The sequence below is a fragment of the Myxococcus sp. NMCA1 genome (genome assembly GCF_026810205.1).
GTDB lineage: Bacteria > Myxococcota > Myxococcia > Myxococcales > Myxococcaceae > Myxococcus > Myxococcus xanthus_A.
Window position 1 is genome coordinate 2,051,606 of sequence record NZ_CP113950.1, and the last position, 228,615, is coordinate 2,280,220.

The window sequence follows — 228,615 nt, forward strand, 5'->3', positions numbered from 1 at the left end:
GCGTGTCCGGGCCCCGCGGCCGGGCTTCCACCGCTCGTCGCCGCCACGCTGCCGGAGGTCGTACGTGCGCCGACGACGTGTGACGTCTGCGTCAAGTCCGTCGTCGCGGTGGGAACGCCAGGTGGGCTGCGTGTGGACTGGCGTCCAGTCACTGGCGCGACGGAGTACAAGGTCTATGTCGCGCGCGGCGTGGCCCCCACGAAGGACAACTACGCAACGCTCCCTGATGGACGGCGCGTGATCGCATCGGGTGAGAGCCTCGAACTCACGGGGCTCGCCGTGGGCGCGCCGTACTTCATCGTCGTGACGGCGGTCACCGGCGCTGGCGAGAGCGCGGAGTCTCCCACCGCGGCTGCGAAGCCGGTGGCCGATGTTCCGGGCGAGGGCTTCACCACACCTGTCACGGCGCCTTTCCTCGCTGGCTCCAGGGTCGTCGCGAATGCGGGGGACATCAACCATGACGGATATGACGACCTGATGGTCGGGGACGAGATGTACGAGAGCGGAAAGGGACAGGTGCTGCTCTTCCTCGGCGGCGAAGCGGGGCTGAGTCAGGCACCTGCATGGACCGTCACGGGGACGACGGCGGACTCGCCCTCCTCAGGTGTCCAGGGAACGCGCCTCGGCTCGCGTGTCGAGGCGGCGGGGGACGTCAATGGAGATGGGTATGCAGACGTCGTCGTCGCCGAGAATCTGGGGTTTCGAGTCTACAACGGGAGCGCGAGTGGACTGACCACCACGCCGTCGCGCGCGTTGACGATCAGCTCGTGGATTGTCGGCCTCGCAAGTGGCGATTTTGATGGCGACACCTTCGCGGACATTGCCTTGGGCACTCCCTACCTGAGCCTGGACCCGCTGGGGAGAGCCTGGGACGGCGCGGCGTACATCTATCGCGGCACCGCGTCCGGTATCGGCCCGACGGCGTCGTGGACGCAGTTGGCCCCCGCTGCGTGGTCGAGTGACAGCTTTGGCAAAACCGTCGCCGCGGTCGGGGATGTGGACGGTGACGGCTTCGGAGACCTCATCGTCGGGTCCCCCTACCATGGCGTCGGGTCGTTCAACAGTGGCGCGCTCCTGCTCTTCCGGGGCAGCGCCACGGGCGTCGCCCAGGTGCCTTCGTGGAGCGCCTTCGGACTGACGCCCGACGACTATTTCGGCGCGGCGGTGGCGGGGCTGGGCGACGTGGATGGTGACACGTTCGGCGAGGTGGCCATCGCGACGACCCACTACGATGGTGAATCGCGCATCGACTTCTACGAAGGCATGACCGGCGGCATGCAGGCGACTCCGTTTCGCACATGGGCTACTTCCGCGTGGCCCTCCGTCAGCAGTCTCCTCGAGGCACGTGTCGATCTCCTCGGCGACGGAAGGAGCGCTCTCTTGGTGGGAGGAAGGTATCGCGTGACGCTCCACCGCGAGCGAGACCAGCACCTGGAGGCGGACCCGGTTTGGAGTCTGGAGATAGAGCCCAGAGGCGGGGCGACCGTCGGGAGCGCCACCGCCGGCAGGTTCGGTGGTCCCGGTGCGCTCGGTGTCGCCGTGATCGGCTGCTCGGACACGTGGGTGTGTAACTCCCGCTGGGGTGCCATCTCCTACGCGACGGGCAAGGCACAGGGGCCGCGCGTCGATGCGGGATGGCCCGTGACGGTCGAGTCGGGCGTCTCGGCGCGACTCCTGGGCGCGGGTGTGCGCCGCGGTCCAGACGCGGAGTCCGCCTGCACGGTCGACTTCGGAGATGGCTCGCCCCCCAGGACCGTCCAGCCCTGCGGTGACTTGCAGGTCGGCGCGCTGGCGCATCGCTACTGGCTGCCGGGGCGCTACACGGTGACGATATCCTTGACCTCCAGCGCGAGTCAGTCGAGCACGACGGTCGACGTGACGGAGTGAGCGGGTGAGCATGAAGGCGAGTCCGAGGTCCGAGAAGGGCCTCGCGCTCGCTGGCGAAGGAGCTGCGACCTCTGGTTCGGTCCCGCTCATGCGTTAGCGGTCGCGCGCAGCGCCGCGAGGAATTGCTGCACGACTGGCGAGTCCGCTTGGCCGTCGTACACAAATTCGACGTCGAAGCGGCCGTCGAGTTCGTCAAGCGGGACCAGCCGCACCGTGCGCGGGCACGTAGGTGAAGTGCTTTCCGGCACGAACGCGTAGCCCATTCCGGCTGCGACGAGCCCGATCAGCGTCGGGATGTCGCTGCCGACCTGCGCGATGCGCGGCGTGAAGCCGGCCCGCCGACACTGCTCGAGCAAGAACCGGTGATGCGCGGCGGACCGTAGTGGGTCGAACCAGACGAACGGCGCGCCTGCGAGTTCGGCCAGTTGACGGGGCGCGCGGAAGCGCTGGCCCGGCGTGGACAGCATCGCGAGCACGAACCGGTCGCGCAGCAGCCGCATGCCTGACAGATGCGGCGCCTCGTCCTGCCGCCACGCCATGATGCCGCCATCGAGCTCGCCGCGTGCGATCGCAGTCGCCTGCTCGGCCGACAGCAATGGCCTGATCGACAGCATTACGTCCGGGCAGGCGTTCCGGAAGGCCTTGAGAACGTTCGACACCACCGGCAACGGGAAATAGTTCGGCAGCACGCCGAGACGCAGCTCGCCGAGGTGGCCGGCCGCGCTGCGCAGCGCACGTTCGCGGCTGCCCTGCAGCTCGGCGAGCAGGCGCGTAGCGTCCTGCAGGAAGCTCGCGCCGGCCGCTGTGAGCGCGATGCCCGTCGAGCGGCGGATCAACAGCGGGGTGCCGATCGCCTCCTCAAGCTCGCGGATCTGCCGGGAAAGCGCGGGTTGCACAATCCCGACTGCGCGGGCGCCGGCCATCATGCTGCCGGCTTCAGCGACCGCCACGAAGTATCGCAGATGGCGCAATTCGACCTGTCGCATGCGGTGCCTGTCCGTTCCGTCGATATACCTAGGAGGCATAGCGTACTACATTGAATAGTATTGGGAAGTATGGATGGCGCAATCTAGGTTGGCCAGCGTCATTACAACTGTCCGCGCGTCGCGGACGTTTGTCGCACTTCTTCACATGCCACTCCATATCCAGACGCCCTACGTCCGTTCGCAAGCTGCGTCCCGCCGGTTCGGCAAAGACGTCCTGTTCAAGATCGAGGCGATGCAGCCGTCCGGCTCGTTCAAACTGCGCGGCGTCGGTGCGGTATGCGACGCGCGGCGTGCAGCAGGCGCCCGTCGTTTCGTGTCGTCGTCGGGCGGGAACGCAGGCATTGCGGTGGCCTATTCCGGTCGCGCACTCGGCGTGCCCGTGCTCGTCGTTGTTCCGGAGAGCACGTCCGCGCGCGCGCGCGACCTGATCCGCCTCGAAGGCGCCGAGTTGATCGTCCACGGCGCGTCTTGGGCGGAGGCGAACACGTTTGCGCAATCCATGATCGGCTCGCACGACGCGTTCGTGCATCCATTCGACGACCCAGTACTGTGGCAGGGCCATGCAACGATGATCGACGAGATGGCGGCAGCCGGACCGAAGCCAGACGCAGTCGTGCTGGCGGTTGGCGGTGGCGGGTTGCTGTGCGGCGTGCTTGAAGGGTTGGCGCGCAACAGCTGGTGCGATGTGCCGGTCGTCGCGGCCGAGACCCAAGGCGCAGATTGCTATGCGCGTTCGGTTGCGCAGGGGCGGCCAGTCGAATTGTCAGAGATTACGAGCCTTGCCACGTCGCTCGGCGCGAAGCGGCCTTGCGACGCGGCGGTTGAGTGGGCGACGCGCCATGCGGTCGATAACATTGTTGTGTCCGATGAGGCAGCCGTGGCGGCCTCACTGCGGTTTCTCGATGAACACCGGATTCTGGTGGAGCCCGCGTGCGGGGCCGCACTGGCCGCGCTCGACGCGGGGTCGTCGGCGCTTGCCGCAGCGTCACGCATCGCGGTGATCGTCTGCGGTGGCGTCACGGCGACGGTTGAGCATCTGCAGGCATTGAGCAGCCGGGAGCGATGACTGCGGGTAGAACGCAACGCCACGGAGATTGCTCCGCGATACCAGCCATCACATCTCGGGTGTCCACGGCACCGGGCTACTCCCAGTCGGAGTCGTGAACGATGCGCATCGGGGGGCCTGCCCGGACAACGGTGGACCGGGGCCGGATGTTCTCCGCCGGCGCACTCATCTCTTCTCGCGGGGCCGCTTCTGGAAGAGGTTCTTCAGTCCCTTGCGCGCCTGGTTCACCGGGCCCTTGAGTTCCTTCGGCGCGGGCACCGCCGGCAGCAGTCCCTGCGCGATGTCCGTGGGACTGCCGGCCTTCACCTGAGGGTCCTTCACCGTGCCGGTGATGGTGATGGGAACCGACACCGGCGCCCTGAGGGGAAGCGCGCCGTGGGTGAGTTCGGATACGAACTGCTGGGATGCCTGAATCGTTCCCTTCAGCTCCAGGCGCTCATCCAATGACGCCCGTCCTTCCAGCGCCCCCCTCCCCAGGTCCGAATCGAACGCCATGGGCCGGATGAAGGACACCCAGCCATCCTGGATGCGGAAGTGCGCGTCCAGGTCCTTGAAGCGCGTGCCTTGCCCCGCCTTCCGCACCGACTCAGAGGCTCCCTTCTTTCCCAGCGCCTCCAGCCCCTGCGAAACGGAGGAGGCCACCGTCGCGCCCAGGTCCGTCGACGTGTAGACGCCATCCCGCAGCCGCAAGGTCCCCGTGCCCGTCATCTGGTCGCGGACCCGCTCCCAGTCCAGGCCCGTCCCGGAGAGTTGGAGGTCACCGCTGGCCGCGCCCTGGACCGAGGAGTGTCCCGCGAGTGCCTGGAAAGCCTTCGCCGTGTCCATTCCGTCCAGCGTCGCCCTGAGCGACCACACAGGCTGCGCCTTCGTGAAGTCCACGCGAGAGCCGGTGAGGTTCGCGCGTCCGCCGTACACATTCGCCGTGCCTCGCTGGAGCACGAGGGCGCCATCGTCCAGCGTAACCTGGAGGTCAACGTCCGACGCCGTGAGCGCGCCATGGCGCAGAGTCGCGAGGCGGAGCGTTCCAGCCACGTTCACCTTCTCAATCCCCGCGCGCTTCGAGATAAGCGGCGTGTTGGGGAGGCTCGCCTCATCCGGTGCGGAGCGCGGCGGCATCGCTCCGAGCAGGTGCCCCAGGTCCAGCTCCTTGCCCGCAAGGGAGAACCGCACGCGCGCGGGTTCCAGTTGTGCGGACGCTGTTCCTCCCAGTTCGACTCCAGGGCCCGACAGGGCGATTCGCGTGAACGCCACCTTTGCCGCCTTCGGCTGGTTCGGGTCGATGCGCGAGTCGAAGGCAAACGAGCCGTTCGTCGCGTCTCCGCGCAGCCGCAGGTCCTTCGCCGTGCCATGTCCCGAGAGCACATACTGGCCCTGGTCGGTCTTCAGGTCCGCGTCGACGTCTAGCGCCCCTCCGGTGAAGTACTTCGTCGCGGAGGCTGGGAGGAAACGACGGAGCGCGCTCACGGACACATCCTTGCCCCGCAGGCGTGCTGTCGCCCGAGGCCATGGCTGCCCCGCCTGAGGCAGCCCTCGGTGGAGCGAATCGACCTTCAGGTCCAGTTCCACGTTCTGTCTGGGAGCGGCCACCGCCATCCGCACCTTGCCCTCGAGTGGCTGGCCCGGCCCAACGTGATTCAAGTCCGCGTCGATGTCCTGGAAGGCGACCACCGCGGGTCTTCCCTCCGCCTCCTGGTCCATCACGCGAACCACGCCATCGCGGATGCGCAGGTGCTCGATGGCCGTGTCGCTTCCCGATGCTCCGTCGGGGGCCTCGGGAGGCCGTTCGAGTGTCTCGTGGTTCCAGGAGCCATCCTCGTGGTGAACCAGGTTCAGCGTGGGTTCCACGAGTCGCACCGAGCCCACACGCACGTCCTTGCCCAGGCTCCGCACGAGAGGCCAGAGCTGGACGGTCGCCGTCACACGGGAGGCTTCGAGGAAGGGTGGTTCGGAGCCCGCGCTCTCGGCACGGAAGTTCGTGATGGTGACGCCGGGCGTGGGGAGCCAGTGCGCGTCGAGCTTCTTGATGGTCACCTTGCGGCCAAGCGAGCGCGTCGCTACTGCCTCGACCTGTCCACGCAGCCGCTCACTGAGCCATAAAGGCTTGATGGCCATCGCCACGATGGTCAACACCAGTGCCGCGCCCGTGATGGCGAGCGCCACCTTCAGGGCTCGACGATGGGGATGAGACGTTCGAGTCATGTCGGGGAAAAGTGGGGGGAACTCAGGTGGGTGTCGCCGCTCGACGGGCCGTGCCCCCTTAAGTCCGTGCCTCCTCCGATGGAGGGCTCGCGACTTCCTGCCACCTTGCGCCGCAAACTCGGGGGCGTGGTGTCGTCGACCCCGCTTCGCCGCTACGGGAGCTCGCCGGCCCCGTACTCACCGCGCTCACTCGCCTTGACGTACGCACGACGCAGCGACCGGATTTTGGGTGGGCACAGGTGCCGGTGCTCTTCCTGCTCTACGGCCGGCCTCCATGGCTCAAGCTGAAGCTATCATGGCGGAGCAGTCCACATGGCCCGACGACCCATCGCGGGGGAGCGGGCTTGGCGCCTGAGCGAGGACAGACCGTGGAATTCCGATACCTCTCCGCACCCGCCTGGTCGGCGTTCAAATCCTGGCTGCTCAAGTTGCACTGCGTTCCCATCGCCCACCTCCGGCTCTTGACCGGCGGCTGTCCGGCGGAGGAGTTGCCCGCGCTCGCGAAGGAACTCAAGCGCGTGCGGGCCGACTTCAAGAAGCGCCCCAACGAGGTCTCGGCCCCTGCGGACGAGGGCCTGCGGACGGACTACGCGGCGCTCGGTGTGCCCTGGTCTGCGTGGAGCGAGGTGGCACGCGAGGTCCAGCGAGACCTGAAGCGCAAACGGTACGCGCGCTGGACGGGGGCGGATGCGCTCGAGTTCCCCGAGGGGCCTTCCGCCGAGGACCTGGTGACCGTCTTGTTGTTCGGAGGCGTGGAGCAGGCACGACCTCATCTGCTGCGCCGCGCGTCGCTCGCCGCAGGCTCGCTCGAGGCGCTGTGGTGCCGCTGGCTCGCGGGTGGGCCGCTCGAACCCGAGACGCTGCGCTCGTTCGCGGGTGCTCCGGAGCGGCTCGCCGAGCCCCTCTACACTCCAGGCATCGGGGAGGTGCTGCCGCTGTTCTTCGTCGAGCCCGACCCCGCACGCGCGGAGCGGGCGCTGGAGGTCGCCTCGGCCCAGATGGGCTCGTCCCGGTCGCCACCGTTGATGGACTTCCTGCGCTCCCTGCTCGGCCTGTGGCGTCAGGACACTTCGGTGGAGGAGGTGAGGGCGCGCTTCGATACGAGTGTCGCGACCGTCTCGCCCTCCGAGGTCGCCCAGCTGAGCGCGCCCGCCTATCTGTATGGCCGATACATCGAGGCACTCCCCCCGCACGCGCTGCTGGAACGGGTGGGCTCACGTCTCGAGCGCATCGCCGTGCCTGCCCGGGTTGCCGATGTCCAGCCCGTCATGGAGGCGCTCGCCGCGCTCGAGGAGTTGACGGCCATGGGCCTGGGCCTCCGCGTGGAGCAGCGGCCCGGGAAGGTTCTCCTCTCCGCACAGGAGCCGGAGGCTGGGGGAGGGGATGAGTTCCTGTAGCGCTGCCGTATGCGATGTTCGTCATCCGGACGGACCCGACCATAACCCTTCCCGCCTCTCGCGTGCTGTGGGCTGTGATGCTGCTGTTGTCCTCACCGGCATGGGCCTGTGCCTACCCAAAATTTCGTCCCTACATCACGGCGCATCAAAACGCGCGTCATGCCGGATGCGGCAGGTCTAACGGGTGGACTGTCGAGTTGATGAGGTCGGGGCACCCAGTTCGGCCCGGCACAGGCCCGGAATCCCATGTGGTAGCGTTCGGCCATGGTGGGACTCATCATCGTGGGCGTGCTCGCCGTCATGCTCGTCGTCGGACTCGTGGCCCTGCTTCGGTGGACAGTGGGGGCTGACGTACGGCGCGCAAAAGTGCTCGCGCAGGGTGAGGCAGGGACGGCGCGCATCCTCGGCTGGGAGCAGACCGAGTTCAGCCACGGGCGCAACGACGTCCTCCGCTTCTCGCTTACCATTCGTCTCCCCTCCGAGGACTCTGAGTTCCAGGCTACGGCAGACCGCCTCGTGCGGCCCATGGAGGCGCCACTCTTCCAAGCTGGGATGCAGCGACCGGTGCGCGTTCTTCGGGACGGCGAGCGCCTGCTGGTGGAACTCGAGTAGCGCGAGGCTCTCGTTGAGGCGGGCCCAGAGCAAGGTGCTTGGGTGCCGCAGGGGCTGCCCCGGGCGCTTGATGCTTCGCTCGACCAAGCGCTCGCATCCACCACCCGGACGCGTGCCCTGGAGTCCATGGTGGCGGAGAGGTAGGTACCCGAATCTCAAGGCCGGGCTGAGACCTTGGTGGTTCGGACTTCGCATCGCCGGCACTCGAAACGCGACACCCACGCACCTCGCTCACTCGCCTCGACGCACTGGCGAGTCTGGCCTTGACGCACCTCATGACGCAGCGACCGAATCTTGGGTAGGCACAGGGCAGCTCCGACACTCCAAGGAGCACCTCTCAAACGACACGCTCTTGCTGCCACGACGCAGCCGGTGTGTGAAGGGAACGTAGCCCTGCTTCAGGTACCGGGCCGCCGGGCCCGCGCCCTCCACGGCGGGCAATCGCAGCAGCGCCGGCTCCCAGTCCAAGCCGCGCAGCAGCGCGCCAAAGCGCTGCTCCGGGTCCACGCGGTGGAACGTCCAGTGCGTCAGGCTCACGAGGCGAATCCACTCGGATGGCCCCGCGCCATGAAGTCGAACGCCTCGTTCCGATAGCGGCCTTCCTGCGACACCAGGTACATGTCGTTGCGGCTGGCCGGGTCCGGGAGTCGTTTGGAGATGAGCGTCACCTCCGCCTCGCCCTCGGGCACGCCGCTCGTGCTCTTGTGCACGTGCGCGTGGGCGAGGAACTCCAGTTCCGCCAACGTCGGCACCAGTGGCTCCAGCAGCCGTCGCTGGACGTCGATGACGACGGCCTCGTCCGGACTCCTGCTGTCCGGGCTCCAGCGTCAGCGAAGGGACGCGCGCCGTGGCCGCAGGCATGGCCAGCAACTCGCGCGGCGTGAGCGTCCGCACCCGGGGCCGCTCCTCGCCGTTCGCGAAGTCCGACTCTCGGAACAGGAGTAGCGCCAGCCAGGACTTGTTCTCATCCGCCTGCCCGGGCAGGCGTTCCCAAGGCAGGGTGGCGCGCTGGAGGTTGATGTGGGGCAGTGCGTTGGAGTGCTGTCCACTTGACAGGATTTTCCTGGCCATTATTTTGAGAGTCGTCAAACTATCGAAAGGTCGTGATGCGAACGCAGGAGGTCTTCAAGGCCATTTCAGACCCGACCCGGCGCAAGGTGCTCAAGCTCCTGCAGGGCGGCTCGAAGTCAGCGGGAGAGCTCGCTGAGGCGTTCGACATCACGAAGGGGTCGCTATCGCATCACTTCAACGTGCTCAAAGCGGCGGACCTGGTGCGCTGTGAGCGCCGCGGACAGCAAATCGTCTACTCCCTCAACACGACCGTGTTCGAGGACGTAGCGGCAGTCCTGCTCGACCTCTTCAAGGTCGATAAGGGGAATGGAGAGCCGTCATGAGAATCAGCCGAGCCAATGTGTTGAGTCTGGGACTCGTCATCGTGTCGTTCGCGATGACCTTCGTGCTCTACGGCCGATTGCCAGAGGCGATACCCACGCACTGGAATGCCGCGGGGGTGGTGGATAGGTATACGCCCAAGCCCTGGGGGCCCTTCGTCCTGCCGCTGGTGATGGCTGCTGTGTACCTGGTGCTGGTGGCCGTGCCACGGATTTCGCCCAGGCACTTCCGCGTGACGCGGTTCCAGGGCGTCTTCGAGGGCATCCAGGCGGTGCTGGTCGCGTTCCTCTTCTTGCTCAACGCCCTGGTCTTGCTCGCGGGCATTGGAGTGCCCGTGCCGATGGCTCGTGTGGTTCCCGCGGCCACGGGCCTGGTCCTCGTGGTCCTGGGCAACTACATGGGGAAGTTCACCAAGAATTTCTTCTGTGGAATCCGGACGCCCTGGACGCTCGCGAGCGATGAGGTCTGGCTGCGCACGCATCGCCTGGGAGGACGGCTCTTTGTCCTCGCGGGAGTCATTGTCTTCGTCTCGGGGCTCCTCGGTGGCGGTCCGGTCCCCGTGCTCGCGGCTGTCGCTGTCGCGACGGTGACCCCCATCGTCTATTCGTACGTCCTCTATCGTCGCATCGAGGGGGGCAATCGCGGACCGACCGACGGTGTGGACTCTCGTCGGTCTGCCTGAAGGAAGGGGGGGCTATGTTTCACGATATCCGTGGCACGTTGAAGAAGCTGACTCTTGGTGCATGCCTGGGTGCTGTCGCGCTCACTGGCGCGGCCTGCGCGAGTTCTCCCGGGCGCGGTGGGCCGGAGCCCATCCACGTGGAGGCCACGGCCCCACGGTCCGAGGCGGTTGCTGGCGCCTCGGTGACGCCCGATGGCCGTCCTCCGTATGTGAACGGCGCGGCGTTCCGGGGTGAGGAGGTCACCGTGGGGCAGGAGCCCTTCCTGCTGAAGGGCACGTTGACGGTGCCGGTGGGGAAGGGCCCCTTCCCTGGCGTCGTGCTGGTTCACGGCTCCGGCCCGCATGACCGGGACGTGCGCTTCGGGCCCAACGCGCTATTCAAGGACCTCGCCGAGGGGCTCTCGTCGCGCGGCATCGCCGTCCTGCGTTACGACAAGCGCACCTTCCAGTACAAGGAGCCGTTCGCGAGTGGCATCTCCATTGATGATGAGGTCGTGGTGGACGCGGTCTCGGCCATGGGCGTGCTCAAGGCGCGACCGGAGGTGGATGCCGCGCGGGTCTTTGTAGTGGGGCACAGCCTGGGGGCCCTCCTGGCGCCGGAGATTGCCCTCCGCTCGGCGCCGGTCGCGGGCGCGGTTCTGCTGGCGCCACCGGGGCGTCCCATGTGGGAGCTGATTCCCGCGCAGTTGCGGTACCTGGGCGCGCCGGCAGATCGAATCGCCGAGGTCGAGAAGGCTGCCGAGCCATTGAAGGCCAGGACGGCCAGCTCCGGGAGCTTCCTTGGCTTGCCGCTGTCGTACTGGAATGACCTGGACTCGCGCGACGGCGTCGGGATGGCCCGGATGCTCCAGCGCCCCATCCTCATCATGCAAGGAGAGCGGGACTACCAAAGCACCGAGGAGGACTTGGCGACATGGCGGCGTGGGCTTGCCCAGGTCGACCGCGTCGACGTGGTGAGGATTCCCGGCAGCAATCACATGTTCATCCATGGGGAGGGAAGATCAGGGCCCGCGGAGTACATGATTCCCGGCCACGTGGACGCGCGAGTCGTTGAGAGGCTTTGTTCCTTCGTCCTCTCCGCGCGCGAGTGACTCGTAGCCCCTCCGTGGTGGTCGGGGCCCGGTGCTGAAGCGGAGGACTCTCGACGGCGGGCTGCCCTGTCGAAGGACATCTCGCCGCTACCCCGGCGCTCCGGCATGCGCTCACGCTGGCAGGCCAGGGCCACGGCCCAGAACTTGTCCGCGTGCCCGCGGTTGGTGCGCTCGGCGTCGAAGGACACTTTCCCGGAGGGCAGTACGCGGCGCTTGATGGAGTGAATCTGCCCGACGAGTTCGCGCTCTCGTGGCAGGGTGACGTCGCGGCGCTGGAGGCGAATCTTGAAGTCGGTGGCCTAGCGCTCCTTGGCTTCGTTGGTGAAGCTCTCCGCCACTACTTGCGGGAAGTCGCGGGCGAGATTCATTCCGATGCCGCTGCGGTCGACGGAGAGGAGGCGCCGCAGGTGAGCCTCCCGCTCCGTGAAGGGCACGCCCTCGAAGCTGCGCAACAGGGTGTCCTCGGCCCTGTGGTGGCGGTCAGCGGCGTGCAGCGTGGAGAGGAGGGCAGATCACCGGGACGTGAACGTGCGCGAGTCCGGCCGCTGGGCAGAGTGTGCTTCCGGCCGCGAGTTCTGGCCCGGACTCGTACCGCGGTGCTCGAGTGCCTGGTGACTGGTCGCCTTAACCCCACGATTCTGCGGAGTCTGCTGCGACAGGCGTGTGCTTCCGCGCGCCAGGCCGGAGCTCGACGGTGAAAGTGACCAGACACGGCCTGGCGCGGTGAAGGTGAACGGCGAAACTGAACGCGATGGTGCCCGCGTTCACTTACCGGAGGGCGGTCTCAATCAGGGTCGGCGGGGGGCGTGACGTCCGTGGGCGGAGCCACGAGACCGTCACCCTTGGGGCTCCCGGGAGAGGCTGTGTCGAGGTCCTCGTCGTCGCTACTCACCACCTCCGCGTCCACCTCGCCGCGCTCGGCGGGTGTCGTCTCACGCGCAGCGCCCAGGGCATGTGCGTGCCGGGCCTGGAGGCCCTCCAGGGCGAAGCTGGCGTGCAGCTCCTGGCGGGAGTCAGCGCCGCCCATGGCGAACCATGGTGTTGGGGGGCGCGGCCGAAGTGCGTGGAACCTCCTCGATGCCGAGGAGGTATTCGTCAATCGGGATTTTGGTGGCACCTTTGGGCACGGTGATGCGGCGAGCGGTCTTCACGAGTTGCAGGATTCTATTCCTGTCGTGTCATCACTCCTGCCCGTACAGGTAGGTTAGTGCCGTAATGTCGCTGGAGGTGAATTCGCCAGTCGTCCCCGACGGGATGCAGGAGTTCATGAGTGACCCACCCGCCGTGGCTGAACTTGGCGTCCCTGGGATGAGGATGGCGCCCACGCTCGCGGAGCCTTCATTGACCGCACTGCCGCCACAGCTGATGCTTCGATTGTAATAGTCGGAGTGACGAAGCCCGATTACGTGGCCAAGCTCGTGGGTGATTACGTGTTCAATTGCGTCTTGGGACTCGTTTGCAAGGCTGGCTGTGACCCCGAATCGTGGAAATGGTAGGCCACCCGAAGGCGTCCCCCCAACGCCGGCGCCGCCACCAGTGGCGGGAATGATCACGAAATCGATGGTTGCCATGCTGCTCGGAGGACAGCACTGAGGGCAATCGACGCACGGGTTGACAGGCTCGCGAATGAACTTGAATCGGAGGGATAACTCATTGAAGTTTGCTATTGCTTCGTCCAGTCCTCGGTTGAGCCTTGAGTAGGACAGTACCGAAGACGACGGCCTGATTTTGATCCACCGCAAGTTGGGGGATATCAAGTTGGTGGTGCGATATTGCTCTTGGCTGCTGCTGCCCCTTTGGAGCATCTCCCGCGATGCTTGGAGGCTTACCTCCATGTCACGCCCGACATAGACGACTCCCTCGGCCATCATGATGTCGCTGGCTGGGAATCCAGCGTCGATGAGGTTGTCGATAGTCTCCTGCGTGTCGTCTTCAGCTTCGAGCCCACCGCTGCATCCGAACATCCACGCACTACAGGCCAGTGTGAATAAGGTCGCCCTTGTGGTCATCGGTAGTTCCTTGTAATCGCTTGCGGTTGGGATTCAATGGCCCGGGATGCAGTCAGGGCACCCCAAGCCCTAGCGGAGTCTACCTCATCTTGAGTGAGGGCTGGAGGGCAGCGATTCCAAGAGGGACCTGCAGGAGGCCTCGTCTTTGGCTGTGTGTCGACTTTCGTAAAGAGAGTTGAAGCTGATGTGCTTCTGATTTGCGTGGTGCTGCTTGATGGCGATAGCCCGGAGCACTCTGCGGAACCGGGGCAACTTCACTCAAGGCGTCGCTCCTGCTGCAGCCGGGGCGCGAGCCGCCATACATGAGTCTCAGCCGGTCCATCGTGAGCCCATGGAAATGGTGCAAGCGCAACAGGGGCCGCTCCTGTTCGGGGAGCACCGCCATGGCTTTTCGGAGGGGCTCGACAAGGAACTGGCGTGCGTCTTCGCGCATCAGTGCGTACTCGGGGTCGCTCGGGGCCAACAGTCGCGCGAGTTCCTCGGGAGGCTCCGTGACGAGCTGAAGTCGCTCGTCCCGGTTCACCAACTCCCCGGAGAAGCGCGCGGCGACAATGCCCACCCAAGAGAGCAGAGGCCCTCGCCCCCTATCGCTCGCAATCCTCGGTGGCGTGTTCCCGCTGGCCACCAGCAGCCGCTCGCGCAGCACCTGCAGCACTTCCTCCAGCATGTTCGGCGGCAACCGCCCGAGCCGGGCGGGGATGTGCCGAAGAACGTGTTGCTCGAAGGCCCGGAGGGCCGAGGGCTCCTCAGTGGCGCAGGCGCACGCGAGGTACAGGTCCGCACCCTGGAGGATGCGCATCACCTCCGAGACCTTGCCCGCGGGCAGGTGCTGGGCCAGGTTCCCCACGAAGTCCTCGACCGGGAGCGAAAGCGTGGCCACGCGGTCCGGGCCGCCTCGACGTGTTGGTGCCGCAGTGCTTCGAGCCTCTCCACGGCCTCCAGCTCCGCGCGCCGCTACCGTGGCAGTTGCTCCCGCAACAGCGTCGCCAGGGACCCTGTCTGCCGTTCAGCGCTCATCGTTTCGCCTCACGTCGCTGCCAGGCCAGCACCTGGAGAAGCCCCGGCCGACCCCGGACTCCCACGGACTCCAGCCGCGTTCGGGCTTCCTCGGCCATCGCGAGCGCACGCGCCCGGTCCGGGGAGGAGCGAGTTTCCTGAAGCGCCCGGGCCAGCATGAAGGCGGTCTTGCCTGCGATTAACGGGTCTCCGGGGTGGCCCAGTTGGGTGAGTGTGCGCCAGGCACGTTCGAGCAGGGGTACGGCCTTGTCCGCTGCGCCCAGCGCCAGATGTGCTTCTCCGACACAGGTTAGGGCGTTGGCACCGTCTGCGGACTCCTGGCTCTGGACCGTCTCAGTGAGCCTCCGCGCACGCTCGCAGTATTCGAGCGCCTCCTTCGGAGCCTTGCTTGCCAGGGCCACCTCGGCCAGGGGCAGAAGCACGGACAGCGTGCCCGCCCCCCCCGAGCCTTGCGATTTCTCCATCCGCTTCAACGCGGCTAGCAGATCTCTCCGTGCCTCGGGATGGTGGCCCGACTGCAGGTGCGCATATCCCCGAATCATCAGGGGCAGGGTGGCGCGCGGTGTGTCCGAGCCCATCGAACGCTGGATACGCTTCAGCGCCTCAGTGGTGTCAATGATTGCCTTGTCGTGCTGGCCTTCGTCGCCGTGCAGCATCGCCTGCTCCACGAGCACCTGGACGACAGTGAAGTGGTCGGGTCCTCGGGCCTCCTCGAAGATGCTGCGCGCCTGCTCAAGCAGGGGCCGCGCCTCCTCCAGTCGGCCTTCGGCGCGCGTGACCACGGCGAGGTTCAAGAGCATGCTCGCGAGTACGGTGTTTTCCGGGACGGGAGCCGTCTTCTGGAGGGCCAGTGCTTTGCGCCAGAGGTCGACGGCCTCTGCGTACCGGCCCATCCTTTGGTAGGCCGTGGCGACTCTGTCATAGGAAACAATGAGGCCCGGGTTGTCGGTGCCCAGCACGTGCTTGTTCATCTCCAGAGCCTGGAGGTGGAACTCCAGCGCCTCCTTGTTGCGGCGCTGGGTCATGCGGATTCTTCCGAGCTGATGGAGGAGGTTGGCCGTGCGGAGGCTGTCCGGGCCATTCCTCCTGCGTGAGAACTCCAGGCCCTGGAGTGCCGCCTGCTCCGCCTCGGCGAGCTTGCCTTGCTGAAACCGCAGCGAAGCCAGGCGGAGGTGCAACTCCGTCGTGATGTCCGGGAAGCGCTCGTGCCCCAGCCGCTCGACAGAGGCCTGGGCATGCCGGACGAGCTTTTCCGCATCTGTGGGGCGGGACAACGATTCGCCCACCACCCAGATGAGCTCCAGCCACGCGCGCGCCACAGTCTCGTCATCACGTCCGGCCTCGGCGGCCCATAGGGCCTGGTAGAGGAAATCCTCCGCCTCCCTTGGTTTGTCGTTCTCCCCATGGTTCGTGCCGTGGACGAGGAGCACCTCCGCCGTCAGCGGCTTGTAGTCGAGCCCCTTGATTTCATCGAGGAGGGCCGATGTCACCGCGAGGCTCTCGGGATAGCGGCGGGCCACGCTGTGGGCCCGGGCCTGCGCCAGCGTGTGCCGCGCCGCGTCCACCCGGGGGCGGAGGTCGTCGGGCGGCTGAGGGCGACTGGAGAGCCCAGGCGTGTCTCGGCATCCGACGAGCCCTTCGAGGGAGGCCGTCAGCTGGTGCGCGTTCTGCACCGTCAGCGCGTCCGCCTTCTCCAGCACCTCGGTGGTGGCGGCAAGCTGCCAGAGTCGCGTGTCGAGGCACGCTGCCGTCTGCCAAGCGGTGTGGTCCGAGGTGTCACGACCTGCGGCCAGGCAGGACTCGGTCCGCAGCGAGCGCCACTGGGCGGCGTAGGCGTCCACCGTCACCGAGAGCCGCTCCCAGGCCGGAATGGCGTAGGGCGTGCCGGTGGCGATGAAGGCCGCATGCACGCGCTCGCGCCGCGCGGGGCTCCAGGCCGCCGCCAGCTTCTCCACCTCCTGCTCGCAGCGCGCCTCGCGCCTCTGTGTCACCCCATAGGTCGCGAGGATCCCCAGCAGGCCTGTCGCCATCGCCGCCACCCACGTGAGAATCCTTCGGTGCGGCGGTGGAGCGAGGGCCGCCAGCAGGGATTGCATGGAGGGGAAGCGCTCCTCGGGCCTGGCGTTGAGCCCCCGGAGGACCGCGCGTCGAACCCGGGGCGGGGCTTTCACCTCGCGTTTCGGGGGGCTCAGCCTCCCTTGCTGTGCGGCATGGACCAGCTCCTTCAGCGTCTCGCCCTGGAAGGGGCGCGCGCCGAACAGGGCCTCGTAGAGCGCCACGCAGAAGCTGAACTCGTCGGAGCGGGCATCCGCGCGCTGGCCTTGCACCAACTCCGGCGCGAGGTAGGCGGGAGTGCCCATGAGCTGGCCCGTCCGGGTCAGGCTCCTCAAGGAAGCGACTGGAGCCTTGTCGTCCTCGCGGAGCGGAGCGCCCTCCTCCTGATGGAGCTGTCCGGCGATGCCGAAGTCCGTCACGAAGACGCGGCCTTGTTTGCCCAGGAGGGTGTTGGCGGGCTTGAAGTCGCGGTGCACGAGGCCCGCGGCGTGAGCGGCGGCGAGGCCCTTGCCAGCTTCGAGAAAGACCCGGAGCACCTCCTTCCAGGGACGAGGCTCCTGCATCCACTCCGCGAGGGTGATTCCCTCGACGAGTTCCATGGCCAGGAAGACCGCGTCTCCATGGGTGCCCACGTCATAGAGGGTGACGACATTTGGGTGCGCGAGCCGGGCGAGCGCCTGGGCCTCACGCAGCAGCCGCTGCTGCAGTTCATCTCGTTGGCGTCCTTCGGGGCGAAGCATCTTGAGGGCCACCCGGCGGCCCAGCTCCGGGTCATCCGCCGCGTAGACGACGCCCATCGCTCCGGAGCCGATGCGCTCTCGCACCACGTACCGGGCGACCCGCGTGCCAGGCAGCAAGGGCTGGAATGGCGCCTCCAGGGGGACTGTCGGAGCACTGGATAGAGCCCGAGAGCCCTCTCCCGCGGCCAGGACCCACCGACAGTCCGCACAGCTCTCCACATGTGCCAGGACGTGGGTCCGGTGCTCCTCGGAAAGCAGCCCCGCGAGAAAGTCAGTCAGCGTCGCTTCTTGGGGACAAGACTGCATGGGGGAGGACTCCGCAACGCGTTCCGGTTCTCCAAAGATAGCAGAGGGAGGGGAACTCGATTGCGCGTGCGGGCATGCCGCAGGGGAGATTTTTGGGACGGAGGTTGGCCCATTCCCTCTTTCTCTACGATTGCATGGGCAGTCCTGTGTTGATTGGCACACGGAGCGCAGATGAGTCTCAGTCAGTTGTTGACTTCCAAGAGGAGCTCTCAACGCTCCGTTAGTCCTGCGCGGGCGAACGCCTGTCTTGTGGCTGCGCGGTCCGCCGTGTGCGGCAAATGACCCTCAAGACCGTGGCCAAGGCCTTCTGCGGAGGATGGGCGGCGCTGCGGGCCTGTCCCATGCTCGGCGCCTTGCCGTCACTCGAATGAAGTTTGTCCATTCCGATGCTGGGCTGTGAATTCTAGTCAAGAGGGGGATGTTCCATGGGCACTGTCGCACCCGCGAGTGGTTCTGGAGCTCCGAAAGTAGACCCCGCTGAGGAGCGGCGCAAAGCGGAGGCGGACCGACAGAAGGCGGCGGCAGCGGAGCTCGCCGCCAAAGGCAAGATCAAGGCGGCGGAGAATGCCCGGAAAGCCGTGCCGCAGGCCCGGCGTGCTTCGGATACCGCGCGACAACAGAAGGTCGACGCGGACACTGCCGCCAAGGCCGCGCGCAAGGCCGCGCGGGAGCCAGGGCAGACACCCTCGGAGATGAAGAAGTCCAAGGAGTCCTCCGACACCGCGGAGAAGAACCGCACGGAGGCCTCCGAGCGGTCAACGATTGCGGACAAGAAGCTTCAGGAGGCCGAGGAAAAGGCAGCCCTTGCCGCGAAGAGCGCCGAGGAGTCCATGCGCAAGGCGAACGCGCTGGCCGCCCAGGAATGCAAGAAGCCACCTTTCAGTCAGGCGGACATCGACAAGGTCAAGCCGACGAAGAATGAACTCGACTCGGCCTTCGAGGGTACGAATCGCAAGGCGGACCTGGAGAAGCTCCTAGGCTTCGCGCCCCCTCCGCCGCGGGAAGTCGCGCGGAAGCCCGAGAAGGGCGAGTCGCCTCCGCCGCGGCTTGACGCGGTGGATGCCAAGGACGCGAAGGTCGCCTTCAATGTAGACGATGGGCAGACGTACACCGACCCGTCCTCCGGCACCCGGTACCAGGTGAGGAAGAACGCCACCACGGGCGAAACGCTTCTGTCCGACGCAGCCAGCGGCAGCAGCGTCACCATCAAGCCGGACGGCAGCTACACGTCCACGGTGACGGCGAAGGAGTCGACGGGGTCAGGCGGCACGCGCGAGACGACGTGGACAAGGTCCTCGGATGCGAAGGGGCAGTCCACGGGGCTGGAGTCGCGCAAGAGCCAGACGGAGCAGCAGGCGGAGACGGGTGCCACCACGACGACGTCCACGACGAGGTACGACACCTCGCGCTCTCCGCCGAGGCCGCTGTCCCGCACGGAAGCGGTGCGGATGGAGCGGCCTCCGGCGGCGCTCGCGAAGCAGAAGGGGGTCCCCCAGGGGCCGGCGACGGTGACGACGGAGACGCAGTTCAACGCGCAGGGCCTGCCGACGAAGCAGGTGAAGACGACGCAGGTGCAGACGCCGGGCTTCAGGGCGGGAGATGTGAGCGCCTTCGAGGCGGGTCAGGGCGCCGCGTTCCAGAGTGCTTCCAAGGGGGAGGACCACTACAGGACGAACAACCCTCCTGCCTCGCTCAAGCCGGGCGAGTCGAGCCTCACGATAACGGAGGAAACCCGCTTCAACGCGAAGGGCGAGCCTGCCGTCGCCAGGCGGAAGACGGAGTCAGTGGCCACGCAGGCGTTGAAGTCGGACAAGAATGGCAACGGCGTGCAGGTGGTGCGCAGCCAGCGGGAGGTGACGCGCGGGCCGGCGAGCGCCGATTCTACGGATGCGCTGCCGGCCGTCTCCTCCAGGACGCCTGGGGTTGTGAACCAACGCACCACGGTGACGGGGTATGACCCGGATGGTTCTCGATTCGGAGAGGGCCATGCCAGCCGAACGCAGACGGTGTCCCAGTCCTCGGGCACGGTGGATGCGAACGGGCAGCGTCGGATGCGTCATCAGCCCACCGAGGTGAAGAGCCTCCACGAAGCCAGCGACAATCGGTGGCGGTATGACCACGTCGACTTCGACGTGGGCGCTGACGGCAAGGTGGTTCCGGGCCAGCAGCCCCGGCAACTCGACAAGGAGCGCCAACTCCCCTGGTACGAGGACGCGAAGGGGTTCGTTGCCGACGAGCTGAAGGCCCTGGCGGACACGGCCGGCGACGTCGCGGATGCCGCCTCCGACTTCGTGACGGCGCCGCTGGAAGAGGCGCTGACGGACGAAATCAAGAAGCTCAACAGTGCCGGGGACTCGGTGTCACTGAGCGGCAACCTGGACGTCAAGGTGGGGCTGAAGGGGGGAATCTCGGGTGAGGCCGCCATCGAGCGGACCGAGGATGGCAAGTACCAGTTGTCGGCGGAGGTGACGGCGGACGTGGGCGTGGGCCTGCTGGGCTCGGCGTCGGTGGGAGCCGGTGGCCGCATGGAGTGGAAGTTCAACACACCCGAGGACGCCGCGAAGGCGGCCCTCACCCTGGGCAAGGGGCCCTCGGCGCTGACTCCAGGGAGCGAGGACCACGCGTTCCTCAGAGACCACCTGTCCGCATTGGAGGTGAACGTCAGCGGTGAGGTGGAGGGAGGAGTCAAGTTCAAGGCTGGTACGGGAAATGTCGATCTGTCAGCCAGCTTGGGGGCGACGGGGGGCCTGCGCGTGGAGTTCGACAAGGGAAAGCCGACGCACCTGGTGAGGACGGTGGAGTTCGAGGGCACGGGCGCTGCGGGAGTGGCCACGGGGCTCAAGGGCAAGGCGGACCTCAACGTGGGCGGAGAGGTCAGCGGCTCGGTGAGCATCGAGACGAAGACACCACTGGATGCGAGCAAGCTGGACGGCAAGGACGTGCTGTCGTTCCTGACGGGCGCCAAGAGTGATGCGCTCGCGGGGCCCTCGGAGACGAGCATCACTGTGGAAGGCTCGGTGGATACAGGCGACCAGGGCCAGTACTTCACGGCGGAGGTGAGTGGGCTGTCCGACAAGGAAGTGCAGTCGGTGACGGACAAGTTGAAGGCCGGCAAGTTCGAGAACGCCTTCGACGACCTGAAGAAGGACGCGAAGGTCACCAAGGGGACCTTCAAGGACCGCGAAGTCGGATTGGGGGCGAAGCTGGTGGTGGTGGACTTCGAGCTCAATGCGCGGCACCGCGACGTGACGGCGGAGGGTGGCGGTGGCGGGAATGGAAGCACCACCGTCAGTCTTGGCAGCGGGAAGCGGCGTGGGGGCAGCGACGGGCCGTCGGGAGGCAATGGCGCGACAGGAGGCCCCAATCGCTCGACGGGCAATGAAGCGATGGGTGGAACGGGGCCATCCTCGAAGACGTCTGGAAACACATTGGCGGGAGGAGATGGGCAACCTGACTCGACAGATGGGGCGGAGCCGTCCGCTCGGTCACCTCGAATCACGACGGCGAACCGGGAGTCGCCTACCCAGTACCGGGTGAATCCCTTGACGGGGCATTTCACGCCCGTGCCGCCCCAGGATGGAGGGCCCTCACGTTCGGGACAGTCCAAGAAGCCAGGCGCCCCAGGGGCCAGTGTCGAGATTCCTCCTCCTTCCAAGGATGTGCAGGACGAGAAGAGCCCGACATCTGGGCCTCGTCCCGTGCCAGTCGTGAGGAACCCCGAACTTCCTGGGCGCACCACGCATGTGCGCTACGACGACGGGAAAGTTCGCATCGAGGCAGGGCCGGACGCGACGCCTGAGGACATCCAGGCACACATGGAGACGGCGCGCGTTCTCCAGCGCTACGAGGGAGCGATGGGCAAGGTGCGCCAGCTCATCGACAAGGTGAAGCAGGCCATCACCGGTATGCCGGGCTATGGCAGCCAGGGATTCGAGTCACGGCTGGAGGTGCAGAAGCTCTCCGGCATTCTCCAGAACCTGGAGGCCACGCAGGCGAAGCTCAACGATACACTCACGAATGCGATGGGCAAGCCCACGCCCGCGACGGCGGAGCAACTCGAGGACCTGGAGCGGCAGATTGCCAGCGTGGAGAACCAACTGCGCACCCATGCGGCGCAGGTAGACTCGCTGACGACGGGGCGTGGGTACGTGGCGCGCGAGAATGACGTCACGCCCGTGACGGAGCCGGACGAGCGGCTACCTCAGGGGGTGGATCCATGGGTCTCGGACGTCCTGCCGCCACATATCCGTCCGAGGGACGTAGTGGTCCATGAGGGCGGGCTTCCGGCGGACCTCAAGCCGAATACCGCGTATTGGGATGGTCAAACACTCCAGGTTACAAATGAGCGACGAGAGGTAGAGTCTGTCGTGAACCCCGAGCGTATCAGGGACCTGCCGACAGGGGTTCCTGACTGGGTGGCGCGAGCGATTCCGCCGCATATCAATCCCAAGACGAATGTGAGGGTCGAGAGCAGTAGGGCCACGACGGGGCGATCAAACCGTCAACTGGGTATGCCGGAGCCGAACACCGCATACTGGGTGGATGGTCGATATTTGTATGTGACGGATTCTCGGGGACGCGTGATGTCCGTGGAGGGAGACCTCCATCTCCGTAAGGGCGTCAGGAGCAAAAAGGCACAGCAAAATGGGAATAGAGAGTACCTGTATGGCGAAGGCGGGAAACGGACTCGGTTGAAGGTAAAGTCAAGCGGCGGGGCAGTTGGAGAGAAGCATCTCAAGTATCGATTTGATGAAGGTGGACATCTCATTGGTGCCCAGTTCGGCGGACCACCCGAGTTCTTCAACTACGTCCCGCAAACGCGTTACCAGAATGGCTCCGTGACCAATTTGGATTGGGATCCGCGCAACCGCGCGAAGGGGGAGGTTCCTCCAGAGGATGTTGAAGAGGCTGGGCCCGATGATGAGGTCACCCCTGAAGGCGAATTACAATCTCAGGAGGGGACTGAGTCTCAAGAGGCGACTGAAGAGTCCGAACCAGTCCGCAACTGGCATGAGTTCGAGGCACATTTGGCGGCGCTCCTCCGTCCTGATTCTGAAACGAACGTCGCGGAGGCGAAGTCGGTTCGAGTGAGAATCAGGCCTCAGTTCATCAGTCCTGCAACGAATCGGCCAAACGAGATTCGAGTAGAGGGTCTACTGATAAGCCAGGATGGCGAAGTGACTCGTGGCGATTGGCGCTTCGGCAACTCTTCTCGAATGGACAAGTTCGAGAGTGGTGCTTCTGGGGATGAGTAGGCCTCTCACCAGAGCAACGCCCAGGTAGTTTTGTCTACTCATTCTCTTGATGGAATGGCGGTGGCCGGGCTCACCTCCCGGTCGCCGCCACGTTGCTTCGCAGGCTGTCACCCGTGAGCACGGCGCCCAGCGGTGCTCGCCGCTCGGCCACGCGCAGCAGCACGGCGGTGAGCAAGGGCAAGCGCGGCGATGAACTTCCCGAGGAGCTACGGCGCGCGCAGACGCGGTTGCAGCGCATTCGAGAGGCCCGGCAGGCGCTGGAGGCCGAAGCCAGGGGCGCCGCCTAGGCAGACAAGGGCGAGGATGATGACGACGACGCACCGCCGCCCGCCGAGGACTTGCCAGGCCACAGCGTGCCCTACACAGCGGAGGGGAAGCCGATGTCGAATGCGCAGCGCAACTTCACCGGCGCGGACAGCTGAATCATGAAGAAGGGCACCAGCTTCGAGCAGGCCTACAACGCGCAGGCAACGGTGGACTCGGCGCACCAGGTGATTGTCGCGCAGGCCCTCACCAACCAGCCCCTCCGGACGCCGCGCACCTGCCGGTGCTGCTGGATCGGGTGGCCGCCCACCTCGAAGAAGTGCCCCGAAAGCTGAGCGCGGACGCGGGCTACTTCTCCGCGAAGAATGTCCGCTGGCTGGAGTCGGTGGGTGTCGAGCGGTACATCGCCACCGGCCGCCAGAAACATGGGGAAGCGCCACCGAAAGTCAGATGCGTGTTCCGGGGCATGCCGAGCACCGATTCCGGGCCAAGGTGAGCAGTTGTTCCGGGGATGCCGAGCAGGCATTCCGGGCATGTCGAGCACCGATTCCGGTGAAGCCGAGCAGGCATTCCGGTGAAGCCGAGCACCCGCGGTGAGGGGTGGGCGGTCGACAGGAGTACCGCGCCGGAGAGAAGTGCTTCGTGGACTTCAGCGGGGACGGGGTGCAGGTGGTGGACGCGGCCACGGGCGAGGTGCGGGTGGCGAAACTCTTCGTGGCGGTGCTGGGGGCCAGCAACTGACGTACGTGGAGCCCGTCTTCCGCGAGGACGTGCCCACGTGGGTGGGCTGCCACGTGCGTGCCTTCGAGTACTTCGGAGGCGTCAGCGAATTGGTGGTGCCCGACAACCTCAAGGCCGTCGTCACCCGGGCGTACCGCTACGAGCCGGACTTGAACCCCACGTACGCGGACCGGGCGCGGCACTACGGCTTCGCGATTCTGCCCGCGCGCCCGCGGCGGCCTCGGGACAAGGCCAAGGTGGAGGTGGGCGTGTTGCTGGCGGAGCGGTGGATTCTGGCGGCGCTACATCACCGCCGCTTTGCCTCGCTCGCCCAGGTGCGGGAGGCGGTGAAGCCGCTGCTGGAGAATCTCAACACGCGGCCCATGCGCAAGCTGGACAAGTCGCGTTGGGCACTCTTCGAGCAGGTGGAGAAAGCCACGCTGCGGGCCCTGCCGGCGCGTCCGTACGAGCTGGCCTTCTGGAAGAAGGCGCGCGTCAATATCGACTACCACGTGGATCTGGAGGGCCACTGGTACAGCGTGCCGTACACCCTGGTGGGCAAGCCGGTGGAGCTGCGCCACACGGAGTCCTGCGTCGAAGTCTTCCTCGGGGGCCGCCGCGTGGCCAGCCACGTGCGTAGCCCCGGACTCCACCGGCTCGCGCTCCTCTCCTCAACTTTTCGGCGGCACCCAGCGCTACCTCTGGCCACGAAGCCCCCGAACTCCTGGTCGTCCATGACCAGAAATCCGCGCTTCCTGGTGACCATCAACACGCTCGAGCTCCTTCACTCGCTTCTTCCGAGGCGGCCAGCCGCCGACGCTGACCGGCCGTCAGGGCCCCGGACGACGCCTCCTTCGTGCTCTGGGAGAGGGCTCCATCGGCAGCCGCCCGCCACTCCGCCATTTGCCCCTCGTGCAGTCCCTCACGGCGCAGCAGCGCTCCCAATGCCTCGCCCGCCAGTCCATGCGCCTCCGCCAGCACGCGCAGTTTCTCCTCGGGCGTCCACTTCTTGGGGCCGGCGGGCTTCTTCTCCTCGGGCGGGGGCATCATGGCCGCTACCCTATTCGCCTCCCGCAACCACTGCGACAGCGTCGGCTGGGACACTCCCACCTGGCGGGCAAGCGCCGCGGCACTCACCGCGCCTGGGCCCACCATCCGCTTCACCATCTGCGCCTTGAATGCGTCCGTGTACGACACTTCGTCCTGCCTGCTCTCGCACCCAAGGCGTTGTCAGCTCGGCACGTCAGCCGAGGCGACTTCTTCCCTGACACAGGGGGCTCAGCTGGGGGCTCGCGTATGCACCACGGCCCCGTTTGTCTTCGCTGCGGTGGCGCTCCTCCTGCTCGGCGTGGCGCTGCTCGCGCACTGGCTGCCGGTCCCACGCGCCTCGCGCGTGGGCGTGATGACAGTACTTCGCTCAGAGACCAGAAGCATCGTGAGCTAATGCAGAAGCAGGCGGCTTGATCATGACCGGCTTGGTGTCTCAACAGTCCGGTGTGGCACAGAACCTGGGTTTAGCGGATGAGATGGGGGGCCAGCATCGCAGCGCTGCCGACCGCATCGATGGTGACCGACTCCAGTCTGCCGTGGATACGGATGCCCTCCGTGCCCCCAGCCGGGCAATTCTCGAGGCTGCTGTAAATGAAGATGTTCGCACTTCCCATACCTCCCCCTCCCTGGTTGACGTCCACGGTCGAGACCCCCGAGTACACCGCTAGGCCGCTGCTGTTATATGCCTTCACGAACACCTGATGCTGCAACCCCACGGGGACATCCATGATTGCCCCATGAATGGCGTCGTTCATCACCTCGAGAGATACGGGGCCGATGTCGCGAACCGGCCCCTGCACAGACGCCGTCGCCGTCACGACGCCGCAGGGGTCCGTTTCTAAGGGGATGGACACCTGGATAGCGTACGTGGTCATGCCCGTACCTTGTTCGGTGACCTCCTCCGCACTACAGGCCACGAGTAGCGCGCAGCTTCCTCCCAGCATCACTTCCCACATGACTCGCTTCATATGTCCTCCCAGGTCGAGCATAGCCTCGCACTCGGTCGGACAGGCTAAGCCAACGAACGTGATATTTGAAATAGAGGGAGTGAATTTCGCTCGAAAGCCAAGGGATATTGCTACACGATTGCGAGCGTCGTGGTGCGGCAGAGGCCGTGGTACGGCGGGAAGCCCACGCCCACCTCCGCAATCTGACTGTCCGAAGCGAGCGAGCGGAACTCGCCAACGTCGTCGCGGGTGCCGGAGGCGGAGCGGAGCACCTCGGCCAGGCGTGTCTCCTGGCCTCCTCGGTTGACGTAGAGGAGGGCGCGCCCGGTGTCCGCGTCGAGACGCTCCCGCACCCAAGGCATCTCCTGCTTCACATCCTCTGGACGGCCGAGGGACTCCAGGCGCTCGAAGCGCTGGAGGGCATCTGCCACGGCGAACGTCTTGCCGTGGAGGAAACGGCACACCTGGGTGGTGGCTTCATCCAGCACAGCCTCGATGCGGTAGTGGCGGATGCCGGCTTCGGCGTAGCTGCTCACCTGGGTGAAGGAGCGCCCCTGGCCGATGAAGCTGGCCGCCACCGTTTCCCAATAGAAGGGCGCGCGCCCGATGAGCGCGCCGCGCGCGGCCCTCTCCAAGGACGCGGCGATGTCGCTTCTCCCGAGGCCGGCCTGCAGACCCTCGGCCACGAGACGCCGGGCCTCCTCGCCGAAGGCGTCCAGCCGGCGCCCGTACTCGTTCCGAACGAAGTTGCCTTGGGTGCGGACGATGTGTTGGGGAACGCGCCTGTCGACGGCGTTGAAGCGGGCGGCGAGGGCGACGCCCTGCTCGCGCCGGGCGTGGCTGCGGGTGGACGCCACCACCTCCTCGGCCGCGTCGTCGAGGGGGGCCTGGGTGCGAGAAGGGATGACGGCTGTCTGCCGGCCGGCAACCTCCAGGGACTGGGCGACGAGGCGCCTGCGCTGGGTGGCCATCGTCGTCCTCCAATCCACGTCGAGGACGGCCACCGTCTCCCGCATGGCGTCCACGTCCGCGCGCCCGACGGCGCGGCGTAGTCGAGCCGCAAGCAGGGCCACGGCGCGCTCCATGCCCGCAGCGGTGCCGACGTCCAGGCCCTTCGCCACCGGCAACTGGAGGACGTCGCCCAGCAGGGCGTCCGCAAATTCGCGCGCTTCGTGCAAGAGGAGCAGGCCGTCAGCGGGGGCCGTGCACATGGGGGCTTCCTGCGTCACCAACTCCACGGGGCTGCGGCGCCTGGCGCGCACCTCGACGCCAGCCGGGGTGAGGGAGAAGACGACGTCGTGGCTGGCCGCGCACCTGTCACACAGCGCGAAGACGAGCAGGCCGTTGCTCCACAGCGTCGTCGTCTCCTCCAAGGGGCCACGCCTGCGGCACATGCGGCACTCCAGGACACCGCGCTCGGCGTCGGCCTGGGCCTGGAGCACCCACGCTCGCTGAATCTGCTCGGGCGTCATGTGGACTGCCCCGAGAACCAGGTGTCGAGCTCCGCCCGGGGGACAGGGACGTGCTCGGTGTCCATGTACCGGCGTGCGAGCGCCAGGCATCCTTGCGACAGGCGCTCCACCATCTCCGTCATGCGCTCGGGGGCTCTGGTGGCCGTCGTCTGGCTGCGGAAGCGCCAGAAGCGCACGCCCATGTCCGCGAGCACCTTCCGATTCAACAAGAAGTCGAACTCGTCGCGCTCGGGCTGAAACACCGGGTCCTCGGCGAAGCGCAACTGGGCCTCGGCCACGGACCGATTGAAATCTCGCCCATCGCCGCGCAGCAGCGGCGGCAGGCGGAAGGCGCTGCCCACCTTGTCGATGTTGCGCGCGTCATAAGCCTGGAAGAGGGCGTCCTGCTGCTGAGCGTCCGTCAGGGGGCGCAGCTCACATGTCGAGCATGTTCAGAACCGTCAGGCCCTTTCGGGAGCTTCTTGGGGGAGACCGGCTCGGAGTCGGAGTCGCGTTCACGGCATCTCCGCCATTCCTGGCTCCCTCATTCGCGCATTGGCGGGCCGCACCATGTCGAGCACGAGCGGGACGAGGGCCTTGAACGCCATGGCCTGATGGCTCACTCGCTCGTCCATGTCCGCCATGCGGACGACCACGAGTTGGTGCTTTGGAAAGACGAGGAGCTTCTGTCCTCCGGCTCCCATCGCTGCAAAGCCTACGGGCTCTCCCTCTTGCTTCCACTCGTACTGGGCGCGGACCACCTTCGCCTCGAAGGCGGAGAGTTCCTCGTTGCTGCCCAGTCGCTGGATGATGGCCGCGGCGAACGCCTCCTGCGGCATGGGGTGCCCCACCAAGTCCTTCAACTTCGCCAGCTTCTCTGACGAGTAGCCCTTCTCACGAGCCTCGTCCAGCATGGGTTGCACGAGCGTCATCGCGGGCGACTTCTCGTAGATGTGCCACCAGAGTAGCCCACTGGCGGAACCATCAGGATGCGACGACGTGGTGCATTGCTGAACCCAGGTCTGACTCAGGAACCTCTGGGCACGATAGGTGCCCTGCTGAAGCATGACTTGCCCCAGCTTCGCGAAGTCCACCGGGTGTATTTGGAGCCCCGCCATGCCCACTGGGTTCCCGGATGGGTCCTTGTCCCAGCGGAAATCCATGATGCCCAACGGCTCGAAGAGCTTGCGCTGGAGATACACATCCAGCTTCTCGCCCGATGCACGCTCGACGATGCCCGGAAGCAGGTTGACGGCGATGTTGCTGTAGAAGAAGCGGCTGCCTGGAGGATCCACCATCTCGGCGTCTAGTGCATAGCGCACGAAGTCCCGTGCATCGTAGATGCCCATGCCCGAGCGCTCGGCGGCCAGCCCCGAGGTGTGGTTTAGGATGTGGCGCAGCGTCACCTGACTCTTGATGCCGTCCTTCCATTCCGGGAACCAAGTCGAGACGGGCGTGTCCACTGAAGGAATCCTCCCTTCATCGATGAGCATCCCGATAGCCATCGCGACCACACTCTTCGTCGCCGACATGCTTTCGGTTCTGTGGCTTTCTCCTCCGAAGTGCCATTCGCCCACGAGGTCACCGCGGTACATGAGCACCAGGGCCGAAGTGCCAGCCTCTTCAGCGGCCTTGAGCAGGGCCGCGAGCGCAGGCTCAGACAGCCCTGCTGCGCGCGGCGATATCTTGGTCAGGCCGGAGGCTACGCCGCCATCCAACCGGGCCTTGCGCGCGTTCTGGCGTGCTTGTTCGACCAGCGCGTCGTAGCCCGGCAGCTTGCGCACCGGCTCCAACGCTTTGGCCTTGAGCATGCCGCCAGGGTCCGCAAGTCCGTGGCGCACTGCGAGCTCTACCCAGGTGTACGAAGCGCTCGTGTCACCCGCGCGCGCTGCAGTGAATGCAGCGTACCACGCTACCTCCAGATACCGGTGTCCCAGTTCCCAGGTCTGCTTCAACCGTTCGTGTGCTTTCGAATGGTCCCCTGCGTATGACTCCTTCCAAGCCAGATTGATGGCGAAGGTGACCTCTGGCGGGGGCGCTGGCTCGATTCTCTGTGGGGCCACGGCGGTCTGAGGTGCTACCAGCGACCGCGGCGGTGGAGCGGGGGAATGGGTAGGGTGTGACGGAGCAGAAGGGGTGCTCGCACAGGCCAAAAGGGTACAAATCGAGACCATCAGAGGGTGGCGCATCATTGAAGTATAGAGTGCTGATCTGCCCCCGTTCTTCGGACCATGCGTTACGAGAGTCCCGCGGCGCTGCTGATACCGTGCTCGGGGGATGATGCGGCGGGGTCGGCATGGGCACGGCGAGCTCCGACCTCCGCGGATGTCTTGTCGCCCAGACTGCTGTGCGGACGCTTCTCGTTGTAGTCGTACCGCCACGCCTCAATGCGGACGACGGCCTCCCTCCTGTTGGCAAACCACTCCGCGGACAGGCACTCGTCGCGAAAGCGGCCGTTGAAGCTCTCGTTGGTACCGTTCTGCCAGGGCTTGCCCAGGTCGCTGTAGGCCGTCTGGATGCCGCTGACCTCCAGTCGCCCTCGCAGGGCCTTGGCGATGAACTCCGGGCCGTTGTCGCTTCTGAGGTACTTCGGCGGACTTGACGCCCTCGGGCTTCGGCTGCCGCGCCCGTCCGAGCCGAAGGCGCTTTCTCGGCCTCCTTCGAGTGAGAGCCAGCCCCTCCTTCCTCCAGGGCCGATGCACCCGCTTCACGTTGACCATAAGCCCTTCGCGCCGCAGCAGCGCCCAGGCCCGCCGGTAGCGCCGCGCGTTCTCCTTCTCCAACTCCTTGAGCCGTGTCGCGTCGCCTGCCTCCATGCCGCCGAACTTCTGCCGCCACCGGTAGAGCGTCTGCTCGGCGACGCCGTGCTTCCGGGCCACCTCCACCACGCTGGCGCCAGGGGCCTCCGCCTCCCGCAGGATGCGGACCATCTGCTCCGCGGTAAACCTGCTCTTCCTCACGACCGGCCTACCTCCTGGCCGCGAGGACGCTCTCACTCTTCAACTGGTCCGAAAATTGGGGAGCAGACCACCCGAATGAAGCCCTGCGCGAACTCGTTCTCGGTAGTCTCTCTAGTACTACCCGGTCAGATGAATCGGGCGCGGTCGCCCCGTGTTGACGGAGCATGACGCCTGCCCAGTTACGCAAGCTTGACCGGGAGCTGAGCGAGTTCCTGGACTCGATGACGGAGGGAATGGGCCGGACCGAGAGACGTCGCGCGCTCGGCGGCTACCTCACCGGACTGCTGCTCGACGGAGAACGCAAGAGCATCGAGCCCATGGCGGCCCGGCTCGTCGGAGCGCCCGAGCAGACAGAAGCCATGCGTCAGCGGCTTCAGCAGTGCGTGTCCGGCGCGGCTTGGGACGACTCCGAAATGCGACGACGCCTGGCGCGGAAATTCGAGCGCGAGCTGCCGGGCCTGGAGGCCCTCGTCATTGACGACACGGGCTTCCCAAAGAAGGGCGTGCATTCGGTGGGGGTGGCGCGCCAGTACTCGGGCACCCTGGGGCGGACGGAGAACTGCCAGGTGGCTGTCAGCCTGCATGTTGCTGGAGAGAAGGGCAGCGGCTGCATCGCCATGCAGCTGTACCTACCTGAGGAGTGGACGCGCAGCAGGAAGCGCTGCAAGGCCGCGGGTGTCCCGTCTGGAGTGAAGTTTCAGAAGAAGTGGCGGATAGCGCTGAGCCAGCTGGATGACGCCCTGGCGTGGGGCGTGCGCCGGCACCTCGTCCTGGCCGATGCCGGGTACGGCGACGCGCGAGAGTTCCGCGACGGCGTGCGCGAGCGGGGGCTGCATTACCTGATGGGCGTGCAGGGCTCGCACAAGGTGTGGCCGCCCGGCGCCAAGCCGCGCAAGCCCGAGAGGGAGCCGGGCCAGAACGGGCGCCCGCGCACGCGCTACGTGGCCGAGGGCGTGCAGCCCTGGGCCATCGAGGAGTTGGCGCGTCAACTTCCCAAGGAGGAATTCCAGACAGTCTCTTGGCGTGAGGGCAGTCGGGGCGAGCAGTCCTCCCGCTTCGCCGCCGTGCGCGTGCGGACGGCGGAGCGGCACGTCCAGCGAGCTGCGCCGAGTGAAGAGGTGTGGCTGCTCATCGAGTGGCCCCAGGAGGAGAAGGCGCCGTCGAAGTACTCGCTCTGCTCGCTGCCCGCGAACACGCCGCTCAAGGAGTTGGTGCGCTTGTCCAAGCTGCGCTGGAGAGTGGAGCGCGACTACCAGGAACTCAAAGGCGAGGTGGGGCTTGACCACTTCGAGGGGCGAGGGTGGCGAGGCTTCCACCACCACGCCACCCTCTGCATGGTCGCCCACGGATTTCTCGCGCTCCGCCGAGCGCTTTTCCCCCCGGAGGAGAACACGCTGGACGCTGCCCGAGGTGCGCCGCCGCCTTCAGTACCTGCTGCTGCGCCGCATCGGCCACTGCCCCCTCTGCCTGCGCCATATCAGCGCCCGCGCACCTCCTCGGGGGCCGTCACGCATGTGACCGGGTAGTACTAGAGAACGCGACAGAAAACACGAGAAACATCTTGGGTTACGCGACATCGCGAACATTCGGGGGCCGACTTACTCGACGTGAACAGCGGCCTCACGGCTGCTGAGCGTCAACTCCGTTTGAAATCGCCGCCGCCGAGGCCACCGACCTTCTTCAGGAGGTTGTTATCCGCAACGGTGAAGAGCAGGAATCCATGGTTGCCTGTATTGCCTCCATCGGGGTCCCCCCACGTGATGCTGACCATGTTGTGCTGCTCATCGAAACTCCCGAACCCGATGTTGCTCCATCCAGCTGACTTGTTCTCACCGCGCCAGAAGATGACAGTCCCTACCTGGAGGATCTTGTACGTTCCTCCATCCGGACCCTGATTCAACCACGTTCCAGTCAGATTGGTAGCCATGCGCTTTTCTCCATGATTCTTGGGTGATGGTTGATTGCCGAGGTTGGTTGTTGCGCGAGGAGGCTTTGCACGTACGGTGCCAGGCTGGCGCGTCGGCGGACTTCAGCGGTGGCGGCCGGGAGTCATGAAGAGGGGATGGGGCTGGCCACGTCGCGTGTTGACGCAAGACGCGACCGCGATGGGCGGTCTCCTTTTGTCACTTGAACTCATGTGTGCTGTTTGGTTGTGAGGCATTGCTAACCTCGGAATCTGGCACCTTAGCAATTTCAGTCATTTAGGGCCTGTGGGTGGCCGCTGGCGGTCATCGCGCTCTGCGCGGCTTCCCAAGCAAAGGACTTGCTGCCATGAAATGAGGGGATGATTTTGTGCCGGGGACGGACACTCGTTCGGACGTGTGAAGATTTCCACCAGGCCCGGTGTGTAGGATTGACGTGTCAGCCTCGCCGCTGACATGTCAATCGCATGTGCCAAGATGCTTCACGGCGACCCGACCAGGGGACGGGCTGATGGCGCGTTGTGGTGCCGAGGGGCTACTCGGGAGCGGGTCGTGTTCCTGTCAGTGTGTCGTTGGCGAGCAGAGACGAAGAGGAAAGGGGAGGCTCCTGGGGGGACAACCCGAGATGGGTCGAGCCTCCTGGTGAGCGTCAAGGTAGAGGTCGCGTGAGAGGGGGCAGCCGATGGGCTTCATCGCCGTAACCGTCCGGCGAGCGACGTGTCGAGAGCCCTTGAAGGGGGTAACCGACCGACGGTCGGCGTGCAGCGGGTGCACGCATCCGCTCACGCAGCGTGGTAGCCGCGCACATGAGTGCCTGACCGCAGAGGTTTGCGTGGATTCAGGATGAGTCGGGTGCGGAGGCGGAGGACGGGCGCCAGCGGTGCGGCAGCAGTTCGTCCAAACGGGCCGCGGGGTGGGTCCCAAGCCGCACAGCCGCTCCTGGATGTCCACGACGAGCAGCGCGGCCTGGTCCTGCTTGAGGCGGAACGTGGGCATGGGGCTTCTCCTTGAGAGGCCCCATGGAGACGCGAACGCCGCGCGCCCGTCGAGCACGGGACGCGCGGCGCGCCGCACGGGTGGGCGTTCCGGCCCGGGCGAGCGTCATGCTCCCGCCCTGGGCCGCGCCGTGCTCAGGGCGCCACGTATACGCGCGCCACCACCTCGGTCGTGTTGCCCGCGGCGTCCGTGGCCCGGACGTGGACGAGCGACCAGTCGCGGTTCATCAGGTTCACCGTGTGCCGCAGCACGTTGCTGCCCGCGGGCACGTCCTCCATCACGGTCCCCTGGGTCACCACCGTGGCGGGGCTGGCGTCCTGCTGCTGGATGACCATCGTGACGACCGGGTCGGGGTTGGTCTCCTGCTCGGTGGGCGACAGGATGACGAGCACCGGCGGCGTGAAGTCCGCGGACACCGTCTGCTCGCGCCACGTCACGTGCCCCAGCGCGTCCACGACGGTCAGCCGGACCGCGTGCGTCCCCTCCGTGAGGTGAAGCTGGGTGGAGACGTAGCCGCCGCCCGCGTCGGGCATGACGGGGATGGGCGCGCCGCCATCCACGGTGAAGTACGCGGAGACGATGCCCGTGCTGCTGCGGCCCGCGGTGGCCCAGCCGCACGCCTTGATAGAGGTCTCCTTCGTGTAGCGGGGCAGGCCGCACATCGTGAGCTCCGACGCCCAGCCGAGCACCACCTGCGCGCTGTCGGTGGCAGTCGCGGTGCCGTCATTGGCGGTCAGCGACACGGTGACGGTGCCGGCCCCGTCACACTGGATGCTCGAGACCGGGGCTGAAGGCGACCCGAAGGTGCAGTGCACGCCCGGGGGCGCCACATAGCTCCAGGCATAGGTGAGCGGGTCGCCATCCGGGTCCGAGGCCGAGCCCCGCAGCGTCAACTGCTGGGAGGCCATGCCCTCCAGGTCGGGCCCGGCGTCCACGATGGGCGGGGCATTGGGCTTCGTCCAGGTCACCAGCACGTGGTCGGTCACCAAGCCGATGCTCGCGGTCACCGCATCCTCGCCGGGTGCGGTGCCCTCGAAGCAGAACTCTGCCTGCCCGTCGGCGGTGGTGTTCACGGAGGCCAAGGCGGAGTTCACTCCGGACGAAGCGAAGTCCACTCGCACGCCCGCTAGCGGCCGGTCCGCGGCGTCCCGGACCGTGGCCGTCACGCAGAAGAGGTCCCCCACGACGGCGACGCCCCCTCTGGGCGACAGCGTGAGCTTGCTCACCTCCGCCACGGGCGCCAGGGCCATTCCTCCCGGGTAGCCATAGGAGTCGTAGGCATCGAACCCATAGAGCATGACGCCGAAGGGCTGCGGCGCGGACAGGCGGTGCGCCCCCATCGTGACGGGGAGCTGGGCCCCCGAGAAGCCGCTGGTCCCGATGGCCTGGAACTGGCTCGCCGGGATGAGCGCCCCGTCCAGCATCACCTCGGCCACGACGTCGTTGGGGACCACGATGTTGGCGAAGTTGCTGCGGAACCCCGAGCTCGGAGTGGTGACGGTGTACTGGGCGGCGAATTGCTCGAAGGGCGGCACCAACATCATGAACGGGTCGGACGGGATGCCATCGAAGCCAGAGCCATTGGAGTACTGCGTCACGAGGATGGGCTCGTTGGCGGTGATGGTCGCCGAGCCCTGGATGTTCGTCTGGAACACCTTTCCGCGCTGGAGCTGTGCCACCACCGCGCCGTTGACGCTCACCTGCGTGCCGTCCCTGGCGGCCGCGAAGCGGAAGGTGTCCCCGCCGAGGCGTGTGGCCAGCGGCACGGTCACGAAGCGCCGCCCCCACGTCGAGGTCGGGGGGAGCTGCTCCACCAAGTAGTCACAGGCGATCGTGGTGCCATCCGGGATGTTGGCGCACTGATGCCCGCCGAAGACCGCCACCGGGCGCGTGGCATGAACGAGCGTTCCGGAGACGTCCGAGGGCGCGGCCCCCGTGCTGCGAAGCTGGTACGCTTGCCCCTTATTCAGCGCCACGTGGAAGGGCACTCCCGCGGCGTGGTTACCCACCACACTTGCGGGGGTGATGGTCACCTCCGTCGCGTCCTCCGTGGCCACGACGGAGAACTGCGAGCCGTTGACGACGTTGACGTTCGGATAGGCCTGTACCACGTAGTCCGTGCCCAGGCTCGCGGTGGGCAGGCCCAGGAACGCATCCGTCGTTTGCAGGAGCCGGTTGAGCCCATACACGGAGATGTCCGCGCCCGCGGTGACGAGGATGCCCTTGGGCTCCACGCCATCCACGGCCACCTGTGCCACCGAGGAGGGCAGCGCCACCGCCGTCACCTGCCCCGGCGTCACCGAGAAGTCGAAGGACAGCCCCTGCCCCGGAACGCGAACCTGCCCCGTCGTCGCCGTGTCACCGGCGATGAACAACGTGAGCACCGCATCGACCTGGTAGTTCCCCGGGAAGGCCAGCCAGAATTCGCGGCCCCGACTGGCCGCCTTGCTCAGGCCGTGCACGCGCGCATCGTCCTTGCCCGCGAGCCCTTCTGGAGCCCGGTCCCGAGAGGACTCCTCCACACAGCCCATCATCAAACTGCTGACCGCAGCCGCCAGGGCCAGACCGGCCTTCATCCGCATGAGCACACAACCTCCTCTGTTTCCTTGGTTGAACGACTGTTCACTTCTGTGCAGGTATGACGAAAAATTACCAACAGGCAAAACGCCCGGGCGCTCCTCGGGAAACGCGGCCTGGGAGGCCAGGGGACCGTTCACGGCCTCCTCTGGACCCAGGTCCTTCACGCGCACCGTGCCAGCGGCCCCGGGAGCTCGCGCGGGACAGCAGAGGAGGATGTGTCCGAACCTCAATGTTGCGTAGTGCCCTGGGTGCTTCCGACTCCGCCTCGCCGACCCAGGCAGAACGATGACTGCGCGCCTCGCTCGCCTTGGCGCACTGCCGAACGCAGCCTTGGCGCGCGCATGACGCAGCGACCGAATTTTGGATAGGTCAGGTATTAGGGATGAGCCGAGAGGACAATCGAGAACGGATACCGGTCCTCGTCTCGGAGGTCCGGGTCATAGGGCCCCGTGGGCAGGACGGTGACGATGAGCGTCCGCGTCGAGTCCGCAGCGAAGTGCAGGGGCTTCGGACCCGACGAGAGGTCCAGCGTCTCGCCATCAGAGTTGGGCGTCAATCCAGGCACTGCTTGAACGACACAGCGACGGCGTGCGTCGGCTGGGGCCTCCAGAGACACGTAGAGGGCGTTCGGAGTGCTGGCTCCGGTCCGCAGCGACAAGTAGCTGGTGCCCAGCATCATCGGCGCATCCTCCGTGACACGATTAGAACTGCGGCACTCCGCCCGCAGACCACACGGACACGATTTGCTTGGGAAGAGCCCACATGCTACCGAGGTCGAGTTCGTCGTCCCCGGCATAGCCCTTCTCCAACGCGGTCAAGAGGCGCGTGAATCCGGTGGTGAGCTGCTGCTGCGCGGCCGCGAGCCCACTGCTCTCCGTGGTGGGATAGGTCTTCAGCGGGCCGCCGAACTTCAGCATTGCCTGCACCATCCGGAACCGCGCGAAATGGCTGAACTGATTCTCTAGGTCGTTGGCATCCTCGGGGCGGAGCTCTGAGTCGATGACGGGTCCCAGGTTGCCCTCGCCCTGCCCGACGATGGCCTGGAGCACCTCATTCGCCTGTTTCAGCGCGGTGCGGCTGTCACCGCCGATGGTGCTGCTGAACCTGGTGTAGTCGTCGCTTTTATATTGCGGGTTGGCGAATTCGCTCTTCTGCCGGTGGTCCGCGTCGGGCTGGTAGAGTTCGTTCCAGCGCTGATTGATGCCTTGCTCGATGGCCTTGTAGAACTGACCGATGGAATCGTAGGCATCTTGCGGCCCGTTCGGCGCGCCATCGCTCTTGGGCTCGGGGGTCTCGATGGCGGCCAGGAGGGACATTTGCTCAGGGTTCACCGGCCCGAGCTTCACGGGCTTGTTGACCGCGATCCAGGACGGGAACCTGTCGTACCGCGGCGCCCATTCGCCCGTGAACTTCGGCGAGTATCCCTTGGGGTTCTTCTTTCCGCGAACGGTCACCTGCTGGGGTGGGACCTGAGCGTTCGTGCCGGGAACCTGCAAGGAATAGGCGGCCGTCAGATAGAGGGGGATGGTCCACAGCTCCAAGTAGACGGCTTTCTGGAGATGCTCGAGGAGGGCCGCGTCGGTCCAGGTCTTGTCTTGCACAGGGAACTCTGAGGTTGCTGCGAGGTGCCGTGGATGGATGCTCCGGCGACGGGAGCAATGTTCGCGCCAGGGCTTGCGGAAGAACGGCTCCAGTCATTTCAGCTCCTTGCGGTGATGCCAGGCTCCGGGTGCCAGGGGAACCCGTGTCGCTGACACGTCAGTGACGGAGGCTGACGTGTCCGCCAACTTTGCGCTGGGCGTGGTGAGAAGCCTGCGGGCGGCCAGGCCGTGCTCGCCCGCCGCGCTCACAACCAGGCGGAAGTGTTCGTCCCTCGCCTTCGTGCGCGCCTCGCTCACCCGCATTGACGCGCTGCCTGACGCAGTCTCAACGCACGCATGCCGCAGCTACCGAACTTGGGGAAAGGATACCGGCGGCACGTCGGGCGTGAGCGATGGCGTCTTCTGTGTCCCGACCACCTGCAAGGACGGCATCAAGACCGGGGGCGAGACCGACGTGGATTGCGGCGGGCCCGTCTGTGCGCGCTGTGGGAAGGGCAAGAGGTGTCACCAGCAGAGCGACTGCGACGTGGGCTTGACGTGTGACACGTCCACCTCGCCCCGCCGATGCGTGGCGTTCACCTGCGACGCGGGCAAGTACCTTGCCAATGACGTCTGTGTCGACGTGGGGAGCGGCTACTGGTCTCCCGCGAACTCCAACGAGCGCCGTGCCTGCACGAACGCGCCCGCGAACGCGGAGTATACGAGTCCGGCGGCGACCCAGGCCGACTGTCCCTGGACGTGCAAGGCAGGTTACCGGCGCGACTCCACGGGCACGAAGTGCGTGGAAAGCAGCACGGCCCAGTTGCTCACGTGCGCGGCGGACGAAGTGGCAGCCGGCATCCACGGAAGGGCGGGCGCCTGGCTGGACGCGCTGGGGATGCGCTGTGCCCGCTCCGACTCCGGAACCATCATCGGCGCCGCGACGAGCGCCACCGCGATTGGTGGCTCGGGGGGCACGGCCTTCACCCGGGACTGCGGGCCGGGCGCCGTCCTTCACGAAGTCACTGGCATCAATGGTTGGGCGAAGGCCCCTGTGAATCAGTCCAGGTGGAGTGAAATCAACCTCTCGACGATAGAGGTGTCGTGCAGGAACCTCCAGACAGGCGAGATCAACTCGCTGACCAAGGTGGGGGGGAGTAGCTCCTGCATCCTGGGGAAGGAGACGTACTCCTTCCAATGTGGCGGCAATGGCCTTGTTCGAGGCTTCGTGGTGGATAGCGCGAACACCTCCACGTACGTCGGCTACATGCTCGACCTGAGTTGCCGCTAGGCACCCTCCGCTCGTCTCCGTCTCCACCTGAGCCAGAGTCCCAGCCCGGTGTCCGCGCCTCCCAGCCCCTCCAGCAGGAGGCAGGGAGGCCGGGGGCTGGCCAGGGCGTGGCTCGTGGAGCGGACATGTCGCTCGCGAACGTGAGGGAGCTGTGGTCGTACCAGGGGCATGGCGCCCCCATCCAGAAACCGTGCCAGCAAATCGTCGTGCTTCACATGGTATATTGAAAACTTCGCCCTCCTTGACTGGTGGATGGAGGGCGCTTTGATCTCAGGAGGGCCGACCCCTCGCGGCAAGCCCACTCGTTCCACCAGTGTTTGACTTTTATAGGGAGATTTATTTCAAATGTTGAATCAAACTCCAGAATATCAATCCTGTCTCCAGAGTTCAGAGAAGGTCTCCTGGCGTCTTGATGACCTGTTGCCCAAGGACACGGTCCTGGATTTCAGCCACCGGTTCCTTTCGGATGCGCTGACGGGCGCGGAAGCCATTCCCTTCCTGAACGCTGAGGAGCGGCTGATGCTGAATCACATCCGCTCCAACAGCTATGCGCACCTGTTCCTGTTCCTGGAGGAGTACGCCGTGGCCCTGGCCGCCCAGCGCGCCAGCCTGGAGCTGCACGGGAACGCGACGCACATGCGCGCGCTCCTTCGCTTCACGGAGGAGGAGCTGAAGCACCAGCAGCTCTTCGCGCGCTTTACCGGCGCGTTCGCCCGGGGGTTCAAAGTTGTCCCGGCCCTGCTCGACAACCACGTCGAGGTGGCACGGGCCATCATGGCGAAGTCGAACCTGGGGGTGCTCATTTTCAACCTGCACCTGGAGCTGATGACGCAGCAGCACTATCTGGAGACGGTCCGCGGAAACAAGACCGAGACGCTGGATCCGCTGTTCTGCAACCTGCTCAAGCACCACTGGCTCGAAGAGGCGCAGCACACCCGGCTGGACTTCCTGGAGGCGCAGAAGATCCTCGCCCGGGAACCCGATACCCTGGACGCGGCCCTCACGGAGTACGCGGAGTTGCTCCAGGCGCTGCGGGGGACGTTGAACGCCCAGCTCGCGCTCGATCTCCAGACGCTGGAGAAGGCGGTGGGGCGCACGTTCACCCCGGAGGAACACAAGCACCTGTCCGAGTCCCAGGAGCGTTCGTATGTCTGGGGTTTCATCGGAATGGGGATGAAGGCGCCCCTCTTCCTCTCACGCCTGCGCGCGCTCTCCCCCATCGCCGAGCAGCGCGTCCTGGAGTTGGCGCCGACGTATTACTGTGATTGAGGGCGGGCTCCGGGACCGCCGCCTCGCCGTGCCGGTCCGGACGGGCCGCCCTTCTTCCGAGGTTGGCCTCGTCTGGCGCGGCGCGGTGGCGCACCAAGCGCGCGGGTGCATCAAGCGCCAGTGCCATGGGCCCTGGCTGTCCCTCGCCCGCTGGCACTGGGCCTCCCAATATCCTTCGAATCATGCTGCTGCGCACAGCGATGCCGACATGCAGCTCGCGAAATTCCCCAAGTTCGGTCGCGACGATGCGACATGGACCCGGGACGAGTTCGATAAGATTTATGAGCTGTTCTGGCTGAACATCTTCGGCCCGAAGTTGGTGGAGTCCGTAGGCCGGGAGCGGATGCTCTCGACGCCTGCACACCTCGTGGAGGAACTGCCCAATGGTTCCGTTCTCCTGGTGCTGCGGCCCACGGCCGCAGACTTCGACAGCGACGAGGCGCGCGTGGCCCAAGCCCGCGCCCTTGTCCACCTACGGCCAGACCTCGACTTCGACACGGTGCTTCGAACGCTGAGGGAGCGCAGCGCCGCACTCGTACCCATCGAGCCGCGCTTCCACCCTGACGTGGCGCCGCTCCTTGCTCGGCTTCCGGACGAGTTCTCCCTGGGCAACAGGCAGCGAAAGATCGCCGAACTCAATGCCTTCCGACCGCCCGAGCCGGAAGAGTGGCTCCCGGTCGCCTTGCCGTCCGACGTGGAGAACCCGGAGCGCGTTCGCAGCCACTATGAAGACCTGTCAGAGGGCCTCGTGGCTGTGCTTCACACGGATGTGCCCTCCATCATGGAGGAGACCCAGGTACGCGTGGGCAAGCGCGTCTGGCTGCCCTTCCTCCGTGCGCGCCGGTACATGCAGTCGCGCGAGTCGCTCTTGGCGTATTCGCTCACCCAGTTCTTCAAGGAGGCGGAGCGGTACCGGCCCTGACTCGGAGCTGCTGCTCGTCGCGCGCCAAGCGGTGTCGGTTGGCGCGCTGGGGGCACAGGCGCAGTCTGCCAACGTTTGCCGAATTGAATCCGCCTCTCTTGGGGCTGACGGCTGCTTTCGTCGCGGTAATTGCCCCACCGGCGCCTCGCTCACTCGCCTTGACGCGGCCTGGATGCGCTCAGGATGCAGCGACCGAATATCGGGTAGGCACAGGTCGGTTCACGCAACGTCCAGCCAGAGCGCGGCACCTGCACGGTCTGACGAGACGCTTACCGCGCCCGGGCCAACCTCCAGGCCTTCCCCGATCGCGAGTTCGAGGGTGGGCTCACTTCCAACCGCAGCGATCCGCAGTCGTGACGTCATCGCGAGCAGATAGCCTTGGCGCGCCCGGTCGACGATAAAAGTCTCCTCGCTACCCGGAACGAGATCCACCCACCACAATCGCGCATCGGCTCGGAGCGGCATTTCGGGATCGCCCGCCAGCAACTGGCGACCTTGGCCCGTGAGCTCGCGAGTGAAGTACGCGGGCGCCCCGCCGAACGTGTTCGGCTGAAACCAAATCTGCAGCATTCGCGTCGGCTGGTCGGTGTCGTTGCCTTCGGCGTGGACGATTCCGCTGCGTGCAGAGATCAACTGAGCGGACCTGGGTCCGAGGGTCACGCCGTGCGCCTGGTCACCGTGATGCGACAATGATCCGTCGACTACGACGCTGAGAATATCCATCTCGCGATGCGGGTGGATTGGGAAGCGCGAGTGCGGCGCGAACGTCGCGTCAGCGAGCACGAGAACGGGTCCCATGCGTCGCCCTTCTCCTGCCCTTGGGCCCACCGTCGCGACGAAGTGATCTCGAAGCGAGAGCCACGACAGCGTGGTGGTGGGAAGAGATTCGATGGTGCGATGAACGAGGTGGGGCATCGATTGTCTCCTAGGCCGAAAGCATCCGGACAGCGCGAGGGCGCCGCCCCCGATCAGGACGGCGCGCTTGGACAACGTCACGCCTTGATTCCGAAGGGGGCGTTGATCACGTAGCACCATCCCTCGTCTGCCCCGCGCCGCATGACGTCCGACTTCATCGTAGTTCTCCTGGGTCCGTCGTCGAATGACGGTACCCACGATGAATAGTTGTTTTCGACGCGATTGATGACTCCGCGTCTTTGCACATATCATGTGCGTTCATGCACATGTCGTGGGACGAGATCCAGACCATCGAGGCACTGGTACGAACGGGCAGCGTCGAGGCAGCCGGGCGCGAGCTCTTGCTGCGACACTCGTCGGTGTCCCGCCGCATCGCTGGACTCGAAGCGCGGTACGGGGCGGTGCTGTTCGTGCGCGGCTCGCGGCTTGTGCCGACCCCGCTGGCGGCGGAAATCGCGCTCCGCGCCGGATCGATGCGAACCCAAGCAACCGAGGTGGCGGGTCTGTTGACCGCGGAGCAGCGGGGACGGCAGCAGCGAGTGGTGATTACGACGAGCGACGTCCTGGCTCCGCTCTTGTTTCTGGCGCTGTCCACCATCTCACCGACGCAATCCGTGGAAGTACTGGTGAGCGACCAGGAGATGGCTCTGGTGCCGGGACGCGTCGACCTCGCGCTTCGTCCGAAGCACGAACCGGGTGGCGCGCTACGTGGACGTCGGCTTGGACGGTTGCGGATCGGGGTCTATCGAAGGTCCAGCGGGACGGCGAACTGGATACTTCCGAGCTCGGCCCTCCGCGCCAAGACCTCGATGCAGTGGTGGCGCTTTGTTCCGAAGGAGGCACCCGAAGCCGTTCTGTGTGACTCGCTGCTCGGGATTCGAGATGCCTGCTGTGCCGGACTCGGACTCGCGGCATTTCCGAGCTTTCTCGCTCATGGAGACCCTCGGCTCCGATTGGAGAGAGAGCTCGAAGGAGGACCTCCGCTCTGGCTCCTCGCGCCGGCTGCTCGCGAGGGGGCAAGGGGCCTCAAGGGGACGCAGGACGCCCTCTTCCGGGCCCTGCGCGCGACCGAAGGGGCCTTCGCGAAGTAGGGTCAGCGGGCCACGGCACGTCGGTACCAACGCTCGGCGAAGATGAAGTCCCGCATTCGTCATGGCTGTGCCTACCCAAAATTCGGTCGCTGCGTCACGGGTGCGTCAAAACGCACGCCATGACGGGGCGCAACAGGTCCAACGGACCGTCGGGCCCTCTCTCATTCATGACGGGTGCGGAACTTCGCCCGGGCCAGTGCCCTTGATGCCGCCGCTATCCTCATGGAGGGCGCACCTGTGGCTACCGACGGGGCGCAGCAGGAATCTGGCTTGCCTGCTACGGCCAGTAAGAACGGCAGGATGCGGGTATTCGTAAAGGCGCTGGCCGAGGCGATACGCTCGGCCCTGCGGAGCCGTTCGGAGCTGGTGCTGGAGAACCTGGCTCTTCGCCAGCAGCTCGCAGTCTTCTGTGAGAAGCGCCCATCCCCGAGGCTTGCCCGGGGCGACCGCCTCTTCTGGGGCGTTCTCCAACGCCTCTGGAAGGGTTGGCGGAGGCCACTGTGCTTGGTGCAGCCGGCGACAGTGGTGAAGTGGCATCGGATGGGCTTTCGGCTCTTCTGGCGCTGGAAGTCCCGGAGTCGGGTGGGGCGGCCTCGGACAACTCCACTGGGGATGGACGTAGGCCAGACAATGGTCGCTCGGTACGTGCCCAGACCGAGAAGGGGAGCGCCGAACCCATCGCCCTCATGGCGAAGCTTCTTGCGCTTGCATCTGGCGGAGTCTGCGGGGATGGACTTCTTTGTCATTCCCACCGCGACGTTCGGAGTTCTGCTGGGATTCGTGGTGGTGAGTCACCGGGACAGGCGAATCCTCCACCTCAACGTGACAGCGCACCCGCCGGAGGAATGGACGAAGCAGCAGTTGCGAGAGGCCTTCCCTTGGGCCAGCGCTCCGCGGTATTTGCACCGAGATAGGGACAAGCTCTACACCGAAGGGGTTCGTGCCACTCTCACCCATCTTGGGGCTCGCGAGGTGCCGAGTTCAGCACGTTGTCCGTGGCAGAATCCCTATGCGGAGAGAGTCATCGGATCGATTCGCAGGGAACTGCTGGACCATGTCGTCGTCTTGCACGAGTCCCACGCTCGGCGCCTGCTGCGCGAGTACCAGCGTTACTACAATGCGAGCCGGACGCACCTGTCGCTCGGTAACACTCTCACGGACCTGCGCCTGCCTCACCATCCTGCCTACCTTCGCAGGAAGGGAGGGGGGCCACACGCAGGCAGAGAGGCGTTGAGACGTCTGGTCCGGGCGTAATTCCGACCTCAATCAAGCAGGAGAGAGGTCCCGGCGACTCGTCGTGCGCATCGCTCACCGTCATGACGCGCGTTTTGACGCAGCGACCGAATTTTGGGTAGGCACAAGGGGTCCGCGCGAGTCTTGCGCGTGCGGCCCCTCCCTACACCTTCTTGGCCTTGGGCGCGCGCCTGGTCGTGGGGGAGGGCTTGGGCGCAGCACGTGGGGCCGGAGCCGCCGCGGGCGCCTGAGCCGCCGAGAGCTGCTGTCGCGCACGGGAGCTGAAGTTGGGGTTGGTCGTCCACCAGTCCAGGCCCATCTCCTGCGCCCGCTCCACCGAGCAGATGATCAGTCGGATCTGGATGGTCAGCAGCTCGACGTTCGTCAGATTGATCTTGATGTCCCCGGTGATGACGATGCCCTTGTCCAGCACCCGCTCGAGGATGTCGGCCACGGAGCTGCCGCGGGTCGAGGTGGGCGGGTAGTGTCGCTGAGGGGGCGTCGTCACGGGATCGTCGATTTGGGCCATGGCTCCTCGCTCTCTGTCCGCTGCTCGGCCAGCCTCACAGCGTCGTGCCCAGCGGCCCGAGGTCCAGATTCAGGTCCTCGTCCGTCAGGTGGAATTGCTTCTTCAAGTCATCCATCTGCTCCTGCAGGCGCAGGAAGGTGACGCCCAGCCGCTCAATCTGCTCCTCGCTCAGTGAGCCGGCGTCGATCCGTCGCAGCGCCTGCCTCTCCAGCAGCTGGCGGATGAGCTCGACGACGGCGAGCACCAGCCGCACCAGTCCGGCCTGGACGTTCTCCTCGTCCAGTTCCAGCTTGGGCGGCTTCGTCGGCTCCAACGCTCGGGCGAGCTCCTCCACCGCCTGTGGTGCGCCCTCGACTGCCATGGTTCACCCCGTCTCCCATCCCGCGCGTGGGCGGGTCCTCCACCCGCCTCACTGCAAGCGCTGCGGATGTTCGGGAAGGGTGCCCACCTCCAGCGCCGTCTCCACCGAGGTCAACAGCAGCCGCAGGCCCAGGTAGATGAGGTCCACGTCGGCCACCGAAATCACCAGGTCACCGCTGATGACCACGCCCTTGTTGAGCACCCGGTCCAGCAACTCCAACACCGAGGCGCGCTCCTGCTGTGCCTCGGGTGTCGTCGCCTGCCCGTTCATCTGTTCTCACCTCCAGGGCCTGTTTCAGGAGTCGCAGGCCCTGCCCCTTCCTGTGCTTCCTTCAACGCGTCCAGGCGGTCGAGCAGCTGCGACTCCTGCTCGTCGAACTGCTCCTCCGTGATCTCGCCGCGCTCGAGCTCCCGGTACAGGTCGCTCAGGCGGGTGCGGAGGTCGGTCTGCTCCTTGGCCTGTTCGTCCTGCACGGCCTTGTGCACCGAGCGGAAGATCCACGAGATGCTCCGGGCAGGGGCCATCAGGATGTCGTCCAGGATGATCAAGGTGCCCCCTGCGCTGCCTCTTCCACCTCTTCGAAGTGGATTCGCAGCTGGGTGAAGTTGTACGGCGGCCAGGGGCCGGTCACGTCCACCTGGAAGTTCTCGGGCAGCGTCGCGCCCAGCTTCTCCACGGTCGCGTTGAAGGCGTCGACCTTCTTTTGTGGCACCAGCGCGGCCAGATTCACCACCTCCGACTCATTGCGCGGCTCGTTGACCACGGTCTGCCTGGCCACGGACTCGATTCCATCGAGCACCTTGTCGGCGGTCGCCTCACGGAAGCCGTTGAGCAGGTCGACGAAGTACTTCCCCAGCTCGATCTTCTCTTCGCGCGACGGTTCCCCCTCGCGGTAGAGGTCGTCCCGCATCGCCTTGAGCTCGGGGAAGGCGTTGACGTAGTACCCGAACGCATTGGGGGCGCTCAGCCGGATCCGAAGGCCCATCTCCACATTCCCACTCACCGCACGGAGTTGCGTGAGGAAGTCGTTCGCGTGCTCGGCCAGCAGGTTCCGGACCTCCCGTTCGCTGCCGGCAATGATGCCGAACGCGACCGGCAGCATCGGCGCCTGGTCCATCACCTGGCCCAGCACTGCGCTGTGGGTGCTGAGGTGTTTACGCTCCGGCCGAAGCGACTGCTGCTCGATATTGCTGACGATGGCCGCCAGCTTTCCGGACGTCACCGGGTGCACGTCTGCCCCCTGGATGCCGGGAGTGTCGAGGTTCAGCGAGTCGACCACCTCTATCGGAACCACCGCGTACAGGTAGCGTCCCTCCGGGGTGGACTTCTCGTGTCGAGTCTTGGCGCGTGGCATGACGTTGTCCTGTCCTGTTCAGGTGGAGATTCAGACCGCGACAGGCGCAGCCGCAGCGGCGGTGAGGCCGATGGCGTCGGCGTACTTGAGGTAGGTCTCGATCGAAGCGATCACGACGCGTGCCTCGATAGAGAGCACCTCGATGCCGACCAGCGAGACCTTCACCCAGGCATCGACCACGATTCCCTTGTCCAGGATCCGGTCGATGACGTCGGCCGTCGAGGACGTCCCGGTAGAAGTTGAGACGTTTGCCATGACGTATTCATCCTTTCTCTTGGAGGTGCTCCAGCTCGGCGAGGGCTGCGACGGCAGGCTTTGCCAGGTCTGCCACGAAGCCGTAGGGGGGCCACGGGCCGCTGCACATCACATTGCCGGGGCAGTCTTTCTGGAAGCGAAGGAAGGCCCGCCGGAACTCGGCGAGCTTGGGGCGCTCCACCAGGAAGGCCATGGAGAGCAGCTGCCCGTCTGGGCGAGCGGCATGGTCCCAGGTGCAGCGGACGAACAGCCCGGAGAAGGCCGCCTGCGCCCGCTCCGCCACGCGCCGGGCAGCGCGGTCCACACGTGTCTGCTGCGCGTAGAAGCGACGCCGGTTGTCCAGGTAGGCCCGTCCGCGGGTCTGGGCGTCCGCCTCGGTGGGCGCCCCTGTCTGCGCCGGGGGCTCGGCCACGTCCGACTCCTGGAACAGGATGCGCAGACCCATCTCGTCACAGCCCTCCACCTGGGCCAGCGCGTCCGAGAACGGCCGCTCGTAGCGGTGCAGGAACTCCACCACCTGTTCGGGGTGATGGACGAAGCAGCCGTAGCGCATGGGCAACACCGCCAGTCGGCGGTGCAGCTGCTCGACCACCCGGGCGTACTCCAGCGCCTGCTCGATGCCGGCCGAGGAGGCCAGCTCCTCCGCCACCGGCGAGATGGCCGCAGCCAGGTGGCCGTGCTTCACCGCCATCAGCGGCGCCTGGTTCAGCCCCGGCGGCAGCGCCTCATTCGCTGCCTGCCGTGCGTCCAGGATGCCGTACACGATTGACTTCACGGCCGCTCCTCCAGGCTGGGGCAGAAGCTGTAGGGAGGCCAGGGGCCGGTCGCCTCTACCGTCAACCCCTGCGCCTGGTACCGGGCCGCGAGCTGCTGCACGCGCTGGGTGAACCGCTGCACCTGCCCGGAGTGCACCAGGAACGCGGAGTTCAGCACCATGTCGTCCTGCCGGCCCGAGAGCCCGCGATCTGCCAGGCGCAGGGGTTTCACCGAGATCGCCCCCGGGGCGAGCTCCTCGCGGATGTGGGCCGCCAGGCGCTGTCCCTCGTTGCGGCTGCGCTCGTCGAGCTCGCGCTGCAGCTTCTTCTCGTGGAAGTAGCGCGCGCCGGGAGTCTCGGGGAGGTGCTGGAGGCGCTGTTGGAACTCGGGCGCTCGCTCCAGATGAGCGCGCAGGCGCTGGGCGTTGGCGTAGACCTTGACTGCCCATTCCTCCTTGTCGGCGATGTCGTCGAGGAATCTGGAGATCTCCTGCCGGTGGGCGTCGACCACCTCGGACAGCGCTCGCGGTGAGGAGAAGATCGCCCCGAAGCTCACCGGAAGCACCGGCGAGGACTGCATCACCTCCTCGAGCACGCGCTCGTGCCTGACCGCCCGGGGGGCCACCCACTCCAGGTCCTGGGTGTGGTCCGCACCCTCCGGCCCCAGGAACTCCTCCATCGAGAGAGGACTGCAGATGGCGGCAAGGTTCCCCAGCTTCAGCGTCCGCACGTCGGCGGCGTCGCTGACACCGGGAACGGAGAAGCGCTCCACCGCCCCTGCCCGCGTGAAGCCATAGACGTACAGGGCCTGCTGGCCCTTGCGGCGCCCCTGCACATCGGGATTGCCGTGGGCTCTCATGGCCGGCGTGCCTCCTTGTGCCCACGGATCGCCTTGAGCAGGCTCTCGGATGTGATGACGAGGCGCTTTCCCTTGCCGCTGATGACGTGACGCACGGCATCCCAGGCGGCCTGGTTGCACACGGCCTGGATGTCGGCGCCGGAGAAGGACTCGCTGCGTGCAGCGAGCACGTCCAGGTCGAGGTTTTTCTCCACCGGCTTGTCGCGCAGGTGGACCTGGAAGATTTCGCGCCGCGCCTCGCGGTCCGGCAGAGGCACGTCGACGAGCAGGTCGAAGCGTCCCGGGCGCAGCAGCGCAGGGTCGAGCAGGTCCGCGCGGTTGGTGGCCGCGAGCACCAGCACGCCGGTCAGCTCCTCGATGCCATCCATCTCGGACAGGAACTGGCTGACGACCCTCTCTGTGACGCGCTCGTCCATCCCCCCGGCGGAGCGCGTCGGCACGAGCGAGTCGATCTCATCGAAGAAGATGATGCAGGGGGCCGCCTGACGGGCCTTCTGGAAGGTCTCGCGCACCCCCCTCTCGGACTCCCCCACGAACTTGCTGAGCAGCGCCGGGCCCTTGACCGAGATGAAGTTGACCTGGCTCTCGTGGGCGGCGGCCTTGGCCATCAGCGTCTTGCCGCAGCCGGGAGGGCCGCTCAGCAGCACGCCCTTGGGGGGGCGGACCTTGGCCCGCGCGAACTCCTCGGGGTACCGGAGCGGCCACTCCACCGCCTCGATGAGCCGCTGCTTGAGCTGCCCCAGTCCGCCCACGTCCTTCCAGCCCACGTCCGGGGTCTCCACGAACACCTCGCGGATCGCCGATGGCCCCACCTCATGCAGCGCCGCCTGGAAGTCGGCCATCGTCACCTGGACCTGCATCAGCTCGTCGTAGGGAATCTCGGCCGAGGCGAAGTCGATGTGGGGAATCAGCCGGCGCAGGCAGAGCATCGCCGCCTCACGGCACAGGGCCTGGAGGTCTGCGCCTACGAAGCCATGCGTCACGGCCGCCAGATGGTCCAGGTCCACGTCCTCTGCCAGCGGCATGCCCCGGCTGTGGATGGCGAGGATCTCCTTGCGCGACGTGCGGTCGGGGATGGAGATGGCGATCTCTCGGTCGAACCGCCCCGGGCGGCGCAGCGCCGGGTCCAGCACATTGGGGATGTTGGTGGCAGCCAGCACGATGACGTGCCGGCGTTGGGCCAGGCCGTCCATCAGCGACAGCAGCTGCGCCACCACGCGCTTCTCCACCTCGCCCTGCACGTTCTCGCGCCGGGGAGCGATGGCGTCTATCTCGTCCACGAAGATGATGGCCGGGGCCCTGCGCTGGGCCTCGTCGAAGATCTGCCGGAGGTGTGCCTCACTCTCTCCGTAGAACTTGTGCATGATCTCCGGGCCGGTGATGGTGAAGAACGCCGCCGCCGTCTCGTTGGCCACCGCCCGGGCGATCAGCGTCTTGCCGCAGCCCGGCGGGCCATACAGCAGCACCCCCTTGGGGGCGTCGATGCCGAGCCGCTCGAACACCTCCGGATTCCGCAGCGGCAGCTCCACGATCTCGCGGATGCGGCCCAGCTCCCGCTTCAGCCCACCCACGTCCTCGTAGCTGACGGTGCGCGCCCGCTCGTGCGTCACCTTCTCCTTCTCCGGCGCCTTGGCGACCTCCAGCAGGGTGTTGGGGTGAATCACCACCGCCCCCACAGGAGCGGTCTCGACGACGCGGAAGTCGGCCGTGCGGCTGCCGAACAGCAGTGCCCGGACCCGGTCTCCCTTCACCACCGGCAGTCCGTCCAGCAGCGTGCCGATGTAGGCCAGGTCACGCTGCGCGGGGGTGAACTCCAGGGGCGCCAGCACGACCTTCTCGGCGTGTCGGGCGGGGGCCAGGGTCAGCTTCACCGGCTCGTCCAACTGCACCCCGGTGTTGGCCCGGGTCACACCGTCAATCTGGAGGATTCCGCGCCCCCGGGCGTCCGGGTAGGAGGGCATCACCCTGGCCGCGCTGCGGCGCTTGCCGGACAGCGTGACGATGTCGCCGATCTGCGCCCCCAGCCGCTGCATGTCGGCGGGGTCCATGCGGGCGAGGCCACGGCCCAGGTCCTTGCCGAGGGACTCGGCGGCACGCAGCGTCTGCGTACGTTCCCGTGTCGCGACGGTCACGAGTGGCTCTCCTCCTGGGCGGTGAGGCGGATCTCGAGGACGCCGTTGCGGCAGCTGGTGTGCATCTGCCGGCGGGTGAAGCGCCTGGGGAGCAGGACCTCCTTGTGGTACTTGAGCGCCTCGTGCTCGGCATGCAGGGTCAGGATGTCTTCGCGGAGCTCCAGCGTGATGTCCTTGCGGTCGACACCTGGCAGCTCGGCCACCACCAGCACGTCCGGCCCCTCCTCGAAGACATCCACCAGGGGCTCGCGGATGGGGTGGACGACCGCCTTGCCGGTCTGGTGATCCTGGCGGATGTTCCCGAAGGGCTCCACGCGCGGAATGCCGCTCGGTTGACCGGGTGCGCCTCCTCCGATCCGCACGTTGAAGCCATAGACGCCCCTGTGCCCCTTGTCGGAGGCTCCGAATTCTCCGGAGCGTTGGAGCTGTTCGCCCTTCTCCGCGAGCTCCGCCAGTTTCGTGACGAGGGTGGTGATTCCTTCGAGGAACCCTCCACCGCTGATGCCGGTCTTCTCTGCCATTGCTCCACCTGTCGTGATTCAAAGCTCTGGCATCCCCCCCTCCATGCCCAGCGGCAAGACTCGAAGGTGGGGATTCCGCCCGCCCCATGCTCAGCGAGGAGCGGCACGGATAGGGGCCGGCTGGTGATGCCTGGTCGGTGGGTATCGGCGCATCGCCTGAGGGGGCTCGTCAGTCATGGCGATCCCCTGCCCATCGCCCAGGAGGTGGCAGATCGACCTGGCGGGGCGGGAGGGGTGGGGCCGCCTCACCTCCCTGAACTTCGCCGCCTGTCGTGTCTACGTTCTCCATGGACAACGCATGCGCGTCCGGCACGCGTGTGCGCCAGCGGTGTGAGCACCCATGGCCTCGGTCAAAGGAACTGCGAACGGGGGGAACACGCGCAAGCGCGTCCAGCAAGAGACGCTCCCCCAGGATGTACAGGCGCAGGAAATGGAATGGTTCCACTCGCAGCGCGAGGCGCTCATCGCCAACTTTGCGCAGTCCGGAGCGAGGCTCCTCACGGTCGCGGCCAGGCGGTTGCCGACCGTGCTGACGCGGCCCGTGCTCGAGGGGGGAAGCCGCGTTCTCCAGGACACCACCCTCTATCTCCAGGAAGGGTCGATGGAGGAGTGGCTCCGCGACGCGCAAAAAAAGCTGAAGGAGAGGCCGGGGAGCTCCATCCTCGGGCTGCTGGGCATTGGACTGCTCGCCGGGCGGCTGCTCCGTAAGATGGCGGAGAAGGGGGGCAAGAAGGGAGGGGCCGAGGCCTTCCGAGAACGATTGCGCGAGAGCATGTTCCTGGCGACCCATGGTGGAGTGGGGCGGCCCCCAGCCGCCGCACGTCAGCGGTTGCTGAGGGGGGGATCGGGTGGAGCGCCGACGCAGGGAGGAGTGGCCGAGGGCTTCAAGGAGCGATTGCGCGAAGGCATGTCCATGGCGACCCATGGTGGTGGAGTGGGTCGGCCCCCGGCCGCGACGCGCCTGCGCCTGCAGAAGGCTGGAGGGCCGAAGCAGGGGGCGCCACGCAAGCGCGACGTGAAGGAGAGAGCGCCGCGAGAGCCCGCGGTGAGGGCGAAGGAAGTGGCGCGAGACGTCGCCGAGGGCGCCCAGGACGCAACACGCGCCTTCGACGAGGTCACCAAGAGCGCCCAAGGTGCAACACGCGTGTTCGCCGAGGCGACCCGGGGCGCAGCGCGCGATGGCGGTGAGGTTGCGAGAGGCGCGCGCAAGGCGATGAAGGACACAACGCGCGAGGTCGCTCGAGGGGCAGCGAAGCCAGGGGGGAAGAAGTCGCCGCCCAGCACCGAGGCCACGTCCACGAAGGCGCCCGCACAAAAGCCGAGCGGCTACCTCGGTATGGGGGCCTTCCCCGTCCGGCTGCCGGAGAGGCTTGCGAAGGTCCATGGCACCCAGAGCGGCCTCAAGGTCGCGAGCGTGGAGCCGGATGGCCCGGCCGAGGAGGCGGGGCTGCATCCGGGTGACACGCTGCTCACGCTCGAGGGGCAGCCATTGCGAGAGGTGGATGACCTGGTCGCGCAGCTGCCTCCGGAACGTGTGGGCCAGACCGTGCACGCCAAGGTGCTGCGCGCCGGGGCTGCCAGGGTCATCGACCTCACCGTTGGCGCGCACCCCTGAGCCGGGTGTCGCGAGCGCTCATGCGGCTCACTCGCCGACGAACCGCTGCGTCCTCAACGGCGATGATTACGTCGAACGACGTGTTCCGAGTGTCGTGGCAGTGTTCCGATATCGATATCGACGAGATGCTTGGAGAGGGCATGGCGAAGTTGGACGAGGTGTTCCAGGACGTCTCACGCGCGCATCTCCGTGCGTTTATTCCTGGCAACCCATGCCCCGCTCAGCTTTTCCAGGAACTCAGTCCCGAAGAGGGGGACGGTGCTGGCGCCGGTTATCCTCATTCTTGAGTCCCCACATCGCGCAGAATTCATCAAGCGCGACCAGCGAGTTCCTGCAAACGGCAAGACCGGAGAGCAGATTGAGAAACACCTGTGGAGGGCATTGACTCCTCTGCGCGGCGCAAACCTCAACGGCCGTCCACTGATTCCAATCCGCTGCAGTTGCTGTCCGAGGGCTGGACGGTAGTGGGAGCAGCCGAGGCGGTAGGCGTCACGCAAACCACGGCGCGCACCGTCCGTCGCCGCTACCAGCAGGAAGGCTTGGTGGGAGCGCTGCATGAGAGGCCACGGCCCGGAGCGGCGCGGCTTCTGACGGAGAGGCAGGCCAGCGAGGTAGTCGCCATGGTGTGTGCGCCGCCGCCGGAGGGCCGCGGCCGCTGGACGGTGCGCCTCATTGCCCAGGAGGCGGTGCGCAGGGGCTTCGTTGCGAAGGTTGGGCGGGAGACCGTGCGCGAACTGCTCCTTCGTCATGACTTGAAGCCTTGGCGGGAAAATGTGGTTCGTGCCCGAACTGGACACCCAGTACATCGAGCGCATGGAGGACGTTCTGGAGTTGTACGCGCGGCCACTGTGCCCGGCTGAGCCCGTCGTCTGCTTCGATGAGAGGCCCGTGCAACTACTGGAGTGGGTACGTCCTGCTTCGTCGGCCTGCTCTGGACGAGAGGCACGCCAGGATTACGCCTACTTCCGCTGTGGCACCGCCAATCTCTTCTGCGCAGTGGCGCCCAAAGCGGGCTGGCACTTCGTGAAGGCCACGCCCAACAGAAAGAGCGAGGCATTCGCCGAAGCGCTGCGAGACATTGCCAGTCAATGCCCGGACGCAGAAACCATTCACCTGGTGCTCGACAACCTCAGCACCCACTCCTGCCGCGCCCTGAGGGAACTGCTGGACCATGTCGTCGTCCTGAATGAAGCCCATGCTCGGCGCCTGCTGCGCGAGTACCAGCGCTACTACAACGCGAGCCGGACGCACCTGTCCCTCGGGAAGGATGCGCCCGAGAGGCGTGAGCTGCAGGGCTCGGAGCACGGAGCCAAGGTGATAGAGCTACGGGAAGTCTTCGGGCTTCACCATCGGTACGAGCGCCGAGCTGCGTAGAGCTTCGGTCCTTCCGATGCCCTCATAGACCCGCGCGTGCTGCACCATCCTGCCTGCGTTCGCAGAACGGAATGGGTGTGCCCACACGCAGGCAAAGACATGTTGCGGCGTTTGGTCTGGGCGTAATTCCGACCTCTTTCAAACGGGAAAGAGGACCCAACGGCTCGTCGTGCGCATCGCTCTCCCGTCATGACGCGCGTTTTGACGCAGCCTTGACGCACTCATGACGCAGTGACCGAATTTTGGGTAGGCACAACCTCAGAAGCGACAACGGCCCGGAGTTCATCGCCAAGGCCCTGCGAGGGGGGCTGGAGGTCAGCGGCATCCAGACTGCCTACAGCGACCCGGGCAAGCCCTGGCAGAACGGTACCAACGAGAGCTTCAACGGCCGCTTTCGCGACGAGTGCCTGTCCGCGGAGTGGTTTGCCAGCAGGAGGGAGGCCGTCGTCCTCATTGAGGCGTGGCGGTACGACTACAACGAGAAGCGTCCGCACCGCAGTCTGGGTTACAAGACAGCCGCGGAGGTCGGCGCTCGCCGTGCCCATGCCGACCCCGCCGCATCATCCCCCGAGCACGGTATCTGCAGCGCCGCAGGACTCTCGTAACGCGTGGTTCGAAGAACGGGGGCAGATCACGTGCGGTCGCCTTCGAGTGGATGGTGCCTCGGTTATTCCGACCCCGGTTCGTCGCTACGGGAACTCGCCGACCTCGTGCTCACCACGCTCACTCGCCTTGATCCGCTCATGACGCAGCGATCGAATTCTGGGCAGGCACAGGAGGGGCAAGAATGACTGAGATGCGAAGATTCGTAACGCTTCGCCGTGCTCTATCCCGGTGCGCTTGCCCCAGCTCCACGGACAGCGTGGTCACGCTGCCTGAACGACCTGCTCCAGCGCCGAACACTGGAGCAGGACGCAATCGTCCACTCAGGCGATGAGCTCGGAGAGCACGCCCTTGGTCAGCGCCGGGTCGCCGAAGTCGTCCAGGTTCCCGCCGGCCGCGTTCCTCAGCCCCACGGCGGTGCCAATCGTGTTCAGCATCCGGTTGTGGTTGGGATTGCCGCCGCCCGACGCCTCGACGTAGACGCCCTGCTTGAGGAAGCCATTGCAGCTCCCCGCCAGGACGAAGGGCACATTGCGCGCCGAGTGAGCCGGCCCGTTGCCCAGGTCGTTGTACCAGACAGCCACGCCGTGCTCGATGAGTCGCTTTCCGTCCGGCATCTGGTAGGCCACCAGCCGGTCCAGGAGGTGCTTGAAGGCGCTCGCGAACTGCACGTCCACGTGGTGGTGCAGCAGGTCCGAACCGGTGATGATGCCGCCGCTGGAGTCGTGCGACGAGCGACGGTGGGACACGTAATGGAAGTTCTCCATCAACTGCCCCGTGTCCGGGTTGCGGTAGCGCGTGTCGCCGTCGTTGCCGTTGCCCACCTGGATGACGGCCGCGCGGTTGGTGCCGCACGCCATCGCCATCACGGCGATGTCCATGTGCAGCCTGGCGGTAGCGAGCACCTCGGTGCCGTCCGTGCTGTCATAGCCGGGCGCCTGCTGCTGGAGGATGAGCTCCTGGTCCGCGCGCATGCGGCAGCTCAGGGCGACCTCCAGGTCCCGGACGTTGGACAGGTGCAGGTCCAAGCGCTCATGGTCGGACGCGCTCAGCTCGGGACGCTGCTGGAGCGCCTGGAGCTGGGCCTTCACCAGGTCGTTCACGCTGCGCTGCCGGACGAGGAGCTGCTCGCGAGCCTCGGGAGTCAGTCCTCCCGGGCCGCCAATCATCGTCTGGTACGCATTCCACGGGTCATGCAGCGCGGCCCGGCGCACGTTGCTGCTCCGGTAGGAGAGGCAGGGCCCCCCGAGCCAGCCGCCACGCCGGCCCGCGTAGAAGACGAGCGAGTCACGCTGCTGCGGATTGAGCTCGCGGCCGATGCGGTGGTCGATGGACTCGCCTCCGGACTCGGAGCCGCCGCCCGCGCCCTCCACCACGGGGCCCCGCGCGGTCAGCCCCTGCATGGCGCCGCGGGCGTGGCCGTCCCCGTAGTTGTAGTCCCTCATGTTGACGTTGCGCACCAGCAGCAGGTGCGCGCGGTGGTCATTGAGCACGCCCACGGCCCGCCCGGCGATGCTCTCCGCGGTGAGCGCACCCAGGGCGCGCGGCCAGAAGCGCTCCGGCTCCGCGCCGAGCTCCGACGTCGTCTGGGCCGATGCGACGCCGTTGGCCTGCCGGAAGAAGATGGCGTACGGCAGCGCCCCCGAGTCCGCCGCGCGGGCGGTCCTCGGCATCAGCCCCTCGAGAAACGGCAGGCTCAGCATCGTCCCGCCCAGGCCCTTCAACACCATCCGGCGACTCAGCTTCATGGCAGCTCCTCCGGGTGGCGATTCACGAAGCCCTCGCTGGTGACGACCTCCACGACGAGGTCGACGATGGACAGGTTGCCCGCCTTCGACAGCTTTCCGAGCCGCTCCACCAGCGGCACATCCTCGTTGGCGAACGGGCGCCCGTGGAGGTACTGCACCCAGTGCCGCGCGTAGCACGCATGCACCGCCTCATTGGCCGCGAGTGCGTCCGCCAGGTCGAGCGCGTCGCGCACCGGCACCGTCTCTCCGTTGATGTTGGGAGACGCGCTGGCGTCCACCGGATGTCCGTTGTCCGTGGTGCGGTAGCCGCCGATGGCGTCGAAGTTCTCGAAGGGGAAGCCGAGCGGGTTGATGAGGTTCGAGTGGCAGCTGGCGCACGCAGTCCCTGCCACTTCGGTGTGCGAGGCGACGACCTCGCGATTGGTGCGGCCCTGGGGGGCGGGGAGCGGTGGGATGTTGGCCGGCGGCGCGCCAATCTTCCGGCAGATGATGCGCTCGGACACGAAGACGCCGCGGTGGATGGGGTCCGGGTCCACCGACGTCGCGTGCGAGGCCAGGAAGCCCACCTGGGTGAGCACGCCCTTGCGCTCGCGCGAGTCCAGCGTCACGGGGACGAAGTCGGCGGTGAATGTGCCACTCAGCCCGTAGACGCGCGCCAGCTCGTCGTTGACGAAGGTGGCCGGCGAGGTGAGCAGGTCGCGGTAGCCGCCCTTGCGGGAGAAGACGACGTCCTGGACGAAAAGGGTCGTCTCCCGGGCCGCGTACTCCCCGAGGCGCTCGGACACCTGCGGGTAGCGCGTGAGGGAGGGCCGGATGGCGGCATAGCGGGGCACGTCGAAGAGGGTGCGGTGGAAGGCCTCCACCACCTTGTTCGAGCGCGCGTCCTGGAGCATGCGCCGCGCCTGTGTGGCTACGCCCTCGCGGGAGTGCAGGGTGCCCTCGCTCGCGGCGGCGAACAGGGCGTCGTCCGGCATGGCGCTCCAGAGGCCGTAGCTCAGCCGCGAAGCCACTTCGTAGTCGTCGAGCGGCACCCGGTCCTGCACGGCCTCCGTGCTGCGCTCCACGCGGTAGAGGAAGTGGGGCGACTGGAGGAAGGCTTCGATCACCAGCCGGATGCCACCCTCGAAGGCCGACATGTCCGCGTAGGCCTGGGGCCCCTTGCGGTACAGCCCGAGGTAGCTCTCCACCTCTTCGGACGTCAGCGGGCGCCGGTGCGCGCGCAGGCCGAAGGACTCCACGAAGGCGCGGGCGCGCTCCTCGCCGGTGGCGGCCGACGGAGGCAGCAGGCGCGCGAGCTTCGTCGCGTCCGTCGTCACCTGGCTGGCGAGCTCCGCGGCGGCGCGCTGGTAGGCGCCCCAGAGGGCCTCGTCGACGGAGAGGGCGCGCGCATCGTTGTCAAAGAGGAAGCCGCTCTGGGCGGGGTCCGCGCGGAAGGTGCCCGCCAGCGTGGTGGGCGGTGCGTCCAGCCTGAGCAGCTCCTGCACGCTGTGGGTCCACTGCACGTGCGTCAGGCGCGCCATCCGCACGGACGGGGCTGGCTTCTCGATGACGGTGGGCGGGGGCGTACCGGGGCCGGGCCCTCCACCGGGGCCCTCCGGGTTGGAGATCGTTCCTTCGCAGCCAGCAGCCCCGCTCAAGACCAGCCCGAGCACCACCGGGCGCCACCACCGTCCCCGCTCCGCTGGCTCTCGTGACAACCGTTGTGACCGCATCCTCGGCACGAGCGCCTCCATCATTGGGAGACATACCAATCAGATGGATGACGCGTTCCTGTCAATGTAGCCGCGACTCGCACGCGCGTCGGTCACATGGCCCGATGACACGGATACTGAAAAACTCGTGTCACGCGTGCATACGTGGTTCATCAGACCCGACTTTTCGTACGGGCCTCGCGGAAAGTGTGGAGGAGGCGCCACATGCGTGGGGGACAGGCCCCCTCAATGCGCCGGTGCTACAGCCTCAGATACACGCCGAGCTGACCGCTGAAGTACAGGTCCTTGGCGCCGCCGGCGAAGACCGGGGCTCCCTCCGCGGCGTCGGCTGTGAAGGAGTAGCTCCGCATCTCTCCGCCCAGCCGCAGACCCAGCATGCGCGTCAGGGCGAACTCCACGGCGAACTCGCCATCGAGTCCGGAGCCGCTCAGCTCCGGGATGTAGTCGTCCGAGGACAGCTCGCCGCCGCTCAGCACGTGCTGGTAGCCCACGCGCGCGGCGATGGCCCATCGCTCGGTGAGCGCCTTGCGCAGGCCCAGCTCCACGTGCGCGAAGCGGTAGTCCACGTCGGGCAGGGCGAAGGTGCTCTCCGGCGGGCGTTCCACCGCGAAGGAGTGGGTGCCGTACAGCGCGCCCACCGAGACCTCCAGCCACCGCAGCGGCAGGCGGAAGCGCAGGCCTCCCTCCAGGAGCTGCGCGGTGGTGCCGTACTTGGAGCCATCCGGGAGCCGCGTGGACAGCCCGAGGGCGCGTGAGCCCCGCGCCACGATACCCAGGTTGTGCACCATCCCATCCGTGAAGTGGGAGAGCGGAAAGTAGCTCACCGCGAGGCTCGCCGCCGCGGCGCTGTTGAGGCTGTAGTCGGGCAGCTCGTTGGCGTTGTTGCCCGAGAAGTTGAAGCGGCGGAACAGCCCCTGTCCGGACAGCAGCGCCTCCAGGATGGGGCCGTCCAGGTTGCGAAGGCCGGCTGCCTTCGGCTCGGGCTTCACCGGCGGCTCCTCCTTCTTCACGGTGGGCGGAGGCGGCTTCACCACCGCCGGGCGCGGTGCCTCCGCGATGGGGGCCGGGGGCGTGACCTCCGGCTCGGAGACAGGAGTCGGAGGCGTGACGGCGGCAGGCGGGAGGCTCTGCTCCGGGCCCGCCTTCAGGGCCGCGCCCAGCTTGGGCTCGAGCTCGCGCCGCACGTCGGGGAAGGCGCGGTGGGTGCGGACGTCCCAGCGCTCCTCCGCGAGGAGGGTGCCGTCCTTGCCGGAGTAGGCGCGGACCTCCACGTCCCAGCGCTTCGTCCCCTTCACCGAGGCGAGGATCAGCACGTCCGCGCCGAGCTTCTTCGCCAGCGCCTGCCGCTGCTCATCCGTCTTCGGACCGCCGCGGATGCGCTTCACTTGGGCATCCACCTTCTTCGCGGGCAGCACCTCTCGCCCGCGTCCCTTCTTGCCCAGCTCCTGCGTCAGCACCCTGCGCAGCGCATCCGCCTGGCGGCCCTCCGGGCGCAGCACCGCCACCTGGGTCTTCTGCGCCTGCGTCTTCTTCGCCTGCGCGGCCTCGGCCGGGCGGTACGACACGACCAGCGCCAACACCAGCACCACCCATCCCGCGATGCGGCTCACAGGGCCACCTCCTTGGAGCGGACAGACGAGGTGGAAGCGGCCGGGAGGACAGAGACGAAGGGGCGGGAACGCATGGGTGCTCGGCTTCCAGTGACGAGACGGGGGGCTGCCTCAGCCCAAAGCAATTGAGGGGCCAACATCCCGGAGCTTATCGCTGATCTCGGTAGGAGCGCGTGGAACCAGGTGATGATGCCCACCGCGAGGTGCAGCATTCCCAGATAGGTGTCTTCGCGCTTCTCCCATCGCACCAGCAGTCGTCAGAAGCGATTCAGCCAGGAGTGCCCGCGCTCCACCGTCGCGCCTTCTGTCGAGCGTGGCTCGTCTTGGTGCGCACTCCTTTACCTCGTCGAGGTACGTGAAGCGTGAAGCAGAACTCTTTCGCCAGCCGCCGTACCTCGTCGTAGTCATAGCCTCTGTCCACCCAGAGGTGCTGACGTGAGGATGCGCTTGCCCGGGTTTGGTGGACAGGTGGGTTAAGCAGCCAGCGGCACCTGTGAGGCGGTCTTCTCGAACTCGACAGGGCTGACGTCGCCAAGCGCGGAGTGCCGCCGCTGGCGGTTGTAGAACACCTCGATGAACTCGAACAAGGCAGCCTTCGCGGACTCAAGCGTAGGGAAGTCCCTCTCGTGCACCAGCTCCGTCTTCAACGTGGAGAAGAAGCTCTCCACCACGGCATTGTCCCAGCAGTTGCCCTTGCGGCTCATGTTGCACCGGATGCCGCGGGCAGCCAGCGCTCGCTGGTAGTCCGCACAGGCGTATTGGCTGTCGCGGTCCGAGTGGGGCACGAGTCCTGCGGGAGGACGGCGTCCCTTGAGCGCCATGTCGAGGGCCGAGAGCACCAGGTGTCTGTCGATGCAGTGGTCCATGGCCCAGCCGATGACGCGCCGGCTGAAGAGGTCCTGCACCACCGCGAGGTACAGCCAGCCTTCCCGCGTGGGCACGTACGTGATGTCTGTCGCCCAGGCTCGGTCGGGCGCGGGCGGATTGAAGTCGCGGGCCAGGACGTTGGGGGCCGACGGCAAGCCATGCTTGGAGTCCGTGGTGCACACGAATTTCCTGTGTCTGCGAGCGCGCAGTCCCTCCCGACGCATCAGCCGGGCCACGCGGTGGCGGCCTACCGTCTGCCCCTGGGGCTTCAGCTGGCTGGACGGCCAGGCGCGCGCGGCCCCGGACATCGGAGTGTTGGGCGAGGCCTTCCGCACAGCGCGAACCGCGAAGGTAAAGATGCCCGCGGACCCGCTGCTCCACATCGAGCTGGCGTGGCCATGAGCCTGAGGATGATTTCAGACCTGTGGCTACCGGAAATTCGGGTCCAGTGCCACGCGTGCGTTAGCGAACGCGTCATTTCATGCACGGTCCTTCGAATGGGCCCCCATGAGTTCAGGGACCCCAATGCATGGGGGACAGAAGGGCTGGAAGTGGGTGAGCGTGCGGGGCTGTCTATGTTGCGCCAAGCGGCGCGTGACAGGGCGTGGCCGAATTCTGGCCTGCCAGCTACGGTCGGCAAGAATGGCAAGATGCGGGTCTTCGTGAAAGCGATAGTCGAGACGCTGCGCTCGGCCCTGCGGAGCCGTTCGGAGCTGGCGCTGGAGAACCTAGCTCTTCGCCAGCAACTCGCAGTCTTCCGTGAGAAGCGCCCGTCCCCGAGGCTTGCCCGAGGCGACCGCATCTTCTGGGTCGTTCTCCAACGCCTCTGGCAGGGTTGGCGGAGGCCACTGTGCCTGGTTCAGCCGACGACTGTGGTGAAGTGGCATCGGATGGGCTTTCGGCTCTTCTGGCGCTGGAAGTCCCGGAGTCGGGCAGGGCGACCTCGGGTAACTCCGAAATTGCGCGTGTTGATTCGGCGCATGGCCGAAGCCAACCCGACATGGGGTGCCCCACGCATTCATGGGGAGTTGCTGAAGCTGGGGATGGAGGTAGGCCAGACAACGGTCGCTCGGTACATGCCCAGACCGGGAAGGGGAGCGCCGAAACCGTCACCAACATGGCGGAATTTCTTGCGCTTGCATCTGGCGGAGTCCGCAGGGATGGACTTCCTTGTCATTCCGACTGCGACGTTTGGAGTGCTGTTGGGATTTGTGGTTGTGAGTCACCGGGACAGGCGAATCCTCCACATCAATGTGACCGCGCACCCGACGGAAGAATGGACGAAGCAGCAGTTGCGAGAGGCTTTTCCCTGGGCCAGTGCTCCGAGGTACTTGCACCGAGATAGGGACAATCTCTACTCCGAGGGCGTTCGCGCCACGCTTACCCATTTGGGGATTCGCGAGGTGCCGAGTGCAGCACGGTGCCCGTGGCAGAATCCCTATGCGGAGAAAGTCATCGGCTCGATACGTAGGGAGCTGCTGGACCATGTCGTCGTCCTGAACGAAACTCACGCTCGGCGCCTGCTGCGCGACTACCAGCGCTACTACAACGCGAGCCGGACGCACCTGTCGCTCGGGAAAGATGCGCCCGAGACGCGTGAGGTGCAGGGTCCGGAGCACCGAGCCAAGGTGATAGAGCTAAGGGAAGTCTTCGGGCTCCACCACCGGTACGAGCGCCGCGCTGCGTAGCGTCTCGGTCCTTCCAACAACACCCTCGAAGATCCGCGCGTGCTGCATCAGCCGACCTGCGTTCGCAGGACGGGAGGGGAGTGTCCACACGCGGGCAGAGAGGTGTTGAGGCGTTTGCGCCGGGCGTAAGTCCGACCTCTATCAAATGGAAGAGAAGACCCAGCGGCTCGTCATGCGCATCGCTCACATCATGACGCGCGTTTTGACGCAGCTTTAGCGCACTCATGACGCAGCGACCGAATTTTGGGTAGGCACAGGTGACCTTGATGCCCTCATGACGCAGTGACTGAATTATGGGTGGTAGGCGCAGCCTCCGATTTTCGCCCGCTCAGTCCATAGCTTAGAGGGATGAATCGGTGAAAGGCCCGCCCGTTTGTGGCGGAGGGGAGGATTGGGAATGACGGTAATTCGCGGCGTCGGCGTCATCTCGCTCGGCAAGTGCTTGGGTACCTTCTATGCGTTGGTTGGCGTCGTCCTGGGGGCGCTGACGAGCACGGCGATGCTTCTGCTCGGACCGCGTGGCGCCAATTCCATTCTCGGCAAGAGCATGCACCTCGGTGAGTTTGACATGGGAGGTATGCTTCTGCTGGTGGCGGGAGCCTGCATCTTGTACGGCATCGCCGGGTTTGCTGTTGGCATCGTCAGTGGAATCCTCGCGAACCTCGCATTGCGCCTCGGGGGTGGTGTCGAGGTCAAGTTGGAGTAGCTGCTCGGCACGTCAGCCGATGCGACAAATTACCGTTACAGGAGTTCGACAGCCGCGCGCCTCGCTCACTCGCATTGACGCGCTTCCAAACGTGCCTCGACGCACCCAGGACGCAGAGGTCGAAGTTTGGGTAGGGACAACAGGGGGACCGTGACCCTTCAGCGCCATGTCGAGGGCCGAGAACACCAGGTGTCGGTCGATGCAGGGGGCATGGCCCAGCCGATGACGCGCCGACTGAAGAGGTCCAGCACGGCAGCCAGGTACAATCAGCCCTCGCGCGTGGGCACGTACGTGATGTCCGTCACCCAATCGATTGAAGTCGCTGGACCATGTCGTCGTCCTGAACGAAGCCCACGCTCGGCGCCTGCTTCGCGAGTACCAGCGCTACTACAACGCGAGCCGGACGCACCTGTCGCTCGGCAAGGATACGCCCGAGAGGCGTGAGGTGCAGGGCCCGGAGCGCGGAGCCAAGGTGATAGAGTTGCGGGAAGTCTTCGGGCTCCACCACCGGTACGAGCGCCGAGCGGCATAGAATCTCGGCCCCTCCAGCAACGGCCTCAGAGACCTGTCGCTGCCGCGCCATCCTGCCTACCTTCGCAGGAGGGGAGGGGGCCGCCCGCATGCAGCGCATATTCGGTTCAAGCGCATGAGAGGTTCTGGAGCAACCTGGCAGGAACGAGCACCTGCAAGATCAAGACGTTGCCAGAACCAGAAATAAGAGGAGGGGCTGATGGAAAATCCTCATCAACCCCCCCTCTGGTGATCGGAAACGAGGAACGACCAGCCTTAACAGCTGGCATCAAAACGCCTGACTACTAACGCGCCTTCGGGCCGCCGCGAACGTGGATCTTGATCTTCATGTCGTGCCTCCTTTCGAGTTAAACGCTAAGTGAACTCGAAGTTGGATGTCAAATTGAACCAAAAATCAATGTGTGGCGCATTGCGGCGATGCGGACGAAGTCCCGCGTCGCATCGAGGTGCTCGTATTCAGGCAATGGGAGCGTGAATCACAAAGCAGTGGCCGAGGTGTTGACAGGGCAAGACCATTAAGGCGACTTTGGTTAGCGGACCATGGCATATCCCTTCGAGCGGACCCTTCGTTCCCTGAACTACGAGTCGGACACGCGCCTCGTGTTCGTCGCTCTGATGGTGTTGTGTGCCGGCGGGCTCATCGCATGGTCGCTGTTCGCCAAGGTCCCGCTCGTCAAGGCCAGCTCACAGGCCCGGATCGAGCCACACAACGCCGTCCATCGCATCGAGCCGCCCAGCGCGGGCAGGGTCGTGCTCTCGCTGCTCAAACTCGACCAGGAGGTCAAGGAAGGCGACCTTCTCATCGAGTTCGACGCACGGGCCGAGCGCCTCGAGCTCGAGCGGAGCAAGGCGACGCTCGCCGCGACCGAGAAGGAGCTCGCCATCATCCGCCAGCAGATCACCAACAAGCACGAAGAGGCGGCTTTGACGGCACGGGTGGACGAGGTCGCAGTCAAGGAGGCGCTGGGGAGGGAACAGGAGCTCGCGCCCAGGCACCGGCTCGCGGTGGAACGCGCGGAGCTGGCCTTCAAGAGCCCGGTGGGCGCGGTCTCGGAGATGGAGAAGCTCGAGCGCACGACCGATGTCGACGCGCTCCGCTTCGCGCAGACGGCGCAGGGCCTGGCGCTCATCCGACTGCGGCGCGAGCAGAACGTGCGCCGTCAAGCCCTCGCCGCGCAGTTGCTGGAACTCGAGCGCGAGGCGCTGGGCGCCGAGGGGCGGATCCGGGAACTCCAGGGGACCATCGACCGCCTTGAGTACCAGATCGAGCGGAAGCTGTATCGGGCGCCGGCCACGGGCCACCTGGTCGACGTGGCGGAACTCGGCTCGGGAGCGTTCATCGCCGACGGGCAGCGGGTCGGCACCATCGTCGCGAGCAATGCCGAGGTGCGGGTGCGCGCCCGTTTCCCGAAGGAGGTCGTCGGATTGATCCAGCCCGGTCAAACGGCGCGACTCAAGCTCGACGGCTACCCGATGACCATCTACGGGACGGTCCCCGCCCGGGTGACGGCCGTCGGGACCGAGCCCGGCCAGACCGCCACGCCCGAGGCCATCCCCGGTACGGTGCGCGTCGAGCTCAAGTTCGCACCGCCGGACGATCCGCGCATCCAGCTGCGCCACGGCATGACCCTGTCGGTGGAGGTCGAGGTCGCGCGGGCGTCGCCTGTCGCGCTGCTGATGCGGGCGGTCGGCGAATGGAATCCGCAGCCTGAAGAACGGCCCACGAACGTGTTCCGGCCCGAAGCCGAGGCCCGCTGACCATGACTCCTCCCAGGCGCCGGCGCTCAATCATTCCCGAGGTGATCCAGATCTCGGCGACGGATTGCGGCCCCGCTTCACTCAAGAGCCTGTTCGCGGGGATGGGCGCCGAGCTCAACTATCGCGTCCTTCGCGAAGTGTGTCAGACGGACGTCGATGGCACCTCGATCGTCACCTTGGATGAAGTCGCGAACCAGCTCGGGCTCGACGCCGAGCAGGTGATGCTTCCGCTCGATCACGTGGTGGTCCCCGAAGCCAAGGCGCTTCCCGCCATCATCGTCACGCTCAGCGCGGGAGGACGGCCGCACTTCGTGGTGCTGTGGAATCGCGTCGGCCCGTTCATCCAGGTCATGGACCCGGCGGCGGGCCGTCACTGGACCCGGATTTCGACGCTGCTGAGCCACCTGTACCAGCACACCACGTCCGTTCCGGCGACCGGCTGGCGCGAATGGGCCGGGTCCGAGGAGGCGGTCGCGACGTTCGAGCGCCGCCTGCTGAACCTGGGTGCGACGCAGGCGCGGGCGCTGGTTGCCCGGGCGCTCGAGGACCCCGGGTATCTGTCGATCGCCAGGCTCGACGCCGCGTGCCGGGCGTCCGAAGCGATGATCCGCGCGGGCGCCGTCCGGCGAGGCCGGACGGCGGCGGGTCTGCTGCAATCCATGATTGCGAAGGACGATTCCGGCGAAGTGCCCATTCCCGCTGCCTATTGGTCCGTTCGCCCCAACCCCGAGGTGGAGGGCGAGCTGTCGATGACCGGCGCGGTGCTGATGCGGGTTCGCGGTTGGCGCGAGGCTCCGCGCGAAGGCGAAGACGCGCCGAGAGCCGTGCTCGCGAGCGACCTGGCGACGGAGCTCATCGCCAAGCAGGTGAGTCCGGCGCGAACGCTGCTCCGCCTGCGAGGCGAAGATTCGTGGGTCGTTCCGGGCCTGATTGCGGTGGGACTGGTGTTCGCCACTTTCGGGCGGATCCTGCAAGCGCTGATGCTCCGTGGCGTGCTCGACCTGGGGCGCGACCTCGGCACGTTCGCGCAGCGTGCGACGGGCATGGCCGTTCTCGCGGGCGTCGCGCTCTGCTTCATGCTCATCCAAATCCCCATTTCATTGGGATTGCTCGGCATCGGCCGCCGGCTCGAGGTGCGGCTGCGGAAGGCGTATTTCGAGAAGCTCCCCGAGATGGAGGACCGCTATTTCCAGAGCCGGCTCGCCTCCGACATGGCGTCTCGCACGCACAACATCCAGGCGATGCGGTCGCTGCCGCCCCTGCTCGCGCAGGCCCTGGTCCTGTCGCTCGAAGTCGCGAGCATCACTGCCGCGCTCATCTGGGCCGCACCGCACGCATGGCGCATCGTGCTCGCGCTCGCGGCGGTCACGCTGCTCGTGCCCCTGGTCGCGCAGAAGCTGCTCTTCGAGCCTGACCTGCGCGTGCAGATGCACGCAGGCGCGCTCAGCGGATCACCCTGAACGCGCTCGTCGGGCTCACGCCGATCCGGATCCACGGCGCCGAGCGGTCGCTGCGCCGCGCGCAGGAGACCTTGCTCGTCAGCTGGAGCAAGGCGCGCTATTGGCTCCAGACGCTGTCGGTCGGGTTCGAAGGCGGGCTGATGCTGGGGAGCTACGGCCTCGTCATGCTGCTCGTCTATTCGTACCTCGCGGGCACGGATCGGGCTTCGCTGGTGTTGTTGGTCGTCTATTGGGCGCTGCGGTTCCCCATCCTCGGCCAGCGGCTGATGCTGCTGAGCCGCGCGTTCCCGAATGCGATGAACCGGGTTCGCCGGCTCCTCGACGTCATCGGCGACATCAAGGATCCTCCGGTCCGGCCCGAGGCGCCAGTGCAGGAGCCTGTCGTGCCCGCGGACGCCGCGAGCGGCGTTTCGATCGTGATGGAGAAGGTCCGCGTGAAAGGCGGCGGTCACACCATCCTCGACAAGGTTTCCTTGAACATCGCCCCCGGCGAGCACGTGGCCGTGGTCGGTGTCTCCGGAGCAGGCAAGTCGACGCTGGTCGGCCTTTTGCTCGGCTGGCTCCGGCCGGCGCGCGGCGAGATCAAGGTCGACGGGCAGGTGCTCGATCAGGCCGCTGTCGAGCGGCTGCGGCGCACCACGGCCTGGGTGGATCCGGCGATCAGTCTCTGGAACCAGAGCCTCATCGACAACCTCCGGTATGGCAACGACGGCGCGCACGGCTGGTCACTGTCGGGGGCGCTCAAGGGCGCCGAGATGCTCGACATCCTCGAGGCGCTTCCAGACGGGCTGCAGACGTCGTTGGGCGAAGGCGGAGGGCTCGTCTCGGGCGGCCAAGGTCAGCGCGTGCGCCTGGCGCGCGCGATGCTTCGCTCCGGCGTGCGCCTGGCCATCCTCGACGAGCCCTTTCGCGGTCTCGATCGCGACCGGCGCGCGCGGCTCCTTGCCGAGTCCCGGCGGCTCTGGGCAGACATCACGCTCCTCTGTGTCACCCACGACGTCGAGCACACCCAGGAGTTCGATCGCGTGCTCGTGATCGAGAACGGTCGGATCCTCGAGAACGGGCCGCCGAAGGAGCTGCTCGCGAACAAAGAGTCGCGGTACGCCGTGCTCCTTCGCGCCGACCAGGAGAATCGCACGCTGCTCTGGGGCGGTGGGCGCTGGCGCCATTGGTGGCTTTCGGACGGCCAACTGGTGGAGAGGCCGGCGCCGAAGCCGGTGGAGACGCCGGTCGCGGAGCCCGCCGCAGGCGGTTTGGAGCTGGTGGGATGACGCGCTCGCACTCCGACCTGTTGTGGCCGGTCGAGCGACTGCCCGACGCGCTGGAGCAGCTGGCGCAGAGGCAAGGCTATGGCAGGGCCGCGGGCGAAATCGCTCCGCCCGCGGCGGCCGTCGAGCCGAGCCGGGTCTGGATGTTCGCGCTCGGAGATCGACTCGGCGTGGAGCTCGAGCCGATCACGCCGCTCTACCACGAGCTGCCCGACGTCCTTGCACGCGCCGCGCCCTGCATCCTCCAGGTCCGGCGAGACGGCGTCCCGTCCTATCTGGTGCTGCTGGGTACGCGGCGTGGGAAGCTGCGCCTGCTCGCGCGCGATGCCACGGCGATTTCGGTCCCGACGAAGAGCGCGATCGCGCTCCTGCGCGAAGAGCAGGAAGCCACTGTCGCCGAGGTGGACCAGCTGCTCGGCGGCGTGGAGATGTCGCCCCGTGCGCGCGAGCACGCCCGCTCACAGATGCTGCTGCAGCGGCTCGGCCAGGCGCAGCTGCGCACCGGCTGGATCATGCGCCCCAGGCGCACCGCGAGCCGGCGGACGCTGCTCGGCGACATCCCTTCGCTCGTCGCCGGCATCCTCGTGAGCCACACGCTCCTCTCGCTGGTGCTGGCTGGCTCGTTCTGGTTGCTCGGTCGCGCCGCGCTCCAGGCCCACCTCGAGACCGGCTGGTTCCTGGGGTGGATCGCCGTGATCGCGTGCGCGATTCCGCTACGCATGCTCGAGGTGTGGTGGCAGGGCGTGTTCTCGATCCGGCTCGGAACGCTGCTGAAGCAGCAGCTCCTTGCGGGAACCCTCAAGCTGACCCCCGACGAGGTGCGGCTCGACGGCATCGGCCGCCATTTCGGCCGCGTCGCCGAGGCCGAGGTCGTCGAGCAGCTTGCGGTCGGCGGCGCCCTGCTCGCGGTGTTGTCGCTCGTCGACTTGATCCTGGCGGGCGTCATCCTCGTGCTCGGTGCGGGAGGGTGGCCCCAAACGATGGTGCTCGTCCTGTGGGTCGTGGTCGCGTTCGTCCTCGCGCGCCGCCACTACGGCGTCCAGCGGGCGTGGTCGAGCGCGCGCGTCGAGATCACCCACGACCTGCTCGAGCGCATGCTCGGCCATCGAACGCGGCTGGCGCAGCTTCCACTCGAGCGCTGGCATGATGGCGAAGACGTCCGCTTGAGCTCCTACTCCGAGATCTCGAAGGTCATGGATCGCCGGACCATGCAGCTGACCGCGCTCCTGCGCGACGGCTGGTTGGTGCTCGCCCTGCTGACCTTGCTGCCGGCGTTCAGCAGCGGTACGGCCAATGCCAGCGCGCTGGCGGTGTCCGTGGGCGGCATCTTGCTCGCGCTGCGAGCCTTCGACGAGGTCGCCGTCTACTTCCAGCAGGTCTCCCAGGCGGCGGTGTCGTTCGAGCAGATCCGCGACTTGTTGCTCGCGGTGGGCCGCCCCGAGCTCGAATCGAAAGTCCCTCTCGAAATGGAGGGAGGCAAGCCCACCGACGCCGGCGGCGGAACCCTCATCGAGGCGCGGGGCGTGACCTTCCGGCACGACGCGCGCACTCGGCCGGTGCTCGAGAACTGCTCGTTCCAGATCGCGCAGGGCGACCGCATCCTGCTGGAGGGCCCATCGGGCGGTGGCAAGTCGACGCTGGTGTCGCTGTTGACGGGCCTGAGGACGCCGCAGGGCGGTGTGATGCTGCTGCACGCGTTGGACCGCGCGACGTTCGGCTCCTCGGGCTGGCGCAAGCGCATCACCGCCGCGCCGCAGTTCCACGAGAACCACGTCCTGTCCGGCAGCTTCGCGTACAATCTCCTGCTCGGGCGCGAGTGGCCGACCTCGCCCGAGTTGCGGACCAAGGCCGCCGCGCTGTGCAAGGAGCTCGGGCTGGACGAGCTGATCGCCAAGATGCCCGCCGGCCTCGAGGAGATGATCGGCGAGACCGGCTGGCAACTCTCGCACGGCGAGAAGAGCCGGCTCTACATCGCGCGCACGCTGCTGCAGGGGGTCGAGCTGGTCATCCTCGACGAGAGCTTCGCCTCCCTCGATCCCGAGACCATGCGGGTCGCGCAGCGCTGCGTTCTCAACCACGCGAAAGCCCTCGTGGTCGTCAGCCACCCATGAGACTTCGATTTACGCTCGCCCTCCTCGCGACGACCTGCTCCGGTTGCGAGCTGATCCGTCCCGTCGTCGTCAAACCGCCTCCGACGCCGAGCAGCTACTCGACCGCCGTCGATCTGCGCGCCGAGCCGCCCCCACCGTCCAGCGCACCCGAGGGCGGGGTTCCAAGCCCGCAGCCGTCGAAGGAGGGCGTGCCCGCGCAGCCAGCCGAGCGCGTCACCCAGGACGCAGTCTGGTGGTCGGCGTTCGCCGATCCGGCTCTCGACACGGCCATCCAGGAGTGCTTCAGCGACAACCTGGTCCTGCGCGAAGTGCGGGAGCTGATCTACGAGAACCAGCTCGACCCCAACGTGCCGCAAGGTTGGTGGTACCCGCTCCAGGTCGGCATCCTGAACCCGGCGGGGCTGAGGCATGTCGTTGCCAACGCCAACCTTCCGCCCGCGCCGCCAACCCGGGCCGAGTACAACGTCGCCACCGCCGGTTTCGGCGTGACCTACCAGGTCGACCTGTTTGGAGCCCTCGGTGCGCAGCGGCGCGCGGGATTGAACTTCGCCGAGCAGCAGCGGCAGCTCACCGAGGGCCGCGTCCAGGACCTCGCGGTGCGGATCACCCAGATCTGGTTCGACATCCTCGAGGCCCGCGCGCTCCGGGACCTCACGCTGCGCCAGATCGACTACAACAAGGAACTGCTCCTGCTGATTCGAGCGCGGTTCGAGCAGCACCTCACGCCCCGGCTCGTGGTGCTGCAGCAGGAGCAGTTGCTGGTGAACCTCGAATCGCAGGTGCCGCTGATCGCCACCCGGAACGCGCTCTTGAATTCGGAGCTGAAGGCGCTGCTGGGCCGGGTACCAACCCCCGCCGACGACGTCATTCCACTCGATCGACAGCTTCCCGATCTCCCGCCCCCACCGAAACTCGGAACGCCGGGCGACCTGAACGTGAACACGCCCGAGATGCGGCTCGCGGAGCTTCGCGTCGCCGAGGTCGAGCACCGCATCAACGCGAACCTGGCGAGCTGGCTTCCGACGATTCAACTGGTGGGCAACGTGGGCGCTTTGAAGGTCGGCCTCTCGGAGCCGGCCCTGGCCGAGTCCGTCGTCGGGGTGAACCTGACCTGGGCCCTGTTCGATGGAAGGCGCGTCACCGAGTACATGCGACTGCCGATCCAGCTCCAGCGTCGCGAAATCCAATACCAGCTCGCGCTGCACACCGCGATTGGACGGGTGCAGGATGCCGTGGTTCGGGAGGAGAACGAGGCGACGAGCCTGCGCAGCCTGCGTGCGCAGGTCCAGCTCGGGCGGCAGCTCCTGGACGAGGCGAGGCGGCTCTTCGAGCAGGGGCATTCGGACTATCTGACGGTGCTCACCGCCCTGACGAATCTGGTCGGGCTCGAGCGCGCAAGTCTGCAAGCGCAACGGCTGCTGCTCAACCATCGCGTCGAGGTCTATCGCTCGCTCGGCGGCACCTGGTCGCGCGACGTCACACTGAAGCGGGAGTGAGAAGCCATGGCACAGCTGCAAGCGGATGAGATGCTCTACATCCCCAATCGAAGGCGGCTCACGCACGACCGGCTCGACGCGGGGGATGGCCAGCAGGTCCTGCACCTCTTCTATGGCGAGGTGGAGCTCATCTTCGACGAGCCGGACATCGCGCCCCTGGGCGAGAAGCTGCTCCAGGTCGAGCAATTTCAAGCCTCCGACGCCATGGCGTGGTCGGACGGCGCGCCCCATTCCTGGGACAAGATCCGGGACCTGCTCGAAACATTGATCGAACAGCGGGTGTTGAGGCGGGTCTCGGATGCGCCCACGGGCCGCACCGTGGCGTCCTTCCCTGAGCGGTTGGGGGAGGTGCCAGCCGGGCGTGAGCCGCTCACGTTCAGCGCCCGCGACAACCGTTGCCCCGTGCTGACCGAACAGGCGTTCGGACGGGCGTTCGAGCTCTCGAACCTCGAGGTGGTCGTGCCGGTCTACCGCGTGGCGCATCCGGCGCTCGACGGTGACGGCCGGCAAGTGGGCGAGAACAACGTCGCACCGCGCACCTTGTTCCTTGATCTCCCCACCGTGCGCAAGCAGTGCCACTACGCGGGGAGCCGGTACCAGAGCGAACGCCCGATGAACGTGACCGCGATGAAGGGCATGGCGCGTCAGTGGCCGGACCTGCTCTCGCTGACCGGGCAGTTCCGCAAGGCCTTCCTCGCGCGCATGCCGCCCCGGACCCCGGGCGTGCTCACCGCGGGCGAGCTCCACATGATGGTCGTCTGCACGCTCGCGTCGGTCGGGTACGTGCTGGTGCGGGGCACCCAACCGGTGCCGAACGGAGAGCTCGACAGCGGGCTCGCGGCCATGTTCCGGCTGATCGACGGAGTTCGCCTGGTCACCAACGACCTGGTGCGCGATGCCCCCGAGCAGCCCGTCACCGCGCAATCGATCGTGGACTATGCCGAGCGTCACGCGGTCTTCCATGGTCCGCACGGCGTGTGCGCCGGTCCGCCGGCGCTGATCAACGAATATATGCAGGTGTTGACCGGCTCGGCCCAGGCACCCATCGAGGCCCAGCCCGACATCGCAGCGCGCCTCGGCGATCTCGACGCCGCGCTCGATTACGGCCTGCTCGGGCAGCGCGTCGAATCGGTGGTCCGCTTCCTCGGCGCGACCCAGGGGCTGCTCCACGAACGGCTCCGGGCGGCGTTCGCCGGACACCTCCCGCGCACCGCGCTGCAAGAGTGCGTGGAGGCGCCCATCGATGTCGCGCATTACCCGTTGCTCCGGGACGATTTCCCACTCGCCGAGACATACCAGCGCGAGATCAAGCTCAGCCGCTGGTTGTTCGCGCGCATCGGCGAGGCGTTCCCCGGCACGCCACAGGGCGCCTCGCTGGACGAACTGGCGAAGCTGGATCCCGCCGAGCAGGCCACGAGCCAGCGGCGACTGGCCGAGCTCTTCGCGCATGGGCTGCCGGGAGACAAGGCCGTGGCGGAGCCCCTCTGCGGTGAGCTCGCTGGCGTCGCTGCCAGCGCGTTCGCCCTCGAGCGCCGGTGCCTGCGCGTCGTCGAGCGCGAGCAAGCGATGCTGAACCAGCGGCTCCGGCGCCCGGATCACCCCCTGACCGGCGCAGACCTGGCTGTGTTCACGCGGCCGCGCAATGGCCCCCCGTTGGCGGAGACCCTCGCGCGCGGCCTGGGCGTCTCGGTCACCAGCGACTCTGCCTCGACCGTGCTGGGCTACGGTGAGAGCAGCCTCACGTTGAAGGACTAGAGGGTTCGATGCATCCAGAGCTTGTCCGCCGCTTCCACGAACCGATTCGCGATGAGGCTGCGCGCCGGTATGGCCTGTCGCCCGAGCAGCTCACCGAGCTCACGGCCTTCGAGAACTTCGTCTACGAGGCGGAGAACGACGACGGCGAAGGCCTTATCTTGCGCATCTCGCACAGTACGCGGCGAACGATCGACTACACGCTGGGTGAGGTCGAGTTCGTTCGCTATCTGGCCGCCGCGCGCATTCCAATCGCCTCGCCGATCCTCTCCGAGGCGGGGCAGTTCGTGGAGCGGATCGAAGACCGCGAGCCCGGCAGCTACTTCGTCGCCACCGCGTTCGAGCGCGCGCCGGGCATCGTCTTCGACGACGCGCCTCCGCTCAAGGAGCGCTACTGGAAGCCCCCCCTGTTCCGCGAGCTGGGCCGGCTGTTCGCGCGGCTCCACAACCGCGCTGAGACCTACGCGCCTTCGAGCCCCAGGCTCAAGCGCCAGGAATGGCATGAGTACGACGTGGTCGACATCGACCGGTTCGCGCCCCCCGAGGAGAAGCTCGTTCGCGAGCGCACCGCGGCGATCATCGCGCGATTGAACCGGCTACCGCGAACACCGGAGAGCTACGGGCTGATCCACGCCGATCTCCACATGCACAATTTCTGCTTCGCCGAAGGGAAGATCACCGCGTTCGACTTCGACAACTGCGAGTACTCGTGGTTCGTCAAGGACATCGCGGTACTCCTCTTCTACATCGCGCGAGGCGAGGCTCGAGAGGCGCGCGACGAAGCGGTCGCTTCGTTCCTGGGGCCGTTCCTCGAAGGGTATCGGGAGCTCCGACGGATGGAGCGCGAGTGGCTCGCGGCCGTGCCGGACCTGCTCGCGCTCCAGCGCTCGATGAATTACGCGCTGTTCCACCAGTATCGCGACCCGGCCGTGCTCGACGAGAGCACGCTCGACCGGTGGGGGCGGTTCCGGCGCGACATCGAAGCGGACACACCCATCCTGCAGATTGATTTCAACGTATAACGAGCACCTCTCCAGCCTGCTGTGGAAGAAGGACCTGGCTGTGACTACCGGATATTCGAGGCCGGCGAGAAGCGTGCGTCGGCGAACGCGTCATTGTATGCACAGTCCTACGGATGGGTCCGAAGAATACTGGGTTTGACTGGGCGAAAGAGGGTGAGTGTGCGCGGTTCCCTCTGTGATGCCATGCGGTCCGTTACGGGGTGCGGCAGAATTCTGGCGTGCTGGCTACGGCCGGCAAGAATGGCAGGATGAGGGCCTTCGTAAAGGCGCTGGCTCAGACGTTGCGCTCGGTCTTGCGGAGCCGTTCGGAACTGGCTCTGGAGAATTTGGCTCTTCGCCAGCAACTCGCGGTCTTTCGCGAGAAGCGCCCATCACCGAGGCTTGCACGGGGCGATCGCCTCTTCTGGGTATTTCTCCATCGCTTCTGGCAGGGATGGCGGCGTCCACTGTGCCTGGTGCGGCCGGCGACGGTGGTGAAGTGGCATCGGATGGGCTTTCGGCTCTTCTGGCGCTGGAAGTCCCGAAGTCGGGTGGGACGGCCTCGGGCAACCCTGGAGCTGAGGGCGTCGATTCGGCTCATGGCCGAAGCCAACCCGACATGGGGGGCCCCGCGTATTCACGGGGAGTTGCTGAAGTTGGGGATGGAGGTTGGCCAGACAACGGTCGCTCGTTACATGCCCAGGCCGAGAAGGGGAGCGCCGAAACCATCACCAACATGGCGGAACTTCTTGCGCTTGCATCTGGCGGAGTCCGCAGGGATGGACTTCTTTGTCATTCCGACTGCGACGTTTGGGGTGCTGTTGGGATTTGTGGTTGTGAGTCACCGGGACAGGCGAATCCTCCACCTCAATGTGACAGCGCACCCGACGGAAGAATGGACAAAGCCGCAGTTGCGAGAGGCCTTTCCCTGGGCCAGTGCTCCGAGATACTTGCACCGAGATAGGGACAAGCTCTACTCCGAGGGCATTCGCGCCACGCTTAACTATTTGGGGATTCGCGAGGTGCCGAGTGCAGCACGGTGTCCGTGGCAGAATCCCTATTCGGAGAGAGTCATCGGCTCGATACGTAGGGAGCTGCTGGACCATGTCGTCGTCTTGAACGAAGCCCACGCTCGGCGCCTGCTGCGCGAGTACCAGCGCTACTACAATGCGAGCCGGACGCACCTGTCACTCGGGAAAGATGCGCCCGAGACGCGTGAGGTGCAGGGCCCGGAGCACGGAGCCAAGGTGATAGAGCTACGGGAAGTCTTCGGGCTCCACCACCGGTACGAGCGCCGCGCTGGGTAGAGTCTCGGTCCCTCCAACAACACCCTCGTCGACCCGCGCGTGCTGCACCAGCCTACCTGCGTTCGCAGGAAGGGCGGGGAGTGTCCACACGCAGGCAGAGCGGTGTTGAGGCGTCTGAGCCGGGCGTAATTCCGACCTCTATCAAATGGAAGAGAGGACCCAGCGGCTCGTTATGCGCATCGCTCACGTCATGACGCGCGTTTTGACGCAGCTTTAACGCGTTAATGACGCAGCGACCGAATTTTGGATAGGCACAGGTGGCCACATCCTCGCCGTCTGCATCAGGCCGCGCCTCAATAGCAGGCGCAGCCGTGTCAGCCCTCTGGCGCGCGCCCCCCTTTTTCTGCCCGGCGGAGACTCGCTTCAATCGCTCGCAGTCGCCGGTGCAACTCCAAACCGGAGGGCTTCAGGGGTGGGCGCCTGTCGTCCGTCAAGGCGCTGCGCACTGCGGCGCAGTAGCCGCGGACGGCTTGTGCTTGGGCGTCCTGGCGCCCTTCGACGGCGCGCTCGATAACCCGCACTCCTCGCACATGACTCTTCAGCAGCTTCTTGGCGTGCCGGTCCGCTTCGTAGAGGGGGCGGGCCGCCTCACGCAGGTAGTGGAAGTGGCAGAGTTGGTGAGGCACCCCAGGCAGCGCCGAGGCCACCGCGTTGCGGATGGAGCGCTGGTGTTGCTGAGCGAAGTGGTTGATGGAGAGCGCGGTCGCGACGAGCGCGCTGGTTGCCGGGAAGGGATGTTGCAGGCCGCGCGGAGTCCAGCAGCGAGCCGGATTCTGGCGCGCCACGCTGCGTGAGGTAGTCCGCGGGGCTCTGAGAGGACGGGGCGCGGCGGTGTTCGCCAGCTCGCGTGCGAGAAAGGTGACCTGGAGCGTGCGCCAACACGCTCACAGGTCGAGCGCCCCGCTCGACGTGTGAGAGAGAAGCGAGGCACCCAAGGAGTCGTACGGACGCGCGTCAGCGTCAAGTCCTGGGCGGCACAGATGCCGTCCGTGTCGGCGGTACGCCCGGCGAGCTGCGCCGCTTGCGGCGCGGCGAGCCGCCCTGTGGGAGCGCCTCTGGGGCTTCATGGGCATGGCAGCCGGAGCCGCCAGGTGCGCGGGCCGCTGGACGCTGGCGCGTCGCCCGTGCTCGTAGAGCTGCGCGTGCGACGCTACCGCTGCCGTGCGTGCGGCGTGTCGCAGACGGTAGTGCCCGCGGAGGTGCTGGGCAGGAAGCTGTATTCGCTCGCGGCCATCGCCTGGGCGCTCGCCCTGTGGGGCCTCGAGTCGCTGCCGGCGGCGGCGGTGCGCAGGCGCGTGAGTCCGTGGGACGTGGTGGGGCCAGGGAGCGCTGGGCGCTGGGATGCCCTCTGCCGCTGGGCCGGGGAGGCCAGGCGCGGGACGCTCCTGTGCTGCGTGCGGCCGGCGCCCACGGACTGGACGGCGCGAGCGGTGGCCGCACGAGCGGCGACGACAGTCGCCGCCTTTGCGCTCCCGGCGACGGGACCGCCATCGCTGTCCGCCTGTTCGTTCCGGGGAGCCGAGCGCGCTCGCTGAGGGACTTGCTCCGCAGCCATCGGCTCGCCCCGCGCAGAAGTCCGTCCCACCCGACACGCCCCGTCCTCGAAGAGCTGCCTCCGGCGGGACGGTAGGCGTCTGCTCTCCCAAGAGGCCCATGCCGGGATGAGGGGGCGGTACGGGAAGTCCGCGCAAAATGAAGAGCCTCACCCCGAAGTCCCACGCCGAGGCGGTGGCGGTGTTTCGCCACGGAGTCATCGGCGCCCTCGCCCAGGCGCAGATGGACCGAGGCCAGCTCGCCTCGGCGCTCGAATCCCTCGCCCAGCAGCGCTTCGTGCCGCCGGGCGCCAAGGCGAGCCACTGCTACTCGGCGGCCACGCTCGAGCGCTGGTACTACGCGTACAAGAAGCGCGGCCTCTCAGGCCTCGCCCCGCGCGGCCGCAGCGACAAGGGCCGCGCCCAGCAGCTCTCGGTGGCCCAGCGCGAGCTGCTGCTCGACATCCGGCGGGAGTACCCGTCCGCGTCCGTGACGCTCATCCTGCGCACGCTCGTCACCGATGGCCGGCTCGAGAAGGACGCCGTCTCGGCGACGACGGTGCGCCGCCTCTTTGCGGAAGCAGGACTCGACCGCGTCGGGATGCGCGACGGCAGCGGCACGAAGACGCGCCTGCGTTGGCAGGCCGAGCGCCCAATGGCCCTGTGGCACGCGGACGTGTGTCACGGGCCTGGACTCACCGTCGGGGGCAAGTCGCTGCCCTTGCGCATCCACGCGCTGCTGGACGACGCGAGTCGGTACGTCGTGGCGTTGGAGGCCCACCACACTGAGCGCGAGGTGGACATGCTTGGCCTCATGGTGCGCGCCCTGCGCAAGCACGGTCCGCCGGACGCTCTCTACCTGGACAATGGCGCCACGTACCGGGGCGAGACGCTCGCCACCGCGTGCGCTCGCATCGGCACGTCGCTCTTGCACGCGCGGCCCTACGACGCCCCCGCCCGCGGGAAGATGGAGCGCTTCTGGCGCACGCTGCGCGAGGGCTGCCTCGACTTCCTCGGGCCCGTCGCCTCGCTGCACGACGTCAATGTCCGCCTCTGCGCCTTCCTCGACGCGCACTACCACGTCACGTCGCACGCTGCCCTCATGGGCGCGACACCGAAAACCGTCTTCGAGGCCACGCCCCGGGCGCCCGATGGCTTCGACGAGGCGAAGCTGCGCGAGGCCCTCACCACCCGCATCCGCCGACGCGTGCGGCGCGACACCACCGTCGCTGTCGATGGTGCCGACTACGAGCTCGACGCAGGCCACCTCGCCGGGCGCCTCGTGCACCTGTGCTGCTGCCTTGTCGACCTGGGTGAGGCTCCCTGGGCCGAATTCGAGGGCAAGCGCTACACCCTCCACCCAGTCGACGCGGTGAAGAACGCGCGCCGCAAGAGGTCGCTGCGTCGGCCTCCCGTCCACGACGAGACGTACCGGCCACACACCCCGCGTTTGACCCGCCCCGCGCGCTCCTCGACCGCGCCGTCGGGCGTCCTCCTCGGCATCGCGATGCAGGTGAGTCATGACGCCCGCCTACGTCACCCACTTCGGCTTCTCCGAGGCGCCCTTCTCCAAGGAGATTGCCGACGCGGACCTCTGGCTGCCGGCCTCCAAGACGGACCTCGTCGAGGAACTCTGCGAAGCCGTGCGCGAGCGGCAGAGCGTCATGCTGGTGGGCGAGCCCGGCGTCGGCAAGACGTGCGTCCTGCGCGCGCTCCGCCACCGGCTACCCCAGGCGGGCTTCCGCCTCACCTACTGTCACAACGCCACGCTGGGCCGCCGCAACTTCTACCGCCAGCTGTGTCTTGCCCTCGGGCTCACGCCGTCCGCCACCGCGGCCTCTGTCTTCTACGCCGTGTCCAGCCACGTGGAGGACCTCGGTCGCGAGCGCGTCCACCCCGTCTTCCTCCTCGACGAGGCGCACCTGCTCCACCAGGACGTGCTCGACCACCTCCACATCCTCCTGAACTACCAGTGGGACTCGAAGGCGCTCCTCTCCCTCATCCTCGTCGGCCTGCCCGAGCTCGACTCGCGGCTCGCGATGCGCCGTAACCGCAGCCTCGCCTCCCGCCTCGCACGCCGGCTCACCATCGACGCGCTTCAGCCCGATGACACCGCGGAGTACCTCCGCCTGCGCCTGAAGAACGCGGGCTGCGAGCGAGAACTCTTCGCCTCCGACGCGATGGCGATGCTCCACGAGGCCGCCTCCGGCGCTCACCGCGACATTGACCGGCTCGCGACCACTGCGCTTCGCGAGGCCGCGCGTCGCAAGAAAAAGCTCGTCGAGCGCGACGTACTCGCACGCGTGCTCGACACCGACGCCGCCGCTCTGTAGGCCGGTCCCATCACCGAGCGCGCTCGCTGACGCTCGCGCTCGGTGATGCCCATCAACCAGGCGGATCGCTCGTCCATCAACCAGCTCGCCTCGCAACAGCTGGCCATCCGAGACGACTCCGGCAATGGGCACCGCCAGCGCCGCTTTCACCTCCAGGAGCAGCGGAGCCAACTCCGCCTCACCACTGCCCAGCAAGCTACGGGCTGCCAACACCTCGCCGGAGAGGCAGTCGCGCACCACCCACAACACCTCATGGCCTACCTCGGGCTGCAATCCGTCCATGGCCAGCACCACCCGGCCCTGTTGACGTGTCACCTGCTGCAGTCGCCGACTGTCTGTCATTCGCAGTGCCAGCAACTCATCGTGCCGGTCGAGTTGGTTGGTGACACTGCGCTCGGAAATGGAGACGCCCCGTGCGCGAAGGACTGCATGGATTTCCGGGACGCTGCGATGCTCGTGGTAGCGCAGTGCCCCAATCAAGGCGATGACGTCCAGGCCAAACTCATGGTCCGGCAGCGCCCACCGGCCCTCTTCTTCGGCACGCACAGGTCGCAAGTACAACGGGCACCCCTTCCGGTGGCACACTCGCACCTGTACCTTGAGGGCGACCACCGCCTCCAGCGTCACCACGTTCCGCCGTGCCCGGTAGTCCGCTGGGGCGGGCCCTCCGCACGCGGAGCACCGCCGTCGATGGTTCTCCAACCCCACCTGCCTGCTCGCAGGTGGGTGGGCAGTCGTGCGTCCCATGGTGCTACCTCCCTATGGAGGCAACACCGCGGAGGGCAGGAGGTATTTGCCGGCGTAGTTTTTTTTCGCGCGCCAGCTCCACCGCGTCCCGGAGGATTTCGGCTTCCTGCGTCTTCTTGCCCAACAACCGCTGCAGCTCGCGCACCTGGGCCTTGAGCGCCTGCACCTCCGACTCGGGCACCACGGCCTCACCGGCCTGCAGCCCCGAGACGCCGCCCGACTCCTTCAACTGCCGCCACCGGAACAGCAGGCTCGCATTGATGCCGTACTTGCGGGCCACCAGGGACACGCTGCTGCCCGGCGCCTCGCACTCGGCCACCAGGCGCAGCTTCTCCTCCGCCGAGTACCGGCGGCGACGCTGGCCTCCCTCGGCCTCTCCCGGGGCTCCTTCTTGGGCCTTCTTCTCCATCATCAGACTCGCTTTCAAGCCGAACGAGCCTGTCCGACTCTTCAGGGGGCTACACCACGGTGCCTCGGTGCTTCCGAACCCACTTCGCCGCTACAAGGGGCGCGCCTGCCCCGCGCGCCTCGCTCACTGGCCTTGACGCACTGCCGAAGATGGCCGTGACGCACCCATGACGCAGCGACCGAATTTGGGGAAGGCACAGGCACGCCATTCAGCGCAGCGGGGCCATCGAAGCCTCGGGCGCTCCACGCGCGTCTAGGAAGTTGGATGGGCGTCCAGTTTCAGGACGGCTTCTGGCGCGCAACCTATTGATAAAATTGGGGTGGGTGATGGCACTCATGCAGCACTCCCGTCAGGAGTTCGGGATGGAGGTGACCATCGACCGCTTTGCGGTTCAGATGGGCTGTATCGGCAAGGGCTGGGCAGGCTCATACTCTGCGAGTCAATGATGACGAGCAGAGTCCTGATGCGGGATTGGGCGCTGGACCTGGCCACGTCGGTGCGCCTGAGTAGCTCCCTCGTGATGAAGGAATGAAGCTGGTGTGACACTCCCCTTTCGGGGGTGAGGGACTTTCATTTGGCTTTAGACAGGATCAACCCCAAGCGGTGCTGGCTTTCACGCATTCTCAGCGGAGCGCGATTGAATCGTACATGGCTACGGTGCGAAGGAGTGCAAGGCGGCGGTGTTGAAAGGCGCATCCACAGGAGCGTCGCCTCAAATGGACCACTAATCGCCGCAGATTTCGTTTGAATGTGGGGGAAGTCTATTGTGCTTCGTACGTCACGTCGCTGCGCTCCATTCTCGCGCCTAGGACAGTTAGCCCGCCACAGTCGAGAGGCGCCGGCTCCCTCTCTTTGGGTTGTCGAGACGCTAGGGTGGGCGCCTTGGCACCTTCTGTCAGGGCCCTAGTGTATGGACGTTTGAGGGCCACTTGGCGATGGTTTGTTGGTGGCGCCCTTCGTAGGCAGGCCCAGCGTGGAGGGAAGGGCGTTTGTTTGGGGGCTCAAAGATGGAGAGATGCGCGCCACTTGCTCGGGGTGTATGAGAAATGGGATTGTTGCGGAGTTTCTGGAGTAGTGCACGTTGCTTTTCTTGTTTGAGGTGGTTGGCATATACGTGTCGGTTGGTGTTTATTTTGTTTGTATTGCCGGCGACGGGTGTAGCTAGGGAGCCAGTTTTAAGTGCCGATGAACGTGCCAGCGTGGAGCTGGGCAGGGCCCTCTTCTTTGACAAGGCTTTGAGTGCTGACGGGAAAGTAGCGTGTGTCACCTGCCATCGACCCGAAGTTGCTTTTTCTAGTGGCGAATCCATCCCGAGAGGGGTGTTTGGGCGGGTGGGTACGCGCAACGTTCCGAGTCTTTTAGGACTGGAGAAGCAGGGGGCACTTTTCTGGGACGGGCGGCGCGCCACCCTTGAGGAACTCGTCCTGGACCCCCTCACCACGCCGGTGGAGCACGGCTTTTCTGACATGGAGCAGGTTCTACCCATCGTGCGCGCACGTCATTCGCCCGGTTTCGCACGCGCATTCCCGGGCGAGGGCATAACGCCAGCGACGGTAGCCCGTGCCCTCGCGGCATATGTGCGCAGCCTCGTCGGAGGCCCTTCTCGATTGGAGCGTCACTTGGCAGGGCAAGCCGACGCCCTCAGTGCTTCCGAGCGGCGCGGCCTTGCCCTTTTCTCTGGCCGTGCGGCATGCAGCCGTTGCCATCCTTTGGTGGAGGAGGCTCATTCGGATGGGGACTTCCATCCCGGTGAAGTGGCTACGCCGGCCTCGCTCTCTCAGCTTGCGGCAATAGCCCGGTCTACAGCCCGCATGTCACCGGAGGCGCGGCGGGCCGCAGTTTCCACACGCAGCGAGGTGGCAGCCCTGGGACGTTTCATCGTGACGCTCCGGCCGGCTGATATCGGCCGTTTTCGTACGCCCTCGCTGCGTAACGTGGCGTTGACTGCACCGTACATGCACGACGGTAGCATTCCCACGCTGGCTGAGGCCGTGGAGAGAGAACTCTACTACCGCACGGAAGGCGGGCCGCGGGTGGGCGACTTGACCCCCTCCGAGAGAGAAGACCTGGTCGCCTTCCTTCATTCAATGACGAGCTCAACGTTTGCCACGGTGCCTGCCGGGGCGGCTTCAGCTCCTTCAACGTTTCTAAATAGGAGTTCCCGGTGAAGATACCTCCTATAGAGCGATGCCTTGGCATGTACGTCTTGGCATGTGTTCTTCTCCTTGTCGCATGTGGCGGTGAGGGCTCTGCTCTGGAGCAAGCGCCGATGGGTACTGTTGCCCGTGCCACTGGAAGCGCTGATGCAGGCCCACCCATTCAATACGCGTATGACGGAGCTCGGCGGTTGGTGGGCGTCTACGACGGGACGGGTGCTAGTGCCCAGTACGTCTATGACGAGGGTGGAAACATTCTCGAAATAAAGCGCTTAACGGCTACGGACATATGCATCTTCGACTTCACGCCCAACTCCGGGCCACCCGGCGCGGAGGTGACCTTGACGGGCTCGGGGTTCAACCCGACGCCTGCGGGCAATACGGTGCGCTTCAACGGCGTGGACGCCGTGGTGACTGCGGCGAGCACGCAGCGGTTGGTGGTCACCACCCCGGCGGGGGCCACCACGGGGCCGGTCAGCGTCACGGTGGGGAGCACGACGGTGGCCAGCGCCGAGGACTACGTCGTCACCGCCGCCGTGCCCGGCCCGGTTCTCACCGGCTTCTCGCCGGTGGGCGGGCCGGTGGGCACGACGGTTACGCTCATGGGGAGCAACTTCCACCCCGACCGTCTCTTGAACCGCGTCTTCTTCGGCGACATCCAGGCCTTCGTGGTCTCCGCCAGCCCCTCGCAGCTGGAGGTGAAGGTCTCGAACCTGGGCGAGACGGGGCGGGTGAAGGTCGCCACTCCCTCCGGACGGGTGACCAGCGGTTCGGACTTCCTGGTGCTCCCCTCGAGCCTCGTGCCTGGCGCCGCGGACACCCTGCTCCAGGCCGAGGTGGGCGGGCCTCCCAGCGCGGTCTCGCTGGCGGATGCCTCGCGCCGGGCGGTGCTGAGCTTCCCGGTGTCGCGAGGCGAGCAGGTGAGCGTCGTATCGTCGTCGGTGGTGCTGGGCGGCGCGAGTTCGGCATCGCTGCTGGTCCATGACCAGATGGGTGCGCAGATTGGCAGCTTCACCCTGTCGGCGGAGGGAGGTGTCCACGACCTCCCCGTCGCGCCTCGGGGCGCCGTCTACACTGCGGTGGTGCGGGCCACCGGCACGACGACCGGGTTCAGCGTGTCCCTGGCTCTGGTGCGTGCCGCGCGGGAGGTGCTGGAGAAGGACGGGGCGGCGACGACCTTCGTCGGCCAGGTGGGACAGAACGGCTTCTATGACTTCGTCGGGACGGCCGGGGAGCGGCTGGGCCTGGGCGTGACGGGCGTCGCCATCGCCCCGTCGGGCAACAACGTCGCCATCTCCATCCTCAAGCCGGACGGCAATTCGCTGGTCGACTGCGGCGGCTTCTCCGCTCCGGGCAACTGCGACGTTCCGGCACTGCCCGTGACGGGCACGTACACCGTGTCCGTCAATCCTCCCAGGACGGCGACGGCGGAGGTAGGCCTGCTGCTGTCCACGTCGCTGGGGGACAGCCTCCTCGTGGATGGTCCTCCGGCCACCTTCAGCACCTCGCGCGTGGGCCAGGATGGCTACTACACCTTCGAGGCGGGCGTCGGCTCCAACCTGACGTTGGTGCTCGCGGGCAACACCTTCGCCACCAACACGCTGGTGCGCGTCCTCAGGCCCGATGGCACCCAGCTCGCCACCCAGAGCATCGGCTCCTCCTCGGGCTACACGCTCGACTTCACCCCGACGACGACGGGCCTCCATGCCATCACGGTGGACCCGAACCTGGCCAGCACCGGACAGCTGACGCTCCAGTTGGTGGAGGAGGTCAACGGCAGCGCGGGCGTCCCGGACAGCGCGGCGACGACGGTGTCGCTGGGGGCGGGACAGAAGGGCCGCTACGCCTTCAACGGCACGGCCGGAGACCGGTTGGGCCTGGGCGTGACGAGCGTCGCCATCTCCCCGTCGAGCAACAACGTCGCCATCTCCATCCTCAAGCCGGACGGCACCTCGCTGGTCAGTTGCGGCAACTTCACGGCGCCGGGCGACTGCGACCTGCCGGCACTGCCCGTGACGGGCACGTACTTCGTGACGGTGAACCCTTCGGGTCTGGCGACGGTGGAGGTAGGCCTGCTGCTGTCCGCGTCGCTGGGGGACAGCCTCCTCGTGGATGGTCCTCCGGCCACCTTCAGCACCTCGCGCGTGGGCCAGGATGGCTACTACACCTTCGAGGCGGGCGTCGGCTCCAACCTGACGTTGGTGCTCGCGGGCAACACCTTCGCCACCAACACGCTGGTGCGCGTCCTCAGGCCCGATGGCACCCAACTCGCCACCCAGAGCATCGGCTCCTCCTCGGGCTACACGCTCGACTTCACCCCGACGACGACGGGCCTCCATGCCATCACGGTGGACCCGTACCTGGCCAGCACCGGGCAGATGACGCTCCAGTTGGTGGAGGAGGTCAACGGCAGCGCGGGCGTCCCGGACGGCGCGGCGACGACGGTGTCGCTGGGGGCGGGACAGAAGGGCCGCTACGCCTTCAACGGCACGGCCGGAGACCGGTTGGGCCTGGGCGTGACGAGCGTCGCCATCTCCCCGTCGAGCAACAACGTCGCCATCTCCATCCTCAAGCCGGACGGCACCTCGCTGGTCAGTTGCGGCAACTTCACGGCGCCGGGCGACTGCGACCTGCCGGCACTGCCCGTGACGGGCACGTACTTCGTGACGGTGAACCCTTCGGGTCTGGCGACGGTGGAGGTAGGCCTGCTGCTGTCCACGTCGCTGGGGGACAGCCTCCTCGTGGATGGTCCTCCGGCCACCTTCAGCACCTCGCGCGTGGGCCAGGATGGCTACTACACCTTCGAGGCGGGCGTCGGCTCCAACCTGACGTTGGTGCTCGCGGGCAACACCTTCGCCACCAACACGCTGGTGCGCGTCCTCAGGCCCGATGGCACCCAGCTCGCCACCCAGAGCATCGGCTCCTCCTCGGGCTACACGCTCGACTTCACCCCGACGACGACGGGCCTCCATGCCATCACGGTGGACCCGTACCTGGCCAGCACCGGGCAGATGACGCTCCAGTTGGTGGAGGAGGTCAACGGCAGCGCGGGCGTCCCGGACAGCGCGGCGACGACGGTGTCGCTGGGGGCGGGACAGAAGGGCCGCTACGCCTTCAACGGCACGGCCGGAGACCGGTTGGGCCTGGGCGTGACGAGCGTCGCCATCTCCCCGTCGAGCAACAACGTCGCCATCTCCATCCTCAAGCCGGACGGCACCTCGCTGGTCAGTTGCGGCAACTTCACGGCGCCGGGCGACTGCGACCTGCCGGCACTGCCCGTGACGGGCACGTACTTCGTGACGGTGAACCCTTCGGGTCTGGCGACGGTGGAGGTAGGCCTGCTGCTGTCCACGTCGCTGGGGGACAGCCTCCTCGTGGATGGTCCTCCGGCCACCTTCAGCACCTCGCGCGTGGGCCAGGATGGCTACTACACCTTCGAGGCGGGCGTCGGCTCCAACCTGACGTTGGTGCTCGCGGGCAACACCTTCGTCACCAACACGCTGGTGCGCGTCCTCAGGCCCGATGGCACCCAGCTCGCCACCCGGACCCTCGGCTCCTCCTCGGGCTACACGCTCGACTTCACCCCGACGACGACGGGCCTCCATGCCATCACGGTGGACCCGTATCTGGCCAGTACTGGGCAGATCTCCCTGCGGGTGCAGACCCAGAGCGCCCCGTTCGCGCCCTCACACGTCGGGGGCCAGTGATGAACCTCCATTCCTCCTTGATTCAACCTGGAAAGACCATGCATCGAGCCAGACGTGTGTTCGCGGCCGCCTGCTTCGCCCTGATGGGCGTGATGGGTGGCTGCGCGGAAGAAGCTCCCTTCGCGGCGGTGCCGGACGCGCTCGTGCGGCCGCTGACCGTGGACTGGTTCCCTCGGCAAGAAGGTCGTGGCGCGGCGCGCCTGTCGGACGGGCGCTGGCTGCTGCTGGGCGGCGAGACCTCCTCGCGCGACGCCGTCATCCAGGGCGTAGATGGGGCCCTGGAGCCGCTGATGCCGGGCCTCCGGCACGCGCGCTCCCACGCGACCGCGACGGTGCTCCCGGATGGCCGGATCCTGGTGACAGGAGGCCGGGACGCCTCTGGGCGCCTGGTCGCGACCTCCGAGTGGTTCTCGCTGGAGCGCCGCGCCTTCGCGGACGAGGAAGCGCTCCGGCTGGAGCCGCGTGCTCGGCACGTGGCCACGGTGCTGACGGATGGGCGGGTGCTCATCACCGGTGGCGAGACGTCCGCCGCGCGTGACAGCGACACCGCCGAACTCATGGACCCGCGCACGCTCCAGGTGACGCGGCTGCCCTCCCGCATGCAGGTGGCCCGCGCTGGCCACGCGGCCGTGCTGCTGCCGGATGGCCGGGTGCTGTTGTGGGGCGGGGATGCGCCGGGCGCGACACCCACCGCGGAGCTCTTCGACCCGGCGCGGGAGATGTTCCTCCGGGTGGACGCCGCCGAACTGGAGCGACTGCCCAAGCCGGACGCCGCGCTCGCGGTGGCGGGCTCGCTGCCCGCGGACCGGGCCATCTCGGTGCCCGTGAATACCCTGCTGGCCGTGCGCCTGAGCCAGCCCGTGTCCGAGGTCAGCGGGAGCACAGTCAGCCTGATGGGACCGGTGGGCGCGGTGGAGGGGCGTCACACGCTCGCGGAGGGCGGACGGCTGCTCTTCTTCCTTCCCACGCAGTCGCTGCTGCCTGCGACGGCGTACACGCTCTACGCGCAGGGGCTGAAGGGCGAGGGCGGCCTGGAGCTGCCGCTCACCACGGTGGGCTTCACCACCGCGAGCCTGGCTCCGGGAGAGGCACGCCCGGACGCGCGCCTCCCCCGGCCGAAGTCGAGCCGCGCGCAGGCGAAGGCCCAGCCCGTGGCCTCCCTGCGGGCCACGGAGCTGCGGCTGCCGGATGGGCGTTATGCGTGGCGCGCGCCCGAGCGTCCCTTCTTCGATGATGGGGAGACCTGGCTGCCGGGGCCGGAGCACCTCACGGGGGACTGGCGTTCGAGCGAGCCCCAGGTGGAGGCCGTGGAGCCGCTTACTGCGGCGCCGGGTATCACCGCCCTCTCCGGGCGCGTGCTGCGCCTCAATGGCCAGCCGCTGGCGGGTGTCCGCATCGTGGTGCGTGGCGTGGCCACGGTGACGGACGTGAAGGGACGCTTCCTCGTGGAGGGACTCAAGCCGGGCAGCCAGACGCTGGAGGTCAATGGCCAGACGGCCAATCACGGCGACGTCCGCTACGGCCTCTTCTTCATGCACGTGGACGTGAAGGACGGCGTCACCAATCCCCTTGGCCACACGGTGTGGATGCCCCGGTTGGACCCGCAGGGTACCGTCTCAATCCCCAGCCCTACGACGGAGGAGGTCGCGGTGACGACGCCCGCCATCCCCGGACTGGAGTTGCGGCTGCCTCCGGGCACGGTGGTGCGCGACCGCGCGGGCAACCTGCTCACCGAAATCAACATCACTCCGCTGCCCATCAACCAGACTCCCTTCCCGCTGCCCAATCTGGACATGCCGCTGTACTTCACGCTCCAGCCGGGGGATGCTCGCTTCGAGGGCCTGACGCCGGGCTTCAGCGGCGCGAAGCTGTACTACGCCAACTACCGGGGCGAGCTGCCCGGGGCGCGCGCCAACTTCTGGAACTACGACGCCAATGGCAGCGGCTGGCATGCCTACGGCCTGGGCAGTGTCAGCGCGGACGGTCGCCAGGTGATTCCCGATGACGGGGTGGCCCTGTATGGCTTCGTCGGCGCGGGCTTCACCAACCCGGACGCGCCGCCGCCTCCCGTGGGCGGTGGCTGCAACACCGAGTGCTGCGGCCTCGGTGGGGGAGGGGAGGGCGGTGGAGGCGACTGCGGTGGTGGCTCCGCCGGCAGCCCCGGCAGCCTGACGGGCGGAGACCCCGTCCAGCTCTCCTCCGGCCAGTTCCTCTTCCGCGAGGTGGACCTCTCCGTCGCGGACCTCATCCCCCTGCGCGTGGAGCGCACCTACCGTTCGCTGGACCTGACGCGCCGGCAGTTCGGCGTCGGCATGACCAGCGACTACGAGAGGTTCCTCTGGCGGTCCTCGAGCGCTTTCACCGAGTACGAGTTGGTCAACCCTGACGGCACGCGCATCCGCTATGAGCGCATCTCGCCTGGGACGGATGCCCCGTCGGCGGTCTTCGCCACGACGTACCCGGGCCCGTGGGCCGGCTCGCGCATCGTCTTCAACACCGAGTTGCAGGGCTGGGACCTGAGCTTCCGTGACGGCCGCCGCTGGACGTTCAACCATGCCCACCGGCTGGAGCGGATGACGGACCGCAACGGCAACGTCGTGACCCTCACGCGCCAGAGTGGAATCTCCGGCCCCATCACCCGCGTCACCGGGCCTTCAGGCCGCTATGTGGAGTTCACCAACGGCATGGGCACTCAGACGGGGTTGGCCCTCCAGGCGAAGGACCACACCGGCAGGACCGTCGCGTATGTCTATGACCCCCAGGGCAGGCTGACCCACGTCACGGATGCGACGGGGGCCGTCCGCAAGTACACATACAACACCAGCAACTACATGGAGACCGTGGTGGACGCGGAGGACCGGCTCGTCGTCCAGAACGAGTACGGGACGAAGGGCCGCATCTCTAAGCAGACGCTGGCGGACGGCAGCACGTACGAGTTCACCTTCGTGATGTCGATGATTGCCCAATGCCTGCCCAACGGCCCCTGCAACGTGCGCGAGGGCGACCAGGTCAACGTTGCGGACATCAAGGATCGCTCCGGGCAGACGCGGCGGGTGACGTTCTATTCGGGCTACGTCATCTATGACGTGTATCCGCTGGGCACGCCCGAGCAGCGCACGACGAGCTTTGAGCTGGATTTGAGCAATGGCCGGCGCAAGGCGGTCATCGACCCGCTGGGGCGGCGCACCGAATACACGCACGACAGTTGGGGCAACGTCACGAAGGTGACCCGTCTCGCGGGCACGCCTCAGGCGGTGTCGACGCAATACACATATACGCCGACCCATCAGCTCAAGACCGTCCAGGACGCGCTCGGCCACATCACCACGTACCAGTACGACGCCCGCAACAACGTGTCCCGCATCGAGGACGCGATGGGACGGACCCTGGCGTACACCCATGACTCGCTGGGCCGCCTGCTCACAGTGAAGGTAGGCATCGACGCGCCCCTCACCTATACGCATGAAGGTCCGGACCTCATCGCGGTGACGAACGGCGCCGGTCAGATGACGGAGTTCTCCCACGATGCCCTGGGCCGTCTCATCGCGCGGCGCAGCCCCGGCGGCTACGTGGACCGGTACGCGTACGACGGCCGGGACCGCCTGCTGCGGTACACCGATGCCCGTGGGCAGTCCGTCGAGTTCGCCTACGACGATTCGGGGCGGATGGTCTCCTCGAAGGATGCTCGTGGACACCTGACCCAGTACGTCTACAACAGCATGGGGTTGCTGGCCGAGCAGATGGACCCGCTCGGGCGCACGGAGGCCTATGGCTACGACTCGGCGGGCCGTCCGAGCACCTACCGCGACCGCAAGGGCCAAGTCCGAGGCTGGGCCTATGACTCTGCCGGCCGACTCGTGTCGCAGGGGTTCGGGGCCACCGCGTCTTCGCCTGGGGCCTACTCCAGCACCATCGGGCTCACCTATGAGAATGGAGGCCTGCGCATCCGCTTGGAGGACAGCCTGGGACCCGTGATGGTTCGGACGTACGACGGCCTGGGGCGGCTCACCCGGGAGGAGTCCGCCAACGGCACGGTGGATTCCACGTACGATGCCGCGGGTCGCAAGACGAGCCTCGCTGCGACCGGGCAGACACTGGTGACGTACGGCTATGACGACGCGGACCGCCTGACGAGCATCACCCAGGGCAGCCGCGTGGTGTCCTTCACCTACGACGCGTCAGGCCGGCGGGCGACGACCACACTTCCGGGAGGCGTCACCCAGGCCTACTCCTATGGCGCGACGGGCCGCCCGTCTCGCATCGAATTCTCGAAGGGCGCCACGGTCCTGGGGGACTTGACCTACGCCTACGACGCGGATGGCAACCCCACCTCCGTGGGCGGGACGTATGCCCGCACCCTCCTGCCCGCGAGCTTCACGGGGGCCGTGTACGACGCCGCGAACCAGCTCGTGAGTTGGCAGGGCGGTACGTTGGCTCACGACGCCAACGGCAACGTCATGTCCGACGGAGCCCGGACGTACACGTGGGACGCGCGCAATCAGTTGTCACAGGTGGGCAGTGCCCTGGGCACGTTGGCGACCTTCGGCTACGAGCCGACGGGAAGGCGGTCGTACAGGACGGTGTCCGGCACTACTCGGGACTATCTCTACAGCGGCCCCAACTTCATCCAGGAGCAGAGTGGTGGCACCACGGCCAGCCTCCTCACCGGCTTCGACATGGATGAGGTGTTCAGCCGCGCCACGTCCTCGGGCTCGCGGGGCTTCCTCACCGATGCGCTGGGCTCGACCGTTGCCCTCTCCGATGAGATGGGAACGGTGGCGGCGGAGTACACCTATGACCCCTTCGGCTTGTCGATGGTCACGGGGGACGCTGCGGGCAATGCCCAGACCTTCACCGGGCGGGAGGCGGACGCGGATGGCCTCTACTACTTCCGCGCGCGCTACTACGCTTCGGGCCTGGGACGGTTCCTCCAGCCGGAACCCCTGGCGCAGTCCCCGGGGTACCTGCTCGCGTCCGCGCTCCAGGGCAATGCCGTCGAAGCCTACGCATACGCCGGCAACAACCCCTTGCGCTACGTGGACCCCGATGGTATGTCGAAGTTCGATAGGCTCTACGGATTGCCCAAGAAGTTCTGGAACTGGGCGCACCGCAACGCCATGGAACTCTCCGACCTGACCAAGGAGGAGGCCATGGAGCTCTTCGGGGAATGGACTCGCATGGAGAGGCCGGGGCCCGACAAGAAGCGCAATCAGCGCAAGTGCGGCCCCGACGATGGGGACTCGTTCGACCCGGGGGACATCCTCGACATCATCATTCCCGCTCCGCCTATTATCAATCCCTGCCTCATCATGCCGTCACTGTGTCAGTCCCCCTATGAGTCGCTGATCGCATAGGTTCGGGTGATGCAATGTCAGGGCCCGCTTCCGCCGTCCTCTCGTGGCTGAAGGGAGGGGGGAACGGGCCCTTTCGCCTGGAGAGCAACGGATATGAACATGGTGGTACTGCGAGCCTTCGCGCCAGCGTTCGACGTGAAGGCGTTTCTTGAGCGCCATCCCTCCCTCGAAACCGACGCGGTTTGGGTGCGAGGCGATAAACAGTTGCTCCGGGGAGCGCATGAGGATTCAGGCTTCACGCTCTCCCTCGCCGAAGCGGAGACAGCCCTGCTTGCCCTCGTCGAGGCACGCGCGCGACTGGAGCCGATTGCCTCGGTGCTCGCTGAACTCCAGCGGCGAACCGTTACCTGCCTCATCGATATAGGGATGATGGTCGGAAGCCATTCGCGGTTCACTGCTTCCGTCCAGCTCACCCCCGAGGACCTCCGCTGGTTCGCGGAGCGGGGATTGGGCCTGGTCGTCTCCGCCTACCCGACCTCGGACGACGATGATGATGGGGAGAATGCGTAGGCTCGCGCCTGTGCCGCTGTTCTGCCCCCGTTCTTCGGACCACGCGTTATGAGAGTCCTGCGGCGCTGTTGATACCGTGCTCGGGGGATGATGCGGCGGGGTCGGCATGGGCACGGCGAGCTCCGACCTCCGCGGGTGTCTTGTAGCCCAGACTGCTGTGCGGACGCTTCTCGTTGTAGTCGTACCGCCACGCCTCAATGAGGACGACAGCCTCCCTCCTGTTGGCAAACCACTCCGCGGACAGGCACTCGTCGCGAAAGCGGCCGTTGAAGCTCTCGTTGGTACCGTTCTGCCAGGGCTTGCCCGGGTCGCTGTAGGCCGTCTGGATGCCGCTGGCCTCCAGCCACCCTCGCAGGGCCTTGGCGATGAACTCCGGGCCGTTGTCGCTTCTGAGGTACTTCGGCGGACCGTGCACCGCCACCAGGCGCGAGAGTACCTCGATGACTCGTCTGGAGTTGATGCGCCCCGCCACGTCGATGGCCAGGCATTCGCGGCTGTGCTCGTCCACGACAGTGAGGCACTTGAGCTTCTGCCCGTTGGCGCATGCGTCGTGCACGAAGTCCCAGGCCCATACCGAGTTGACGCCCTCGGGCTTCGGCTGCCGCGGCCGTCCGAGCCGAAGGCGCTTTCTCGGCCTCCTTCGAGTGAGAGCCAGCCCCTCCTTCTTCCAGAGCCGATGCACTCGCTTCACGTTGACCATAGGCCCTTCGCGCCGCAGCAGCGCCCAGGCCCGCCGGTAGCCGTACCGGGGACGTGCCCGAGCGATACCTCGCAGCTTCTCCACCAGCGCCGCGTCCTTCGCCTCCTTGCGACGGACGTAGCCCAGACTGCTGCGGGCCACCTGCAGTAGCGCGCACGCCCGGCGCTGCGACACGCCTCGCTCCTCGGCGTACCTCACCTGCCGGCGACGGACGGACGCGCTCACCATTTTTTTCTACGCCGGCAAATATGGCCTGAGTTTCTCTTCGATGTCTCGGAGGTAGCCATCCGGGTCGGCGCGGAAGCGCCGGCCCATGATGCGAGGGACGCGCCGATGCTCAAGCTGAGCGCGCAGCAGTCGCCAGTCGTTGAGGTCCCCAGGCGCCAGGTGAGGGCCGTCAAGGGCGGGCAGCAGGTGGGCCGAGGCGATGGCCGGAATCCGCACCGCGCCGCGCACGACGAGGCCCGCACTCCCTCGCACCCGGCCCGAGGCGCGCCGTTCGTGGTAACGGCAGGAACCGAAGAGGTGTTCGAGGTCATTGTCGGTGCGGGGCAAGTCCGGCACGTCGTAGCAGTGGAAGAGGCCCTTCCAGTAGCGGCGCGTTTCGAGGAGGAAGTGGGCGAGGGCCTGCCGCAGGATTCCTCGGTGAAGTCGGCGCGTCCAGCGCACCAGGGCGGCCAGCAGGGCGGCAAGTCGGCGTCGCACACCTGCCGCGTCCAAGCCGGCCTCGTTGCGGAGGATGGCCGCAGTGCGCTCTACCCATGGGTAGGCCCGTGCCAGGCTGGGCCACATGCATGCCGTTGCCTTCAGCGCGTTGCGTAGCACCGCATGCAGACGGCTCAATTCCGGTGGGCACGCCCCCCTTTTGAAACCCGCTCCAAACTCTTCTCAATGGCCTCCAGGCGCCGGCGAAACAGCAGGCCGGAGGGTTTGAGGGGCGGGCGGTGGTCGTCGGTGAGGGCGCTCCTCACAGCCGCCGCGTAGGCGCGCGTAGCGTGGGCGCCAGCATCCTGGCGGCCTTCTACCGCGCGTTCGACTTTCCTCACCTCGCGCACCCGCTTCTTCAATTCCTTCTTCGCATGCCGGTCGGCCTCGTAGAGGGGCCGGGCTGCCTCTCGGAGGTAGTGGAAATGGCAGAGTTGGTGCGGCACCTCGGGCAGTACATGGGCGAGAGCGTTGCGGATGCTCCTCTGCCCATCGGACACCACGCCGACGATGGGCACCAGCCCCAGCGCGCGCTTCACTTCTTCGAGAAGTGGTGCGAGTTCCTGCTCGCTCCCAGACAGCAAGGGACGCGCCAGCAAGACCTGACCCGACAGACATTCGCGCACCACCCAAAGCACCTCGTGTCCCACGTCAGGAGCGAGCCCATCAATAGCAAGCACTGCCCGCCCCTGAGGTTTCAGTGTTTCTTGCAGCCGCCTGGCGTCGAGCAGCTTGAGGCTGACGAGTTCGTCGTATCGGTCGAGCAAGTTGGTGCAGGTACGCTCGGAAATGGCGATGCCCTTGTGACGCAACAGGGCGTGGATTTCCGGCACGCTGCGGTGCGCCCGGTAGCGCTCCGCCCCAATGAAGGCCAGCACGTCCAGGCCGAACTCATGCTCCGGCAGCACCCATTGCCCCTCGCCCTCGGCCCTCAGCGACACCCCCTTCAGCAGACACCCCTCGCGGTGGCACACCCGTACCTGGACGGACAATCCCACGCACCCGGTGAGAGTCGTCACGCAGCGCCGCGAGCGCCAATCTGCTCGCGTCCTCGTGCCGCATGCCTCGCAGCGCCGACGCTCGCTGTCGAGCCGCACCTCCCGAGTTGCAATAGGGCGAGCTGTCGTCCGAGCCATGGCAGTCCTCCTCTCAGAAGGTCAACACCTCGGACTCAAGCCATATTTGCCGGCGTAGTTTTTTTGTGGAGATTTCCTTCATGACCTCGATTTCGAGGTCCCTCTCGGCCAGCAGCTTCTTCAGCCGCGCGTTCTCCTTCTCCAGCTCCTTGAGCCGCGTCGCGTCGCCTGCCTCCATGCCGCCGAACTTCTGCCGCCACCGGTAGAGCGTCTGCTCGGCGACGCCGTGCTTCCGGGCCACCTCCACCACGCTAGCCCCAGGCGCCTCCGCCTCCCTCAGGATGCGGACCATCTGCTCCTCGGTAAACCTGCTCTTCCTCACGACCGACCTACCTCCTGGCCGCGAGGACTCTCTCACTCTTCAACTGGTCCGAAAATTGGGGAGCAGACCACGGGCGACGCGCAGTGCGAGGGGCGAACCGCTGGCTGATAGTACCGCGACGCTGGCCGCCTGGGCCTGCGGTCGTCTTCGAGCGGATTGCGGTTGTTGGGCCCAGCTTGGCGCTCCCCTCGTCACGCGCGCGCAGTCTCTCGGGCGCGCGAGATGGCGTAGGCGGTGCGTCGGTGATTCCGACCCCGCTTCGCCGCTACGGGAACTCGCCGGCCTCGTGCTCACCATGCTCACTCGCCTTGAGCCGCTCGTGACGTAGCGATCGAATTTTGGGTAGGCACAGGAGAGCCGGAACCATCGCCCTCATGGCGAAGCTTCATGCCCTTGCATCTGGCGGAGTCCGCAGGAATGGACTTCTTTGTCATTCCGACCGCGACGTTTGGAGTGCTGTTGGGATTCGTGGTGGTGAGTCACAGGGACAGGCGAATCCTCCACCTCAACGTGACAGCGCACCCGACGGAGGAATGGACGAAGCAGCAGTTGCGAGAGGCCTTCCCCTGGGCCAGCGCTCCAAGGTACTTGCACCGAGATAGGGACAAGCTCTACACCGAAGGCGTTCGGGCCACGCTCTCCCATCTGGGGGTGCAAGAGGTGCTGAGTGCAGCGCGTTGTCCGTGGCAGAATCCCTATGCCGAAAGAATCATCGGCTCAATTCGTCGGGAGCTGCTGGACCATGTCGTCGTCCTGAACGAAGCCCACGCTCGGCGGCTGCTGCGCGAGTACCAGCGCTACTACAACGCGAGCCGGACGCACCTGTCGCTCGGTAAGGATGCGCCCGAGAGGCGTCAGGTGCAGGGCCCGGAGCGAGGAGCCAAGGTGATAGAGCTGCGGGAAGTCTTCGGGCTCCACCACCGGTACGAGCGCCGAGCGGCATAGAATCTCGGCCCCTCCAGCAACGGCCTTAGAGACCTGCCGCCGCCGCGCCGTCCTGCCTACCTTCGCAAGAGTGGAAGGGTGCGCCCGCATGCAGCCAAAGAGCCGTTGAGACGACTGGACGGGACGTGCTTTCGACCTCCGTCAAGCATGCGAGAGGTTCCGGCGGCTCGTCGTGCCCGTCGCTCACGCGTCATGGCGCGCGTTTTAACGCAGCTTTGACGCACTCATGACGCAGCGACCGAATTTTGGATAGGCACAGGGCCGAGAGCGCCCTCTTCAGCACCGCGAGCCAGAATCCCTTGGGATTCAGCGGCTTAAGCACGAAGTCATCGCGAGGCCTGTGTTAAAAAAAACTACGCCGGCAAATACCTCCTGCCCTCCTCGGTGTTGCTTCCATAGGGAGGTGGCACCATGGGACGCACGACTGCCCACCCACCGGCGAGCAGGCAGGCGGGGTTGGAGAACCATCGACGGCGGTGCTCCGCGTGCGGAGGGCCCGCCCCAGCGGACTACCGGGCACGGCGGAACGTGGTGACGCTGGAGGCAGTGGTCGCCCTCAAGGTGCAGGTGCGAGTGTGCCACCGGAAGGGTTGCCCGTTGTACTTGAAGCCCGTGCGTGCCGAAGAAGAGGGCCGGTGGGCGCTGCCGGACCATGAGTTCGGCCTGGACGTCATCGCCCTGATTGGGGCACTGCGCTACCACGAGCATCGCAGCGTCCCGGAAATCCATGCAGTCCTTCGCGCACGGGGCGTCTCCATTTCCGAGCGCAGTGTCACCAACCAACTCGACCGGTACGATGAGCTGCTGGCACTGCGAATGACAGACAGCCGGCGACTGCAGCAGGTGACACGTCAACAGGGCCGGGTGGTGCTGGCCATGGACGGCTTGCAGCCCGAGGTGGGCCATGAGGTGTTGTGGGTGGTGCGCGACTGCCTCTCCGGCGAGGTGCTGGCAGCCCGTAGCTTGCTGGGCAGTGGTGAGGCGGAGTTGGCCCCGCTGCTTCTGGAGGTGAAAGCGGCGCTGGCGGTGCCCATTGCCGGAGTCGTCTCGGATGGCCAGCGCTCCATCCGCAACGCGGTGGCCTCGGCGCTGCCTGGGGTGCCTCACCAACTCTGCCACTTCCACTACCTGCGTGAGGCGGCCCGCCCCCTCTACGACGCGGACCGGCACGCCAAGAAGTTGCTGAAGAGTCATGTGTGTTGGCGGTCATCAAAGAGCGCGGGATTCTGGTCATCGACGCGGTCATCGCGGAGCGCGGAAATCGGGTCATCGGCGAGCGCAGGTATCGAGTCGAGGCAACGCAAGACGGCCCCGCGCTGCGCTCCGATTGCGGGGCGCAGAGCGAGGCCGGTGGGCATCGGTGAGTCGCGGGGACGCTCAGCTCTTCCTTGCCTTGCGCTCCGCGCGTGATTCCTCGGCCATACGCCTGCGGTAGCTGTCGCCCTCGATGCTGATGATGCTCGCGTGGTGGATGACGCGGTCAATGAGGGCGATGGCGCATGCGGCGTTGGGGAAGATGGTGGTCCACTCGGAGAATGGGAGGTTGGTCGTCAGGACAATCGGCTTCTTCTCATACCTGCGCGACACCACCTGGAAGAGGAGGTCGGCGTTCCTGGCGTCGTAGGAGAGGTAGCCAATCTCGTCGATGACGAGCAACCCCGCCTGAGTGCAGTAGTGCTTCAGGCGCCTGTCGAGAGCGCGAGCGGAGTCCTGGCTTCCCAAGTCGAGCAGCAACTGGGAGGCGGTGGTGAAGAGGACGGAGTGCCCAGCCTGCACGGCGTTGTAGGCGATATTCTGAGCAATCATCGTCTTGCCCAGTCCCTGGGGCGCGACGAGGACGACGTTGGCGGGGCGGGCCATGAAGTCCAGCGCCAGGGCGCCCTCGACGGCCGTCCTGTCGATGCGCTTGGGCCAGCCCCAGTCGAAGTCGGCCATCGTCCTGAGCGCGCCGAGCTTGCTGCGCGACAGGCGCCGCTCCACGCTGCGCCGGGCTCTGTCCTTCGTCTCTTCCTCGGTGATGGCTTCCAGCAACTCGGTGGGGCCCCACCTGCGTTTGGTGGCCAGGGCAATGAGGTCATCGAGCGCGGCACTGGTGTGATGCAGGCCCAGGGTGTTGAGGCGTTCCTTCAAGGGGCTCATGACACTTGCTCCGTGTCGCGCCCGAGGAGGGCGTCGTAGGGGTTGAGGGAGTGCTGGGGGACGCGTTGCTCGCGCACGCGCGGGTCATCCGGCAGCACCAGGGGCAGCGGCGGAGGGGCGCCCCTTTTGCGGCTGCGTTGGTCGAGGACGTGGGCAACGGCGGCGGGGCCGAGTGCGCCGCGAGCGAGCGTCTCGGCGATGGCGGCGTCGGTTTCGGCGGAGCCGTACCTGTCGGCCAGCGCCAGCAGCTTCACGGTGTGGTTGCCGAGGTTGTCGCCGCGGCTGGTGAGCGCCTGGAGGAGTTGCTCGGCGTGCGGGCAGCGTGCGCGCAGCAAGTCCCTGCCACGCAGCTCGTGGGCGTGGGCCTTGCGCCTGGCCAGGGCAGCCAGGTGGCTGGCATCCTCGACGACGGCGCCCTTGTCCCAGCTGCGCACGTGCGAGGCGACTTCCACGGCGCCGTCGAGGAGGCGCACCGTGGTGGACGAGGCCACCAGCGTGAGGGGCCGGCGCACCAGGCCCTCGGGAATGGAGTAGTCGTTGCCGTCGAAGCGCACGTAGGGCGTCTTGCCGGAGGCGGCGGGGCGCACCACGTCGGTGGGCAGCGGGTGCGCGGGCAGCGGCAGCAGCAGGGGGCGCTCGGCTTCCAAGGCCTGCGCCACCGTGCGGCCCGAGGCGTCGCCGGGCACCCGGCGCTGGTGGGCCACCTCCTCCACCCAGCGCTGCAGTTGGCGGTTGACGTCGTCGAGGCCGTGGAAGGTGCGCGCAGAGAAGAAGGAGTCGCGCAGGTAGCGGATGGTGCGCTCCACCTTTCCCTTCTCATTGCCGCGGTAGGGGGCGCAGGGCTTGGGGACGAAGTGGTAGTGGCCGGCGGCTTCCAATATGCGCGGGTGGAAGTGAATGATGTCTCCGGCCCTCTGCAGCACGACGGACTTCAGGTTGTCGTAGAGGAGGTTGCGAGGCACGCCGCCCAGCGCTTCGAAGGCTTGGACGTGGCCCTGGAGGAAGCACTCCATGGTTTGGCCCAGGAAGAAGCGCGCGTACATGGCGCGCGAGTGGCCCAGCACCAGGACGAAGCAGGAGAGCGTCCGGGTGGCCCGCCCCACCCGCACCTTGCCGAAGCTGCCCCAGTCCACCTGGGCCTCTTCGCCCAGCAGGGTATTGCGGCGCAAGAAGGCCTCGGCCTGGGGCCCCGGACGCACCCGCCGCACGTAGCGCTTCACCTGCTCATAGCCGCCCAGGTAGCCACGGGCCTTCACCATGTGGAAGAGGCGCGTGGCCCTCAGGCGCGGGTGGGCCTTGAGGGTGACGTCAATGAAGTCCGTGTACGGGCCCAGCACCGTGGGCTTCGCCGTTCTGTCAGCACTGGCTACCGGCACGTCCTCCAGGGCCGCCTCCACGGTGTCGTGGTGCAGCCCCAACTGCGTGGCGATGGTGCCCACCGGCCAGCCTTCCGCGTAGTGCAACTGGCGAATCCGGGCGCGTACCTCGAGGCCAATCATCCTCCCACCTCCTCAGGGTGGGCAGCGCCGCCAGCGCGGGCCCATTCGGGTGCGCGCCAGGGTGGTGTGACGGAGGAATGGATTGGCGCGTCCGCAGGACGTGCAAGCCGGAATGGACGGTGGTGCATACGCAGGTGGCCTCGCTGCGCTCGGCTCCGCGGACACCTGCGTGGTGGCCTGGGCCGGCGCGGGCGGCACCGTCACCTCCAAGGCCCCTGGCGGGGGAGACTGATGCGTCACTTTCCGCCGCCGTCCTCGGTACGCGGCCTGGCGCTCGGCGTGCGCATGCCGTCCGTCTCGGGTGCGCTGGTATCGCCGCCCGGCCGCGCGCACCGACTCCGCACGCGCCAGCACCCCGCACCTGCGCTCGCAGTAGCGCTGCCCCCTGTCGCACCGGCTGCACAGCTGAAACAGCCTCCGGCACTCCGGCCGCCCGCACACCACCAGACGCAATGACTCCACGCACACCTTCCCGTGCGCGCCGACTTCTGGCGCCGCGCCGCGGAGTGCGCTACCCCTCCCTCACCGGCTCGCCCCTCTCGCACACCAGGGCGCGCCCCCAGGAAGGCCCTCCAGGTGTCGCTGGTGGGCCTTCTGACTTTTCAGGACGCGCGCAGCCCCGGACTCCACCGGCTCGCGCTCCTCTCCTCAACTTTTCGGCGGCACCCAGCGCTGCCCCTGGCAGCAGAGCTCTCGAACTTCTCGCCGTCCATGACCAGAAATCCGCGCTTCCTGGTGACCATCAACAGTCATGTGCGAGGAGTGCGGGTTATCGAGCGCGCCGTCGAAGGGCGCCAGGACGCCCAAGCACAGGCCGTCCGCGGCTACTGCGCCGCGGTGCGCAGCGCCTTGACGGACGACAGGCGCCCGCCCCTGAAGCCCTCCGGTTTGGAGTTGCACCGGCGACTGCGAGCGATTGAAGCGAGTCTCCGCCGGGCAGAAAAAGGGGGGCGCGCACCAGAGAACTGAAGCGACTGCGCCTGCTATTGAGGCGCGGCCTGATGCAGACGGCGAGGATATGGCCACCACTGAAGGTGGCCTACCGGTGGGTAGAGCGTGTCGCCGAAATCCTCACCAATGCCTCCGGCCAGAAAGGCTGTCACGTCAAAAGGCGCATGGCCGGCCTTGTCGGCGCACTGGCGCATGCCATGCGACGCACCCACTCCCCCCACCGCGCGGCGCTGGCGCATTTCCTCCTGGAAACGCGTCGCTATTGGCCCGGCCTCTTCCATTGCTACGATGTACCCGGCCTGCCTCGCACGGACAATGACTTGGAGCACCTGTTTGGCAGTTGCCGCTACCACGAGCGCCGGGCCTCGGGCCGGCGCCGCGGAAGTGAGGGCCTGGTGGTGCGCGGACAGGTGCGAGTCGTCGCCGCAGTGGCGACCCGACTTGCCCCCACTGTCGGCGCGGAACTGGCCCCCAAAGACATCATTGCGTGGAGGAATCTGCGTGCCTCCCTTCGAAGACGGCAACACGCGCGAGTCTTGGGCCGTCGATTCCGGGCCAATCCGAACGCCTACCTCGCAGCGATTGAGCGGGAGCTCAGGAGAGCTTTGCCGGCGTAGAAAAAAAGGGCCCTACCAGTTGGTAGGGCCCTTCAAGTAGCTCCCCGAATGAAGCACTGCGCGAACTCGTTCTCGGATTCTCTCTGAGAGGACTCGAACTCTCTGAGAGGCCGAAGGCGAGTAATATCCAGCTGTTTCAACGAAGGAGCTGGGCGACCGGACTGCCCCGCCGCCATGGCTGCAACGAGTAGCGTTGGACCAGCCGCATGCAGCGGCAGAGTGCAGTCCGAGCCCACCTCCCCAATGCACCACCCTCTTCGCTGCCATAGGAACTCGGTGGCCACGTACGCGTCGCGCTCACTCGCCTCGACGCAGCGTCTGAGTTTTGGATAAACACACCCGTCTCAAGTCAGTCCGGGATGCCCTGGACCCCGCGAAGCTCGTCCCAGAGCACGGCGTGCCGTGCCTTCAGGTGCGCCAGAATGGCGCCGATGGGCGTGCCCACGTTGACCCAAGCGGACTTACGCCCCTGGTACTCCACATCGTTCACGTCAATCGAGGCGCGATGGAGGGCGACGACACGCCACGCATCGTCCAGCACGGGCGAGCCGGAGGAGCCCTGCTCGGTGTCGGTGAAGTAGCGCAACTCGGTCATGGCGACGTAGGTGACAAGGTTGTTGCGGCACGCAACCATCTTCGGCAGTCCACGCGGGTGCTGGATGATGTTGACGGGAGCGTGCTTGACCACGGGCTCGGTGCGCAGGTGAAGGAACTTGCGCGCAGTCTGTGGTGCAGCCAGTCTCAGCAAGGCGAAGTCGAGTCCTGGGTCAACTACCTCCAGCTTCGCAACCCGGGACTCGTCCACGGGCGCGCTGGTGTGGTCATAGTCGAACTCGAGCACCGTCTCCGCTGCTTGGCGGTCAAGGTCGAGACGTGGAGCCTCCGGCTCACCCGAAATGCGTGCGTTGATGACGTGGTGGTTGGTGAGCACTAGGTCCGGTGTCACCAGCCACGCGGTGCCATTGAACAGGAAGGGGGCGCCATTGGCGAGCAAGCGCTTCTGGCCCGCATCGAAGCGGGGAACGAGGGCGCGAGCGACACAGCGGCCCGCGTTCTGCCCTCCGAGGAGGAAGCCGAAGGGCAACAGGTCGTTCTCATGAACGATGCGTTCCTTGCGCTCGGCGAGTTGCTCGCGGGGGATGACGGGGCCTGCGGGAGCGCGGCTGGTGATGGCGGCAAGGGTGTTGGTGAAGGTCTTCGCGGCCGGCGTCGGCCCCGCGAGCGTCGCGGCGGTGCGCAGCCACGAGGCCAGCGGCACGCTGCCGTCCGTCAACTCATCAGTCGTGTTGAGTCGGTCTAGCGTCAGCTTGAGCTGGTCGATGGGACGCGGAACGTTCGCAAGCGTCCCGACGAAGTAGGGATTCATCCCGCTCAGCAGGGCTTGGTGTGAGACCGGGTTCGCCAGGTTCGCCTTGATGGCCTCCTGCAGGAGTGCATCGAGTTGCTCGTCAGTGAGGAACTTGAAGGTCGTCATGTCAGTGCCCCTCAGGCCACGAACGCCGTCAGGAAGAATAGCGGTCCAAACTCTTTGGTGTTTGCCTTCGATGGAGGAACGAGCAGCTCTCCTCGAGTTCTGTATCCAGGGCGCGATGAAAAGAGGGACTGGGCAAACAGCCGCGCGACAAAGTCCAGGGAAGCCTCTTCACCCTTTTCGGGGTCCGACAGCCCCGTAGCTTGGCGGAGTGTGCTCGGACGCAAGAGGAAGTGACGAAGGGAGTTACTCATTTCCTTCAGCGGCTCACTTTCGTCCAGAGGCTCAATGTTGTTCAGGAGGTCAATCGCTGTCAGGCAGATCTGGGGTGCGCGATACACGTCCCTCTCAGGCAACTGCAGGAGCAGGTCCGACAGCTTCTTCCTGGCGAAGAGGAACTGTGGCGAGCGGGGTTGCTCCACTCCCCAGAGGTAGGTCATGGCCATTCGCGGGAGCAGACACGCCAGGTCTCCTACGCGCTTCACTGCGATGAGGTCCGCCTCCTCAAGCGCAGTCTGAGCCCGTTCCCGCTCGCCGTGCATTGCCTCCAACTGGGCCTTGAGAAGGAACAGCTTCAACGTCTCAACGGGGTCCGCGCCCCACCCAGCGCTGTCGATCCCATCGTCGATGACCCGCGTAGCCTTATCGAAGCGCTTCGAGAGGATAAGCGCGCGGGCTTCAATGGAGTACAGCGCGCTTCCGGGAGTCCGCTCTCGCCGAACCCGAAGGAAGTCCAGCGCCAACAGCGGCTCGCCATTGAGCAGCACGTCATTGGCTCGACGTGCCGTGTGCCGCTCCCAATCCACGAGCTCGGCACGGGCCCATACTTTCGGGGACAGGTGCAGCCCGAGATGGGAGGCCGCATACGTCCGGGCCTCGGCGGGCAAATCATCCACCGCCGTGCGCAGGTAGCCCTCCACTCCGGACATCCAGCGTGGCTCTATCTGCTCACGGGGCTGAGCGCTGGCCAGCCTGTGGTAGAGTTCCTCGGCGCGGCTCGCAACATCGGTACGTTGCTCGTAATAGCGCACCGCTGCCGCATGGATGGCGGCGACCTTCTCGGGCTGATCCTGCTTCAGCGGCGCCAGCATCACGCTCCGCACGTCCGGCCGATGATAGAGGGCACCATCGGCGCCTAAGGAAACGAGCGATACCTCACGCCGGAGTTGCTCGAACAGTGCCTTCGCCTGAGACAGCGACAGCTCTCCGAGTCCGCACGGCCCCGCCAACACCTCCCGGATGACCTCTGGCGTGAGCCGGCGAAGGATAAGCCCGGGGTGCGCGAGCTTCCGCACGACGGGGTCGTGCACGTGCTCCAGAATGCGCCGGTAGAGCTGTCCCTGAACCACAGCCTCCCGCGCGGCGAAGAAGAAGAGGCGCTTCGTCGTCAGAGCCCGGATGCCCTCCTCTGCGGCACCTTCCAGGTGGACCACCTCTGCCGCCAGCACCAGGCTGAGCGGGTTGCCACCAACCTGCTCATACAGCCCTTGCCTGACGGAGGGCACCTCCACGCCACTCGCTTTCAGAAGTGACAGGGCGGACACTCTATCCAGTTCCTCAAGGGCCAGGTCCGTGGCCTCGAGTTGAGGCTCGGGTGCCCGGCCCGACAGGACGACCCGCAGGGGCGCGTATCGCTCGCTGAGGACCTTGAGAAAGAGGTTCAGCTCCCTCATGAGGTCAGCATTTCTATACTGGACCTCCTCGAAGGTGTCGAACAGCAGTAGGAAGCGTTTGGAGCGTTCCTCGTCCTGGAGCATCAACTTTACGAGCCGAGACCCGAACTCCTCCACCAACGGCAGCCAGAGCTGCCGGGCGCTCTCCGCCGCCGAAGCATCGCCACTGAGCCCGACTGCTCTGCGCTGGCGTTCATCGTTCAGTGCCCTCCGGCAGCGGGCCTCGAAGTGCGAAAGCATCTCCTGGGGCGCTCCCGGGTACTGGAGGCCCAGTTGGCGGCTCATCTCCATCAGGAGCGTCGCGGGCTTGTCGAGGTTGATATGCGGGTCATCGAAGTCGAGATAGGCGAATGCAACACTCCGGCTGTGCTCAAGCATGAACCGGGCGACCAGTGCCGACTTGCCCATGCCTCCGGGCCCGTGAATCAGCAGCGGAGCGCGTCGTCCACTCCATAACCGGGTGCGCTCAAGCACATCCGAGAGTCTCTGCCTCACGGAGGTATCCAGCACCCCTATATGAGCCCGAAGTCGCCCCAGTTCCGCCTTGCGGCCGCGGAAGGTGTCCCCCGCCAGCTTCCGGAATGGCGCCAGCAGACGCGCCCGAGCTAGGTCATGGCGAAGGCTCTGCTCATACTCGTTGTGGCTCTCCTGGCCCATGACCTTGGGGCCAAACCAACGAACAACTTGGAGTTGCCGGTCCAGCACGTCAGCATCCTCCAGGCCAGTTCGGTCGAATTCAGATCTCGGTGCCCTGAGCGCGTGCCCTGGAACCTCCCACCGACGAATCACATGCGGCACCTTCTCAATACCTGAGTACTGCTCCAAGTAATGCGTGATGAGCTGCTGAAGCAAATCCGGATTCTCAACCGGGTTGCACTGCAACACTTCACCCAGCCCTCCAGGAAAATCCAGCCGCTCGATGGCTTCCCGCCTTACGGACTCCTTCAACATCCAGCGGCCCGTTCCCGCGACCACCTCACAATCCTCCATCAGCCACCTCAATGCTCCTCCCTCGCCCTGCCTCCCCCCCAGGGGGCGGAGCGTCTCCGGGTCGAAGGTGCTGAGCACGCACGCAGCCTTCCGGTAGTTCCACCGCTCCGGAGGCAATTCACCTTCGGCCGCTGCGGACGCATCCTGGAACTCGCGGAGCAGCGCACGTCGCCGCGCCACCTCTTCCTTCGGCAGCGATTCGCTAGAGCTCACGCGTCACCTCCATCACGGCCTTCGACACGGCGGACTGCCACTCCTCGTCCGCGGGCGTCACGGTGAGCTTCGCGAAGACCTTCGCGACGGCCGCGTCCACATTTTCAGGCGTAGGAGCCGGGTGGACACGCACGAAGAATTCCTTCACGTCCTCCTTCTGGATGGAGTCCAGCCGCTCCTCTTCGAATCCGTGAACCAGCTCGGCGAGTGTCTCGGGGTCATAGTCGATGATGACAAGGCGCCCGTCGGCGTGGTGGAGGTTCGACGTCAGTGCCTCCGCCAGGAAGAATATGAGCGCGTGCGTCGCCGGCGGCGCAGCACGGAAGCCATCCAACAACAGACAGAAGGACGTGTAGCGCTGGCTCAGCTGGTTGATGACCCAAGTGGACAGCTCCTGGGCCCACCGGTTCTCAGTCCCGCGCTGCACCGGCATCTGGCGGATGTCCCCTCCCACCTTGCCTACGATGCTGCGTGCCACCTCGTCCGGCGTGTAGCTCTCCGCTTGCCCTCGCACGGCGGAGAACCAGACGGGCGCAAACCCCTCGCACGCAGCTTTGAGGTGGCTGATGTACAGCTGGGAGTAAGACTTCCCGGTCCTGGGAGGTCCGTTGACCACCAGCAACCGCTCTCGCATGGGATTTCGCGCGACGAAGTCCTTGAGCACCTCTCGAAAGCTCGACCGGTTGATGAACGGCTTGCGCATGAGCAGGCACTCCCCGAAGGGATCGTTCTGGGCGAGGGTTGCCTTCTTCCACTGCAACTCGTCAACGATTAGCGCGATCTCTTTGTGGATGAGCAACTCGGGCCGAATCAGGAGCTGCAGCAGCAGCGGCTGTGGCCCGTGGAGTCCATCATCCTCGCAGAAGCGAATCAGCTCACGAAGCTGCTCACCGATGGTTGGCATCACCGTCTGCTTGTCCCGAACAGCGAGGCCCAGCCACGCGCCGATGGTGTTGAGCGGCTGGTCGCCAATCTGCTCCTGGAGGCGCAGGTAGATGACGCTATGCTGTGTGGAGCTTAGGAGCGACATTCAGGCCAATTCCTCTGGAACGTGGATTCCTTTGTCCCACGCGGCTGCGACTACCGCCCCGTCGCTTGCTGCACGGGACCAGGCAGATGCTTCTCGAACAGCTGCTCCAACTGGCCGTCCCGGCCGACCCCGTGCATCGTGAGCACGACCGGATCCTTGCTCGTGTCCAAGGCATCGATCTCTAGCTTGAGCACCACCGTCCCCTCTAGCGAAGCCAGCCCGCGAGTCCAGCCCAGTACCCGCGAGGCCTGCTTCACCTTCAGCTCCACGGGCTCCTGCGACGACAGTCCCGTCCCCTGCGCCTCCAGCACCAGCGTCCCCTTCGGGCTGAAGGAGAAGGCGGCGCCCAGCGAGCGCTCCGGACGTGACAGGGCTACATCGCTCAGCAGGTGAACGCCCGTGCTCACCGCTGTGGTATCCTTGTCCCGCCTCTGTATATACGTCGCCAGCTCCCACGGGCCGCCCGCTGCGTCCAGCTTTGGCACCTCCAGCGTTAGCTCTCCTGTGCCGTCCGCCTTGACGGACTGAGCCCCCTCCAGGAGCACCGCTTCGGGAGATCCCACCTTCCGGACCCTCGCGCCAAAGACGTCACCGGGCTTCATCGCCGTGGCCTTAAACACGGCCAAGAGCTTTCCGCTGGCGTCCCGGGTGTACTGGGTCGTTACCCCTGACTCCGGGCGGGACGTGAACAGCGCTCCGAGCGCCGGAGCTGCCCCCGTGAACGCCAGGGCCGTGGCAAAAAAGACTGATGCCCACTTGAGCTGGTCGCCGCGCTCCGTCGCCCGCTCGTCGAGCGCTTTGAGCATGCTGCTTGGGCTATCCGGGTTGAAGGTCTTCCGGGCCGGAGTCTTCATCCGCGCGGCGAACGCCATGCTGACGCCCAGCAACACCAGCGCCAGGGTGAAGAACACCTGCGACGCCGCCTTCACCTTGTCGTGGACGGTGTACGCGTAGAAACCGACCAGTGTCGTGAACAGGGCCGTGCCGTTAAACAGCCAAGTGCCGAACGCTTCCAATCGCTCCGCCGACTTCTGCGGCTCAAAGAGGGTCCGCAGTTTCGCGAGCTCCGACGCCTCGCCGTCGAGGATGGGCCGCCCCTGGACCTTGGCGTCCGTCCTTCGCAGGTCGAACATCTGGTGCGTCTTGCAACGCGGGCAGACGACCTCGATGTCGAGGACGCTCGGCAGGGCAGTGACCGAGGAAGGAGTGAAGCCCTCCGGCAGCCCGACCTCCTGGATGATGGTGGACTGCCTGCCCCTTGCCGCCTCGACGAGGTCGGTCAGGTCCCTGCCCGCGCAGGTGCTCGTTGCGCACTGCCATTTCGTCGCCATGTTCCCCCACGTCAGTTCCGTGGGCTCTTTACGGGCCGAGCCTGGCGCAGAGTGTAATCCTACGCCCAGGACTCCCGCTATGAGTCACACCTGTCCCAGCCCCTCACATCCACGCAAGCCGCTCCTGCACCAGCACCCGCAGTATGTCCGAGGTCAGCGGCTTCTGGTCGCACCGCAGACAGGGGCAGGGGGACTGTACCCGGCGGCAGCCTGCGCCGAAGCGGGTCTCGAGCGTCTCCACGGCGAGGTGAAGCGCTGCATCCGCGGTGTCGGTGCCTTCCCGGACCGCGCCAGCGCCCTGTGCCTCATCACCGCCGCCGCCCTCGAACAAAGTCACTGGCGTCTGGGATGACCGCCGCTACCTTGACATGTCCTTGCTCAAATCAACCACAGCCGCCGCTGATTGATGTCCCTGAGGAGGCAGCTCCCCCGAGCGCTCTCCGAACCCACTGCGCACGTTTCGGGACTTGACCGCAAGGCGCAGATGTCGATGCTCGCCGGCTGTGGGCAGAGCCACCTGCGTGCGGAGATAGAAAGCCGCTACTGTCTGGACGGGCAGGCGCGCGCGGCCCCGGACATCGGCGTGTTGGGCGAAGCCTTCCGCGAGGCACGAGTCGCGAAGTGGAGCTGCCCGCGGACCCGCTTCTCCACATCGACCTAGCGTGGCCGTCCGCCTGACCGTGATTTAGGGCCTCCTCGCAGAGCAGGGACGCGCGAAGCCCGTGCCTCACTTACTCTCTTTAACGCACTGCCGTTTGTGGGCTTGACGCGTTCAGGGCGCAGCGGCCGAAGTGTGCGTAGGCTCGCATTCTTGAGACGAGGCGACTGGGGCTTGGGCTGTCTCAGCCCTGCAGCTCAGTCGGCCCTCCACCTCCGCCACCGCCGCAAGGGTAGCTCTCCTCCGTTCTTTTGTCGGAGCCATTTTTCGAATTGCTCCACGCCGTCTGACTCCAAGGCATGGGTGACCTTCTTCGCGTAGGCAAAGATTTTTACTTCGATTGGCCGGATGCGACCTGCTTGGATTTGCCGTTCGATAGCTTCGGGAGAGACTCCCAGTCGGTGATGCAGCCCTCTTTGGAACTCAACTTTGACCCATCGAGCCTGCTTGACGCTCCACCAGAAGCGCTGGAACGGCTCCTGTTCCACCTTTCCGAGCTTGAACCCACCGTACGTGTCCAGTTGCACCCAGGGGTTGGTAGCCGACTTGCGGCAGTGCTGCCGGGCAGCCGCCTTCGCCTCATCGAGAAGAGGCCAGAAGTCCTTCGCTCGCGCGCCCTCCCATCGCTGGAGGACCCGCCCCTTCTTGTCCTCATGCAATTCCGCGTGGGTGATTTCCCCTTTGTCCCAGTGCTGAACCAAGATGAAGAGCAGAGTCCTTCGGACGCCTTTCTCCAGGTACATATGCACCCAGCAGTGAGCTCGCGCTTCGATGCGTGGTGCGAGCCGCTCCTGCTCTTCGAGTTCCTCCTCGCGTCTGCGCGCGGCTTCGTACTCCTCATGCTGCTTCCGATGCGCTTCTTCTTCAGCATGGCACTCATCACATTGCGTAGGCACCCGGAGGCCAAGTTCCTTCCTGAACGGAATGGGGGCGGGCGCAACCCATGGCGCGTGCCCTCCTTCGCCCATAATTGCCCGGGCTTCGACCTCCACCATGGGGACGCCATGCCTTTCGAGCGCCGCCAGCTTCTCCGGTCCACAAGCGTGCGTCGCGAGGACTTCGAGCAGCGCAAGTCGCTCCTCGCCGCGCCAAAGCGTCAAGTCTGGCTTGAGCGTCCGGGCCGGGTCGAGCCACACCTCCACCTCGGCGCGGTCACCAAGCAGGAGCTGCATCGCGGCTGCGGCGGTTGGCGCCCCACAGCCACGGCAGGAGCGGGTGATGCTCAGCGTCTGCCCCTCGTCAGCCATTTTCTGAAGCGAGCGGAGCAGCAGCAGCTTGGCGGAAATGTGGAGTTCCCCCTCGCCTGTCGAGCCGAAGCAGGGGGCCACCTTGGGTTGGTGGGCGAAGTGATGGGAGACCTTCTCCCCCAGCTTCGCGATCAGATTCGTGCTGCACACCGGACAGTGCACTGGCGGAAGGCGCTCACCGGTGCGGCGGAGCGCGAGAGCATCCCGAATGCCGAAGACCGCCCCAGTATCGGTCATCGCGAAGGTCAACATGTCCTTCATTCCTCCCGCTAGTGCTTGCCACTGCATTGTGCCACGCAATAGTTCATGAGGCCGAGCCTAGCGCGTGCCGCGGTGAGCGCGAAGCCAGTCTCCCTTTGAGTGCAGCCGCGTTCAAACGTGCATCCACGACCCCGTTCGAACGGGTTGAGCGGGAGGGCCGGCTCGTTGCCAGGAGCCCCCACGTGCATCATTGGCTACGGAAAGCGATGACCGCGCGCGCCTTGCTCTCCCGAATCGGCGCACTGCCGCGAGGGCTACTGCGCACCCATGGCGCAACGACCGAATGTGGGGTCGGCACAGGGGGACACCACGCCTTGGCAGTCGCGGGCCGTACTTTTAGCCCATGCGGTCTACCACATCCGGGTGGTGTCCTCCCTGCTCACCAGGGGGGGGCCTGCGTCTACGCCTCGCCGCTCAACTCTCCCTGGAGTGTGACGTCCGTCTTGCCCGTCTCGGTGCAGGTTGCGTTGATGGTGACGCGCCACGAGGGGGCGTCATTGTGCCATGTGAGCGTGCCCCTCCAGGTGATGCATGCCGCCCCGCTGACGTTGCGGAACAGTGTGACGCCTGGATGCGGGAGGGTGATTGTGTCGCCTCTGGGCACTGTCGCTCTGGTGAGTGAGACAGAAATGGCTCCTCCCGGTACTGGGGGGCACGTTGTAGTGGTTCCTGGGAGTGTGACGGCTACATAGAGGGCCGCATCAGCAGTGCAGGATGCGCCGGTTACTGAGGCGGTACTGCCATTACCGCCATAGCCTTCCCCGGCAATGGTTGGCGCACTGAAGTTGTATTTGACGATGGGCTTTGCATAGCGACAGCACGCGCCGCCTGGGCCGCAATTGGGATGGCAGGAGGTGGGGTTGTTGTCGCTCCCCATGTCACACTCGCTGGGGAAGACCCCATCCGTACCCGACAGAGTGCAGAACCAGAGCGTGTTGCCATTGCAGAACATCTTCCCTGGCGAACAGATTTGGGGCCCCCGTCCGTCCACGCCGGGCGGACCTTGGGGCCCAGGCGGGCCTTGTGGCCCCGTGATGCCGGGCTCTCCGCGGGGACCCGGAGGTCCCTGCGGACCTCCAGCAGGGCCTTGAGGTCCGGGAGGTCCCTCGGGGCCTCTCTCTCCTGTCGAGCAGGCGGCGAGGAGGAGCGCGGTGAGAAGCATAGCTCGCATTGATGTCTCCTTAAGAGGGGGCGGTAAGGTGCTGGGTGAAGAAGGATTGGAGTGTATTCGGCGTCGCGGATGAAATGGCAGACGTGCCCGATAGCTTGCGGCCTGGCTGTGGGAGGCGCAATGAGTAGGCTCCCGGCTTCGCCGCTGTCGCCCTTGCTGACTCCAGACGAGGGAGACCGCGAGGCAAAAAAGCGAGATGCTCTTGACACCCGTTGAGGCCCCTCAATAGGTTAGAGCCCGTGCGGTGACCTACCGCATGACCCCGTTCGCTTCCCTCCGCGAAGCGGCTTCTTGGGGTAAAGGGGATTCGTTTCCTCGGGTCGACGGCCGTCTTCCTCGTATGCCGTCCGAGAGTGAGCGGAGGTCATTTCTCGGCGCGGCACGATGGAGACCGCCGTGACTGAGTCCAAGAAGTTTAAGGAGTGTATCCGGGAGCGCGTTCGTGCCACCGGTGAGAGTTACTCTACCGCCAGAAGGATACTAGTTCGACGACGCGAGAGGGCTCTCGGCCAACGTGCCAAGGTCATCGCAGTCGCAGGGATGAAAGGTGGCATCGGTCGAAGCACGCTAGCCATCTTAATCGCATGCGAGATGCACTTGCGCGGTGAGCGAGTTTTGCTTGTAGGGCTCCAGCCTGCCGTCATTCCGTTTGGCGAGCCAATGAAGTACCCGAATACGATTCAGCACTGGACGACTCGCACGGAGAACAGCGGATTCGTAGGGCCAGCCTCAATAACCATCAGAGATCGGATGCTTGCATCTCCGGAGTTTGCTGAACTGACTTCGGGGTACTCGCTCGTCATCGTCGACTGTCCGAGAATACTGGAGGTTCAGTACGCTGCCATGCTTTGGGCCGACACCGTGCTGATTCCTTGTTCGACAGCCTCGGCGTCTGCGAGGGCGGTGGATGATGCTCGTGCGTTGATTGCCCTGGGGCTCAGGAGAAACCCCAATCTTGTCAGCAAGGTCGTCATCGCAAACGAGCAGCCACGCACAAGTCCTCGACGCATCGCTGCGCTTCGTGAAGCTGGGAGCGAATGCGGGGTTGATGTCTTGGGGGTAGTCTTGCGCGACCGAGTTGCATTCGGGAACTGTCTAGATGCTGGCCGCCCGCTCTCGGCCTACGCGCCCGGAAGCAAGGCATTCGCTGAGCTTGGAGCGCTTCTTGATGAGCTGTTTCCCTCCGGAAGCCCAGCGCGGTTTGAGAAGTGGAGGAGTGGCGACGTGCAACGGCGCCTGGACTCATTGAATTACGATGAATTCTCTGGGGTTCTGCAGGACATGGCTCGTTTCTATCGTGCCTATGCCATCAGGGCAGAGCCTGCGTGGGTTGTGCCTGGCAGAAGTCCCCGCAAGGTCTAGTTGGGAGCGAAGGGGATAGTCTCCATCCGTCAGACTCCAGTGCACCGGTGGGCTGGTATTCACAGGGCCCGCCGGTGTTCCAAGTGAGTGCGCCCCGGACCACGGGGCAGTCCCTCGGCGCTACAGCATTAGGCTGGCTTGGGCGGAGTCTCTCTGAAATGAAAGCCCATTTCTAACGCGCGTTGCCGCTTGTTCTCCGCCGCGCTCCCGAGCGGAACTCGCTGGCCCAGCGCTGGGCGGTGGCCGTGGCGCGCTCGCGTTCCGAGGCGAGGGGCGGCTGCCCGGCAGGCGTTGGCGTCCCTTGGCCGGAGGTGCCATCCGCGCCTGCTGCCCCCTTCTTGCGCACCCACATGCGAGGAGTGGCGCTGACGGGCGGCTTTGGAGCAGGAGGCGCGGCGTCGGCCTTGGGCCTGCGCCCGCGCGGGAGAATGACTTCAGGGATGCTGTGGGGCGCGGCGTCCTCCACCCACGCGGCGTGCAGGCGGCCCGTGGCCATCATGAGGCGCCGCTTCTGGTAGTGGGTGGCGCAGTAGCCCTGGCTGCGGTGGGGGCGCTTGCATCCGATGACGGCACAGGTCCGGGCCGTGGGCGCGGCGGCCGGCGGTGGTTTCACACGGACGGGCTGGGAAGCCTCTGTCGGTTGCGCGGGGCCCGCCGTGCGCACGGCCTGAGCAGGCTGCGGCGCTCCGGACAACCGCCGCGCAAGGCGACTCAGCGCTGCGGTGAGCGTAGCGACAGGACCGACAACCTCCTCTCGAATGGCCGCCCGAAACTCGGACTCAAGGAACTGCGCTGGAAGAGCGCCGCCAGAAAGGCCCTGCTTCGGGTAGTGGAAAGGCTGCAATTCGCGAAGACGATGGGATTTAGGCATATGTAAAAGGCGTTGCACCGGATGCGCCGACGGCGCCGCTGTGGACGCGGCGACAAAGCAACGCTGGGAGACGATTACCATTCCCCAGGGCCGCGGCGTAGTCGATAGCGGTGCGCGCACTTGCACACGGGATGTGACAGCCGCAGGAGAGCACTGCTTGAGGATGCCTTCCGCCTGCACACTCTTTCAGTGGCCCGCGGACGAACTCCACCACTTTGCTGTCCGTCACGACCTCGTCAGTCAGCGCCGGGCATGTTCCGTACCTCTCGACGAGGGCTACGACTTCCAGGCTTTGCCTACCGCGTGATGACGCTCTTCAGCCCCGTTCGTGTCTCGAAATCCTGGGCCAGTCGCTCCATCTCCGCCGAGTCCTCGCAGCCCAGGATGAATGAGAAGGTGGGCTGCGTCGGATGTCGATAGAGCAGCAGCGCTGCGTCTCCTCGCTCGTACAGCGCGCAGTGCTCGACAGGAGGGAGCCGCTTGAAGCCCTTCTCCTCGGCCAGCGCAGTCACCACGTCGGCCCGGTAGCGAGCTGCGGCAGCGGCGTCATCCGGTGTCGAGAACTTCCGCCGGAAGGGTAGCTGTGGCAGGCGAAGCTCCTTGAAGGCTTCGTAGTAGAGGAATTCTTCCAGCCCCACGTACTGGGGCGTGCTTGCCTCTGGAGGATTGTTTTCTGCCAGCACCCTGCGAACGACCATGCAGTCGTCGGCTCCATGCGGGCTCATGCGATCGAGGAACCAATGTCGACTGGAGAGTCCGTGATCTCCAGCGAAATAGATGTATCGAGTATTACTCAGCCAGGAGAGGCTGTATGCGCCGAGTGCTCCGTCGATGGACAGGGAGGCTTCTGCGAGTTCAAGGTCGCCGATGCTTGCGCCCATCGTTTCAAGGAACTGACGGTAGATACCTGGGAGTGGGCCCGCGTGCTTCTCTAGGACGGCTATGTCGAATCTATCTGCTGGGACAATCTCCTGGGAGAAACCAGGGCGATACTCTTCTACGAAGTCGACGAAGCTTTTCATGGGGGGCTCTATCGGGGGCACGTTGTTTGGCAGTAGAGGGCAGGGAGTTTGTTTTGACACTCCAGGCACGAGGGCACGTTGTCGCCACTGCTGAAGACTTGTTCGCACTCCTCTGGTTCGGAGAGCTTCTTGGTGTCCAGGTCTTCTCGACGAACCTTGAACTTGACTCTGGGGCCGCGGTCGGGCTTGAGACCCTCGAGTGCTGGGTAGAACAGTCGCTCGATGAGTTGCTTGGGCTTGTGGCCTTCATGCTTTTCCATGATTTGCTTGGCGGCGCAGTCCCAAATCTTCTGCTCACTTTCAGGGCCGACAGGTGGACTTGCGCACTCAAAACCCACGGACCGCACAGCTTTTACGAAGCCCGGAGGGGCTTGGCCTGAGCAGGCTGCAATTTTCTTGCTACTGCATATACAGGCCATGGCGCCAATCATGTAGCCCTTGGTGTAGGTTTTCCTTTCGCCACAGAATCTGAGCACGGCGTTCGCCTTGAAGAAGGAATCGAGGGCGTCGACCTGCTCTCTGAGGGCCGAGATTTCGATTGGTAGCGTTATCAGTTCCTCGCGCTGCTTCGAGTTTAGCCCTCTTCCCATTCTTCTGTTTTCTTCCGTGTTCTTTTCTTCTAACTGAGCCAGGAGCTTTTCTTTCTGATTCTTTTCCTTGGCGAGTTTGCTGCGCTGGAGGACCTGCTGCTTCTGGGCGTCGAGCGCTTCTTGGAGCCGCTGGAATAGCTTCGAAATCGTCGTCTGCGTCTCTTCTCCTGCCTCCAGCGGGTGCGTCTTCCCGCAGAGCGAACACGGGATGTCGTCGCCGTAGATGACAGCCATAACGCCAGAGGCCTGGATGATGCCCGTCATGGTGGCGGCATTCGCAGGGCTGCCGGAGGGGCCGCAGTTGTTGAGCATGGGGTCGCCCAGCAACTGCACGTTCCTCCCCTCGATTTTGACGTTCATTGAGCCGGGGCCGATGAACTTCGTCGGGCCGTGGGTGTTGCTGGAGATGAGCCCGCCCCCTGTCCCCTTGCTGGCCATGTCCCCCTTGCTGCCGAAGCTGGCGCCAGTGATGGCGACGGGGTGCCCGTTGATGGTGACTGTCTTCGAGTACCCCTCGGGTGAGTCGCCGCTGTTGCCGATATTGGGCAAGGGTGTGGGCACGAAGGGGGCCGGCGGGCCCGGCATCTTGCAGACGTTGGGCAGCGTGGCTGACGCGACGCCCGAACTGCCCTTGGTCACGGGCGTCCTCGGGGCGTTGACGGTTACTTTGGCCATGGTTTCGCTCCTCCGCCACTTCCGGACAGTGGCTCTTCCAGCAGTGCGGCGGCGCGCAACCCAGCTTCCGAACTGCCCCAGAGTAGCGCACGGGGGCCGCTCGCGTACCGGCGCTGCCAGGACTGAGCGCAGAGGACAAGGTTGAGCGCGCCCGTGGCGGCGCCCACCTCGCCACAACTGCTCACGGGCGTGTGAATGGCGGAGGCATCGCGAAACGCGGCCCCCTGCCGCAGGGCGACGAAGCCCCACTCCTCGGAGCGGTAGCGCTCGCCGTTGAGGTCACTGTGGACGGACGTCACGATTTCTCGCGTGCCTTCAAGTGGCGCTAGCGCCTCGCCCACGGCGGCCGTCAGTCCCTCGCCCAGGTTGAGGTCATCGGTGTGGATGCGCTTCGTCTCGCGGGCCGTGGCGGCGGCACGCACCATGGCGTGGGGCGCCAACCCCCACCGGCGTGCATGGGGCGCGGTCATCACCGCGACGAAGGCTGCGCCCTCGCTTGGTGCGAAGCCCGTGCGCGTCCCTTCTTCCAGCCACTGGTTCCGCTCCCGCAGCCAGGCCAGCGTCTGGACGTCATGGTAGCTGTCGACGCCTCCCACAATCACCAGCGGGGCGCGGCTGACACGCGTCACTGCCTCTCGCAGCCCCTCCAGCGCCGAGGCGTGGCCCGTTAGCCGGGGCTCCACCTGCAGGCGTAGGCGCTCACCTCCGAGGGCTGAGAGGGAGGCGACGACTCGCGAGGCATCCGCTGCCCTCCAGCCCGGGCGCTCCTCGGGGAGGCCCACCAGCACCGGCACTTCGACGCTCCCTGGAGGCAGGGCGGGTGCCAGCTTGGCGAGGACTTCTTCCAACGCCGCTGCCCCCAGTGAGGCCATGCGCGCCACACCGCTCCACTCCTGCGCGTCCAGCAGCCCGTCCCTGGCGATGAAGGAGTCCGCCCGGCGCCCCAGCTCCGGCACCTGGAGGCGCCGCACGCGGCTGATGCCCGCACGCACCGCCGCCGCGACGCTCTCCGCTGTTGTCCCCACGGGGGCACGTGCTCCCGATGCCACGAGTACTGCCTCGACACTCATGTCAGTCTGTCCTCTCGGTAATGGCCGTGAAGTCGAGGCAGTCGATGTCCCGGGGGCCGACTCTCAAGCCCGTCTGGAAAATCATGCGCACCTTCTTCACCTCGGGCTCAATGACGACGGTGCCCAGGGTGGCCTCGTGGAAGCGCCGGACGGCGCCGAAGGAGGTGGCGAAGCCGAAGCGCAGGCGCGGCAGTGTGAAGTGGAGCGTGCCTTTTGGCGTGAGGTGCACCAGGGCCACCTTCTCTCCGCCCACGAGACGGCGTGAGGGCCGCTGGTCAGCGGGGGCGCAGAGGGCGAAGCGCTCATCGAAGTCTCGCGGCAGCAGCGGGTGTCGCGTCTTCCGCCAGGCCTCGTCGAAGGTGCCTGCCAGCGCAAGGCGTGGCGACCAGTAGCTGGCGATGGGGCCAAACCCGGCCGGCCCCGATTTCGTCGGGTTTCCCCGCAGGTATTCGATGCGATGCGCGGGCTGGTCCACCAGATGGGCCTCGCGGCTGGCCACTCCGCGGCCCACAGGATTGCGTAAGTCGCTAAGGTGCTTGCGCGCGTCCGCGTCACGAGTGTCGGTGCCGCCCCAGGCCCACTCGTAGAGAATGGGCTGGGAGACGAAGGGCTTGGGGGACGAAGGATTCAAGCCTGTCAATCCGCGCGTGTAGAAGCGCTCCCCGTGCACCACGAGCATCTTGTCCACGTCGTGGATGCGGACTGCCACCTCGACGCTGCGCGCGGGCCGTCCACCGGGCGCATGGGCGCACGCGTTGAGGAGGACGTCGGTGTGTGGCTTGGGCGCGACGAGTTCGGCCTCGTAGCGCAGGCTGGAGTGTCCAGGCTCGCCCCAGTAGACGGGCTCGGGCAGTGGAGGCTCCTGCTCGTCGGCAGGGCGGAGGTGGCCCGCGTCGTCGAAGTCGAAGGTCGCCTTGAGTGCGATGACCCAGAGGTGGTGGCCGTCCTTGTCGCGGACCCACGTCCGCTCGGCCGCATACGGTGTCTTGTTCTGAAGTGCCCACATGGTTGGTGACGAGGTGTGCCCTTGGAAGGAGAGCGGCTCGGGGCCCGCCCTCAGCGCAGGCCGCTGTCGAAGGACTGCGCGCGGATTCGGACGCTGGCGGCCCGGGCTTTGGCCAGCTCCGCGCGCTGGACATACGTGAAGGTCCGAGTGCGCACCGTCAACGTGCCCTGACTCCGCAGGGCCAGCTCGCGCGACAGCACGTGGCGGCGCCGCATGGAGCTGGTTTCCAGCGCCTCCACCAGGACGCTGCCATTGAAGGGGCTGCCGAGGAGGTACCGCGTGCCCTTCAAGAAGCGCTCCTTCTCCTTGTCCCACCAGCCCCGAACGGTGGCCACATTCGGCCAGGGCAAGTCGTCCTCGGGTTTGGGCACCAGGTCCGCGTCCAAGTCCTCTTGGAATTCGGGCGGAGGGGGAGCGTCCTCGGGCCTCTCGCCAGGGGGCAAGGCGTAGGGCCCCTCCAGTTGAAGGCCCGTCATGGCCGAGAAGGCCTCCCCGGCCAGTTGTGCAACGCCGGGCACCTCCAGGTGTGCCAAGCACGCCTCCATGGCCGCGACCCGGCCGCTGAAGCCCAGGGCCCAGAGGGCATGGGCCCGGAGTTCCTCGACGTCCAGAAGGGCCAGCAGCGAGGGGATGTCCGCCTCGCTGCTGCCCATGGCGAGCAGCACCATGGCTTCGAGGCTGTGCGCGTCGCGGGCGCGGACGGCGGTGCGGCACATCTCCCAGGCTTGCCTCACACCGGAAGCCACTCCTGCCTCCATCGCCGCCGCCCGAATGCCGGGGTGGGAGGAGTCCAGCAGTCTTGGCAGCAGCGTCCGCGCTGCGTCTTGTGGGAAGGGCAGGGCGGCACGGAGGGCCGCAACCCGCGCCCGCTGCTCGTCATGCCTGAAGAAGCGCGCCAGCATCTCGAGTGATGCTTCCTGCCGAAACGCGAGCGCCTCCAGCACCTCGACTTGCAGTGCAGAGTCCTCCTGCTTCAACAAGTCGAGCAGGCGTGCGCCCAGCCCATGGGCCTCGCTGAGCTCCAGAGCCCGTCGGATAGCGGCACGCGCCTCGGGCTCGGCCTCACGCAGTCGCAGCAGGACTTCGTCCACCTCGCCGAGGGCCAGCATTGAGAAGGCCGCCGCGGAAGTGCGGAATGCGTCCTCTGACTCGAAGGCGGGGCGCAGCACGGATTCGGCTGCGGTGGATGCGCCAACCACCAGCCCGTCCAGGTGCGCGAGGAGAAGCTCCTCCAGCCTCGCAGTCTCAACCAGTGAGAAGTCCGTCGCCCCCAGCGCCTTCTCCCATTGCAGCCACCGAAATTCGGCCTCGTCGAGGTGCTCCTCCAGCACGTCTACCAACAGCATGGTGCTCTCTCCCCCTGGGTTTCGCGAAGCGTAGCTGCAAGGGCTGACATGAATGTGCGAAGGCCTTCCAGCCTCGCCGGCTGTCGGCGCGTGAGAGTCATTGCTATAAATGCGGTGGCAATTGCGACCGCTAACTGGAGAACGCACGGACGAGGCAGTCGTGCTAAAGCCGGAAAGGCAAGTCACCGTCAGCCTGTGGACAGAGTTCGGCTGATTGAAGCCACGCCCTTTGGTGGCATCGCCCTCCGGGGCAGTTCAATCCACGGGCCAACGTCGCCAGGGATGCACGCCCGTGGGCGGCGTTGGCGTCTTCCGGCCCGGACAGGGGAGTACAGGTCGATGGACGCGGGCGCCAGGCCGCCGCTCAACACGCTCCGCGCGAAGAGGTGTCAGTGAAGGTGCGGCATGCCCCCTGCTTTCCACCCTCGGCCATGAGCATGAAGACACGGCGGGCGCTCGCGGAGCGTCTAGGGCGGGCAGAGGTGGAGTTGCAGCGGGCGTATGCGTGCTTGGACGGCAGTCCCGCGGCGCGGACGCGGTTGGCCCAAGCGAAGCTGGAGTATGGGGCGGCGGAGGCAGCTTGGTGTAGCCCCCTGAAGAGTCGGACAGGCTCGTTCGGCTAGAAAGCGAGTCTGATGATGGAGAAGAAGACGACAGAGGTCGCCCCGGAGGCGGATGGTGCCGAGCCAGGAGGACGGCGGCGCCGTTACTCGGCAGAGGAGAAGCTGCGGATGCTCTCCGAGGCAGAGTCGCCCGGCAGCAGTGTGTCGCTGGTGGCGCGCAAGTACGGCGTCAACCCCAGCCAGTTGTTCCGCTGGAGGCAGCTGAAGGAGGCCGGCAGCGTGTCGGGGCTGAAGGCCGGCGAGGCCGTGGTGCCCGAGTCCGAGATGCAGCAACTCAAGGCGCAGGTGCGCGAGTTGCAGCGGATGTTGGGCAAGAAGACGCAGGAGGTGGAAATCCTGCGGGACGCGATTGCCCTGGCGCGCGAAAAAAAACTGCTGTCGCCCGCGGCCTTGTCGAAGCTGGAGGGCATGCTGTGAGTGCGGTGTCTCGGGTGCTGGGCGTCTCTCGCTCCAACCTGATGCGCACTCCGGGACCTCGGCGGCCCCGGGCGACCGACACCGATGCCGACCACCAGGCGCTGGAGGAACTCAAGGCCGTTGTCGGCCAACGCGCCACCTACGGGTACCGCCGAGCCGGCGCCGTCCTCAACCGGCAGCGCCGCCAGGAGGGCAGGCCCGCCCTCAACCACAAGCGCGTCTACCGTCTCATGCGCCAAGGCCGCCTGCTGCTGCAACGGCATACCGGCAAGCCGACGCGTACTCATGAGGGCCAGGTCGTCACCCTCAAGTCCAACCTGCGGTGGTGCAGCGACGGCTTCGAGGTGCGTTGCTGGAATGGCGAAGTCGTTCACGTCGCCTTCAGCCTCGACTGCTGCGACAGGGAGGCCATCGCCTTCCAGGCCGCCGCCCAGCCTCCCACCTCGCTCACCATCCAGGACCTCATGGCCGAGACGCTCGAAGCCCGCTTCGGCCCGGGCATCTCAAAGGCGCCCCACCCAGTGGAGTGGCTGTCTGACAACGGCCCCGTCTACACCGCCCAGGACACCCGTGACTTCGGCCTCAGCCTCGGCCTGCGGGTGTGCACCACACCCGCCTACTCCCCCCAGAGCAACGGCATGGCCGAGTCCTTCGTGAAGACCTTCAAGCGCGACTACGTCTACGTCAACGAACTGCCCTCGGCCTCACACGTCCTCGCCCAATTGCCCCTCTGGTTCGACGACTACAACCGCTGCCACCCGCACCGCGGGCTGAAGATGAAGTCACCCCACGAGTTCCGTACTGCTAACTCTCATCCCTGAGCTGTCCGATTTGACGGGGGCAACTCCACAGCTGCCTTAGTGGAGCTGGGCGCCCGCGAGGCCTTGGTGCTTGTGGAGGCGCGCGGTGTCTGCGAGAGCTCTCTTCCCTCGCAGGAGGACGTCCCGACTGGACATGGCGTCACGTCACTCGGTAGGCAGGCGCCCCTTGGCGGACGAGGAACTCGCGCGCTCGAAGGACACTACCTGTGACTGCCGGACCTCTTGGCGAGCCACTCCCGTACGGCAGGGGCTGTTATCTCAACAATTCGGCGTTCCTCGTTCTCCTTCCAGATTCGGTGCTCATCGAGGCGCTCGCGGTCCTCAGCGCCACCAAAGAGAAGGACGAGGTCTTTCCCGTTGAAGTCGGGACCACCACAAGTGTTCTGTAGATGTTCAACATACTTCTTGCGCAGAGCGGGTGGAATGCCGGCGATGACCTGGTCGATGGTTTCTGGGCTGAGCAAATCATCCAGCATTCCGTAGAGGCTAAGCCTGTTTAGAAGGCCATCATCCCAGTCGCGCAGCACCTCTACCAGTTTTGTCATCGAGTCCATGGTCATTATTCTACGTCAGCCTTGCCTGGGTTCGAGGTGGAACACGGTCGGAGAATGTCCGTCGGCCGGCATGGAGACTCTCCATCGCAAGGAGAGCGCAAGTAGTGGGTTCATCTCTCACCCCTTCGACGTCAGGCCTGTGCGAATCATCTCGGCCACCAACGATGCGGCCATCTCCTCGTCGGTGCCTCCGGGTACCTGGAGCTCCACCTCGTCGAATCTGCGCGCATTGGTCACCACCCAGTCGATGTATTCGGGCAAGGACAGACGCTCTACGCCGAAGGCGATGTCCTGCATGGCGCGGACGATTTGGACGGCCGTGCCCTGGAAGACGCGCCCGTCGCGCATGACGATTACCATGATTCCCTCTCTTGAAGATGTAGACGCCAGCAACCGGATTCGATGGTAGGGCAGCCTGCCAGCCGCGCCTTGGGAAACAGGTATGCCTCGACGCGCGCGCCCCCGTCGAGAGTAATGGGACTGCGTTGGTAGAAGCGGGGGTGGCCCTCGAGCCTGTCGAGCGCCGCCAGCATGGGGGCGTCCACCTCGTACACTTCCCCCGCGACGGTGTGCTGGCCTTTCGAGGCCAGGGCGGGGAATGGCCCGTAGTCGTAGAGGGTGAAGCAGGGCCGCGTCCGCGCCGGACCGACGAGGCGGGCGCCACGCAGGAGGTGGTGGTTGGGCTCTCCGGACAGCAGCGTCCCGTAGACGAAGACGCGCGTGACGGAGGTTGAAGCGCGCTTCACGCAGCACCTCCAAGCGCGCACGCGAGGGCGGCGCGGTTGAAGCCCAAGCGCCCGTATGCGTGCCACAGGACGCGGAAGTAACGGCCGGCGGGAGGCCAGGACTCGAACCCCGCCTCGGGCTGGAGGTACACCAGCGCACGGCGGCGCTTCCCGGCCCTGTCCGTCACCAGCCGCGCGGTGCGCCGGTACGCGAAGGGGTGTCCCTCGAAGGCGTCGAGGGCACGTAAGTCCTCCGGGGTGAGGCGGTACAGCAGCCCCTCGACGTGGGCGCCGCGCTCGCGGAGGAGGCTGGCGACGGCGCCGCCCCAGCGGCGGCTGTACCCGCCAAACACCAAGGTGTGGCCGGAAAGGGTAGCCCGGGCTTCGACGGTGGCGTTGGGGCAGCGGATGCGCATCTGGGCCCTGTCGAGGTTGGAGCCGTAGGCGAAGTAGAGCATGGGGGTTCTCCCGTGGAAGGCGGGCGCGCGGCCCGCCGTTGTCGTGGCTGGCCAGGGCCCCGAAGGGCCCCGGCGTTGGGGCTGCTTCAGGCGGCGAGGGCCTCGTGCGTGCTGCCCTGGGCGCTGTCGCTGCCGCCCTGTGCGCCTTCGCTGCCGGGCGTGCCTTCTCCGCCTGGGCCGCGCCGGTCGCGGCGCTGCCCCTTCCAGGCGGCGCTGCCCTCCAGTTTCTTGAGGAGGTGGAGGCGGGCCGTCTTGAATTCCTCTCCGATGAGGCCCAGGTGGAGGAGGAACACCCGGAAGTCGTACTTGGCGGTGGCGGGGTTGAAGTCGCGGCGCTTGCTGGAGGCGGCCTTCGAGGCCAGGGCCCGGGCGGCGAGGGCGAGCACCAGTTGGACGTAGGCCTTCACCTCTCCCGCGTGCACCGTGCCGTTGAAGTACCGGAATTCGATGGTGCCCCGGAAGAAGAGGCTGTTGAGGTTGAGGCCGTGGTAGCGGCTGGAGTCGTAGCGGTTGGGCACGCTGTTGCGGTGCCCATACCAAGCCTCATTCACGTCCGCGAGGGTGCGCGGGCGTCGAGCCTCCAACCGCTGGAGGAAGGCCCCGTCGATGGGCTTGCAGTAGCGGCCCAGCCGCGCCTCGCTCACCCCGAGGGCCGTCTCCAGGAGGCGCTCCTGCTTGTGCACCATCTTCACCAAGTTGGTGACTCCCTTCGCGTCGAAGCGGCTGCCGTCGACGTGGATGTGGATGCCGCAGGAGGAGTCGGCGCGGGCGCCGGCTTCGCGCGCGGCGCGCACCACCTGCTGCAATGCGTCCATGTCCTGGTAGGTGAGGATGGGGGAGACGATTTCGCCGCTGTAAGAGCTCCCGCTCAGCGAGGCGTCCGCCACCACCTTCCAGATGCGGCCCTGGGTGTCCGTCACCTGCCAACCCCGGTAGTCGCCGGAGGCGTGTCCACCCACCGCGCTCTGAATCGCGTAGGCCAGCTGTTGGCGGGTGGCGCCAACCGTCTCAATCTCAATTCCAAACCGGAGCGTCTTCATGGGGTTTGCCTCTCGCATTCGCGCGGGGCTGTGGCGCCCGTCGCGAAACACATGCACGCTCTGGTGTGCGGATGAAGCAAGTCGTCTTCGGCGTTTGGCGGCGTGGATTTGGCTGTCTGAAATTGTTGCGAGAATTCGCGGGGTTTCACGCCGGCCCACTGTGGTGGGGGGCGCAGCCCGGCGCTTCTGGGCTTGGGCGGTAGGCGGAATTCCAGTGTGTGTGATTATCCTGGCGATAGGCCGGGGATTGGCGGGATGTGTCGGCGCGGAGTCCCCCGCCGCGTCCGCTGGTTCAGCCAGAGGGGCCTTCCACCGGCGCCGGGCTGCTGGCGGGCGCGCGGTGCTGCGCGCGGGTTCCCCCCTCAGTTCCTGCTGCTCAGCGCGGCAGCACGGCGTTGAGGAGCGCCATTCCCCGCATGGCTTCGGCATGGTCCCCCTCGGCCAACTCCAGGTAGACGCGGCCGTGATTCGCCTCCTCAAGGCGCTCGGTCTGCACAATCCATCGCTCGCTGGTAGGCGTGCGCAGCTCCAGGCGGGCGGCGAACGTGTAGAGCATCGCGCTTGTCTCCCGGTGGCTGGAGCCGCGCGGGAGGAAGATGTCCAGTTGCGGCTGAGGCGTGCCGTATCGGTTCTTGCTGAGACTCAGAGTCACCGTGGCGTTCTGGGGTGCGGGTGCCGTCGTCTGGCCAAGGCGAGGGGGCTTGGGGGTGGTCTTCATGGTGCGCGTTCCTTTGGGGTTGGCGAGGCGTTTTGTCGCCCGTCGCGAAAGGCATACGCGCTCTGTCGCGCGGGCGTATCAAGTCCTCTCTGGCGCTGTGGCGTCGTATGTTTCATTGAATGGGCGGCAGGGAGGCAGCTTGCGCCGCCCGCATGCCTATGTCAGCGGAGGGCGCTGTGCAGGACTTGCAGTCCGCGCTCTGCCTCTTCATGAGTCGGCCAAGGTCCGCCGACGCCGAGCAGCACCAGATAGATGCGGCCTCTATTGCCGTCGTCGAGGACCTCTGATTCGACGAGCCAATGCTCCTGCGGCGGGGTGCGCAGCTCCACCTGGGCGGCAAGAAGCAGGAGGGCCGCGTTGCGCTGGCGTGCGGAGGTGTCCTGGGGAAATGTGACTTCGACTTCCGGCTGCAATTCGCAGCCGCTGCTGTGAAGGGTCAGCTTCACCTCTACGCGAGCCCCTGCGAGCGCCTTGCGAAGTGCCACCGACACGCGGGCGTCGGTGGCTTGTTCCTTTGTCGCCATGGCAATCCTCACTCGTTCTCGTTCGGAGCGAAGTGCCTGGCGGCCTGGGTGGCGCCCATGGCCGTGAGTTCCCGGTGCACCGCGCGCATGAAGAAGCGGGTCCGACTCGGCATCCCCCCTTCGCGCCAGGCCTTGTCCAGGGCGTCCAGGGCCTCTGCGTCGAAGGAGAGAGGGATGACGCGCTTGCCGTCTTCGCGCACCTTCACCTCGCGCTCGGGACGCGGGCCTACGTTGATTCGTCCAGCCTCCGCCTCCCTAATCTTCCACTGGAGGTAGGAGACGTTGCTGCTGCCCGTCGGACGCCCGACGACTTCGCGGTACTTCTCCTGCAACTGCTGCAGCGACATGCCGGCGAAGCGCCCGCGCTGGCGAGCGGGTTGTGTGCCCTCGGCCGAGGTGGTGGCCGGTGCAGCAGGGGCCGGAGGAGGGGCGCTGGGGGCGGTGGCCGTCGCCCGGCGGGAGGGGCTGCGCCGCTTCTTGGCGGCGAGGGATTCCTCGATGCGGCGGATGAGGTACGTCTTGTTCGGGCTGCGCGTCTCCTCGCCCACCACTTCGCGGAAGCGGGCGCGTAGCTCCGTCAGGTTCATGGACTCCAGCTTCTTCGTCTTCGGGGCGGTGGTGCGGGGCATGGTGGTGTTTTCCATTTCGGGCCGTGGGTACACGTCTGCCGTTCACGAGGGTGGCCCGGCGGCCCTCATGCGCTGGTGCCCCGCTGGGCGGGGCGTGGGTGGTGAGAGGAGGCGCTACTTGCTGCGGGTGTTGCTGGCGGCGCTCAGGCCGGCCTGATAGGCGGCTTCGAGAGCCTCCTTCAGGCGCCACACCGCCACGTCGTGAAAGTCGAGGCTGTCGCTGTTGCGTGTCTTCAAGGTTTCAATGTTGAGTGCTTCGCTCGCGATGCGTTCGAGGGTTGCCTCGGGCGCCCGGGCAGGCTTGGCGGTGCGGGGCTTGCGGGGGGGCATTGTTTCATCCCTTGGTGCGCTGTTGAGTGGCGCGCGTGAGGCATACGCGCTCTGTTGCGCGCGTATGGCAAGTCATTGTGCGCTGGATTTGCGCAGGTGCGCGAAGCACTCCAGGTCGATGGCGCGCGGGTCGACATGCACGAAGGAGGTGGTGCCGTCCGGGCGAATGGGGGCCGCGTCGATGCAGTCCTCGGCCGTGACGCCCCCGAGGCGAGCCAGCGTCTCGTTGTCATTCACGTAGTAGTCGTCCGCGTCCGGGTTGGCGTCGGGGCGGAGGCCGCCGCGCAGCACCGCGAAGATGCGGACCTGCTGGCCCTTGAGGTTGGGACTTTCGTCGCCGATGTAGGTGGTAGAGCTGCCGATAGCCATGGGTGTCTCCCTGGCGCGCAGTGGGGGCGCGTGAAGACATACACGCTCTGTCTTCGAGACATAGCAAGTCGAGGAGAGGGGGATTCGGGCCGCCCCGGAGCATGGCGGGTGCAGGGGGCTCTGTTTCGCTGACAGTGTATGTCTATCGACTGGACTCCTCGGGGGCGCGGGGCTGCTCGTCGGGCGGCACTGCGATTCGGAGGCCTTGCGGGAACCAGCGCTCGCGAGCCTCCTGCGACAGGGGACGCACCACCACCTTGCCGGCACCGCCCCCCTTGGGCTTGAGCACCGAGTGCAAGCGCCCTCGCTCGACGAGCTCCGCGTGGACGTGGTCGACGAGGAGTCGGTGCAGGTGTCCGAAGCTTCCTGGCGCTGGATGTTCCGGCTCTCTCTCGGCCGCGCGGATGAGGAACTCGGTGGAGCGGCAGGTGGGGCAGGGCGGCAGTTGGACGAGGCCGTCGTCCACGTCCTCCCGGCGGGCGACGCCCACTTCCAAAGAGTCGAGGGCGAGGCGATTGCCGCTGCCGCACCGGGCGCAGCGTTGAAGCACGTCCTCGGCGGTGACTTCGTGAATGGCCATGGGGGCGTCCTCACGCGACCGCGGTGTACGAGCCGAACCAGTACGTGGCTCCCAGCGCGGGGATTGTTTGGTGGCTGTAGAAGGCGAAGCCGTCTCTGTCCGGCACCATGACGGTGGGGTTGCCGACGAAGCTTCCGCTGGTGGAGTAGGGGGTGAGGGTGATGGAGGAGGGCGCGGTGGGAAAGCGACTGCGGAACGTCACCGCGCCACCACCGGCCAGGTTGTCGTGCGAGGTAGTGTCGCTGTTGCTGTACTGGAGGCCGAGCCGGCCCACCTCGCGCACGGTGCCCGCCACCTCGAAGGCCGTGTTGCTGGCGGTGCTACTCATGGGAAGCCGCCAGGTGCGCGTCCAGGTGGTGAAGGTGACGCCAGTGTTGGCGTCGTGGAGGAACTCCGCCTCGTTGCGTGAGAGGCGAAAGCCGCCGGAGGCCGTCCCGCTGGTGTCCCGGGTCCAGGCACTTCCATTCCAGGCGGCGTTGAGGGTGAACCACACCGAGTCGCTGTCGGCGTAGAGGCGCAGCCGCGCGGCGGCGCCACCCGCACCCTGGGCGTCGAGGAGAAGGACGCGGTGTTGGCGGTCATCAAAGAGCGCGGGATTCTGGTCATCGACGCGGTCATCGCGGAGCGCGGAAATCGGGTCATCGGCGAGCGCAGGTATCGAGTCGAGGCAACGCAAGACGGCCCCGCGCTGCGCTCCGATTGCGGGGCGCAGAGCGAGGCCGGTGGGCATCGGTGAGTCGCGGGGACGCTCAGCTCTTCCTTGCCTTGCGCTCCGCGCGTGATTCCTCGGCCATACGCCTGCGGTAGCTGTCGCCCTCGATGCTGATGATGCTCGCGTGGTGGATGACGCGGTCAATGAGGGCGATGGCGCATGCGGCGTTGGGGAAGATGGTGGTCCACTCGGAGAATGGGAGGTTGGTCGTCAGGACAATCGGCTTCTTCTCATACCTGCGCGACACCACCTGGAAGAGGAGGTCGGCGTTCCTGGCGTCGTAGGAGAGGTAGCCAATCTCGTCGATGACGAGCAACCCCGCCTGAGTGCAGTAGTGCTTCAGGCGCCTGTCGAGAGCGCGAGCGGAGTCCTGGCTTCCCAAGTCGAGCAGCAACTGGGAGGCGGTGGTGAAGAGGACGGAGTGCCCAGCCTGCACGGCGTTGTAGGCGATATTCTGAGCAATCATCGTCTTGCCCAGTCCCTGGGGCGCGACGAGGACGACGTTGGCGGGGCGGGCCATGAAGTCCAGCGCCAGGGCGCCCTCGACGGCCGTCCTGTCGATGCGCTTGGGCCAGCCCCAGTCGAAGTCGGCCATCGTCCTGAGCGCGCCGAGCTTGCTGCGCGACAGGCGCCGCTCCACGCTGCGCCGGGCTCTGTCCTTCGTCTCTTCCTCGGTGATGGCTTCCAGCAACTCGGTGGGGCCCCACCTGCGTTTGGTGGCCAGGGCAATGAGGTCATCGAGCGCGGCACTGGTGTGATGCAGGCCCAGGGTGTTGAGGCGTTCCTTCAAGGGGCTCATGACACTTGCTCCGTGTCGCGCCCGAGGAGGGCGTCGTAGGGGTTGAGGGAGTGCTGGGGGACGCGTTGCTCGCGCACGCGCGGGTCATCCGGCAGCACCAGGGGCAGCGGCGGAGGGGCGCCCCTTTTGCGGCTGCGTTGGTCGAGGACGTGGGCAACGGCGGCGGGGCCGAGTGCGCCGCGAGCGAGCGTCTCGGCGATGGCGGCGTCGGTTTCGGCGGAGCCGTACCTGTCGGCCAGCGCCAGCAGCTTCACGGTGTGGTTGCCGAGGTTGTCGCCGCGGCTGGTGAGCGCCTGGAGGAGTTGCTCGGCGTGCGGGCAGCGTGCGCGCAGCAAGTCCCTGCCACGCAGCTCGTGGGCGTGGGCCTTGCGCCTGGCCAGGGCAGCCAGGTGGCTGGCATCCTCGACGACGGCGCCCTTGTCCCAGCTGCGCACGTGCGAGGCGACTTCCACGGCGCCGTCGAGGAGGCGCACCGTGGTGGACGAGGCCACCAGCGTGAGGGGCCGGCGCACCAGGCCCTCGGGAATGGAGTAGTCGTTGCCGTCGAAGCGCACGTAGGGCGTCTTGCCGGAGGCGGCGGGGCGCACCACGTCGGTGGGCAGCGGGTGCGCGGGCAGCGGCAGCAGCAGGGGGCGCTCGGCTTCCAAGGCCTGCGCCACCGTGCGGCCCGAGGCGTCGCCGGGCACCCGGCGCTGGTGGGCCACCTCCTCCACCCAGCGCTGCAGTTGGCGGTTGACGTCGTCGAGGCCGTGGAAGGTGCGCGCAGAGAAGAAGGAGTCGCGCAGGTAGCGGATGGTGCGCTCCACCTTTCCCTTCTCATTGCCGCGGTAGGGGGCGCAGGGCTTGGGGACGAAGTGGTAGTGGCCGGCGGCTTCCAATATGCGCGGGTGGAAGTGAATGATGTCTCCGGCCCTCTGCAGCACGACGGACTTCAGGTTGTCGTAGAGGAGGTTGCGAGGCACGCCGCCCAGCGCTTCGAAGGCTTGGACGTGGCCCTGGAGGAAGCACTCCATGGTTTGGCCCAGGAAGAAGCGCGCGTACATGGCGCGCGAGTGGCCCAGCACCAGGACGAAGCAGGAGAGCGTCCGGGTGGCCCGCCCCACCCGCACCTTGCCGAAGCTGCCCCAGTCCACCTGGGCCTCTTCGCCCAGCAGGGTATTGCGGCGCAAGAAGGCCTCGGCCTGGGGCCCCGGACGCACCCGCCGCACGTAGCGCTTCACCTGCTCATAGCCGCCCAGGTAGCCACGGGCCTTCACCATGTGGAAGAGGCGCGTGGCCCTCAGGCGCGGGTGGGCCTTGAGGGTGACGTCAATGAAGTCCGTGTACGGGCCCAGCACCGTGGGCTTCGCCGTTCTGTCAGCACTGGCTACCGGCACGTCCTCCAGGGCCGCCTCCACGGTGTCGTGGTGCAGCCCCAACTGCGTGGCGATGGTGCCCACCGGCCAGCCTTCCGCGTAGTGCAACTGGCGAATCCGGGCGCGTACCTCGAGGCCAATCATCCTCCCACCTCCTCAGGGTGGGCAGCGCCGCCAGCGCGGGCCCATTCGGGTGCGCGCCAGGGTGGTGTGACGGAGGAATGGATTGGCGCGTCCGCAGGACGTGCAAGCCGGAATGGACGGTGGTGCATACGCAGGTGGCCTCGCTGCGCTCGGCTCCGCGGACACCTGCGTGGTGGCCTGGGCCGGCGCGGGCGGCACCGTCACCTCCAAGGCCCCTGGCGGGGGAGACTGATGCGTCACTTTCCGCCGCCGTCCTCGGTACGCGGCCTGGCGCTCGGCGTGCGCATGCCGTCCGTCTCGGGTGCGCTGGTATCGCCGCCCGGCCGCGCGCACCGACTCCGCACGCGCCAGCACCCCGCACCTGCGCTCGCAGTAGCGCTGCCCCCTGTCGCACCGGCTGCACAGCTGAAACAGCCTCCGGCACTCCGGCCGCCCGCACACCACCAGACGCAATGACTCCACGCACACCTTCCCGTGCGCGCCGACTTCTGGCGCCGCGCCGCGGAGTGCGCTACCCCTCCCTCACCGGCTCGCCCCTCTCGCACACCAGGGCGCGCCCCCAGGAAGGCCCTCCAGGTGTCGCTGGTGGGCCTTCTGACTTTTCAGGACGCGCGCAGCCCCGGACTCCACCGGCTCGCGCTCCTCTCCTCAACTTTTCGGCGGCACCCAGCGCTGCCCCTGGCAGCAGAGCTCTCGAACTTCTCGCCGTCCATGACCAGAAATCCGCGCTTCCTGGTGACCATCAACACGCGGCCGGTGCCCAGGACGGGCTGGAGGATGGCCTTGTGCTGGCCCACCGTCGTTTCGTTGCCGCGGAAGTGCCCGCCGCTGAATGCCCCAAGGACTTCGGCGATGGCCGCCTCGACGGTGCTCGCCGTCAGCAGGTTGCCCGTGTCCGCAACGGAGATGGCAGAGGCTGCGTGGGCCCCCGCGCCTTGTGTGGCGTGCCCGTTGAGGAAGCCCAGAAGCGCGGCCACCTGCTGCCGCAGGCTGCTAGCGGGGAGGGTGTGAGGCGTCCCTGCCAGTGCGTCTCCTCCGACACGAGACGCACCGGGGCTTCCGGCCGTCGTCTCCCCGAGGCGGGTGACGACCTCCTGCAACTGCGCCTGGACGCTGGTGCTGCTGACGTAGCCATGGGGCGTGGCGCCAATGGCGCTGGCGTGGTGGGCCCCAGTGGCCGCGCCCTGGTGGGCATTCACGAAGCCCAGCAGCGAGGACAGCTGCGCGTCCACGGTGCCCGCCGGAAGGAGGTTGGGCGTGCCGGGCACCGCGTCCGCGCCCACGCGGGAAGCGCCCGGCGTGCCAGCAGCGGCCGAGGAGAGCTTGTCGACGACTTCGTCCACGGCTTCCTGCACGGTGGTGGAGGCGATGAAGCCGTGGGGCGCGTAGTCCACGGCACCGGCCCCGTGTCTCCGGGCGGCGCCGGAGAAGTGGCCGGCCAGCTCGGCGTCCACCTCGTCCAGCGTCGCCTGCACCGTGTCCGCGCTGGGGCTCAGGACGTCCCAGGTGCCGCTCTCCACGGCCACGGAGGTGCCTCGGGCGAAGATGAAGGCCTGGCGGCGGGAGGTGTCCAAGTCTGCGGCGAGAATCTGCGTCTGCCCCGGGCGGCGCCGGACGTCACACAGCAGCAGCTCGTCGGGCTGGAGGGCGGGCTTGGGCGCCTGGCCGACGGGGCCCTCCGGCGCCTGGCGCACCACCAGCTCGAAGGACTCGTCGCGGCGGAAGTACACCTGCTGGGAGTTGCCATCCGTGCGCGGCTCGGACAGCAGGCGGGTGAAGCGCAGGAAAATGCCCACCCACCGCTCGCTGCCCGAGGTGGAGACGTCGGTGGGGATGCCCGACAAGTCCACTGCGCAGTCCACCGTCTGCCCGGTGCCAAAGAAGATGCGCTGGCCGAGGTTGTCGTAGGCGCGGCCCGGGGCCGTCAGGTCGACGGTGAGGTTGGGGACGGGGGAATGCGGCGCGGGCACGGCCCCGGAGATGACGCCGTGGACGCCCAAGTCTGAGGCGAGGTTTCTGTCCGCCTGCTCCAACTGCGCGAAGGCCAGGTCCAGCTCGGCCTCTGTCACGCGCTGCCTGAAGAAAAAATCCAACCGGTTGCTCATGCCTGCGCCCTCCAGAGGAAGGCAAAGGCATGGCGCGAGAAATCGGGGACATTACGTAGCTGCGTTTGGCCTGACTGCATTCTACGCCTGGGAGTCCGCGAGGCTCGTACGCGGAGGTGCCCGCGATGGGGCCAGCTATGGCGCAGACTGAGGAGGGATGGATATGGCAGGCTTCGCGGCTGGAGTTCCCGTTGCATGAGGTCTAGGCTTCCCTCATGCAACGGTTCTTCGCGCCTGTCGTGTCCTGGATGGTCTCGCTAGCCTGCGTTCTTTCTCTTCCTGCCTTTGCACAAGCAGGGGCCATGCGTCCTTACGTGCAGCCGGATTCCAGTACGGTTCCAAAGCCTCCGCCCATTAAGCGGGTCGAGCTGGTTCCCCTCGGAAACCGGGTCCCGGCCGAGCTCGATGGCATCGTGACGGTTCTTGCCGAGCGATTCCCGGGGCTCGACATCCGCTTGAAAGGCATTCAGCCGCTACCAGACGGCACGTACTCGAAACGCCGGGAGCAGGTCATCTGGGATGAGTTGCTGCCGAAGCTGCCAACCGCACAGGGCACCCTCTATGTGATTAACGAGGACCTCGGCGCCAATGGCGCCAACTTCATGTACGCCATCTATGACTTGCCCACAGCACGCGCCGTTGCGTCGGTGTCACGCATGCGCAGTCTGGAAGGCCTCTCCATGCCGCCTGATACTCGCCTTGAGGGAGAGGCGCTCGAACTCGCGCGTTTTCGCCTCCAGAACCAGCTCACCAGTAGCATCGCAAAGCTGATGGGCATGAGCTTTCCGTGCCATGCGCCGGTGTGTGTACTCCGCGCGCCCGTTCGCATTCAGCACATCGACCTCAAATCCACCCACTTCTGTGCGAAGCATAAGGCCGAGTTCGCGAAGCTTGCGAAGGAGCGGAAGCTACGGCGGTAGGGGCCGTGCCCGCTGCCTCTGCTCGTCACAGTGGGCCTCGGCAGTGTCAATGCACAGCGTCGTCGTCTCGCCCAACTCGCTGAGTCCCTGCTCCCAATGCTCGGGGAGAATGGGCGGCAGGGGCTCCACCAAGTCGATGAAGTGGGTGTGCGCGGGCTTGAGGTACTCGACGAGGGTGCGCAGGCGCTGGCGCTCCGCGGGCGAGAGGAGGCGCTCCACCTCGACGTTGAAGGCGTCGCGGGCAAAGCGCTCCGAGGGGCCTAGCACTCAGTCCACGCCAAGCTCAGACTCGCAGTCGATGCGAGCCGCGATGTCCTTACCTCGGGGCATACGCGCCCCTCCGGGGAAGTACAGCCAGCCGCGACGGCTCTCAGGGACAGGGCGCTTATGTGGCCTACTCGATTGGCAGCCCGTGCATGCGAAGGAAGGAGAGCTTGTCCCAATAGCCGCGTTGGAAGCGAATCAACCCGTCCTCGACTTGGAAGAAGCCACAACCTCGAAGGCCGAGCGGATCCTTCCACTCCAGAATCGCCCAAGGGGCATCTTCGAGAATTTGCTCGACGATGCAGACCATCTTGGCTGCCGCGAACTCCCGCTGGAACATCTCGCGGATTCGAGCCCGGCCTTCTACGGGCTCGTTCGCCACCTGATGGTTCACCGCGTTCTCACAATAGAGGGCGACAAGCCCGTCGACATCTGCGGCGTTGAAGCGCTCCACCCACCGCTCCACCACTTCTCGGGGCCGAAGGCCCGAGCTCTTTCCGCCGTCTTCCATGGCGTGTGAGCATACCACGTGGGCGATGTTCACCGTCAGTGCAGCGACGTCGTTTCCCCCAGCTCGCTGAGTCCCAGCTCCCAGTGCTCAGGAAGAATGGGCGGCAGGGGCTCCACCAAGTCGATGAAGTGGGTGTGGGCAGGCTTGAGGTACTCGACGAGGGTGCGCAGGCGCTGGCGCTCCGCTGGCGTGAGGAGGCGCTCCACCTCGACGTTGAATGCGTAGCGGGCGAAGCGCTCCGAGGGGCCCAGTACCCAGTCGACGCCCAGCTCGGACTCACCCAGCACTAGGGTATCTGAGGCGAAGGGAGAGATGGCCCTCACCTCGATGCCGAGAAAGAATCGGATGGCGTTGCGCAGGCCCAGCGCGGTGCCCTTCTGCTGGTACATGTCCACGAGGATGGCGGCCAGGCGGCGCCGGGCGAGGACGTCCAGCTCGAAGGCGAAGGGGTTGCCCAGGTCCTGGAGAATGGCGTCCAAGAAGGACTCTGGCGCGCGCTCCAAGTCGAAGACGTCGGGGAAGGCGTCCAGGTCCGCGAGAAGCAGGTCCGTCACCTCCTGGAGGCAGGAGATGAAGCGGTGCAGGTCGCCCGTCACGTCGTCGCGGCGGTTGCGGCGGGGCAGCATGTCCCAGAGTTGGAAGTGCCGGGAGGGCGGCCGGGCTGGACGGAAGCCAGGAAAGGTGGCGCGGTGGCAGGGGGCGAGCACCGGGTTGTCGTGCGCGTCCGTCACGCCATCCACCCGCACTTCGTACACCACGTTCGGCGTCAGCTCCGTGTCGAGGACGAGGTGGACGAGGGGGCCGTCGGCCGCGGCCTCAAGGGCGGCGACTGGGACTGCAGGCGCGCCGCGAGGCGTGAAGGTGAAGCGCGCCGAGGGCGGCACCTGCACGTCCTCGTCGAAGGCGAGGCGCACGGACTTCGGCGCAATGGCCTGGGCGCCCACGAGCCGGGGCGCAGTGCGGTCCTCCACGGTGAAGGCGTACGTCTCGTCGAGGAGGTGCGCGCCGCCGGTTGTGGCCGAGACGACGCGCACTGAGACGGTGGCCTGGCTGACCAGCGGCACCGCCGGATGGAGCACCACACGCAGGGCGTCCGCCGTCTGCGTCACCTCCGCCCGAGGCCCCGCAAAGGCGGGTTGCACCTCGATGTCAGCCCCGCCTTCGAAGGCGAGGAAGCCGTCCACCCAGACGCGTGTGGCCGCCCGGGCAATGCCATCCGCGCCGACGTCCACCACCTCCAGCTCCAGCGCGGAGTCGGCGGGGACGTCCTCCTCCCCTGGGCCCGGAGCGCGGTTGAGGAGGAGGGGGCGGTGCGTCCTGGCGGAAAGGGAGACGGTGTCGATGTAGAGGGCGGGCAGTTCAACCGTGGCCATAGCGGCACCTCACGATGAGACGAGCTCCAAGCGGACGCCCACGGTGTGGACGCCGGAGAGCTTCGAGACGTTGGCGGCCATGTCCCCGACGAGGCGCTCGCGGCCGGGGCGCCCCAGAGTGCGGGCGTGCTTCACCCCGTCGACGACGAGGGACGCTTCCCAGGCCAGGCCCGCCGGAGCGCCTGCCGGCACACGGAGGCGCAATGCGGTGCGGACCAGGTCCACGCCGGTGACGTCCACGGCTTGCGTCACCTCGGCAATGTCCCCGGGGGCGAGCTCGAAGCGGCGTCCAGGTTCCGCGTCTCCGAGGACGAAGAGGTACTCGCCCGAGGCAGGCGCGGCCCGCTGGGGCCGGATGCGCCCCTGCCCCATGCCCAGGCGGCTGGTGAAGGCAGTGAGGGCCATGGGCGTCACACCTGCCGGGACAGCTCGAGCGAGTCGAAGTAGGCCCGGCGCGTGACGTCCCGCACGGCGAAGCCGAAGCCGCCCCGGCCCGAGGTGAGAGGCTGGCTGCCGGAGTTGATGCCGAGGGCGTCGTCGATGAAGTCGGCCATGCCCGGCACGGGCTGCCAGTCAGGGGGCGTGCCGAGTGGGTGCGCGACCAAGTCATTCTGGAGGGCCTTGAGGACGACGTCACCGTTGGCGTTGACGATGACGTCCAGCCGCAGGTGCAGCCAGGTGCCCAGGGTGAAGCTGGCCGAGGACTTCAGCAAGACACCGGGCCCATCCGCGTCGGGCAGCCCCGTGGCCACCGCGCCCTTGCGCAGCACCACTCGGTGCGGCTCGTCGTCGGAGAGGCCCAGGAGGTAGGCGGAGTCGTTGACGGAGGTGCCCTGGCCGCAGAGAAAGAGGAAGGGGGAGAAGCCGGTGGGGCCTCCTCCGGGCCCGCGCTGGAGGCAGCCGCGGATGCTGCCGCCCCGGGCCATGGGGACGAAGTCGGGGAGGTTGGCGAAGAGGGCGACGGCGCCCTGGGCGGCGGTGAGGGAGTTGAAGGCGAAGAGGAAGTTGCCGCCGCCCGGGGGGCGGGCAATGCCCGCCGTCACGCCCCTGTCCACGGTGGCGATGTCGAGTCCTTGATTGAGGTAAGTCCAGTCTGCGAGTGCCATGGTGTCCTCACTGCGTGGCGGCCAGAGGCCACCCGGTGTCGAAGTCCTCGGTGGGCTGCGTGGTGTTGAAGAGGGCCCCGCGCGCCGTCACGTCCTCCCAGCGCCAGGCGAACGCCTCGTGGTCGAATTCCTCCCGTGGCGAGTCGTTGAAGAGGCCCTCCACGGAGGTGACGGCCACCCAGTCCGTGAGGAAGGGGCCCTGGCCCCACGTCTCGACGGTCTGCCCCTCGAAGCGGTGCGGGACGAGCTGCGCGGGCGGCAGCTCGAAGAGGAAGCCGTCGTTGTCCCAGCCCCGGGAGAAGGCCTCGAAGCCCTCGCGCTGGCCGGAGAAGAAGGCGAGGGCCACAGGGCCGTCGGAGAGGGCGGCGCGCCACACGTACCAGCGCTCGAAGTCCTCGCACGCCTCTTCCGGCACACCGAAGCCCGCCAGGGCTTCAAGGCGCGTCACTGCCGTCAGCGTCCAGTGCGCAGCCTCGCCAGGCTGGGCGCCCGCGTCCTCGAAACTGGGGTTGAGGAGGGACATGTCAGAGGAGTCCTCCGGTGTCCCCGTCCTGCAGGGTGACGCTGCCCAGCACCGGCAGTTCCCGCACCGCCAGCTTCACGTCCGCGGGCAGGCTGTTGAGTGTCAGGTCCATTCGCGCGTCGCCTAGTTTCCGCACCCCCGCCACGTCGCGGATGACGTTGAACACGTCCGACCAGGCCACCTCTCCGGCAGGGAAGCCCTGGGCGTCCTTGAGGTTGAAGCCGAAGTCGATGCGCGGATTGGGCGTGCCGTCCGGCTCGCTGATGCGGAAGTGGGCGGCGAGTGCCTGTCGGATGCGCGAGGCGACGTCCTGGGCCGAAGCACCCTGGCGCAGGAAGAGGCGCGCGGAGACGTCCACGCGCCGGTACACCGGCTCCTGGACGCTCACCTGAAAGGTGAGGGTGCAGGGGAAGACTTCGGTGACTTGCCGCAGCACCTGGGCCTTGAGCGCGGGCGTGGGCACCCCGCCGCCCATGGGCACCACGTAGAGGATGCCGGCATTCTCCCCAATGGTAGCGTCCTCGTTGGACGTCAGCATGAGGGCGCGGGCTACACCGGGCAGACGCCGGGCGTTGATTTCGAAGTCCTCGCGGGACACCGTGCGCGTCAGGGCCCGGAGACTCTCGGGGGCCAGCAGCTTCGCCGAGGCCACCGTCTGCCTATCCGCGCCACCCGACGCGGGGGCGGGGTTGTGGACGGACACCTGCACCGCGTGGCCGTGGGCGTCCCGGAAGCTGCCCTCCATGACGACGAGGCGACCCGTGTCCACGTTGCCGGCCGCGCCGCCACCCGTCTTGTACACCACCGCCACGGTGCCAGCGGGGGGCAGGCCGTTGGTGCCGGTGCCGAACCGGACGGTGGCCTTGTCCCCCTGATCCACCGAAGCAAGGAAGTGGGCGTCCGAGGCGCGAGAGTTGAGGAAGGTGTCCACCTCGCTGAAGGCGCCTTGGCCGGTGGACACGCGGGCGGAGCCGTCGAGGTAGGGCGCGAAGTCCAGGTGCGCTTCGAAGTCGGCGAGGCCGCGGGCGTCGAAGAGCTGGGTGTGCGTCTTCGAGTGCTCGGCCACGGCGCGGGCGCGCGGTGGGTAGGCGCCAGCCGGAATAGTGACGGACGAGAGCAACTGGAAGCGGACGGCCTCCGTCACCTCCTGGGTGCGGACGACGGTGCCGGCGGGGAAGGTGACGGGGGCTGCGGGAGGCTGGGCCAAGCGCAGCTCCACCTCGGCGGTGGCCGCCTGGGCGCCGTGAAGCCGGTAGCCCAGCATGCGCGCCAGGGTGATGACGTTGCGGCGCTGGGTAGCGGTGGAGAGGCGCGACTCGCGGGCGAGGTTGTCCTGATAGAAACCGAGGACGTCACCGACGAAGGCGTACATCTCCAGCAGCAGGTTGCCGAAGCTGGCGACGTCGAAGTCCGTCCAGTCCGGGAAGACGCTCTTCACGAGCGCCACGAGGCGCGCGCGCAGGGCGTCGAAGTCACGGTGGGTGTAGTCGGTGGACGCGGGAAGAAGTGGCATGTTGGCAATTGCCTCCAGTAGGAGGCAAAGCCACAGACCTCGATTTCGTCGGGGACATCGTTTCAGATGCCTCTCGCCGCGTCGTGCGGTGGCGGCATAGCCGAAGGGCGATGGGGCGCTCGTGAATCTGATGATTTAGAGTGCTCGACCCGGAACGGATATTCCGTGAATTCTCCGGAAAAGCGATAGTGCGTACCGGTCGGTCATCCCGCTCACATAGTCTGTCACTCGAAGTATCTTTTCATATTTGCTGTGGGCTGGCTTCATTCCGGCACGTTGGGTCATGAGCGCGATAAGTTTCTTTTCTCGCTTTGAAGGCTCATCCGCCAACGCGGAGTTTGCGAACGCACTAAGAAGCCCGCCAATCGCTTCATAGCCGGCCAATTCGATCTCCAAGACGCTTGCCGCATTGTAGCATTTTTTGCGAGCGAGAGTTTGAAGCGTCTCTAGATCGTCTTTTGAGAGGATTATTTTGGAGAGCGAATGGCTGAAAGTGCCATCGAGAATCTGCGCCTCGTTGTCCAGGAATGCTCCAATGCACTCTCTGGAGAACTGGCCGATCGCCAAGGCGCGTAGGTAGCCGATGCGGCTACGTACATCATCGTTTCGGGCGGGGCCGATCTTGAATGTGGGGACTCGCTCGGCTACCGGACGAAGTACCGCTTCAGCATCTCTTGCATCGACGTATCCGAGTCGTACTCCATCCTCAATGTCTAGGATGGAGTAGCAAATGTCGTCTGCGGCTTCTACGAGAAATGCGAGCGGATGGCGAGCCCAGGCATAGCCATCAGGGGCGCAGGGTTGCTTCTTTAGACCCACTTCTTCTGCAATTCGGCGGAATAGGTCTCGTTCGGATTGGTGGAATCCATGTTTTTTGAGATCGGCTCGCGTTGATTTTGAATCAACAGGGAGGCTTCCGTCTGGATGAGACTCGCGAGGATATTTGGTGAACGTGGCTAGTGTTGCAGCGGTAAGTTGTAGTCCTCCGTCTGATTCGAGTTGAAGGCGTGTCAGAAGTCGAAAGCCTTGTGCGTTTCCTTCGAATTGTGTCAGGTCTGCGCGCTCTTTTCCTGTGAGTTGGTTCAGGAGAGTTTGTCCCTCTCCATCAGTGAAGAACGTCGCAATTGCCGATTCGCCGCTGTGGCCAAAAGGAGGATTTCCAATGTCGTGCGCTAAGCACGCGGTTGCTACGATGGTGCCAATGTCGTACGGAATACGAGCATCGAGGTTTTCGCGCTCTCGAACCTTTGTGCCGACTGCCATACCTAGTGACCGGCCCACTGATGCCGCTTCAAGGCTGTGGGTCAGTCGTGAGTGGACAACATCGTCCTCTGGTAGAGGAAAGACTTGGGTCTTGTCGTGCATTCGCCGGAATGCAGTGCTGAAAAGTATTCGATCCCAATCCCGATGGAACGTACTGCGCTCCTTCTCCTCGTCCTTTGAAATCAGGGTGCCGTCGTTTGAAAGTCGTTTTGGTGAGAGCAGGTTGTTCCAGTTCATGTTTTTGTGTGCTTTGATTTGATAGGGGCTGGTGACTTGGTGTGGCAGGACTTTGTTGCGGAGGAGCGTTGGAGCAAAACGGCCGCTCACGATTCAATTCTCGATCAGCCGAGACTCCCTGTGGCTCCGCGTGGTTAGCGCCTAGAGACTAGTCCGAGCCCTCCGTCCCGAGGAGCGCCCTGTTTCCTGGTGCATGTCGGAACCAGAGCGAGCGGGCACTCTCCCGTGAGGGGCGTTCGAGAACCACACTCGGCCGTTTAGGGCAACGTCATGCCTTTATTCTTGCCGAACCACAGTTTGTCCACGTTCGCATAGACTGGAGTATAACCCCCTGTGTTGACGAAGCTAGACGCGGGCTTGCTGGCGCACCCAGGGGTTCCGGTGACCCTCCCGTCATTTCGCAGAGGGCACCCCCGCCACTTGCTCTCTTCTTGTGTGAAATGAGTAAACTGGCTGCTTGGCGAGTCTGACCTGCAATGCGCGGGCCCCGGGTCAGACTAGACACATGGCTGCTCCTTACCTCGGGAATCCGCTGGCTCAGAGAGGTGCATTCAGGGTTGCTGTTGTGTTCTCTTCGAGAACGCGGAGGTGCACAGCGAGCAACGTCCCCTCCTGTTTGACTTCGAGGTACACGAGCTGGACGCCAGGCAGCCAGCGCGCGAGGGCGTCACGGATGTATACGCGCGCCAGCTCCGCCAGCACCGTGTCGTTGCGCTGGTGGCGCAGCCGCGAGAGGCCCACGCCGAAGTTGGTGCGCCAGGGTAGCTCGCCGGTGGAGTGGGGCGTGGCGCCTTCCGTCAGCAGCACCTGCCGCACCTTCGAGGCGAGCAGCTCGGGCCCGGTGCCGGAGGCGAAGTCCCGCTTCTTGTCGCGTCGGAAGGGCACGAGGAGATTGTGGGGTGCTCGACTCATGACGTCCTCCTCATGGAACTGGGATGGCCGCGCGCACCTGCTGCAGCGTGCGGACGATGGCGTCGAGCGGCGCAATGGCTTCTTCCAACGGGCTCCCCTCAAGGCTGGAGAAGTCCGGCACCTGGGGCCCACCCACCAGCCCCAGGAAGACGTTGAGGAGGGCCATGAGCTGGGAGAGGGCGGCCAGGGCCTTGCCGACGTTGGCGGCCTCCTGGGCGACGTTGGCCTCCGCGCAGCCGGCCACCGCGAGGAGGCCCGCGTCCCCAAGCTGGGCCGCGCGCAGCCGGGCCTGCCCGACGCTCGACAGGCGCAGTTGCAGGTGGACGAGCTGGGCACGCGCACGGCCCAGCTCACCCAGGACGATGTCGATGACGCCCACCACCGTGTACGGCACCGAGAGTTGGGGGACGAGGCGGAGCAGCTTGGACACCTTCTCGGCCAATTTCGGCAGAGCCGAGGCGATGGCTGTCGGGTCCGGCGGCGGCCCCAGCGCGTCAGGTATCGCCTTCACGACGTCGACGAGTGCCAGCACGGCGCCGATGACGTCGAAAATGGGCATAAGCGGCGCGAGCGCCGGCTGGACGGCCTGCAGGAGCTGGTGGTGCTGCAGCGTGGCGCCGCCAGGCAGGGTGAGCGTGGGCGCCTCGGGCAACGGCGGGATGTGGATGCAGATGGGCAGCGCCATAGGCTTCCTCAAATCGGCTCGGCGATGGGGCGCACCACGCGCCCGGCGATGGTGACTTGAGCGGCTTCGAGGGAGATGGCACCCACCGCGCGCAGGGTGAGGGCAGTGGTGGCCTCCAGGGTGACGGAGTTGGTTTCCGCGTCGAAGGTGAGGCAGTCGCCCGTCATCCGGTTGGTGAGCTTCAGCTTCCGCTTCCCCGCGGACTCGTCCAATTCGACGCGGAATGTGGGCGTGGCGAGGACGCGGTTGTCGGGCGGAGACACCTGGGCCTCTTCGGGTACCTCACTCTGGCCGCCCGGCTTTCCCCAGTGCGCGCTGAGGTAGTAGGGGGCATCGACGTCGCCCTGGTTGAAGAAGACAGCCACCTCGGCGCCCACGTGCGGCACCGCGAAAAAGCCCGTGTCCTTGGCGCCGCCCCCGGAGGTGCCCAGCGGCCAGGCCCAGGCGGACTCGGGCTCGAGGACGCCGGGGATGCACACGCGGACGCGGCCGAGCTGCGCCTCGTCGTCGCGGCTGGTGACGTAGCCCACGTACATGCCGAGGAGGCGCGTGTCATGGGCAAGGATGTCGTCGTCGAAAGTGCTCATGGTGGGCTCGCTACCTGGGGAGACTCATTCCGGCTTCCGGGTCCTCGACACCGATGGGCTGCCCGTCACGGCGGTACTCGATGTGCCGGGTGCCGGTGTCCCTCTCGAATGCCTCCACTTCCTTCAGTGCCCCAGTCGTCACGGGTGCGCTGGTGTTGGGCTGCCCGCCCTGGGGCTGGCCCTGCTTCTCCGGGCTGGCTTGCTGACGCTGCCCCGTGCCGTCACGCGACAGCTTCAAGTCCGTGGTGTAGCCGGAGGAGGAGAGGACGTGCTTCGCCTCGGTGACGTAATACTTCCCGGACAGGAAGCTGGAGATGCCGCGCACCTCCACGACGGACTTCGCACGCAAGCTGGGGTTGCCCACCACCTGGAGGGACAGCTTCACAGTGCCGGACTCCGCGCGCCGGAAGCGGGCCTCGGACTCGCGCTGGGCTTGAGCGGGTGTCGAGGCGGAGGTGGGCTGGACACTGGAGGTGCTGTTGCGGAGCTGCAGCGACGTGGTGCCGGCGCGCTTGTCCACCACCTCGAGGTAGTCGGCGAGGGTGGTGCGCTCCACGGTGGCACTGCTCGCCTGGGTTTCGATGGTTGCCTTGGCCATGGCGTCACGGCCACGGACGCCCACCTGGCCCACTCGACGGCTCAGCTCCGACTCGACGTTGACGGAGAGGATGTCGCCTCGGCCCGCGTCGGCGTACCACCACAGCACCTGGGTAGGCGCGGCGGCCTGGTTTCGCGGACCGAAGGTGAGGCCCCTGTCGTCGACGTGGAGCTCGAACTCCTCCCGCGCGGCCAGGCGCCGGAGGAACCTCGCGTCCGTCTCCCCGGCCTGGTGGATGGTGTCGAAGGACTCTCCGGTGTCCTCGACGTGGACGGAGCCCTCCTCGTAGCCGTACTCGGCGGCCACCTCGCGCACCACCTGGGCGCGCGTCTTGCCCTTCCATGCGCGTGTCTTCGCCTCGCGGTGCATGAGGGCGCTGAGGGCCTGGCCCTCGACGGTGAGCACCTGAAAGCCCTTCAGCTTCTTGATGACGACGCGCCGCGGAGGCGCCATGAGTCCCGGGTAGCCCCAGGACACCTCCAGCACCGCGCCGCCCACCAGCTCGGCCCTGTCGAAGAGCGCCAGGTCGAAGTTGTCCAACTGGAGGGACAGCCTGTCAGCCTTCGTGGCGGAGTCCTCGAAGGTGAGGCTGAGGACGCGCCCCTCAAGGGAGAGGGGCTCACCGCTGCGGGCCTTCTCGTGTGCAAGCAGCGTGAGACGCACGCCAGGCGCGCTCCTGCCGAGGGGGCGCGTCATTCGCTAGCCCTCCGTCGCTGCTCGCTGAGGATGACGTCGGTGAGGACGCGCAGCGAGGGGATGTAGAGGCGCCGCCCGGCGTCCAGCTCCAGCGTCGCGTCGATGATGGGCTCCGGCTGGAAGTCCGCAATCGCCCACCAGAAGCCGCAGGCGCGCGGGAGGGGCGCGAAGTAGCGGCCGGCGAGGCCCCAGAGGGAGTCGCCCTGGGCGACGAGGTGGACGCGCGTGTCCGCGTGCGGCTGGAAGCCATAGGGGACTCTCTCAGTGAGGAAGAGGCGGCCCACCTCGTCGCGCACGCCGAGGGAGAAGGAGTAGCGGCTGCCAACGTGAGGGGCCACTACGGCACCTCCTGACGGAGCTGCTCGGAGGTGACGCGGGTGTCGAGAATCTCCTCAAAGGTGACGGTGGCGGTGTAGACGAGGACGCGGCCGTCGACGGCGAGCTGCCGGTACTGGAACTCCACGCTGGCGACGACGCACTCCACGGTGAGGACGCCGGGCCAGAGGACGAGGACGCGCGGCGGCGCCGTCGCCAGCACACCCTCGGTACCCGCCGGGGGGACGGTGAGGGCGCGGAGGAAGGCACGGAAGGCCATGATGTTGGATGCGTCGCCCTGCTGCGTGGCGAAGAAGGCGTCCAGGTAGAACTCTACGCCCGCCAGCTGCCGGTTGGAGGTGCCCTGAAACTGGAGCACCTGGTGGGAGAGGCCCGGCACCGCCAGGCGATTCCAATTCACCTGGAGCTTCTCGGTGAGCTGCGTGGGGTTGAAGAGGCACTCCATGCCCTCGCCAGTGAGGACATTCACCAGCACGCAGTGGGGAGGACGGACGAGGCCGGCAGCGATGGACACGTGGGGCCTGCCTTTCAGTACGCCGGCATGGGGGAGAAGCTGCGGGAGGCGGCGTCCCTCTCGGCGCGCGCAGTGGCCTGGGCAAGCACCTCTCCGTCCACCTGCAGGCTGACGAGGACGGGTGCGGCGGGAGTTGCGGGCGGCTGCGAGGAGAGCACCTCGGCCTGCGGCAGCGAGGCCTGGAGGGCCGCCACCGCCGGCATGGACGACGACTCCAGGGGCCAGTCCACCGGCAACGTGGCGGCCGTGGAGGCGACGGGTGCGGGGGCCAAGCCGGGGGAGTCCTCGAGGCCGAAGGCGACGGACAAGTCACGGTGGAGGCCCAGCCGAGCCGTTCGCAGGGCTTGCTGGAGGCCGGTGTCCGTGCCGAAGAGGCTCGCCACCGCGTCTACGACGCCGAGGATGGCGCCCACCAACTCCAGGAGGACGCCGGAGATGGCGTCCACCACGCCGAAGACGACGAGCTTCATGCTCGTCCACGCCTCGGCCCAGTCGCCGGTGAGGATGCCACTGAGGGTCAACACCACGCCCCAGAAGACGTCGACGATGCCGGAGAAGGCGGCCAGGGCGGCGTTGAGGATGCCCCCCACCATCGACACCACGAGGGAGACAGCAGACACCAGCACGCCCACGACGGTGGTGATGTTGCCGATGGCAAATCCGATGGCTTGTCCCATGAGCGCCCACCCACTGCTGCCCTGCTGCAATGCGGAGTTGGTGCCCAAGAGGCCCGAGAGGGCCCCGCCGAGGACGCGGCCGAGATGCGCCAGGCTGCCCAGCAGGACGTCGACGCCGGCCTTCATGTAGCCCCACTGCCCCGCCAGGCCCTCCACCACCTCCGCTGCGGCCGTCAGGCCCCTGACGACGAAGTCGAAGACGCGGGCGAGGGCGCGCCCCACCGTGGCCCCCGCGTTGCCGAAGGCGGCGAACTTCGCGGCGGCCGTGGCTGCGTCGTCCCGCTCGGAGAGGAAGCCCAGCGCCTCGCCCACCCGCCGCAACGTCGCCTGGAAGGCGTCGAGGGTGGGGCGCGCGGCTTCGAGCCCGGAGGAGAAGCCGTCGGCGATGCCGGAGAAGAAGCTGTGGACGCGGTGTGCCCACAGGTAGAGGTTGATGAGGAAGTCCTTCAGCCCGGCATTCTGGGCCCGGCCCAACTCCTCCCGCACCGCGCCGGAGAAGCCCCCGTCCTCGAAGAGCTGGACGAGGCCGCAGAAGGCGAGCGTCACCTGCTCCTGCACACGCCGCGCGAAGTCGCCCAGGCCACCGAGATTGTGGCGGAAGGCGTAGGCGAGGCCGGCCACGGCGACACCCAGGAGGACGACAGCGGCTACCGCCGGAAGCACCGTGGCCAGGAGGCTGCCCAGGGTGAGGCCCAGCACCTTGAGGCCCACCACCATCAGCGCCAGGCCCACCTTCGCGGCGATGACGGCGCCGACGAGGGTAACCAGGCCACCAGCCCCGAGCGCGAAGGCTGCGAAGGCGCGCTTCACCGGGCCGGGCAACGCCTGGAAGACACCCAGCACCTGCTGCACCGCGCTGGCGACGAGGGTGACGAGGGGCTTCAACACCTGGCTGAAGGGCTCCCCGAGGACGATGGCGAGCGTCTCCAGGTTGCCGGCGAGCAGCGTCTTCTGGCCCTGAAACGTGTCCAGCATCTGCTCGCGGAACTTCGTGGCCGTGCCGCCCGCATTCTCGAACTCATCGCGCAGGTACTTGAGGGCCTCGGCGCCGCGGACGACTTCGCCGGTGTCCTTGCGGATGCCGTTGGTGAACTGCGTGAGGATGGCATTCACACCACCGAGCGCCTCGCGGCCGAAGGCCTTCAGCAGGAAGGCGGAGCGCTGCGCCGCCGTCATTCGCTCGAGGGCGGGCGAGAGCTTGTCGAGGATGCCGAGGAAGCTGAGGAAGTTGCCTTTGGAGTCGGTGACGGCAACGCCCAGGCCACGCAAATGCTTCTGCACCTGCGGGTCCGCCATGCGCTCCATGGCCACGGCCACGGCGGTGGATGCGCGCTCCACGCCGGGGACGACGTTCTTCACGAGGCCCAGGGCGATGAGCGTCTCGGGCAGGGACTGGTTGAGGGCCTGCGCACCGCGCGCGGCGGTGCCGAGAGCCAGGGGCAGCTCATTCGCGCTGAGGGCGAAGACGTTGACGGCTTGGAGCATCTGGTCGACGGAGAGGGCGGCCTTGTCGGTGGAGATGCCGAAGGCCTTCATCACCTGCGACGCGAGGCCCGCTGCGCCCTGGGGCGTCAGCTCTCCCAACGAGCCACCCGCCAGGTCCAACACCGGCAGCAGCAAGTCCATGGACTCAGCCGCGGTGAAGCCGGCCTGGGTGAGCTCGCGGAGGCCCAACACGGACTCGGTGGGGGTGAACTGCGTGGCGAGGCTCGCCTTGATGGCCGCGTCACGGAGCTGCCCAAGCACCTCAGCCGAGGCGCCGGAGACGGCTGCTACGCCTGCCACTGCCTGTTCGAATTGGCCGGCGGTGTTGGCCAGGGACAGCGATGCGCCCAGGGTGACGGCGCCCGCCGTGAAGAGGGACATGGCGACGCCGAGCCGCTGGAAGGCACCTTCAATGCGCGCGGTGCCCAACCCCACGCGCCTGTCCATGCGCGTGAAGTTGACCTCGACCTGGGAGAAGACCCCGGAGGCCAAGTCCCGTGCGGTGAAGACGAACCCCAGTCCGAGGTTGTTGAGCATGCGCTACCTCCGCTTCGCGGACTGCTCCAAGGCCTTCGCCTCGCGGCTGCGTTGCTGTCCGATGCGCTCAAGCAGCCAGTCCCTGTCCGAGGTGGGCAGCTCCAGCGCGTCACCGAGGGGGACTGCGAGGCCGCTGCCTCCGTGCTGGTGCCAGCACAGGTTGAAGAGGCCCTCTCGCCACGTCTCCAGCGTCACGCCGGGGAAGAGGTGGAGCGCTCCCGTCGCCTCGTCGTCCGGGCTTGCCCCGGGAGGAAGAAGCCCCGGTCGAAAGGGAGCTCCACCTCCTGGCGCATGAAGCACTCGGGGCACTCGACTTCGAGTGTCGTGTCCACGCCGCAGTCGACGCGGTCGAACTCGTCGACGAGGAAGTCGGCGTCGCGCAGGCTCAAGTCTTCGAGGAAGCGGCGCTTGTCGCGCGCGTCCACGCCGTCAACGTCCAGCACCCGGTAGGCGAGGACGGAGGACAGCAGCTTCTCGGGCGCGGCGCGTTGGAGCTGCGGCAGCCGCCGCTCGTCCTCACCCGTCAGCAGCTTGAAACGCACGCGCGTGCCGGCGTCGGGCAGCGCCGTCTCGAATCGGTTGCCAGCCATGAAGGCCGCGCGGCTGGCGTCTGAGAGGGCGCGCACCGGCAACTGCGTCAAGTCCAGCTCCCAGTCGATGCGGGAGCGGCAGGCGGCATTCTGGCAGGGGACGGCGAAGGCGTACTCGGGACCGTAGGTGAGGATGCGCACCTGGAGGAGCGCGTAGAATCGGTCCCCCTGAAGCACCCGGCTCCAGTCCACCTTCCCGTCTGCGAAGGCGTAGGGGCCTGCCTCCTGCATCTCCTCCCAGCACGCGGAGAGCAGCTCATCCACTTGGCCGCCGCTCTTCGCCAGCTTCCTGTCCGCGAGGACGCGCTCCTCCCGCACTCGCATGCCCCGAATACGGCCTGTCAGCCCCGAGGGGCATGAGATGATGTCCGCCATGTCCTTCCTCCGGGAAGGACAAAGGCTTCGGGCGGCAAATCGGGGACATGCGGGACAGGGTCGGCCAAGCCTTTCCCCCGAGCGCTACAGGTCGGCGCGTTGCCGCGCGCCGGCCAAATACTCCTTTAGCTCGGACTTCATCGCGGCGGTTCGAGCTTCGACGACTGCCCGAACCTCGGTTGTAGGCTTTCCGGTGGGATCAACGAGCATCGGGTCTACACCGATGTCCTTCGTCCAGTCGTCGACCTTATGCTTCCCGGTCTTGAACTCGTGAATCCGCTGCAAAAATGCGCCGAGTGGCTCGACCCCCTTCGCGATGTTGAAGGACTTCTCGAGCAAACAGCAGTTGCCGATCGCGTTCATCGTCGTCGACAGGTCGTCGGCGCTCAAAGCCCCCTCGTCTTCGGAGTCAACCTGCGGCAGACCGCCGGGCAGCGTCTCCCAGAGCTTCACCGCAACAATGTGGTCAACATCGAGGCTCAGGCTTCCGCGCTTCGGCTCCCGGAGAGGAATATCCGACGCCTTCCATCGCCGCGTATCAATCCGATGCCAGAGCCACAGCGGCAAGTAGTAATCATGCACCCGGTCGCGCGAGAGGACTGCGAGGTCGTCGATGTACTTCGATGATTCGGCTTGCAGCGCACCGTTCCACACTTCCATGCGGGCAGTGAGTACAGCGATGACGTCGTCGGGCTCGCAGAGTGACGAAATCTTCGACCAGTCGGAGGCTAGGTCCTTGACATAGTCGGCTAACGCCTTGTCAGTAGACTTCCCCCAGCGGCCCGACCACTGCGACATGAGAATCCAACGATCACAGCTGTTTCCGAATGCGGCATCAAGGGCCTTTTCAAACCCATCCTTGGCCAGCACCGACAGGGAGTGCGTCGCAAGCCACTGCCGGCCAAGTAGCCGCCAGGCGAGAAGTAACGTGAGGACGTTCAGTGATCGGTAGTGCGTGCCGAAAAGGAAGCGTCGGTCGTTCACCAGCTTCGCGCCTTCGATGGCATTCGTCGAGACGGTTTCCCAGCTCTTCACGAGGTCCTGCGCCATCGGTCGCACCTTCTCGCCGCGAAGCAGGTCGGTTGCCGTAAGCAAGGCGCCACTGCCGTGGAGTACCGACCACATCGCGGACACGGAGCCAACGAGTGCATCGATGTCAATGTTCACGTTCTCCTCGGCAAGAGCTTTGCTTAGTTCCTCGAAGCAGCGGCCCGCAGTGCGGTTGCCGGTCTTGCTCGCATCCCACCCGGTTTTGATCCAGGCGAACGTGATCTCCTGCCGCGTGAGAGCTCGACCGGCCGTGTTGAGGCGGGTGAAGATGTTGACAATGGCATCGTTGTAGAGGTCCTGGCTGAAGACCTCCGCGTTGAACGGTGCGAGCTGAAGGTAGGATACCTTTGACTGCTTGACTCCAACGAGAGTCACGACGAGTTCTGCGAGCGGTACAAGTACGTCGTCGATGACTTCCTTGGGAACGTCATGTGATTCCAGGAGCGGTCTGAGCTTGTCGCGGAAATACTTCTCGAACAGGCCGGCCTGCGTCGACGCGAGGTCCCACAGGCGGCTCAGGCGAACGAAGCGTCCCTTGTTCTCGGTGTCCTGTGCGCTCGTGATCGGATGCTTGTAGTTTACGGGTTTCTTCAGCGTCGACCGGCCCCCACTGGGGCTCTGGACAACCCAGGACAACACGTCGCGGAAGTCAACGTTTGCGATGCCGCCTGCCTCCTTCACGCGATTGCGGAACGACCACACGTCGAGGCAAAGGTGGCCCATCGACCAGTGACGCTTTGCATAGCGTCCTCGAGGCCGCTCCGCATCGAGTACCGTCGACCACTCTTGGTCTAGCAAGCGAAAACCCCAGCTATCGCCACCGAACGCGAGCAAGAGGCTTTGCATGCGCTGCTGGCCATCGAGGACCATGCGGAATTCCGCTGGCGGGTTGCTCTTGCTGACCTGCTCGTCGTCGAATTCGCCTGTGCGGTCTGCAACACGCCAGAATGGCCGCGACGGAATCCTTGCGAGGTCCTCCTTGTGCACCTTCCAGAGGAGCAGAGTGCCGAACGGCCATCCGCGAAGCAACGAGTCAACGAGCAGTGTGACTTGGCTTGGAGTCCAGACATACGGGCGCTGAAGGTCAGGCACCAGCAGCGTCGCGCCTTGGTCGGAACTCGCACCCTTCAGGAGTTCGTGCAGTGGCTCGGACCCTTCATCATAGATCTTCATAGGCACCCCCAAGCGGAGAGTCTCCATTGTACGTTTGTCCGAGCAGGCGCAGGAGGTGAATCATTAGTGACCCGGGGCTATGTCAAAGCTCACCGCGCAAGTTCGAAGAAGTCGTAGGTGAGGGTGACGGACTCGATGACGTTCTCGTCGCTCTCGTTGTCCCATTCCCCAGCAACGAACTTCACCGGCCAGGCGCGGGAGAGGCTCCACCGGCGCAGCGTGGTGCCGTCCCTGTCTTGCTGGACGATGTCGAGGTTGCGCTTGTAGAGGCTGTCCGGAAGGCCCAGTCCGCTGGCGGTGTGGACGACGTCCTGGAACCAGTCGAAGAGCTGGTGGTCCTGCGTGGCGCCTCTCTCCAACGTGACGTCGGAGAAGGTGAGGCGTCCCGGAGACTTGTTGGGGATGAGGCTGCCGCCCTCGAAGTACTGGACGTTGGCGACTTCGACGGACAGCTCGGAGCACTTCTGGAAACCAGAGTGCCCGAGGCCGTCCACCTCGCAGAGGAACTTGAAGCGCTTATGAAAGCTGCGCGGCTGTCCGATGATGGCCATGGTGAGGTCCTCACAGGCCCGCTGAAGCCAGCTCGGCTTCGATGGCGCGGGTGTCCTGGGCGATGCGCAGGACGATGAATTCGGCCGGCTTGTTGGTGGCGAGCCCGATGCGCGCCACCAGCTTTCCGGCGAAGACGACGGACGGCGGGTTGAGGGCGTCCGAGACGTCGACGAAGAAGGCCTTGGCGGGCTCCTGGCTGCGGAATGCCCCGTTCTTCATTTGCGCGAGGAGGAAGGTGGAGATGGAGCGCCGCACCTGGGCGCGCAGCCCTTCGGTGTTGTTGCGGTGCCGCGCGAATTGCAGGCCCGACTTGAGACTCCTCTCGATGAAGGAGACGCCTCGCCTCTCGGCGACGTAGGGGAAGTTGCCGTTGGCCTTCAGCGTGCGGCTGCCGTCGATGAAGCGCGGCAGGCCAGGCCCGGTGGTGAGCGGGTTGATGCGGCGGGGGTAGACGATGTCCCGCTTCTTCTCGTCGAGGCACTCCTTGGACTCGAAGCCGAGGACACCGAACATGCGCCCAGCTTCGATGCCCGCGGGAGCCTCATACACACCGCCGGGGCGCGCGGCATCGTTGCTCGCGAAGACGCCGGCGATGATGCCGGAAGGTGGGACGACGAGCTGCGCCACGTTGCCGAAGACGCCGCGGGCGGGGTTGAGCACCTTCACGCGCGGCCAGTAGATGGCGGCGTGCTCAGAGAGCCCTTCGAGAGCGGCCTCCTGCGAGACGTAGGGAACCATGTCCGCAGCCCTGAAGCCTGCGGGCGAGTCCAAGAGCGCGAATACCAAACCGTCGCGCGCCACCTCGCAGTAGCGCACCATGGCGTTGTGCACGGCAGGCGTGGCCCGGCCGGGTACCAGGAGAAGCGTGAGGTCCTGCACTTCGTCGAGCGCGTAAAAGACCGCTCCCGCCGGCCTCCGAGCCGATGAAGTCCATGTCGTCCAAGCCGACGAGGCCGTCGGTACCGCCCGCGAGCGCCACCGTCTGCTCGTCGGGGAAGGCGCCTGGTTGCACCATGAAGGCCCGGACGAAGGAGGAGCCGGTGCGCTCGTCATTGAGGATGCGTTCGGCGTAGCGCGCGTCGTCCTCGGCCGAGGAGAGGTTGGGGAAGGACTCTCGGTAGGTGCCATCCTCAAGGACGAGGACGTCGAAGGTGTCAGGCGTGCCATTCGTCGCGGGGCGCACCTCCACCTCGATGCGGTTGGCGTAGGCGCCCGCATCCCTGGCCTCCAGGTGGAGGATGTCCACCGCCCCCGAGGCATCGCCCGTATGCGGCAACGCGTCCAGGCCAAGACTGGGGCCAGCGTCTCCTTGGGCGCGCAGGGACGCGGAGGGGCCTGTGGCCTGGGTGCGCAGCTGCAGCGTCCCGAGGGACGACGGCGCCACGCGGACGCCCGCCACCGCCGCCTCCACGAGGGCGCGGACTTCCGCCAACTCGACGGCGCGCAGACTCTGGACGTTGCCGCTCCCCACCTGCGGGCCGCCTGGGAATCCGAAGACGTCGCCAGCCACCTCGTCGCCCACCTCCAGACGGCTGGCGGCGCCTTGGGTGTCGCTGGCGATTCTCAGCACACCGTCCTCCACGAGGGCGCGGCCCCCAACGAGTCCGGCGTTGAGGACGGCGGCCACCTCCTGGGCGGTGGCCTGGGCGATGTCTCCAAAGGACTCCTCGAGGAAGGGGATGAAGACGTCCCGCCCGGTGTCGACGCGCACGCGGAGCGACTGGCCGGCGGTGAGTGCATAGGGCCCAGGGCGCCCTGCGGAGACGGAAGCCGCGGTGCCGGAGAAGACGACGTCCACCGCCTCGGCGCCGTTAACGGACACGCCCAGTCGCTGGCCATCGGCAAGGGTGAAGGGGGGCCGCAGGGTGCCGCGCACGACAGCAGGCGTGGGCCCACCGCCCGTGGTGAGGGCCGCCGCCGCCCGCGTGGCCGTGTGCGACTCGGGGTTGGAGGCGTCCTCGTAGTGGGCGGTGCGCACCACCCAGAGGTTGCTGCCGCCATTCTCGAAGAAGCCCATGGCCGCGAGGGCCAAGTCCGAGTCCGGCGTGAAGCCGCCGAAGGTGGCTTGGTACTCCTCGAAGGAGGTGCACAGCACGGCCTGGCCGATAGGGCCGCGCTCCGCCAGGCCCACGGCACCCGCCACGGAGGTGGGCGCGGAAGGAATGCCACGGACCTGCGGCTCCTCCTCCTCAACCACGATTTTCGACGACAGCAGCTCACGACTCACGAGGCACCTCGCTTCTTCCGGGACACGCGCGCGGACGCTTCCGGCGCGGGGAGGAGGGATGGGGAGGACGGCGGGGCGGAGGGGGCTTGCCGCTTCAGCGCGAGCTCGCCCCGGCGGATGGCCGCGGCCACCACAGGCACCGAGAGGACGGCCTCGGGCACGTCCTCCAGCGTCACGCCCGTGGCCAGGGTGAGAGAGGAGGGCAGGCGCCGGCCGCCCCGGCCTGGCTGCACGCCGCAGGCGCACGCGCCGCGCGCCAGGCAGTACGACTCGTGGGGCAAGAGGAAGGTGACGAGCCTGCCCAGGGTATTGGTGAGGGTGACACTCATGTGGTGCCTCCAGGGAGAGAGTCCGTTTCGAGGTGCGTCCCAGCGACTGCCTTGCCGATGTCGAGGGGCAGGCCCTCGTCCACATCGAAGCCGCGCACCGCCAGTCCCCAGGTGAAGGCGCGCACGTCGTCGCGGCTGCCGAGCTGCGTGCGCACCTCGCCGTCTGCGTCCATCTCCCAGCGGACGGTGCCTCGCGAGGCGTCCCCCGCGTCCCGGGCCATGGAGAGCCAGCGGTTGCGGTTGAGGAAGGTGGCCACGGCGGCCATGAGGTTGAAGAGCTCGGCGGTGCGGTTGGAGGCCACCGTGAGGGTGAAGGCCAGGTCCACCGTGTACGCGGGGCGCCTGCGCACCAACTCGGCGCCGGAGGGGCCCTGCACGACGTCCTCGTGCAACACGTTGGTGGAGTAGCGACGACTCTCGCGCAGCGTGGGGCCTGACAGCACCACGGAGGGCAGCGAGGCCATGGCGATGACGTTGAGGCCGTCCGCCACCGTGTCGTCGTAGTCGACGGAGACGCTGGCGCTGACGTTGGCCACCACCTGGCGCTTCAGCTCCCGCAGCAAGGTGCGCACGAGGCGGGTGAGCGCCGCTTCCTTCGCGACGCGCGGGCGCAGGTAGCGGTAGGCCCCTGGAAGGAGAGCGGCCTCGCCTGGAACGGGGCGTCCGTCCGCGGAGAGGTTGCGCAGCTCCACGCCGACGGTGCCCGCCTCGTGGGGCGGTGTCCTCACGTCGACATGCGAGGTTCCCGACTGCTGGCGCACGGAAAGCACCTCCGCGCGCAGTCCGCCCAGGCGCACAGCAACCCGAGCGGCGAAGCCAGTGCCAGCGAGGCGGAGGATGTCTCCGCCGCTGGTGGGGCCCGAGGCGGGCGCCACGTAGGTGAGGGAGGGGACGGCCATTACCCGGGCCCTCCGAGGCCCAGCTCCTTCGCCACGCGCGCCAGGAAGCGGCGGCTGGCGCCCTGCCTAAAGCGTGCGAAGGCCGGCCGCAGGAAGGGCCGCGCGGGCGTCTGCGCCACGATGACGCCGCGCCCCCTGCCGCTGTTGCGCGACTGGCCGGCCAGGCCGGCTTGGCGCAGGAGCGCGAAGAGATAGCGCCTCATCTTCGGCGTCATGGGGATGACGACGGGCGGCCCCCCGTACTCCTGGAGCTGCGCCACGTCGACGAGTGCCTCTCCGTCGGGGCCTTTCGCCGTGCGGGACACTCCGATGAAGGCCTCGTCGCCCTCCACGACGGCACTGATGGAGTTGCGCAGCGCGCCGGAGACGAGGAGGGCCTTCGTCCCGTTGAAGCCCGCGAGCTGGCGCGCCGCCAGCGTGAGGGGCGAGGGCGGGCGGAGCGGCTCGCCACCCGGCGCCTGCTGGGTGAGGCCCTGAACCACCTCCTTGCGCAGGGCGTGCGCCTCTTGGCGCAGGGCCGTCTGCAACGCCCCTTCAAGGCGCGACGAGCCCGCCGTCAGTAGCCTGCGGGCCCGTGCCCAGTCTCCGGTGCGCGAGACGGCCATGGACGCCTCAGTCCTGCTTCGCCCGCAGGTGGGGGACGTGCGAGTTGAGCCACTCGAGGGCCACCTGCGTGGCCTTGCTCACCACCGCGCCGTGGCGGACGGACACCGAGGCGAGAGTCAGGCTGTGGGCGGCGACTTCGACGTCCTCGGGCCGGCAGCCGTAGTGCTTGAGTCCCTCAGCCATGGGCCGCAAGGCGGGCAGGGTGCCGTAGCGCCAGTAGTGCAACTCCGCGTTGCAGGTGTACGCCTCGGCCTCGTACTTGGCACGAGCGGCGGGGCTGGTGAGGTAGGCCAACTCGTAACTGGGCCCCTCCTCGTCATGCTGGACGACGTGCTGGTGCTCGTGGACGCACACCACCACCTGGGCCCACAAGTCCCAGCCCCCCTTCGGCACGCCCACCTCGAAGGGCAGGTAGAGGGTGCGGCCCACGGTGGTGGCGTACTTCTCCAGGAAGCGCTGCCTGTCGAGGATGCCCATGCGCTGCAGCGCCTCGGCCGCCAGTTGCATTTCGAGGAGTCGGCCTTGTTGGCCGTCTTGGTGCGCAGGCGCTCCTGCATGTACTTCCAGAAGGCCCACACCTCCGCGGGCTGGATGTCGCGCTGGAAGAGTCCGCCCACGCCGGGAAGGGACTGGAGGTAACCCTTCACAGGACACCGCCTTCCGTTGCACCGGCGTCGGTGGTGCCGGCGTCCACGGTGGCAGGCAGGCAGGTGTGGCCGGCGACGCCCTCCTCGTTGACGTAGGTGCAGGTGAAGGCCGCGCTGCTGTGCTCGCTGACGGCGTCGCAGTCGGCCAGCGTCTGCCAGTTGCCGTCGCCGTTGCAGATTTCGGTGACGTTGCCGGCGCAGCGCGTGGACACCGGTGCGCACCCGTCCGGCGCGCGGCAGCGGGTGAGGAGGGCAGCAGCGAGAAGTGGGGTGAGTAGCAGTGCTTTCATGCGAGTCCTCGGGCTTGGGGCCTGTCGTTGAAGGTGACGAGAAGGAGGTTTCGGCGAGGCCTCCGGCGGTGGAGTCCGAAGCCGATGGGGCGCGCCTCCGTCACGTAGAGCCCGGGAGGCGTCCTCACGGACTGCACAAGGGCGCCCGCGACGTCGTAGAGGGCGCCAAGCCTGTCGCTGGGGCGGATGAGGGCGTCGCCCGTGGTCGCGTCGACGAGGTCAAGGCGCTCCAAGTCGCGGAAGTGGAAGACGAGCTCGAAGCTCGTCCGGGGGCTGTTGCCGGAAGGAGTCATGCGCAATGACTCAAAGGCATCCGGCTCCACCTGGCAGGGGACACGTACAGGCGGAAATTCGCGGCGGAAGGCTTCGGCAAGGCCGTCGTCGTCCGAGTCCTCCAGCACGGGCTCGCGGAAGTCCGCGTCGTACCCGCTCGCATGGGAACCTGGGCCGGGCCCCGCCATGGCGGCGGTGTCCAAGCGGTGCAGCTCCGCGAGGAAGGGGAAGATGAGCCTGCCCCTCATCAAGCCGCTCCGGGCAAAGAGGGCTTCACGTAGGGGGCGAGGAGGGTGTCCACCTCCGGCTCTCCGGTGAGAGGCCGCACCGAGGGACGGACGCTGTCGAGGCGGTAGCTCTGCTCGCGCGTCCGCTCCTCCACCACGCGCCAGCGCGTGCGCTCCTCCAAGGAAGCCTCTTCCGCCAGCGGCGAGAGGCTGCGCAGGACGAGGAGCATGCATGCCCGGCCGATGGCGGGCGGTGTGCGTCCCTCGGCCGTCCCGTCCGACTCGGTGTAACCCCAGCGCGCGCCCACTGTGACGTTGCCCTCGCCACGCGGAAAGACGCGGCCATGGCGGAAGGTGAGGCGGGGGCCGTCGAAGCCCGCGCCTACCGGAGAGCCCACCACCACCAAGCGCTCCTTGGAGAAGGACACGTCCGCCCCGTGGATGGCCAGGCGGTAGAGGCGGATGGGTGGCACCGGCAGCCAGAGAGACGGAGTGCCGCGTCCGTCAAGGTGCAGCGTTGCCGCGCGCGGCTCGAAGTGCCACCCCGTCACCTTGTCGATGGTGCGCGTCGCCTCTTCGAGGAGGACGGCCAGGCGGGTGTCGCCCGCCATGGCCGGTGTGACGCCCTCGGCGCGCATGTCGGCCACCGTGGCGTACACGTCAGTCCTTCTCTCGCTTGGCGCGGCGCGTGTCCTTCTCCTCGCTGGCCTTCGGCTGTTGATGGTCACCAGGAAGCGCGGATTTCTGGTCATGGACGGCGAGAAGTTCGAGAGCTCTGCTGCCAGGGGCAGCGCTGGGTGCCGCCGAAAAGTTGAGGAGAGGAGCGCGAGCCGGTGGAGTCCGGGGCTGCGCGCGTCCTGAAAAGTCAGAAGGCCCACCAGCGACACCTGGAGGGCCTTCCTGGGGGCGCGCCCTGGTGTGCGAGAGGGGCGAGCCGGTGAGGGAGGGGTAGCGCACTCCGCGGCGCGGCGCCAGAAGTCGGCGCGCACGGGAAGGTGTGCGTGGAGTCATTGCGTCTGGTGGTGTGCGGGCGGCCGGAGTGCCGGAGGCTGTTTCAGCTGTGCAGCCGGTGCGACAGGGGGCAGCGCTACTGCGAGCGCAGGTGCGGGGTGCTGGCGCGTGCGGAGTCGGTGCGCGCGGCCGGGCGGCGATACCAGCGCACCCGAGACGGACGGCATGCGCACGCCGAGCGCCAGGCCGCGTACCGAGGACGGCGGCGGAAAGTGACGCATCAGTCTCCCCCGCCAGGGGCCTTGGAGGTGACGGTGCCGCCCGCGCCGGCCCAGGCCACCACGCAGGTGTCCGCGGAGCCGAGCGCAGCGAGGCCACCTGCGTATGCACCACCGTCCATTCCGGCTTGCACGTCCTGCGGACGCGCCAATCCATTCCTCCGTCACACCACCCTGGCGCGCACCCGAATGGGCCCGCGCTGGCGGCGCTGCCCACCCTGAGGAGGTGGGAGGATGATTGGCCTCGAGGTACGCGCCCGGATTCGCCAGTTGCACTACGCGGAAGGCTGGCCGGTGGGCACCATCGCCACGCAGTTGGGGCTGCACCACGACACCGTGGAGGCGGCCCTGAGGACGTGCCGGTAGCCAGTGCTGACAGAACGGCGAAGCCCACGGTGCTGGGCCCGTACACGGACTTCATTGACGTCACCCTCAAGGCCCACCCGCGCCTGAGGGCCACGCGCCTCTTCCACATGGTGAAGGCCCGTGGCTACCTGGGCGGCTATGAGCAGGTGAAGCGCTACGTGCGGCGGGTGCGTCCGGGGCCCCAGGCCGAGGCCTTCTTGCGCCGCAATACCCTGCTGGGCGAAGAGGCCCAGGTGGACTGGGGCAGCTTCGGCAAGGTGCGGGTGGGGCGGGCCACCCGGACGCTCTCCTGCTTCGTCCTGGTGCTGGGCCACTCGCGCGCCATGTACGCGCGCTTCTTCCTGGGCCAAACCATGGAGTGCTTCCTCCAGGGCCACGTCCAAGCCTTCGAAGCGCTGGGCGGCGTGCCTCGCAACCTCCTCTACGACAACCTGAAGTCCGTCGTGCTGCAGAGGGCCGGAGACATCATTCACTTCCACCCGCGCATATTGGAAGCCGCCGGCCACTACCACTTCGTCCCCAAGCCCTGCGCCCCCTACCGCGGCAATGAGAAGGGAAAGGTGGAGCGCACCATCCGCTACCTGCGCGACTCCTTCTTCTCTGCGCGCACCTTCCACGGCCTCGACGACGTCAACCGCCAACTGCAGCGCTGGGTGGAGGAGGTGGCCCACCAGCGCCGGGTGCCCGGCGACGCCTCGGGCCGCACGGTGGCGCAGGCCTTGGAAGCCGAGCGCCCCCTGCTGCTGCCGCTGCCCGCGCACCCGCTGCCCACCGACGTGGTGCGCCCCGCCGCCTCCGGCAAGACGCCCTACGTGCGCTTCGACGGCAACGACTACTCCATTCCCGAGGGCCTGGTGCGCCGGCCCCTCACGCTGGTGGCCTCGTCCACCACGGTGCGCCTCCTCGACGGCGCCGTGGAAGTCGCCTCGCACGTGCGCAGCTGGGACAAGGGCGCCGTCGTCGAGGATGCCAGCCACCTGGCTGCCCTGGCCAGGCGCAAGGCCCACGCCCACGAGCTGCGTGGCAGGGACTTGCTGCGCGCACGCTGCCCGCACGCCGAGCAACTCCTCCAGGCGCTCACCAGCCGCGGCGACAACCTCGGCAACCACACCGTGAAGCTGCTGGCGCTGGCCGACAGGTACGGCTCCGCCGAAACCGACGCCGCCATCGCCGAGACGCTCGCTCGCGGCGCACTCGGCCCCGCCGCCGTTGCCCACGTCCTCGACCAACGCAGCCGCAAAAGGGGCGCCCCTCCGCCGCTGCCCCTGGTGCTGCCGGATGACCCGCGCGTGCGCGAGCAACGCGTCCCCCAGCACTCCCTCAACCCCTACGACGCCCTCCTCGGGCGCGACACGGAGCAAGTGTCATGAGCCCCTTGAAGGAACGCCTCAACACCCTGGGCCTGCATCACACCAGTGCCGCGCTCGATGACCTCATTGCCCTGGCCACCAAACGCAGGTGGGGCCCCACCGAGTTGCTGGAAGCCATCACCGAGGAAGAGACGAAGGACAGAGCCCGGCGCAGCGTGGAGCGGCGCCTGTCGCGCAGCAAGCTCGGCGCGCTCAGGACGATGGCCGACTTCGACTGGGGCTGGCCCAAGCGCATCGACAGGACGGCCGTCGAGGGCGCCCTGGCGCTGGACTTCATGGCCCGCCCCGCCAACGTCGTCCTCGTCGCGCCCCAGGGACTGGGCAAGACGATGATTGCTCAGAATATCGCCTACAACGCCGTGCAGGCTGGGCACTCCGTCCTCTTCACCACCGCCTCCCAGTTGCTGCTCGACTTGGGAAGCCAGGACTCCGCTCGCGCTCTCGACAGGCGCCTGAAGCACTACTGCACTCAGGCGGGGTTGCTCGTCATCGACGAGATTGGCTACCTCTCCTACGACGCCAGGAACGCCGACCTCCTCTTCCAGGTGGTGTCGCGCAGGTATGAGAAGAAGCCGATTGTCCTGACGACCAACCTCCCATTCTCCGAGTGGACCACCATCTTCCCCAACGCCGCATGCGCCATCGCCCTCATTGACCGCGTCATCCACCACGCGAGCATCATCAGCATCGAGGGCGACAGCTACCGCAGGCGTATGGCCGAGGAATCACGCGCGGAGCGCAAGGCAAGGAAGAGCTGAGCGTCCCCGCGACTCACCGATGCCCACCGGCCTCGCTCTGCGCCCCGCAATCGGAGCGCAGCGCGGGGCCGTCTTGCGTTGCCTCGACTCGATACCTGCGCTCGCCGATGACCCGATTTCCGCGCTCCGCGATGACCGCGTCGATGACCAGAATCCCGCGCTCTTTGATGACCGCCAACAGAAGCCCTCCGCGCCGCCGCCTCCTCCTGCTCCGGTGGACGGGCGCGACGCGCGTCTGCCGCCGCCGGGCACGGTGCTGACGCGCGCCTTCAAAGGCACGCAGCACCGGGTGACGGTGCGCGAGGAGGGAATCGAATACGACGGCCAGCTTCACCGCAGCCTCTCCAGCGTGGCCAAGCTGATTACGGGCACGGCCTGGAATGGCTTCACCTTCTTCGGCCTCAAGGACGGCAGCTCGAAGGCGGTGACGTCATGAGTGGCCCCGCCTTCTTCCAAACGTATATGGGCCAGCGCTTCTACGAGACGACGATGCCGCAGCTCGTCCGCCAACTGGGGCGTCTCAACGACAACCTGGAGCGACTGGTGGCCGTGGCGGAGCAGCTCCCCGGGCAGAAGGAGTCCTCGAGCGGCGAGCCGGTGCAGCCGACAACGACAGCGGGGACGGAGGAACCGTGAAGAAGAGCAAAGCACCGCTCACCGAAGAGAGGCGCTGCGCCGTCTACACGCGCAAGTCCACGGCGGCGGGCCTGGAGATGGAATTCAACAGCCTCGACGCCCAGCGCGAGTCCTGTGTCGCCTACGTGCAGCGCCAGCCCGGCTGGGTGTTGTTGGATGAGAGCTACGACGACGGTGGCTTCACCGGCGCCAACATGGAGCGGCCCGCCTTCCAGCGACTGTTGCAGGACGTGGACGCGAAGCGGGTAGACGTTGTCGTGGTGTACAAGGTCGACCGGCTCTCGCGCTCGCTTCTCGACTTCGCGAAAGTCATGGAGCGCTTCAACGCGGCGGGCGCCTCCTTCGTCTCGGTGACGCAGAACTTCAGCACGGCGGACGCCATGGGGCGGCTCACCCTCAACATGCTGATGTCCTTCGCCGAGTTCGAGCGCGAGATGATTTCGGAGCGCACGCGGGACAAGGTGGCCGCCGCGCGCCGCAAGGGGAAGTGGACAGGAGGGCGCGCGCCGCTGGGGTACGAGGTGAAGGACAAGCGCCTCGTGGTGAATGAGTACGAGGCGGTGGTGGTGCGAGAGGCATTCGAACTCTACCTCCAGCACCAGCAGGCCTCGGCGGTGGCGCGCCTCCTCAACGAGAAGGGGCGCAAGACGAAGAGGTACGAGGCCCAGAGTGGTGCCACGCGCGCGGCTCGGAAGTGGACGACGCAGGATGTGCTGCGCCTCTTGAGGAGCCCTCTGTACGCGGGCTTCGTGCCCTATGGCGACGAGACGCACCCGGGCGAGCACCCGCCCATCGTGGAGAGGGCCACCTTTCACCGGGTGCAGGACATGCTGGAGGGCCCCGGCATTCAGTACCACGGGCGCAACCCCGACTACGTGCTGAGAGGCCTGTTGCGCTGCGGCCTGTGTGGCGAGGCGATGACTCCCGGCAGCACGCGCAAGGGCGAGCGCGAGTACCGCTACTACCGCTGCGTCACCCGGGACAAAGAGGGGAAGGCAGGGTGCCGGGCCGCGCCCCTTCCGGCAGCCGCCCTGGAGGATTTCGTCGTCACGCAGCTCCGGGAGGTTTCGGTAGGTGACGGCTTCGCCGCTCAGGTGCATTCCCGCCTCACGGCGCGGTTGGAGGAGAAGCACCAGGCCCTGCGCGCGGAGCGCGCGCAGCTTCCGAGAGACGTGGCCAAGCGCGCTGCGGAGTCCTCGAAGTGGGTGGATTCCCTCTCGAAGCTGGAGGGCCCAGCCCGGCGCCTCGTCGAGGAGAAGCTGACGGCCGCGGAAGAGGAGGTCGCCGGCATGCGGAAGCGGCTGGCGGAGGTGGAGCGCGCCCTGGACGCCATGGAGGGGGAGAAGGTGGAGGCGGAGTGGGTGGCCCAGGCCCTGGCGGACTTCGACGCGGTGTGGGCCGCCCTCACGGCCGCCAACCGGGGGCGCCTGCTGCGGGCCCTCGTTGGCCGGGTGGTGGTGAACGAGGCGACGGGCCAGGTCGACGTGCATTTGGCCCATGCCGGTGAGTCCGCGACGCTCAAGCGCGAGGAGGTGGCGGCGTGAGCGCGAGTCCCGAGTCTCGGCCGGCGGAGGGCGGCCTCGTCAGCGCGCAGTTTCACCGCGTGCGTCGCTCGAAGGTGCGCTTCCGGGAGGGGGCGCGCCCCCTGCCGCGAGAGGCGGCGCGCCGGCCTGCGCACGTCGCGCGCATGCTGGCCTTGGCGCACCACGTGGAATCCGCCATTGCGCGAGGACTGGTGGCGAGCGCGGCGGACGTCGCAGGCCAGTTGGGCTTTACCCGCGCGCGCGTGACGCACCTGCTGGATTTGCAACTGCTGGCGCCGGACATCCAGGAGGAGGTGTTGTTCCTCAAGGCCGTGGAAGGGAAAGAGCCCCTCAGCGAGCGAAGCCTTCGGGCCATTGCACACGCGGGAAGGTGGGTGGAGCAGCGCGAGCGCTGGCGTGAGGTGAAGGCTTCATTCTGAGGCGAAAGTCCGAATACCCGGACTCCTTGGTGTAGCGTGAGTGCAAGAGGCTGAATTGTTGTCCGTGTTGAGAGCGCGCGGGTTGTACGCCCCGCGACGAAAGTGAGCGAGAGCACATGCAGAACGACATGAAGGGCATCATCCAGGCTGCGGTGGCGGAGGCGGTGGAGAAGGCGATGGGCCGGCAGGTGGCGCTGCTGGAGAAGATTGCTCATTTCCTGGGCATTGAGTCCGGCCCGGCTCCTGCGACGTCCGCGCCGAAGCGCACATCCGTGCCTCCTCCCGCGTCGAAGCGCCCGCCCGCGAGCGCGCAGAAGCGCCCGTCCTCGGTGCCCGTGCGGAAGTGGGTGAAGCCGGAGGCCGCGGCGAAGCCCACGCGGGCCGGGCCTGCGCCCCAGAAGAGCCGAGGGCGCCCGCGTACGGCGGGACGCACGGTGGCGTCCGTCCCCAGCTCCAGTCCCAGCCCCGCGACGTCCGCCACGTACGAGGTGGGACAGGAGGTGCGCTACAAACAGGGGCGGGGCAGCTTCTCGGCGACGGTGAAGGCCGTCGACGAGAAGGCGAAGACGGTGACGTTGGAGCGTGTCTCCGACGCCAGGAGGGTGGTGCGCCCCTTTGACAAGGTGACGCCAGCCTGAGCCTGGGCCGCGAAGCGCCTTCTCAGGAGGGCGCTCCTGCGGCTCGTCGCTACGGCTCGTCGGCCATGGCGTCGAGCTGCCCCTGGGCGATGGTGCGGTAGTGGGGCACGACTTCCACGGCGAGCACGTCCCGCATCTCCTGGCGGGCGCTGCCCCGTCGTATGACCGCAGGTACAGGACGTTGCTCTTTGCCTTCCTCGCATTCCGTAACCTCCAAACCTGGCACGTATCGCGGCCCCGCGCGACCCGACCGCAGTCCTCCGCGAAGGAGAACTCGGCGCGGCTCGAAGAGGGATGGCCGGCGCTCCACGTCGGGAACGCGCGCGAGGCCGCACGGCGCCGGAAGCGGGTCCTCGACGAGAGCCGCCGGAAGGAGGAGCGTTCGCGGGCGCTCGACCTGTTGACGTGGGCCGCGCTGGCGGAAGGCGCCACGACGCATGCGCTCGCGTACCTTCGCCAGATCAAGCAGCCTGAGCTGGCCCGCCAGCTCACGCGGGCGCTCGCGCTGGACGCGGCCGGCGAAGCCGCGCAGGCCCAATCGTATTCGCTGCGTGCGCTTGCGTCCGAGCCCTCCGACACCAGCGCTTCGCTCGTGGCGCGATCGTTGAGCTCACTGGGCCAGCACGACGAGGCGGCACCCCTGCTGAACGAGTTCTTGTGGCGCAATCCGTCCACGGCCGCTTCAGTGAGGGAGTTGCTGATTCAGACGCGGGCAGTCTCCTGACCACCGGCATCGAAAGGAACTCACTGGGATAAGCACGGCTCACTCGCCACAGGTTTCCCTAAAGCTCCCAGTCTCTCGGCTTACTTTGTGCCAGGGCGTGCTGGACTCGGTCCTCCGCCCGCACGTCCTCACCGATGTACCGGCCGTGAATGCGGCGGTGCAGGAGGGGCTGCCTGAGCTGCGCCAGTTCATGCCCTAGGCCCATCTGGAGCAGCCCGTCGAAGGGCTGCTCAAGCGCATGATGGCGTGCCAGACCGTTACTGGAACGGTGGTGACTAGGTGCTCGCTGTGTTCGACACCGCGAGTGAAGAGTTCCTGGCCTCTATCGACCTGCATCGCCGCACGCTCAACGCACGCGGGGGGATCTCGGAAATTGGTCGCGCACGCGGGGCGCGGCGTGGCCACCCTCGCGAGCCGCATGCTTATCGTCTTCTGCTTCGACTACCTCGGCTGCGACCGCGTGCAATGCGTCTTCAACGAGGCCACCGCACGCAGCGGTCTCGTGTTAGTGAAGTGCGGCTTCGCCGTCGAGGGCACGCTGTGTACCTTCGAGCCTGCGCCTACGGAGGTGCAGCGCCGCAACGACCTCCAGTTGGCTCCACGCTCGCTCATCGGCGCGCTGATGCCCGAGGTCTCACCAGGGCTGCCCTGGTACGCGGACGTGGCGCGTGCGCTCGCCGTCTTCGACTGGAGGGACGAGCGCGTGCAGGCGAATAGGGCACCAACTCGGCCGTGAGCGTGAATGGGGTCACCCAGTGGAGGCCGCACTCTGCCGTCGTGGATGCAGGTGGTTCGAGAGTCACTAGGGGGTGAAAGGGTGGCGGTCCCCGAGGCAGGGACCGTCACCTGGAATGCCGGCGCGCCAACGTCAGGAGATCTTGATGCTGGAGGTGTTGTTGTTCAGCGAGCCCAGGCTCGAGGCGTCGGAAGTCACGGTCAGCGATTCGCCGGAGAAGTTGTCGTTCTTGTAGAGGATGACAGTCAAGCCCACCGGCTTCACCGAGCTGATGGTGTTGTTGTCGATGCCGTACAGCTCCAGAGCGGCCTGGAGATACTGGCCAGGAGGCAGGTCCACCTCCTTGCCCTCGAACTGCTCCTTGTAGAAGAACCTGGCCCTGGGCTGCACGGGCACGGTGATGACCCTGATGCTGGAGGTGTTGTTGTTCAGCGCGCCCAGCGACTCGGCATTGGCCACCACTTCGAGCTGGTCGCCGGTGAAATTATCGTCCTTGAAGAGGACGGCCTTCACGCCAGGCGGCACCCTCACCGAGCTGATGGTGTTGTTCCCGATGCCCCGCGCCTCCAACTGGGCCCGGGTGTAGTTGCCAGGCGGCAGATCGACGTGCGTGCCGTTGAAATCTTCCTCGTAATAGACGGTAATGTTTGCCATTGCAGTTCTCCTCCGTGGAGCGGTCCCGGCTCATTCATTGTCAGAACCGCGGCAAGCATTGGGTTCACGCTCCGAAAAAGCAATCCGCCTAAAGTACCGTATCCTTCCGGCCAAGGATGTGCTGATTCACGCCTCGGCTGAAGTGGTCGGGTTCCAGAGCGAGCCGAGAATCTTTAGCACCGCCTGGGGCCACGCCCAATAGTAGGCAAACCCTGAGCGTAACGAGTCCTGAATCTCGGTCATCTCGTCGAAGAGAAGGTTGTGAGTGGTACGTCCGCACAGAGGGCACCACAGTCGCTCAACGGGCAGAAGCTGCGGGCTTTAGGGGGCAGCCAATACAATGGGTCGTGTCCCTATAAGTGTGTAGATGGCGAGGCGGGACGAACGGGAAAGAGGGAAGCTCCTCGGTGAAACCAACCGAGACGGTCCTCCTTTGGCGAGGAGGCCGAGGAGTTCCCTGCCGTGGACGATACCGAGTTCGAATCCTCCACGCACGAAGAGGTGCAGACCGACCTGCGGGCACTGTTTCGCGGTGCCATACGGATGACGTTGGAAGCCCTGCTGGAGGAAGAGGTGAGGGAGCTGGTGGGGGCTGGCCGGTGGCAGCGGATGGTGGGGCGAGCGGACGTGCGCAACGGAAGCTACCTGCGCACGTTGGTGACGACGGCGGGGGCTGTGGAGGTGACGGTGCCGCGCACCCGGCACAGCGGCAGCGCGGGAGCGGTGCTGGGGCGCTACAAGCGTCGCAGCGGGGAGCTCGACGAGGCGATTACCAGCGCGTACGTGCAGGGCGTCTCCACGAGAAAAATGGGCAAGGTGACGCGCGCCCTCATGGGCGAGGCCGTCTCGCGCTCGACGGTGAGCCGGGTGACGAGGACGCTGGAGGAGAAGGTGGAGGCGCTGCGCACCCAGCCCCTCACCCAGGCCTTCCCCTACCTGTACCTGGATGCCACCTTTCTGGACGCCAGGTGGGCACGCACGGTGCAGAACGTCTCGGCCCTCCCCTGTGGCCGGTTTTCAGGGGACCTTCATTGGCCGGTTTTGGGTGACCACTGAGGCCTCCGTGCCTGTGCGGAAGTGGGCGAGGGAGGAGGCCGCGCCGAAGCCCACGCGGGCTGGGCCCTCGCCCCGGAAGAGCCGCGGGCGCCCGCGCGCAGCGGGACGCACAGCGCCGGCCGTCGCCCCCAGCGCCAGTCCCAGTCCCGAGGCGTCCGTCGCCTTCGCGGTGGGACAGGAGGTGCGCTACAAGCAGGGGCGGGGCGCCTTCAATGCGACAGTGAAGGCCGTCGACGAGAAGGCGAAGACGGTGACGTTGGAGCGTGTCTCCGACGCCAGGAGGGTGGTGCGCCCCTTTGACAAGGTGACGCCAGCCTGAGCCTGGGCCGCGAAGCGCCTTCTCAGGAGGGCGCTCCTGCGGCTCGTCGCTACGGCTCGTCGGCCATGGCGTCGAGCTGCCCCTGGGCGATGGTGCGGTAGTGGGGCACGACTTCCACGGCGAGCACGTCCCGCATCTCCTGGCGGGCGCTGTCGAAGTCTCCCTTGTCCTTGTGCTGGTACATCCGGTGCAGCGCGTCCATGAGCCGGCGAGTGCTCTCGCGGATGCGCCTGGACTCCTCTTGCAACAGACTCAGCGCCCCCTCTTCCGTGGCGAGTGCGCTCTTGGCCTCGCTGGCGCTAATCCCTACCTCGGCGGCCGTGCGTTTCAGCAGCGCCTTCTCCTTCCGCGTGAAGGCCAGTCGCTCTCCTTCGGTGGGGGCACGACGTGCCAGCGCGCGAATCAGTCCCCAGTCAATGGTTTTACTCACGAGTTAAGTTTCCTTTGCGAGCGGCCAGGGCTTGCAGGTGGAACCCTGGCTGGGGCGCCTTGCACCCAGGAGAGATGCTCATGGGGCTTTGCCCTGTCCGCTACGAGCGCCAGAGGGCTTCACAGGAAAGTATGGCCATGCTAATTCCAAGGTCAAGTCAACTAGACCTTGCGTTTCTAGGGCGGTGCCCGGTGACGGCGAGGTCCGTTGTCCGTGGAGCCGCGCCCCATCGTTCAGGAGGATTCACAGCCATGTCGAAGCGTTCGGAAGATGAAGTGTCGACGGAGGAGTTCCCGCCCAGACTTCCCACCCTGTCTGCACGCGGTACGTCGCACGTCTACTTCGAGGTGGAGGGCGTGCGGTTTGAAGGCGTGAGGGAGTTGGAGGTGCGGCCGAATGGCGAGCGGCTCCTGGAGGTGGAGCGGCGCGTGGCGGATGGTGCGCTGTCAGGCCCCTGTCTGGTCCGCCAGCTCACCAGCCTAGTCACGTACATTCAGCGGCAGAGGATGTACGAAGAGGTGCAGTTGGCCTTCCGCCTCAACCACCCCAACATCGCTCAAATCTTCCATGTGCGGGCGGATGACGAGGAAGACGCCGCCTATGCCGTCATGGAGTACGTAGGTGGGCCCTCGCTGGAGACGCTGGTGTGCGCGGCGTTGGTGAGAGGGCAGCCCCTCTCGGAGGGGTTTGGCTTGTACGTGGGTGCGGAGGTTGCGGACGCGCTGCACTACGCGCACACGCTGACGTCGGAGAAGGGGGTGCCCCTGGGCATCGTCCACCGCGACGTGAATCCCCGGCACATCGCCTTGGGCCTCCATGGGGAGGTGAAGGTGCTGGACTTCGGCGCGGCGTACTCGCTGCTGGTGGGGCGTGAAGAGTCTCCGGAGTTGCTACTCCGGGGCGACGTGGCCTACGCCTCTCCGGAGTACCTGCGCAAGGAAGGGCTGACGCCGCGCTCCGACGTCTTCAGCTTGGGCGTGCTGCTGGTGGAAGTCCTCACGGGCAAGCACCTCTTCGAGGTGCACGACGTCCCGGTGGTGGCGGCGAAGGAGACTCGGTTCCGCCCGGAGGTGCAGCCCTCGTTGCCGCTGCAGCAGATGCAGTCCCTCATGGAGACATTCACTCCGGACGTCGTCGAGGAGGCGGTGGGCCACCTCGCGCAGGACGTCAAGGCGGTGCTGCACACCGCGCTGCGCCTCAGCCCCGAGGAGCGCTTCGCGACGGCTGCGGACATGCGGGATGCGCTGCGGGGTGTCGCCCAGCTCCGCAAACCTTATGGGCGTGCGGAGGCCGCCAAGGAGGCGGCCCGTGTCGTGTCCGAGGGCGGGGTGCTGAGGGACCAGGTGGAATTCGGTGAGGGAGGCCTCTACCCCGAGGGGCTGGAGAAGCACGAGCTGGATGCCCTGAGGAAAGCGTAGGCCGTCGATGCTCTGCTTTCGTGTAGCCCGCAATGGCGGGCACCTCACCACCGCGGGGGTGCCGGACTTCGGCGTCCTTCACACCATACTGTCGTGGGTGCGCCGCCCCGACGACGAGTCCAACGCCACCCCTGAGTTGACACTCCATGTGGGCGGCTCCGAGGGAAAGGAGTACCGCGAGCACCTGACGTGGTGTGACGTCCACATTCGCGCGGGCGACGTCCTCACGGTGGAGGTGCGTGAGGACTTGGAGGCAGAGGCCCCGAAGGAGCGCCACCTCGACAAGGAGGCGGGGCTGGACGAGGTTTCCCGCCTTCGGTTGCAGAAGACGCGCCTGGAGAGGTTGCTCGCGGAGGTGAATGAGGAGCTGCGGGAGTGCAGCGGGGCGTAGCGGGGAGCCTCCTCCTTCGCATGGGGAGGCGCTTCGTCGTCGCTGCGGCCTGCGCGGGCCGGGGACTCGCGCTCCGGTGCAGGGCCCCGCAGCATGGGGCTCTGCCCGCCTGGCCTGCTCCCCGCTCGGAGACGCCGGAGTGCCGGCCCCAAGTAGTCTGGAGCCGGGGGGAGGACGGCGCCCCGCCCCAGGGAGATGCTTCAGCGGGCCAGCTCGGTGGCGACGTGGACGAGGGCGTCCAACTTCCCCTCGTCGAGTTTCCGTGCGACGAAGATGAGCCGGCGCAAGTTGGTGTCGTCCTCCGGGCGAGCCCGTGCTCCGCCGCCCGAGGATTCGGTGAGGCCCATCAAGTCCTCCGGGGAGACCATCAACTCGATGCACAGCTTCTTCATCGTCTCGACGCTGGGAATCATGTGCCCGCGTTCGATTCTGCTGTAGACGACAGAGTTCAGCCCCACGCGGTCCGCGACTTGGACTTGCGTCAGACTCATCTGCTCCCGAGCGAGGCGGACGATGGCGCCGAGGTGCGCTGCAAGCTGTTGGTTCATAGGTGTAAGTGAGTATACCTGACTTGCGAGTTGTCAAGGGAGTGCGATTCCGTCAGCGCACGTCCGGCAGGAGTCGGATGAGGGCGAGCGCCTGGTGTGCGTCCAACTGGCGCACACGGCGCAGCAGGGCCTCCTTGGCGGCAGCGACGTCGTCCGGTGGCAGTGAGGTTGGGTAGTCCAGTACCTCGTTGGGCGTCGTGCGGAGGGCGGCGCATAGACGGTACAGCGTCGGGATGCTGGGGAGTATTCGGCCGCACTCCATCCGGCTGTAGACGACGGGGGAGATGTTGATGAGGTGGGCCACCTCTGTCTGCTTCAGGCCTGCCCGAAGGCGGGCCGCGCGCAGGGTGCCGCCGACGATGCCAGGCAAAGGGCGGGAGGGCTCCTTCGGAGGGGCGAGGCCACGGGCGTCAGGGTGGATGTGCATTCCAAGCAGGCTATACATGAGAGTCTAGTTGACTTCACCTTTTGGTGTGGCTTGGCGCCTCTGTGGCTGGTGTTTGGATGCGGGGGGAAGACTTCGCGCGATTTCCCAGGGCTTCTGGTACCGTGGGCCGGCGTCGGGGAGGGAGCTGCATGCGCATGGCCGCAGTCCTGCTGTCTTACAGAGTCTCCGGGAGGACGTCGCCATGAGGGACAACGGCCCCCCGGCCGTGCTGTCTCCCGGGGACGTGGTGAAGGGCTACACGGTGGTGAGGCACCTGGACCGAGGCGGCTTCGGCACCGTGTACCTCGCGACGAACGACGGGCAGCCCTGCGCCTTGAAGTTGGTGGAGAGGCAGCGCGTGGAGGGGCGGGTGGAGAAGGAAATCTCCATCCTCTTGCTTTTGAAGCACCCCAACGTGGTGGGGATTCGCGGCTTCTCCTACTGGCAGGCCGGGGAGCGCGACTTCGCCCTGATTGCCATGGAGTACGTGGAGGGGCGGAAGCTCGGGTTGTGGGTGAAGGAGGAGAACCCCTCGGCCCGGCAGGTAGCGAAGGTGACGCTCGACGTGGCGCGGGCGCTGGCGGCCTCGCACGAGGCGGGAGTGGTGCACCGAGACGTGAAGGACGCCAACGTCATGGTACGTGACGCGGACGGCCTGGCGGTGCTGGTGGACTACGGAATCGGGGACTACAAGGGCGCCCCCGGCGTCACCCAGTCCATGCTGCCGCCGGGGACAATGGAGTACCGGCCCCCCGAGGCCTGGGCCTTCATGAGGAAGCACCTGGGCCAGCAGTCGGGCGCCCGCTACGTGTCCGTCCCCTCGGACGACATGTGGGCCCTGGGCACTGTCCTCTACCGCCTCCTCACGGCGAGGCTGCCCTTCGACGCGGGGACGGACGCGGAGTACGTCGAGGGCGTCATGGGCAAGTCGCCTGTGCCCCCTCACTTCGTCAACCGCTTCGTCCCGGAGCGGCTGAGTCAGCTTTGCATGCGGTTGTTGGAGAAGGAGCCTGCTGCGCGTCCCACCGCGAGCGCTGTCTGTGCGTCCTTGGAGGAACTGCTGCCCGGGGCAGAAGGCGAGGCGTGGGACACCCCCTTGTTCGACACGTATGGCCCTAACTCGGCCACCACGGAGAATGAGGGCAAGGTGAATGGTTTTGCTCGGTGGGCGAAGCGGCCCCTGCGCCAGATGCGCCGTGGCAAGGTTCCCGGGCCGGAACTGCCCGGCGCCGGCCCGCCCGCGGAGCCACTGCCCCAAGCCTCCCCGGTGGCTGCTGCTACGCGGCCTGTGGAGGCGCACCTGCCGGGCTTGGTGCTTGAGGCGGAGAGGGAGGCTGATGCCGCGCAAGCGGCGCTCGTGGCCCCCGTCGTCGAAGAGAGACAGCGCTCCCTCTTCTCTCGCATCAGGAAAGGGCGGCTGCTGGGCGCTGGACTGCTGGCCATGGCCCTCGCGTCTGGGGCGTACTTCTCACAGCGGACGGCTTCGCCGCAGCCGCAGGCCGTCCCCGGCCAAGAAGTAGCGACATATGCCAAGAAACCTCAAGCTGCCTCGGCCGCAGCTCCCATCGGGCCGGAGGCAACACCTGCGGCCGTCGCGCCCCCTGCGACGCTTCCCGAGGTGACTGCAACCGTGACGACCCCCCAGAATGACACCGCTTCCTCTCCGCCAGCGCCTGCGAAGAAGGCCACGAGGAGCGTCAGCAGTGCAGTGGCGGCGGCGGCCCTCTGCGGCGCGATGGCCTGCTCGGGTCCCCAGGTGCGCCCCGCTCCCGACCCTGAACCGTGCCCGGCAGGCGCCACCAAGGGCATGAAACAGCTCGGCATGGACATTGGGGACGAGGCGGGTGCGAGCTTCATCCGAGGGCCATCAAAGTTCGTAACGGTGAAAGAAGGCACTGCGCAGATCATTGTGGGCTCGGACAAGGCCACTCTGTCGGGGCGGCTCATAATTGCCGACCGCGTCTATGTCCGACTGACGCGGGCACGATTTCGCGGAGAGAGCTTCCCCGTGTGCATGGAGGTGCTGGACAGCTCAGGCAACCGCGGGCTGGAGATAGAGGGTGGAGGAGGGGAGACGGGTAGGGCGCGCGTATTCTCTGCCGTTACTGTCAAGGCAGCGAGTGAGTTTGAGTGAAGTGCTGCTGTCTGGCAGACGTTCGTGAGTCGCCAGCGGCGTCGCCGCTGGCTTGGTCCAGGAGAAACGTCGAGTGCATCATTCCGTGTCGGCCGTGCTGCTTTCCCTCCTTCTCTCAGGAGCGGGGGCAGCTCTGGCGCAGTCGCCCTCATCCACCGTGGGGCTGAGCGTTCGCCGAGTCGAGTTGGTCGCGGATGATGCTCAGCCAGCGGCTGAAGTGGCAGTGAGCCCAGGGCTCTCGACGGTGTTCCTCTTTGATTCGGAGGTGAGTCGAGAGGGGCTGATGCTTGAGGGACGCGAGCGCTTCGCGATGGTGGACGCTGGGCTCAAGACCTTGCGCTTGGTCCCTTCAGAGAAAATCTCGGCGAGCGAGCGGCTCAAGCTGACGGTGCGTTTCCAGGATGGGGCGGCCCCGGCCACTGCGACGTTTGTCCTGGTCGCGCACCCCGCACGGTCGGAGGCGCATGTCGAAGTCTATCGGCGCAAGAGGAGCGTCGAGACGTACCAGGAGGAAGTCCGGCAGGCTCGCCTCGAGGCAGAGCAGTATAAAGAGGAGAATGCGCGCCTGCGCGCGGAGCGAAGTGCTCCTGACGGGCTGACGGGACTCATCTCGACGGAAGTCCTCAGCAAGCGAGGCGTTGACTACCGCGACCTGACCAAGGGGGTGAGCCAGGCCCCAGGCGGGGCCGCAGCCAAGCAGTATGTCTATGCATATCGCGCAGCCCGCAGGGTTGCTGTTGAGGTCTCCCTCGTGTCAGGGGGGGATGCCCAACCGTGGACAGCAGCAGGTGCGACGCTCCGGGGCAAGGCCAACGAGGAGCTGAAGGTGCTTCAAGTATGGCAGTCCGGCCCCCTCGCCCCGGGCGCGGATACCCAGCGCGTGGTGGTAGAGGCTGAGGCAGCATCAGAGTCTCCTCAAGGGCCCTTCATGCTGAAGCTTTGGGATGCGGATGGGCGCCGCACCGTTACCCTGGGGAACGTCACCTTCCCTTAACCCTGCGGGCACCACTTCCAAGCCCTTTCACGGGTTTCCGGCATTGGGGCTTGTGCCGAATGGCAATCTAGGGTCAAATGGACTGTACCTATTGGTCTAGTTCATTCTGGCATGCCCCGGAGGGCGATGTGTTCCCCACTGTGCTGGACATGCGCGCGACTGCGCGCTTCCTTGGTGGCTGCGGAGAGCGTCCGGAGGGCGACGCGCTTGATCCACCTTCCTAACTCCGCATCGAAGTAGGCGTTGGGCTCTCGCGCTGCGCAGAGGACCTCCCGCACTGCCATGTGAGGCACGTGCGGATGGTCTTCGTGCGCCGAGAAGCCGTCTGCGCTTCGTTGGGCCGCATGCCTGACGGGCGCTGAGGAGCCCTTCCTCAATCCCCATTCGCCCTTTTGGAGTCATGAGCGGTGCCGGACTGTCCTGGCGCCGTGACGTGACACGTCTGCCTGCCGCTTCAGGCGGGGCCAGAATTCCTGGCGCCGTGGCGTGACACGTCTGCCTATGGCTTGGCCCAGTCGGCCTGCCGACGACTCCCGCAATGCAATGCATCCACCCCGCAGTCCGGCGCCCTGCCGGACTGAACGGGAGGCCTCTGTCCATTGCCCCTCCTTCGGGGCCTTCACAGGAGACGTCGATGTTCATGCGCTGGGCCGTCGTGTTGCTGCTGGTGGTTTCCGGAGCGGGGTGGGCGGAGGAGGTTGCCTACCCCGACGACTACGTGGCCGAGGAGGAAGTCGACCCCCTTGAGGCAGGCGGGGATGCGCTGCTCGAGCCTTCCATGGATGAGGGGAACGGCCTGGTCGAAGAGGAGCCGGCCACGTCTGGCTCGGGCTCTCGCTGGGCGAACCGGCTGAGCGTGGAGACCACGACATGGGCGCTTCTGCCGCGGAGAGGGGCGGGGACGGATGAAGGCTTCCTGCAGGTGCACCCGCGGCTGGAGGTCGTCAGACCAGGCTTCCTCCAAGTCGACCTGGGCGCTCCGGTGCGACTGCGCATGTGGGGCGGAGGGGAGGGCGCCAGCTTTGTGCGGAAGGAGGACTGGGATGAGCTCTCCGATTGGGGCCAGGTGGTGCAGAACCTGATGGTGGGAGGGGACGCGCCGAACTTCGTATGGGTGGGCGCGCTGGAGTCCTACACCCTGCTGTCCGGGCACCTGGTGCGCCGCTACAACAACCGGGGCAACCCCAACTACAACCCAGCCGGCGCGGTGGTGACGGGGATGCTGAGGCCCCTCTACGTCGAGGCCTTCGCTTCGGACGTGCTGGGCGCGCGGCTGATGGGGGCCGAAGTCGTGCTGGACGTGCAGCACATCCTCTTTGGACGCGCTCCATACCCCATGCAGTACACGCTGGCGCTGTCCGCGGTGCATGACTGGGGCAGGGCCGGAGGGACATCCGAGTCGATGACGCTGGCCCACCTGGATGGGACGGCCATGCTCGTGCGGCGCCGCAACCCCGAGGGGGGCTTCGAGCTGCAGGCGAATGCGGGCTGGGGCGGACGTCCTGGCGAGGGTGGTGCGTGGGGCGCGGTGGCGGGGCTGGGCGCGGAGTACCTGACCTCGAGGATGGACATGCGTGCGCGCCTGGAGGGCCGCCTCCAGCGCGGTGGCTTTCGGCAGGGCGCCTTCGGCCCGGACTACGAGCTGGCGCGCTTTCAGGTGGCGGGCCCGGATGCTGTGCCGCAGGCGGACGCGCCGTTCCCGGACGGGTACTCGGCCTACGGCGAGCTGATTCTGAGCTGGGACGCGGAGAGTCTGGGTGTCCTCGGCCAGCGTCACTTCCGCCTGACGATGGGCACCGAGGTCTTCAACTGGGGCCGGGTGGACGTGGACGGCCGGCTGGAGACGCAGCTCTTCCACCGGAATCTCTCGGTGGGGGTGGGCGGCGTGGCGGTGGGCGCAGGCAAGCCGGGGGCGCGCTACCTCGCATCGGCCGAGGTGCGATGGCGTTTCCTGGGAGGGAAGCTGTACGCGGTGGGGCAGGGGGGCACGCTGCTCTTCCCGACGGCGGAAGGGACGCTGCGGCCTGGCGCCTTCGCCTCCGTGGGGCTGGGGGTGGACAATGCGCGCTGAGCGGCGTTGGCGCGGCGGGCTTGGCCTCGCGCTGGCTGTGGCCCTCCTGGCCTCCGGGTGCGCCTCGTTGCCGGCGAGGCCGGGCCAGGCGGGCCGTGGGGCCGCCCTGGCCTTCAGCCCCCTCTCCGTGCCCTTTCAGGCGACGAGGAGCGCGGCGGCAGGTGTGTATGGGGAACAGGAGCCAGGCGCCGCGAGTGGGACGGCCGAGCCGGCGCCGATGGGCTATCGGCGCGGGCCCATCGGCAATGCCGTCAACCGGAAGGAGGGGCCGCGAGGCTCGGACGCTGAGGGCGGGGCCTTTGCCTGTGGCGGCAAGGCCTTGCCCTCGGACTGGCCCCGCCTGACTCAAAGCCGCGAAGTGCTGGCGCCCTTCCTGCCGTGTGGCTCGCCCGCGGAGTTCGTTGCCATGCAGCGCGGGGTAGACATGGCCGCGCTGGTGCAGTCCCTCTCTCCCTGGGACGCGGTCCGCCTGGGCGCCTTGGGGCCTCTGGACGAGCACGCCTCGGAGGTCCTCAGTCGCAAGCGCGCGGACTTCATCGTCACGTCCGAGGAGAGGTACGGCGTGCCGTACGCGGAGGTATTCACCCTCTTCGTCCTCCACTCGGCCTTCGACGACGAGCTGCGCGAGGTGGTGCAGCGGCTGGCCCGCGACAAGCAGTTAGAAGACACGCTGGGCGCCATGGCCTCTGTCCGCGAGGAGTTGAAGCGGCGGGGCCTGGCGCTGGAAGGCTTCCCGGAGCGGGGAGAGCAGGGCCGCGACGTGTTGCGCGGGCTGGGGCGGGCGGGCCGCGACATGCTCTCCAGCACCCTGGTGAGCGGTGAGGCCCGGTACACAGAGCTCATGGCGATGCGTGGGCAGATGCCGTCGCCCTACCAAACAGCCATCGACGAGGTGGAGAAGGCGTTGATGGAGAGGCACTACTCGCCGGGAAGCCTCTCGGCGGGAGCCTTCGACCATCTGACCTTCGGTGTGCCGGTGGGCTTCTACCACTTGGCGATGGGGACGGGGCATGGTGCGTACTCGCTGGCGCAGGGCAAGTACGAGCAGGCCACGCGCGAACTGGCGCCGGCCGCGCTGGCGGTGGCGGTGTACGCCGGAGGCAAGGGCGCCCGGGCCTTGGTGGAGTCGCGCGGAGGACTGAGGCGGCTCCGGATGCCGGCGCTCGACGTGGCCGGCATGAAGGCGCTGCTGGCGCGCCTGGAAGAGCAACTCGGCATCAACGCCGCGCGCGACCTGCTGCGCTACCTCCAGGCGAGCCGCGAAGGTGCCCTGCTGGCCGCTGAGTGGGGGGAGGCGGGGCTGCTGGCGCTGTACGAGGCCCGCGGAAACCCCGCGAAGGCGCAGGCCGTGCTGATGGAGACGGCCAGCCGCGAGTCTGCTCAGGTCGTGGCCACGAGGGGCTCTGCAGGGAAGCGGCCCGTCAACCTGGACCTCTTCGAGCAGAGCGCCGAGGTGTCCGCTGCGGAGGCGCAGGCGGCCAGCCGCGAGTCTTCCGGGGCTGCAGCGACGAGAGGGGGCGCGAGTCGCGAGGCCGCGCAGCCCGCGGCTTCACGGGGCGCAAGCGGGAAGCGGTACGTCAACCTGGACCTCTTCGCGCAGGACGCCAAGGTGGGCGCTGCGGAGGCCGCGAAGGCGAAGCTGTTCCTCGCGGAGCTGGAGTCCTTGGGGCCCCGGCTCCCGAAGGACGTGAAGCTGCTGAAGCAAATGGCCCCGAAGCTGGAGGAGCCGCCGACGGGAGTCGAGAAGGGGGCGGCGCTCTGGCAGGAGTACGTCGCCTACCGCAAGAGGCGGCTGAAGGAGATTCAGGACGGTGACGCCGTCAAGGGCCCCCTGAAGTGGGAGGGCTACGAGGGGATGCGCGCCTACTATGCTCGGGGCATGGCCTTCGAGAGGACCATGGTCGCCATCCTGGAGGCGGACGCTGCGTTGCCCCGCGCACAGCGGCGCTGGCTCGGCGACTTCGAACAGCCGCGCATCGAGACGCACGTGGGAGTGTCGAAGGTGGACTTCCGGTACGCGGACGTCCTCGTCATCGAGGCGCGCCCCCCGCCTGGCCATCCACCTCGGGTGGAGACGTTCAGCTTCAAGAGCCGAAATCTCGCTGTTCTGGACGAGGATACGCTGCCTGTTCAGTTGAACACGGACGCTAGTAACGCGATGAAGTACTACGGTGGAACACTGAAGATTCTTCGGGACGGTATGCGACAGCAGGCGGATGTTCGGCGGGTGCGCCTTGTCTATGAGGGCGGGGAGCTACTGCCCCCAAAGCGGGTAGTGCTGAACAACGCGGTGGACGCGACGCAGAGCAACGTCAAGGGCGTGGAGGTGCTGTTTCAATGAAAGTGCTGACTCTGCGTGACCTGAGCAAGGTGGATAGCCTGCGCTTCACCTTTGCTGGAGCCTACGAGCCGAGGAATGGGCTGGAGCGCGAAGTGGAGCCCTTCCTTGATGCCCTCGAAGAATGCGCCGTTGGGTGGATGCCGAACCTCGTCAAGACGGGCCGGAAGCGGAAATACTCCCGAGAGGCTGTGTGGCGAGCGCTGGAGGAGCGGCGCAATGAGTACGGAACGATCATCGGGCTTTTCCGTTCGGAGAACCCCAGTGTGTCGTTGGTGCTTAATCTCGGGCCGGTGGACGAACAGTCCACCTTTAGGATTAGCCTCAGTGCGCAGCCACTCTCCTTCTTCGACAAGGTGGAGACCTGTCGCGGCTTTGTGGCCGCGGCCCGTGCTTGGGCTTCCCGGTACCCCTCGGAGTACGCCGCAGCGCACAGCCTAGCCGACCTGGAACTTGCGGATTCTCCCGCCTTCGGCCGTGACGATGCGACATGGAAGCGGGACGGGTTCGACAAGCTCTATGAGTTGTTCTGGCTCAACGTCTTCGGCCCCAAGCTGGTCGAAGCGGTGGGAAGAGAACGGATGCTCTCGACGCCAGCGCACCTCGTGGAGGAGCTGCCCAACGGCTCTGTCCTCCTGGTGCTATGGCCTACGGCATCCGAGTTCGCCAGCGATGAGGCGCGCGTGGCGCAGGCCCGCGCCCATGTTCACCTGCGGCTGGACCTCGACTTCGAGACGGTGTTGCGCACGCTGAGAGAGCGCAGCGCCGCACTCGTCCCCATCGAGCCGCGCTTCCATCCAGACGTGGCGCCGTTCCTCTCGCGGCTGCCGGACGAGTTCGCCATCAGCGAGCGGCAACGGAAGATTGCCGAGCTCAACTCCTTCCGGCCTCCTGTGCCGGAAGAGTGGCTTCCTGTCGCCCATCCCTCGGACGTGGCGAATCCGGAGCGCGTCCTCGAGTCCTACGGCGACTTGTCCGAAGGCCTCGTGGCCGCGCTGCACACCAAGGTGCCCTCCATCATGGACGAGACGGCCGAGTCCCTCACGGACCTCGACTTCTATTTCTGGCGGGAGAACTTCCCGGAGCGGTACACGCGCGAACTCATCGACAGTCACACAGCTCCGGCGCTCGGTGCCTATCTGGGGGACGTGCTGGTGCGGCGGTTGGGCGGGACGTGGGTGCTGCGGGCGAAGATGGATGAGTCCCAGGTGCGTGTTGGCAAGCGCATCTGGCTGCCCTTCCTCCGGGCCCGTCGCTACATGCAGTCCCGCCAGTCGCTGTTGGACTACTCTCTCACTCAGTTCTTCCATGAGGTGGAGCGACATCGCTCCTAGCCGGAACCTATGTCTGCCCGCCCCAAATGGTTTGGGGCGCTGAGAAATTCATGTAGTGGTTTTATCAGAAGCCCGTTGCGAATGGCGACGGTTGTTTTGATGTTCACGCAGGAACGAAACCCATGTCTTGGCAGCCGAACCGTAGCGGAGGGCAGAGCCCTTGGACCAGTTGCGATTGAGGGCTGTCGCAATCATTTGTCCAAAGTCTGCTGTTGTGAACTTGGCGGCTGGACGTTTGCTCCGAGTGGCAGCAACAGCAGCTTGGAGGAACGGACTCATGCCTGCGGTGGAGCATAGAACTGTCTCGATACTGGCTTCCGCAGCCCTAAGGAGTGCCTCTGTCGGTGTGACGATTCGCTTGCTAGTCGTCGCGAGGCCTAGGGCGACCAAATCACTAAGTGCATTGCGTTGACTAGATGTGATTTGACCGCGTGCAATTCGGCGCTTCCGGTGGAGAATCTTAGCGAGTGCGACGGCTTTCTTAGGTCCAGAGGCAGCCATGAAAAGGGCAGGAAGTCCTGAGTTCTTTCCGCGCGGATGTCGCTTTAGAGCTAGAGTTCCTTTCTGGCGCCCTTCACCCTGTGGCCGGTGAATATCGCCGTTGGTATTGCTCTCCAAGACTCCCGCGAAGATTAGCCATGGCAACATTCGCCTCGCGTATACTTCCGCCGTTGGAAGACTGAAGTCTGCCGAAGGATACGCAGAGATGAGGGAGTCGCGCAGTTCGTCTTGGGATATTGGGTTCCCTGGCGGGATTTTTTTGTATAGCGAAAGTACGAAGGCATGATCTTTTAGTTGGGATGCCAGGTGATCGGCTATTGCGCCTGAATTTTGCTCATGAAAGCCGGGACGGGCAAGCGACACGTCCCCTCCTGTGCGCTTGGCAAGCTGTAGGTTTTGGAGGTCTGCGAGGACGTTTGTGATAGTTTTTTCTTGGTAGCCAAGCGTTTTGGCTAGAGTTGTGGTGGTGGACAGCCCGCTTGTTCTGAGTTCCTCGATGGCCTTCAACGCCATTGACAATTCGGACTGAGGGATGTGTGTGAGTGGAATCGATGGGACGGTTCCGTTGAGAATGTAGTCGCGGAAGATGTCCCAGTATACTGCGTACTTGTTGCCAGTTCGAATGAGCAGCCGCGAGTGGTAGAGTTGGTTGGGCACCTCATTGCCAAAGTTCTCAGTGACGTCAATTATGTCCGCCGGTGAGTGTTCGGCTACATATTTGAGGCAGGCGGTCTGATCGCGAGATAGCGGTTCGAGGTCTTCATCGAAGAGCAGGTTGATGTTGAGCTTTCGCGCCATCAGTTCTTCTTGACTAGTGCCTTTGGAGATCTGGTGGTGGACGTGGATGCAGAGTTTCTTGAGAAGCCAAGGAAATCCTTGCGATTGTTCTGAGAGTCTTCTTCTGAGCTGTTTGTCGAGTTTGAGGCGTATATTCTTCTCGAATTGATTGAGGAGTAGTGCTGTTTCTCTTCCTGAAAATTGGCCAACCTTAAGATCGAGTCGTTTGTCTTTGAGGTTTTGCCACATGAAATACGCCGGATGGTCGTCGGAGAATGAGATCCCGGTTCGCCAACAGAAGCCGAGGACGATATTTGCCTTGGCTGCGTCGACCTCGAAAGCAAGTCGGCGAAATGCTTCAAAGGTTGAAAGCAAGGATTCTTTTGTGAAGAGCTCCTCAAACTGATCGAAGAAAATGGCAAGGACCCGCTGCTGGTTCTTTAGGGCTTTCAATGCCTCTTGGACTGAGTCGCTTGATAAGGGGGCCTCGGTGCTTGTGATTGAGATCTGGTTGTTCTTGACTGAAATGAAACCTGTGTCGACGGCGTCCTGAAGGGCGCTGTGTAGTGCTTTGGTGATGAATAGAGGGCCCTTGGCGGAGCGAACGTCTACGGGATACAGGGAGAGGCGCTTCTTCCATTTTTTGTTTTTGAAGCGATCGGAGAGTTTTAGGACGATGGACGATTTCCCAAAGCCGGAAGGTCCTGAAATGCAGACGATTCTTGTTGATGTTTGTTCCTTGGCGACATTGCCAAGAAAGCTCCAGACCTGTTTTTGGAGGTCGAGGCGCCCTACGAAATCCTGCGGGCGGCAGGGGCGGTAATCGTCAAAGCGATCCGCCATGTTTACCGTGGTGATAAGTTCGTCTTCGGCGGGGGCTGGCGCTGGTAGGTTGTTCGCTTTAGTGGTGATTAGGCTTCCGTCGGCAATTTCGAGACCAAGCCATAGTTCGGCCTCCTTGAGTGATTCGCAGAGTGGTTCAAAGCTCGAGGTGGGTTTTGAGGAGGCGGGGTAGATTGTTACCCTGCTAGGGATTCCATTGGTGCTCTGCTCAAAGGCCCACCACTCACCTTCGCTTGTGATGAGAAGGGTGCCGTTTCCCGTATGTGTCTTGGCGGCATTGTCGGGTGGGGGGGGCAGGGATAACGCGTCAATCAGTAGGCTTGCAAGTTGGTCGGGTCCGACGAAGGCGATGCGTGCCCCTCGCGCATCTGAGTCCCGCTCACGCTGGTCGAGGAGGCCTTTTGCTTCCTTTCCGAGCCGCGATGTTGAGAATAGGTACACCAGATCTACTTTGTGGATTAGTGCTTTGCCGAGAAGGTCAGTAAGTACTCCGCTTTGGATTGGTTCGTTCTGGAATTTGCATTCCGCGAATATGCGTTGTCTTGTGTCGAGATTGTCCGCGAGTAGGTCAATTTCCATTCCGGTGAAACGCACGCGTGAGGTGACACCGAAGCGCATTTTCCGAAGTGCTTTTGCCATGAGCGTCTCAAAAAAAGATCCGCGCTGGTCGTTAGTCCACGTGCTAGGAATGACGAGGCGAACTTGCTTCTCTGTGGTCATCGGGCAGGTTCCTAAGGAGGGCAGGGGTTTCCGGTGGAGTATGGCAAGTACTGGATGCGTTGGGTGCTGGGGCTAAATTGACCCTTCCGTTGACGAGGAGGAGGAACTGCCCGATTTGTCGCTGATGGATGCCCTTTTTCAGATGGCCTTCCTGGAGGCATGGCGCCAAACGAGAGCTTCAACGGCCGATCCGTGACGAGTGTCTGTCAGCGGAGTAGCTTGCCAGAAGGAAAGCGGTTGTTGTTCTGAGCTAAAAGCCTGTTTCGGTAGGGAAGAAGTCTGCCCGCCTGCATCATTCTGACTGCGAAAGTGCAGACGCATGGGGCTGGTGACTAAAAACGACGGCTGGAGGATGCCGGACGACAGGCACTTCGGCCGAGAAGCCTCACTGCTGGCTCGACGCCACAGGGTGTACCAACACGCCCGAGCCCGTCACCCTGCGCGCTGGAGCCGCGACACGCGCAACTGGACACCAGCAGGCCCCGTCCGTCTCGGTCCCTCCCCAAACCTCACCCCGGCCGTGCAGGAGTTCATGCGCATCGGCTGAATCCTCTCTCTCGACATCTACCTTGACGCTCACCGATACCGGCCGGCGTAGCCGTAGGTGATGAGGTTCAGCAGGCTGCCGTCCGCTATGGATATCCTCTCCGCGTGCTGCAAGGACGACGGAGGTGGCAGTCGATGCTTCGCTCGAAACCCGCGCGGAGACTCGTGCTTTCTTGCCCACCTTGGTGGGCGCGAGGCTTCTCGGTGGAGGCCCTTCCTCCGGGGGGCTGTCTGGCGCGGGGCTACTCGGGCTTGTGCGGCGTTGGAGGCGCTGCGCGCCAGTGGGGCGCCGCAAATCCAGGAGGCCGCGCGACGGGCGGGTGCTCTGCGGAGTCTTGGGGTTCTTGGATTCTCTCGGGCGGCTCTGGACGGGGGAGCCGGGCGCCTTGCGAGAAGGGCGAGTGACCCCCGTGAAACGGCGGCGGATACGCCTGGATCAGAGGCCTCCTGAAAGCGCCCTCACTTTGAGTATTGGTTGGGAGGGCCCCCGCTGGCCTTGCGTCACCCTCTCGGGGACCAGCAAAGCAGGTAAGAGACGAAACCAAAAAGTAGAGAGAGACGCCTTCTCAGAAACCTCAGAGCGGAAAGAGCGGGTCTCCAGGGGAGTGTTGTTAACCGCCTCCCCAAAAGTTAACAGCACCTGTTAACCGCTCTCGGCCTCTCTCTCCCCAAAACGGGCGAAAGAGCGCTTCAGAGCCCCCAATCGGCGGTGGAGAAGAGGGGCATCTCGCTCTGCGATGGCGAGAGCCGAGAGCGCCCTCTTCAACACCGCGAGGCAAAATCCCTTGTGATTCAGGGGCTTAAGCACGAAGGCCCCGCGATTTTCATCGCGAGGCCCATGTAAAACAAAAGGGCCCTACCGGTTGGTAGGGCCCTTCGTTCAGCTCCCCGACGTGGACTCGAACCACGGACCTAGTGATTAACAGTCACCCGCTCTACCGGCTGAGCTATCGGGGAATATGTCCTCACGGCGGAACCGCGTTGCCGTGATGAGGCGCTTTCTAGAGAATGGTGCCCGCTCTGTCAACAGTCCCTTTTGATCCGCTCTCCCGGCTTCACCTCCAGCCTTGGTCCGCACTCGACGGCCTGGGCCCCGTGGCGGCCGATTCCATCGCCCAGGTGCTCGCCGGCTCCTCCGCCGAGCGCGTGCTCGACCGTACTCTGCGTGGCCAGCGCTCCCTGACCCGAGAGCAGCGCCAGGCTCTCAAGGAGGCCGTCTTCAACGTCGGGCTCTGGCGGCGCCGCCTTGGGTTCCTCCTGGGCCGCGAGGACGCCGCTCCTCCCTTCCTGCTCCATGCCTTGATGCACGGCCTCTCGGGCGTCCCGGCTGTGGAGTCCGCCGCCCTGGCCGGGCTCGGGGATGAGGCGCCGCCCCCGTTGGTTTCGGCGCTCCCCCCCACGCTCGCGCTCCGTGCCTCGCTCCCGGATTGGCTCGCCGAGCACTTCACCCGGGAGTTCGGTCCCGAGGCCGACGACTTCTGCGCCCACCTGAACGTCCCCGGGCCCATCACCCTCCGGGCCAACGTCCTGCGCACCTCGCGGGAGGCCCTTGCCGAGCGGCTTCGCTCCGAGGGCGTCGAGACGCGCCCCGGCCCCTGGAGCCCGCTGGCGCTCCAGATCGAGGGTCCCCGGCCCAACCTCTATGGCCTCCGCTCCCTCCAGAAGGGGCTGTTCGAGGTCCAGGACGAGGGCAGCCAGCTCCTGGGGCTCCTCGTGGAGGCCCGGCCCGGGGAGACGGTGCTGGACCTCTGTGCCGGCGCGGGCGGCAAGACGCTCCAACTGGGCGCGGACATGAAGGACTCGGGGCGGCTCCTGGCCTATGACCCGGACCCCGAGCGGCTCGACCGGCTCCTCCAGCGCTCCGCCCGGGCTCACCTCACCCGAGTCCAGGTGCTCCGGAGCCTTCCCAAGGGTCTGGACGCGGATCGGGTGCTCGTGGACGCGCCATGCTCGGAGCTGGGCTCCCTGCGCCGGGGCCCTGACCAGCGCTTCCGCATCCAGCCGGAGGTGCTCACCCGGTTTCCGGCGCTCCAGCAGGACATCCTCCAGCGTGGGGCCCGCCCGGTGCGCCCCGGCGGGCGGCTCGTCTATGCCACCTGCACCGTCAACCGCGCGGAGAATGAGGACGTCGTCGCCGCCTTCCTGGCTTCGCGCCCGGACTTCCGCCTCGTACGGCCCGGGGCGGGGTGGCTCTCCGACGCGTGTCTCCGCGACGGATTCCTCTTCGTCGCGCCCCACCGGCATGGCACGGACGCCTTCTTCGCCGCCGTCCTGGAGCGGTCGGCAGGGTAGGGACGGGGGCGACAGGCGGTCGCAGTGTCCGTGTCCCGACGGACGGGGGAACTCAACGCTTCGCCCGCCCGGGCCTCGAATCACCGTGCCCCCCGGGCCCCGGGTGCTATGAAGCGCCCCGTGCGCTGGCTCAAGCCCCTTCCGCTCCGTCCTCGCGACGCCGTGCATGTCGTCGCCCCCTCCGGGCCCTTCGACCGCCCGAGCTTCGAGGCCGGCCTGGCCGTCATCGCGGAGCGCTACAGCCCCGTCCACGGCCCCGACATCTTCGCCGCCCACCGCTACCTCGCGGGGGATGACGCGCGCCGGGGCGGGGAGCTGTCGCGCGCCCTGTTGGACCGGGACGCCCGCGCCATCTTCAGCGCCCGCGGTGGCTACGGCAGCGCCCGGCTCCTGCCGGACCTTCCCTTCGCGGACGCCTCGCACGCGGCCTTCGTCGGCTTCTCCGACCTCACCTCCGTCCACGGCGCGCTCCAGGCGCTGGGGCGCGTCTCCTTCCACGGGCCCGTCCTCACGCAGCTCGGCCGGCAGCCTCCCGCGGTGCGCGAGTACCTGTTCCGACTCCTCGAGTCCCCCGAGGCGCCGCCCCCGCTGACGGGCTCGGCGACCTACGTGCCCGGCATGGCGGAGGGGCACCTCGTAGGCGGCAACCTGTCCGTGCTGTCGCGCCTCATCGGCACCTCGTACATGCCGCCGCTCGACGGAGCGGTGCTGCTGCTGGAGGACGTCACCGAGCGCCCGTACCGCATCGACCGCATGTGGACCCACCTGCGCCTGGCGGGTGTCTTCTCCCGCGTGCGAGGCATCGTCCTGGGCGACTTCACCGGGTGCGAGGAGAAGGGCGCGGACTACTCCAGCGCCGACGTGCTCCGTGAGCTCGCGCGCGAGGCGGGCCTTCCCTGCGCGGCGGGCTTCCCCATCGGCCACGGTGACATCAACTACCCCGTGGCGCTCGGCACCCAGGTCCGCCTGGACGCGGATGCCGCGCGCCTCACCTTCCTCGAAGGAGCCGTGCGGGCATGAGTGGCGGTACCCACCCCATCGCGATTCTGCAGAAGGTCCTCAATGACGCCTGTGACCTGGGCGTCTTCCCCTCGGCCCAGGCCGTCGTGCTGCACCGGGGCGTCCAGGTGTTCGGCGGCGTCGCGGGCAAGGTCTCCGGCGACACGCGCTTCGACCTGGCGTCGCTCACCAAGGTCATCAGCACCACCTCGCTCTTTCTCCGCCTCTGGACGGAAGGGAAGGTGGGCCCGGAGACGCTGGTGTCCCGCTACTTCCCGGGCACGCCCGTGGGCGACGCGGGCGTCACCGTGGCGGACCTGCTCTACCACCGCTCCGGCCTGCCGCCCTTCGTGCCCTTCTTCGCGCAGGCGCTCACCGCGCACCCCGAGCTGCTGGACGCGGACTGTCCCTCCGCCCTGCGCGCCCACGTCCGCGACGAGGTCATCCAGGCCGCCGCCGCCACGCCGCTCGCCGCCGAGCCCAGGACGCGCGCCGCCTACAGCGACGTTGGCTTCATTCTCCTGGGCGAAATCCTCTCGCGGGCCGCGGGCGCTCCGCTGGACACGCTCTTCTCCCGCCACGTCGCCGAGCCCCTGGGCCTCAGCGCCCGCTTCCACCGCCTCACCGACTTCCCCGCGGACACCATGCCCGCGCCCACCGGCGCCACCCGCCCGCGGGAGCCGGCTCCGGGGCAGGAGACGCTGTGGAAGGACGTGCCCACCCAGTCCACGCGCCCGGGCGAAGTGGACGACGACAACGCCTGGGTGATGGACGGTGTCGCCGGCCACGCGGGCCTCTTCGGCACCGCCGTGGACGTGGCCCGCTTCGGCCAGGCCGTGCTGGACGGCTGCGCGGGCGGAGCCGTCATCGCGCCGGGGCTGCTGTGGCACCGCGCGCTGGCCACGGACTCGAAGGTGCAGGCCAGCACCCGCTCCATGGGCTTCGACTCGCCCTCCGAGGGCGTGTCCAGCGCCGGGCACTACATTGGCGACACCCCGCCGGGCGCGGTGGGGCACCTGGGCTTCACCGGCACCAGCCTCTGGGTGGACCTGCGCCGCTCGCTGGTGGTGGCGCTGGTGACGAATCGCGTGGCCAACGGCCGCCAGGAAACGCGCATCCGGGACTTCCGACCGCTCTTCCATGACTTCGTCGTGGAGGCGCTCGAGCTCACTGAAACGAAGCAGGGACACCATGGCTGACGACAACGGAAGCGTCCTCGACACCCTCGAACCCGGCAGCGTGCGCCGCATCCACCTGGTGGGCGTGGCGGGCACGGGCATGGGCTCCTTCGCCGGCATGCTCAAGGCCGCCGGCTACGACGTCACCGGCAGCGACGAGAATGTCTACCCGCCCATGAGCGACATGCTCCGGACGTGGGGCATCCCCGCCGCCACGCCGTACCGTCCGGAGAACCTGGACGAGGCGAAGCCGGACCTCGTCATCATCGGCAACGTCATCCGCCGCGTGAATCCCGAGGCCACCGCCGTGCGCGAGCGCGGTCTCAAGCAGATGAGCTTCCCCGCCGCGCTGGGCTCGCTCTTCCTGGACCGCTCGCACTCCGTCGTCGTGGCTGGCACGCACGGGAAGACGACCACGTCCTCGCTCATGGCCCACGTGCTGGTGGCGGCGGGCAAGGACCCGTCCTTCCTCGTGGGCGGCGTCACGCAGAACTACGCGGGCAACTACCGCGTGGGGAAGGGGGCGCACTTCGTCGTCGAGGGCGACGAGTACGACACCGCGTACTGGGACAAGGGCTCCAAGTTCCTCCACTACCGGCCGCGCACCGCCATCCTCACCAGCGTGGAGTTCGACCACGCGGACATCTTCCGCGACTTGCCGCACTACGAGGCGACGTTCGAGAAGTTCGTCCGGCTCATCCCTCAGGACGGGCAGCTCGTCGTCTGCGCCGCCTATCCCAACGCGGTGAAGCTGGCGCGCGAGGGCTGTCCGGGGCGCGTGGTGACGTACGTCGCGAAGGAGGGCGCGGACGCGGACTACACGCCGCGCAACCTGTCCTTCGGCCCGGACGGCGCGCGCTTCGACGTGGTGGCGCGCGGCGAGGTGCAGGGCACGGTGCAGCTCCCCATGGGCGGCGCGCACAACGTGGAGAACGCACTGGCCGTCATCGCGGCGGCGCAGGGCCTGGGGCTCACCTTCGACGAAATCGCGCAGGGGCTGGCCACCTTCAGCGGCGTGAAGCGCCGGCAGGAGATTCGCGGCGAGCCGGACGGTGTCATGGTGATTGACGACTTCGCGCACCACCCGACGGCCGTGCGGGAGACCATCGCCGCCATCCACCACCGCTACCCGGAGCGGCGGCTGTGGGCGATTTTCGAGCCGCGCTCCAACACCAGCCGCCGCAACATCCACCAGGAGGACTACGCCCACGCCTTCACCGGCGCGGCCCGCGCCAGCCTCAAGGTGCCCGAGCGCCACGACAAGGTGCCCGTGGGCGAGGAGCTGGACGTGCGCAAGCTCGTCACCGACCTCCAGGCCCAGGGCATTGCCGCCGAGGGTGCCACGGACGTGCAGGTCCTGGTGGACCTGGCCGCCCGCGAGGCCCGTCCCGGCGACGTGCTGCTGGTGATGAGCAACGGGGCCTTTGGTGGTTTCATCGACAAGGTGCTCGCGGCCCTCTCGGCCCGGGCGCAGAAGGGAGCCTGACATGCCGCGCCTGCCATTTGCCGCCGTCGTTGGAGCGCTCGCGCTGTCCGGCTGTGCGCGCGCTCCCTCCATTCCGCCGCCGGGGCCGGAGGGGCAGGGGACTTCAAAGCGCAGCGGGCTCAAGGGCTCGCAGCCGCTGGACTTCCAGGTGAAGCGCTATCCCGGCGGCGAGTCATATGACCTCGCCTCGGACCGGGGCAGCGTGGTGGTGCTCGACGTGTGGGCCACCTGGTGCGAGCCCTGCAAGGACGCGCTGCCCTACTACCAGGACCTCGCGAACGAGTACGCGGCCCAGGGCCTGAAGGTGTACGCGCTCAACATCGACGAGGACCCGCGCGCCATCCCCACCTTCCTGGCGGAGACGAAGGTGACGCTGCCCGTCCTCCTGGACCAGAACGCCCAGGTGGCCGAGCGCACCCTCAAGGTGCGGGGCATGCCCACCACGTATTTCATCGACCGCAAGGGCGTGGTGCGCCACGTCCATGAAGGCTTCGCCGAGGAGTTCCTCGCGAAGTACCAGACGGAGCTCGAGGCGCTGCTCGCCGAGCCCACCCCGTAGAGGAGAGCGTCATGTCCCAGGACTCGCCCGACAGCCTGCGCCGCACCGCCGAGGAGGGCGCCCGGCTTGCTGGCCGCATCCTCGCGGACCGGTTCCTGGGCGAGCGCACCATCGAGTTCAAGGGGGGCATCGACCTGGTGACGGACGCGGACAAGGCCTCCGAGGAAGCGCTGCTGGCCTTCATCCGCGAGCGCCACCCCGACCACGCCATTCTCGCGGAGGAGAGCGGCGCCACGCAGGGCACCGACAGCCTGCGCTGGCTGGTGGACCCGCTGGACGGCACCACCAACTACTCGCACCGCGTGCCGCACTTCTGCGTCAGCGTGGCGGTGGAGGGCCCCGGCGGCGTGCTGGCCGGCGTCGTCTATGACCCGATGCTGGACGAACTGTTCTCCGCCGCGCGCGGGCAGGGCGCCACGCTCAACGGCCGTCCGCTGCGCGCCAGCACCGTGTCCTCGTTGGACCGGGCGCTGCTCTGCACGGGCTTCCCCTACGACGTGCGCGAGCGCCCGGATGGGCCGGTGGGCCTCTTTACCCGCCTCATCCTTCACGCGCAGGGCATGCGCCGCACGGGCAGCGCCGCCATGGACCTGGCCTACGTGGCCGCGGGCCGCTTCGACGGCTTCTTCGAGTTCGGCTTGAAGCCGTGGGACATCGCCGCGGGCTCGCTGCTGGTGGAGGAGGCGGGCGGCGTCATCCGCCACATCTCCGGCGAGCCCTTCGACGTGCTGCGCGGTGACGTGATTGCCTCCGCGCCCGCGCTGGCCCCGGCGCTGCTGTCCGAGGCGAAGCACTTCGTGGACGGGCTGCGCGAACAGCCTCCGCGCGGCTGAGGCTCAGGCGAAGGCTAGAAGAAGCTCTCCGGCACGAAGACGATGTCGCCGGGCTGGAGCATGAAGTTCTTCTCCCGCCCCACGCCGATGTCCTCCACGGGCACGCGAATCTTGCGCTCCTGCCCGTCCACCACGCGCGTCACCAGCGTGTTGTTCTTCGCCGCCAGCTTGGTGAAGCCGCCGGCCAGCGTAATCGCCTGGACGATGGACATCTCGTTGTCCACGGGGAAGGTGCCCGGCTTCTGCACTTCGCCGAAGACGAACACCTTCTGCGAGTTGTACTCGCGGATGAGCACCGACACCTGCGGGCGGCGCACGTAGCGCGCCAGGCAGTCCCGCAGCTGGTCCGCCGCCGAGCTGGGCGTGGTCCCCGACAGCGGCACCTTGCCGCACAGCGGGTAGTCGATGGTGCCCTCGCTGGACAGGCGCCAGGTGCCGGAGTGCTCGGGCTCCTGGAAGACACGCACCTCCACGACGTCTCCGGGCCCCAGCTTGCCACCGCTGGAGCGCGCGGCTTCCGCCTCCGCGGCGGGCGTGGGAGCGGGCGGCGGCGGGCGCTGCGACGTGCCGAAGCAGCCGGGCAGCGTCATCAGGGACAGCGCGGTGAAGGCGGCGCGGAAGCTGTTCATCTCCAGGAGGGACAGACGCTCACTCAGTACGTCACGGAGAGGCGGGCGTACCCCTCGTGCCGCGAGTAGTTGAGGCCGCCGCCATCCACCGAGGAGGAGCGGCGACCCAGCATGTAGCCTGCAGCGCCCGTCAGCCACGGGTAGAACTGGTACTCCGGGCCGATATTCACGCCGACGACGGTGTCCTTCCGGCCGCCGTCGAAGCGCAGGAAGTCCACCGCGAGCCCGCCGGACACCGTCAGCTTGCCGCCGAAGAGGGCGCGCACCTCGCCGTAGCCCCGGTTGTCCGTGAAGAAGCCGTAGGCGGCCACGGGCTCCAGGGTGCGCAGGTAGCCCGCCTTGAAGCTCAGGGTGGGGCTGTAGAGGTAGGTGCCCTCCATCTGCCCCAGGAAGGTGCCGCCGCCGGTGCTGCCGAAGTTCTGGCCCCAGCCCGCCTTCGCCGTGACGGCCACCTTGGGGGACACGAGGCCCGCCACGCCGCCCATGATGCGCAACAGCGAGGCCCCCGGCGTGCTGTCGTTGAAGTAGCTGCGCACGTCCAGGTGGGTGTCCAGCACCACCGCCGTCTTCGGCAGGAAGCGCCAGCGGCCTTCCGCGCCCACGCGCAGGTTGCCGTAGTCGAAGCGCTCCACGGCGGCCGGGTCGCACACGCTTTCGGTGCAGCCGACGGGGCTCACCGAGCTCAGCGGCTGGAAGAACTCCACCGCGTAGGCCACGCTGGGCGTCAGCTCCAGCGCGCCGCCGCCGGGGCGCCACGGGGCCTTCACGCGCGCTTCATTGAAGAGGCTGAGCACGCCCACGCCCACGGCCGCGGTGCGCGTGCGGTCCGAGCGCGCGAACTGGTTCGACACCTCCAGCGTCAGCGGGGCGTCCGGGTTGAAGCGCGCGGTGAGGTCCGCCGCGCCCTCCATGCGCGAGGCCGCGCTGGAGTTCTTCGTCACCAGGCCCGTGTACATCACGTAGTCCAGGTTGGCGCCCAGGTTGAACGCCAGGGTGGACGACGGAATCTCCAGCCGGAAGCCAGGGCGGAAGCGCAGCGCCACGTCGCTCGCCAGGTTGGCCGATACCGGGTCGCTGTTGGGCTCCGCGTTGGAGGTGGGCGAGAAGTAGCCCACGCCGCTGTCCAGCCGCGTCTCCAAGTCGAAGTAGGGGTGCAGCCGCCCGTTGCCCACCTTGAAGCCGTTTCCCCCGGTGGGAGGCGCCGCGATGCCCTGCGCGGAGGCCGTGCCGCCCAGCGCGAGCAGCGCCAGTGCACCCAGTCCTCCCCAGAATGTCGCGGGCTGCTTCATGGCTCAGAAGGGCTTCCCAGGTGTGAGGTGCATCTCCTCCCACCTTTCGTGCTTGCGGCCGGCGGCGTCATAACATGCGTGTCAGGCCGGACCGAACGTTTGTTGGCGGTGTTACCGGACGGGGCTGGCGGGAGGTGGGCGCACCAGGACGGTGTCGGGCGTGAGGGGACGGCTGGGGTCTCCTCCGGGGAGGTTGTTGGGCTCCTCCACCTCTACGAACAGGTTTTCATCGGTGCGGAAGGCGAGCTGGCCGATGCACTCCTCGGCCTCCGAGCGGAGCTGTCCCACCTTCTGCCGGGCGATCATCACCTTGGTGAATTCGTGCTCGCTGGACGAGGACTCCTGGCGGGACACCGCCTCCTGGAGGGACACGTCCGCCTGCTCGGAGATGCGCAGCAGGCCCTTGATTTGAGTGAGCTTCTCGTTGGCGCAGTTGAGCTTCACCACGTCCTTGGTGCGCCGGGCCTCCTCTACCTTCCCCAACACCGAGCGCAGTACTTCGCGCATGCCACCCAGGGCCTGCGTGCTGCGCACCAGCTTCGCCGAGTCCGGCACGTCGCTGGCCTTCTCCAGCGCCGCGGTGGCGGCGGGAGGGGCTGGCGGCGCGGCGGGGGACGGGCTTTGTGCCGTCGCCATGCCGGCGGCCAGGACGGCAAGCATTCCGACGTTGCGCATGCGGCTCACGATGCCGCAGAGCGTAGAGGCAGGGGTGGGGGGTGTCAAACCAACACGAGGGCGATGAAAGTGGCCAGGACTGACTAGTCAGTCCTTCGTCGCGAGACGAACATTGGCCTCGCGCAGACGGGCAGACAGGCTCCTGGCGATATTCACCACGATGAAGGTGAACCCATCTCCATGCGTCCTCCGGAACTCGCGGAGGTCCTGCGCGCCGAGCTGAAGCAGGTCCACGTCCGTCTTCGCGCGCACGGTGGCGGAGCGGAAGTCCTTGTCGATGAGGCCCATCTCCCCGAAGAACTCGGGTGGGGACAGCACCGCGAGCGGATGCAGGCCGCCCTGGGGATGACGGCGTGCGACTTCCACCTGGCCGCGGACGACGACGAAGAGGCTGTCGCCCAAATCCCCTTCTTCGAAGATGACGTCCCCGGCCGCGAAGTGCCGCGCCCGCGCCAGCTCGGCGAGGTGGCCGAGCTCCGCGGAGGAGAGCATTTCGAAGAGCGGCGATGCGGCGATGACGGACAGCTTCTCCATGGTCCCCCCGGGGCCCGGGATGGGTGCTCCCCGACCGGGAGCCTAGCCCGCCGGCGCGAAGACGAAGGGGTAGGAAACGGCTGTCTCGTCGTCGGGTTTGAAGGGGAACACCCAGCTGCGGATGGTGGTGCGGATGCAGCTGCCCACCGCCTCGCTGCCCAGGGTGTTCTCCTCGATTTCGATGTCGCCCGCGCGGCCGGACGTCTTGATGGTGAAGCGCACCACCACCTTGCCCTTGAGGTTGGGGTTCCGCTTGAGCTCCTTCTCGTAGCAACTCTGGATGGCGGCCTTGCGCGCGCGCACGTAGCGGGCCAGCGCGTCGCGGTCCACGTCCGAGCTCTCGATTTCGGGCGTGGCGTCCTGCACGCGGCCCTTCACCACCGTCTCCTTCTTGTCGCCCAGGTCCACCTTGCCGCCGCCCTGGGTGCCAATGGCGCCGATGTCCGTCACCGTGCCCGTGCCGCCGCCGCGAGGACCGCCGGGGGCGCCCACGGAGGCCTCGCGGGCCACGCCCACGCCGCCCGCGCCCGCCAGGGCCTCGGCGATGTCACCGCCGCCACTGGCGCCGCCCAGCACGTCCGCGAAGGCACCCTGGCCGCCGCCGCTATTGGAGCCCAGAATCTTCAGCAGGCCCTTGCCGGAGACCTTCTTCACCACCTCCGCGCGGCGCTGCTGGGCGGCGTCACCCGCGGGCTTGTTCTGCGCGGGCGTGTCGTCCTTGGGCGCGGCATCGGGCTTGTCGCTCTTGGGCGCTTCGGCGGCGCCGGTGTCCGCCGGCTTGGGGGCCTCCACCGGGCGCTGGGGGATGATGGCGCGCACGAAGCGGTCATCCAGTTCGTCCAGCTCCAGCTCGGCCACCTGCGGCGTCTCCGAGGTGATGATGAGGGCGGCGCCGGAGAAGTGGACCAGGAGCGAGGCGGCGAGGATGCCGAAGAAGACGCGGTCCATCGTCTTCCACCGGCTGACCATGACGTCCGCGGCCAGCACCGGCTTCGCCTCGTCGGGCGGCGGCGTGACGAACTGGAAGAAGAGGGTGGCGTCACCCAGCTCCACCTTGCCGCGAGCGCTCTCCGGCAGGGGCAGGACGTGCAGGTCGCCGCGGCGGGTGGCCAGGCCCTGCGCGCGCAGGGATTCGAAGTCCACGTCGGACGAGCCCAGGTTGACGCGGCCCTTCATGTCCGGCGCGATGACGAGCTGGAACTGCTGGTTCTGGTTCTCCAGCAGGGCGAAGCGGGCGGGCCGGCCCTCGGTGGCGGGCAGGACGATGGTGTTCTTCGCGTCGTGGCCGATGGTGACCGTTTCGCGGCGGACGTGGTGCTCTTCGACGATGCGGCCGTTCTGGATGACGCCGACGCGGAGCAGCTTGTTCTGCGAGGTGGCGGCCATGGGACTAGAAGGGTTCCTGTTCCACGCTCTTCTCGACCTTGGGCACGAAGCTCTCGGTGCGGCTGAGGTCATCGAAGCTCAGGTTGGAGCGCTGGAGGATGTACATGGCCTGGGGCTTCTGGATGCGTCCTTCGACGGTGATGGCTTCCAGGCGGATGACTTTGCGCGGGGCCTTCTTCGGCGACGCGGCGCCGCTGCTGGACGAGGAGGCCCGACTGGCGTCCTGGGCCAGTACGGGCGCGGCGGCGAGCAGCACGATGAGGGCGAAGGCGGAGCGCATGGCGGATTTACTGGGAGTCGGTGGTGAGTCTACCCGAGCCGGTGGGCACCGGGGCAGCGGACGCGCCGTCCGGTGACGGTGCCGGGCTGCTTGGGGCGGAGGTGGTGGAAGGTGAGGCGCCAGGCGCCGCGACGCGCGTGCCCGGCTCCGGGTTGGACACCGAGGGGGCGGGCGGTGTTCCCTCGGGAGGCCTGGCCTCGGCGGCTTTCTGCGCCTCGGCGGCCTTTCGGAGCTGGTCTTTCTGCTCGCGCTCCAGGCGCCGCTCCTCGCGGTCGATGAGCTTGCGCGCGTCCTTCACGTACTGGGGGATGCGTTCGTCGCGTCCGCCGCGCGCCTGGTAGTTGTCGAAGTGGGTGAGGGCCGTCTTGTAGCGCTTCAGCGGCTCCATCCCCGGCGGCTCCACGTCGAGGTAGAGGATGGCCAGGTTGAAGTACGCGTCCGCGGCGCCCGGCATCAGCAGCAGCACCTGTTCGTATTCGGCGCGGGCTCGCGCGAAGTTCCCCTGGCCCCGGTGAGCGTTGCCCAGGTTGAGGCGGGCCGACGCGAAGTCCGGCGCGGCGCGCACCGCGGCCTCCAGCTCGGTGACGGCGGCCGCGTAGTCCTGTGCCTCGTTGAGCATGGCGCCGAAGTTGTTGCGCGCCTCCGCGAAGTCGGGCCGCAGCTGCGCGGCCGTTTTGAAGGACTCCAGGGCCTGGGGACGCGAGTCGAGCGCCAGGTACACCAGCCCCAGCGCGTTGTGCGTGGCCGCGTCCTTCGGGTCGATGGCGCGGGCGTTCTCCAGCACCATGCGTGCCAGCTCGTGCTTGCCCTCGCGGTAGTAGACCTGCGCCAGCACCTGCATGGCGCGCACGTGCCGCTCGTCCCCCTTCAGCGCCTCCTTGGCCTCGGCCGAGGCCGCGGCGTGGTTCTTCGCCTGGAGCAGGGTGATGGCCAGCGCGGTGCGCAGCGTGACCGAGTCCGGATGGGACGACAGCCGCTCGCGCAGCTCGGCCTCCAGCTTCGCCGTGCGGCCGGTGCGGCCATACAGGCGGGCCAGGCAGTCCCACGCGGACTGCTGCTCGGGGGCCACGTCCAGTGCCTTGCGGTAGGAGCGCTCCGCGTCCGCGGTCTTTCCCAGCCGTTCCTGGACGATGCCCAGGTTCGTCCACGCGTAGTCCAGCTTCGGGTCCAGCTCGACCAGGGTGCGCAGCGCCGCTTCGGCCGCGGTCAGCTCCCCCCGGCGAGCGATCTCCACTGCCTCGACGAAGTCACGCTCAGTGCCGCGCGGCGCTTCCGGGCGGGGCAGGGGCGGCGACGCTGGCGACTGCGCCTCCGCGGTGGCGCCCTCGTCCGGCGGTGGCGCGGCGGTGGTGCTCGCCTCCTCGGCGGCGGAGGTCTCCTCGGGCGTTGGCCGGGTGGCGGCGGGTGTGGTGGCGCACGCGGACAGCCAGAGGCTGGAGGCCAGCACCACGGAGGTCAGCGCGCGGGCGCACGAAAGACGCGGGCCAGGACTCACTTCGTTCCCTCCCCGGACAGGCGCGGGCCTTCTTGCGGCGTCGAGCGCACGGGCCCGGTGATGCTGCCCACCAGCCCATCCGGGTAGGTGGCGTCCGCGGCCAGCGCCTGCTTGGGCTCCTTGAGCACCGGGTACTCCTTGGGCCGGAAGCGGTTGAGGGACTCCAGCGTGCGGCGCGTCCACTCGTTGGAGAGGCGGTTCTTCCGTGCCTCGGCCAGCGTGGCGGCGTAGCTCTCCACGGCGGCCTCTTCCAGCGACGTGGTCTGCTGGACCAGCGCGTCCTGGTAGACGACCACCGCCTCCTCGCCCATCCGCTTCACCTCCACCGGGACGGGCGTCTCGATGATGGTGTTGGCGAAGCGCTCCAGCGCGTAGCCCCGGCGGTAGAGCGCGGCCAGCGTCCACTCCAGCTGCTTGTACGGGTAGACGCGCGCGTACGCGGTGTTGACGGACTTCACGCCGTTGCGCTTCGCCGTGAAGCTGCGCTCCAGCGCCTTGCCCTTGCCGCCAATCTTCAGCTTGTCGAACTTCTGGAACTCCAGCTCGGCCAGCTGGAAGCGGCTGTAGGCGGCGGCATCCGCGGCCAGTGGATGCGTGTCCGGCTGGAGCTTGCGCCGGTCGAACTCCGCGGCGGAGCGCTCCCATGCGTTCTGGGCTTCGCGCGTGCTGCCCAGCTTCTGGTGGGCGTCGCCCATGCGCCGGTGCGCGTCCACCACCAGCTCCGCCTGTCCGGACTGCGAGGCGAACTTGCGCACGAACTCCTGCAGCGCGCGGACCTCGCCACGGGGGTTGCCCTGCTTCTCGTAGATGATGGCGGCGCGGTACTGATTCTTGGGCGCGTCTTCCGCCTTGGGGAACAGGTCCGCGTAGCGCATGAAGGCGGCGGCCGCCTCCGGGTAGCGCTGCTGGCCTTCCAACAGGCGCGCCGCGTTGAAGAGCGCCGCCTCCCGGTCCTTCGAGTCCGGGTAGTCCTTCACCAGCTTCTGGTAGCTGACGACGGCCTTGTCGAAGTCGTAGGAGTTCTCCGCGTTCACCGCCACGCGGAACAGCGCCCCGCCGGCCAGCGGTGACGATGGGTATTCGCGGAAGATGCGCTCGTACAGCTTCAACGCGGAGTCGAAGCGGCGCGTGTTCTCATGCGCCACCGCGGCGTTGTTGAGGGCCTTGTCCGCGAACTCGTGGCGGGGCGACTCGTCCACCAGCTCGATGTACTTCGACGCGGCCTCTTCGTACTTCGACTCGGCCATGAGCTGGTCGGCGAGCTTGAAGCGGCCGGCGAGCTTGAACTTCACCAGTTGCTTGTGCAGGTCGCTGGACGGGTCGATGACCTTGTCGTTGCTGGCCAGCCGCGCGCTGACGGACTCCACGCTCCGCCAGTCCTCGTCGATGAGGAAGGTCTCGATGGTGAGGTTGGTGGCGTAGCGGGCCACCTCGTGGCTCGGGTACGCCTGGATGATGGCCTCGAAGCGGCGGCGCGCCTCGGGAAAGTCGTCGTGCGAGTAGTACAGCTCCGCGGCCTGGTAGGCGATGCCGGGCGCCTTCTCGCCAGCGGGCAGCAGGGCCACGTAGGCGTCCGCGGCGGCCACCAGCTTCTGCTCGGTGGGCGCGAAGGGGCGGGGCTTCACCGCCTGGCCCTGGGGACGCTCTGTCGAGCGCAGCGTCTTGGACTCCGGCACCGTGCCCGCCTGGATGTCCAGCGTGAGCTGCTTCTGCCACGCGAGCACCGCGTTGAGGGCCGCGTCCGGGCGGTGCTTGTTGGCCGCGTCCGTGTCGCGCACCTCTTCATAAGCGCGCGCGGCGGCGGCGAACTGGAAGGCGTTGTAGAGGCACTCCGCGTAATAGAAGCGCATGTCGCCCGCGCTCTTCGTCCGCGGGAAGCGCTCCAGGTACGTGCCATACGCGCGGGCGGCGATGTCGAAGGCGCTCCGGGCCTGCTCGAACTTGCCCTCCTGTTTGAAGACCAGGGCTTGCTGGTGGTGGTAGGTGGCGCTGCCGTACAGGCTGCGCTCGGCCAGCGCGTTGGCGCGGGCAATGGCCGCCGTGTCGCCCTTGTTCTTCTCGTACCAGGCGCCGCCGGGCTGGTAGAGGTTGGCCAGGGCCTCGGACTCGGTGAAGGACAGGCCAAGCATGCGGTCCCGCTCGTAGGCCTGGACGATGCGCTGCTGCACCATGGGCGCGTCCGGCGCGTCCGGCGCCTTCTGCAGCACCCGGCGATAGGCCTCGATGGCCGGCGCGTGCTTCGTCTGGTCGAAGTAGACGTTGCCCAATCGCTGGTACACCTCGGCCTCGTAGGGGCGCGGGCCACGCTCCGCGAAGAGCGCTTCTGCCCGGGCGATGCCGCCCCACGTGTCGTCCGCCAGGGAGATGGCGACGTACTGGAGTGCTTCCTCGCGCAGGTCGCCGCCGGCCGTCGCGTCACCCTTCGCCACGCGCTGGGCATCGTAGAACTCCACCAGCGTCAGGAAGGACGCCACCGCCGGCTCGAAGCGGTCCATGCGGTAGTACGTCCAGCCGAGCTTGTAGAGCGCCTTGTCGTAGAGCGGGTGCGAGGCGTCGCGCGTGGCGGCCTCGTAGGCCTGCGCGGCCTTGGGCAGGGCCTGCGGGTCCTCGTAGTTGTCGAACCAGTACTCGCCGATGCGCACCCAGGACTCGGTGGCGAAGCGGCTCTGTGGGTAGCGGGCGAGGAGCTGCTGGTACGCGTGGAGGCTGTCGTCGTACTGGTCCTGCTTCTCCAGGCAGTAGGCCAGCAGGTACCAGGCGCCGTCGTTGAGGCGGTAGTCCGGGAAGGTGGCCAGCAGCTTGCGGTAGAGCGCGATGGAGGGCGCGTAGTCCACGCGCGGCTCGGTGGGGAACTCCGCGTCCGGGTTCTTGTCGTGCGCCTCCAGCCGCTCCGCGTAGTCCCGCATCGCCAGCAGGTGGTCGTCCGACGAGCGCTCGTAATACAGCTCCGCCAGGCGGAACATCACGTCCGGCGTGAAGCGCGGCTCGGTGGGGTAGCGGCGCAGGAACTCCTCGAACCGGGCGATGGCGTCCAGCCGCTCGCGGCGCTCCTGGGCCTCCAGGTCCTTGATGCGCTTCTCGTAGGAGGCCGCCAGCGCGCCACGCTTCTGCTCGTAGCGCTGCTCCACCAGCTCCTGCACCTCGCGGTGGAACTCGCGCGCCTCGGACTCGTAGAGCTCCAGCGCGCTGCTCACCTCCTGGAACAGCGCCTCCTGTTCGGGCGTGCGACCCATGCCCTGGAGGTAGGGGGACGCGGGCGCGGCGGGAGCCTCCGCGGCGGAGGCGGGGCCACCCAGGGCGAGCAGCGCGGCGAGGAGACGGGAGCGCATCACTCCTTCACCTCGGACAGGACGTCCTGGAACTCGGCGTCCAGCTCGCGCAGGGCCTCGTCCTTCTGCGTGGAGAGCGTCTGGATGGCCGTCGTCTTGTCCTGCTTCTCGCTGAAGGCCACGTCCACCACGCCCACGTCCGCCTTGAGCACCAGGTCGTAGAACTGCTGCCGCACGCGGCGGATGCTGTCGTAGGCGATGCGGCCCACCAACTGTTTGGCGTCACCGGAGACGGTGGCGACTTCGGCCTCATAGCGCTCCAGGAGCTGCTGCTCGGCCACGACCTTCTCGCGGATGACGCGGCCCCGGCTCTCCAACCGCTCGCGCACCACGTTCCGGGCCGTCGTCACGCGTCCACGCAGGCCGTCCAGCCGGCCGCGCACGCCCTGGGTGCGCCGCAGCGTGGCCAGGACCTCCGCGTCCGCCCGGGGCTCCGCCTCGCGCAGGATGGCGTGCTCGCGCCGCAGGGAATCTGCATAGGCGATGCGGATGGCGCGCTCGCCGGCCAGGGTGGTGTCCACGGCGTTGCGCTCGTCCGCCAGCCGCGCGCGCGTGGCGGTCAGCTCCGCCTTGAGGTCCTTCAGCGTCTGGACCTCGGCCTGCAACTGCAGCAGGAACTCGCGCTCCTCGTCCGGAGGCGTCTGCCGGTGAGTCCGCGAGTCATCCACCCACTTGCGTATCGAGGCGGCGATGGCATTGAGCGACTGAAGCTCGAAGTCGAGCCGGTGGGCCTCGCGGTCCAACTCATCCACGCGCCGCTGCATGCGCTCGCGGCGGTCCTCCAGCGTCTTCAGCGAGGTGGGCAGCGCGGAGAAGCGGCGCTCCAGGGCTTCACGCGCGTGCTGCGCCTCCGTCAGCCGCGCCAGCTCGGCGGGCGTGAGCACGGCCTGCATCGCGAGCGTCTCTACCCGCACCAACTCCGCCTCCGCCTGGGTGAGGGCGGTGTCGACCGCGTCCGCGCGCGTGTTGGCTTCCTGCAGCTCCGGGAAGGTCTCCAGGCCGCGCGTGTCCAGGGCGTGGAGGATGCGCTGGGCAATGGCCGCGGCCTCGCTCCGGCCCCGGCGACCGCTGTCGATGTCCTCTACCAGCCGCACCGCGTCCGCCACCTCGCGCTGCGTGGTGGCGTACTTCAGCACCAGATGCGGCAGCACCGTGCGCATGTCCAGCGGGCCGTCCGCGCGCACCAGCAGCCGGTCGAAGTACGCCACCGGGTCGCTGTGCGAGCTCAGCAGCGCGTCCACCTGCTCCCTGGGGGGCCGGAAGGTGTCGATGACCTGGGTATAGGTGTCGGTCGCCTCGTCATATCGGCGCAGCTTCTGGAGCAGGTTGCCCTGGAGGATGCGGCCTTCGGCCGCGAGCTGCGAGTCGGGCGCCACCAGCAGGAGGATGTCGATGGCGTTCTTCGCCTGCTGGTAGTGGCCCCGGCGCACGTGGACCCAGGCGGATTCGTAGAGGGAGTCGGGGAAGGACTCGCTGTCACGCGGCACCTGGCCGTAGCGGTCCAGCGCGTCGTCGAAGCGGCCCGTCTCGTACAGCAGCCGCCCCAATGACATCAGCGCCAGCTCGCGCACGCGGCGGGCTTCCTCCTCCGGCGTGGGCGCGGAGCGGCGAGGACCCGTTCTGCCCAGAGCGGCCTGTGCGGCCTGGGCGGAGGGCGGGGTGGCCAGCTGCTGGAAGCGGGTGATGGCCGCGGGCAGGTCACCTTCCTGCACGGACAACACGCCCAGGTGGTAGGCGGCCTGGAGCCGGAAGGCGCCGCTGGGCGCCTGCGCCAGAGGCGTGAAGGCGGCGCGGGCCTGGGCGATGCGGTCCGCCGGAGACAGGTCCGCGCGCCGGAACAGCCACTTCGCGTGGACGTACGCAATCTCCGGGGGCAGCTGCCCACCGGACAGCGCGCGGGCCTGCGCCACGTAGGCCTCGACACCCTCGAAGTAATTGAGGCGGCCGGCCACCGTCAGGTAGCGCGACAGGGCCTCGCGGTAGTGCCCGGAAGTCGGGGGCAGGGCCAGCAGCTCGCGCAGGTACAGGCGCGCGCCAATGTCGTTGCGCTGCTCCAGGAGCGAGTCCGCCAGGTAGAACAGCGCGTCCGGATAGCGCGGATGCGGGCGGAAGCGCGGGTCGCTCACCAGGTCATAGAAGAGGACGGACGCCGCGGGCCAGTCGCCCAGCAGGTAGTGGATTTCGCCGTCGGAGAAGCGGCGCGCGCGGGCGTCGTCGTCACTGGGCTCGGCGCGCTGGGTGAACTGAGTCTCCACGAAGTGGAGGTTCTCCTCGACGCCGAGCAGTCCCGTCTCCACCGCGTCGAGCCGCGGCGACAGGTCGCGCGCGGTCGGCGGGGGCGCGGGCACCTGCGCGGGCTCGGCGGAACGGACGGCCGCCGGCCCCAGCAGGGCCGCCGCGAGAGCGAGGGCACGGAGTGACGCGTTCACCGTCTGGCCCTCTACTGCCCGGGAGTGGAGCGGGTGACGGGCGGCGGCGCGGCGGGCGCGGCCTTGCGGCCCGACTCACGAGCGACGGAGACGTCGTAGCGCACCGCGGGCCGGTCCTTCAGGTCCGTGGTGATGCCGCCTTGCTCGTAGCCCACCACGTGCACGGTGGATGTCTTCCCCGGCTCCGCGCTGAAGGTGTAGCTGGACTGCACCTTGAACTTGTAGCCCTCCAGGTAGCTGAACACTCCGTAGCCATTGCCCCGGTACACGAGGCGCACGGCGAGTTGGTGCTGCCCGGGGACGATGCGGCCGTTGAAGACCTCGAAGAGCTCTCGCTTGCCCAGGTCCGTCTGGCCCTCTTCATCCACCTGCGTGTAGACGGGCGCGCCGTCGAGCGCGTAGGCCACCGACTCCAGTTCGAAGGAGCCGCCCATCTCGTTCTTGTGGATGATGACGGCGCGAGCGCCGGTGGAGACGTCACCGCCCAGCACCGTCTCCTGCAGCAGCAGCAGGCGCGCCTTGGAGCGGTAGATCTTCTCCTTCAGGTCGACGACGTTCTCCTCCAGCGTCTTCACGCGGGTGTCGAACGCCTCGTCCGCGGTCGTCGCGGCCTGTACCGAGGGAGGAGCGGATGCGGCGGGCTCCTGCGCGAGCGCCGGCCCACAGAGGGCGGCGCCCAGCAGGGCGAGGAGCGGGAAGGTGGCGGCGACACGCACGGTACGACCTCAGTGGGCAGACGGTCCGACCTGACGGCAAGGGAGGACATAGCACCCTTGCCTGTAGGACGTCTTGCCACGCCGTGGGCGGGGACCGGGGTCGCCCGCCTGGGCGCTTGCTTCAACCACCCTTCTTGAGCTCGGTGAGGACGAGCTTGGCCACGGCCTTGAGCGTGTCGAAGACGCCCACGCCCGTAGGAGCCACGGCCTGGTACTCCGGGATGTTGCGGGGGTTGAGCGCCTTGCGCATCTCCTCCACCGTCACCGCGTTGGGCAGGTCGCGCTTGTTGTACTGGATGACGTACGGAATCTTGTTCAGGTCGTAGCCCTGCTCCGCAAGGTTGATGCGGAGGTTCTCGAGCGACTCCATGTTCGCTTCCATACGCTCGATCTGGCTGTCTGCCACGAACACGACACCGTCCACGCCCTTGAGGATGAGCTTGCGGCTGGCGTCGTAGAAGACCTGACCGGGCACCGTGTACAGGTGGAAGCGCGTCTTGAAGCCGCGAATCTCACCGAGCGACAGCGGCAGGAAGTCGAAGAAGAGCGTGCGGTCCGTCTCCGTGGAGAGGGAGATGAGCTTGCCCTTCGTCTCCGCGGCGGTCTTGTTGTAGATGTACTGAAGGTTGGTCGTCTTCCCGCAGAGCCCGGGCCCGTAATAGACAATCTTGCAGTTGATTTCGCGGGATGAGTAATTGATGAAGGACATGGCTTCCCGGGTTACTCGCTGAAGAGGTTGTCGATATCGTCGTCGGAGATCTCGGCGAAGGGCGACCCAGCTCCAGGACTGTCCGTCTTCTTCACCAGGCTCTCGAAGATCTTCGTGAGCTCGTCGCTGGCCTTCTTGATGCGAAGGCGGACGAGGCCAAGGCTGGTGCGGTTGTCAAAGATGACGACCAGCACGACCCGGCTGCCGACGATGGTCATGTACAGCGAGTCCTTGGCCCCTTCGTGGAACTGGTTGGGGAACTCGTTCTCCCCAATCAGCTTGGCCAGGCCACCCATCGCCGCCACGTTACCGGCCGTCAGCGAGGCCAGTGACGTGGTGTCGATGTTCTGCGTCTGACCCGCGGAGGAGATGAGCTGCCCGTTCTTGTCGACGAGGAAGACCACCTTCGCGTTCGCGTCCTTGGTAAGCCGGTCGCAAACGGCGTTGATCTTGGTGAACTCCTCTTCGTACATCACCAGTTGCGTGCCCATGGGCGTATGCGCTCCTCAGCGTTCGCTCGTCCCGCTCATGGCGACGCTCCGATGTTTCTAGAGTGAATCCACGAGGTTAGACGAGGCGCTACCGACCATCAGGATGCTTAGCAAAGCGTATCCACTCCAGCAAGAAGCCTTCCGCTTCCTGGAGGAGGTTCCGTGTCCGTTCCCATGCCCTCCGGACGCTCTGTGGGGTGGAGGCCACGGATCCGCACCCTGAGAGCGTGGAGTCTGAGCGGGCCCGTCCCACGGGGTTGGGGGCCTTCCCGGCTTTCTCTATACTCCGCTGCGTTTTGCCGCCCCCGCTTCTCCCGCGTTGCTCCGTGGCGCGCCTGGCGCTGGTGCTCCTCGTCCTGCTTGCCACTCCCTCCGCCCACGCGGACGCAGTGGCCGAGCACGCCTCGTTGCGCCTTCGCTACGGGCTGTCCCTCCGTGACGGCCGTCAGGCGGATGTAGGGCCCGGGCTCACCTATGAGGGCTTCACGCCGAACGACATGGCGGCCGTAGGCACTGCGTGGCTGGGCACGTCCTGGCTGGGCGCGTGGGCCGGGTTGCAGCGGGAGGCCTTCGACCTGCGGGAGGGCGCGCTGCGGATCACCGGTGGCAGCCTGTGGCGGGCCTCGGTGGGCCCCCGGGCGCGCGCCTTCCTGGGCCCGGTGCGCGCGGAGTTGGGCGCGGGCTATGGCTTCTCGCAGCTTCCCCACTTCAGTGACTCGGCCGAGCCCGTGCTCCTTCGGGGTGTGCGGCATGCGGTGGTGGTGGGCGGCCTGGTGCGCTTCCCACTGCTGCTGGGGCTGCAGTTGGAAGCGCGCGGTGAGCTGCCGGTCTCGCTGTCGGTGCGCGACGCCACGGGCGCCCGAGCGGAGGCGACGGGGTTCTCCGCCGGTGGCGCGCTGCTGGTGCCGCTGCGGCGAGCGGAGCGCTGGACGGGCACGCTGGTGCTGGACTTCCAGCACGTGCAGGACACGGTGACGCTGGAGGATGGGACGCAGTCCCGGCAGCGGCTGCGGCGGATGGGCGCGGCGCTGGAGTTGGCGTGGCATGACGGTGTCCGGACGACGCGGCAGGTGCCCGTGCCGGTGGTGGTGGTGCCCGGAAGCGTGCGGTTTCACGTGCTGGACGCGCGGACGGGCGCGCCGCTGCCCGGAGCGCGGGTCATGGTGGAGGGCGAGGCGCACGTGGCGGACGCACAAGGCCTCGTCGAAGTGGCGTCCCTGTCGCCTGGGCCGGTGTCCGCGCAGGTGACGGCGGAGGGATACGCGTCTGCGGAGGCGGCGGTCACGGTGGAGGAGGGCGTGCGCGCGGAGCTGGAGGTCCGAGCCGCGCCACTGCCGCCACCGACGGGCGCGCTGCGGGTGACGGTGGTGGATGCGCGGACGGGTGCGCCGCTGCCGGACATTCGCGTGTCGGTGGGCACGGACCAGGTGCGCACGGACCTGACAGGGCAGGTGGTGGTGAGGGACCTGGCTCCGGGGCCCGTGGCTGTCGCGGTGGCGTCTTCCGGCTTCCGGTCCGTGGATGAAGCCGCGGTGGTCATCGCCGGGCAGGAGTCCACGCTGTCGGTACCCCTGGCGTCGGAAAAGAAGGGGACGCGGGCCACGCTGGTGGGGCAGGTTCGCAGTGTGCGAGGGGGCAGGCCATTGGCGGCGACCCTCCTCATGACGAAGGCCCGAGTGCGCGCGCGCACGGATGCGAAGGGGGCTTTCAATGTCCAGGTGGGGGGTGGCACCTACCGCATCACCATCTCCGCGCGAGGGCATCTGTCCCAGACGAAGGTCATCACCCTGCGCGAGGGTGAGCGGACCATCCTCAATGTCGACCTCTTCCCGAGGGGGAAACGGTGAGAGCCCCGCGTTGTTGGTTCCTGGTCCTGCTGCTCCTCGGCGCGGGGTGTGATGATGACGCCGTGGCGCCGCCTCCCGGGCCCTCGGCGGTGGTCGATGCGGGCGCTGGCGAGGTGCTGGGCCGCCTGGAGGGCTTGAGCGGCGACGTGCGCCTGGAGCGAGGTGGCAAGCAGGCGCCCGCCGAAGAGGGGCCCTTGTACGGGGGCGACGCGGTGGAGACGGCCGCGGGTGGTGCGGCCACGGTGCGTTTCCCGGACGGCCGTTCCGTGGAGGTGGGGCCGGACGCGCGCTTCGCGCTGGGCTCGGACTCGGGGGGCATCGTGCTTCAAGTGGAGCGCGGCATCCTGTTGTCGCGCGTGCCCGCTGATGCGAACCGCACGGGCCAGGGCTCGAAGGTGGCGCTGACCATCCGTACGCCCTTCGGCCTCACGCGCGTGGGGGCGGATGAACCCAGCGAGGTGCGCGTGCAGGTGGCCGAGGACGCGGGCCGCGTCGAGGTGCGGCTGGGCGCCATCGAGTTCGTGGGCCGTGATGGCAAGACGCTGCGCGCGTCCGAAGGCGACGCGGTGGAGGCGACGTCCGGCCGGACGGAGCTGGTGGCTCGCGGGGCGCGTGTCCTGGAGCTGGCGCCGATTCCGGTGACGGTACGGCTGACGGCAGGGCGCGCGGAGGTGCGAGCCAAGGGGGCGTCGGACTGGCGTCCGGTGGCGAAGCAGGGCGAGGTGCTGTCGCCGGGAGGCAGCGTGCGCACCCGGCGCGGAGGCTCCGCGGTGCTGGCGCTGGAGGGCTCGGCCACGGTGGCGTCACTGGGCTCGGACGCGGAGCTGGTGCTGACGTCAGCGGAGCAGGGCGGCGCCACGGACGAGGCGCGCTTCGACTTGTTGAGGGGCTGGCTGAACCTGCAGCTCGCGCGAGGGCGTACCAGCCGGCTGGTGCTGCCGGGGCTGCAGGTGGAGGGCGGCGGTGAAGCGCGGCTGGCGGTGCGCCGCACGGCCGCGGGCTATCTGGTGGATGCCCTCACCGGACAGGTGACGCTGGTCCGCGGAGCCGCCCGGCAGGCGCTGCGCGCGGGTGAGCGCGCCACGGTGGATGCGTCCTCCGCGCAGGCGCCACGCGTCGAGCCGCTCGCGCCCGCGCCACTGGCCCTGGGCGTCGTCGACGGCGCGGAGGTGTTCCATCCAGGGCTGCAGGATGTGGCCATCACCTGGGAAGGGGAGGGCGAGGCCACGGTGGAGGTCGCGGAGGACGCGGCCTTCACGCGGCCGGTGCTGTCAGGCACGGTGTACCGTCCCTTCATCAACGTGCCGGCGCCGGTGCGCGGCGTGCTCCACTGGCGGGTGCGCCGCAAGGATGGGACGCAGGTGTCGGGCAGCGCGTCGTTCGCGCCGGAGCGCGCGGTGCGCTCGCTGGCGCGGGTGCGCAACGTGGTGCCCGAGGGGCCGGAGAAGACGACCATCTTCTACCAGGACAAGCCCCCGGCGGTGACCTTCACCTATGCCGCGGAGACCTCCGCGGCGCGCTACCGTGTGGCCGTGTACCGCGCGGGGACATTGGATACGCCGGTGGCTGAACGCACCGTGACGGAGACTCGCGCCGCGCTGGACGCCGGTGCGCTGAGCGAGGGCAACTACCTCTGGTCCGTCACGCCGCTTTCCGCCACGGGTGCACAGCTCAAGGGGGGACGGATGAACAAGCTGGAACTGGTCTACGACAACTCGGTGCCGGTGCTCATGGTGTCCACACCGCGCAACGGGCAGGCCGCGGGCGCGAAGGTGCGCGCGGCCGGTGTCGCCCCTGTGGACGCCCGCCTGTCCATCAATGGACGCCCGGTGGCGCTGGATGGCAAGCACCGGTTCAACACCTGGGTGGAGCCGGTGGGCTCGCCGCCCGTATTGGTGTTTAAGATGACGCGTCCTGGTGCCCCGGCGGTCCATACGGTGCGCACTCTGAAACAGCGAGGGCCGTGAGGATGTCACCCCCCCAGACGACCCTGCCTGTGACGGAAGCGAGCCTTGTGCCCCTGCTTCAGCCTTATGGCCCGTACGTGCTCGTGCGAAAGCTGGCCGAAGGCGGCATGGCGGAAATCTTCCTCGCCAAGTTGCTGGGCGCCGACGGCTTCGAGCGCAACGTCGTCATCAAGCGGATGCTGCCGCACCTGACGAACAACCCCGACTTCGTGGAGATGTTCCGGGACGAGGCGCGGCTGGCGGCGAAGCTGGCCCATCCGAACATCGTGCAGATTCAGGAGCTGGGCTTCGCGGAGGGCTGCTACTACATCTGCATGGAGTACCTCGCGGGCGAGGACTTCTCCACGACGCTGCGGCTGGCCGGACGCAAGCGCCACTACGTGCCGCTCCCCATCGTGCTGCGCGTCCTCATCGACGCGGCGCGCGGGCTGCACTTCGCGCACGAGTTCACCAACGAGGCCGGGCAGCCGCTGAACGTCGTCCACCGCGACATCTCTCCGTCGAACCTGTACCTGACGTACCAGGGGCAGGTGAAGGTGCTGGACTTCGGCATCGCCAAGGCCGAGTCGCGGCTCGTCAACACGCGCACTGGCGTGGTGAAGGGCAAGTACATGTACATGGCGCCGGAGCAGGCTCGCGGCAAGGAGGTGGACCGCCGCGCGGACGTCTTCGCGCTGGGCGTGAGCCTGTATGAGGCCCTCACCCATGTGCGGCCCTTCTCCCGGGAGAACGACCTGGCGGTGCTCAACGCGCTGCTGCAGGGCGAGCTCAAGCCGCCGCGCGAGCTGCGGCCGGACTTGCCCGAGGAACTGGAGGCCATCCTCCTGAAGGCCATGGCCTTCAAGCCGGAGGACCGCTACCCCACCGCGGAGGCGTTCGCGGACGCGCTGGAGACGTTCCTCTCGGAGCATCTCAGTGGCTCGGGCGCGATGCCGCTCGGCGCCTTCTTGAAGGGGCACTTTGGTGAGGAGCGCTTCACCGAGCGCTCACGCATTCCCACGCTGGCCACGCTCACCGCGACGTACGGAGGCGCCGCGGCAGGGGCGCAGGGGCAGGCGCCGGGTGCGGAGACGCACGGGACGAACCTGTATGGCGTGCTTGCCCGGGAGGGGGACGCCACGTCCGCCCAGCGCCCCGGCATGTCCATGCGGCCTTCCTCGCCGGGCGTGCCTGCCCATGGCTCGGCTTCACGTGGGCCGACGTCGCCGGAGCCCGCCACCACGGCCGGAGGCCGACGCTGGCGTACGCTGGCGGTGGGATTGGCGGGCGGCCTGATGCTGGCTGCGGCGGGCATCGTTGGATATCGGCAGTGGGTGACGACGCCCGCTTCGGTGTCGCTGGTGCCGGCCACGGCGCCCGTCGTGGAGGCCGTGGCACCGGAGGATGCTGCCGCTCAGGCCGGTTCTCTGCCGGAAGCCGTGGCCAATGGGGCGGGTGGCGACGTGGCCGTGACGGATTCGGCGCCGCCACCCGTGGATGCCGCTGACGCGACGGAGACGGACGAAGCCGGACTTACTGGCGCTGCGTCCGATGTCGAGCCGGATGCGGATGAAGAAGTGGCGGACGCGGCACCTGTGCGGTCGAAGAAGGCCTCGTCGCAGAAGCGGGTGACGCTGGGCATCGACGACGTGCAGCGTGTCGTCTCGCGTGGACGGGCGCGCATCACCACGTGCTTCGAGCGCTACAAGGCGGACCTGCCTTCGAGCCAGGGCGAGGTGCAGGTGCAGCTCACCATCGTCTCGTCGGGCAAGGTGCGGGCGGGGACGCGGGGACCGTTGGCTTCGTCGGGCGTGGGCCGCTGCCTGGAGGCCCAGGCGGAGCGCCTTCGCTTCCCGCCTCACCGGGACCAGGAGGTCACGGTGGTGATGCCCTTCTCGTGGCGGGTGACACAGTAGCGGCGCGAGGAGGCTCGCGCCGCCACCGCGAGTGGCCTACAGGTCGCGGCGGGCGGAGAGTGCCTTGGCGAGCGTGGCCTGGTCGGCGAACTCCAGGTCGCCGCCCATGGGCAGGCCCTGGGCGATGCGGGTGACGCGCAGGCCCATGGGCTTGAGCAGGCGGGTCAGGTAGAGCGCGGTGGCTTCGCCCTCGATGTCCGGGTTGGTGGCGAGGATGAGTTCCTCCACCCGGCTGTCGTTGAGGCGCTCCAGCAACTCGCGGATGCGGAGCTGCTCGGGGCCCACGCCCTCCAGGGGAGACAGCACGCCGTGCAGGACGTGGTAGCGGCCCTTGAACTCACGGGTGCGCTCCAGCGCCATCAGGTCGGCGAACGTCTCCACGACGCACAGCACGCGCTCGTCGCGCCGTGCGTCCCGGCAGAAGTTGCAGGTCTCCGCGTCGGTGAGGGAGAAGCAGCGCACGCACAGGTGCACCTTCTCCTTCACCTCGCGAATGGCCTGCGACAGCTCCGCGGCATACTCACCCGGCGCCCGCAGGATGTGGAACGCGAGGCGCTGCGCGGTCTTCTCGCCGATGCCCGGCAGCTTCGCCAACTGGGCGACGAGTCGATTCAGCGGATCGGGGGTCATCCGGTATCAGGTAATGCCGGGGATCTTGACGCCGCCGGAGATTTTCGCGAGCTCGCGCTGCATGTGCTGACGGCTGCTCGCCAGCGCGGCGTTCACCGCGGCGGTGATGAGGTCCTCGAGCATCGACGTGTCGTTGGGGTCGATGGCTTCCTTGTCGATCTTGATGCTGCGGATCTCCTGGATGCCGTTGGCGACGACGGTGACCCGGCCGTCACCGGCCTTGGCTTCCACGCTCTCTTCCGCCAACTGCTGCTTCCGCTCTTCAATCTTCTCCGTCAGCTTGTTCGCCTGCCGGATGAAGTAGTTCAGGTCGACGCCAGGCATATGCTTCCTCGGTGCTCGTGGGAGCGGGCGCCACGGACATGGCCCCGCCCCGGCGTGGAATGGGGCGCCACCCTACCGTTGCGCGAGGCGGTTGTCAGGCGCTGTCGTCGGAGGTGTCGTCCGCTGGCACGGCCCCGGGGCGCTCGGGCTCGTAGACCTGGATGTGTTCGATTTCGCCTCCCAGGAACTTGAGCACCGCCCGGACGGCGGGGTGGCTGCGGACCTTGCTGTCCGTGCTCTTCTCGTGGGCAGCGCGCGTCTGTGCGTCCTGATCGGCCAGACTGGGACCCAGACGAGGGTCGTCCGGAGACGCATCCTGGATGGTGAGCTTCACCGGGCGGCCGAAGTGCTCGGCCAGGGCCTTGTCCACGGCGGCCTTGCCCGCGGTGGAGTTGACGGCCATGCGGTGGAAGCCGGCCACGGGCAGGAAGCCGAGGACGATTTCGCCGTTCTTCATGGACATCAATCGCCCGTTGGAGAGCGCCGCGCCCTGCCGGGGATGGGAGGCCTTCACCGTCTCCACGGCGGCCCGCCAACGCTCGGTGAGGGGCAGGTTGGGGTTGTCCCGGGAGCGGGTGACAGGGGCCGGCGGGGGCGGCTCGGGCTCGGGCTCGTGGTGGATGACGGGCTCGGGCGCCGGCGGGGGAGGCGGCGGCGCGGCGGCGACTTCGGGGAGGCACTCGCCGGAGGCACAGCCTTCGGGGGAGTTCTCCTCGGGGTAGTAGCGCGCGTCCTCTTCCTCCGCGTAGGGCGGAGGTTCCGGCGGCGCGATGGGCTCGGGCCGGCGGATGTTGGTGACGCGGACCGATGGCGCGGGCTCGGTGGTGCGCGACAGCGGCGTGGCGCCCGCGGGGGGCGCGGAGGGGGGGGGCGTAGGGGCCGTGGGCGCCTGGGCAAGGCCACCGTTGCGGAGGAACGAGAGCGGGCGCGCGGCGGAAGGTGAAAGTCCCTCCATCACCGGGCCGGAGGGGACCATCTGCGTAGCCTGGTAGCCCTGCGGGGACGGTGTGGCGCCGCCGCCGTTGCGGAGGAACGACAGGGGATGGGCCGCTGACGGTGACAGGCCGTCCATGTGGGGCCCGGGCCGTGACGGTTCGTCCGGACGCATGGCGTCGGGAGGTGCAAAACGAGGAGGCTCGTCCTGGCGCATGGCTCCAGCGTGGCCCATGCGCGGCGGCTCTTCCTCGCGCACGGCCGCCATCGGCGCTGGCGGCTCGCTGACGCGAACAGGCGCCTGCCCCACGGGCGCACCCCTCGCATCCCACGGACGTGGAGCCGGGGCAGCCGCCTGCATCACGGAAGCGTCGTGTCGTGCCTCAGGCGCGAAAGTTCGCGGGACTGGAGCGACCTCCCGGCGCTCCAGCGTTCGACTTCGCGGAACCTTCACCCATCCCCGCCGCGAGCTTGTCCACGCGGGCCAGCAGCTCGGGAATCGAACCACCCGGCGACAACTGGATGGCCTTGAGCAGCGCCATCTCCAGGGCCAGCCGAGGCTGGGCCGCACGCGACACGTCCCAGATGCAACCGTGCACCACGTCGAACAAGCGCGTGAGCTGCGCGGCCTCCGCGTCCTGGGCCAGCGCCATCAGCGCCTTCTGCTCGGACTCGGCCAGCTCGTCGGGCGCCTTGCCCAGCGTCTTGGTGACGAAGAGATGCCGCAGTTGGAAGGCCAGCTCCTCGGCCAGGCGCTTCAAGTCCAGGCCACGGTTGAAGACCTCCTCCACCCGCTCCAGCACCCGCTTCGCGTCCTTGTGGACGAGCGCATCGGCGAAGTCCTGCACCAACGTCCGGTCGATGGCGCCCAGCGCGTCGGCCACTTCCTCGTCGGAGGGGTTGGCGCCGCACGAGGCGAGCACCTGGTCCAGGAGGCTCAGCGCATCGCGCATGCCGCCTTCGGACTGGCGCACGACCAGCGACAGCGAGCGGTCGGAGATACCAGCGCCCTCCGCCTTGCAGATCTCCTGGAGACGCTGAAGCATCCGCGCCGCCGGAATCCGCCGGAAGTTGTGGCGCTGGCACCGCGACAGGATGGTGTCCGGGAGCTTGTGCGCCTCGGTGGTAGCGAAGATGAACTTCACGTGCCCGGGCGGCTCCTCCAGCGTCTTGAGCAGCGCGTTGAACGCCGCTCCCGACAGCATGTGGACCTCGTCGATGATGTAGATTTTGTGCCGGTCCCGCTGGGGCAGGTACTTCGCGTTCTCGCGAATCTCGCGGACGTTCTCGACGCCGTTGTTGGAGGCACCGTCGATTTCCGCGACGTCCACGCTGGTGCCGGCGGCAATCTCCGTGCAGGCACGGCACTCGCCACAGGGCTGGGCGGTGGGGCCCTTCTCACAGTTGAGCGCCTTGGCGAGCAGTCGCGCGGCCGTCGTCTTGCCCACGCCACGAGGTCCACAGAACAGGTACGCGTGCGCGACCCGGTCCATCTTGATGGCGTTCGCGACCGTCCGGACGACGTGCTCCTGTCCGGTCATGTCGTCGAACTTCTGTGGGCGCCATTTACGGGCGAGAACGAGGTAGCTCATGGGGGGCGTCATCTAAACACGGCGGCGTGAATGATCCATGTCGTTGCCCTCCCACGAGGTGGGATTCCACTCCCCGTCGGGCTCGGCCCCAGGGCGGGCAGACGAACGCTTCACGCCTTGCGTCCGGGAACGTGGGCGGGAAGAGTCGGCCGCGCCCGTGTCCGCCCCCCTTCTCGCCGCGCCCACTGATTCCATCCCGACACCCGAGCCCACCTCCCTGGCGCCCGGGGTCACGCCCCAAGTGGCGCCGGTCCGGAACTGGATGCGCTGGGTGCTGGGGGCAGTGGCGCTGCTGCCTGGCCTCATCGCGGTGGTGCAGTTGGGCCGCATCCACCCGGATGAGGTGTACCAGTCGCTGGAGCCCGCCTGGTGGCGTGTCCACGGCTACGGCGTCCTGGCCTGGGAGTGGCGTGACGGCCTCCGCAACTGGGCCGTGCCCGGCGTCCTGGCTGGCTTCCTCAAGCTGGCGGACCTGCTGGGCATCACCCACCCGCGGGCCTATCGCGTCGTGGTGGCCATTCCGCAGGTGGCCTTGCACGCCTGGAGTCTCTGGGCCGCGTACCGCTTCGCCCAGCGCCGAGCGGGGACCGCGGGTGGCCTGCTGTCGACGTTGCTCGTGGGGCTCTATGGACCACTGCTCGTCTTCGCGGGGCGCACCATGGCCGAGTCGATTTCCGCCTCGCTGCTCGTCGTCGCCGTGGAGGCGCTGGACCGGAGAGCGCGGCTCGCGAGGGCAGGGCTCGTGGGTGGCATGGCCCTGGGGCTGGCGGTGGTGGCCCGTTACCCGTCGGCCATCTTCGTCCTGGCGGCGCTGGTGTGGCTGGCGGCGGCGCGGCGGTGGCGACTGCTTGCCTTCACGTGCGCTGGAGGATTGGGCGTGGCGGTGGCGCTCGGCGCGCTGGACTGGGCGACGTGGGGCTCGCCGTTCCACTCCTTCTTCGCCTATGCCCGCTTCAACGTCTTCTCGGGCAAGGCCGCGGCTCAGTTCGGAGCGGACGCACCCAGCTTCTACGTGAAGCCGCTGCTCACCGCCGTGCCGCTCTGGGCCTGGGCCGCCGTGCCCGTTGGAATCGCCGCGCTTCGCCAGCACCGCGCCCTGTCCCTGCCGGTGTGGTGCGCCGCCGTGTACACCGGCGTGCTCCTGGCCACCGCGCACAAGGAGGAGCGCTTCCTCTATCCTGGCCTGGTGCTGGGCGTGCTGGCCGCGGCGCCACCCGTGGCGGCGGGCCTCGTCCAGCTTGCGCGGCCAGCCGGGCGGTGGGGCCTGGCCGGGCTCGCGCTGGTCACAAGCATGTCCGCGGCCGCCTTCTTCCCATCCGGGGACCTGCGGGCAGACCAGTTCCGCGCGATTGTCGCCGCCACCCGGGGCAATGCGCGGGGACTGCTCATCGTCAATGAGGGCCTGTGGGGCTCGGGCGGCTTCTTCTACCTGGGGAAGCAGATTCCCTGGCTGACCTGTGACTGGCCCCACGACGGCGCGTTCCAACGCGCGCTGCGGGACAGGACGTTCAACCGCGCCGTCACCTTCGAGGACCGCGCGCTCGCCGAGCTCCAGGCCGGCGGCTTCCAAATCGTCCGGAAGGTGGGCCGCGAGACGATTCTCTCCCGCGAGTAGGGGAGGGGAGCGGCCAGCCCGCAAAGGCGAAGAGCCGGTGCCCTTGACAGGACACCGGCTCTTCAAAAAGGACGGCCGGGACACACGCGGAAGTACGCTACCGTTGCTTCCTTCCGGACCTGGCGGGGTTCACGCCCCCACGTTGTCCCGACCATAAAGAATGTAACCACGTACTGCAGAAACAACAACGGAGAGGGTGGGATTCGAACCCACGATACCCTTTCAGATATACACGCGTTCCAGGCGTGCGCCTTCAACCGCTCGGCCACCTCTCCAAAAATCTGGAGCGGAGAGCGTAGGATTCGAACCTACGATACCGTTACCGGTATGCCTGATTTCGAGTCAGGTGCCTTCGACCACTCGGCCAGCTCTCCAGTATTCAATTGTCACGTTTCTTCGCGCGCAAGCGCCCGAAAAACGTCTTCAAAAGCAGGCGACTCTCGTCCGCCAGGATACCACTCGTGACTTGGAGCCGGTGATTGTGTCGAGGCTCTTCGACCAGGTTGTACAGCGAACCCACCGCACCCGCTTTCGGATCGAAGGCACCGAAAACGAGTCGTGTCACGCGAGACTGCACCAGACCTCCGGCGCACATGGCACATGGCTCAAGCGTCACATACAGGGTGACACCCGAGAGCCGCCAGGCACCGATTTTCCGGGCTGCGGCATCCATTGCCAACATTTCTGCGTGAGCGAGCGGATTGCGGTCCACTTCGCGGCGATTGAAACCAGCGCCAACGACTTCACCGTTGAACACCGCCACCGCACCTACGGGGACCTCTCCGAGTTCCGCTGCTTCCCGCGCGAGCGATAGCGCCTGCTGCATGAAAGCTTCGTCACTCATGGAGAACTGCTCGAAAGAAGTGGCGCTCCCTGGAGGATTCGAACCTCCGGCCTTCGGATTCGTAGTCCGACGCTCTATCCAGCTGAGCTAAGGGAGCATTTCTTCCGGCGCTGCTACAACAACAAGTGGCGGAGAGAGAGGGATTCGAACCCTCGATACCCTTTCGAGTATGCAGGTTTAGCAAACCTGTGCCTTCAGCCTCTCGGCCATCTCTCCAACTCTTCTCTGTCAAAGAGCCAACAAATTCAAGAACAAAAACTCGGAGGCGGTAGGATTCGAACCTACGGAGAGCTTTCACCCTCTGCGGTTTTCAAGACCGCTGCCTTCAACCGCTCGGCCACGCCTCCATACCACCGGGGCCGACTTGGCACCCCCCGGACCGACGTCCGTGGGGCCGCCCTTCTACCTGATTCTTCGCGCGTTGCAAGCCGGATTCAGACTCAAATCGGTTTCAGTTCCTTCAAGCCGCCCATGTACGGCACCAACGCCTCCGGAATGGCCACGCTTCCGTCCTCGCGCTGGTAGTTCTCCAGGATGGCGATGGTCGTCCGGCCTACCGCCAGGCCGCTGCCGTTGAGCGTGTGGGCGAGCTGGGGCTTGTCCCCCCTCTGGGCTCGGTAGCGAATCTTCGCCCGGCGGGCCTGGAAGTCGCCGCAGTCGGAGCAGGACGAAATCTCCCGGTAGCTGTTCTGTCCGGGGAGCCAGACCTCGATGTCGTACGTCTTCCGGGCGCTGAAGCCCATGTCTCCGGTGCACAGGAGCATGACGCGGTGGTGGAGGCCCAGGCGGCGGAGGATGTCGCAGGCGTCGTCCGTCATGGCCTCGAGTTCGTCCAGGCTCTTCTCCTGGTGGGCGAACTTCACCAGCTCCACCTTGTGGAACTGGTGCTGACGGATGAGGCCGCGGGTGTCCTTGCCGGCGGCGCCCGCCTCGGCCCGGAAGCTGGGGCTGAAGGCGCAGTAGCGGATGGGCAGGGACTCGCCCTCGAGGATTTCGTCCGCGTGGTAGTTGGTGACGGGCACTTCCGCGGTGGGGATGAGGAAGCGCTCCGGTTCGCCCAGCGTCTTGAAGGCGTCGTCCTCGAACTTGGGGAGCTGACCGGTGCCCATCATCGTCTCGCGCAGCACCAGGTAGGGCGGGAGCAGCTCCGTGTAGCCCTTGCTGGTGTGCACGTCGATCATGAAGGTGACGAGCGCCCGCTCCAGCCGGGCCAGCGCGCCCTTGTAGAAGGTGAAGCGGCTGCCAGACACCTTGGCGGCGCGCTCGAAGTCGAGCATGCCCAGCTTCTCACCCAGCTCGAAGTGCTGCTTGGGCGCGAAGAGCAGGTCGGGCTTCTGTCCCCAGATGCTCACCTGGACGTTGTCCTCGGCGCCGCCGCCCTCGGGGACGGATTCATGGGGCACGTTGGGGATGAGCAGGAGGATGCGGTTGAGCTCCTCCTCCACGTCCTTGAGGCGCGCTTCCTTCTCCTTGATTTCCTGGGAGACGGCGCGGAGGTCGCCGCGGAGCGCGTCGAGCGCCTTCGGGTCCTCCTTCGCCTTGCGCTTCATCTCCTCGTTGGCGGCGTTGCGGCGCGCGGCCAGCGACTCCACGGAGACATACAGCTCGCGGCGCTCGGCGAAGAGCCGCTGGAAGGGGCCCAAATCCAGGTTGCCGCCCCGCGTCTTGAGCCGGGCGACCACCGCATCAAAGTTCTGCGCAACGTTCCGGAGGTCCAGCATGGAGCACGCCTTGTAGTCACCCCGGGTGAGGCCAGCAAGGTTCCTCGCGTCTGGGGTGCTCAAGGCCGGACGCCGAGCGCCCCTCCGCCCTGACTCCGTGGGGGAGGGGAGGCGCCGGGCGCAGAGACGTCCGGCGGACGACGACCTCAGTTCTGCAAGTCGTAGATTTCGTCCTCGATGTCCTTCTTGTCGGTCGCGTCCGGTTTGCGGGAGAGGTAGTCCTTGAAGGCCTGCACGGCCTCCCGGCGCTTGTTGCGCTCCTTATAGGCGAAGCCCAGGTAGTAGTAGGCCATGGGATTCTCCGAATCGAGGCTGGTGGCCTTGCGGTACCAGTCGATGGCCTTGGCGTGCTGGGCCTGCTCGGTGAAGGCGCGGGCCACCTTGTAATAGACGTAGGTGAGCTTGGGGTCCGCCTTCAGGGCCGACTGGTACCGCTTGATGGCGTCGTTCCAGCGCGCGGCGGCGAAGTACGTATCACCAATGGAGCCCAGCACCCGCGTGCGGCGGGGGTCGGCCTTGAGGCTGGCCTCGAACGAGGTGATGGCCTCGTCGAACTGGCTGCCCTCCAGCAGCGCATGACCGAGCGCCTCGTGGGCGTCCGCGTGGGTGCCATCCAGCTCCACCGTCTTGCGCCACGCGCTCATGGCGTCCGGCAGGTTCTTCGCGTCCCGCAGGATGACGCCGTAGGCGTAGTGGTAGTCGGGGCGGTTGGGGGCCCGCTCCACGGCCTTGCGCATGTTGTCCAGCGCCTGGGTGAACTCCAGCCGCTTCGCCTTCACCAGCGCCAGGTAGTAGAGCGCCTCGTGGTTGGAGGGCTCGTTGCTCAGCGCGAGGCCCAGGTTGCTCTCCGCGCCCGGCAAATCGCCCCGCTCCAGCAGCACGGCGCCCAGCGTAATCGGGATGGTGGTGGAGCGCGGGTCCTCCGTCTTGGCCTTCTCCAGCTCCGCCACGGCCTCTTCCAACTGCCCCAGGCGCCACAGCACGAGCCCGCGCTGCAGCCGGCCGTCCTTCAACAGGTGCGGGTCCAACTCCAGGGCGCGGTTGGCCTCCGCCTTCGCCGTCTCCAGGTCGTCCGTCAGCAGGGCCACGCGGGACAGGCCCAGGTGGGCGTCCGCCAGGATGGGGTCGAGCTTCACGGAGCGTTCGAACTCCTGCTGGGCCAGCAGCGTGTTGTTCTCCGCCAGGGCCAGCTCGCCGAGGCCCGCGCGCACGCCCGCGTTCTCCGGTGCCTTCTTCGCCGCCTCCTCCAGCTGAGGCCGCGCCTCCGCGTTGCGGCGCTGGGCCAGGTAGAAGCGGCCCAGGTAGAGGCGGGCCTCCACCAGGTTGTCGTCCGCGGCGATGGCGCGCTTGTAGTGGCCCTCCGCGTCGGAGAGGTTGTCGAGCGCGTCCTCGATGCGCCCGTAGAGGTAGGCGATGCGCGCCTCGTTGGGGAACACGCCGTTGGCCTTCTTCACGGCCTCCAGCGCGTCCTGCATCTTCCCGGTCATCACCAGCGCGGTAATGTGGCCGTCCGCGAACTCCAGGTTGTTGGGCTCCTCGGTCGCCAGCGCCTTGTAGATGGGCAGGGCGCCCTCGAAGTTGCGCTGGGCGCGCAGCACCCGCGCCAACTGGCCCCGGAGGAAGGTGGACTTCGCGTCCATCTCCAGGGCGGCCTTGAGCTCGGCCTCGGCCTCCTTCGGCTGGTGCTTCTGGAACATCGCCACGCCCTTGAGGCCGCGGGCGCGCGCCAGCTCCGCGGGGCCCAGCGCGGACTGGACGTCCTCGGCCAGCGCCCGCTCAACGGCCTCCGTGCCCTTCGCCACGTCCTTGCGGACCAGCAGCTCCACCGCGGCCAGCTCCACCGCGGAGGCCACGTGCTTCGGGTCCGCTTCCAGGGCCGCGGCATAGGCGGCGGCGGCTTCGTCGGCGCGGTCGGCGGCCTGGTGCAGGTTGCCCACGGCGTGGTGAGCCTTGGCGGACTTGGGGTTCTTCACCAGCACCTTGTTCAGCGTGTCCAGGGCGCGCTTCTCGTCGCGCTTCTGCGAGTAGGCCTCGGCCAGCAGGAAGGCCAGCTCCAGGTCGCCCTGGGTATCCTCGCGGCCGTAGGCGCCGCTCAGGGTGGGGATGACTGAGTCCGCCTGCCGGGAGGTGAGCGCGATCGCCGCGGACGCCTTGATGACGTCCACGTCCTTCTCTCCCAGGAACTCGATGTCCGCCATGTCCTGGCGGCAGCGGCTCATCTCGTTCGGATTGCCCGCGGCGTAGCGGCGCTGGAGGTAGTAGACGGACTGGCACCACAGCGAGCGCACCTCCGGGTACTCCTTCTGCGCGAGCACCTTGGCGCTGAGCTCGCGGGCCTGCTTGTAGCTGGCGAAGGTGTCCGTGAGCAGCGCCTGCTTCGCGTCCGCCACCTGCTTCGCCTCGGCTGAGCCGTCGGAGAGGCGGGTGGGGAAGAGGGCGCGGCGGCCGAAGGCCCCGTAGCGCGTGCCGAACTCCGTGCCCGCGCCGATGCCCGCCACCACCACAGCGACACCCGCGGCAATCATCAGCGGGACGCGCTTCTTCCACTTCTCCGTGTTGCCGCTGCGGTCCACCACGGACACCGCGGCCATGCGGCCTTCATAGAGCTGCTCCAGCCGCTTCATGTTGGCCTGCGGGCTGGCGCCGTCCACGCGGGGCGCGTCGATGACGGCCGCCGCGGGCGCCGCGGTGGGCGTCACCAGCTTGGCGGGGCCTTCCATCAGCCGCTGGATGGCGGCGGCGAAGGTGGGCACCGTGCCGATGGCGGACCAGGTCTCCGAGTCCAGCGACACGTCCTCGTTCCCGAGGAGCTGCCCGTCCTCGAGCATCTTGACGATGACGCCCTCGTCGAACGGGCCGAACACCTTGCCCGAGCGCCGGCGGACGTGGAAACGGCGCACCTTGGTGCCCGCCTGGGCGCCGCCGTCCTTACCCGCGGCGTCGTCGATGAAGGACAGCATCTCCAGGCCGTCCGCGGGGCCCGCGTTGGGCGGCGGCGGCAGCGGGTCGGAGAGGTCCGCTTCCAGGTCGTCATCCGGCCGGGCGGTCGGGTCGAACTCGAGCGAGTCCGGGATGCCGGGCGAAGAAGGCGCGCCGAAGTCCACGTCACCGAAGTCCACGGCCGGGTTGACGGCGACGGCTGGCGCGGGGGCCGGAGGCTCCGAGAAGTCGATGGCGAACGGGTCCGCACCAGGCGCTGGCGCGGAGCCGAAATCGGCAGCGAACGGATCCGCCGCGGGGGCCGGTGGGGCGCTGAAGTCGACGGCGAACGGGTCCGCACCGGGCGCGGGCGGCTCGTTGAAGTCGAACGACAGGTCCGGTGCGGCGGGGGCCGGCAGGTCCGCGAACTCGAGGGCCTGGGGCGCGGCGGGCGCGGGCAGGTCGGAGAAGTCCGCTCCCGGAGGGGGCAGTGCGAACGGATCGGCGTTCGCGGGGACGGGCAGTTCGCCGAAGTCGAAGGACGGCGCTCCCGCTGCGGGCGGAGGCATCGCGTAGGGCGAGGCCTCGGGCGCGGACGGCATCGCGTACACGTCCGGCGCGAAGGCGTCCGTCTGGGGCGCCATGTCCGGCGGAGGCAGGGCGAACGGGTCGTCCACCGGGGCGGCCGGCTGCGCGTAGGCCGCAGGGGGCGGCAGGGCGAAGGGGTCTTCCTGGGGCGGCTGGGCCTGGGCGGCACCGCTGGAGGATTCGATGTCGAAGGCGAACGCGTCCTCGGCGGGCGGAGCCTCGACGGGAACGGGCAGGGCGTCATCGGCGAAATCGAAGTCCCTGGCGGTGCTCGCGGGCGCGTTCACGCCGTAGCCCTGTGCGGCGTCCTCGACGGGGGCTTCGACGGTCTCGAAGTCGAAGTCGCGCGCCGTTCCCGCGGGTTCATTCACGCCGTAGCCCGACGCCGGAGCGGCGGGCGGCTCGCGGTAGGCGTCGCTCGGCAGCGGAATGGAGACGACGCGCGTCACCTCGCGGGTGTCCCGGACCGGCTCGCCAAAGTCGTCGCCGAACGCGTCCATGTCGGACGGGCCACCTGCCTGCGGCATGGCCGCGGCGGCCTCCGCGGGCGAGCTCATGTCGAAGGCGAAGGCGTCCTCCTCGGGCGCGGCGCCCGGGAGGGGCATGGCGGCCTGTTCGGGCTCGCTCATGTCGAAGCCGAACGGGTCGGCCTCGGGAGCGCTTCCCGGCAGCGGGACGCTGGCGGCCTGTTCGGGCACGCTCATGTCGAAGGCGAACGGGTCGGCCTCCGGGGCACCTCCCGGCAACGGGATGGCGGCGGCCTGTTCGGGCTCGCCCATGTCGAAGGCGAACGGGTCGGCCTCCGGGGCACCTCCCGGCAGGGGAATGGCGGTGGGCTGAGGCGCGGCCGCGCCGGGCAGGGGAATGGCGGCGGCGTGGGGCGCGGCGCCGAACGCCTCGGGAGCGCCCGGCAGCGGAATGGCTGCGGACGGTGCGGACGCGGCACCGGGCAACGGGATGGCGGCGGCTTGCGCGGACGCCGCACCCGGTAGCGGGATGGCGCCCGTGGACGCGGGGGCGCCAGGGAGTGGAATCGCGGCGGAGTGGGTCGGCGCGGCGCCCGGCAGCGGGATGGCACCCGCGGACGCGGGGGCGCCAGGGAGCGGAATGGCTGCGGACGCGGGGGCGCCAGGGAGCGGAATCGCGGCGGAGTGGGTCGGCGCGGCGCCCGGCAGCGGGATGGCGGCGGCTTGCGCGGACGCGGCACCGGGCAACGGGATGGCGGCGGCTTGCGCGGACACGGCACCCGGCAGCGGGATGGCGGCGGTCAGGGGCGCGGCGGACGTGGCACCCGGCAGCGGGATGGCGGTGGCCTGTGCGGGCTCGGCGGGAGCAGGCGCCGAGGGCGCGCTCACTGCTTCGAGCTTGATGGGGAAGGTGGTCTGGCACCGGGCGCACTTGAGCTTCGCGCCGCCCGGCGGGATCCGCTTGTCATCGATGTTGTAGTTCGTCTGGCAAGACGGGCAGGAGACTTTCATGGGGTTCCGAGCTCGCGAGAGGGGGACCGAGCGCCTTCGCGGTGCTCGCAGGCTACCAGAGGCGTTTCCAGCCCGGAAAGAACGCGCACGAGGAGGTTGAAGCGCACCCTCCCGGGCAAGCGGGCGAGGGCTCTCGCCTTCCACCGGTGCGCACGCCGCGTTCGATTCGCCGTTCCCGGAGTGGAAGGTGGTAGACCCGCCCCTCAATGGAACCCATTGTCATCCTGGGCGCGGGCCTCGCGGGCCTCTCCACCGCCCACTTCCTGAACAAGCCCTGGCGCCTCATCGAGAAGTCCGACCGTGTCGGCGGCCTCATCAAGACCGAGGTCATCCAGGGGTGTTATTTTGACCCCACCGGTCACTGGCTCCACCTGCGCGACCCGGAAATCCAGGCCCTGGTGAACACGCTGTGGCTGCCGGAGCAGATGGTCCGCATCCAGCGCAAGGCCGGCATCTTCACGCGCGGAGTCTTCACCCGCTTCCCGTACCAGGTGAACACCCACGGTCTGCCGCCGGAGGTGGTGGCGGAGAACCTCACCGGCTACGTGGAGGCCGTCTACGGTGAGAAGGGCCGCGAGCTGCGCGAGCGCGAGCCGCGCAACTTCGAGGAGTTCATCCTCCGCTACATGGGCGAGGGCTTCGCGAAGAACTTCATGGTGCCCTACAACCAGAAGCTGTGGACGGTGCACCCGCGTGAGATGTCCGCCGCCTGGGTGGGCCGCTTCGTGCCCCGTCCCAACCTCAAGGAAGTGGTGGACGGCGCGCTGGGCGCTGGCAGCGATGCGGTCGGCTACAACGCGTCGTTCCTGTACCCGCGTGAGGGCGGCATCGAGAGCCTCGCCCGCGCCATGCTGAGCCACCTGAAGGGCGGCCAGCTCAGCACCCACACCGAGCCCACCGCCATTGACTGGAAGGCCCGGAAGGTGACGCTGTCCGACGGGAGCGTGCAGCCCTATGCGGGGCTGGTGTCCAGCATCTCCCTGCCTGGGTTGGTGAAGCTGCTGGCGAAGGGCGAGGCCGGCGTGCCCGACACGGTGCAGGACGCGGCGAAGCAGCTGCGCGCCACCACCGTCACCTACGTGGCCGTGGGCGCCAAGGGAGCCAACCGCCAGCCCTGGCATTGGATCTACCTGCCGGAGCCGGAGTTCCACACGTACCGCATCGGCTCGCCCTCCGCGGTGTACGCGCCGCTGGCGCCGCCGGATACGTCCACCTTCTACGTGGAGTACAGCCACCACGGCGAGCTGTCCCCGGCCGCGGCGGAGAAGTACGCGGTGGAGGACCTGGTGCGCTCGCAGATGATTCACGCTGCGGACGACATCCTCTTCGCCCAGGCGCGCGAGATTCCCCACGCCTACGTGCTCTACGACGACGCCTACGGACCGGCGAAGTCTGAGATTCTGCGCTTCCTGGAGCATGCCGGAATCCAGATTGCCGGCCGCTATGGGCAGTGGGAGTACTCCTCCATGGAGGACGCCATCCTCGCCGGGCGTGCGTGCGCGAGGACACTCAACGGTTGACATCCCCTTCGCCCACCCGTCGCATTGTGTCGACGGGTGGCTTGGGGCGTGTTAGCCATCTCTGTTCGAGTTCATGGCCCCGCACCTCACCGTCGTCATCCCTGTCTACAACGAGGAGTCCATCATCGCCTCGGCGGCGGAGGAGTTGCGCCAGGGGCTGGATGCGCGCGGGCTCGACTACGAAATCATCTTCGCGGAGAACGGCTCGCGCGACGCCACGCCGGCCATCCTCGAAGAGCTGTGCGCGAACAATCCGCGCCTGCGCTGGTTCCACTCGGAGACGCCCAACTACGGCGTGGCGCTCAAGGCCGGCATCCTCAAGGCCCGGGGCACCTACGTCATCTGCGATGAAATCGACCTGTGCGACCTGACCTTCTACGACGCGGCGCTGCCGCGGCTGGAGCGGGGTGAGGCGGACATGGTGGTGGGCTCCAAGGCGGCCAAGGGCGCCAGTGACCAGCGCCCGCTGATTCGCCGCGCGGCCACGCGGGTGCACAACAAGCTGCTGAAGGTGGCGCTGGGCTTCCAGGGCACGGACACGCACGGCCTGAAGGCGTTCCGCCGCGAGGCGCTGCTGCCCGTCATCCAGAAGTGCGTGGTGGACATGGACGTGTTCGCCAGCGAGTTCGTCATCCGCGCGTGGCGCGAGGGCCTGCGGGTGATGGAGATTCCCATCCAGCTTCACGAGAAGCGCCAGCCCTCCATTCACCTGTTCAAGCGCGTGCCCAACGTGCTCAAGAACGTGGGCAAGCTGTTCTACGTCATCCGCGTCCGCGGGACCTGAGCCGGGGAGGGCGCACCGTGCGGCTGGCGTCCATCTCCGTCGACCTCGACTCGCTGCCCCACTACTGCCGCATCCACGGCCTGCCGGAGTCGTTGCTGGGCGCCCGCGCCCGCTCGCTGGTGCACGCGGTGGCGGTGCCTCGCTTCCGGGAACTGCTGGACGGGCTGGGCATTCCGGGGACCTTCTTCGTCATCGGTGAGGACCTGGAGTCCGACCCGGTCGCCGTGGCGGGCATGCGCGCGTCCCACGAGGCGGGCATCGAGGTGGCCAGCCACAGCCACGCCCATGACTACGCGCTGACACGCCGGGGCCCCGAGGCCATCCACGCGGACCTGGCGCGCGCGGACGCCGCCATTCTCGCGGCCACGGGTGTGCGGCCGGAGGGTTTCCGCGCGCCGGGCTACACGCTGAACGCGGACCTGTACGCGGCCACCGCGGCGCAGGGCTACCGGTATGGCTCCTCGGCGTTCCCCGCCGTGCCGTACTACCTGGCGAAGGCGGCGGTGATGGGGGCCCTGTCGGTGCTGGGGCGTCCGTCCCGCTCCGTGCTGGATACGCCCCGTGTGCTGCTGGCGCCTCGGGTGCCGTACCGGCCCGACCCGGCGCAGCCCTACCGGCGGGGCTCGGGCACCGTGCTGGAGCTGCCCATGACGGTGACGCCCGCGCTGCGTTTCCCCCTCATCGGCACCTTCGCCACCACGCTGCCCCGCGCGTCCCTGCATGCGCTGTGGCGCACGTGCCGCCGGGATACCTTCTTCAACTTCGAACTGCACGGCGTGGACGTGCTGGACGCGTCGGACGGGATTCCCCCGGAGCTGGTGCGGCAGCAGCGGGATTTGCGCGTCAGCGCCACCCAGAAGATGGCGCGCCTGCGCGAGGTGTTCGGCTGGCTGAAGTCGGAGCGCGAGGTCCTCACGCTGCGCGACGTCGCCGGGCGCCTGTCGGCCTCGGTGTAAGGCATTCCCACGAGGGCACCTGTCCAACAGCGCACGTCCCTGCCGTGCCTGGGTGTCCGTGGGGCACGCTTGCTACGCCAGGGGGAGGGCTTCCGCCGACGGACCCTCCCGGCGGCGGGGCCGGTGGTGTAAAGAGCCCCCATGCTGGAGAACGTCACCGACCGAGTGAAGAAGGGCCTGCGCGAGTGGACGGACCGGCTGGCCAACAACGAGCAGAAGCAGCGGCTCGATGGCCTGGCGCGCCCGGGTAACGAGTATGGGGTGGACCCGTTTGGGTTCGATTTGGACTACAGCCTGTCCGCGGTGGCCCCGCTCCTGTGGCTCTACCGGAACTACTTCCGCGTGGAGACGTTCGGCATCGAGCACGTGCCCGCCGGTCGGGTGCTGCTGGTGTCCAACCACTCCGGCCAGCTGCCCATGGATGGCGCGATGATTGGCGTGGCGATGATGCTGGATGCCAGCCCGCCCCGCGTCATCCGCAGCATGGTGGAGAAGTGGGTGTCGTCGCTCCCGTACGTGTCCACCTTCATGGCCCGCGTGGGGCAGATTGTTGGCACGCCGGAGAACTGCCGGCGGCTGCTGGAGTCGGAGGAGGCCATCCTCGTCTTCCCCGAGGGCACGCGCGGCATCAACAAGCTGTGGCCCCAGCGTTACCAGCTCCAGGAGTTCGGCTTGGGCTTCATGCGCCTGGCGCTGGAGACGAACACGCCCATCGTCCCCGTGGCCGTCATTGGCGCGGAGGAGCAGGCTCCGGCGCTGATGGACCTGAAGCCGGTGGCGAAGCTCCTGGGCTTCCCGTCCTTCCCCATCACCCCCACGGGCCTGCCCATTCCCCTGCCCACGAAGTACCGCATCTACTTCGGGGAGCCGCTGCACTTCTCCGGGCGCCCGGACGACGAGGACAGTGAGCTGGACAAGAAGGTTCGCACCGTGAAGGCGTCCATCCAATCCATGCTCCATCAGGGCCTCAAGGAGCGTCAGGGCGTGTTCTGGTGAGCGCTAAACGCGGCGGTGCTAAAGAGGGGAGTTCCATGAAACCGGCCGTCGTCGTCACGGGCATCAGCGGCAACCTCGGCCGCACCCTCGCGAAGCTGCTGCACAAGCACGAGCGCATCATCGGCATCGACCGGCGGCCCTTCGCGGGAAGGCCGAAGGACGTCGAGATGTACGAGCTCGACCTCCGCAAGAAGAAGGCGGAGGACGTCTTCCGGAAGAACGAAATCCGCGCCGTCATCCACATGGGCATCATGCATGACCCCCGGATGAGTGAAGAGGAGCACCACTCCTTCAACGTCGTGGGTACCACGCGCCTGCTGGAGTACTGCGCGAAGTACGGCGTGAAGAAGGTCGTCGTCCTGTCCTCGGCCAACGTCTACGGGCCCAGCCCGGACAACTCGAACTTCCTCACGGAAGACGCGCCGTTGATGGCCGCCAGTCGCTTCTCCGGCGTGCGCGACCTCATCGAAGTGGACATGCTGGCGCACAGCTTCTTCTGGAAGCACCCGCACATCGAGACGGTCATCCTCCGGCCGGTCCACATCGTCGGGCCCACCATCAAGAACGCGCCGTCCAACTACCTGCGCATGCGCAGGCCCTGGATGATGGCGGGCTTCGACCCCATGGTGCAGCTCATCCATGTGGAGGACGTCGCTCGCGCCATGGTGGAGGCGCTCCGCCCGGAGCCCAAGGGCGTCTACAACGTCGTGGGCCCCGGCGAGGTCCCCCTGTCCGCGGTGATGCGCGAGCTGGGCAATACCCCCATCCCCGTGCCGCACCCCGTGGCCCGGCCGCTGCTGGGTATGCTGTTCAAGTACCGGCTGGCCAACTTCCCGCCGCCGGAGTTGGACCACATCCAGTTCCTATGTGCGGTGGACGGCAGCCGCTGGGTGAAGGACGTGGCCTGGAAGCCGCGCCACTCCATGCGCGACACCATCCGCTCCGTCCAGGGCGACTAGCTGCTGGAAAGTCCGAGGCCCCCTGACACTGTTGTCAGGCCCAGCGCGACGTCCGGCCCAGGGGCCCCTGACAGACATGTCAGAGGCCTGCCCCGGGGGTAGGGCGGCGTCAGGCCGATAGTCGTTGCAACCCCTTGAATCTCCAGCCCTCCGCCAGCGCCCGCTCCTGGCGCGGTGCTTGGCACTCTCATTGCTCTAGTGGCTGCCCATCACGGCGCGGCGACATGGGCCCGGCAACGGTGTCGCCCCGTCAAACTGTAGGGCACTCCATGGGGGAGTTCCCGACGCCCTCCGTCTCGGCCGGCCCCGAGACGGCGGGCGGATTCTTGTAGGGCGCTCCATAGGGGAGCTCCCGACGCCCACCGCCTCGGCCGGCCCCGAGACGGTGGGCGGTTTCTTTTCAGGGGGATGGGGGCTGCTCGGGGCTGGTGCTCGGGCTCGGCAGCTCACCCTCGAAGGGGCCATCGTCCTGGCTCTCCAGGAGCCACGCCCCGTCCCGGAAGACGAACTCCGAGGTGACGATGGCGGTGCGCTCGGAGGCCGAGGGCAGCCGCATCCACTGGATGCGGCTCTGCACCGTGGCCCGGTGCCCATCGTCGGACAGCTTCACGTCCTCGATTTCGTAGTCGGTGATGGACAGGTCCTTGTCGTCGTTGAGCTCCAGGCGCGCCTTCTGGAAGTCCTTGCGCCGCTCGGGGACGAGGATGCGGGTGGCGCTCCGGAAGTCCTTCCACCGGAGGGCCTGGTGAAAGCGCTCCACGGTGGGCTTGAGTGCTTCCAGGTTGGATTTCTTGGACGTGGTTGCGCACGCCCCGAGGACGAGCGCGAGGAGCAGGGCAGGCAGGCGATTCACGGTGGGGAGGGTACCACCCGGCAGCATCCTCGGACGAGAGAGCGGTGGTATGGTCCGGCTCCCCGCCCGAGCACCGGAGTCGCGAGCGCAATGGCCAAGTCGATGGTGGAGCGTTACGAGCAGCTCCTCCGGCAGGACCCCACCTCTTCCGTTTTCGTCGAACTCGCCAAGGCCCTGCTGGAAAAGGGGGACGCCGCGCGTGCCATCGAGGTCTGCGGGCAAGGCATCTCCCACCACCCAGCATCCGTTGTCGGGCGCGTGCTGTGGGGCAAGGCCCTCATTCAGCAGGGCCGGCCCGCCGAGGCGATGGACCAGTTCGAGCAGGCCATCTCCATCGAGAAGGACAACCCCTACGCCTACAACCTGATTGGCGAGGTGCTGCTCCAGCACCGGTTGTACCGGTCCGCGCTTCCCATTCTTCGCAAGGCCCTGGCGCTGCAGCCGAACGATGGCCGCGTGAAGCAGTGGCTGGAGCAGACGGAGCAGGCGTTCGCGGGTGGACCGGCTCCCGTGTTCGCGAACCTGATGGGGCTGGAGAAGCCCTCGTCGGACGAGGACGCGCCGTCGGAGGAGGCGTCGAAGGACGAGGCTCCGAGCCCCACGGTGGCGCCCATGGCCGCTGCCCGGCTGCGCGCCGCCGCGCTGGGGGATGCGGCGAAGCTGAAGCCTGCGAGCGCCGGTGCGGTGCCGGCGGGAGACGCCCCGGCGGCGGCTCGCGCGGATGTGGCATCCGAAGCCTCCGCGAAGGACTCGGAGCAGGGACGCACGAACGCGGACGCGGAAGGGAACGCTCAGGCGGGCTCGGACGTTGGCGCGGCGGAGCAGGGTGGAGCGGCAGTCCCTTCGGGTGACGCGGCTCCGCGGGACGGTGCTGACGGGGGCCGTGACGCGAGCGCCTCGCTGGGCCTGTTGAACCGGCCGGTGCCGGTGTCGTCAGTCCTGGGCGCGGAGCTTCCGAGCCTGGACCTGGGGCTGGGTGATGACGACGACGCCCCTCCGCGTGGCGTGGATGAAGCGGCTTCCGTGACCCAAGCGCCCTCGGAGGACTCCGCGTTCGAGCAACGCGCTGACGCCGAGCA

189 protein-coding genes, 6 tRNA genes, 1 other RNA gene and 19 pseudogenes (2 of these 215 only partly in view) are annotated in these 228,615 nt (G+C 67.2%); 84 read left to right on the top strand and 131 right to left on the bottom strand.

Going from position 1 to position 228,615, the window contains the following annotated elements; all coding sequences use genetic code 11:
* Positions 1 to 1,887, top strand: partial view of an FG-GAP repeat domain-containing protein gene (locus OZ403_RS08720; RefSeq protein ID WP_268783908.1) — the 3' portion only. 1,038 nt of this gene lie to the left of the window's left edge; the window shows 1,887 of its 2,925 coding nt (coding positions 1,039–2,925); its start codon lies beyond the left edge, outside the window; the stop codon is at positions 1,885 to 1,887.
* Positions 1,888 to 1,973: 86 nt separating this feature from the next.
* Here the strand turns inward: OZ403_RS08720 and OZ403_RS08725 are convergent, their stop codons facing one another.
* Positions 1,974 to 2,873, bottom strand: a complete 900-nt coding sequence (locus OZ403_RS08725) for a LysR family transcriptional regulator (protein WP_140797664.1) — start codon at positions 2,871 to 2,873, stop codon at positions 1,974 to 1,976.
* Between the two features lie 73 nt (positions 2,874 to 2,946).
* Here OZ403_RS08725 and OZ403_RS08730 point away from each other — a divergent pair, with 73 nt between their 5' ends.
* Positions 2,947 to 3,939, top strand: a complete 993-nt coding sequence (locus tag OZ403_RS08730) for a pyridoxal-phosphate dependent enzyme (protein WP_268783909.1) — start codon at positions 2,947 to 2,949, stop codon at positions 3,937 to 3,939.
* Between the two features lie 165 nt (positions 3,940 to 4,104).
* Here OZ403_RS08730 and OZ403_RS08735 read toward each other — a convergent pair whose 3' ends face one another.
* The gene (locus OZ403_RS08735; protein WP_268783910.1) at positions 4,105 to 6,099 is read right to left on the bottom strand and encodes an AsmA family protein; all 1,995 of its coding nucleotides are present in this window, start codon (positions 6,097 to 6,099) and stop codon (positions 4,105 to 4,107) included.
* Between the two features lie 407 nt (positions 6,100 to 6,506).
* Between OZ403_RS08735 and OZ403_RS08740 the strand changes: the two genes are divergently transcribed.
* Complete coding sequence (locus OZ403_RS08740; protein WP_268783911.1) at positions 6,507 to 7,535, top strand: hypothetical protein; 1,029 nt, start codon at positions 6,507 to 6,509, stop codon at positions 7,533 to 7,535.
* A 264-nt stretch (positions 7,536 to 7,799) separates the two neighbouring features.
* Positions 7,800 to 8,147, top strand: coding sequence for a hypothetical protein (locus OZ403_RS08745; RefSeq protein WP_140788935.1), 348 nt, complete (start codon positions 7,800 to 7,802; stop codon positions 8,145 to 8,147).
* Between the two features lie 273 nt (positions 8,148 to 8,420).
* On the opposite strand, the gene OZ403_RS08750 is transcribed toward OZ403_RS08745, so the two are convergent.
* Both OZ403_RS08750 and OZ403_RS08755 read right to left on the bottom strand, forming a co-directional pair.
* The gene (locus OZ403_RS08750) at positions 8,421 to 8,684 is read right to left on the bottom strand and encodes a hypothetical protein (RefSeq protein WP_268783912.1); all 264 of its coding nucleotides are present in this window, start codon (positions 8,682 to 8,684) and stop codon (positions 8,421 to 8,423) included.
* Complete coding sequence (locus OZ403_RS08755; protein ID WP_268783913.1) at positions 8,681 to 8,899, bottom strand: hypothetical protein; 219 nt, start codon at positions 8,897 to 8,899, stop codon at positions 8,681 to 8,683. The genes OZ403_RS08750 and OZ403_RS08755 overlap by 4 nt, the downstream gene beginning before the upstream one ends.
* A 354-nt stretch (positions 8,900 to 9,253) precedes the next feature.
* On the opposite strand from OZ403_RS08755, the gene OZ403_RS08760 reads away from it, so the two are divergent.
* From OZ403_RS08760 to OZ403_RS08770, 3 genes are read left to right on the top strand one after another with little or no spacing between them, the layout of a single operon-like run.
* The gene (locus OZ403_RS08760) at positions 9,254 to 9,541 is read left to right on the top strand and encodes an autorepressor SdpR family transcription factor (protein ID WP_020479202.1); all 288 of its coding nucleotides are present in this window, start codon (positions 9,254 to 9,256) and stop codon (positions 9,539 to 9,541) included.
* Entirely contained in the window at positions 9,538 to 10,221 is a 684-nt protein-coding gene (locus tag OZ403_RS08765; RefSeq protein WP_140788938.1) for an SdpI family protein, read from the top strand. Before OZ403_RS08760 ends, OZ403_RS08765 begins: the two co-directional genes overlap by 4 nt.
* 14 nt (positions 10,222 to 10,235) lie before the next feature.
* Entirely contained in the window at positions 10,236 to 11,312 is a 1,077-nt protein-coding gene (locus OZ403_RS08770; protein WP_268783914.1) for an alpha/beta hydrolase family protein, read from the top strand.
* A gap of 299 nt (positions 11,313 to 11,611) precedes the next feature.
* Here OZ403_RS08770 and OZ403_RS08775 read toward each other — a convergent pair whose 3' ends face one another.
* The 5 genes from OZ403_RS08775 to OZ403_RS08795 all read right to left on the bottom strand — a co-directional run bounded on the left by OZ403_RS08775 (position 11,612) and on the right by OZ403_RS08795 (position 17,439).
* Positions 11,612 to 11,764 (bottom strand): hypothetical protein, encoded by a 153-nt coding sequence (locus OZ403_RS08775; RefSeq protein WP_161604860.1) that lies wholly within the window; start codon positions 11,762 to 11,764, stop codon positions 11,612 to 11,614.
* A 332-nt stretch (positions 11,765 to 12,096) separates the two neighbouring features.
* Positions 12,097 to 12,339 (bottom strand): hypothetical protein, encoded by a 243-nt coding sequence (locus tag OZ403_RS08780; RefSeq protein ID WP_237078154.1) that lies wholly within the window; start codon positions 12,337 to 12,339, stop codon positions 12,097 to 12,099.
* A 154-nt stretch (positions 12,340 to 12,493) separates the two neighbouring features.
* Complete coding sequence (locus tag OZ403_RS08785) at positions 12,494 to 13,321, bottom strand: M57 family metalloprotease (RefSeq protein WP_140788940.1); 828 nt, start codon at positions 13,319 to 13,321, stop codon at positions 12,494 to 12,496.
* A gap of 79 nt (positions 13,322 to 13,400) precedes the next feature.
* Positions 13,401 to 14,201 carry an RNA polymerase subunit sigma-70 gene (locus tag OZ403_RS08790; protein WP_237078155.1) on the bottom strand — a complete coding sequence of 267 codons (801 nt, stop codon included), beginning with the start codon at positions 14,199 to 14,201 and terminating at the stop codon, positions 13,401 to 13,403.
* A gap of 133 nt (positions 14,202 to 14,334) precedes the next feature.
* Entirely contained in the window at positions 14,335 to 17,439 is a 3,105-nt protein-coding gene (locus OZ403_RS08795) for a protein kinase domain-containing protein (RefSeq protein WP_174259226.1), read from the bottom strand.
* A 425-nt stretch (positions 17,440 to 17,864) separates the two neighbouring features.
* Between OZ403_RS08795 and OZ403_RS08800 the strand changes: the two genes are divergently transcribed.
* The 5 genes and pseudogenes from OZ403_RS08800 to OZ403_RS39660 form a co-directional block, all read left to right on the top strand.
* Positions 17,865 to 22,694: a DNA/RNA non-specific endonuclease gene (locus tag OZ403_RS08800; RefSeq protein ID WP_268783915.1), complete on the top strand. Its 4,830-nt coding sequence runs from the start codon at positions 17,865 to 17,867 to the stop codon at positions 22,692 to 22,694.
* A 113-nt stretch (positions 22,695 to 22,807) separates the two neighbouring features.
* Complete coding sequence (locus OZ403_RS08805; protein WP_161604861.1) at positions 22,808 to 22,981, top strand: hypothetical protein; 174 nt, start codon at positions 22,808 to 22,810, stop codon at positions 22,979 to 22,981.
* A 138-nt stretch (positions 22,982 to 23,119) separates the two neighbouring features.
* Positions 23,120 to 23,293, top strand: a complete 174-nt coding sequence (locus tag OZ403_RS08810) for a hypothetical protein (RefSeq protein WP_268783916.1) — start codon at positions 23,120 to 23,122, stop codon at positions 23,291 to 23,293.
* Between the two features lie 265 nt (positions 23,294 to 23,558).
* The gene (locus tag OZ403_RS08815; protein ID WP_268783917.1) at positions 23,559 to 23,699 is read left to right on the top strand and encodes a hypothetical protein; all 141 of its coding nucleotides are present in this window, start codon (positions 23,559 to 23,561) and stop codon (positions 23,697 to 23,699) included.
* Positions 23,700 to 23,752: 53 nt separating this feature from the next.
* A pseudogene (locus tag OZ403_RS39660) lies at positions 23,753 to 24,271 on the top strand (Mu transposase domain-containing protein); the annotation flags it as partial.
* A 172-nt stretch (positions 24,272 to 24,443) separates the two neighbouring features.
* Here the strand turns inward: OZ403_RS39660 and OZ403_RS08825 are convergent.
* The 6 genes and pseudogenes from OZ403_RS08825 to OZ403_RS08850 form a co-directional block, all read right to left on the bottom strand.
* Positions 24,444 to 24,875: a transposase gene (locus tag OZ403_RS08825; protein ID WP_268783918.1), complete on the bottom strand. Its 432-nt coding sequence runs from the start codon at positions 24,873 to 24,875 to the stop codon at positions 24,444 to 24,446.
* 317 nt (positions 24,876 to 25,192) lie between these two features.
* Positions 25,193 to 25,696: a hypothetical protein gene (locus OZ403_RS08830; RefSeq protein ID WP_140788947.1), complete on the bottom strand. Its 504-nt coding sequence runs from the start codon at positions 25,694 to 25,696 to the stop codon at positions 25,193 to 25,195.
* A gap of 110 nt (positions 25,697 to 25,806) precedes the next feature.
* Entirely contained in the window at positions 25,807 to 26,886 is a 1,080-nt protein-coding gene (locus OZ403_RS08835) for a head morphogenesis protein (RefSeq protein ID WP_268784858.1), read from the bottom strand.
* A 257-nt stretch (positions 26,887 to 27,143) separates the two neighbouring features.
* Positions 27,144 to 27,563, bottom strand: a pseudogene (locus OZ403_RS08840) (phage portal protein); the annotation flags it as partial.
* Between the two features lie 78 nt (positions 27,564 to 27,641).
* Complete coding sequence (locus OZ403_RS08845) at positions 27,642 to 28,937, bottom strand: serine hydrolase domain-containing protein (protein WP_268783919.1); 1,296 nt, start codon at positions 28,935 to 28,937, stop codon at positions 27,642 to 27,644.
* 425 nt (positions 28,938 to 29,362) lie between these two features.
* Positions 29,363 to 30,086 (bottom strand): annotated as a pseudogene (locus OZ403_RS08850) (integrase core domain-containing protein).
* Positions 30,087 to 30,250: 164 nt separating this feature from the next.
* On the opposite strand from OZ403_RS08850, the gene OZ403_RS08855 reads away from it, so the two are divergent.
* Positions 30,251 to 31,612: an IS701 family transposase gene (locus OZ403_RS08855; RefSeq protein WP_268782815.1), complete on the top strand. Its 1,362-nt coding sequence runs from the start codon at positions 30,251 to 30,253 to the stop codon at positions 31,610 to 31,612.
* A 110-nt stretch (positions 31,613 to 31,722) separates the two neighbouring features.
* Here OZ403_RS08855 and OZ403_RS08860 read toward each other — a convergent pair whose 3' ends face one another.
* From OZ403_RS08860 to OZ403_RS08875, 4 genes are all read right to left on the bottom strand, one after another.
* Complete coding sequence (locus OZ403_RS08860) at positions 31,723 to 32,013, bottom strand: hypothetical protein (RefSeq protein WP_140797670.1); 291 nt, start codon at positions 32,011 to 32,013, stop codon at positions 31,723 to 31,725.
* Between the two features lie 1,125 nt (positions 32,014 to 33,138).
* On the bottom strand, positions 33,139 to 35,586 hold the full coding sequence (locus OZ403_RS08865; RefSeq protein ID WP_268783920.1) for an Ig-like domain-containing protein: 2,448 nt from the start codon (positions 35,584 to 35,586) through the stop codon (positions 33,139 to 33,141).
* A gap of 374 nt (positions 35,587 to 35,960) precedes the next feature.
* Complete coding sequence (locus OZ403_RS08870; protein ID WP_268783921.1) at positions 35,961 to 36,263, bottom strand: hypothetical protein; 303 nt, start codon at positions 36,261 to 36,263, stop codon at positions 35,961 to 35,963.
* A gap of 22 nt (positions 36,264 to 36,285) precedes the next feature.
* Complete coding sequence (locus OZ403_RS08875; RefSeq protein WP_268783922.1) at positions 36,286 to 37,185, bottom strand: ferritin-like domain-containing protein; 900 nt, start codon at positions 37,183 to 37,185, stop codon at positions 36,286 to 36,288.
* Positions 37,186 to 37,570: 385 nt separating this feature from the next.
* On the opposite strand from OZ403_RS08875, the gene OZ403_RS08880 reads away from it, so the two are divergent.
* From OZ403_RS08880 to OZ403_RS08890, 3 genes and pseudogenes are all read left to right on the top strand, one after another.
* Positions 37,571 to 38,455, top strand: a complete 885-nt coding sequence (locus tag OZ403_RS08880; protein ID WP_268783923.1) for a hypothetical protein — start codon at positions 37,571 to 37,573, stop codon at positions 38,453 to 38,455.
* A 345-nt stretch (positions 38,456 to 38,800) separates the two neighbouring features.
* Entirely contained in the window at positions 38,801 to 39,724 is a 924-nt protein-coding gene (locus OZ403_RS08885) for a hypothetical protein (RefSeq protein WP_140788952.1), read from the top strand.
* Positions 39,725 to 39,881: 157 nt separating this feature from the next.
* Positions 39,882 to 40,646: pseudogene (locus tag OZ403_RS08890) on the top strand (hypothetical protein); the annotation flags it as partial.
* A gap of 219 nt (positions 40,647 to 40,865) precedes the next feature.
* Here OZ403_RS08890 and OZ403_RS08895 read toward each other — a convergent pair.
* A complete protein-coding gene (locus tag OZ403_RS08895) occupies positions 40,866 to 41,561 on the bottom strand; it encodes a pirin family protein (protein WP_237078161.1) in 696 nt (231 codons plus the stop codon).
* 266 nt (positions 41,562 to 41,827) lie between these two features.
* Between OZ403_RS08895 and OZ403_RS08900 the strand changes: the two genes are divergently transcribed.
* Both OZ403_RS08900 and OZ403_RS08905 read left to right on the top strand, forming a co-directional pair.
* Positions 41,828 to 42,652, top strand: coding sequence for a LysR family transcriptional regulator (locus tag OZ403_RS08900; RefSeq protein ID WP_237081075.1), 825 nt, complete (start codon positions 41,828 to 41,830; stop codon positions 42,650 to 42,652).
* 729 nt (positions 42,653 to 43,381) lie between these two features.
* Positions 43,382 to 43,906, top strand: coding sequence for an integrase core domain-containing protein (locus OZ403_RS08905; RefSeq protein WP_237078163.1), 525 nt, complete (start codon positions 43,382 to 43,384; stop codon positions 43,904 to 43,906).
* Between the two features lie 142 nt (positions 43,907 to 44,048).
* On the opposite strand, the gene OZ403_RS08910 is transcribed toward OZ403_RS08905, so the two are convergent.
* Genes OZ403_RS08910 through hsp20 form a run of 10 tightly spaced genes read right to left on the bottom strand, consistent with a single transcriptional unit; the run spans position 44,049 to position 50,651 of the window.
* Positions 44,049 to 44,414, bottom strand: coding sequence for a gas vesicle protein (locus OZ403_RS08910; protein WP_140788956.1), 366 nt, complete (start codon positions 44,412 to 44,414; stop codon positions 44,049 to 44,051).
* Positions 44,415 to 44,448: 34 nt separating this feature from the next.
* Entirely contained in the window at positions 44,449 to 44,775 is a 327-nt protein-coding gene (locus OZ403_RS08915) for a gas vesicle protein K (protein ID WP_140788957.1), read from the bottom strand.
* A 48-nt stretch (positions 44,776 to 44,823) separates the two neighbouring features.
* The gene (locus OZ403_RS08920; protein ID WP_011552834.1) at positions 44,824 to 45,045 is read right to left on the bottom strand and encodes a gas vesicle protein; all 222 of its coding nucleotides are present in this window, start codon (positions 45,043 to 45,045) and stop codon (positions 44,824 to 44,826) included.
* Entirely contained in the window at positions 45,042 to 45,323 is a 282-nt protein-coding gene (locus OZ403_RS08925) for a gas vesicle protein GvpG (protein WP_140788959.1), read from the bottom strand. Before OZ403_RS08925 ends, OZ403_RS08920 begins: the two co-directional genes overlap by 4 nt.
* A complete protein-coding gene (locus OZ403_RS08930; protein WP_140788961.1) occupies positions 45,320 to 46,129 on the bottom strand; it encodes a GvpL/GvpF family gas vesicle protein in 810 nt (269 codons plus the stop codon). The genes OZ403_RS08925 and OZ403_RS08930 overlap by 4 nt, the downstream gene beginning before the upstream one ends.
* Before the next feature lie 30 nt (positions 46,130 to 46,159).
* Positions 46,160 to 46,384 carry a gas vesicle protein GvpJ gene (gvpJ, locus tag OZ403_RS08935; protein ID WP_140788962.1) on the bottom strand — a complete coding sequence of 75 codons (225 nt, stop codon included), beginning with the start codon at positions 46,382 to 46,384 and terminating at the stop codon, positions 46,160 to 46,162.
* A gap of 7 nt (positions 46,385 to 46,391) precedes the next feature.
* Positions 46,392 to 47,159, bottom strand: a complete 768-nt coding sequence (locus OZ403_RS08940) for a GvpL/GvpF family gas vesicle protein (RefSeq protein ID WP_140797675.1) — start codon at positions 47,157 to 47,159, stop codon at positions 46,392 to 46,394.
* Entirely contained in the window at positions 47,156 to 47,998 is an 843-nt protein-coding gene (locus OZ403_RS08945; RefSeq protein WP_268783924.1) for a GvpL/GvpF family gas vesicle protein, read from the bottom strand. Before OZ403_RS08945 ends, OZ403_RS08940 begins: the two co-directional genes overlap by 4 nt.
* The gene (locus OZ403_RS08950; RefSeq protein ID WP_268783925.1) at positions 47,995 to 50,130 is read right to left on the bottom strand and encodes a CDC48 family AAA ATPase; all 2,136 of its coding nucleotides are present in this window, start codon (positions 50,128 to 50,130) and stop codon (positions 47,995 to 47,997) included. The genes OZ403_RS08945 and OZ403_RS08950 overlap by 4 nt, the downstream gene beginning before the upstream one ends.
* Complete coding sequence (gene hsp20, locus OZ403_RS08955) at positions 50,127 to 50,651, bottom strand: archaeal heat shock protein Hsp20 (RefSeq protein WP_268783926.1); 525 nt, start codon at positions 50,649 to 50,651, stop codon at positions 50,127 to 50,129. Before hsp20 ends, OZ403_RS08950 begins: the two co-directional genes overlap by 4 nt.
* Positions 50,652 to 51,081: 430 nt before the next feature.
* On the opposite strand from hsp20, the gene OZ403_RS08960 reads away from it, so the two are divergent.
* The 4 genes and pseudogenes from OZ403_RS08960 to OZ403_RS08970 form a co-directional block, all read left to right on the top strand.
* Positions 51,082 to 52,266: a PDZ domain-containing protein gene (locus OZ403_RS08960; protein ID WP_268783927.1), complete on the top strand. Its 1,185-nt coding sequence runs from the start codon at positions 51,082 to 51,084 to the stop codon at positions 52,264 to 52,266.
* Positions 52,267 to 52,730: 464 nt separating this feature from the next.
* Entirely contained in the window at positions 52,731 to 53,126 is a 396-nt protein-coding gene (locus tag OZ403_RS39665) for a helix-turn-helix domain-containing protein (protein WP_442929809.1), read from the top strand.
* Entirely contained in the window at positions 53,047 to 53,640 is a 594-nt protein-coding gene (locus tag OZ403_RS08965; protein ID WP_268783928.1) for a transposase, read from the top strand. The genes OZ403_RS39665 and OZ403_RS08965 overlap by 80 nt, the downstream gene beginning before the upstream one ends.
* A 257-nt stretch (positions 53,641 to 53,897) precedes the next feature.
* Positions 53,898 to 54,245 (top strand): annotated as a pseudogene (locus OZ403_RS08970) (integrase core domain-containing protein); the annotation flags it as partial.
* 321 nt (positions 54,246 to 54,566) lie between these two features.
* Here the strand turns inward: OZ403_RS08970 and OZ403_RS08975 are convergent.
* The 5 genes and pseudogenes from OZ403_RS08975 to OZ403_RS08995 all read right to left on the bottom strand — a co-directional run.
* Positions 54,567 to 55,991 (bottom strand): DUF1552 domain-containing protein, encoded by a 1,425-nt coding sequence (locus OZ403_RS08975; RefSeq protein WP_140797681.1) that lies wholly within the window; start codon positions 55,989 to 55,991, stop codon positions 54,567 to 54,569.
* Positions 55,988 to 57,703 (bottom strand): DUF1592 domain-containing protein, encoded by a 1,716-nt coding sequence (locus tag OZ403_RS08980; RefSeq protein WP_237081078.1) that lies wholly within the window; start codon positions 57,701 to 57,703, stop codon positions 55,988 to 55,990. Before OZ403_RS08980 ends, OZ403_RS08975 begins: the two co-directional genes overlap by 4 nt.
* 239 nt (positions 57,704 to 57,942) lie before the next feature.
* On the bottom strand, positions 57,943 to 59,313 hold the full coding sequence (locus OZ403_RS08985) for a hypothetical protein (RefSeq protein ID WP_268783929.1): 1,371 nt from the start codon (positions 59,311 to 59,313) through the stop codon (positions 57,943 to 57,945).
* 164 nt (positions 59,314 to 59,477) lie between these two features.
* Positions 59,478 to 59,606: pseudogene (locus tag OZ403_RS08990) on the bottom strand (IS5/IS1182 family transposase); the annotation flags it as partial.
* 180 nt (positions 59,607 to 59,786) lie between these two features.
* Positions 59,787 to 60,458: pseudogene (locus tag OZ403_RS08995) on the bottom strand (IS3 family transposase); the annotation flags it as partial.
* On the opposite strand from OZ403_RS08995, the gene OZ403_RS09000 reads away from it, so the two are divergent.
* From OZ403_RS09000 to OZ403_RS09010, 3 genes are all read left to right on the top strand, one after another.
* The gene (locus tag OZ403_RS09000; RefSeq protein WP_268784940.1) at positions 60,355 to 60,582 is read left to right on the top strand and encodes a hypothetical protein; all 228 of its coding nucleotides are present in this window, start codon (positions 60,355 to 60,357) and stop codon (positions 60,580 to 60,582) included. The pseudogene OZ403_RS08995 and the gene OZ403_RS09000 overlap by 104 nt on opposite strands.
* Positions 60,583 to 61,583: 1,001 nt before the next feature.
* Complete coding sequence (locus tag OZ403_RS09005; RefSeq protein WP_268783931.1) at positions 61,584 to 61,868, top strand: integrase core domain-containing protein; 285 nt, start codon at positions 61,584 to 61,586, stop codon at positions 61,866 to 61,868.
* A gap of 397 nt (positions 61,869 to 62,265) precedes the next feature.
* The gene (locus OZ403_RS09010; protein WP_140788984.1) at positions 62,266 to 62,574 is read left to right on the top strand and encodes a hypothetical protein; all 309 of its coding nucleotides are present in this window, start codon (positions 62,266 to 62,268) and stop codon (positions 62,572 to 62,574) included.
* 203 nt (positions 62,575 to 62,777) lie between these two features.
* On the opposite strand, the pseudogene OZ403_RS39445 reads toward OZ403_RS09010, so the two are convergent.
* Positions 62,778 to 62,882 (bottom strand): annotated as a pseudogene (locus OZ403_RS39445) (DDE-type integrase/transposase/recombinase); the annotation flags it as partial.
* Positions 62,883 to 62,887: 5 nt separating this feature from the next.
* On the opposite strand from OZ403_RS39445, the gene OZ403_RS09015 reads away from it, so the two are divergent.
* The 9 genes from OZ403_RS09015 (at position 62,888) to OZ403_RS09055 (ending at position 75,258) form a co-directional block, all read left to right on the top strand.
* A complete protein-coding gene (locus tag OZ403_RS09015; RefSeq protein WP_237078487.1) occupies positions 62,888 to 63,106 on the top strand; it encodes a transposase in 219 nt (72 codons plus the stop codon).
* Between the two features lie 539 nt (positions 63,107 to 63,645).
* A complete protein-coding gene (locus tag OZ403_RS09020; RefSeq protein ID WP_140788986.1) occupies positions 63,646 to 64,863 on the top strand; it encodes an HlyD family secretion protein in 1,218 nt (405 codons plus the stop codon).
* 2 nt (positions 64,864 to 64,865) lie between these two features.
* Positions 64,866 to 66,323 (top strand): cysteine peptidase family C39 domain-containing protein, encoded by a 1,458-nt coding sequence (locus OZ403_RS09025; protein ID WP_268783932.1) that lies wholly within the window; start codon positions 64,866 to 64,868, stop codon positions 66,321 to 66,323.
* A gap of 71 nt (positions 66,324 to 66,394) precedes the next feature.
* Positions 66,395 to 67,594, top strand: a complete 1,200-nt coding sequence (locus tag OZ403_RS09030; protein WP_268783933.1) for an ATP-binding cassette domain-containing protein — start codon at positions 66,395 to 66,397, stop codon at positions 67,592 to 67,594.
* A complete protein-coding gene (locus OZ403_RS09035) occupies positions 67,591 to 69,702 on the top strand; it encodes an ATP-binding cassette domain-containing protein (RefSeq protein WP_140788990.1) in 2,112 nt (703 codons plus the stop codon). The genes OZ403_RS09030 and OZ403_RS09035 overlap by 4 nt, the downstream gene beginning before the upstream one ends.
* A complete protein-coding gene (locus tag OZ403_RS09040; protein ID WP_268783934.1) occupies positions 69,699 to 71,198 on the top strand; it encodes a TolC family protein in 1,500 nt (499 codons plus the stop codon). Before OZ403_RS09035 ends, OZ403_RS09040 begins: the two co-directional genes overlap by 4 nt.
* Before the next feature lie 6 nt (positions 71,199 to 71,204).
* Positions 71,205 to 72,953, top strand: coding sequence for a hypothetical protein (locus tag OZ403_RS09045; protein ID WP_268783935.1), 1,749 nt, complete (start codon positions 71,205 to 71,207; stop codon positions 72,951 to 72,953).
* A gap of 8 nt (positions 72,954 to 72,961) precedes the next feature.
* Positions 72,962 to 73,972: a phosphotransferase enzyme family protein gene (locus OZ403_RS09050; RefSeq protein ID WP_268783936.1), complete on the top strand. Its 1,011-nt coding sequence runs from the start codon at positions 72,962 to 72,964 to the stop codon at positions 73,970 to 73,972.
* A 758-nt stretch (positions 73,973 to 74,730) separates the two neighbouring features.
* Positions 74,731 to 75,258 carry an integrase core domain-containing protein gene (locus tag OZ403_RS09055; RefSeq protein ID WP_268783937.1) on the top strand — a complete coding sequence of 176 codons (528 nt, stop codon included), beginning with the start codon at positions 74,731 to 74,733 and terminating at the stop codon, positions 75,256 to 75,258.
* A 252-nt stretch (positions 75,259 to 75,510) separates the two neighbouring features.
* Here OZ403_RS09055 and OZ403_RS09060 read toward each other — a convergent pair.
* Positions 75,511 to 75,926, bottom strand: a pseudogene (locus tag OZ403_RS09060) (ISNCY family transposase); the annotation flags it as partial.
* Positions 75,927 to 76,238: 312 nt separating this feature from the next.
* On the opposite strand from OZ403_RS09060, the gene OZ403_RS09065 reads away from it, so the two are divergent.
* The 3 genes and pseudogenes from OZ403_RS09065 to OZ403_RS09075 all read left to right on the top strand — a co-directional run bounded on the left by OZ403_RS09065 (position 76,239) and on the right by OZ403_RS09075 (position 79,123).
* Positions 76,239 to 76,793, top strand: coding sequence for a transposase family protein (locus OZ403_RS09065; protein ID WP_268783938.1), 555 nt, complete (start codon positions 76,239 to 76,241; stop codon positions 76,791 to 76,793).
* A 241-nt stretch (positions 76,794 to 77,034) separates the two neighbouring features.
* A pseudogene (locus OZ403_RS39670) lies at positions 77,035 to 77,679 on the top strand (helix-turn-helix domain-containing protein); the annotation flags it as partial.
* 631 nt (positions 77,680 to 78,310) lie between these two features.
* The gene (locus OZ403_RS09075) at positions 78,311 to 79,123 is read left to right on the top strand and encodes an ExeA family protein (protein WP_268783939.1); all 813 of its coding nucleotides are present in this window, start codon (positions 78,311 to 78,313) and stop codon (positions 79,121 to 79,123) included.
* A gap of 99 nt (positions 79,124 to 79,222) precedes the next feature.
* On the opposite strand, the pseudogene OZ403_RS09080 reads toward OZ403_RS09075, so the two are convergent.
* Together OZ403_RS09080 and OZ403_RS09085 are read right to left on the bottom strand one after the other, a co-directional pair.
* Positions 79,223 to 79,753: pseudogene (locus OZ403_RS09080) on the bottom strand (ISNCY family transposase); the annotation flags it as partial.
* Between the two features lie 172 nt (positions 79,754 to 79,925).
* A pseudogene (locus OZ403_RS09085) lies at positions 79,926 to 80,279 on the bottom strand (transposase); the annotation flags it as partial.
* A 1,046-nt stretch (positions 80,280 to 81,325) separates the two neighbouring features.
* Between OZ403_RS09085 and OZ403_RS39675 the strand changes: the two are divergent.
* The 4 genes from OZ403_RS39675 (at position 81,326) to OZ403_RS09100 (ending at position 92,006) form a co-directional block, all read left to right on the top strand.
* Positions 81,326 to 82,447, top strand: a complete 1,122-nt coding sequence (locus OZ403_RS39675) for a cytochrome-c peroxidase (RefSeq protein ID WP_442929766.1) — start codon at positions 81,326 to 81,328, stop codon at positions 82,445 to 82,447.
* 329 nt (positions 82,448 to 82,776) lie between these two features.
* Positions 82,777 to 86,142 (top strand): IPT/TIG domain-containing protein, encoded by a 3,366-nt coding sequence (locus OZ403_RS09090; RefSeq protein WP_268783940.1) that lies wholly within the window; start codon positions 82,777 to 82,779, stop codon positions 86,140 to 86,142.
* 38 nt (positions 86,143 to 86,180) lie between these two features.
* On the top strand, positions 86,181 to 91,496 hold the full coding sequence (locus OZ403_RS09095; RefSeq protein ID WP_268783941.1) for an RHS repeat-associated core domain-containing protein: 5,316 nt from the start codon (positions 86,181 to 86,183) through the stop codon (positions 91,494 to 91,496).
* Positions 91,497 to 91,595: 99 nt separating this feature from the next.
* On the top strand, positions 91,596 to 92,006 hold the full coding sequence (locus OZ403_RS09100; protein WP_268783942.1) for a hypothetical protein: 411 nt from the start codon (positions 91,596 to 91,598) through the stop codon (positions 92,004 to 92,006).
* Between the two features lie 46 nt (positions 92,007 to 92,052).
* Here OZ403_RS09100 and OZ403_RS09105 read toward each other — a convergent pair.
* The 3 genes and pseudogenes from OZ403_RS09105 to OZ403_RS09115 form a co-directional block, all read right to left on the bottom strand.
* A pseudogene (locus tag OZ403_RS09105) lies at positions 92,053 to 92,940 on the bottom strand (IS3 family transposase); the annotation flags it as partial.
* Positions 92,941 to 94,547, bottom strand: a protein-coding gene (locus OZ403_RS39680; protein ID WP_268781586.1) for a transposase whose coding sequence is annotated in 2 segments (ribosomal slippage) — positions 92,941 to 93,575 and positions 93,575 to 94,547 — 1,608 coding nt in all. Because the reading frame shifts where the segments join, the coding sequence is not laid out codon by codon here. It abuts the pseudogene before it with no gap.
* A gap of 43 nt (positions 94,548 to 94,590) precedes the next feature.
* A pseudogene (locus tag OZ403_RS09115) lies at positions 94,591 to 94,869 on the bottom strand (transposase); the annotation flags it as partial.
* Positions 94,870 to 95,286: 417 nt separating this feature from the next.
* Here OZ403_RS09115 and OZ403_RS09120 point away from each other — a divergent pair.
* Both OZ403_RS09120 and OZ403_RS09125 read left to right on the top strand, forming a co-directional pair.
* Positions 95,287 to 95,814 carry an integrase core domain-containing protein gene (locus tag OZ403_RS09120; RefSeq protein WP_268783944.1) on the top strand — a complete coding sequence of 176 codons (528 nt, stop codon included), beginning with the start codon at positions 95,287 to 95,289 and terminating at the stop codon, positions 95,812 to 95,814.
* A gap of 528 nt (positions 95,815 to 96,342) precedes the next feature.
* A pseudogene (locus OZ403_RS09125) lies at positions 96,343 to 97,011 on the top strand (ISNCY family transposase); the annotation flags it as partial.
* A 180-nt stretch (positions 97,012 to 97,191) separates the two neighbouring features.
* Here OZ403_RS09125 and istB (OZ403_RS09130) read toward each other — a convergent pair.
* Together istB (OZ403_RS09130) and istA (OZ403_RS09135) are read right to left on the bottom strand one after the other, a co-directional pair.
* Positions 97,192 to 97,953 (bottom strand): IS21-like element helper ATPase IstB, encoded by a 762-nt coding sequence (gene istB, locus OZ403_RS09130; protein WP_140876531.1) that lies wholly within the window; start codon positions 97,951 to 97,953, stop codon positions 97,192 to 97,194.
* Positions 97,950 to 99,452 (bottom strand): IS21 family transposase, encoded by a 1,503-nt coding sequence (gene istA, locus OZ403_RS09135; protein ID WP_268781592.1) that lies wholly within the window; start codon positions 99,450 to 99,452, stop codon positions 97,950 to 97,952. The genes istB (OZ403_RS09130) and istA (OZ403_RS09135) overlap by 4 nt, the downstream gene beginning before the upstream one ends.
* 1,001 nt (positions 99,453 to 100,453) lie before the next feature.
* Here istA (OZ403_RS09135) and OZ403_RS09140 point away from each other — a divergent pair.
* Positions 100,454 to 101,020 carry a hypothetical protein gene (locus OZ403_RS09140; RefSeq protein WP_268783945.1) on the top strand — a complete coding sequence of 189 codons (567 nt, stop codon included), beginning with the start codon at positions 100,454 to 100,456 and terminating at the stop codon, positions 101,018 to 101,020.
* Positions 101,021 to 101,369: 349 nt separating this feature from the next.
* Here the strand turns inward: OZ403_RS09140 and OZ403_RS09145 are convergent, their stop codons facing one another.
* The 4 genes from OZ403_RS09145 to OZ403_RS09160 are packed head-to-tail and all read right to left on the bottom strand — an operon-like array spanning position 101,370 to position 107,728.
* Positions 101,370 to 102,494: a trypsin-like peptidase domain-containing protein gene (locus OZ403_RS09145; protein WP_268783946.1), complete on the bottom strand. Its 1,125-nt coding sequence runs from the start codon at positions 102,492 to 102,494 to the stop codon at positions 101,370 to 101,372.
* Positions 102,495 to 102,505: 11 nt separating this feature from the next.
* The gene (locus OZ403_RS09150) at positions 102,506 to 105,367 is read right to left on the bottom strand and encodes an ATP-binding protein (protein WP_268783947.1); all 2,862 of its coding nucleotides are present in this window, start codon (positions 105,365 to 105,367) and stop codon (positions 102,506 to 102,508) included.
* A complete protein-coding gene (locus OZ403_RS09155; protein ID WP_268783948.1) occupies positions 105,357 to 106,397 on the bottom strand; it encodes a hypothetical protein in 1,041 nt (346 codons plus the stop codon). Before OZ403_RS09155 ends, OZ403_RS09150 begins: the two co-directional genes overlap by 11 nt.
* A gap of 50 nt (positions 106,398 to 106,447) precedes the next feature.
* Positions 106,448 to 107,728, bottom strand: a complete 1,281-nt coding sequence (locus OZ403_RS09160; RefSeq protein ID WP_268783949.1) for a hypothetical protein — start codon at positions 107,726 to 107,728, stop codon at positions 106,448 to 106,450.
* Between the two features lie 223 nt (positions 107,729 to 107,951).
* On the opposite strand from OZ403_RS09160, the pseudogene OZ403_RS09165 reads away from it, so the two are divergent.
* Positions 107,952 to 108,135 (top strand): annotated as a pseudogene (locus tag OZ403_RS09165) (IS256 family transposase); the annotation flags it as partial.
* A gap of 77 nt (positions 108,136 to 108,212) precedes the next feature.
* Positions 108,213 to 108,389 (top strand): hypothetical protein, encoded by a 177-nt coding sequence (locus OZ403_RS09170; protein WP_268783950.1) that lies wholly within the window; start codon positions 108,213 to 108,215, stop codon positions 108,387 to 108,389.
* Positions 108,390 to 108,583: 194 nt separating this feature from the next.
* Here OZ403_RS09170 and OZ403_RS09175 read toward each other — a convergent pair whose 3' ends face one another.
* A complete protein-coding gene (locus OZ403_RS09175; RefSeq protein ID WP_268783951.1) occupies positions 108,584 to 109,885 on the bottom strand; it encodes a competence protein CoiA family protein in 1,302 nt (433 codons plus the stop codon).
* A 1,576-nt stretch (positions 109,886 to 111,461) separates the two neighbouring features.
* Between OZ403_RS09175 and OZ403_RS09180 the strand changes: the two genes are divergently transcribed.
* Positions 111,462 to 112,427: a ParA family protein gene (locus tag OZ403_RS09180; RefSeq protein ID WP_268783952.1), complete on the top strand. Its 966-nt coding sequence runs from the start codon at positions 111,462 to 111,464 to the stop codon at positions 112,425 to 112,427.
* A 172-nt stretch (positions 112,428 to 112,599) separates the two neighbouring features.
* On the opposite strand, the gene OZ403_RS09185 is transcribed toward OZ403_RS09180, so the two are convergent.
* From OZ403_RS09185 to OZ403_RS09210, 6 genes are all read right to left on the bottom strand, one after another.
* Entirely contained in the window at positions 112,600 to 113,040 is a 441-nt protein-coding gene (locus OZ403_RS09185) for a cell wall protein (protein ID WP_268783953.1), read from the bottom strand.
* Between the two features lie 554 nt (positions 113,041 to 113,594).
* Entirely contained in the window at positions 113,595 to 114,320 is a 726-nt protein-coding gene (locus OZ403_RS09190; protein ID WP_244172431.1) for a hypothetical protein, read from the bottom strand.
* Positions 114,321 to 114,328: 8 nt separating this feature from the next.
* Positions 114,329 to 115,585, bottom strand: a complete 1,257-nt coding sequence (locus OZ403_RS09195; RefSeq protein WP_268783954.1) for a PAAR-like domain-containing protein — start codon at positions 115,583 to 115,585, stop codon at positions 114,329 to 114,331.
* Positions 115,573 to 116,655, bottom strand: a complete 1,083-nt coding sequence (locus OZ403_RS09200) for a hypothetical protein (protein ID WP_268783955.1) — start codon at positions 116,653 to 116,655, stop codon at positions 115,573 to 115,575. Before OZ403_RS09200 ends, OZ403_RS09195 begins: the two co-directional genes overlap by 13 nt.
* A 1-nt stretch (position 116,656) precedes the next feature.
* On the bottom strand, positions 116,657 to 117,661 hold the full coding sequence (locus tag OZ403_RS09205; RefSeq protein ID WP_268783956.1) for a DUF2169 family type VI secretion system accessory protein: 1,005 nt from the start codon (positions 117,659 to 117,661) through the stop codon (positions 116,657 to 116,659).
* A 50-nt stretch (positions 117,662 to 117,711) separates the two neighbouring features.
* Positions 117,712 to 119,007, bottom strand: coding sequence for a TIGR02270 family protein (locus OZ403_RS09210; RefSeq protein WP_268783957.1), 1,296 nt, complete (start codon positions 119,005 to 119,007; stop codon positions 117,712 to 117,714).
* Between the two features lie 638 nt (positions 119,008 to 119,645).
* Between OZ403_RS09210 and OZ403_RS09215 the strand changes: the two genes are divergently transcribed.
* A protein-coding gene (locus tag OZ403_RS09215; RefSeq protein ID WP_442929810.1) for an IS3 family transposase occupies positions 119,646 to 120,868 on the top strand; the annotation gives its coding sequence in 2 pieces (ribosomal slippage) (positions 119,646 to 120,020 and positions 120,023 to 120,868; 1,221 coding nt in all).
* Between the two features lie 200 nt (positions 120,869 to 121,068).
* On the opposite strand, the gene OZ403_RS09220 is transcribed toward OZ403_RS09215, so the two are convergent.
* The 15 genes from OZ403_RS09220 to OZ403_RS09290 form a co-directional block, all read right to left on the bottom strand.
* Positions 121,069 to 121,422 carry a hypothetical protein gene (locus OZ403_RS09220; RefSeq protein ID WP_268783958.1) on the bottom strand — a complete coding sequence of 118 codons (354 nt, stop codon included), beginning with the start codon at positions 121,420 to 121,422 and terminating at the stop codon, positions 121,069 to 121,071.
* A gap of 117 nt (positions 121,423 to 121,539) precedes the next feature.
* Positions 121,540 to 121,770 carry a hypothetical protein gene (locus tag OZ403_RS09225; RefSeq protein ID WP_268784860.1) on the bottom strand — a complete coding sequence of 77 codons (231 nt, stop codon included), beginning with the start codon at positions 121,768 to 121,770 and terminating at the stop codon, positions 121,540 to 121,542.
* Between the two features lie 5 nt (positions 121,771 to 121,775).
* On the bottom strand, positions 121,776 to 122,168 hold the full coding sequence (locus OZ403_RS09230; protein WP_268783959.1) for a gamma-glutamylcyclotransferase family protein: 393 nt from the start codon (positions 122,166 to 122,168) through the stop codon (positions 121,776 to 121,778).
* Positions 122,165 to 122,605 carry a gamma-glutamylcyclotransferase family protein gene (locus OZ403_RS09235; protein ID WP_268783960.1) on the bottom strand — a complete coding sequence of 147 codons (441 nt, stop codon included), beginning with the start codon at positions 122,603 to 122,605 and terminating at the stop codon, positions 122,165 to 122,167. The genes OZ403_RS09230 and OZ403_RS09235 overlap by 4 nt, the downstream gene beginning before the upstream one ends.
* An 86-nt stretch (positions 122,606 to 122,691) precedes the next feature.
* Entirely contained in the window at positions 122,692 to 123,645 is a 954-nt protein-coding gene (locus OZ403_RS09240) for an amidoligase family protein (protein ID WP_268783961.1), read from the bottom strand.
* A gap of 376 nt (positions 123,646 to 124,021) precedes the next feature.
* Positions 124,022 to 124,363, bottom strand: coding sequence for a hypothetical protein (locus OZ403_RS09245; RefSeq protein ID WP_268783962.1), 342 nt, complete (start codon positions 124,361 to 124,363; stop codon positions 124,022 to 124,024).
* A gap of 161 nt (positions 124,364 to 124,524) precedes the next feature.
* Complete coding sequence (locus OZ403_RS09250; RefSeq protein ID WP_268783963.1) at positions 124,525 to 124,887, bottom strand: hypothetical protein; 363 nt, start codon at positions 124,885 to 124,887, stop codon at positions 124,525 to 124,527.
* Positions 124,888 to 124,895: 8 nt separating this feature from the next.
* Positions 124,896 to 125,516 (bottom strand): DUF2924 domain-containing protein, encoded by a 621-nt coding sequence (locus OZ403_RS09255; protein WP_268783964.1) that lies wholly within the window; start codon positions 125,514 to 125,516, stop codon positions 124,896 to 124,898.
* A 114-nt stretch (positions 125,517 to 125,630) separates the two neighbouring features.
* Positions 125,631 to 125,846 carry a DUF6900 domain-containing protein gene (locus OZ403_RS09260; protein ID WP_268783965.1) on the bottom strand — a complete coding sequence of 72 codons (216 nt, stop codon included), beginning with the start codon at positions 125,844 to 125,846 and terminating at the stop codon, positions 125,631 to 125,633.
* 72 nt (positions 125,847 to 125,918) lie between these two features.
* A complete protein-coding gene (locus tag OZ403_RS09265; protein ID WP_268783966.1) occupies positions 125,919 to 126,215 on the bottom strand; it encodes a hypothetical protein in 297 nt (98 codons plus the stop codon).
* Between the two features lie 142 nt (positions 126,216 to 126,357).
* Positions 126,358 to 126,795, bottom strand: a complete 438-nt coding sequence (locus OZ403_RS09270; RefSeq protein ID WP_268783967.1) for a hypothetical protein — start codon at positions 126,793 to 126,795, stop codon at positions 126,358 to 126,360.
* A 10-nt stretch (positions 126,796 to 126,805) separates the two neighbouring features.
* Positions 126,806 to 127,471: a hypothetical protein gene (locus OZ403_RS09275; protein ID WP_268783968.1), complete on the bottom strand. Its 666-nt coding sequence runs from the start codon at positions 127,469 to 127,471 to the stop codon at positions 126,806 to 126,808.
* Between the two features lie 73 nt (positions 127,472 to 127,544).
* Positions 127,545 to 128,306, bottom strand: a complete 762-nt coding sequence (gene istB / locus OZ403_RS09280; RefSeq protein WP_140876531.1) for an IS21-like element helper ATPase IstB — start codon at positions 128,304 to 128,306, stop codon at positions 127,545 to 127,547.
* Positions 128,303 to 129,805 (bottom strand): IS21 family transposase, encoded by a 1,503-nt coding sequence (gene istA, locus OZ403_RS09285; protein WP_268781592.1) that lies wholly within the window; start codon positions 129,803 to 129,805, stop codon positions 128,303 to 128,305. Before istA (OZ403_RS09285) ends, istB (OZ403_RS09280) begins: the two co-directional genes overlap by 4 nt.
* A gap of 602 nt (positions 129,806 to 130,407) precedes the next feature.
* Positions 130,408 to 131,910 carry a hypothetical protein gene (locus OZ403_RS09290; protein ID WP_268783969.1) on the bottom strand — a complete coding sequence of 501 codons (1,503 nt, stop codon included), beginning with the start codon at positions 131,908 to 131,910 and terminating at the stop codon, positions 130,408 to 130,410.
* A gap of 215 nt (positions 131,911 to 132,125) precedes the next feature.
* Here OZ403_RS09290 and OZ403_RS09295 point away from each other — a divergent pair, with 215 nt between their 5' ends.
* Positions 132,126 to 132,830 carry a hypothetical protein gene (locus OZ403_RS09295; protein ID WP_268783970.1) on the top strand — a complete coding sequence of 235 codons (705 nt, stop codon included), beginning with the start codon at positions 132,126 to 132,128 and terminating at the stop codon, positions 132,828 to 132,830.
* On the opposite strand, the gene OZ403_RS09300 is transcribed toward OZ403_RS09295, so the two are convergent.
* The 28 genes from OZ403_RS09300 to OZ403_RS09435 all read right to left on the bottom strand — a co-directional run bounded on the left by OZ403_RS09300 (position 132,819) and on the right by OZ403_RS09435 (position 156,544).
* Complete coding sequence (locus OZ403_RS09300; protein ID WP_268783971.1) at positions 132,819 to 133,097, bottom strand: hypothetical protein; 279 nt, start codon at positions 133,095 to 133,097, stop codon at positions 132,819 to 132,821. The genes OZ403_RS09295 and OZ403_RS09300 overlap by 12 nt on opposite strands.
* A 127-nt stretch (positions 133,098 to 133,224) precedes the next feature.
* On the bottom strand, positions 133,225 to 133,548 hold the full coding sequence (locus tag OZ403_RS09305; RefSeq protein ID WP_268783972.1) for a nuclear transport factor 2 family protein: 324 nt from the start codon (positions 133,546 to 133,548) through the stop codon (positions 133,225 to 133,227).
* Positions 133,549 to 133,640: 92 nt separating this feature from the next.
* A complete protein-coding gene (locus OZ403_RS09310; RefSeq protein ID WP_268783973.1) occupies positions 133,641 to 134,978 on the bottom strand; it encodes a phage tail protein in 1,338 nt (445 codons plus the stop codon).
* A 9-nt stretch (positions 134,979 to 134,987) separates the two neighbouring features.
* The gene (locus OZ403_RS09315) at positions 134,988 to 135,383 is read right to left on the bottom strand and encodes a hypothetical protein (protein WP_268783974.1); all 396 of its coding nucleotides are present in this window, start codon (positions 135,381 to 135,383) and stop codon (positions 134,988 to 134,990) included.
* A 5-nt stretch (positions 135,384 to 135,388) separates the two neighbouring features.
* Positions 135,389 to 136,084 (bottom strand): hypothetical protein, encoded by a 696-nt coding sequence (locus OZ403_RS09320; protein WP_268783975.1) that lies wholly within the window; start codon positions 136,082 to 136,084, stop codon positions 135,389 to 135,391.
* Between the two features lie 7 nt (positions 136,085 to 136,091).
* Positions 136,092 to 136,607: a hypothetical protein gene (locus tag OZ403_RS09325; RefSeq protein WP_268783976.1), complete on the bottom strand. Its 516-nt coding sequence runs from the start codon at positions 136,605 to 136,607 to the stop codon at positions 136,092 to 136,094.
* Between the two features lies 1 nt (position 136,608).
* On the bottom strand, positions 136,609 to 138,120 hold the full coding sequence (locus OZ403_RS09330; protein ID WP_268783977.1) for a baseplate J/gp47 family protein: 1,512 nt from the start codon (positions 138,118 to 138,120) through the stop codon (positions 136,609 to 136,611).
* Between the two features lie 135 nt (positions 138,121 to 138,255).
* Positions 138,256 to 139,710, bottom strand: coding sequence for a deoxyguanosinetriphosphate triphosphohydrolase (locus OZ403_RS09335; RefSeq protein WP_268783978.1), 1,455 nt, complete (start codon positions 139,708 to 139,710; stop codon positions 138,256 to 138,258).
* A gap of 447 nt (positions 139,711 to 140,157) precedes the next feature.
* Complete coding sequence (locus OZ403_RS09340; protein WP_268783979.1) at positions 140,158 to 140,532, bottom strand: GPW/gp25 family protein; 375 nt, start codon at positions 140,530 to 140,532, stop codon at positions 140,158 to 140,160.
* Positions 140,533 to 140,542: 10 nt separating this feature from the next.
* Entirely contained in the window at positions 140,543 to 141,217 is a 675-nt protein-coding gene (locus OZ403_RS09345) for a hypothetical protein (RefSeq protein WP_268783980.1), read from the bottom strand.
* Between the two features lie 8 nt (positions 141,218 to 141,225).
* Complete coding sequence (locus OZ403_RS09350; protein ID WP_268783981.1) at positions 141,226 to 141,804, bottom strand: phage baseplate assembly protein V; 579 nt, start codon at positions 141,802 to 141,804, stop codon at positions 141,226 to 141,228.
* Positions 141,805 to 141,814: 10 nt separating this feature from the next.
* A complete protein-coding gene (locus OZ403_RS09355; RefSeq protein ID WP_268783982.1) occupies positions 141,815 to 143,098 on the bottom strand; it encodes a phage late control D family protein in 1,284 nt (427 codons plus the stop codon).
* On the bottom strand, positions 143,095 to 143,436 hold the full coding sequence (locus tag OZ403_RS09360; protein ID WP_268783983.1) for a hypothetical protein: 342 nt from the start codon (positions 143,434 to 143,436) through the stop codon (positions 143,095 to 143,097). The genes OZ403_RS09355 and OZ403_RS09360 overlap by 4 nt, the downstream gene beginning before the upstream one ends.
* Positions 143,436 to 143,948 (bottom strand): CIS tube protein, encoded by a 513-nt coding sequence (locus OZ403_RS09365; protein WP_268783984.1) that lies wholly within the window; start codon positions 143,946 to 143,948, stop codon positions 143,436 to 143,438. Before OZ403_RS09365 ends, OZ403_RS09360 begins: the two co-directional genes overlap by 1 nt.
* Positions 143,949 to 143,962: 14 nt before the next feature.
* On the bottom strand, positions 143,963 to 146,647 hold the full coding sequence (locus OZ403_RS09370) for a phage tail tape measure protein (protein WP_268783985.1): 2,685 nt from the start codon (positions 146,645 to 146,647) through the stop codon (positions 143,963 to 143,965).
* 3 nt (positions 146,648 to 146,650) lie between these two features.
* Positions 146,651 to 146,842, bottom strand: a complete 192-nt coding sequence (locus tag OZ403_RS09375; RefSeq protein WP_002616267.1) for a hypothetical protein — start codon at positions 146,840 to 146,842, stop codon at positions 146,651 to 146,653.
* Positions 146,839 to 147,612: a T4 family baseplate hub assembly chaperone gene (locus tag OZ403_RS09380; RefSeq protein ID WP_268783986.1), complete on the bottom strand. Its 774-nt coding sequence runs from the start codon at positions 147,610 to 147,612 to the stop codon at positions 146,839 to 146,841. Before OZ403_RS09380 ends, OZ403_RS09375 begins: the two co-directional genes overlap by 4 nt.
* A gap of 84 nt (positions 147,613 to 147,696) precedes the next feature.
* Complete coding sequence (locus OZ403_RS09385) at positions 147,697 to 149,835, bottom strand: DUF262 domain-containing protein (protein WP_268783987.1); 2,139 nt, start codon at positions 149,833 to 149,835, stop codon at positions 147,697 to 147,699.
* Between the two features lie 89 nt (positions 149,836 to 149,924).
* Positions 149,925 to 150,386, bottom strand: coding sequence for a phage tail protein (locus tag OZ403_RS09390; RefSeq protein ID WP_268783988.1), 462 nt, complete (start codon positions 150,384 to 150,386; stop codon positions 149,925 to 149,927).
* A 10-nt stretch (positions 150,387 to 150,396) separates the two neighbouring features.
* The gene (locus OZ403_RS09395) at positions 150,397 to 151,125 is read right to left on the bottom strand and encodes a phage tail sheath family protein (protein WP_268783989.1); all 729 of its coding nucleotides are present in this window, start codon (positions 151,123 to 151,125) and stop codon (positions 150,397 to 150,399) included.
* Positions 151,079 to 152,614 (bottom strand): phage tail sheath protein, encoded by a 1,536-nt coding sequence (locus tag OZ403_RS09400; RefSeq protein WP_268783990.1) that lies wholly within the window; start codon positions 152,612 to 152,614, stop codon positions 151,079 to 151,081. Before OZ403_RS09400 ends, OZ403_RS09395 begins: the two co-directional genes overlap by 47 nt.
* Positions 152,611 to 152,943 (bottom strand): hypothetical protein, encoded by a 333-nt coding sequence (locus OZ403_RS09405; protein ID WP_128795592.1) that lies wholly within the window; start codon positions 152,941 to 152,943, stop codon positions 152,611 to 152,613. The genes OZ403_RS09400 and OZ403_RS09405 overlap by 4 nt, the downstream gene beginning before the upstream one ends.
* On the bottom strand, positions 152,940 to 153,842 hold the full coding sequence (locus OZ403_RS09410) for an IPT/TIG domain-containing protein (RefSeq protein ID WP_268783991.1): 903 nt from the start codon (positions 153,840 to 153,842) through the stop codon (positions 152,940 to 152,942). The genes OZ403_RS09405 and OZ403_RS09410 overlap by 4 nt, the downstream gene beginning before the upstream one ends.
* The gene (locus OZ403_RS09415; RefSeq protein WP_268783992.1) at positions 153,842 to 154,447 is read right to left on the bottom strand and encodes a hypothetical protein; all 606 of its coding nucleotides are present in this window, start codon (positions 154,445 to 154,447) and stop codon (positions 153,842 to 153,844) included. Before OZ403_RS09415 ends, OZ403_RS09410 begins: the two co-directional genes overlap by 1 nt.
* A gap of 7 nt (positions 154,448 to 154,454) precedes the next feature.
* A complete protein-coding gene (locus OZ403_RS09420) occupies positions 154,455 to 154,955 on the bottom strand; it encodes a hypothetical protein (protein ID WP_268783993.1) in 501 nt (166 codons plus the stop codon).
* Between the two features lie 136 nt (positions 154,956 to 155,091).
* Positions 155,092 to 155,385, bottom strand: a complete 294-nt coding sequence (locus tag OZ403_RS09425) for a hypothetical protein (RefSeq protein WP_268783994.1) — start codon at positions 155,383 to 155,385, stop codon at positions 155,092 to 155,094.
* Complete coding sequence (locus tag OZ403_RS09430; protein WP_268783995.1) at positions 155,382 to 155,906, bottom strand: hypothetical protein; 525 nt, start codon at positions 155,904 to 155,906, stop codon at positions 155,382 to 155,384. Before OZ403_RS09430 ends, OZ403_RS09425 begins: the two co-directional genes overlap by 4 nt.
* Positions 155,906 to 156,544: a hypothetical protein gene (locus tag OZ403_RS09435; protein WP_268783996.1), complete on the bottom strand. Its 639-nt coding sequence runs from the start codon at positions 156,542 to 156,544 to the stop codon at positions 155,906 to 155,908. Before OZ403_RS09435 ends, OZ403_RS09430 begins: the two co-directional genes overlap by 1 nt.
* Before the next feature lie 804 nt (positions 156,545 to 157,348).
* On the opposite strand from OZ403_RS09435, the gene OZ403_RS09440 reads away from it, so the two are divergent.
* From OZ403_RS09440 to OZ403_RS09475, 8 genes are all read left to right on the top strand, one after another.
* Positions 157,349 to 157,480: a terminase gpP N-terminus-related DNA-binding protein gene (locus OZ403_RS09440; protein WP_268783997.1), complete on the top strand. Its 132-nt coding sequence runs from the start codon at positions 157,349 to 157,351 to the stop codon at positions 157,478 to 157,480.
* Positions 157,471 to 158,850: an IS21 family transposase gene (istA, locus tag OZ403_RS09445; RefSeq protein WP_268783998.1), complete on the top strand. Its 1,380-nt coding sequence runs from the start codon at positions 157,471 to 157,473 to the stop codon at positions 158,848 to 158,850. The genes OZ403_RS09440 and istA (OZ403_RS09445) overlap by 10 nt, the downstream gene beginning before the upstream one ends.
* The gene (gene istB / locus OZ403_RS09450; protein ID WP_140876531.1) at positions 158,847 to 159,608 is read left to right on the top strand and encodes an IS21-like element helper ATPase IstB; all 762 of its coding nucleotides are present in this window, start codon (positions 158,847 to 158,849) and stop codon (positions 159,606 to 159,608) included. The genes istA (OZ403_RS09445) and istB (OZ403_RS09450) overlap by 4 nt, the downstream gene beginning before the upstream one ends.
* Before the next feature lie 73 nt (positions 159,609 to 159,681).
* Positions 159,682 to 160,044 (top strand): DUF2924 domain-containing protein, encoded by a 363-nt coding sequence (locus OZ403_RS39685; protein WP_442929767.1) that lies wholly within the window; start codon positions 159,682 to 159,684, stop codon positions 160,042 to 160,044.
* A complete protein-coding gene (locus OZ403_RS09460) occupies positions 160,041 to 160,244 on the top strand; it encodes a hypothetical protein (protein WP_268783999.1) in 204 nt (67 codons plus the stop codon). The genes OZ403_RS39685 and OZ403_RS09460 overlap by 4 nt, the downstream gene beginning before the upstream one ends.
* Entirely contained in the window at positions 160,241 to 161,788 is a 1,548-nt protein-coding gene (locus OZ403_RS09465; protein ID WP_268784000.1) for a recombinase family protein, read from the top strand. Before OZ403_RS09460 ends, OZ403_RS09465 begins: the two co-directional genes overlap by 4 nt.
* Positions 161,785 to 162,207 carry a hypothetical protein gene (locus tag OZ403_RS09470; RefSeq protein WP_268784001.1) on the top strand — a complete coding sequence of 141 codons (423 nt, stop codon included), beginning with the start codon at positions 161,785 to 161,787 and terminating at the stop codon, positions 162,205 to 162,207. The genes OZ403_RS09465 and OZ403_RS09470 overlap by 4 nt, the downstream gene beginning before the upstream one ends.
* Before the next feature lie 116 nt (positions 162,208 to 162,323).
* Positions 162,324 to 162,845 (top strand): PspA, encoded by a 522-nt coding sequence (locus OZ403_RS09475; RefSeq protein WP_268784002.1) that lies wholly within the window; start codon positions 162,324 to 162,326, stop codon positions 162,843 to 162,845.
* A 49-nt stretch (positions 162,846 to 162,894) separates the two neighbouring features.
* Here OZ403_RS09475 and OZ403_RS09480 read toward each other — a convergent pair.
* Positions 162,895 to 162,996: pseudogene (locus OZ403_RS09480) on the bottom strand (DUF2379 family protein); the annotation flags it as partial.
* Between OZ403_RS09480 and OZ403_RS09485 the strand changes: the two are divergent.
* Together OZ403_RS09485 and OZ403_RS09490 are read left to right on the top strand one after the other, a co-directional pair.
* On the top strand, positions 162,946 to 163,569 hold the full coding sequence (locus OZ403_RS09485) for a hypothetical protein (RefSeq protein WP_268784941.1): 624 nt from the start codon (positions 162,946 to 162,948) through the stop codon (positions 163,567 to 163,569). The pseudogene OZ403_RS09480 and the gene OZ403_RS09485 sit on opposite strands and share 51 nt — an antisense overlap.
* A 397-nt stretch (positions 163,570 to 163,966) precedes the next feature.
* Positions 163,967 to 164,305: a GNAT family N-acetyltransferase gene (locus tag OZ403_RS09490; protein ID WP_268784003.1), complete on the top strand. Its 339-nt coding sequence runs from the start codon at positions 163,967 to 163,969 to the stop codon at positions 164,303 to 164,305.
* Between the two features lie 132 nt (positions 164,306 to 164,437).
* Here OZ403_RS09490 and OZ403_RS09495 read toward each other — a convergent pair whose 3' ends face one another.
* On the bottom strand, positions 164,438 to 164,959 hold the full coding sequence (locus tag OZ403_RS09495) for a beta/gamma crystallin-related protein (protein WP_268784004.1): 522 nt from the start codon (positions 164,957 to 164,959) through the stop codon (positions 164,438 to 164,440).
* A gap of 462 nt (positions 164,960 to 165,421) precedes the next feature.
* On the opposite strand from OZ403_RS09495, the pseudogene OZ403_RS09500 reads away from it, so the two are divergent.
* Positions 165,422 to 165,961: pseudogene (locus OZ403_RS09500) on the top strand (transposase); the annotation flags it as partial.
* Positions 165,962 to 166,019: 58 nt separating this feature from the next.
* Positions 166,020 to 166,334, top strand: a pseudogene (locus OZ403_RS09505) (PspA); the annotation flags it as partial.
* Positions 166,335 to 166,383: 49 nt separating this feature from the next.
* Here the strand turns inward: OZ403_RS09505 and OZ403_RS09510 are convergent.
* Positions 166,384 to 166,764: a DUSAM domain-containing protein gene (locus tag OZ403_RS09510; RefSeq protein WP_268784005.1), complete on the bottom strand. Its 381-nt coding sequence runs from the start codon at positions 166,762 to 166,764 to the stop codon at positions 166,384 to 166,386.
* Positions 166,765 to 167,015: 251 nt separating this feature from the next.
* On the opposite strand from OZ403_RS09510, the gene OZ403_RS09515 reads away from it, so the two are divergent.
* Positions 167,016 to 168,182 (top strand): serine/threonine-protein kinase, encoded by a 1,167-nt coding sequence (locus OZ403_RS09515; RefSeq protein WP_268784006.1) that lies wholly within the window; start codon positions 167,016 to 167,018, stop codon positions 168,180 to 168,182.
* A gap of 7 nt (positions 168,183 to 168,189) precedes the next feature.
* A complete protein-coding gene (locus OZ403_RS09520) occupies positions 168,190 to 168,573 on the top strand; it encodes a hypothetical protein (protein WP_268784007.1) in 384 nt (127 codons plus the stop codon).
* A 200-nt stretch (positions 168,574 to 168,773) separates the two neighbouring features.
* Here the strand turns inward: OZ403_RS09520 and OZ403_RS09525 are convergent, their stop codons facing one another.
* Together OZ403_RS09525 and OZ403_RS09530 are read right to left on the bottom strand one after the other, a co-directional pair.
* Positions 168,774 to 169,121: a helix-turn-helix domain-containing protein gene (locus OZ403_RS09525; RefSeq protein WP_268784008.1), complete on the bottom strand. Its 348-nt coding sequence runs from the start codon at positions 169,119 to 169,121 to the stop codon at positions 168,774 to 168,776.
* Positions 169,122 to 169,173: 52 nt separating this feature from the next.
* A complete protein-coding gene (locus tag OZ403_RS09530) occupies positions 169,174 to 169,491 on the bottom strand; it encodes a helix-turn-helix domain-containing protein (RefSeq protein ID WP_268784009.1) in 318 nt (105 codons plus the stop codon).
* Between the two features lie 259 nt (positions 169,492 to 169,750).
* Here OZ403_RS09530 and OZ403_RS09535 point away from each other — a divergent pair, with 259 nt between their 5' ends.
* The 5 genes from OZ403_RS09535 to OZ403_RS09555 all read left to right on the top strand — a co-directional run bounded on the left by OZ403_RS09535 (position 169,751) and on the right by OZ403_RS09555 (position 178,419).
* Positions 169,751 to 171,682, top strand: a complete 1,932-nt coding sequence (locus tag OZ403_RS09535) for a serine/threonine protein kinase (RefSeq protein WP_268784010.1) — start codon at positions 169,751 to 169,753, stop codon at positions 171,680 to 171,682.
* A gap of 73 nt (positions 171,683 to 171,755) precedes the next feature.
* Positions 171,756 to 172,676 (top strand): DUF2381 family protein, encoded by a 921-nt coding sequence (locus OZ403_RS09540; protein WP_268784011.1) that lies wholly within the window; start codon positions 171,756 to 171,758, stop codon positions 172,674 to 172,676.
* A gap of 634 nt (positions 172,677 to 173,310) precedes the next feature.
* Positions 173,311 to 174,747 (top strand): hypothetical protein, encoded by a 1,437-nt coding sequence (locus tag OZ403_RS09545; RefSeq protein WP_268784012.1) that lies wholly within the window; start codon positions 173,311 to 173,313, stop codon positions 174,745 to 174,747.
* Positions 174,737 to 177,088 carry a hypothetical protein gene (locus OZ403_RS09550; RefSeq protein WP_268784013.1) on the top strand — a complete coding sequence of 784 codons (2,352 nt, stop codon included), beginning with the start codon at positions 174,737 to 174,739 and terminating at the stop codon, positions 177,086 to 177,088. Before OZ403_RS09545 ends, OZ403_RS09550 begins: the two co-directional genes overlap by 11 nt.
* Positions 177,085 to 178,419, top strand: coding sequence for a hypothetical protein (locus OZ403_RS09555; RefSeq protein WP_268784014.1), 1,335 nt, complete (start codon positions 177,085 to 177,087; stop codon positions 178,417 to 178,419). Before OZ403_RS09550 ends, OZ403_RS09555 begins: the two co-directional genes overlap by 4 nt.
* 48 nt (positions 178,420 to 178,467) lie before the next feature.
* Here OZ403_RS09555 and OZ403_RS09560 read toward each other — a convergent pair whose 3' ends face one another.
* Positions 178,468 to 181,260 (bottom strand): nSTAND1 domain-containing NTPase, encoded by a 2,793-nt coding sequence (locus tag OZ403_RS09560; RefSeq protein WP_268784015.1) that lies wholly within the window; start codon positions 181,258 to 181,260, stop codon positions 178,468 to 178,470.
* A gap of 1,430 nt (positions 181,261 to 182,690) precedes the next feature.
* Positions 182,691 to 182,763 (bottom strand) — tRNA-Asn (locus OZ403_RS09565).
* 138 nt (positions 182,764 to 182,901) lie between these two features.
* Here OZ403_RS09565 and OZ403_RS09570 point away from each other — a divergent pair.
* The 6 genes from OZ403_RS09570 to OZ403_RS09595 all read left to right on the top strand — a co-directional run bounded on the left by OZ403_RS09570 (position 182,902) and on the right by OZ403_RS09595 (position 189,153).
* Positions 182,902 to 184,098, top strand: coding sequence for an RsmB/NOP family class I SAM-dependent RNA methyltransferase (locus OZ403_RS09570; protein WP_268784016.1), 1,197 nt, complete (start codon positions 182,902 to 182,904; stop codon positions 184,096 to 184,098).
* Between the two features lie 108 nt (positions 184,099 to 184,206).
* Positions 184,207 to 185,118: a S66 peptidase family protein gene (locus tag OZ403_RS09575; protein WP_141255334.1), complete on the top strand. Its 912-nt coding sequence runs from the start codon at positions 184,207 to 184,209 to the stop codon at positions 185,116 to 185,118.
* Positions 185,115 to 186,296: a serine hydrolase domain-containing protein gene (locus OZ403_RS09580; protein WP_268784017.1), complete on the top strand. Its 1,182-nt coding sequence runs from the start codon at positions 185,115 to 185,117 to the stop codon at positions 186,294 to 186,296. Before OZ403_RS09575 ends, OZ403_RS09580 begins: the two co-directional genes overlap by 4 nt.
* On the top strand, positions 186,289 to 187,761 hold the full coding sequence (mpl, locus tag OZ403_RS09585; RefSeq protein WP_268784018.1) for a UDP-N-acetylmuramate:L-alanyl-gamma-D-glutamyl-meso-diaminopimelate ligase: 1,473 nt from the start codon (positions 186,289 to 186,291) through the stop codon (positions 187,759 to 187,761). The genes OZ403_RS09580 and mpl overlap by 8 nt, the downstream gene beginning before the upstream one ends.
* Before the next feature lies 1 nt (position 187,762).
* Entirely contained in the window at positions 187,763 to 188,320 is a 558-nt protein-coding gene (locus OZ403_RS09590; RefSeq protein WP_268784019.1) for a TlpA family protein disulfide reductase, read from the top strand.
* A gap of 11 nt (positions 188,321 to 188,331) precedes the next feature.
* Positions 188,332 to 189,153, top strand: a complete 822-nt coding sequence (locus OZ403_RS09595) for an inositol monophosphatase family protein (RefSeq protein ID WP_140797710.1) — start codon at positions 188,332 to 188,334, stop codon at positions 189,151 to 189,153.
* A gap of 14 nt (positions 189,154 to 189,167) precedes the next feature.
* Here OZ403_RS09595 and OZ403_RS09600 read toward each other — a convergent pair whose 3' ends face one another.
* From OZ403_RS09600 to mglB, 12 genes are all read right to left on the bottom strand, one after another.
* Positions 189,168 to 189,782 (bottom strand): polysaccharide biosynthesis/export family protein, encoded by a 615-nt coding sequence (locus OZ403_RS09600; RefSeq protein ID WP_140853533.1) that lies wholly within the window; start codon positions 189,780 to 189,782, stop codon positions 189,168 to 189,170.
* Positions 189,783 to 189,805: 23 nt separating this feature from the next.
* Entirely contained in the window at positions 189,806 to 191,071 is a 1,266-nt protein-coding gene (locus OZ403_RS09605) for a hypothetical protein (protein WP_140797711.1), read from the bottom strand.
* Between the two features lie 111 nt (positions 191,072 to 191,182).
* On the bottom strand, positions 191,183 to 191,746 hold the full coding sequence (locus OZ403_RS09610) for a hypothetical protein (protein ID WP_174258702.1): 564 nt from the start codon (positions 191,744 to 191,746) through the stop codon (positions 191,183 to 191,185).
* Positions 191,747 to 191,833: 87 nt separating this feature from the next.
* Positions 191,834 to 192,280: a cyclic nucleotide-binding domain-containing protein gene (locus tag OZ403_RS09615; RefSeq protein ID WP_140853534.1), complete on the bottom strand. Its 447-nt coding sequence runs from the start codon at positions 192,278 to 192,280 to the stop codon at positions 191,834 to 191,836.
* 42 nt (positions 192,281 to 192,322) lie between these two features.
* Positions 192,323 to 193,666, bottom strand: coding sequence for an AgmX/PglI C-terminal domain-containing protein (locus OZ403_RS09620; protein ID WP_268784020.1), 1,344 nt, complete (start codon positions 193,664 to 193,666; stop codon positions 192,323 to 192,325).
* A 4-nt stretch (positions 193,667 to 193,670) separates the two neighbouring features.
* On the bottom strand, positions 193,671 to 193,946 hold the full coding sequence (locus OZ403_RS09625) for a hypothetical protein (protein ID WP_140797713.1): 276 nt from the start codon (positions 193,944 to 193,946) through the stop codon (positions 193,671 to 193,673).
* Between the two features lie 7 nt (positions 193,947 to 193,953).
* Positions 193,954 to 195,441: a tetratricopeptide repeat protein gene (locus OZ403_RS09630; protein ID WP_140797714.1), complete on the bottom strand. Its 1,488-nt coding sequence runs from the start codon at positions 195,439 to 195,441 to the stop codon at positions 193,954 to 193,956.
* Complete coding sequence (locus tag OZ403_RS09635) at positions 195,438 to 198,770, bottom strand: tetratricopeptide repeat protein (RefSeq protein WP_174259227.1); 3,333 nt, start codon at positions 198,768 to 198,770, stop codon at positions 195,438 to 195,440. The genes OZ403_RS09630 and OZ403_RS09635 overlap by 4 nt, the downstream gene beginning before the upstream one ends.
* Positions 198,770 to 201,199: a tetratricopeptide repeat protein gene (locus OZ403_RS09640; RefSeq protein ID WP_268784021.1), complete on the bottom strand. Its 2,430-nt coding sequence runs from the start codon at positions 201,197 to 201,199 to the stop codon at positions 198,770 to 198,772. The genes OZ403_RS09635 and OZ403_RS09640 overlap by 1 nt, the downstream gene beginning before the upstream one ends.
* An 11-nt stretch (positions 201,200 to 201,210) precedes the next feature.
* Positions 201,211 to 201,915 (bottom strand): dihydrolipoamide acetyltransferase, encoded by a 705-nt coding sequence (locus tag OZ403_RS09645; protein WP_268784022.1) that lies wholly within the window; start codon positions 201,913 to 201,915, stop codon positions 201,211 to 201,213.
* A 121-nt stretch (positions 201,916 to 202,036) separates the two neighbouring features.
* A complete protein-coding gene (mglA, locus tag OZ403_RS09650; RefSeq protein WP_002637269.1) occupies positions 202,037 to 202,624 on the bottom strand; it encodes a gliding-motility regulator Ras-like GTPase MglA in 588 nt (195 codons plus the stop codon).
* Positions 202,625 to 202,635: 11 nt separating this feature from the next.
* On the bottom strand, positions 202,636 to 203,115 hold the full coding sequence (mglB, locus tag OZ403_RS09655) for a gliding-motility regulator GTPase-activating protein MglB (protein ID WP_002637270.1): 480 nt from the start codon (positions 203,113 to 203,115) through the stop codon (positions 202,636 to 202,638).
* A gap of 197 nt (positions 203,116 to 203,312) precedes the next feature.
* Between mglB and OZ403_RS09660 the strand changes: the two genes are divergently transcribed.
* The 3 genes from OZ403_RS09660 to OZ403_RS09670 are packed head-to-tail and all read left to right on the top strand — an operon-like array spanning position 203,313 to position 208,824.
* Entirely contained in the window at positions 203,313 to 204,962 is a 1,650-nt protein-coding gene (locus tag OZ403_RS09660) for an MSCRAMM family protein (protein WP_328285515.1), read from the top strand.
* The gene (locus OZ403_RS09665) at positions 204,959 to 206,929 is read left to right on the top strand and encodes a FecR domain-containing protein (RefSeq protein WP_268784025.1); all 1,971 of its coding nucleotides are present in this window, start codon (positions 204,959 to 204,961) and stop codon (positions 206,927 to 206,929) included. Before OZ403_RS09660 ends, OZ403_RS09665 begins: the two co-directional genes overlap by 4 nt.
* A 2-nt stretch (positions 206,930 to 206,931) precedes the next feature.
* Positions 206,932 to 208,824: a protein kinase domain-containing protein gene (locus OZ403_RS09670; RefSeq protein ID WP_268784026.1), complete on the top strand. Its 1,893-nt coding sequence runs from the start codon at positions 206,932 to 206,934 to the stop codon at positions 208,822 to 208,824.
* Between the two features lie 36 nt (positions 208,825 to 208,860).
* Here OZ403_RS09670 and recR read toward each other — a convergent pair whose 3' ends face one another.
* From recR to dnaX, 4 genes are all read right to left on the bottom strand, one after another.
* Positions 208,861 to 209,454, bottom strand: coding sequence for a recombination mediator RecR (gene recR / locus OZ403_RS09675; RefSeq protein ID WP_140789062.1), 594 nt, complete (start codon positions 209,452 to 209,454; stop codon positions 208,861 to 208,863).
* Between the two features lie 6 nt (positions 209,455 to 209,460).
* Positions 209,461 to 209,778: a YbaB/EbfC family nucleoid-associated protein gene (locus OZ403_RS09680; RefSeq protein ID WP_011552030.1), complete on the bottom strand. Its 318-nt coding sequence runs from the start codon at positions 209,776 to 209,778 to the stop codon at positions 209,461 to 209,463.
* Positions 209,779 to 209,872: 94 nt separating this feature from the next.
* Positions 209,873 to 210,946, bottom strand: a complete 1,074-nt coding sequence (locus OZ403_RS09685) for a DNA polymerase III subunit gamma/tau (protein ID WP_268784027.1) — start codon at positions 210,944 to 210,946, stop codon at positions 209,873 to 209,875.
* A 148-nt stretch (positions 210,947 to 211,094) separates the two neighbouring features.
* Entirely contained in the window at positions 211,095 to 212,303 is a 1,209-nt protein-coding gene (gene dnaX / locus OZ403_RS09690; protein WP_140789064.1) for a DNA polymerase III subunit gamma/tau, read from the bottom strand.
* 37 nt (positions 212,304 to 212,340) lie between these two features.
* On the opposite strand from dnaX, the gene OZ403_RS09695 reads away from it, so the two are divergent.
* Positions 212,341 to 213,918: a mannosyltransferase gene (locus OZ403_RS09695; protein ID WP_442929768.1), complete on the top strand. Its 1,578-nt coding sequence runs from the start codon at positions 212,341 to 212,343 to the stop codon at positions 213,916 to 213,918.
* 65 nt (positions 213,919 to 213,983) lie between these two features.
* Here OZ403_RS09695 and ffs read toward each other — a convergent pair.
* From ffs to OZ403_RS09740, 9 genes are all read right to left on the bottom strand, one after another.
* Positions 213,984 to 214,076, bottom strand: an RNA gene (gene ffs / locus OZ403_RS09700) — signal recognition particle sRNA small type.
* Positions 214,077 to 214,106: 30 nt separating this feature from the next.
* Positions 214,107 to 214,193 (bottom strand) — tRNA-Ser (locus tag OZ403_RS09705).
* Between the two features lie 12 nt (positions 214,194 to 214,205).
* Positions 214,206 to 214,292, bottom strand: a tRNA-Ser gene (locus OZ403_RS09710).
* A gap of 5 nt (positions 214,293 to 214,297) precedes the next feature.
* Positions 214,298 to 214,762, bottom strand: coding sequence for a tRNA adenosine(34) deaminase TadA (gene tadA, locus OZ403_RS09715; RefSeq protein WP_140789068.1), 465 nt, complete (start codon positions 214,760 to 214,762; stop codon positions 214,298 to 214,300).
* Between the two features lie 20 nt (positions 214,763 to 214,782).
* A tRNA-Arg gene (locus tag OZ403_RS09720) sits at positions 214,783 to 214,859 on the bottom strand.
* Between the two features lie 29 nt (positions 214,860 to 214,888).
* Positions 214,889 to 214,978, bottom strand: a tRNA-Ser gene (locus tag OZ403_RS09725).
* 44 nt (positions 214,979 to 215,022) lie between these two features.
* Positions 215,023 to 215,109, bottom strand: a tRNA-Ser gene (locus tag OZ403_RS09730).
* Between the two features lie 93 nt (positions 215,110 to 215,202).
* Positions 215,203 to 216,483 (bottom strand): serine--tRNA ligase, encoded by a 1,281-nt coding sequence (gene serS, locus OZ403_RS09735; protein ID WP_140796396.1) that lies wholly within the window; start codon positions 216,481 to 216,483, stop codon positions 215,203 to 215,205.
* 146 nt (positions 216,484 to 216,629) lie between these two features.
* Entirely contained in the window at positions 216,630 to 221,468 is a 4,839-nt protein-coding gene (locus OZ403_RS09740; protein ID WP_268784028.1) for a tetratricopeptide repeat protein, read from the bottom strand.
* A 206-nt stretch (positions 221,469 to 221,674) separates the two neighbouring features.
* Between OZ403_RS09740 and OZ403_RS09745 the strand changes: the two genes are divergently transcribed.
* The 5 genes from OZ403_RS09745 (at position 221,675) to OZ403_RS09765 (ending at position 226,683) form a co-directional block, all read left to right on the top strand.
* Positions 221,675 to 222,988 (top strand): protoporphyrinogen/coproporphyrinogen oxidase, encoded by a 1,314-nt coding sequence (locus tag OZ403_RS09745; RefSeq protein WP_140853545.1) that lies wholly within the window; start codon positions 221,675 to 221,677, stop codon positions 222,986 to 222,988.
* Positions 222,989 to 223,061: 73 nt separating this feature from the next.
* Positions 223,062 to 223,772, top strand: a complete 711-nt coding sequence (locus OZ403_RS09750) for a glycosyltransferase family 2 protein (protein ID WP_140789074.1) — start codon at positions 223,062 to 223,064, stop codon at positions 223,770 to 223,772.
* Positions 223,773 to 223,789: 17 nt separating this feature from the next.
* Complete coding sequence (locus tag OZ403_RS09755) at positions 223,790 to 224,728, top strand: polysaccharide deacetylase family protein (RefSeq protein WP_268784029.1); 939 nt, start codon at positions 223,790 to 223,792, stop codon at positions 224,726 to 224,728.
* A 141-nt stretch (positions 224,729 to 224,869) separates the two neighbouring features.
* Complete coding sequence (locus OZ403_RS09760) at positions 224,870 to 225,724, top strand: lysophospholipid acyltransferase family protein (protein ID WP_140789079.1); 855 nt, start codon at positions 224,870 to 224,872, stop codon at positions 225,722 to 225,724.
* Positions 225,725 to 225,759: 35 nt separating this feature from the next.
* The gene (locus OZ403_RS09765; RefSeq protein ID WP_011552040.1) at positions 225,760 to 226,683 is read left to right on the top strand and encodes an SDR family oxidoreductase; all 924 of its coding nucleotides are present in this window, start codon (positions 225,760 to 225,762) and stop codon (positions 226,681 to 226,683) included.
* Positions 226,684 to 227,083: 400 nt separating this feature from the next.
* Here OZ403_RS09765 and OZ403_RS09770 read toward each other — a convergent pair whose 3' ends face one another.
* On the bottom strand, positions 227,084 to 227,536 hold the full coding sequence (locus tag OZ403_RS09770) for a hypothetical protein (RefSeq protein WP_237078173.1): 453 nt from the start codon (positions 227,534 to 227,536) through the stop codon (positions 227,084 to 227,086).
* Positions 227,537 to 227,626: 90 nt separating this feature from the next.
* Here OZ403_RS09770 and OZ403_RS09775 point away from each other — a divergent pair, with 90 nt between their 5' ends.
* On the top strand, positions 227,627 to 228,615 hold the start of the coding sequence (locus OZ403_RS09775) for a tetratricopeptide repeat protein (RefSeq protein WP_268784030.1). Its footprint extends 2,737 nt past the window's final position; only the first 989 of its 3,726 coding nucleotides appear in the window; it begins with the start codon at positions 227,627 to 227,629; its stop codon lies off the right edge, out of view.

Coding starts and splice junctions, on each gene's coding strand:
- OZ403_RS08725 (WP_140797664.1), bottom strand. CDS start 2,873: ATGCGACAGGTCGAATTGCGCCATCTGCGATACTTCGTGGCGGTCGCT.
- OZ403_RS08730 (WP_268783909.1), top strand. CDS start 2,947: ATGGCGCAATCTAGGTTGGCCAGCGTCATTACAACTGTCCGCGCGTCG.
- OZ403_RS08745 (WP_140788935.1), top strand. CDS start 7,800: ATGGTGGGACTCATCATCGTGGGCGTGCTCGCCGTCATGCTCGTCGTC.
- OZ403_RS08760 (WP_020479202.1), top strand. CDS start 9,254: ATGCGAACGCAGGAGGTCTTCAAGGCCATTTCAGACCCGACCCGGCGC.
- OZ403_RS08765 (WP_140788938.1), top strand. CDS start 9,538: ATGAGAATCAGCCGAGCCAATGTGTTGAGTCTGGGACTCGTCATCGTG.
- OZ403_RS08770 (WP_268783914.1), top strand. CDS start 10,236: ATGTTTCACGATATCCGTGGCACGTTGAAGAAGCTGACTCTTGGTGCA.
- OZ403_RS08780 (WP_237078154.1), bottom strand. CDS start 12,339: ATGGGCGGCGCTGACTCCCGCCAGGAGCTGCACGCCAGCTTCGCCCTG.
- OZ403_RS08785 (WP_140788940.1), bottom strand. CDS start 13,321: ATGACCACAAGGGCGACCTTATTCACACTGGCCTGTAGTGCGTGGATG.
- OZ403_RS08795 (WP_174259226.1), bottom strand. CDS start 17,439: ATGCAGTCTTGTCCCCAAGAAGCGACGCTGACTGACTTTCTCGCGGGG.
- OZ403_RS08800 (WP_268783915.1), top strand. CDS start 17,865: ATGGGCACTGTCGCACCCGCGAGTGGTTCTGGAGCTCCGAAAGTAGAC.
- OZ403_RS08810 (WP_268783916.1), top strand. CDS start 23,120: ATGAAGAAGGGCACCAGCTTCGAGCAGGCCTACAACGCGCAGGCAACG.
- OZ403_RS08830 (WP_140788947.1), bottom strand. CDS start 25,696: ATGAAGCGAGTCATGTGGGAAGTGATGCTGGGAGGAAGCTGCGCGCTA.
- OZ403_RS08835 (WP_268784858.1), bottom strand. CDS start 26,886: ATGTGCACGGCCCCCGCTGACGGCCTGCTCCTCTTGCACGAAGCGCGC.
- OZ403_RS08845 (WP_268783919.1), bottom strand. CDS start 28,937: ATGCTCAAGGCCAAAGCGTTGGAGCCGGTGCGCAAGCTGCCGGGCTAC.
- OZ403_RS08855 (WP_268782815.1), top strand. CDS start 30,251: ATGACGCCTGCCCAGTTACGCAAGCTTGACCGGGAGCTGAGCGAGTTC.
- OZ403_RS08860 (WP_140797670.1), bottom strand. CDS start 32,013: ATGGCTACCAATCTGACTGGAACGTGGTTGAATCAGGGTCCGGATGGA.
- OZ403_RS08865 (WP_268783920.1), bottom strand. CDS start 35,586: ATGCGGATGAAGGCCGGTCTGGCCCTGGCGGCTGCGGTCAGCAGTTTG.
- OZ403_RS08870 (WP_268783921.1), bottom strand. CDS start 36,263: ATGATGCTGGGCACCAGCTACTTGTCGCTGCGGACCGGAGCCAGCACT.
- OZ403_RS08885 (WP_140788952.1), top strand. CDS start 38,801: ATGTTGAATCAAACTCCAGAATATCAATCCTGTCTCCAGAGTTCAGAG.
- OZ403_RS08895 (WP_237078161.1), bottom strand. CDS start 41,561: ATGCCCCACCTCGTTCATCGCACCATCGAATCTCTTCCCACCACCACG.
- OZ403_RS08900 (WP_237081075.1), top strand. CDS start 41,828: ATGTCGTGGGACGAGATCCAGACCATCGAGGCACTGGTACGAACGGGC.
- OZ403_RS08905 (WP_237078163.1), top strand. CDS start 43,382: ATGGACTTCTTTGTCATTCCCACCGCGACGTTCGGAGTTCTGCTGGGA.
- OZ403_RS08910 (WP_140788956.1), bottom strand. CDS start 44,414: ATGGCCCAAATCGACGATCCCGTGACGACGCCCCCTCAGCGACACTAC.
- OZ403_RS08915 (WP_140788957.1), bottom strand. CDS start 44,775: ATGGCAGTCGAGGGCGCACCACAGGCGGTGGAGGAGCTCGCCCGAGCG.
- OZ403_RS08920 (WP_011552834.1), bottom strand. CDS start 45,045: ATGAACGGGCAGGCGACGACACCCGAGGCACAGCAGGAGCGCGCCTCG.
- OZ403_RS08930 (WP_140788961.1), bottom strand. CDS start 46,129: ATGCCACGCGCCAAGACTCGACACGAGAAGTCCACCCCGGAGGGACGC.
- gvpJ (WP_140788962.1), bottom strand. CDS start 46,384: ATGGCAAACGTCTCAACTTCTACCGGGACGTCCTCGACGGCCGACGTC.
- OZ403_RS08945 (WP_268783924.1), bottom strand. CDS start 47,998: ATGAGAGCCCACGGCAATCCCGATGTGCAGGGGCGCCGCAAGGGCCAG.
- hsp20 (WP_268783926.1), bottom strand. CDS start 50,651: ATGGCAGAGAAGACCGGCATCAGCGGTGGAGGGTTCCTCGAAGGAATC.
- OZ403_RS08960 (WP_268783927.1), top strand. CDS start 51,082: ATGGAATGGTTCCACTCGCAGCGCGAGGCGCTCATCGCCAACTTTGCG.
- OZ403_RS08975 (WP_140797681.1), bottom strand. CDS start 55,991: ATGAAGCTGAGTCGCCGGATGGTGTTGAAGGGCCTGGGCGGGACGATG.
- OZ403_RS08980 (WP_237081078.1), bottom strand. CDS start 57,703: ATGCGGTCACAACGGTTGTCACGAGAGCCAGCGGAGCGGGGACGGTGG.
- OZ403_RS09010 (WP_140788984.1), top strand. CDS start 62,266: ATGACGGTAATTCGCGGCGTCGGCGTCATCTCGCTCGGCAAGTGCTTG.
- OZ403_RS09020 (WP_140788986.1), top strand. CDS start 63,646: ATGGCATATCCCTTCGAGCGGACCCTTCGTTCCCTGAACTACGAGTCG.
- OZ403_RS09025 (WP_268783932.1), top strand. CDS start 64,866: ATGACTCCTCCCAGGCGCCGGCGCTCAATCATTCCCGAGGTGATCCAG.
- OZ403_RS09035 (WP_140788990.1), top strand. CDS start 67,591: ATGACGCGCTCGCACTCCGACCTGTTGTGGCCGGTCGAGCGACTGCCC.
- OZ403_RS09040 (WP_268783934.1), top strand. CDS start 69,699: ATGAGACTTCGATTTACGCTCGCCCTCCTCGCGACGACCTGCTCCGGT.
- OZ403_RS09045 (WP_268783935.1), top strand. CDS start 71,205: ATGGCACAGCTGCAAGCGGATGAGATGCTCTACATCCCCAATCGAAGG.
- OZ403_RS09050 (WP_268783936.1), top strand. CDS start 72,962: ATGCATCCAGAGCTTGTCCGCCGCTTCCACGAACCGATTCGCGATGAG.
- OZ403_RS09055 (WP_268783937.1), top strand. CDS start 74,731: ATGGACTTCTTTGTCATTCCGACTGCGACGTTTGGGGTGCTGTTGGGA.
- OZ403_RS09065 (WP_268783938.1), top strand. CDS start 76,239: ATGCCGTCCGTGTCGGCGGTACGCCCGGCGAGCTGCGCCGCTTGCGGC.
- OZ403_RS09075 (WP_268783939.1), top strand. CDS start 78,311: ATGACGCCCGCCTACGTCACCCACTTCGGCTTCTCCGAGGCGCCCTTC.
- OZ403_RS39675 (WP_442929766.1), top strand. CDS start 81,326: ATGGGATTGTTGCGGAGTTTCTGGAGTAGTGCACGTTGCTTTTCTTGT.
- OZ403_RS09095 (WP_268783941.1), top strand. CDS start 86,181: ATGCATCGAGCCAGACGTGTGTTCGCGGCCGCCTGCTTCGCCCTGATG.
- OZ403_RS09100 (WP_268783942.1), top strand. CDS start 91,596: ATGGTGGTACTGCGAGCCTTCGCGCCAGCGTTCGACGTGAAGGCGTTT.
- OZ403_RS09120 (WP_268783944.1), top strand. CDS start 95,287: ATGGACTTCTTTGTCATTCCGACCGCGACGTTTGGAGTGCTGTTGGGA.
- istB (WP_140876531.1), bottom strand. CDS start 97,953: ATGAGCCCCTTGAAGGAACGCCTCAACACCCTGGGCCTGCATCACACC.
- istA (WP_268781592.1), bottom strand. CDS start 99,452: ATGATTGGCCTCGAGGTACGCGCCCGGATTCGCCAGTTGCACTACGCG.
- OZ403_RS09140 (WP_268783945.1), top strand. CDS start 100,454: ATGCAGACGGCGAGGATATGGCCACCACTGAAGGTGGCCTACCGGTGG.
- OZ403_RS09145 (WP_268783946.1), bottom strand. CDS start 102,494: ATGACGACCTTCAAGTTCCTCACTGACGAGCAACTCGATGCACTCCTG.
- OZ403_RS09155 (WP_268783948.1), bottom strand. CDS start 106,397: ATGTCGCTCCTAAGCTCCACACAGCATAGCGTCATCTACCTGCGCCTC.
- OZ403_RS09160 (WP_268783949.1), bottom strand. CDS start 107,728: ATGGCGACGAAATGGCAGTGCGCAACGAGCACCTGCGCGGGCAGGGAC.
- OZ403_RS09170 (WP_268783950.1), top strand. CDS start 108,213: ATGTCGATGCTCGCCGGCTGTGGGCAGAGCCACCTGCGTGCGGAGATA.
- OZ403_RS09175 (WP_268783951.1), bottom strand. CDS start 109,885: ATGTTGACCTTCGCGATGACCGATACTGGGGCGGTCTTCGGCATTCGG.
- OZ403_RS09190 (WP_244172431.1), bottom strand. CDS start 114,320: ATGAAAAGCTTCGTCGACTTCGTAGAAGAGTATCGCCCTGGTTTCTCC.
- OZ403_RS09195 (WP_268783954.1), bottom strand. CDS start 115,585: ATGGCCAAAGTAACCGTCAACGCCCCGAGGACGCCCGTGACCAAGGGC.
- OZ403_RS09200 (WP_268783955.1), bottom strand. CDS start 116,655: ATGAGTGTCGAGGCAGTACTCGTGGCATCGGGAGCACGTGCCCCCGTG.
- OZ403_RS09205 (WP_268783956.1), bottom strand. CDS start 117,661: ATGTGGGCACTTCAGAACAAGACACCGTATGCGGCCGAGCGGACGTGG.
- OZ403_RS09210 (WP_268783957.1), bottom strand. CDS start 119,007: ATGCTGTTGGTAGACGTGCTGGAGGAGCACCTCGACGAGGCCGAATTT.
- OZ403_RS09220 (WP_268783958.1), bottom strand. CDS start 121,422: ATGGACTCGATGACAAAACTGGTAGAGGTGCTGCGCGACTGGGATGAT.
- OZ403_RS09225 (WP_268784860.1), bottom strand. CDS start 121,770: ATGCGCGACGGGCGCGTCTTCCAGGGCACGGCCGTCCAAATCGTCCGC.
- OZ403_RS09235 (WP_268783960.1), bottom strand. CDS start 122,605: ATGCTCTACTTCGCCTACGGCTCCAACCTCGACAGGGCCCAGATGCGC.
- OZ403_RS09240 (WP_268783961.1), bottom strand. CDS start 123,645: ATGAAGACGCTCCGGTTTGGAATTGAGATTGAGACGGTTGGCGCCACC.
- OZ403_RS09245 (WP_268783962.1), bottom strand. CDS start 124,363: ATGAAGACCACCCCCAAGCCCCCTCGCCTTGGCCAGACGACGGCACCC.
- OZ403_RS09250 (WP_268783963.1), bottom strand. CDS start 124,887: ATGGCGACAAAGGAACAAGCCACCGACGCCCGCGTGTCGGTGGCACTT.
- OZ403_RS09255 (WP_268783964.1), bottom strand. CDS start 125,516: ATGCCCCGCACCACCGCCCCGAAGACGAAGAAGCTGGAGTCCATGAAC.
- OZ403_RS09260 (WP_268783965.1), bottom strand. CDS start 125,846: ATGCCCCCCCGCAAGCCCCGCACCGCCAAGCCTGCCCGGGCGCCCGAG.
- OZ403_RS09265 (WP_268783966.1), bottom strand. CDS start 126,215: ATGGCTATCGGCAGCTCTACCACCTACATCGGCGACGAAAGTCCCAAC.
- OZ403_RS09270 (WP_268783967.1), bottom strand. CDS start 126,795: ATGGCCATTCACGAAGTCACCGCCGAGGACGTGCTTCAACGCTGCGCC.
- istB (WP_140876531.1), bottom strand. CDS start 128,306: ATGAGCCCCTTGAAGGAACGCCTCAACACCCTGGGCCTGCATCACACC.
- istA (WP_268781592.1), bottom strand. CDS start 129,805: ATGATTGGCCTCGAGGTACGCGCCCGGATTCGCCAGTTGCACTACGCG.
- OZ403_RS09290 (WP_268783969.1), bottom strand. CDS start 131,910: ATGAGCAACCGGTTGGATTTTTTCTTCAGGCAGCGCGTGACAGAGGCC.
- OZ403_RS09295 (WP_268783970.1), top strand. CDS start 132,126: ATGCAACGGTTCTTCGCGCCTGTCGTGTCCTGGATGGTCTCGCTAGCC.
- OZ403_RS09310 (WP_268783973.1), bottom strand. CDS start 134,978: ATGGCCACGGTTGAACTGCCCGCCCTCTACATCGACACCGTCTCCCTT.
- OZ403_RS09315 (WP_268783974.1), bottom strand. CDS start 135,383: ATGGCCCTCACTGCCTTCACCAGCCGCCTGGGCATGGGGCAGGGGCGC.
- OZ403_RS09320 (WP_268783975.1), bottom strand. CDS start 136,084: ATGGCACTCGCAGACTGGACTTACCTCAATCAAGGACTCGACATCGCC.
- OZ403_RS09325 (WP_268783976.1), bottom strand. CDS start 136,607: ATGTCCCTCCTCAACCCCAGTTTCGAGGACGCGGGCGCCCAGCCTGGC.
- OZ403_RS09330 (WP_268783977.1), bottom strand. CDS start 138,120: ATGCCACTTCTTCCCGCGTCCACCGACTACACCCACCGTGACTTCGAC.
- OZ403_RS09340 (WP_268783979.1), bottom strand. CDS start 140,532: ATGAGTCGAGCACCCCACAATCTCCTCGTGCCCTTCCGACGCGACAAG.
- OZ403_RS09345 (WP_268783980.1), bottom strand. CDS start 141,217: ATGGCGCTGCCCATCTGCATCCACATCCCGCCGTTGCCCGAGGCGCCC.
- OZ403_RS09350 (WP_268783981.1), bottom strand. CDS start 141,804: ATGAGCACTTTCGACGACGACATCCTTGCCCATGACACGCGCCTCCTC.
- OZ403_RS09355 (WP_268783982.1), bottom strand. CDS start 143,098: ATGACGCGCCCCCTCGGCAGGAGCGCGCCTGGCGTGCGTCTCACGCTG.
- OZ403_RS09370 (WP_268783985.1), bottom strand. CDS start 146,647: ATGCTCAACAACCTCGGACTGGGGTTCGTCTTCACCGCACGGGACTTG.
- OZ403_RS09380 (WP_268783986.1), bottom strand. CDS start 147,612: ATGGCGGACATCATCTCATGCCCCTCGGGGCTGACAGGCCGTATTCGG.
- OZ403_RS09385 (WP_268783987.1), bottom strand. CDS start 149,835: ATGAAGATCTATGATGAAGGGTCCGAGCCACTGCACGAACTCCTGAAG.
- OZ403_RS09390 (WP_268783988.1), bottom strand. CDS start 150,386: ATGGCCATCATCGGACAGCCGCGCAGCTTTCATAAGCGCTTCAAGTTC.
- OZ403_RS09395 (WP_268783989.1), bottom strand. CDS start 151,125: ATGGTTCCCTACGTCTCGCAGGAGGCCGCTCTCGAAGGGCTCTCTGAG.
- OZ403_RS09405 (WP_128795592.1), bottom strand. CDS start 152,943: ATGAGTGTCACCCTCACCAATACCCTGGGCAGGCTCGTCACCTTCCTC.
- OZ403_RS09410 (WP_268783991.1), bottom strand. CDS start 153,842: ATGGCCGTCCCCTCCCTCACCTACGTGGCGCCCGCCTCGGGCCCCACC.
- OZ403_RS09415 (WP_268783992.1), bottom strand. CDS start 154,447: ATGGCCGTCTCGCGCACCGGAGACTGGGCACGGGCCCGCAGGCTACTG.
- OZ403_RS09420 (WP_268783993.1), bottom strand. CDS start 154,955: ATGCAACTGGCGGCCGAGGCGCTGCAGCGCATGGGCATCCTCGACAGG.
- OZ403_RS09425 (WP_268783994.1), bottom strand. CDS start 155,385: ATGAAAGCACTGCTACTCACCCCACTTCTCGCTGCTGCCCTCCTCACC.
- OZ403_RS09430 (WP_268783995.1), bottom strand. CDS start 155,906: ATGAGGGGCAGGCTCATCTTCCCCTTCCTCGCGGAGCTGCACCGCTTG.
- OZ403_RS09440 (WP_268783997.1), top strand. CDS start 157,349: ATGATTGGCCTCGAGGTACGCGCCCGGATTCGCCAGTTGCACTACGCG.
- istB (WP_140876531.1), top strand. CDS start 158,847: ATGAGCCCCTTGAAGGAACGCCTCAACACCCTGGGCCTGCATCACACC.
- OZ403_RS09460 (WP_268783999.1), top strand. CDS start 160,041: ATGAGTGGCCCCGCCTTCTTCCAAACGTATATGGGCCAGCGCTTCTAC.
- OZ403_RS09475 (WP_268784002.1), top strand. CDS start 162,324: ATGCAGAACGACATGAAGGGCATCATCCAGGCTGCGGTGGCGGAGGCG.
- OZ403_RS09495 (WP_268784004.1), bottom strand. CDS start 164,959: ATGGCAAACATTACCGTCTATTACGAGGAAGATTTCAACGGCACGCAC.
- OZ403_RS09515 (WP_268784006.1), top strand. CDS start 167,016: ATGTCGAAGCGTTCGGAAGATGAAGTGTCGACGGAGGAGTTCCCGCCC.
- OZ403_RS09520 (WP_268784007.1), top strand. CDS start 168,190: ATGCTCTGCTTTCGTGTAGCCCGCAATGGCGGGCACCTCACCACCGCG.
- OZ403_RS09525 (WP_268784008.1), bottom strand. CDS start 169,121: ATGAACCAACAGCTTGCAGCGCACCTCGGCGCCATCGTCCGCCTCGCT.
- OZ403_RS09535 (WP_268784010.1), top strand. CDS start 169,751: ATGAGGGACAACGGCCCCCCGGCCGTGCTGTCTCCCGGGGACGTGGTG.
- OZ403_RS09545 (WP_268784012.1), top strand. CDS start 173,311: ATGTTCATGCGCTGGGCCGTCGTGTTGCTGCTGGTGGTTTCCGGAGCG.
- OZ403_RS09550 (WP_268784013.1), top strand. CDS start 174,737: ATGCGCGCTGAGCGGCGTTGGCGCGGCGGGCTTGGCCTCGCGCTGGCT.
- OZ403_RS09555 (WP_268784014.1), top strand. CDS start 177,085: ATGAAAGTGCTGACTCTGCGTGACCTGAGCAAGGTGGATAGCCTGCGC.
- OZ403_RS09560 (WP_268784015.1), bottom strand. CDS start 181,260: ATGACCACAGAGAAGCAAGTTCGCCTCGTCATTCCTAGCACGTGGACT.
- OZ403_RS09575 (WP_141255334.1), top strand. CDS start 184,207: ATGAAGCGCCCCGTGCGCTGGCTCAAGCCCCTTCCGCTCCGTCCTCGC.
- OZ403_RS09580 (WP_268784017.1), top strand. CDS start 185,115: ATGAGTGGCGGTACCCACCCCATCGCGATTCTGCAGAAGGTCCTCAAT.
- mpl (WP_268784018.1), top strand. CDS start 186,289: ATGGCTGACGACAACGGAAGCGTCCTCGACACCCTCGAACCCGGCAGC.
- OZ403_RS09590 (WP_268784019.1), top strand. CDS start 187,763: ATGCCGCGCCTGCCATTTGCCGCCGTCGTTGGAGCGCTCGCGCTGTCC.
- OZ403_RS09595 (WP_140797710.1), top strand. CDS start 188,332: ATGTCCCAGGACTCGCCCGACAGCCTGCGCCGCACCGCCGAGGAGGGC.
- OZ403_RS09600 (WP_140853533.1), bottom strand. CDS start 189,782: ATGAACAGCTTCCGCGCCGCCTTCACCGCGCTGTCCCTGATGACGCTG.
- OZ403_RS09605 (WP_140797711.1), bottom strand. CDS start 191,071: ATGAAGCAGCCCGCGACATTCTGGGGAGGACTGGGTGCACTGGCGCTG.
- OZ403_RS09610 (WP_174258702.1), bottom strand. CDS start 191,746: ATGCGCAACGTCGGAATGCTTGCCGTCCTGGCCGCCGGCATGGCGACG.
- OZ403_RS09615 (WP_140853534.1), bottom strand. CDS start 192,280: ATGGAGAAGCTGTCCGTCATCGCCGCATCGCCGCTCTTCGAAATGCTC.
- OZ403_RS09620 (WP_268784020.1), bottom strand. CDS start 193,666: ATGGCCGCCACCTCGCAGAACAAGCTGCTCCGCGTCGGCGTCATCCAG.
- OZ403_RS09625 (WP_140797713.1), bottom strand. CDS start 193,946: ATGCGCTCCGCCTTCGCCCTCATCGTGCTGCTCGCCGCCGCGCCCGTA.
- OZ403_RS09635 (WP_174259227.1), bottom strand. CDS start 198,770: ATGCGCTCCCGTCTCCTCGCCGCGCTGCTCGCCCTGGGTGGCCCCGCC.
- mglA (WP_002637269.1), bottom strand. CDS start 202,624: ATGTCCTTCATCAATTACTCATCCCGCGAAATCAACTGCAAGATTGTC.
- mglB (WP_002637270.1), bottom strand. CDS start 203,115: ATGGGCACGCAACTGGTGATGTACGAAGAGGAGTTCACCAAGATCAAC.
- OZ403_RS09670 (WP_268784026.1), top strand. CDS start 206,932: ATGTCACCCCCCCAGACGACCCTGCCTGTGACGGAAGCGAGCCTTGTG.
- recR (WP_140789062.1), bottom strand. CDS start 209,454: ATGACCCCCGATCCGCTGAATCGACTCGTCGCCCAGTTGGCGAAGCTG.
- OZ403_RS09680 (WP_011552030.1), bottom strand. CDS start 209,778: ATGCCTGGCGTCGACCTGAACTACTTCATCCGGCAGGCGAACAAGCTG.
- OZ403_RS09685 (WP_268784027.1), bottom strand. CDS start 210,946: ATGGGCCACGCTGGAGCCATGCGCCAGGACGAGCCTCCTCGTTTTGCA.
- dnaX (WP_140789064.1), bottom strand. CDS start 212,303: ATGAGCTACCTCGTTCTCGCCCGTAAATGGCGCCCACAGAAGTTCGAC.
- OZ403_RS09695 (WP_442929768.1), top strand. CDS start 212,341: ATGTCGTTGCCCTCCCACGAGGTGGGATTCCACTCCCCGTCGGGCTCG.
- tadA (WP_140789068.1), bottom strand. CDS start 214,762: ATGAGTGACGAAGCTTTCATGCAGCAGGCGCTATCGCTCGCGCGGGAA.
- serS (WP_140796396.1), bottom strand. CDS start 216,483: ATGCTGGACCTCCGGAACGTTGCGCAGAACTTTGATGCGGTGGTCGCC.
- OZ403_RS09740 (WP_268784028.1), bottom strand. CDS start 221,468: ATGAAAGTCTCCTGCCCGTCTTGCCAGACGAACTACAACATCGATGAC.
- OZ403_RS09745 (WP_140853545.1), top strand. CDS start 221,675: ATGGAACCCATTGTCATCCTGGGCGCGGGCCTCGCGGGCCTCTCCACC.
- OZ403_RS09750 (WP_140789074.1), top strand. CDS start 223,062: ATGGCCCCGCACCTCACCGTCGTCATCCCTGTCTACAACGAGGAGTCC.
- OZ403_RS09760 (WP_140789079.1), top strand. CDS start 224,870: ATGCTGGAGAACGTCACCGACCGAGTGAAGAAGGGCCTGCGCGAGTGG.
- OZ403_RS09765 (WP_011552040.1), top strand. CDS start 225,760: ATGAAACCGGCCGTCGTCGTCACGGGCATCAGCGGCAACCTCGGCCGC.